Annotated in this window: 178 protein-coding genes, 3 tRNA genes and 1 riboswitch (2 of these 182 running past the window's edge); of the genes, 124 read left to right on the top strand and 57 right to left on the bottom strand. The window is 42.7% G+C overall.

What is annotated here, in order from left to right:
- From HRU80_08655 to HRU80_08675, 5 genes are all read left to right on the top strand, one after another.
- A protein-coding gene (locus tag HRU80_08655) for an acyl-CoA carboxylase subunit beta (GenBank protein ID QOJ28946.1) crosses the window boundary here: on the top strand, positions 1 to 337 show its 3' end. 1,205 nt of this gene lie to the left of the window's left edge; 337 of the gene's 1,542 nt are visible here — the last part of the coding sequence; the start codon falls outside the window, past its left edge; it ends in the stop codon at positions 335 to 337.
- Between the two features lie 102 nt (positions 338 to 439).
- Positions 440 to 2,983: a LysM peptidoglycan-binding domain-containing protein gene (locus HRU80_08660; protein ID QOJ28947.1), complete on the top strand. Its 2,544-nt coding sequence runs from the start codon at positions 440 to 442 to the stop codon at positions 2,981 to 2,983.
- A 20-nt stretch (positions 2,984 to 3,003) separates the two neighbouring features.
- A riboswitch (TPP riboswitch) is annotated at positions 3,004 to 3,105 on the top strand.
- A gap of 63 nt (positions 3,106 to 3,168) precedes the next feature.
- Positions 3,169 to 5,661, top strand: a complete 2,493-nt coding sequence (locus HRU80_08665; protein ID QOJ28948.1) for a TonB-dependent receptor — start codon at positions 3,169 to 3,171, stop codon at positions 5,659 to 5,661.
- A 1-nt stretch (position 5,662) separates the two neighbouring features.
- Positions 5,663 to 6,310 (top strand): thiamine diphosphokinase, encoded by a 648-nt coding sequence (locus HRU80_08670; GenBank protein ID QOJ28949.1) that lies wholly within the window; start codon positions 5,663 to 5,665, stop codon positions 6,308 to 6,310.
- Complete coding sequence (locus HRU80_08675; protein QOJ28950.1) at positions 6,307 to 7,680, top strand: hypothetical protein; 1,374 nt, start codon at positions 6,307 to 6,309, stop codon at positions 7,678 to 7,680. The genes HRU80_08670 and HRU80_08675 overlap by 4 nt, the downstream gene beginning before the upstream one ends.
- Positions 7,681 to 7,729: 49 nt before the next feature.
- Here the strand turns inward: HRU80_08675 and HRU80_08680 are convergent, their stop codons facing one another.
- The 3 genes from HRU80_08680 to smpB all read right to left on the bottom strand — a co-directional run bounded on the left by HRU80_08680 (position 7,730) and on the right by smpB (position 10,023).
- Positions 7,730 to 8,278, bottom strand: coding sequence for an arginine decarboxylase, pyruvoyl-dependent (locus tag HRU80_08680; protein QOJ30500.1), 549 nt, complete (start codon positions 8,276 to 8,278; stop codon positions 7,730 to 7,732).
- An 11-nt stretch (positions 8,279 to 8,289) separates the two neighbouring features.
- Positions 8,290 to 9,477: a tyrosine--tRNA ligase gene (locus HRU80_08685; protein ID QOJ28951.1), complete on the bottom strand. Its 1,188-nt coding sequence runs from the start codon at positions 9,475 to 9,477 to the stop codon at positions 8,290 to 8,292.
- 87 nt (positions 9,478 to 9,564) lie between these two features.
- Positions 9,565 to 10,023: an SsrA-binding protein SmpB gene (smpB, locus tag HRU80_08690; GenBank protein QOJ28952.1), complete on the bottom strand. Its 459-nt coding sequence runs from the start codon at positions 10,021 to 10,023 to the stop codon at positions 9,565 to 9,567.
- 300 nt (positions 10,024 to 10,323) lie between these two features.
- Here smpB and HRU80_08695 point away from each other — a divergent pair, with 300 nt between their 5' ends.
- The 4 genes from HRU80_08695 to HRU80_08710 are packed head-to-tail and all read left to right on the top strand — an operon-like array spanning position 10,324 to position 16,731.
- Positions 10,324 to 12,399: a hypothetical protein gene (locus HRU80_08695; protein QOJ28953.1), complete on the top strand. Its 2,076-nt coding sequence runs from the start codon at positions 10,324 to 10,326 to the stop codon at positions 12,397 to 12,399.
- The gene (locus tag HRU80_08700; GenBank protein QOJ28954.1) at positions 12,399 to 14,606 is read left to right on the top strand and encodes an extracellular solute-binding protein; all 2,208 of its coding nucleotides are present in this window, start codon (positions 12,399 to 12,401) and stop codon (positions 14,604 to 14,606) included. Before HRU80_08695 ends, HRU80_08700 begins: the two co-directional genes overlap by 1 nt.
- A 12-nt stretch (positions 14,607 to 14,618) precedes the next feature.
- The gene (locus HRU80_08705) at positions 14,619 to 15,452 is read left to right on the top strand and encodes a sugar ABC transporter permease (protein ID QOJ28955.1); all 834 of its coding nucleotides are present in this window, start codon (positions 14,619 to 14,621) and stop codon (positions 15,450 to 15,452) included.
- Between the two features lie 4 nt (positions 15,453 to 15,456).
- The gene (locus HRU80_08710) at positions 15,457 to 16,731 is read left to right on the top strand and encodes an MFS transporter (GenBank protein QOJ28956.1); all 1,275 of its coding nucleotides are present in this window, start codon (positions 15,457 to 15,459) and stop codon (positions 16,729 to 16,731) included.
- Positions 16,732 to 16,787: 56 nt separating this feature from the next.
- On the opposite strand, the gene HRU80_08715 is transcribed toward HRU80_08710, so the two are convergent.
- The 3 genes from HRU80_08715 to HRU80_08725 all read right to left on the bottom strand — a co-directional run bounded on the left by HRU80_08715 (position 16,788) and on the right by HRU80_08725 (position 20,613).
- Positions 16,788 to 18,017: an MFS transporter gene (locus HRU80_08715; protein ID QOJ30501.1), complete on the bottom strand. Its 1,230-nt coding sequence runs from the start codon at positions 18,015 to 18,017 to the stop codon at positions 16,788 to 16,790.
- Between the two features lie 64 nt (positions 18,018 to 18,081).
- Positions 18,082 to 19,338 (bottom strand): MFS transporter, encoded by a 1,257-nt coding sequence (locus tag HRU80_08720; protein ID QOJ28957.1) that lies wholly within the window; start codon positions 19,336 to 19,338, stop codon positions 18,082 to 18,084.
- A gap of 15 nt (positions 19,339 to 19,353) precedes the next feature.
- On the bottom strand, positions 19,354 to 20,613 hold the full coding sequence (locus HRU80_08725) for an MFS transporter (protein ID QOJ28958.1): 1,260 nt from the start codon (positions 20,611 to 20,613) through the stop codon (positions 19,354 to 19,356).
- 125 nt (positions 20,614 to 20,738) lie between these two features.
- On the opposite strand from HRU80_08725, the gene HRU80_08730 reads away from it, so the two are divergent.
- The 27 genes from HRU80_08730 to HRU80_08860 all read left to right on the top strand — a co-directional run bounded on the left by HRU80_08730 (position 20,739) and on the right by HRU80_08860 (position 52,735).
- Entirely contained in the window at positions 20,739 to 22,589 is a 1,851-nt protein-coding gene (locus HRU80_08730) for a chorismate-binding protein (protein QOJ28959.1), read from the top strand.
- Positions 22,590 to 22,638: 49 nt separating this feature from the next.
- On the top strand, positions 22,639 to 23,682 hold the full coding sequence (gene fni / locus HRU80_08735; GenBank protein QOJ28960.1) for a type 2 isopentenyl-diphosphate Delta-isomerase: 1,044 nt from the start codon (positions 22,639 to 22,641) through the stop codon (positions 23,680 to 23,682).
- 9 nt (positions 23,683 to 23,691) lie between these two features.
- On the top strand, positions 23,692 to 24,669 hold the full coding sequence (locus HRU80_08740) for a polyprenyl synthetase family protein (protein ID QOJ28961.1): 978 nt from the start codon (positions 23,692 to 23,694) through the stop codon (positions 24,667 to 24,669).
- A 1-nt stretch (position 24,670) separates the two neighbouring features.
- Positions 24,671 to 24,937, top strand: coding sequence for an HPr family phosphocarrier protein (locus tag HRU80_08745; protein ID QOJ28962.1), 267 nt, complete (start codon positions 24,671 to 24,673; stop codon positions 24,935 to 24,937).
- Positions 24,934 to 26,700 carry a phosphoenolpyruvate--protein phosphotransferase gene (gene ptsP / locus HRU80_08750; protein QOJ28963.1) on the top strand — a complete coding sequence of 589 codons (1,767 nt, stop codon included), beginning with the start codon at positions 24,934 to 24,936 and terminating at the stop codon, positions 26,698 to 26,700. Before HRU80_08745 ends, ptsP begins: the two co-directional genes overlap by 4 nt.
- A gap of 4 nt (positions 26,701 to 26,704) precedes the next feature.
- On the top strand, positions 26,705 to 27,742 hold the full coding sequence (locus HRU80_08755) for a bifunctional phosphoglucose/phosphomannose isomerase (protein QOJ28964.1): 1,038 nt from the start codon (positions 26,705 to 26,707) through the stop codon (positions 27,740 to 27,742).
- 79 nt (positions 27,743 to 27,821) lie between these two features.
- Positions 27,822 to 30,623 (top strand): hypothetical protein, encoded by a 2,802-nt coding sequence (locus HRU80_08760; protein ID QOJ28965.1) that lies wholly within the window; start codon positions 27,822 to 27,824, stop codon positions 30,621 to 30,623.
- Positions 30,624 to 30,763: 140 nt separating this feature from the next.
- Positions 30,764 to 31,759, top strand: a complete 996-nt coding sequence (locus HRU80_08765; protein ID QOJ28966.1) for a hypothetical protein — start codon at positions 30,764 to 30,766, stop codon at positions 31,757 to 31,759.
- The gene (locus HRU80_08770) at positions 31,760 to 32,371 is read left to right on the top strand and encodes a hypothetical protein (protein ID QOJ28967.1); all 612 of its coding nucleotides are present in this window, start codon (positions 31,760 to 31,762) and stop codon (positions 32,369 to 32,371) included. It begins immediately after the preceding gene.
- A complete protein-coding gene (msrB, locus tag HRU80_08775; protein QOJ30502.1) occupies positions 32,371 to 32,910 on the top strand; it encodes a peptide-methionine (R)-S-oxide reductase MsrB in 540 nt (179 codons plus the stop codon). Before HRU80_08770 ends, msrB begins: the two co-directional genes overlap by 1 nt.
- On the top strand, positions 32,907 to 34,079 hold the full coding sequence (locus tag HRU80_08780; GenBank protein QOJ28968.1) for a hypothetical protein: 1,173 nt from the start codon (positions 32,907 to 32,909) through the stop codon (positions 34,077 to 34,079). Before msrB ends, HRU80_08780 begins: the two co-directional genes overlap by 4 nt.
- Entirely contained in the window at positions 34,066 to 34,725 is a 660-nt protein-coding gene (locus tag HRU80_08785; protein ID QOJ28969.1) for a corrinoid protein, read from the top strand. The genes HRU80_08780 and HRU80_08785 overlap by 14 nt, the downstream gene beginning before the upstream one ends.
- On the top strand, positions 34,722 to 35,606 hold the full coding sequence (locus tag HRU80_08790) for a homocysteine S-methyltransferase family protein (protein QOJ28970.1): 885 nt from the start codon (positions 34,722 to 34,724) through the stop codon (positions 35,604 to 35,606). The genes HRU80_08785 and HRU80_08790 overlap by 4 nt, the downstream gene beginning before the upstream one ends.
- 31 nt (positions 35,607 to 35,637) lie before the next feature.
- Positions 35,638 to 36,447: a thioredoxin gene (gene trxA, locus HRU80_08795; GenBank protein QOJ28971.1), complete on the top strand. Its 810-nt coding sequence runs from the start codon at positions 35,638 to 35,640 to the stop codon at positions 36,445 to 36,447.
- A 214-nt stretch (positions 36,448 to 36,661) separates the two neighbouring features.
- Positions 36,662 to 39,091: a heavy metal translocating P-type ATPase metal-binding domain-containing protein gene (locus tag HRU80_08800; GenBank protein ID QOJ28972.1), complete on the top strand. Its 2,430-nt coding sequence runs from the start codon at positions 36,662 to 36,664 to the stop codon at positions 39,089 to 39,091.
- Entirely contained in the window at positions 39,088 to 39,276 is a 189-nt protein-coding gene (gene ccoS, locus HRU80_08805; protein ID QOJ28973.1) for a cbb3-type cytochrome oxidase assembly protein CcoS, read from the top strand. Before HRU80_08800 ends, ccoS begins: the two co-directional genes overlap by 4 nt.
- Positions 39,266 to 41,392, top strand: a complete 2,127-nt coding sequence (gene ccoN, locus HRU80_08810; GenBank protein ID QOJ28974.1) for a cytochrome-c oxidase, cbb3-type subunit I — start codon at positions 39,266 to 39,268, stop codon at positions 41,390 to 41,392. Before ccoS ends, ccoN begins: the two co-directional genes overlap by 11 nt.
- A 6-nt stretch (positions 41,393 to 41,398) precedes the next feature.
- Positions 41,399 to 41,560 (top strand): CcoQ/FixQ family Cbb3-type cytochrome c oxidase assembly chaperone, encoded by a 162-nt coding sequence (locus HRU80_08815; GenBank protein QOJ28975.1) that lies wholly within the window; start codon positions 41,399 to 41,401, stop codon positions 41,558 to 41,560.
- Between the two features lie 12 nt (positions 41,561 to 41,572).
- Entirely contained in the window at positions 41,573 to 42,403 is an 831-nt protein-coding gene (locus HRU80_08820) for a c-type cytochrome (protein ID QOJ28976.1), read from the top strand.
- Between the two features lie 17 nt (positions 42,404 to 42,420).
- A complete protein-coding gene (ccoG, locus tag HRU80_08825) occupies positions 42,421 to 43,842 on the top strand; it encodes a cytochrome c oxidase accessory protein CcoG (protein QOJ28977.1) in 1,422 nt (473 codons plus the stop codon).
- A complete protein-coding gene (locus HRU80_08830) occupies positions 43,839 to 44,288 on the top strand; it encodes a FixH family protein (GenBank protein QOJ28978.1) in 450 nt (149 codons plus the stop codon). Before ccoG ends, HRU80_08830 begins: the two co-directional genes overlap by 4 nt.
- Positions 44,275 to 44,997, top strand: coding sequence for a sulfite exporter TauE/SafE family protein (locus HRU80_08835; GenBank protein ID QOJ28979.1), 723 nt, complete (start codon positions 44,275 to 44,277; stop codon positions 44,995 to 44,997). Before HRU80_08830 ends, HRU80_08835 begins: the two co-directional genes overlap by 14 nt.
- Before the next feature lie 182 nt (positions 44,998 to 45,179).
- The gene (locus HRU80_08840) at positions 45,180 to 47,690 is read left to right on the top strand and encodes a T9SS type A sorting domain-containing protein (protein QOJ30503.1); all 2,511 of its coding nucleotides are present in this window, start codon (positions 45,180 to 45,182) and stop codon (positions 47,688 to 47,690) included.
- Between the two features lie 531 nt (positions 47,691 to 48,221).
- Positions 48,222 to 50,987: a T9SS type A sorting domain-containing protein gene (locus HRU80_08845; GenBank protein ID QOJ28980.1), complete on the top strand. Its 2,766-nt coding sequence runs from the start codon at positions 48,222 to 48,224 to the stop codon at positions 50,985 to 50,987.
- Positions 50,988 to 51,014: 27 nt separating this feature from the next.
- Complete coding sequence (locus HRU80_08850) at positions 51,015 to 51,980, top strand: hypothetical protein (GenBank protein ID QOJ28981.1); 966 nt, start codon at positions 51,015 to 51,017, stop codon at positions 51,978 to 51,980.
- Positions 51,977 to 52,138, top strand: coding sequence for a hypothetical protein (locus HRU80_08855; protein QOJ28982.1), 162 nt, complete (start codon positions 51,977 to 51,979; stop codon positions 52,136 to 52,138). Before HRU80_08850 ends, HRU80_08855 begins: the two co-directional genes overlap by 4 nt.
- Before the next feature lie 234 nt (positions 52,139 to 52,372).
- Positions 52,373 to 52,735 (top strand): T9SS type A sorting domain-containing protein, encoded by a 363-nt coding sequence (locus HRU80_08860; protein ID QOJ28983.1) that lies wholly within the window; start codon positions 52,373 to 52,375, stop codon positions 52,733 to 52,735.
- 230 nt (positions 52,736 to 52,965) lie between these two features.
- On the opposite strand, the gene sthA is transcribed toward HRU80_08860, so the two are convergent.
- From sthA to def, 5 genes are all read right to left on the bottom strand, one after another.
- Positions 52,966 to 54,375, bottom strand: coding sequence for a Si-specific NAD(P)(+) transhydrogenase (gene sthA / locus HRU80_08865; GenBank protein ID QOJ28984.1), 1,410 nt, complete (start codon positions 54,373 to 54,375; stop codon positions 52,966 to 52,968).
- A 28-nt stretch (positions 54,376 to 54,403) separates the two neighbouring features.
- On the bottom strand, positions 54,404 to 55,537 hold the full coding sequence (locus tag HRU80_08870) for a PLP-dependent transferase (protein ID QOJ28985.1): 1,134 nt from the start codon (positions 55,535 to 55,537) through the stop codon (positions 54,404 to 54,406).
- A 10-nt stretch (positions 55,538 to 55,547) separates the two neighbouring features.
- Positions 55,548 to 56,918 carry a pyridoxal-phosphate dependent enzyme gene (locus tag HRU80_08875; GenBank protein ID QOJ28986.1) on the bottom strand — a complete coding sequence of 457 codons (1,371 nt, stop codon included), beginning with the start codon at positions 56,916 to 56,918 and terminating at the stop codon, positions 55,548 to 55,550.
- Between the two features lie 663 nt (positions 56,919 to 57,581).
- Complete coding sequence (locus HRU80_08880) at positions 57,582 to 58,481, bottom strand: methionyl-tRNA formyltransferase (protein ID QOJ30504.1); 900 nt, start codon at positions 58,479 to 58,481, stop codon at positions 57,582 to 57,584.
- Positions 58,482 to 58,503: 22 nt separating this feature from the next.
- The gene (gene def / locus HRU80_08885; GenBank protein QOJ28987.1) at positions 58,504 to 59,052 is read right to left on the bottom strand and encodes a peptide deformylase; all 549 of its coding nucleotides are present in this window, start codon (positions 59,050 to 59,052) and stop codon (positions 58,504 to 58,506) included.
- A gap of 76 nt (positions 59,053 to 59,128) precedes the next feature.
- Between def and HRU80_08890 the strand changes: the two genes are divergently transcribed.
- From HRU80_08890 to HRU80_09030, 29 genes are all read left to right on the top strand, one after another.
- Positions 59,129 to 59,956 carry a TIGR02757 family protein gene (locus tag HRU80_08890; GenBank protein QOJ28988.1) on the top strand — a complete coding sequence of 276 codons (828 nt, stop codon included), beginning with the start codon at positions 59,129 to 59,131 and terminating at the stop codon, positions 59,954 to 59,956.
- Positions 59,957 to 60,138: 182 nt separating this feature from the next.
- Positions 60,139 to 62,184, top strand: a complete 2,046-nt coding sequence (locus HRU80_08895) for an oligopeptide transporter, OPT family (protein ID QOJ28989.1) — start codon at positions 60,139 to 60,141, stop codon at positions 62,182 to 62,184.
- Between the two features lie 59 nt (positions 62,185 to 62,243).
- Entirely contained in the window at positions 62,244 to 62,609 is a 366-nt protein-coding gene (locus tag HRU80_08900) for a PqqD family protein (protein ID QOJ28990.1), read from the top strand.
- Positions 62,609 to 64,066 carry an aminoacyl-histidine dipeptidase gene (locus HRU80_08905; protein ID QOJ28991.1) on the top strand — a complete coding sequence of 486 codons (1,458 nt, stop codon included), beginning with the start codon at positions 62,609 to 62,611 and terminating at the stop codon, positions 64,064 to 64,066. The genes HRU80_08900 and HRU80_08905 overlap by 1 nt, the downstream gene beginning before the upstream one ends.
- A 95-nt stretch (positions 64,067 to 64,161) precedes the next feature.
- Positions 64,162 to 65,373 (top strand): MFS transporter, encoded by a 1,212-nt coding sequence (locus tag HRU80_08910; protein QOJ30505.1) that lies wholly within the window; start codon positions 64,162 to 64,164, stop codon positions 65,371 to 65,373.
- A gap of 17 nt (positions 65,374 to 65,390) precedes the next feature.
- Positions 65,391 to 66,164 carry a hypothetical protein gene (locus HRU80_08915; protein QOJ28992.1) on the top strand — a complete coding sequence of 258 codons (774 nt, stop codon included), beginning with the start codon at positions 65,391 to 65,393 and terminating at the stop codon, positions 66,162 to 66,164.
- A gap of 15 nt (positions 66,165 to 66,179) precedes the next feature.
- Positions 66,180 to 66,953, top strand: coding sequence for a hypothetical protein (locus HRU80_08920; GenBank protein ID QOJ28993.1), 774 nt, complete (start codon positions 66,180 to 66,182; stop codon positions 66,951 to 66,953).
- Complete coding sequence (locus HRU80_08925; protein ID QOJ28994.1) at positions 66,953 to 67,912, top strand: aminopeptidase; 960 nt, start codon at positions 66,953 to 66,955, stop codon at positions 67,910 to 67,912. Before HRU80_08920 ends, HRU80_08925 begins: the two co-directional genes overlap by 1 nt.
- Before the next feature lie 212 nt (positions 67,913 to 68,124).
- Positions 68,125 to 69,816 (top strand): gliding motility-associated C-terminal domain-containing protein, encoded by a 1,692-nt coding sequence (locus tag HRU80_08930; GenBank protein QOJ28995.1) that lies wholly within the window; start codon positions 68,125 to 68,127, stop codon positions 69,814 to 69,816.
- 13 nt (positions 69,817 to 69,829) lie between these two features.
- On the top strand, positions 69,830 to 70,741 hold the full coding sequence (locus HRU80_08935; GenBank protein ID QOJ28996.1) for a type IX secretion system membrane protein PorP/SprF: 912 nt from the start codon (positions 69,830 to 69,832) through the stop codon (positions 70,739 to 70,741).
- Positions 70,742 to 70,761: 20 nt separating this feature from the next.
- Positions 70,762 to 73,755, top strand: coding sequence for a hypothetical protein (locus tag HRU80_08940; protein ID QOJ28997.1), 2,994 nt, complete (start codon positions 70,762 to 70,764; stop codon positions 73,753 to 73,755).
- A gap of 6 nt (positions 73,756 to 73,761) precedes the next feature.
- Complete coding sequence (locus HRU80_08945) at positions 73,762 to 76,908, top strand: tetratricopeptide repeat protein (GenBank protein ID QOJ28998.1); 3,147 nt, start codon at positions 73,762 to 73,764, stop codon at positions 76,906 to 76,908.
- Complete coding sequence (locus HRU80_08950) at positions 76,889 to 78,319, top strand: DUF4159 domain-containing protein (protein QOJ28999.1); 1,431 nt, start codon at positions 76,889 to 76,891, stop codon at positions 78,317 to 78,319. The genes HRU80_08945 and HRU80_08950 overlap by 20 nt, the downstream gene beginning before the upstream one ends.
- 34 nt (positions 78,320 to 78,353) lie before the next feature.
- Complete coding sequence (locus HRU80_08955; protein QOJ29000.1) at positions 78,354 to 79,130, top strand: MotA/TolQ/ExbB proton channel family protein; 777 nt, start codon at positions 78,354 to 78,356, stop codon at positions 79,128 to 79,130.
- 9 nt (positions 79,131 to 79,139) lie between these two features.
- Positions 79,140 to 79,616, top strand: a complete 477-nt coding sequence (locus tag HRU80_08960; protein QOJ29001.1) for a biopolymer transporter ExbD — start codon at positions 79,140 to 79,142, stop codon at positions 79,614 to 79,616.
- Positions 79,617 to 79,621: 5 nt separating this feature from the next.
- Positions 79,622 to 80,113: a biopolymer transporter ExbD gene (locus HRU80_08965; GenBank protein QOJ29002.1), complete on the top strand. Its 492-nt coding sequence runs from the start codon at positions 79,622 to 79,624 to the stop codon at positions 80,111 to 80,113.
- Entirely contained in the window at positions 80,113 to 80,955 is an 843-nt protein-coding gene (locus tag HRU80_08970; GenBank protein ID QOJ29003.1) for a substrate-binding domain-containing protein, read from the top strand. The genes HRU80_08965 and HRU80_08970 overlap by 1 nt, the downstream gene beginning before the upstream one ends.
- A 15-nt stretch (positions 80,956 to 80,970) precedes the next feature.
- Complete coding sequence (locus HRU80_08975) at positions 80,971 to 82,407, top strand: DUF4159 domain-containing protein (protein ID QOJ29004.1); 1,437 nt, start codon at positions 80,971 to 80,973, stop codon at positions 82,405 to 82,407.
- A complete protein-coding gene (locus tag HRU80_08980; GenBank protein ID QOJ29005.1) occupies positions 82,404 to 83,000 on the top strand; it encodes a hypothetical protein in 597 nt (198 codons plus the stop codon). The genes HRU80_08975 and HRU80_08980 overlap by 4 nt, the downstream gene beginning before the upstream one ends.
- 12 nt (positions 83,001 to 83,012) lie before the next feature.
- On the top strand, positions 83,013 to 83,417 hold the full coding sequence (locus tag HRU80_08985) for a hypothetical protein (GenBank protein QOJ29006.1): 405 nt from the start codon (positions 83,013 to 83,015) through the stop codon (positions 83,415 to 83,417).
- Positions 83,418 to 83,429: 12 nt separating this feature from the next.
- Positions 83,430 to 86,198 (top strand): T9SS type A sorting domain-containing protein, encoded by a 2,769-nt coding sequence (locus HRU80_08990; GenBank protein QOJ29007.1) that lies wholly within the window; start codon positions 83,430 to 83,432, stop codon positions 86,196 to 86,198.
- A gap of 210 nt (positions 86,199 to 86,408) precedes the next feature.
- The gene (locus HRU80_08995; protein ID QOJ29008.1) at positions 86,409 to 86,768 is read left to right on the top strand and encodes an STAS domain-containing protein; all 360 of its coding nucleotides are present in this window, start codon (positions 86,409 to 86,411) and stop codon (positions 86,766 to 86,768) included.
- A gap of 20 nt (positions 86,769 to 86,788) precedes the next feature.
- On the top strand, positions 86,789 to 87,955 hold the full coding sequence (locus HRU80_09000; protein ID QOJ29009.1) for a SpoIIE family protein phosphatase: 1,167 nt from the start codon (positions 86,789 to 86,791) through the stop codon (positions 87,953 to 87,955).
- Positions 87,956 to 87,969: 14 nt separating this feature from the next.
- Positions 87,970 to 89,709, top strand: a complete 1,740-nt coding sequence (locus HRU80_09005) for a HAMP domain-containing protein (GenBank protein QOJ29010.1) — start codon at positions 87,970 to 87,972, stop codon at positions 89,707 to 89,709.
- A 20-nt stretch (positions 89,710 to 89,729) separates the two neighbouring features.
- Positions 89,730 to 92,051: a FecR domain-containing protein gene (locus tag HRU80_09010; protein ID QOJ29011.1), complete on the top strand. Its 2,322-nt coding sequence runs from the start codon at positions 89,730 to 89,732 to the stop codon at positions 92,049 to 92,051.
- 17 nt (positions 92,052 to 92,068) lie between these two features.
- Entirely contained in the window at positions 92,069 to 96,910 is a 4,842-nt protein-coding gene (locus HRU80_09015) for a PKD domain-containing protein (GenBank protein ID QOJ29012.1), read from the top strand.
- A gap of 38 nt (positions 96,911 to 96,948) precedes the next feature.
- On the top strand, positions 96,949 to 98,991 hold the full coding sequence (locus HRU80_09020) for a HAMP domain-containing protein (protein QOJ29013.1): 2,043 nt from the start codon (positions 96,949 to 96,951) through the stop codon (positions 98,989 to 98,991).
- A gap of 44 nt (positions 98,992 to 99,035) precedes the next feature.
- The gene (locus HRU80_09025) at positions 99,036 to 101,342 is read left to right on the top strand and encodes a FecR domain-containing protein (protein ID QOJ29014.1); all 2,307 of its coding nucleotides are present in this window, start codon (positions 99,036 to 99,038) and stop codon (positions 101,340 to 101,342) included.
- Between the two features lie 2 nt (positions 101,343 to 101,344).
- On the top strand, positions 101,345 to 106,189 hold the full coding sequence (locus tag HRU80_09030) for a PKD domain-containing protein (protein ID QOJ29015.1): 4,845 nt from the start codon (positions 101,345 to 101,347) through the stop codon (positions 106,187 to 106,189).
- Positions 106,190 to 106,237: 48 nt separating this feature from the next.
- On the opposite strand, the gene HRU80_09035 is transcribed toward HRU80_09030, so the two are convergent.
- The 3 genes from HRU80_09035 to HRU80_09045 form a co-directional block, all read right to left on the bottom strand.
- On the bottom strand, positions 106,238 to 106,666 hold the full coding sequence (locus tag HRU80_09035; GenBank protein ID QOJ29016.1) for a CBS domain-containing protein: 429 nt from the start codon (positions 106,664 to 106,666) through the stop codon (positions 106,238 to 106,240).
- Positions 106,667 to 106,693: 27 nt separating this feature from the next.
- Positions 106,694 to 108,610, bottom strand: coding sequence for a molecular chaperone HtpG (htpG, locus tag HRU80_09040; protein QOJ29017.1), 1,917 nt, complete (start codon positions 108,608 to 108,610; stop codon positions 106,694 to 106,696).
- Between the two features lie 169 nt (positions 108,611 to 108,779).
- On the bottom strand, positions 108,780 to 111,002 hold the full coding sequence (locus HRU80_09045) for a carbohydrate binding family 9 domain-containing protein (GenBank protein ID QOJ29018.1): 2,223 nt from the start codon (positions 111,000 to 111,002) through the stop codon (positions 108,780 to 108,782).
- Between the two features lie 154 nt (positions 111,003 to 111,156).
- On the opposite strand from HRU80_09045, the gene HRU80_09050 reads away from it, so the two are divergent.
- The 5 genes from HRU80_09050 (at position 111,157) to HRU80_09070 (ending at position 115,465) form a co-directional block, all read left to right on the top strand.
- Positions 111,157 to 111,807 (top strand): cobalamin B12-binding domain-containing protein, encoded by a 651-nt coding sequence (locus tag HRU80_09050; protein ID QOJ29019.1) that lies wholly within the window; start codon positions 111,157 to 111,159, stop codon positions 111,805 to 111,807.
- Between the two features lie 99 nt (positions 111,808 to 111,906).
- Positions 111,907 to 112,689 carry an ABC transporter permease gene (locus HRU80_09055; GenBank protein ID QOJ29020.1) on the top strand — a complete coding sequence of 261 codons (783 nt, stop codon included), beginning with the start codon at positions 111,907 to 111,909 and terminating at the stop codon, positions 112,687 to 112,689.
- Position 112,690: 1 nt separating this feature from the next.
- The gene (locus tag HRU80_09060) at positions 112,691 to 113,449 is read left to right on the top strand and encodes an ATP-binding cassette domain-containing protein (protein QOJ29021.1); all 759 of its coding nucleotides are present in this window, start codon (positions 112,691 to 112,693) and stop codon (positions 113,447 to 113,449) included.
- Positions 113,433 to 114,497, top strand: a complete 1,065-nt coding sequence (locus HRU80_09065) for an MCE family protein (GenBank protein ID QOJ29022.1) — start codon at positions 113,433 to 113,435, stop codon at positions 114,495 to 114,497. The genes HRU80_09060 and HRU80_09065 overlap by 17 nt, the downstream gene beginning before the upstream one ends.
- On the top strand, positions 114,494 to 115,465 hold the full coding sequence (locus HRU80_09070; protein QOJ29023.1) for a hypothetical protein: 972 nt from the start codon (positions 114,494 to 114,496) through the stop codon (positions 115,463 to 115,465). Before HRU80_09065 ends, HRU80_09070 begins: the two co-directional genes overlap by 4 nt.
- Positions 115,466 to 115,485: 20 nt before the next feature.
- Here HRU80_09070 and HRU80_09075 read toward each other — a convergent pair whose 3' ends face one another.
- On the bottom strand, positions 115,486 to 117,837 hold the full coding sequence (locus HRU80_09075; protein ID QOJ29024.1) for a response regulator: 2,352 nt from the start codon (positions 117,835 to 117,837) through the stop codon (positions 115,486 to 115,488).
- Positions 117,838 to 118,154: 317 nt separating this feature from the next.
- On the opposite strand from HRU80_09075, the gene HRU80_09080 reads away from it, so the two are divergent.
- The 8 genes from HRU80_09080 (at position 118,155) to HRU80_09115 (ending at position 124,873) form a co-directional block, all read left to right on the top strand.
- Positions 118,155 to 118,544 (top strand): hypothetical protein, encoded by a 390-nt coding sequence (locus HRU80_09080; protein QOJ29025.1) that lies wholly within the window; start codon positions 118,155 to 118,157, stop codon positions 118,542 to 118,544.
- 31 nt (positions 118,545 to 118,575) lie between these two features.
- On the top strand, positions 118,576 to 119,160 hold the full coding sequence (gene maf / locus HRU80_09085) for a septum formation protein Maf (GenBank protein QOJ29026.1): 585 nt from the start codon (positions 118,576 to 118,578) through the stop codon (positions 119,158 to 119,160).
- Entirely contained in the window at positions 119,153 to 120,097 is a 945-nt protein-coding gene (locus tag HRU80_09090) for a flippase-like domain-containing protein (GenBank protein QOJ29027.1), read from the top strand. Before maf ends, HRU80_09090 begins: the two co-directional genes overlap by 8 nt.
- A gap of 41 nt (positions 120,098 to 120,138) precedes the next feature.
- Positions 120,139 to 121,386, top strand: a complete 1,248-nt coding sequence (gene icd, locus HRU80_09095) for an isocitrate dehydrogenase (NADP(+)) (GenBank protein QOJ29028.1) — start codon at positions 120,139 to 120,141, stop codon at positions 121,384 to 121,386.
- A gap of 14 nt (positions 121,387 to 121,400) precedes the next feature.
- Positions 121,401 to 121,784, top strand: coding sequence for a YtxH domain-containing protein (locus HRU80_09100; protein QOJ29029.1), 384 nt, complete (start codon positions 121,401 to 121,403; stop codon positions 121,782 to 121,784).
- An 8-nt stretch (positions 121,785 to 121,792) separates the two neighbouring features.
- On the top strand, positions 121,793 to 122,173 hold the full coding sequence (locus HRU80_09105) for a DUF948 domain-containing protein (protein QOJ29030.1): 381 nt from the start codon (positions 121,793 to 121,795) through the stop codon (positions 122,171 to 122,173).
- Between the two features lie 37 nt (positions 122,174 to 122,210).
- Positions 122,211 to 124,304 (top strand): elongation factor G, encoded by a 2,094-nt coding sequence (gene fusA / locus HRU80_09110; GenBank protein QOJ29031.1) that lies wholly within the window; start codon positions 122,211 to 122,213, stop codon positions 124,302 to 124,304.
- Positions 124,305 to 124,372: 68 nt separating this feature from the next.
- Complete coding sequence (locus HRU80_09115) at positions 124,373 to 124,873, top strand: HIT domain-containing protein (GenBank protein QOJ29032.1); 501 nt, start codon at positions 124,373 to 124,375, stop codon at positions 124,871 to 124,873.
- On the opposite strand, the gene HRU80_09120 is transcribed toward HRU80_09115, so the two are convergent.
- The 5 genes from HRU80_09120 to HRU80_09140 are packed head-to-tail and all read right to left on the bottom strand — an operon-like array spanning position 124,866 to position 129,349.
- Complete coding sequence (locus HRU80_09120) at positions 124,866 to 125,351, bottom strand: MarR family transcriptional regulator (GenBank protein QOJ29033.1); 486 nt, start codon at positions 125,349 to 125,351, stop codon at positions 124,866 to 124,868. The genes HRU80_09115 and HRU80_09120 overlap by 8 nt on opposite strands.
- 22 nt (positions 125,352 to 125,373) lie before the next feature.
- Positions 125,374 to 126,288 (bottom strand): hypothetical protein, encoded by a 915-nt coding sequence (locus HRU80_09125; GenBank protein ID QOJ29034.1) that lies wholly within the window; start codon positions 126,286 to 126,288, stop codon positions 125,374 to 125,376.
- A gap of 7 nt (positions 126,289 to 126,295) precedes the next feature.
- Positions 126,296 to 127,507, bottom strand: a complete 1,212-nt coding sequence (locus HRU80_09130) for a cytochrome C (GenBank protein QOJ29035.1) — start codon at positions 127,505 to 127,507, stop codon at positions 126,296 to 126,298.
- 1 nt (position 127,508) lies between these two features.
- The gene (locus tag HRU80_09135; GenBank protein ID QOJ29036.1) at positions 127,509 to 128,783 is read right to left on the bottom strand and encodes a hypothetical protein; all 1,275 of its coding nucleotides are present in this window, start codon (positions 128,781 to 128,783) and stop codon (positions 127,509 to 127,511) included.
- A gap of 14 nt (positions 128,784 to 128,797) precedes the next feature.
- The gene (locus HRU80_09140) at positions 128,798 to 129,349 is read right to left on the bottom strand and encodes a cytochrome C554 (GenBank protein QOJ29037.1); all 552 of its coding nucleotides are present in this window, start codon (positions 129,347 to 129,349) and stop codon (positions 128,798 to 128,800) included.
- A gap of 273 nt (positions 129,350 to 129,622) precedes the next feature.
- Here HRU80_09140 and HRU80_09145 point away from each other — a divergent pair, with 273 nt between their 5' ends.
- The 9 genes from HRU80_09145 (at position 129,623) to HRU80_09185 (ending at position 139,746) form a co-directional block, all read left to right on the top strand.
- The gene (locus HRU80_09145; GenBank protein QOJ29038.1) at positions 129,623 to 130,549 is read left to right on the top strand and encodes an ATP-binding cassette domain-containing protein; all 927 of its coding nucleotides are present in this window, start codon (positions 129,623 to 129,625) and stop codon (positions 130,547 to 130,549) included.
- Positions 130,546 to 131,808, top strand: coding sequence for an ABC transporter permease (locus HRU80_09150; protein ID QOJ29039.1), 1,263 nt, complete (start codon positions 130,546 to 130,548; stop codon positions 131,806 to 131,808). The genes HRU80_09145 and HRU80_09150 overlap by 4 nt, the downstream gene beginning before the upstream one ends.
- Before the next feature lie 136 nt (positions 131,809 to 131,944).
- Positions 131,945 to 132,397 (top strand): YhcH/YjgK/YiaL family protein, encoded by a 453-nt coding sequence (locus HRU80_09155; protein ID QOJ29040.1) that lies wholly within the window; start codon positions 131,945 to 131,947, stop codon positions 132,395 to 132,397.
- A gap of 13 nt (positions 132,398 to 132,410) precedes the next feature.
- Positions 132,411 to 134,069: a M14 family metallopeptidase gene (locus HRU80_09160; protein ID QOJ29041.1), complete on the top strand. Its 1,659-nt coding sequence runs from the start codon at positions 132,411 to 132,413 to the stop codon at positions 134,067 to 134,069.
- A gap of 186 nt (positions 134,070 to 134,255) precedes the next feature.
- Positions 134,256 to 135,371 (top strand): 4-hydroxyphenylpyruvate dioxygenase, encoded by a 1,116-nt coding sequence (gene hppD, locus HRU80_09165; protein ID QOJ29042.1) that lies wholly within the window; start codon positions 134,256 to 134,258, stop codon positions 135,369 to 135,371.
- 78 nt (positions 135,372 to 135,449) lie between these two features.
- Positions 135,450 to 136,613: a homogentisate 1,2-dioxygenase gene (locus tag HRU80_09170; protein QOJ29043.1), complete on the top strand. Its 1,164-nt coding sequence runs from the start codon at positions 135,450 to 135,452 to the stop codon at positions 136,611 to 136,613.
- A complete protein-coding gene (hisC, locus tag HRU80_09175) occupies positions 136,613 to 137,728 on the top strand; it encodes a histidinol-phosphate transaminase (GenBank protein ID QOJ29044.1) in 1,116 nt (371 codons plus the stop codon). The genes HRU80_09170 and hisC overlap by 1 nt, the downstream gene beginning before the upstream one ends.
- 38 nt (positions 137,729 to 137,766) lie before the next feature.
- Positions 137,767 to 138,789 carry a fumarylacetoacetate hydrolase family protein gene (locus HRU80_09180; protein ID QOJ29045.1) on the top strand — a complete coding sequence of 341 codons (1,023 nt, stop codon included), beginning with the start codon at positions 137,767 to 137,769 and terminating at the stop codon, positions 138,787 to 138,789.
- Positions 138,790 to 138,822: 33 nt separating this feature from the next.
- Positions 138,823 to 139,746 carry an amidinotransferase gene (locus tag HRU80_09185; GenBank protein QOJ29046.1) on the top strand — a complete coding sequence of 308 codons (924 nt, stop codon included), beginning with the start codon at positions 138,823 to 138,825 and terminating at the stop codon, positions 139,744 to 139,746.
- Position 139,747: 1 nt separating this feature from the next.
- On the opposite strand, the gene HRU80_09190 is transcribed toward HRU80_09185, so the two are convergent.
- The 8 genes from HRU80_09190 to HRU80_09225 form a co-directional block, all read right to left on the bottom strand.
- Positions 139,748 to 140,968, bottom strand: a complete 1,221-nt coding sequence (locus HRU80_09190) for a hypothetical protein (GenBank protein QOJ29047.1) — start codon at positions 140,966 to 140,968, stop codon at positions 139,748 to 139,750.
- Complete coding sequence (locus HRU80_09195; GenBank protein ID QOJ29048.1) at positions 140,965 to 141,954, bottom strand: aldose 1-epimerase; 990 nt, start codon at positions 141,952 to 141,954, stop codon at positions 140,965 to 140,967. The genes HRU80_09190 and HRU80_09195 overlap by 4 nt, the downstream gene beginning before the upstream one ends.
- Positions 141,944 to 142,762: an AAC(3) family N-acetyltransferase gene (locus HRU80_09200; protein QOJ29049.1), complete on the bottom strand. Its 819-nt coding sequence runs from the start codon at positions 142,760 to 142,762 to the stop codon at positions 141,944 to 141,946. Before HRU80_09200 ends, HRU80_09195 begins: the two co-directional genes overlap by 11 nt.
- Before the next feature lie 128 nt (positions 142,763 to 142,890).
- The gene (locus tag HRU80_09205; protein QOJ29050.1) at positions 142,891 to 145,302 is read right to left on the bottom strand and encodes a glycosyl transferase family 36; all 2,412 of its coding nucleotides are present in this window, start codon (positions 145,300 to 145,302) and stop codon (positions 142,891 to 142,893) included.
- A gap of 12 nt (positions 145,303 to 145,314) precedes the next feature.
- Complete coding sequence (locus HRU80_09210; protein QOJ29051.1) at positions 145,315 to 146,748, bottom strand: phosphoglucomutase; 1,434 nt, start codon at positions 146,746 to 146,748, stop codon at positions 145,315 to 145,317.
- Positions 146,745 to 147,455 (bottom strand): N-acetylmannosamine-6-phosphate 2-epimerase, encoded by a 711-nt coding sequence (locus tag HRU80_09215; GenBank protein ID QOJ29052.1) that lies wholly within the window; start codon positions 147,453 to 147,455, stop codon positions 146,745 to 146,747. The genes HRU80_09210 and HRU80_09215 overlap by 4 nt, the downstream gene beginning before the upstream one ends.
- Positions 147,455 to 149,611 (bottom strand): hydantoinase, encoded by a 2,157-nt coding sequence (locus HRU80_09220; GenBank protein ID QOJ29053.1) that lies wholly within the window; start codon positions 149,609 to 149,611, stop codon positions 147,455 to 147,457. The genes HRU80_09215 and HRU80_09220 overlap by 1 nt, the downstream gene beginning before the upstream one ends.
- Before the next feature lie 53 nt (positions 149,612 to 149,664).
- Entirely contained in the window at positions 149,665 to 151,140 is a 1,476-nt protein-coding gene (locus HRU80_09225; GenBank protein QOJ29054.1) for a citrate transporter, read from the bottom strand.
- An 86-nt stretch (positions 151,141 to 151,226) separates the two neighbouring features.
- On the opposite strand from HRU80_09225, the gene murB reads away from it, so the two are divergent.
- From murB to HRU80_09265, 8 genes are all read left to right on the top strand, one after another.
- A complete protein-coding gene (gene murB / locus HRU80_09230) occupies positions 151,227 to 152,255 on the top strand; it encodes a UDP-N-acetylmuramate dehydrogenase (protein QOJ29055.1) in 1,029 nt (342 codons plus the stop codon).
- A gap of 99 nt (positions 152,256 to 152,354) precedes the next feature.
- The gene (locus HRU80_09235) at positions 152,355 to 153,167 is read left to right on the top strand and encodes a phenylalanine 4-monooxygenase (protein ID QOJ29056.1); all 813 of its coding nucleotides are present in this window, start codon (positions 152,355 to 152,357) and stop codon (positions 153,165 to 153,167) included.
- Positions 153,168 to 153,261: 94 nt separating this feature from the next.
- A complete protein-coding gene (locus HRU80_09240; protein QOJ29057.1) occupies positions 153,262 to 153,741 on the top strand; it encodes a redoxin domain-containing protein in 480 nt (159 codons plus the stop codon).
- 1 nt (position 153,742) lies between these two features.
- Positions 153,743 to 154,063: a hypothetical protein gene (locus HRU80_09245; GenBank protein QOJ29058.1), complete on the top strand. Its 321-nt coding sequence runs from the start codon at positions 153,743 to 153,745 to the stop codon at positions 154,061 to 154,063.
- A 12-nt stretch (positions 154,064 to 154,075) separates the two neighbouring features.
- Entirely contained in the window at positions 154,076 to 154,531 is a 456-nt protein-coding gene (gene bcp, locus HRU80_09250) for a thioredoxin-dependent thiol peroxidase (protein QOJ29059.1), read from the top strand.
- Positions 154,532 to 154,534: 3 nt separating this feature from the next.
- Positions 154,535 to 154,939, top strand: coding sequence for a 6-carboxytetrahydropterin synthase (locus HRU80_09255; protein ID QOJ29060.1), 405 nt, complete (start codon positions 154,535 to 154,537; stop codon positions 154,937 to 154,939).
- Positions 154,940 to 154,944: 5 nt separating this feature from the next.
- Positions 154,945 to 155,517 (top strand): GTP cyclohydrolase I FolE, encoded by a 573-nt coding sequence (folE, locus tag HRU80_09260; protein QOJ29061.1) that lies wholly within the window; start codon positions 154,945 to 154,947, stop codon positions 155,515 to 155,517.
- Positions 155,514 to 156,212, top strand: coding sequence for an SDR family oxidoreductase (locus HRU80_09265; protein ID QOJ29062.1), 699 nt, complete (start codon positions 155,514 to 155,516; stop codon positions 156,210 to 156,212). Before folE ends, HRU80_09265 begins: the two co-directional genes overlap by 4 nt.
- A gap of 96 nt (positions 156,213 to 156,308) precedes the next feature.
- Here the strand turns inward: HRU80_09265 and HRU80_09270 are convergent, their stop codons facing one another.
- Positions 156,309 to 156,800, bottom strand: a complete 492-nt coding sequence (locus tag HRU80_09270) for a Spy/CpxP family protein refolding chaperone (protein QOJ29063.1) — start codon at positions 156,798 to 156,800, stop codon at positions 156,309 to 156,311.
- Positions 156,801 to 156,961: 161 nt separating this feature from the next.
- Between HRU80_09270 and HRU80_09275 the strand changes: the two genes are divergently transcribed.
- The 3 genes from HRU80_09275 to HRU80_09285 all read left to right on the top strand — a co-directional run bounded on the left by HRU80_09275 (position 156,962) and on the right by HRU80_09285 (position 158,556).
- Entirely contained in the window at positions 156,962 to 157,516 is a 555-nt protein-coding gene (locus tag HRU80_09275; protein QOJ29064.1) for an RNA polymerase sigma factor, read from the top strand.
- Positions 157,509 to 158,075, top strand: a complete 567-nt coding sequence (locus HRU80_09280; GenBank protein ID QOJ29065.1) for a hypothetical protein — start codon at positions 157,509 to 157,511, stop codon at positions 158,073 to 158,075. The genes HRU80_09275 and HRU80_09280 overlap by 8 nt, the downstream gene beginning before the upstream one ends.
- Before the next feature lie 82 nt (positions 158,076 to 158,157).
- Positions 158,158 to 158,556 carry a hypothetical protein gene (locus tag HRU80_09285; protein ID QOJ29066.1) on the top strand — a complete coding sequence of 133 codons (399 nt, stop codon included), beginning with the start codon at positions 158,158 to 158,160 and terminating at the stop codon, positions 158,554 to 158,556.
- A 61-nt stretch (positions 158,557 to 158,617) separates the two neighbouring features.
- Here HRU80_09285 and HRU80_09290 read toward each other — a convergent pair whose 3' ends face one another.
- Positions 158,618 to 159,811 carry an aminopeptidase P family protein gene (locus HRU80_09290; protein QOJ29067.1) on the bottom strand — a complete coding sequence of 398 codons (1,194 nt, stop codon included), beginning with the start codon at positions 159,809 to 159,811 and terminating at the stop codon, positions 158,618 to 158,620.
- A gap of 115 nt (positions 159,812 to 159,926) precedes the next feature.
- Here HRU80_09290 and HRU80_09295 point away from each other — a divergent pair, with 115 nt between their 5' ends.
- The 4 genes from HRU80_09295 to HRU80_09310 all read left to right on the top strand — a co-directional run bounded on the left by HRU80_09295 (position 159,927) and on the right by HRU80_09310 (position 168,250).
- Positions 159,927 to 161,009 (top strand): efflux RND transporter periplasmic adaptor subunit, encoded by a 1,083-nt coding sequence (locus HRU80_09295; GenBank protein ID QOJ29068.1) that lies wholly within the window; start codon positions 159,927 to 159,929, stop codon positions 161,007 to 161,009.
- Between the two features lies 1 nt (position 161,010).
- On the top strand, positions 161,011 to 164,061 hold the full coding sequence (locus HRU80_09300) for an efflux RND transporter permease subunit (protein ID QOJ29069.1): 3,051 nt from the start codon (positions 161,011 to 161,013) through the stop codon (positions 164,059 to 164,061).
- A gap of 111 nt (positions 164,062 to 164,172) precedes the next feature.
- Positions 164,173 to 167,070, top strand: coding sequence for a T9SS type A sorting domain-containing protein (locus tag HRU80_09305; GenBank protein QOJ29070.1), 2,898 nt, complete (start codon positions 164,173 to 164,175; stop codon positions 167,068 to 167,070).
- 175 nt (positions 167,071 to 167,245) lie between these two features.
- The gene (locus tag HRU80_09310) at positions 167,246 to 168,250 is read left to right on the top strand and encodes a hypothetical protein (GenBank protein ID QOJ29071.1); all 1,005 of its coding nucleotides are present in this window, start codon (positions 167,246 to 167,248) and stop codon (positions 168,248 to 168,250) included.
- A gap of 21 nt (positions 168,251 to 168,271) precedes the next feature.
- Here the strand turns inward: HRU80_09310 and HRU80_09315 are convergent, their stop codons facing one another.
- Positions 168,272 to 169,387 (bottom strand): glycosyltransferase family 9 protein, encoded by a 1,116-nt coding sequence (locus HRU80_09315; GenBank protein ID QOJ29072.1) that lies wholly within the window; start codon positions 169,385 to 169,387, stop codon positions 168,272 to 168,274.
- Positions 169,384 to 170,535 carry a glycosyltransferase gene (locus HRU80_09320; GenBank protein QOJ29073.1) on the bottom strand — a complete coding sequence of 384 codons (1,152 nt, stop codon included), beginning with the start codon at positions 170,533 to 170,535 and terminating at the stop codon, positions 169,384 to 169,386. The genes HRU80_09315 and HRU80_09320 overlap by 4 nt, the downstream gene beginning before the upstream one ends.
- Positions 170,536 to 170,871: 336 nt before the next feature.
- Here HRU80_09320 and HRU80_09325 point away from each other — a divergent pair, with 336 nt between their 5' ends.
- Entirely contained in the window at positions 170,872 to 174,342 is a 3,471-nt protein-coding gene (locus HRU80_09325; GenBank protein ID QOJ29074.1) for a response regulator, read from the top strand.
- A gap of 93 nt (positions 174,343 to 174,435) precedes the next feature.
- Here HRU80_09325 and HRU80_09330 read toward each other — a convergent pair whose 3' ends face one another.
- The 3 genes from HRU80_09330 to HRU80_09340 form a co-directional block, all read right to left on the bottom strand.
- Positions 174,436 to 174,783: a DUF5615 family PIN-like protein gene (locus tag HRU80_09330; protein ID QOJ29075.1), complete on the bottom strand. Its 348-nt coding sequence runs from the start codon at positions 174,781 to 174,783 to the stop codon at positions 174,436 to 174,438.
- The gene (locus tag HRU80_09335) at positions 174,780 to 175,001 is read right to left on the bottom strand and encodes a DUF433 domain-containing protein (protein QOJ29076.1); all 222 of its coding nucleotides are present in this window, start codon (positions 174,999 to 175,001) and stop codon (positions 174,780 to 174,782) included. The genes HRU80_09330 and HRU80_09335 overlap by 4 nt, the downstream gene beginning before the upstream one ends.
- A 162-nt stretch (positions 175,002 to 175,163) precedes the next feature.
- A tRNA-Ser gene (locus tag HRU80_09340) sits at positions 175,164 to 175,250 on the bottom strand.
- Between the two features lie 491 nt (positions 175,251 to 175,741).
- Here HRU80_09340 and HRU80_09345 point away from each other — a divergent pair.
- Positions 175,742 to 175,831: transfer RNA gene (locus tag HRU80_09345), tRNA-Ser, on the top strand.
- Positions 175,832 to 176,045: 214 nt separating this feature from the next.
- Here HRU80_09345 and HRU80_09350 read toward each other — a convergent pair.
- Entirely contained in the window at positions 176,046 to 177,293 is a 1,248-nt protein-coding gene (locus tag HRU80_09350; protein ID QOJ29077.1) for an anion transporter, read from the bottom strand.
- A gap of 31 nt (positions 177,294 to 177,324) precedes the next feature.
- Between HRU80_09350 and HRU80_09355 the strand changes: the two genes are divergently transcribed.
- The 6 genes from HRU80_09355 to HRU80_09380 all read left to right on the top strand — a co-directional run bounded on the left by HRU80_09355 (position 177,325) and on the right by HRU80_09380 (position 183,143).
- Entirely contained in the window at positions 177,325 to 178,728 is a 1,404-nt protein-coding gene (locus tag HRU80_09355) for an MATE family efflux transporter (protein QOJ29078.1), read from the top strand.
- Positions 178,729 to 178,823: 95 nt separating this feature from the next.
- Complete coding sequence (locus HRU80_09360) at positions 178,824 to 179,273, top strand: PspC domain-containing protein (protein QOJ29079.1); 450 nt, start codon at positions 178,824 to 178,826, stop codon at positions 179,271 to 179,273.
- Complete coding sequence (locus HRU80_09365) at positions 179,270 to 180,172, top strand: hypothetical protein (GenBank protein ID QOJ29080.1); 903 nt, start codon at positions 179,270 to 179,272, stop codon at positions 180,170 to 180,172. Before HRU80_09360 ends, HRU80_09365 begins: the two co-directional genes overlap by 4 nt.
- A 130-nt stretch (positions 180,173 to 180,302) precedes the next feature.
- A complete protein-coding gene (locus tag HRU80_09370; protein ID QOJ29081.1) occupies positions 180,303 to 181,016 on the top strand; it encodes a hypothetical protein in 714 nt (237 codons plus the stop codon).
- Between the two features lie 43 nt (positions 181,017 to 181,059).
- Entirely contained in the window at positions 181,060 to 181,821 is a 762-nt protein-coding gene (locus tag HRU80_09375) for a queuosine precursor transporter (protein ID QOJ29082.1), read from the top strand.
- 32 nt (positions 181,822 to 181,853) lie between these two features.
- Entirely contained in the window at positions 181,854 to 183,143 is a 1,290-nt protein-coding gene (locus HRU80_09380) for a diaminopimelate decarboxylase (protein QOJ29083.1), read from the top strand.
- 14 nt (positions 183,144 to 183,157) lie between these two features.
- On the opposite strand, the gene HRU80_09385 is transcribed toward HRU80_09380, so the two are convergent.
- Positions 183,158 to 184,984 carry a family 10 glycosylhydrolase gene (locus HRU80_09385; GenBank protein QOJ29084.1) on the bottom strand — a complete coding sequence of 609 codons (1,827 nt, stop codon included), beginning with the start codon at positions 184,982 to 184,984 and terminating at the stop codon, positions 183,158 to 183,160.
- Positions 184,985 to 185,211: 227 nt separating this feature from the next.
- Here HRU80_09385 and HRU80_09390 point away from each other — a divergent pair, with 227 nt between their 5' ends.
- A complete protein-coding gene (locus HRU80_09390) occupies positions 185,212 to 185,616 on the top strand; it encodes a HEAT repeat domain-containing protein (protein QOJ29085.1) in 405 nt (134 codons plus the stop codon).
- A gap of 59 nt (positions 185,617 to 185,675) precedes the next feature.
- Here the strand turns inward: HRU80_09390 and HRU80_09395 are convergent, their stop codons facing one another.
- Positions 185,676 to 187,043, bottom strand: coding sequence for a M20/M25/M40 family metallo-hydrolase (locus HRU80_09395; protein ID QOJ30506.1), 1,368 nt, complete (start codon positions 187,041 to 187,043; stop codon positions 185,676 to 185,678).
- Positions 187,044 to 187,109: 66 nt separating this feature from the next.
- On the opposite strand from HRU80_09395, the gene HRU80_09400 reads away from it, so the two are divergent.
- Positions 187,110 to 187,607 carry a cupin domain-containing protein gene (locus tag HRU80_09400; protein ID QOJ29086.1) on the top strand — a complete coding sequence of 166 codons (498 nt, stop codon included), beginning with the start codon at positions 187,110 to 187,112 and terminating at the stop codon, positions 187,605 to 187,607.
- A 1-nt stretch (position 187,608) separates the two neighbouring features.
- On the opposite strand, the gene HRU80_09405 is transcribed toward HRU80_09400, so the two are convergent.
- The 6 genes from HRU80_09405 to groES all read right to left on the bottom strand — a co-directional run bounded on the left by HRU80_09405 (position 187,609) and on the right by groES (position 197,602).
- Positions 187,609 to 189,306, bottom strand: a complete 1,698-nt coding sequence (locus tag HRU80_09405) for a hypothetical protein (protein ID QOJ29087.1) — start codon at positions 189,304 to 189,306, stop codon at positions 187,609 to 187,611.
- Positions 189,303 to 190,022, bottom strand: coding sequence for an ABC transporter ATP-binding protein (locus HRU80_09410; protein ID QOJ29088.1), 720 nt, complete (start codon positions 190,020 to 190,022; stop codon positions 189,303 to 189,305). Before HRU80_09410 ends, HRU80_09405 begins: the two co-directional genes overlap by 4 nt.
- Positions 190,023 to 190,066: 44 nt before the next feature.
- Positions 190,067 to 194,173: an AAA family ATPase gene (locus tag HRU80_09415; GenBank protein QOJ29089.1), complete on the bottom strand. Its 4,107-nt coding sequence runs from the start codon at positions 194,171 to 194,173 to the stop codon at positions 190,067 to 190,069.
- Between the two features lie 84 nt (positions 194,174 to 194,257).
- On the bottom strand, positions 194,258 to 195,547 hold the full coding sequence (locus tag HRU80_09420) for an HlyC/CorC family transporter (GenBank protein ID QOJ29090.1): 1,290 nt from the start codon (positions 195,545 to 195,547) through the stop codon (positions 194,258 to 194,260).
- A 90-nt stretch (positions 195,548 to 195,637) separates the two neighbouring features.
- A complete protein-coding gene (groL, locus tag HRU80_09425; GenBank protein ID QOJ29091.1) occupies positions 195,638 to 197,278 on the bottom strand; it encodes a chaperonin GroEL in 1,641 nt (546 codons plus the stop codon).
- A gap of 27 nt (positions 197,279 to 197,305) precedes the next feature.
- The gene (gene groES / locus HRU80_09430) at positions 197,306 to 197,602 is read right to left on the bottom strand and encodes a co-chaperone GroES (GenBank protein QOJ29092.1); all 297 of its coding nucleotides are present in this window, start codon (positions 197,600 to 197,602) and stop codon (positions 197,306 to 197,308) included.
- Positions 197,603 to 198,028: 426 nt separating this feature from the next.
- Here groES and HRU80_09435 point away from each other — a divergent pair, with 426 nt between their 5' ends.
- The gene (locus HRU80_09435) at positions 198,029 to 199,741 is read left to right on the top strand and encodes a L,D-transpeptidase family protein (protein ID QOJ29093.1); all 1,713 of its coding nucleotides are present in this window, start codon (positions 198,029 to 198,031) and stop codon (positions 199,739 to 199,741) included.
- Here the strand turns inward: HRU80_09435 and HRU80_09440 are convergent.
- Genes HRU80_09440 through HRU80_09450 form a run of 3 tightly spaced genes read right to left on the bottom strand, consistent with a single transcriptional unit; the run spans position 199,732 to position 201,985 of the window.
- Positions 199,732 to 200,883 carry a HAMP domain-containing histidine kinase gene (locus HRU80_09440; GenBank protein ID QOJ29094.1) on the bottom strand — a complete coding sequence of 384 codons (1,152 nt, stop codon included), beginning with the start codon at positions 200,881 to 200,883 and terminating at the stop codon, positions 199,732 to 199,734. The two genes, HRU80_09435 and HRU80_09440, sit on opposite strands and share 10 nt — an antisense overlap.
- On the bottom strand, positions 200,880 to 201,329 hold the full coding sequence (locus HRU80_09445) for a hypothetical protein (GenBank protein QOJ29095.1): 450 nt from the start codon (positions 201,327 to 201,329) through the stop codon (positions 200,880 to 200,882). The genes HRU80_09440 and HRU80_09445 overlap by 4 nt, the downstream gene beginning before the upstream one ends.
- A complete protein-coding gene (locus HRU80_09450) occupies positions 201,326 to 201,985 on the bottom strand; it encodes a cobalamin B12-binding domain-containing protein (GenBank protein ID QOJ29096.1) in 660 nt (219 codons plus the stop codon). Before HRU80_09450 ends, HRU80_09445 begins: the two co-directional genes overlap by 4 nt.
- 826 nt (positions 201,986 to 202,811) lie before the next feature.
- Here HRU80_09450 and HRU80_09455 point away from each other — a divergent pair.
- The 7 genes from HRU80_09455 to HRU80_09485 are packed head-to-tail and all read left to right on the top strand — an operon-like array spanning position 202,812 to position 217,012.
- Entirely contained in the window at positions 202,812 to 209,282 is a 6,471-nt protein-coding gene (locus tag HRU80_09455; protein ID QOJ29097.1) for a PAS domain S-box protein, read from the top strand.
- A 9-nt stretch (positions 209,283 to 209,291) separates the two neighbouring features.
- On the top strand, positions 209,292 to 210,467 hold the full coding sequence (locus HRU80_09460) for a hybrid sensor histidine kinase/response regulator (protein ID QOJ29098.1): 1,176 nt from the start codon (positions 209,292 to 209,294) through the stop codon (positions 210,465 to 210,467).
- Positions 210,468 to 210,493: 26 nt separating this feature from the next.
- Entirely contained in the window at positions 210,494 to 210,865 is a 372-nt protein-coding gene (locus HRU80_09465) for a response regulator (protein ID QOJ29099.1), read from the top strand.
- Positions 210,862 to 212,583: a response regulator gene (locus HRU80_09470; protein ID QOJ29100.1), complete on the top strand. Its 1,722-nt coding sequence runs from the start codon at positions 210,862 to 210,864 to the stop codon at positions 212,581 to 212,583. Before HRU80_09465 ends, HRU80_09470 begins: the two co-directional genes overlap by 4 nt.
- Positions 212,584 to 212,955 (top strand): DUF1987 domain-containing protein, encoded by a 372-nt coding sequence (locus tag HRU80_09475; protein ID QOJ29101.1) that lies wholly within the window; start codon positions 212,584 to 212,586, stop codon positions 212,953 to 212,955. It abuts the gene before it with no gap.
- A 14-nt stretch (positions 212,956 to 212,969) separates the two neighbouring features.
- The gene (locus tag HRU80_09480) at positions 212,970 to 213,227 is read left to right on the top strand and encodes a hypothetical protein (GenBank protein QOJ29102.1); all 258 of its coding nucleotides are present in this window, start codon (positions 212,970 to 212,972) and stop codon (positions 213,225 to 213,227) included.
- Between the two features lie 2 nt (positions 213,228 to 213,229).
- Complete coding sequence (locus HRU80_09485; GenBank protein ID QOJ29103.1) at positions 213,230 to 217,012, top strand: AAA family ATPase; 3,783 nt, start codon at positions 213,230 to 213,232, stop codon at positions 217,010 to 217,012.
- Positions 217,013 to 217,043: 31 nt separating this feature from the next.
- Here HRU80_09485 and HRU80_09490 read toward each other — a convergent pair whose 3' ends face one another.
- Together HRU80_09490 and HRU80_09495 are read right to left on the bottom strand one after the other, a co-directional pair.
- Positions 217,044 to 217,583, bottom strand: coding sequence for a T9SS type A sorting domain-containing protein (locus HRU80_09490; protein QOJ29104.1), 540 nt, complete (start codon positions 217,581 to 217,583; stop codon positions 217,044 to 217,046).
- A gap of 5 nt (positions 217,584 to 217,588) precedes the next feature.
- A complete protein-coding gene (locus HRU80_09495) occupies positions 217,589 to 219,373 on the bottom strand; it encodes a hypothetical protein (protein QOJ29105.1) in 1,785 nt (594 codons plus the stop codon).
- A gap of 205 nt (positions 219,374 to 219,578) precedes the next feature.
- Here HRU80_09495 and HRU80_09500 point away from each other — a divergent pair, with 205 nt between their 5' ends.
- Positions 219,579 to 220,196 (top strand): DUF47 family protein, encoded by a 618-nt coding sequence (locus HRU80_09500; protein ID QOJ29106.1) that lies wholly within the window; start codon positions 219,579 to 219,581, stop codon positions 220,194 to 220,196.
- Positions 220,197 to 220,226: 30 nt separating this feature from the next.
- A complete protein-coding gene (locus HRU80_09505) occupies positions 220,227 to 221,210 on the top strand; it encodes an inorganic phosphate transporter (GenBank protein ID QOJ29107.1) in 984 nt (327 codons plus the stop codon).
- Between the two features lie 195 nt (positions 221,211 to 221,405).
- On the opposite strand, the gene HRU80_09510 is transcribed toward HRU80_09505, so the two are convergent.
- The 6 genes from HRU80_09510 to HRU80_09535 all read right to left on the bottom strand — a co-directional run bounded on the left by HRU80_09510 (position 221,406) and on the right by HRU80_09535 (position 227,720).
- Positions 221,406 to 221,660 carry a GIY-YIG nuclease family protein gene (locus HRU80_09510; GenBank protein ID QOJ29108.1) on the bottom strand — a complete coding sequence of 85 codons (255 nt, stop codon included), beginning with the start codon at positions 221,658 to 221,660 and terminating at the stop codon, positions 221,406 to 221,408.
- A 40-nt stretch (positions 221,661 to 221,700) separates the two neighbouring features.
- Positions 221,701 to 221,774, bottom strand: a tRNA-Ile gene (locus tag HRU80_09515).
- A 483-nt stretch (positions 221,775 to 222,257) separates the two neighbouring features.
- A complete protein-coding gene (locus HRU80_09520) occupies positions 222,258 to 222,707 on the bottom strand; it encodes a hypothetical protein (GenBank protein ID QOJ29109.1) in 450 nt (149 codons plus the stop codon).
- A 106-nt stretch (positions 222,708 to 222,813) separates the two neighbouring features.
- Entirely contained in the window at positions 222,814 to 223,944 is a 1,131-nt protein-coding gene (locus HRU80_09525; protein ID QOJ29110.1) for a T9SS type A sorting domain-containing protein, read from the bottom strand.
- A gap of 4 nt (positions 223,945 to 223,948) precedes the next feature.
- Complete coding sequence (locus tag HRU80_09530) at positions 223,949 to 224,755, bottom strand: alpha/beta fold hydrolase (protein ID QOJ29111.1); 807 nt, start codon at positions 224,753 to 224,755, stop codon at positions 223,949 to 223,951.
- A 4-nt stretch (positions 224,756 to 224,759) separates the two neighbouring features.
- Complete coding sequence (locus tag HRU80_09535) at positions 224,760 to 227,720, bottom strand: hypothetical protein (protein ID QOJ29112.1); 2,961 nt, start codon at positions 227,718 to 227,720, stop codon at positions 224,760 to 224,762.
- A gap of 224 nt (positions 227,721 to 227,944) precedes the next feature.
- On the opposite strand from HRU80_09535, the gene HRU80_09540 reads away from it, so the two are divergent.
- Both HRU80_09540 and HRU80_09545 read left to right on the top strand, forming a co-directional pair.
- Positions 227,945 to 228,445, top strand: a complete 501-nt coding sequence (locus tag HRU80_09540; protein QOJ29113.1) for a tetratricopeptide repeat protein — start codon at positions 227,945 to 227,947, stop codon at positions 228,443 to 228,445.
- Positions 228,445 to 229,353 (top strand): DUF58 domain-containing protein, encoded by a 909-nt coding sequence (locus HRU80_09545; GenBank protein QOJ29114.1) that lies wholly within the window; start codon positions 228,445 to 228,447, stop codon positions 229,351 to 229,353. The genes HRU80_09540 and HRU80_09545 overlap by 1 nt, the downstream gene beginning before the upstream one ends.
- Before the next feature lie 28 nt (positions 229,354 to 229,381).
- Here the strand turns inward: HRU80_09545 and HRU80_09550 are convergent, their stop codons facing one another.
- Both HRU80_09550 and HRU80_09555 read right to left on the bottom strand, forming a co-directional pair.
- A complete protein-coding gene (locus tag HRU80_09550; GenBank protein QOJ29115.1) occupies positions 229,382 to 230,383 on the bottom strand; it encodes a PorV/PorQ family protein in 1,002 nt (333 codons plus the stop codon).
- A gap of 47 nt (positions 230,384 to 230,430) precedes the next feature.
- Positions 230,431 to 230,686, bottom strand: partial view of a hypothetical protein gene (locus tag HRU80_09555; GenBank protein QOJ29116.1) — the 3' portion only. 2,780 nt of this gene lie beyond the right edge of the window; the window shows 256 of its 3,036 coding nt (coding positions 2,781-3,036); the start codon falls outside the window, past its right edge; it ends in the stop codon at positions 230,431 to 230,433.

Consider the following 230,686-nt stretch of genomic DNA (forward strand, 5'->3'; position numbering starts at 1 on the left):
CGGTGCGTATGATGTAATGAACTCCAAGCATATCCGGGGGGATTACAACTATGCCTGGCCTTCGGCTGAAATTGCGGTTATGGGCCCGAAGGGTGCTGTTGAGATTATTTTCAAGAAAGAAATAGCCTCAGCTGAAGACCCGGTGGCCGAGTTCCATAAAAAAGTTGAGGATTACACAGCCAAATTTGCCAATCCCTATATCGCTGCAGCCCGCGGCTACATTGATGAAGTGATTGTCCCGGCAGAGACCAGAAAAAAGCTGATTTTTGCCTTTGACCTGTTAAAAAATAAAGTGGACAAAAATCCCAGAAAAAAACACGGAAATATTCCACTTTAAGCCTGATGACCTAGCGCTTACCGATTTTGTGTTTTGCAGTACCGTAAATAATTATTATATTGCAAAATTAACATAAATTTAACCAGATAGAGAGGAGATTCGATGATCTCAAATCTCAAATTACTTGTGATTGCCTCTTTAGTATCCGTGGGGTTCATTGGTTGCACGGGCACTAAAGAGACAACCGTTAAAATTGAGACCGTAGAAGAAGTCCCTGAAATCCAGAAGGTTGATATCGTCGGAGAACTGCTTGAGCAGGCCAGGCAATATTACACCATGGCATTACAGAAACAGTCCGTAAACAGCACCCTTGAGGCAATCACACAATATGAAAATGCCCTCAAGACAATTACCAATCTCAGCTATTATCCTTCAATTGACTCAAATGCAGCATACGAAGAACTCGCTGTGAGCATATGGGATGATTATCAGAAGTTTATTGAGAATTTATCTGAACTTCCGACAAACGTTTCATTGGGAGCCTATGAGCAGTGGATTGCACGTACCAATCCTGCAGTTGATCAGGCAATTGAAAGTCTGGATCCCGTTCTTAACCCGAGCCAGACGGTGGATATACCAGCCGAGATAGCGCTTGAAACCAACCCGATTGTTGATAAATGGATGGAGTTCTACACCGGAAGAGGAAAGAAATTCCTCACAATGTGGATGGCCCGGTCAGGCAGATACTTCCCTATGATGAAAAGAATTTTTGAAGAAGAGGGAGTTCCGAGCCAGCTTTTATATCTCAGTATGATTGAAAGCGGTCTTAATCCTACTGCCCGCTCAAGGGTGGGAGCAGTCGGACTATGGCAGTTTATGAAAGCCACCGGAAGTATTTACGGACTTCAGACGAATTTATATATTGATGAACGGCGCGATCCTGAAAAAGCCACACGGGCAGCTGCACGCCATCTGCGTGATCTTTACAGAAATCTCGGAGACTGGTATCTTGCTCTTGCTTCATACAATGCAGGGGAAGGCAGAATAAACCGCGCAATCAGGAAATCCGGTTCACGGAACTTCTGGACCATTATTAAATATCTTCCCAAAGAAACCAGAAACTATGTTCCGCAGTATATAGCAGTATGTCTGATTGCTTATGATATGGAAAAGTATGGTTTTACGGAAATTGAATATCAGACACCCAGCGAGTTCGACATTGTAAAGGTACATGAAGCCATTGACCTGCAATATCTAGCCAGTGGTGCGGGTACAACCGTTGAAATTCTGTCTGATCTTAATCCTGAACTTACACAGTCATGTTCTCCTGCCAATTTCCCCGGCGGTTACTCACTTAAAGTACCAAAGGGATCTTCCAGACTTCTTGCCGCAAATTTGCAGAATGTCCCTGAAGAAGCCAAGAAGAAGGTGATCGTTCATGTTGTAAAAAAAGGTGAAACGGTTAAATCCATTGCTTCAAATTATGGCATCACGGTGAATGAGCTTACTGATGCAAATAACATTTCGTCAAAGGCTAAGCTTAAACGCGGAGCCAACCTCAGAATTCCTCTTAAGGTGCGTTACTCTGATGTAACTCTGGCCGCCCAGTCAGAAGATGAAGTTAGCGCTGAGGATAATGAAAATTCATATATCAGTCCCTATACTCAACTTGCCGGTGATACTTCAACAGAACCGGCTGATACCGAGGAAACCGATGAACCGGGATCTGATGTAGCTTCAATTCCTGTCCCTGATGGAAAATCAGAAGTTTTTTATACCGTAAAGACCAATGACAATCTCAGCCGGATCGCCGAATTGTTTGATGTCAGGGTCATTGATATCCGCAACTGGAACGATCTTGCCTATAACCGGAAAATTAAGCCTGGTATTAAACTCCGTGTATTTGTTCCCGAGGAAAAGAAAGATTACTACGCTTCAATTGATACACAGAGTGAAACAGAAAAGCTGAGTAAACCGAAAACCATTTCATCTGTATCTTCATTCTACTATCAGGTGAAACGGGGTGAAACCCTTTCGAAAATTTCAAGCAAGTTTAATGTTTCGGTAAGCGAACTTAAGCAGTGGAACAAACTTAAATCGAACCGTATCAATCGCGGTCAGCGGCTTAAAATATATACTTCAAAGCATAGTGATGAAATCCTTGCTGTAAAAGACCAGAGTCGTGAGATAAAAAAGAAGGATGTAAAATACAAGGTTAAAAGAGGTGATAACCTTGGCAGCATTGCTCTCAAATACGGCGTAACCACAAATGATCTGAGAACATGGAATAATCTTGCCAGCGATGATATTCGCATCGGGCAGGTGCTTGCCATAACAACCAACGATAAATCTTCCAGTATGGGAGATGTTGCGGCCAATAAAAATACGACCCTCAATAACTATACAGTAAAAAAGGGTGATACCATCGGCGAAATTGCGGAAAGATTTGGCGTGAGTATCACATCAATCAAAAAGTGGAACTCGCTTAAATCTAATACCGTAAAGATTGGCCAGAAACTGAAGATTTATTCTTCTTCCACAGCGAAGAATAACACCTTAAACGGACCTGTGAAGCATGTTGTCCGTTCCGGCGAATCCCTCTACACAATTGCAAAAAAATATAATGTGACGGTTGATTCAATCCGTCAAAAAAATGATCTGCTCTCGGAAACAATTAAACCGGGACAGACCTTAGTAATAAACTAAAAATATAGTTCTTTAAATAGTTGAGCCGTTAGGGGTGCCTGCAGGCTATAAAGCAGGCTGAGAAAATACCCTTAGAACCTGAACCGGATAATACCGGCGTAGGGAAACGACCGGAGAAAGTCATTCTTTTCTGCGGCCCTTTCGCATTAACGGCCTTTTTTGTTCAATACAAATCAGGAGTAATCATGAAAAGTATGATTTTTTTCATACTGCTTTCCATTGCTGTTCATGCGCAGCAAACCAGCCGGATTTCCGGTCATGTCTATGACGGGGAGACCGGCAGTCCTTTATATTCAGCTTCAATATTACTTAAAGGAAAAAATACCGGCGGTACCACTGACGCGGCTGGGTTTTTCTCTTTTACGGCGGAAATGAGTGAGGCTGATACGATAGTTATTTCTTTCCTTGGATACCAGAAAAAATTTATCCCCTTTGCACAATTTAAATCGGGTAATCCGCTTAGCATTAATCTGACCCGCACACTCCTGAGCGCGCAAAGTATTTATGTAACTGCGGCTTTAGGTGAAAAAGAGCAAAATCCCGCTGTTCTTGAGGAAATTTCAAAACAGACGATTCAGGAAAATTACTCCGTACAAGATGTTCCGGAATACCTTTCAACTCTTCCTTCGGTTAGTTTTTACTCAGATAACGGCGGAGCGGTTGGATATAACTATCTTAGCATCAGAGGATTTGACCAGAGGAGAATCGCTGTTTCAGTGAATGGCATTCCGCAAAATGACCCCGAAGATCATAATGTTTACTGGATTAATTTTTCTGACATCTTATCTGGTACTGATCTTGTCGTTGTGCAGAGAGGATCAGGAGGCGGCATATCCGGTTATCCTGCTATAGGTGGTGCAGTAAATCTGATTACAGCATCCAATTCAGAAAAACCCTTCACTTATCTAAGAACTGGATTGGGGAGTTATAATACAAAGAAGATTTCTTTTGAAAGCTCAAGCGGAATTTTTAATAAAAAAAGTTCTCTCTATGTAAAACTTTCGCAGATAACCTCATCCGGCTATCGTGATAAGTCATTCGCCAAACTGAATTCCTATTATCTATCCTACCAGCAGTTTGATGATAATCTGGTTTCACAGATAAATATTTATGGTGGTATTCTTGAAGACGGACTGGTATATACCGGCCTGCCAAAGTTTACCGTAAAGGATGAAAATCTCCGCCGCAAGAATTATTCCTACTGGGAATCTGATAACTCACAGTTTACCTGGATTACCGAGAGGCGTGCAGGTGAGATAGAAAACTTTTCACAGCCCCATTATGAGATTCTTAATGAATACCAGTTTTCTGACAATCTGAAACTTAATTCTGCGCTTTTTCTGGTAACAGGAAACGGCTTTTATGATTATGATGCATCCTGGGCGCCTCTTTCATACTTCCGTGTATCAAGTATTTCAGGATTCCCGTCTTCGATTGATCCGGATACCATTTATTCGCCTAATGCCATTATCAGAGCTATGGTCGAGAATGTTCAGTATGGCTGGATTCCGCGCTTCTCCTACAAGCACGAAGGCGGTGAATTTATTTCAGGTCTGGAACTGAGGAAGCATAGTTCACTGCATTGGGGTTCACTGCGATACGGGGATAATCTGCCCGCGGGAATACCTCAGGAGTGGAAATACTATAGTTACCGCGGAGGTAAAGATATCGTGAATTTCTTTGTTTACGAGAATTATAAACTTAACGATAAACTTTCTCTACAGGGAGAACTTCAGGCAGCATACCATAAATACAGAATCTATGAGGAGCAGTTTGTTGCCAATAACTTTTCTCTTGATAATCTTTTCCTGAACGGAAGATTTGGCGTTTACTATAATTTTTCAGAACAAAACGCACTCTATCTCACCGCTGCAAGGGTAAGCAGAGAACCCCGTTTGAAAGAATATTATGATGCGGCCGAATCAAGCGGGGGAGCAGTTCCGCAATTTGTACAGAGAACAGACGGAACTTATGACTGGAATGAACCCTTAGTTAAGCCTGAAACATTGCATGCTCTTGATTTTGGATACCGGTACAGAGGCCAGAATTTTGACGGCGGAATTAATCTATATGCAATGTATTTTACGGACGAGATAGTCAAGAATGGTGATCTCGACCGTTTTGGGCAGCCGCGAACCGGAAATATGAAAGCCACCGAACATCTTGGTGCCGAGGTTTATGGAATATATAAACCCGTAAAGCAAATTAATATTATAGGAAACTTTACTCTAAGCAGTGATAAGATTACAGAGGGATTCCGCTATGCAGACCTTTCATCCGGGGTACAGAAAATTGATCTCGCAGGTAACCGGATTGCTGGTTTCCCCGGATATCTTGCCAATGCAATTGTTCAGTACGAGCAGTCCGGAGTTTTTCTTCAGGCATCAGCGAGATTCTCAGGTAAAATCTATTCCGATAATTATGGCGACAATCTGAAAAATCTGCTTGCTGTTTACCCTGATCTTACTTCTTACAATGACAATGTAAATGATGAATTTTTTACTCTCGGTTTATTCGCAAGCTGGTCATTCAAAATATTTGAGGATGCCAGAGAATCAAAAGTCTATGTTCAGGCGAATAATGTTTTGAATAATCTCTACTCCGCGTATGCTGTCGGGGGAGAATTCTTTCCTGCAGCAGAGAGAAATTTCTTTTTTGGATTTGAAGTCGGTTTCTAAAGTGAAAAGTAAAGCTATTATAATTGGAAATGGAGAACAGCCGCCCTCAGATATTCTAAAGGCGGCGGTGAATTCCGGTGTTTTCGAAATTATCTGTGCTGACGGGGGGTATCATCATGCTGAACGTCTCGGAATCGTCCCGGATATTATTATCGGTGATATGGATTCGCTGACAGCAGATGAAGTTTCAGTTCTTGAGGGAAAAATTGCAATGAAGAAATATGAGGGACAGAATGACACTGATGTTGAGAAAGCAATATCCTATTGCCTTGAGAATGGTATATCCGATATTGCACTGTTTGCTGTAACGGGCAAACTGATTGACCATGAAATATCAAATATAATGCTTCTGTTCAGGTATGCTCCTCATCTCCGTATCCGGATTTTCAATAGTGATTCTGTACTTGAAGCGGTTACTGGGAAAATCAGCAGGACGACTGGAGCAGGTGCACGTGTGTCATTTTATGCATTTGGTTCTGAACTTCAGGTTAAAACAAGAGGGCTGAAGTATCAGCTCCCTGATGAGAAGCTTATTTTCGGTAAAGAAGAGAGTACATCCAATCTTTCTGTTGAGGATACAATCTTTTTTGATGTTTCAGGAGGATATATGCTGCTGATTCTTCCTTTGGACAAGAATAACCCGCTTTGATAAGTTTTGCTTTCTGGGATTATGCAGTCCTGCTGCTCTTTTTTGTTTCGCTGCTGATTACAGGATATATTGCGTCCCGCAGGGGAGGGAGTGATGAGCAAAGCTACTTTCTTGCCGGCAAAAAGACAGGAATCGTTCTTTTTATCGTAACCAATGTTGCCACCTGGTATGGCGGAATACTAGGAATCGGTGAATTCACCTATCAGTACGGACTTGTTACCTGGTTCACACAAGGATTACCTTATTACCTTTTTGCCATACTCTTTGCGTTCTTTATGGTGAAAAAGGTTTACCAGGGTGGAACGATTACAATTCCTCAGAAGATTGAATCTGTGTATGGCAGGGGAGCGGGCAAGACTGCATCTTTATTTGTGCTGATACTCAGCTCACCTGCTCCTTATCTTCTCATGGTTGCTCAGATTCTTGATTTATTTTTCGGATTGCCGCTCTTTTGGGGACTTGTGATTTCAGCCGTCCTCTCAATTTTTTATCTGATTAAGGGGGGCCTGCTGTCAGATATTTATGTTGATGCACTTCTTTTTATCGTTATGTTTTCCGGTTTCGGAATTCTTCTCTGGAGTGTTTATACATCTGCTGGTTCAGAGATACTCTTTAATCAGCTTCCAGCATCACATCTTTCTCTGACAGGAGGATTGTCACCACTATATCTTGGTGTCTGGTGGATGATTGCTGTCTGGACATTTGTTGATCCCGGGTTTCACCAGAGGGTCAAAGCTGCCCGCTCAGTGAACACAGCGAAATGGGGAATCATTATCTCAGTTGTGCTCTGGCTGGTCTTTGATTTTCTGACTAATGTTACCGGATTATATACCGCTGCACTGTTGCCAGGAATTAGTGATCCTAAAAACTCCTTTCCACTGCTTGCTGACCGGTTTCTCACTGTGGGGTTTAAGGGTTTCTTTTTTGCTGCTCTCTTTGCAACAATCATATCCACTTCAAACAGTTTCCTTTTTATAAGCGGAACGACTATCGGAATTGATTTTATCAAAACCGGACAAAAGAAGAAAGCAGCAATTTATGGAATGATAATCTCCGCTGGTCTGGCTATTGCACTGGCGCTTCTAATTCCATCGGTTATTGGCATGTGGTATCTTATCGGTTCTGTTTGTGTGCCCGGACTTCTTCTTGCTACTCTTGCTGCATATTTTCCCGGGCTTAATATTGGCAGGGGAGTGATACAGGCAGGGTTCATTGCAGGAAGTCTCAGTTCCGTTTTATGGTATATACTCAGGGAAGCAGGAAAACTCTCCCCGGAATTAGAGTTAATTGAACCAATGATTGTGGGACTTGCGGTAATTAGTATTTTAGCGGGAGGTGAGAAAATAAATGCGGTCTTCCGGAAAAGATAATGAATTCCGGCAGCCGGTATACAACTGCCGGAAAATAAAAGAAGTCAGATCAGGGAAGGAGAACGCCTACCGCAATTACGGTAGTCCAGATACCAGTTTTGTCACCTTCAGCTGACTGTGTAATATTGAATGAGCGGACAATTTTGCCCGACATTTTATAAATATTCTCACGCTCACTCCAGTCGGTATCAGGATTAAACTCAACACCAAGAGTAGTTGCAAGCATGGTTGCAGCCAGATCTTCAGCATAATCACCCGCTACTTTTTCAGATTCTCCAAAGGGATGGTGTTCTGAGAGGTAACCATACTGATCAGGATCTGCCGGAAGCGCCACACCAATTGATGATGCTATAAGACGGTTAGGCTCGTTGGTTGAATTTCTTGCCATGACAGCGAATGTAATCTGTCCCGGCTGAAGAAGCTTTAATCCTTCTTCCTTTGAAATTCTTTTGCATCCGACCGGATAAATGGAGCTAACGGTAACGAGGTTGCATTTTTCCACACCTGCATTACGGAGTGCCAGTTCAAAAGAGGTCAGGTACTCTTTGTGGCGGCCTACCCCTTTTGTAAAGAATATTTTTGAAGGTACATACAATATATCATCTCCTTTTAGGATTTTATTATTTTGAGGAATTTTCTTTTGCCAACTTTAAGTATATTCTCCTTTTCAAGAAGAACCACCTCAGCCGGATCAGCAATTTTACGGCTGTTAAAACTAACTCCCCCCTGCTGAATCAGCCGTCTCGCTTCACCCCGTGACGGTGCCAGTTCAAATTTCATAAGAAGATCAACTGCAGAAAGTTCTGTGAGATCGGTTACGGCTTCCGGTATTTCATCAGGAATTTCCTTCTTGATGAATATTCTGTCAAACTCTTCCTCAGCTTCGCGTGCGGCTTCTTCAGAATGATATAATGCAACAAGTCTTTTTGCGAGATCCCGCTTTATATCACGTGGATTGGTAACTCCGTCAGAAAGTTTTTGCTTTATTTCATTGAGGTATTCATTGCTGGCTAAAGTGGTCAGAACAAAATAGTCATAAATCATTGAGTCAGCAATCGAGAGAGTTTTGCCAAAAATATCTCTCGGGCTGTCGCTGATGCCGATATAGTTTCCGTATGATTTGCTCATCTTTTCAACACCATCGGTACCAACAAGAAGCGGCATGGTGAGGATTACCTGCGGCTCAAGTCCAAACTCGCGCTGAATATCCCTGCCGACAAGAAGATTAAATTTTTGATCCGTCCCGCCAAGTTCAACATCACTCTGAATAGCTACTGAATCCATCGCCTGAGCAAGGGGATACAGGAATTCATGCAGGCTGATAGGCTCACCCGAACGGAATCGCTTTGTGAAATCATCACGTTCGATCATTCTGGCAACGGTGTACTTTGAAGAGAGTTTTATGACATCCTCAAATGTCATTTTTGATAGCCACTCGGAATTGTAAACAATCCGGGTATTTTCCTTATCAAGAATTTTGGATGCCTGTTCAAAATACGATTGTCCGTTTTCGCGGGTCTCTTCAAGTGAAAGGGCAGGCCGGGTAGCGTTTCTGCCGGAGGGATCACCGATCATCCCGGTAAAGTCCCCGATAATGAGAACTGCCTGGTGGCCGAGGGACTGAAACTGAGCTAATTTTCTTAGCACAACTGAATGCCCCAGATGCAGATCAGGCCGGCTGGGGTCACAGCCAAGCTTAATAATGAGCTTCTTTTTTGTTTTTAGGGATTTTTCAATTTTTTGAACCAGTTCTTCTTCTGGGATAATTTCAGAGGCGCCTCTTTTGATGAGGTCCATTTGTTCATTAAGTGAGGGGAATAACAATACCTTCGGCTCCGGACTTAATAATCAGTTATAAAAATCTTAAATGTAAAATTTACCATATCAGGATTTAACGCGCCTTGCAATATCGCGCTGAACATCTTTCTTTTGGATTGTTTCTCGTTTATCATACAGTTTTTTACCCCGTGCAACCGCGATTTCAATCTTGACCTTTCCATTGCTGAAATAGGCGCTCAGGGGTATAACCGTGAGACCTTTTTCGGCTACCTTAATCTGCAGTTTTCTTATCTCACTTTTATTCAGCAGCAGTTTCCGGTTCCTCACAGGATGATGGTTTTCGCGGTTCCCATGAGAATATTCACTAATATGGACCCCGTTCAGCCAGGCCTCGCCGTTTTTTATTTCCACATAACCGTCAGTAAAATTGATTCTCCCTTCCCGCAGCGATTTTACCTCGGTGCCAGTAAGTGCAATACCCGCCTCATACGTCTGAATAATGAAATATTCAAAACGGGCTTTTTTATTGACAGCGATATTCTTAATAGCCGGGGTGTTGTCCATATCGGGCGGCTTAGTTTCCGGTTAGTTCGAAAAAGAGCAAAAACAAACCTCAAAATTAAGCAATTGGCAGGTCAATCAAAATTAATTTTTTAACGAATTTTCCGCAGCCTGATCAAATGCCGCCAGCCTTTGCAAAAAAAAAGCTGAGACATCTGTTAGTTAGGTGGGTTTCAATCGGACTCTCATGTGTTTATCTTTTCTGTTTTTACCCTCACACTTTTCTTTTAACTTTGGGTTTTATTTGTCAGGATTTGAGGATTTTGTATTCCCAGGAATTAGTGATTAGATGATTCTGTGCCGATGAAAATCGCTGTCTTTTTCGTTTTATTCAGCTCACTCACCATCTCTCAGAGTTTAGCTCCGGCCCCTGTTGAAGGGGGCACCATGTTTTTCTATAAACCGGCTGAAGGTGAACAGGTAAACTCACTTTCAGTGGCAGGGGGGTTTAACGGTTGGAAAGCAGGCCAGTACCCGTTTACCCATTTCCCGAAAGAGGGAATCTGGAAAGCAGTCGCTCCTCTGGAACCGGGAAAAGAAGTTTTTTACAAATTCATCATTAATGATACCCTCTGGATTACCGACCCGAACGCTCCGTTTATCACTGAGGATGAATGGCGTAACGGGGTCATAACGCCGGTTCCTTACGGGGTCCCCTATATATCCGAAGTCCATCCTGCACAAGGACAAAGGATTACCCGCATTTCTCCGGTTACGATGAGGTTAATCGGTTTTAACAGCCAGCCCGATAAAAATACGATTCGGCTCCTGTTCAACGGACAGCGGCAGGAGTTCTCTTTTAATGAAAATACTTCAGTACTGTCATTTTCTCTTCCCGATGATTTGCCGGACGGTGAACATACCATTGAGCTTTCATTCGGAGATAAGAACGGAAAAAACAGCGGTAAAATTCAGACTAAATTTTTTGCCGACAGATACATTATACCGGTTACTTCCCCTGCATTTTATGACTCTGCTGTCATGTATGAGATATATATCCGCACCTTTGCAGATTCGGACGGCGACGGGATCGGAGATTTCAACGGTATAACCAGCCGGCTGGGGTATCTCTCGGATACACTCGGAGTGAACACTCTCTGGCTGATGCCATGGAATGAATCAACCACCGAACACGGATATAATGTGGTTGATTATTTTTCAATTGAGCAGGATTACGGTACGTTTGAAGATTATCAGATTTTTCTTAAAGAGTGCAAGAACCGCGGAATCCGTGTGCTGATGGATTTTGTAATTAATCACACAGACAGTACTCATAACTGGTTCCTTGATGCTTATAATAATCCCTCAAGCACTTATACATCATCGTATCAGTTTACAAATGATAAAAACACCGACTGGAATCATTTTGGGGTAGAGCGAAAAATGCCGAAACTGGATTTTGATAATCCTCAGGTTGGAGAGTACTTCCTGGAGGCAGCACGATTCTGGCTGGATCCCAACGGGGATGGTGATTTTTCAGATGGTATTGATGGGTTCAGATGTGACGCAGCCAAGGAAGTCCCTCATACATACTGGAACACTTTCAGAAAATTTGTAAAAAGCATCAATCCAGAAGCCCTTATTCTGGGTGAGGTATGGGATAACCTTAACTATCTGATTCCTTTTTATAAAGAGGAATTTGATATGTTATTCGATTATCCGTTTTACTATTCACTGGAGCGGTATATGACTTCGGCCGATGCAGCGAAATTTGCGGAGGATGAATCCCGCTATGAATCTGCACTTCCTGCAGGTCATCAGAAGGTCCGTTTCCTTTCAAATCATGACAATCAGAGGCCGCTTAATCTTTTTGAGGGAAATCTGAATAAACTACGGCAGGCATTATTTCTGATCTTTGCCATGCCGGGAACACCGATGATTTATTACGGAGATGAACTGCTTTATCAGGGAGTACTTCCTCCGGAGAATGTAAGGAATCAGCTGGAATGGAATTTTATCGCTGACTCACTTGCATATGAGGGGAGCATGCTTAATTTTTACCGGGAACTTATCGCCATGAGAAAGGCACACCCTGCTCTCAGCAGAAAGCATGACTCATTTGAATCATCAATGAATATATTTCCAGATAAAAAAGGTGAAGCAGCGGCTTTCATCAGATACTCCGGGAAAGATATATATCTGGGAGTAATTAATAATTCAGGGAAAATAATAAAGGATCTTGAATTTGATGCAGATCACTTTAATAACGTGACATTTACTGATAACCGGTGGCATGACCGGATTATTGCAGCGGAGATAGAGTCGGATAATTTCAGGGGAATGGTTTATCCTGAAATTGTAAAAATCGGAGAACGTGTTCTGGCATCAGCACTTTATATAAATCACGGCGGTTTTATTTTACTTAAACTGAATCAGTAATGAAAAAACTACTACTCTTTTTACCGATACTGGTTTTACTATTATCCGGCTGCGGCAACAAGCGGTCTGATAATGAAATAGTTATCTGGCATACGATGAGACCGGAGGAAACCCAGCAGCTTCAGGATCAGATAGACCGGTTCACTGCAAAGAATCCCGGAATAAAAATCCAGCAGCTCTTTAAGGAAACTGAGGAGATGAGGTCTGGCTTTATTGTCGCTGCTATTGGCGGTCAGGGACCTGATCTTGTATACGGCCCATCTGATCAGATAGGACCTTTCGAAGAGATTGGAATCATAAAACCTCTCGATTCTATTTTTACGGCAGAGTATCTCTCAAACTTTAATGACAAAGCCCTTATATATTCGGGCGGACATGTATGGCAGTTAGCTGATAAACTTGGCAACCATCTGACACTCGTTTATAATAAGGCGCTTGTTAAGACTCCTCCTTCAACTGATAAAGAATTAATTGAACTCGGTAAAAAACTGACGATTGATAAAAACGGAGACGGACGACCGGATCAGTATGGTCTCGTCTGGAATTATACCGAACCTTATTTCTTCGTGCCGTTCCTCACCGGATTTAATGGATGGGTGGTTGATTCAACCCGCAAACCAACTCTTAATACTCCGGAGATGGTAAGAGGGCTGAATTTCATAAAAGAACTGCGTGATGTACATAAAATCATTCCGAATGAGGCTGATTATAATGTAGCTGATGCACTCTTTAAGGAGGGGAGAGCGGGAATGATTATTAATGGTGACTGGTCATGGTCAAGCTATGGCAACGCGGGAATTGATTATGGTATTACGCCGCTGCCAATAATTACAGAGACCGGAAAACACTGCGCACCGATGATTTCTCCGAAGGGATATTCAATTAACATCAATGTTAATGAAACAAAGCTGCAGACCATAAAGGCGTTTCTTGAATATGTCATGAGCCCGGAACAGCAGCTTGAAACGGCGCTCAAAACAAAAACCTTCCCGACACGGAAAGAGTTATACGATGATGCTCGCCTAATGACGGATTCAGTGGTAATCAATTCACGCCGTCAGATTGAACTCGGCGTTGGTCTTCCCATTTTCACGGAGATGAGAGCAATATGGGACGCAATGCGTCCGCCATATCAGGCAGTGCTTGGTGGTACTTATACGGCTGAGCAGGCGGCAAAGCAAATGCAGCGTGATGCTGAAATTAAGATTAAAGAACTGCGGGAGGATTATTCCGATCCTGTTGGCGGCCTGATTGTTCAGGTATTAATGCTCGCAGCGGTGATTGGTCTGCTTTATGCAATGCGTAACAGCTTCAAAGAATTCTTCAGGAATCTGAGCAGAGATTCATTTGCGTATTATATGGCTATGCCTGCCATAGTAATACTTTTCGCGGTCATATTTTATCCATTCTTTTACAATATTGTTCTTTCATTTTCAAACATGAGCCTTGCTCATTTAAGTGACTGGTCAATTGTGGGCTTTGTACAGTATGTGCAGGTATTCAAAGAACCGAAGCTTTATGAGATCTTCCTGAAAACAATCATCTGGACAGCTGCAAATATTTTCTTCCACGTGACCATCGGCGTTACACTCGCGCTCTTTTTGAATCAGAAATTGCCCGGAACCACACTTTTCAGAGTGCTGCTTATTCTTCCCTGGGCAGTACCTCAGTATATTGTTGCACTCACCTGGAGAGGAATGTTCAACTATGAATATGGTTCAATAAACCAGATATTGATGCAGTTCTTATCAATGAATCCGATTGAGTGGCTTAAGTCTCCGGTTGAGGCATTCATTGCAGTTATTATTACGAATGTGTGGCTTGGATTTCCTTTCATGATGATCATTGCTCTTGGCGGCTTGCAGAGCATTCCAGCGGAACTGTATGAAGCAGCCGATATTGATGGCGCTAAGTGGTATCAGAAACTGAGGAATATCACCATTCCTCTCTTAAAACCGGTAATGATTCCTGCAATTACACTCGGCATTGTCTGGACCTTTAACAACCTTAATGTGGTCTGGCTAGTAAGTAATGCGGGGGAACCATCGGATAGTACCCACATTTTAGTTTCGTTTGTGTACAAAGCTGCCTTTAATCTGTACCGGTACGGATATGCCGCAGCATTCAGCGTAATATTATTCATCTTCCTTGCCGTTTTCTGGTATTTCTTCCAGAGGAAAACAAAGGCAACGGAATCTGTTTATTAATGAGGAATTAAAATGCACAAAAAAAGATTTGTATCAGTAATATTTATTTATCTGTTTTTAATCCTTTTCACGGTTATTGCCATTTATCCGATACTGAATGTGTTTACCATTTCGATCAGACCTGGTGACAAACTCTTATCAACATCTCTGGCTATCATACCGGATAACTGGACATTCCAGCAGTATATAAATCTATTTACGCAGACGGATTTTCTGAACTGGATAGTGAATTCGCTGCTTGTTTCACTTACGGTAACCTTTACCGGAGTGGCGCTGGCTTCCACTGCAGGATATGCTATTTCCCGTTTTAACTTTGTCGGTAAAAAAATAAGTATGCTTGGGCTTATGGGTACACAAATGTTCCCCGCAACCATGCTCCTGCTGCCAATGTATATCATGCTTATTAAACTTCAGCTGATTAATAGTTACCTCGGAATAATTATTATTTACTCCGCTACGGCGCTTCCGTTCTGTGTCTGGCAGATGAAAGGATTCTATGATACTATCCCTTTTAGTCTTGAAGAAAGCGCACGAATTGACGGCTGCAACCGCTGGCAGGCGTTTTATGTAATTATTCTGCCGTTGGCTGCACCTGCTTTAGTGATTACTGCACTTTTTTCGTTCATGACTGCATGGTCGGAATACATAGTAGCGGCGCAGATTTTACAGGATACGTCACTCTACACACTTCCGCTTGGGTTAAAATCATTTGAATCAAAACTCTCAACTGAATGGGGCCTCTATGCTGCCGCCAGTCTTGTAGTGAGTATTCCCGTGGTGGTCTTGTTTGTAATACTTAGTAAGTGGCTTGTCAGCGGTCTGACTCTCGGAAGTGTGAAAGGATAACTCTATGCTTGATATGCAGAAAAAACTTACAACGGCATTTTACGCAATCCTGAGTCTTCCCGCTACTGCCATGGGATTTGCACTCTCGGTGCAGATCTCAGCATTAAGCTGGATTCTTTCTACCAAATTCGGGCTTGATCTTCATGAGATAGGATATGTATGGGCTGCGGGGCCATTGGCTGGTATATTCGGACAGGTGATTATCGGTTTGATCAGTGATAAGGCTTGGTTTTGGGGCGGAAGACGAAGACCGTTTATCTTTATCGGAGGTCCGATTGCAGCCTTGATGCTGCTCGCTTTACCGAATATAGGAGAAATAGCTGATGCAGTCGGAATGACTAACCTGATTGTTGTTGCAACGGTGGTTGCGCTTACTCTTGATCTTGCTATCAATATCAGCTTTAATCCGACCAGATCAATAATTGCAGATGTCACTCCGGAAGGGGATAACAGAACCAAAGGATATACCTGGATGCAGACGATATCAGGGTTTTTTGGAGTGCTTGCGTATATCATTGGAGCGACCTGGGGAAATATTGCATTGATTTATATCGGAGTGGCAATTGTATTTCTTTTTTCAGTTGTGCCGGTTATTTTCATTAAAGAGCCGAGGGAACTGACTGTTTCAGAAGAAAAAACTGTGGATGCAGGCGGATCAGCCAGGAGCAATTTTTCTGAATTGATGAAGCTTTATATCGCTCACGGTTTTAGCTGGATTGGCGTGCAGACGATGTTCGTCTATACGATTGGTTTTATCCAGCAGAACCTGGGAACTTCCAGCGATACAGAAACAGGGCAGGTAATCTCTATCTCATTTGCAGTGCTTAACACCATTGGATTCATTCTCCCCGCGTTAGTGTTCTCAAAGATGAGCAGTAAAATGGGAAGGGTAAGAACGCATTTTTCAAGTCTTATTGTAATGGCAGCAGCATATCTGTATATTGCGCTTGTTGCCGGCAGTCCGATGGAAATGTACGCAGCAATGGCGTTTGCAGGGGTTGGCTGGGCAGCAATAGTAAGCCTTCCTTTTGCTATTATGTCAGAAAAAGTTGATAAAAACCGGATGGGGTATTATATGGGTATATTTAATCTGTCTGTGGTTATTCCGCAGCTTATCGTTAGTCTGGTAATCGGAAATTTTATACAGGCAGCAGAGAATAAAAATATTATTTATTTAATCGCATCAGTCAGTCTCGCGATATCTGCTGTATTATGGAAAAGCGTTAAAGATACCCCTCCAGCAGAGAATATAAATACAACCACCTCATCAGGACATTAAATAAAAAAAGGGCTGAGCGGTAAATACCACTCAGCCTTTTTAATCAAACAGACTACTTATTCCGTTTTTCCCTTTAAGATAAACTTGTTATATAGAAGCAGTCCGATAATCGAGAAACATCCGATACCGGTAAAAATAAGCCACATAGTTGAGGGGGAATTAAGTCCGTCAACATAGTGGGTGTAAAGCGATGCACCAAGAATTCCTCCGACACCACTTCCGATAACCCCATATAAGAATGAATAGCCCAGATAAAGAGCTTTCTTATCAGGCGGAGCTATTATTCCGACATAGCTGAGGAATTTAGGATGGGCAGTCATTTCACCGATAGAGAAAATGATGATGCCGCTCATGAATACCCATATGCTGTTTGAAATGGAAAGTATTGCGATACCGATGGTACCCATAACCAGGCCAGCAATCATGGTCGGGAGAGCATGATACTTCTGAACGATCTTTGATATAAATATCTGCAGTGTGATGATGGTAAGTGCATTAAGAACTGTAACATGTTCAGCATCAAATGACCACTGCGGATTTGAAATAAAGATGCCGAGGAATGAATTTACTGCCTGATTCATCGGAGTGACATCAATGTAATCACCCAGGAACCAGAGAACGGTATCAAACATCTGGAAATAGAGAATCCAGAATGAAGAGTAGAGCACAATGAGGAGAATAAACCGGAAATCACCCAGCACCATCAACATTTCTTTGAAGACCTGGCTTAGAGGCTTGTTATTTTTGGGGCGATGCGGCTCTTTATACAAGAAAATATTCAGCAGCAGAAGGGAGCCGGTGCCGATTGCAGCCATGAAGAATATATAAGACCATGAGATTGCTTTCAAATAGGGGACAAGGATCAGAGGGAAAAGGAATGCACCAAGGTTGATGGACCAGTAAAAAATTCCGAATCCAAGAGTTGAATTGCTCTCGTCTGTGGTGCGTGCAATGGTACCGGAAATTACCGGTTTGAATGTTCCGGCTCCAACCACCATGAGGATCAGAGCGAGGAATACCTGCTCGTAAGAAGAAACCAATCCGGTTGCGAAATACCCCAGACTCATCACCGTAAAGGCAAACATCAGAGTTTTCCTGTAACCAAACCGGTCAGCAATTGTTCCTGATAATATCGGAAGGAGATAGAGTATCGGAGTTATGACACTCTTAATTACTCCCACACCTTCTTTAGAAAAACCGAGCCCTCCGTCCTGCACGGACAGAATCATATAGACTGATAATACGGACATTACACCGTAATAGGATCCTCTCTCCACAAATTCCATGAAGATAACGACCCAGAAATTGAATGAGAACTTCTTAAACAATCATGTGTCCTTTATGTTAAGATTAAGCAGTATGTTTATGTATAAGCATGTTGTAAAAAAACATGCAGAGAGTTGCAAAAATGCCAACGCCGAACAGAATCAGAAAGATCGCATCGGGATTGTTTTGTGCTTTTGCAAAAGTTTCGTAAAGATATCCGCCAAGAGTTCCGCCAAAAACCCATCCCATGGCAACTGGCAGGAATGCATAGCCCTGGAACAAACCTACCTGTCCAGCAGGAGCGATATCTGCGATATATTCATAATATCTTGGGGCCTGCGTTTGTTCTCCTATTGAGAAAACCACAAGTCCTGCAATAACCATCGGGATTGTGGGATTCAGGAAAATAATTCCCCAGCAGAGAGCAGAGATGGCAAATCCGAGGATTATCGCGTAAATAGTTCTAACATCTTTTGTAAGACGGTTTATGACGAGCTGGAGCAGAATGATAGACCATGCACCAACCGACTGAATTAGTTCAAATGGAGCATCCTTTGAAATAAAATCTGTTACGTAATAAGGAATGATGATAAATATCTGCCAGAACATAAGCCAATACATAGCAAAAATTGTCAGGAAGATCATAAATCTTATATTCGAAAGCACTTTAAGCAGATTAACGAATAATTCACCAAGACTTTTAGTTGTTCTCTGATCAGGTGTGGTAGGTTCATCAAAGAAGAAAAAAGTTGAGATTACCATAAGAAGGCAGCTGACAGCCGAAACTGCGAATACCGCCTGAATGCCGATTGCATCTCTGACTAAGAAAGCAATAAGGGGACCTACCGCACCGCCGATATTTACCAGCCAGTAATAAATGGCATAACCAAGTGATTTGGTTTTTTCGGTACTGGTGAATGCAATGGTACCCAGTACACTTGGTTTGATAAAAGAACCGCCTATTGCAGTAAATATAAGAATAGCTACCAGCAGCGGAAACCGGTCAATATTGCTGTATAGTCCGGCGAACTGATCCATAGCAACCGAACCGATCAGGAAATAACCGAATGCAAGCACGGAGAATGCAAACATGAATGCTTTTCTGAATCCGATTTTGTCTGCAATGGCACCGGCGAAAATTGGAAGGAAGTATATCAATCCGCCGAAAATTGAACTGAGCTGCCCTGCCTCTCCTTCGGTAAACTGCAGATAATCACGCAGATAGATACTGAGAATGGTTGCCTGTCCGTAATAAGCAATTCGTTCGAACAGCTCCATGATGTTTGCAACCCAGAAGGATTTTTTGAATCCGGCAATGATTTCCTTTACTTTGTCAGTCATGTAGTCCTTTTCTGTTTAATCTTTATCTTCAACGTTAAGGGTTAAGAGTGCGGCAATCATCATAGAAGCCCCGCCAAGGATGAGCGCGTAAATTGATTCTCCCCCGAAGAAATTTTTAACAAAGAATCCCAGAATTCCTGCTGCCACGATCTGGGGTATAACAATAAAGAAATTAAAAATACCCATATATACTCCTGTCTTTTCAGGCGGGAGTGAACCGGCGAGAATCGCGTAAGGCATCGCGAGGATGGAAGCCCAAGCAAGACCAATACCCATTTCAGAGATGAGAAGCATATTGGGGTCTTTTATAAAATAAAACGAAACCAGGGCAAGTCCGCCAGTCACCAGGCTAATTGCATGAACAGTCTTCCGGTTTGTTTTAGCTGCAATAACGGGAAGAAGGAAGGCAAAGAGTGCGGCGAATAAATTGTAGGCTGAGAAGAGAATCCCGACCCAGTCACCGGCATCATTATATTCCTTGGATGAGGTATCGGTTGCTCCGTAAATGTGATTCGCTACCGCGTTTGTGGTGTATATCCACATCGCAAAAAGCGCGAACCAGGAAAAGAACTGAACCACTGCAAGCTGTTTCATGGTGCGGGGCATGGCAAGCAGAGAATTAAAAATATCAGCAGCCCCCTTCAGAAACCCTTTTGTCTCTTCCTTTTCTTTAAGAAATTTTTCCATATCCTCCGGCGGATATTCTTTTGTCTTAATGACAGTCCAGATTATTGCTGTTATGAAGGCGAATGCTCCTACATAAAAGGAATATTTCACTGAAGGGGGAATCATTCCTTTCTCTGCAGTGTTGGGTATACCAAAGAAGTTCGTAAAAATATAAGGAAGAGCGGAAGCAACAACGGCACCGGTTCCGATAAAGAAGGATTGAACAGCGAATCCTGAAGTTCGTTGATCTGATGGAAGCAAGTCAGCAACCAGTGCGCGGAAGGGTTCCATGGAGATATTTATGGAAGCATCCATCATCCAGAGCATTCCGGCTGCAACCCAGAGAGCCGGGGAGTGTGGCATGGCAATGAGGGCAATAGAAGAAAGAATTGCTCCGGCAAGGAAAAACGGTCTGCGTCTTCCCAATCTGCTCCAGGTTCGGTCTGAAAGATATCCGACTATCGGCTGAACCAGAAGACCTGTTGTGGGTGCAGCAATCCAAAGGATCGGCAGTTCATCAATTGAAGCCCCCAGGGTTTCGAAAATCCGGCTTACATTGGCATTTTGCAGAGCGAACCCAAACTGAATTCCCAGGAACCCGAAGCTCATGTTCCAAATCTGCCAGAATTGAAGACGTGGTTTATGCATTATTGCTTTCCAGTATATTGCACTATGAAATTATAAACTTGACGGGCTGAAAATAAAAAGAAATATCGTAATTACTTAACAGGATTATGGATAAACGGACGGAAATAAGCTCTTTGCTGAATCGGGTACTCCGCGGCAGGGGGAATGCACTCTTTCTGACACCTCCGGGCTATCAGGAAGGGAAAAGCCTGCTTTTAAGCTCACCCGTTTATGTGAAAGCAGTTAGAGGGCTAAAAGACATTCGGGAAATTGAGAGGCGAAGAACTGAAAATCCAGAGAATTTTGGGGCACTTTTACTTGATTATGAGTTTGGCTTCCGGCTTGAAGAGAAGATTTCCCGATTATCCTTCACGGATTCAGACATCACCGGGGTTTATTATGAATATCAGCCTGAAAAGTCTGAAGTAATTGACCCCGCAACCATAACGCTTTATCCAAAAAAACGGAAGCAGTACAGAGTTTTCAATCAGGTACTGTCTGATTCGCCTGATTCCTACGGGGAAAAGGTAGAGCGGCTGAAAGAATATATCGCAAGGGGAGATACCTATCAGATCAATCTGACTACTGAAGCATATTTTACTCTTGATGGAGATCTGACTGCTTTTATTATTGACCTGTTGAAGAAACAGTCAGCACAATATATAACTATTATAAATACTGGTGCGCATCTCACTATTTCAGTTTCCCCGGAACTATTCTTCAGGGTGAGAGGGGATAAAATCCTTACTGCCCCGATGAAAGGTACCATTAAGCGGGGCAAAAATCTTCAGGAGGATGAAATAAGGAAGGAACAGCTAGGAAACAGCGCCAAAGACAGGGCTGAGAATCTCATGATTGTGGATCTGCTCCGGAATGATTTGGGGAAAATCTGTGAATTTGGTTCCGTGAATGCTGACAGGCTGTTTGAAATTGAAACCTATGAAACCGTCCATCAGATGGTTTCTTATATCTCAGGAAAACTTCGTGCGGGAACCGGTTTAAGTGATATCATAACGGCCCTTTTTCCCTGCGGCTCAATTACCGGTGCTCCCAAGTTCCGGTCAATGGAAATTATTAATGAACTTGAGCGAAGGAAAAGGGGCTTATATACAGGGAGTATTTTCTTTTTCACGCCAGAAGAAACAACAGCAAATGTGGCTATAAGAACCGCGGAGCTTTTTGCCGATTCTGATACTCCTAAAAGATACCGGGGAGTGCTCCCTCTTGGCAGCGGAGTAGTCTGGGATAGTACTCCGGATGGGGAGTATGCTGAAATCCTGAAAAAGGGGGAATTCCTGACCCGCAGGCATAATGATTTCAGATTATTTGAAACATGTTACTTTGACGGGGAGAAAATACCTTTGCTTGATTTACATCTAAACAGGCTGAAGGGGTCCGCTAAATTTCATCTTTTCTTGTTTGATGAAGCGGCAATAAAAGAAGCTTTGAGAGAGAATTTCACTCCCGGACAGGAATTAATTATGAAACTGCTTCTAGGAAAATGGGGGGAACTGGAGGTTCAGACAAGACCATATGAGAAGATATACCGGCATTTAAGAGTATTGCTTTCAGATAACGGAGTGAATTCAGAAAGTCAGGAATTCTACTTCAAAACCACTCTGAGGGATTTTTATGACGAGGAGTTTTCCTGTGCCCTTCATGCCGGATATGATGAGGTACTATTCCTTAATGAACATGGCAGGATAACAGAAGGAAGCTGGACTAACTTTTTTTATGAGCTCGGGGGGCAGCTTTACACCCCCGAAGTTTCTGAAGGGCTGCTTGATGGCGTGCTTCGGCAGAAACTTCTGGCTGAAGGAACACTCAGGGAAAGAAATATTTCACCTGAGGATCTGGCACAATGTGCCAGGGTCTTTATGGGTAATTCCGTAAGGGGGCTGATGCCTGTAGCAGAGGTTAGAAGTGGAAAAAATCGGCTTTTTTATAATAAAAACTGAATTTTTACGCTATTTTTTTTATCTTTCAGGATAAATTAATTTATAAGGTATGGCAAAGGATCTGGCTAAGAGAAAGCGGGAGCACCTCAAATTATGTCTGACGGATAAGGTGGCTTTCAGAAAAAAAACCTCAGGTTTTGAGGCGTATGATTTTGTTCATCACGCAGCCACCTCTGTCTCCCTGGACAAAATTAACCTCCAGTCCGGTTTCTTTGGCTTTAATTCCTCACTCCCTTTTATTATTTCTTGCATGACGGGAGGGACAGATGAAACAAATAATATTAACAGGAAACTGGCAGTAGCAGCCGCAAAACTTTCAATTCCTCTTGGTCTCGGAAGTATGCGATATGCTCTCCACTCTGATGAGCATGATCATATCCTGCATGAAATAAGATCACTCGCGCCGTCAGTACCGCTGATCGGCAATATTGGAATCGCACAGATTACAAAAAGAGAAGGATTTGAAAAACTTCTCCGGCTGGTACATGATATCAGGATGGATGCAATTGCCGTCCACTTTAACCCTTTGCAGGAGCTGTTTCAGCAACATGGTGAACCGGAATCTGCCAGATTAGACGGTTCTTTTGAGGAGTTTGTCAGGTATATAAAGATCCCTGTGATCGCAAAGGAAGTCGGCTCCGGTATAACTGCTAAACCGGCAAAAGAATTACTGATGGCAGGTGTCGCCGGTATTGATACTGCAGGCGCAGGGGGAACCAGCTGGTCCGGGGTTGAGTTTCTCAGAAGCAGGCAGGATGATGAGGAGACTGATTTTTTCTGGGACTGGGGTATCCCGACTTCTTACTGTATTAAAACATTAAAGAAGCTGAAAAAGAAAAAAAATTTTCTGCTTATAGGGTCAGGCGGTGTGAATGATGCAATGACCGCGGCAAAAGCCCTTGCGCTTGGTGCAGATTTTGCCGCAAGTGCAAGATCAGTGCTCATCGCGCTTGAAAAAGGAGGACCTGACGGTGTTGTCGCGATGTTTGAGAAGTGGGGAGATATATTGAAAAAAACCATGTATCTGACCGGTTCTCACACTCTGCGGGATTTCCGGAACAGAACGCTTATTCGTTACGAAAAATATTACTGAGACTAGTTAATGGACTTTGACCATAAATATGACAGCTACCGGAATAAGGTAGAAAAAGAAATCAAAAAAGTATTCAGGAAACGTCAACCTGCTTCCCTCTATCTGCCAGCTGATTATATTCTCTCCAGTCCGGGCAAAAGGCTCCGTCCAGTACTTGTTCTTGCTTCAGCGGATGCTGCCGGGGGTGAAACCGGTAAGTGCCTGAATGCAGCTCTCTCAGTCGAAATGCTCCATAACTTTACTCTGGTGCATGATGATATAATGGATAACGCGGATACCCGCCGGGGGCTTCCGACACTTCACATAAAGTATGATATCAGTACCGCTATACTTGCCGGTGACAGTCTGCTTGCCATTGCTTACGAATATCTTCTGAAGGATGCAGGAGTAAAGGGGGGAAAAGCAGTCTCATCATTCACGACAGGACTTATAGAAGTTTGTGAAGGGCAGAGTCTGGATAAAGAATTTGAAGTACGCCAGACAGTTAAGGTGAGTGAGTATATAACCATGATCACCAAAAAGACTGCGGCAATGATTCAGATGTGCTGCGAACTGGGGGCTATTCTCTCTGGTGCGGGTAATTCATATATACAAAAGATGTCTGAGTTCGGAAAAAATCTCGGAATCGCCTTCCAGATTCAGGATGACCTGCTCGATCTGACCGGAGATTCAGGCAGTACAGGTAAAAAATGCGGAGGAGATCTGATTGAAGGGAAAAAGACCTTTCTTTTTCTCACTGCACTGAAGAATGCTGAAGGTGCAGACAAAAAAGATCTGGAGCGTTTTATTAAAAATAAGGGAATTAAAGAATCAGAGATTGACCACTTCCGCGATATATTTGAACGTACCGGCGCTATTGCTAAATCCAAAAAAGAAATTATCCGCTACTCCAATAAAGCACTGGAAACGCTCAGCGTTATTAAGAACAGTGAAAAAAGAAAGTTCTTTTATGATCTCACATTCTCTCTGATCAGGAGGGAAAAATAGCATGATTGAGAAGCAGGTTCAGATAATTAATCCAGCCGGACTTCATACCCGGCCCTCAGCAACCATAGTAAAAATTGCTTCGAAATATAAAGCCGACTTCTTTATGAGTATTGACGGGATACGGGTAAACGGAAAGAGTATAATCGGTGTTATGACACTCTCTTCACCCATGGGAACCAAGGTTGATCTTGAATTCATCGGCGAGGATGAGGATAAACTTGCTGATGAAATGTGCAATTATTTTGAAAGGGGATTTGACGAATTATGAAAGGGCTTAAGGAATTAGTAAGCAAAGCGGATAATCTGCTTTCAGGTCTTGCAGCAGCCCCCGGACTGGTTATTGCTCATGCTCATGTTTATCGCCGTGAGACACTGCGGGTAGCTGACGATCCTATACAGGATGTTAATGAGGCGCTGGTAAGTTTTGATGAAGCGCTGGCACGTGCCAAGAAAGAGATTGGAAAAATATTTTCTCTCGCTAAAGAAAGCATTGATGAAAAAAGGGCTGGGATATTTGAAGCCCAGATGATGATTCTTGAGGATGATCATTTCCTCAGAAAAATAAAAGGGCGTATTAGATCAGAAATGCGTGTGCCTGAATATATCATCTTTGATGAGTTTAATAAATATAAAGAGATGTTCCTTAACGCCCGGGATCCGAATATAAGAGAACGGGCGGAAGATATTGAGGATATAAAATCACGAATTATCCGCAGTTTACAGAATAAACGATTACAGTCCCGGATTGCCCAGGGCTCGGTTATTATTGCTGAGATTCTTACTCCCGCAGATACGCTGCTTTTTGCAAAAGCCGGAGTGCAGGGTTTTATTACCGACAGGGGCGGTCTTGCTTCACATACTGCAATAATTGCCCGCTCGCTTAATATACCTGCAGTTGTCGGAACACATCATGCCAGGGATCTGATTAAACAGGATGATCTGATCATCATTGACGGTTTTCACGGACTGATTTTCATCAATCCCAATGATGAACAACTCCGCTATTTTACCGCAAAGCTTGAGCATCTGAATGAGATAAATAAAGAGCTTGAATCAATTCGTAATCTCCCTTCTGCAACGGAGGATGGCAAAGTCATCCACCTGTATGCCAACGTTGATGTTTCTGGTGAAATTGAATCGGTCATCTCTAACGGGGCAAAAGGAATAGGACTTTACCGTACCGAGCAGATTATTGAAGAGATGGGTGAGTTTCCAGATGAGGAAGAACAGCAGCGCATATATGAAAATCTTTCTCACCGTGTCTATCCTGGTGAAGTTACTATTCGTGCATTTGATATCGGCGGCGATAAAGTAAGTATTTTTGACGGGCATGAGGCAAATCCGTTTCTTGGTCTGAGGGGCATTCGCTTTCTGCTACAAAATCAGCCGCTCTTTAAATCACAGCTTCGTGCCATACTCCGTGCGAGTACTAACCGGAATATCCGTTTCCTTCTTCCTATGGTTTCAACACTTGAAGAGGTACGTGATACAAAAGTACTCCTAGAAGAATGCCGGACAGAACTGCGTGCTGAGGGTGTGCTGTATGATGAGAATATGAAACTGGGGATTATGATTGAGGTACCTTCAGCCGCGTTTATGATACGTGATCTTGCGAAAGAAGTTGATTTCTTCAGCATCGGGACCAATGATCTGATTCAGTATATGATGGCTGTTGACAGAGGCAATGACCTTGTAGCTAATCTCTATAAAGAGTTTCATCCGTCAGTTCTGAGAGTACTTAACCGTATTATCAAGGAAGCCATTGAGAATAAAGTGGAGATCAGCATCTGCGGTGAGATGGCTGCCGATACTCTTGCCGTTCCTGTGCTTATAGGTATGGGACTCAGAAATCTCAGTGTTTCAGCAAAAGCAATTCCTTATATTAAGAGAACAGTGCGGGCAGCAAACCTCGCGAAATGTGAAGCTCTGACGGAAAAGATCCTGAAATACCCGACTGATGCTGAGATTGTCAGCGAAATTGAAGAATTTTTTAATGTTAATTCCATAAACCGTACAAGAAACATCCTTTGATATTATGAAAGTTAAAGAATTAGTAAAAAGTTTTGATCCAGAAAATCTTTTTGACGTGTTGGTAAAAACCTTCACACAGGCGGAATACAGCAGCGCTGTTAAAATTAAAGGCAGTCTGCCCGACTCCGCCGGCATAAACAACGTCATCATAACAGGATTAGGCGGAAGTGCGATTGCAGGTGATCTCTTCAAAAATATTTTTTCAAAGGAATTGCAGGTACCTGTCTCTGTTAACCGTAATTATCATCTCCCTGCATATGCCGGAAAGCAGACACTGCTCATTGCATCCTCATACTCAGGATCCACTGAAGAAACTCTCTCTGCGTTTGAAGATGCGGTTTCAAGAGGGTGCACTGTTATTTGTATATCAACGGGCGGGGAACTTGTCCGCCGTGCTGAAAGCAGATCAATACCGGTTTTTGAACTAAAGAAAGGATTCCAGCCCAGGTTTTCACTTGGTTTGAGCTTTTTTGCATTGGTTTCAATTTTTTCGCAAATGAAACTCATCGCAGACAAGTCACAGTTTACTGCTGAAACAATCAGGTTGTGGAAAGAAATGGGAGATGAGTTATCTTCTGATAGTAACCGGGCGCTTACCATGGCGGTAAGTCTCCTGGGCACAGTACCGATGATCTATGGTGTCTCAGATTTTACTGACGCGATTGCTATAAGAATAAAATCTCAGTTTAATGAGAATTCAAAGATTCACAGTTTCAGTAATGCTTTCCCGGAACTGAATCATAATGAAATCATCGGTTGGGAAACTCATCAGTCAGGCGGAGTAAATGCATCTGTTATTATTCTGAACGATCCCGATTATCATCCGCAGGTGCATAAAAGGATCGCAATTACCGCTGATCTGATTCGGGGTGCCGGTGCTGAAGTATTTTTTGCGGAGGGGCATCAGAAATCGTATCCGCTGAGGATGATGGAACTGGTCTATTTCCTGGACTGGGTAACATATTACTTCGCATTGCTCAGAGGCAAGGATCCGGGTGAAATTGATTATATTCATCTGCTTAAGAAAAAACTCTCTGAGTAACACTCCTTACACTTTCGTTTTATTGAATTTTTATTGACCAAAACAGGTTAGTCATTATTTATTTCTGATTATTGATTTATTGAATACCAGAATATTACTCATTTGTTTAATTCTCTTCTCAGCAGGGGAATTGTCTGCACAGTTTTATTTCTTTGGCAGAAATAAGGTGCAGTATGAGAATTTTGACTGGAAGGTTCTTAAAACCGAGCATTTTGATATCTATTACTACAGTGATATGGACGAAATCGCTCAGATTGGCGCTGCTTTTGCAGAAGATGCCTATAAGTATCTGAGGACTGAGTTTAATCATGTAATCTTCAGGCGTACTCCGCTCATCTTTTATAATACCCATGTCCACTTTCAGCAGACCAATACCACACCCGGTTTTATTCCTGAGGGAGTTGGTGGATTCTTTGAGTTTATAAAAGGAAGAGTTGTAATACCTTATTCGGGCTCATTGGAGAGGTTCCGGCATGTAATATATCATGAACTTGTTCATGTATTTATGACCACGAGAATTATGAGGATCGCCAATGATTACAAACTAAATACTGAACGCTTTCCTCCCCTCTGGTTTGTAGAAGGACTGGCTGAATTTTATTCCACAACCTGGGATGCAAGGGGAGAGATGGTTCTCAGAGACGCAGTACTGAATGATTACCTGCCCGGTATGGAGGATATCTATACGATCAACGGAACATTCCTGATGTATAAAACCGGTCAGGCGTTCTTGGGATTTATTGATAAATTTTACGGGCGTGAAAAGATTCTTCTGCTCTTGAATAATATCTGGATGTTTGACAGTTTTAAGGATATGCTTGAATACACTCTTGGGAAACCTTTACCTGATATTGACAGAGAGTGGAAGTCGTATCTCAAAAAAATTTATTATCCGTTATATGAAAATTATTCGAATATCAGCGATAAATCCGTTATTATTAATAAAACTGGTTTCAGTTTCTCACCTGTAGTTAAGAAGACTGAGAAAAGCACTCAGGTGTATTTTACCGCTAATCTGGACGGATACTCCTCTTTATATCTGACAGAAAAGAAGGCGGGCGAGAAAAGTTATACAAACCCCCGGTTAATTCTTCAGGGTGAAAGATCTCCGGAAATTGAGGCTTTTCATCTGTTTGATAATGCTCCCGGAATTTCTCAGACCGGAATAATAGCAATTTCAGTGAAGTATGGAGCTGCTGACGCTATTCATCTTTATTCGACTGAAGAAGGAGCTATTGTTAAAACGATTTCGGATGAGTCATTGGTGAGCATCTCATCTCCCTCCTTTAACAACCGTGGAAATAAAATAGTCTTTAGTGCAATTGACAAAAAAGGTTTTTCTGATCTGTATATTTATGAACTGCTGACAGAAAAACTTTTACGGCTGACCAATGACTATTACGAAGAGAGGACACCCGTTTTTAGCAAAAATGATGATGAAGTTATCTTTGCCTCAGACAGAACCACCGGACCGAACAAAGGCTATATAAATCTGTTCCGGATTTCACTCAGCCGCCTTGATATAAATTATATTACCGATCTTCCGATGAATATTGAGGCCCCTCGTCTTGTTCCCGGAAAGAACGGGCTCATCGCCCGTGCTGATCCGGATTCCGTTGACAATTTCTTTTTTATTGATTTAGGATCGAAGAATCTCCAGACTCTTTACCGGGTCACATCTTTTATTTCTCCGGTTTTTGATCACTGGCTGATAAATGATACAACTATGGTTTTCAGCGGATTTGAGAACTCTGGATTCCGGTTGTATGAGAAAAATTTTTCGATACCTGATACACCGTTTGTGCAGAAACTGCTGAATACCGATTATCCCGCATGGACGGCAAAGACATACAGCACGGAAATATCACGCCAGGAGATTTATTACGAGAATGAATATACGCTGGACTATGCCCAAAGCCAGATATCTACCGACCCTGTATATGGAACCAGCGGAGGAGCTGTTCTTTCTCTGAGTGATTTATTCAGTAATGATAATTATTTCTTTCTGATCTATAATACCGCTCAGGTTCAGGATGATTTTCTGAAGTCTTTTAATATTGCCCTTACCCGCTTGAATCTTTCTGACCGCACAAACTACAGCTATGGAATTTTTCATTTTAGCGGAAGAAGATATGATCTGAGGGATACGGATGAATTCTTTTATGAGAGAAGTTTCGGCGGTTCACTCGCGTTTTATTATCCGCTTTCCAAATTTGCCCGTATTGAAGCAAATGTCACCATTGCCAACAGTGATAAACAGGTAATTACCGGAGTAGTTGAAAGAAAGGCATTACTTCACAGTAATTCTGTATCCTATGTATTTGACAACTCCTTATGGATGCCGTCAGGACCGGTTGACGGAACACGGCTGCGTTTCCTTTTGGGATATACCACTGATGTCAAATACAGCAATGTAAATTATTATACCATCATTGCTGATATGCGCTATTATTATCGCCTCACTCTGCGCTCTGCTCTTGCCTTCCGCGGTTCCCTGTATTTTAATGATGGTAAAGAAGCAAGACGCTATTTCATGGGGGGGAGCTGGGATCTTCGCGGCTGGCCACGGTGGGCAATCAGAGGTGAAAAGATGTGGATTCAGTCAACAGAATTGCGCTTTCCTCTTTTTGATCAAATACGGGTGACAACTCCGATAGCAGATCTTGGCTTTTTCGGAATAAGAGGCGCATTATTCTGGGATTCAGGCGGTGCCTGGGATAAAACATACGAAACCAGTATCGGAAGCCTGGGGGGCGGTATCCGTTTTAATCTGTTTAACGTGATTATCCTCCGGTATGACGTAGGTAAAAAAATTGAAAAAAATTATACCAAGCTGCAAAAAGGTCTTTTCTATCAGTTTTTCTTCGGGTTTGACTTTTGAGAAAAGTTATTATTATCCTGGTGTCCCTGCTTGTGGCCGGGTGCAGCGGCTCATATATCAGAGTTGAAGTCAAGTCCGATCAATATTATATACCATATTTTTCCGGAAATCCGGAGAGAAATCACTTCATTAATGTTTCAATGAAAGATACACTCGTGTTTGCCTGGCAAAACGAGATGTATGGCAGTTTCGGATTTAATACTGCTGTAGGATATGACAGTATCATATTTATTAATGACCTCTCGGGTAAGGTTTTTGCTTATAATGTATTTAGCGGAAAAAGAACGGGACAGGTCAAATACCGCGGTACCGTTGCTGTAAGTCCTCTTATTCACAAAAACCATATAATTTTTCCGGTCTCGGAATACAATCAGGAAGGGACGACGATTTATTCATACGACTTTACCAGAGGCATTGAACGCTTTAAGTATAGTTTCACCGGAAAAATTCAGAGTGAAGGATTAGTTGCAGGGGATAGTTATTTCTTTGTTGCGGAAAATGGAATAATTATCCTTTTGGATCAGAATGGAAATCTTCTGGATACGGAAGAGTCTGAGCTTTATACTCATTCAGTGCCGGTGATGGCTGATAAGCAGATTTACTGGGGTACAGACAGGGGAGCAGTTCTCAGATATAATCATGAATCGAAGAGTTTAAGCGGCAGATTGAAACTATCAGATTTTCCTCTTGGTCACGGCGTTGTATCAAATGGCATCTACTATCTGCTGGACAATCAGGGGGTGATGTATGCTGTATCGCTTAAAGATTTTAAACTTCAATGGAAACTTGATATTGGGCGAAAATCGTTAGCAGCCCCGGTGCATGACGGATCAGCACTATGGATTACAGCACAGGACGGTTCAGTTTTGAAGATCAATCCTGAGAAACGCTCCGTTACAGCAGCCGGGCAGTATAACGAGTATTTTAATACTGCACCTTTGGTGCTTTCCAATGTATTGATTTTTGCCGCACATAGCGGTAATTTACTGGTAGTTGATAAAGAGACTCTTGCAGTGAAACAGAAAATTGAAATGAATTCCCGCATGAAACTTATCCCGATTCTATTTAAGGGATTTCTGATTACCGGCTATGACAGCGGGATAATTTCCGTATATAAAATTACTACGGAACCGTAAATGAAGAGAATTCAAATTCTGTTTTTCATTACTTTGATGTACGGAGGATTCTTCGGCAACATCCACGCCTTTGAATGTAACGACTTTTCAGAGGCCGATAGCGTACAAGGCAGTACACTTTGGATATCTCCGGTTTCAGAAGCTATAAAACTGCCTGATGGAAATCGGGACAGTATGCTCATCACGATCAGCACTTTACCTTCTGACGCGGAAGTACTGTTTGATTCACTCATAGTCGGCAGGACTCCGGCTAAGGTTCCGTATCTCTCCAAACTCACCCTGAGAAAAAAAGGATTTGCAGAACGTGAGATCTCTCCGGCGATGACAGATTCCGTTCAATATTTTGAACTTATCCGCTTATCTCCTGCTAATAAAGAGTCATTCTTCCAGACGAATACGTTTACCTTAGTTAGTGCCGCAATTATTGTGCTGGGCGGGACTGCAGCATATTTAAAGATCCAGGCGGATGGACATTTTGAAGAGTATCAGCGTTCCGGTAATGATGACTTCCTTTTAAAAACGAGAAGGTATGATCTTTACAGCGGGCTTGCCTTCGGAGTAATGCAGATTAATTTTGGATATCTTGTATATAAGTTTCTGGTGAATCCATGATGAAACGGGCGGCACTGTTGCTTTTTATTATCCAGACAGCTCTTTTACCCGGATGCGGTGAAAAGAGTTCTTTACCGCATGACGGCAGCGGATATTTTACTACGAATGATTCTACAAATAAAAAATCAGAGAAACATATGTTTAAAGTGCAGAAAACTGATGAAGAATGGAAGAATGAATTAACGGAGATGCAGTACTATGTTCTCAGACAAAAGGGAACAGAGCGTGCATTCACCGGAGAATATGAACATACCAAGGATAAAGGTACATACGCATGTGCAGGATGCGGAGAGGAGTTATTCTCATCAGATATGAAATATGACTCCGGCTGCGGATGGCCTGCTTTCTTTACGGAACTTGCAGGCAACAAAATTATACAGCAGGAAGACCGCAGTTTCGGGATGATCCGTACAGAGATTCTCTGTGCTTCATGCGGCGGACATCTCGGTCATATTTTTGATGACGGACCTCAGCCGACAGGTGTCAGATACTGCGTTAATTCAGCTTCGCTGAAATTTATCCGTCACGGGCAGAAGTGACCGGCAAAGAGCGCATAGCGCGTCATATGAATCTCGGCATCAGTGACCGGACTCCGGTTATGTGCCAGCTTTCCATTGGACATTACTTTCTTCATTCTGGTATTGATCCAGTTGACATCTGGTTCGAGTCAGAGGCATTTGCGGAAGCACTTATTAAACTTGCTGACCGTTATAACTTTGATGGAATCCTTGTTAATCTGCCGGGCAGAGGCGATACCTTTAAGAAAAATGTCAGCGAAGTTATCCGTTCGTCTGATGAGATAAAAGTTGTATGGAAGAACGGATATTACACACTTTTACCTGTGGATGATAATCCGCATTACTACACTCCTGATGGAGAAAGACAGTTTCCCGTATTTGATGAGATAGATCCTGAAAAACTCTATTATATAGAACCCTGGGATATAACGGAAGTTAAGTTTCCTTTTTACTGGGGATTTAATGAACTCCGTGAAAAACAGGATTATTTTCCCGATTATCACTTCGATACGATTCGTAGAGTAAAAGATTCGGCAGGCGGGCGCCTTTCGGTGCACTCTGAGGTTTTCTCTCCATGGTCTCAGTTCCTTGAACTTCTTAATTATGAAAACGCACTGATGGCAATCATGGATGACCCTGTTAAGGTGAAAGCAATACTTACTCACCTTACAGAAGGCACTATTGATCTGGCAACAAAACAGGCGGGTCAAGGAGCGGATGCAATTCTTATTTCTTCGGCATTTGCCGGTGCGGGACTCATTTCAAGGGATCAGTACAGTGAGTTTGTTCTGCCTTATGAAAAAGAAATCATTACTGAAGTTAAAAAGAACTGCGCGGTACCGGTATATACACATACCTGCGGCAGTATTGGGGACCGGCTTGATCTCATGCTGGAAACCGGAACAAATGGAATAGATACTCTTGATCCTCCTCCCTTGGGAACTGTTGATCTCGCGGAAGCAAAGCAGTTTCTGCTGGGGAAAGTTTTTATCAAAGGAAATATTGATCCGGTTAATACTTTGCTTTATGGCAGCAGGGATAATATTATCCGGGATGTTAAGCAGAGGATTGCAATAGGAAAAGAAGGGGGAGGATATATCCTTTCTTCAGCCTGCTCAGTTGCGCCTCACACACCTCCTGAAAACATAAAACTTCTTGCTGAACTGGCTGAGGAATATGGAATCTACTGAGAAGCAGTTGTTTGAGCAAATGTCTCAGGCAGTGATTGACGGGAAACAGGATAACACGGTAACACTTACACATCAATTGCTTGGCACAGGTACAGAACCTAAAAGAATTCTCGATGAGGGACTTATGCCGGGAATGGAAGTGGTTGGTATTCGTTTTCGTGACAATATCATTTTTGTTCCGCAGGTGCTTATTTCAGCAAGAGCAATGAAGGCGTCACTTGCAATCCTGGAACCTCTTCTTTCGAAGTCTGATATCTCTGGTTCCGGCACGGTTATAATCGGAACGGTTAAAGGGGATATACATGATATTGGCAAAAACATCGTAGCGATGATGCTCAGAAGCAGCGGATTTAAGGTAATAGATATTGGTATCGATGCAAAGGTGGAAAAATTCCTTCTGACGGCAGCTCAGGAGGGGGCTCAGATACTTGGTATGTCAGCTTTGCTGACTACAACCATGGGATATATGAAGACGGTTATTAACAAAGTCAGGGAGGACGGACTGCCGTACAAGATTATGGTTGGTGGTGCACCTATTTCCCGGCAGTTTGCTGAGCAGATTGGAGCGGATGGCTACGCCCGTAATGCTACCGAGGCAGTTGCGCTCGCGAAAAAACTGATGGAAGACTATAAAGCAGTATCATGAATTTCAGAGAACGGATTTTTTCCACAAAGGATATACTCCTCGCCGACGGTGCTATGGGAACAGAACTGCAAAAGCGCGGTCTTGAAAGCGGTGCCTGTCCTGAACTGCTTAACCTGACACATCCGGAAATTGTCCGTTCCGTTCATAGAGATTATATATCCGCGGGCTCTGATATCATTGAAACCAACACATTTGGCGCAAACCGGGCCCGTCTCAAACTTCATGACTCTGAGCACCTTGTAAGAGAGATTATCCTTGCAGCCGTTGAGAATGCCAGAAGCCAGTCAGCAAATGTCTTCATAGCAGGCTCAATGGGACCTCTCGGAGAGTTGATTGAACCGCTCGGGCTGATGTCTTCATCAGAAGCATATGATATATTCGCTGAGCAGGCAGAGGCTTTCCATGAAGCGAAAGCTGATGTCATTTTTATTGAGACCATGATGGCACCAGAGGAGATTATCATTGCGGTAAAAGCCGTTAAAGAGAATTCCGATATCCCGGTTGCCGCATTAATGACGTTTGAACATGGTCAGTCGGGGAACCGCACCATGTGGGGAACTTCAGTTGCAGAAGCAGTTGTTTTGCTAACTGATGCCGGAGCAGATATTCTTGGCTCGAATTGCGGCAGAGGATTTGATGAGATGGCAGGGGTTATTAATGAATTCAGAAAAGCATCGGATAAACCGCTCCTTGCAATGGCCAATGCCGGTATACCGGTCTGGGAAGAAGGAATATCCATCTATAAAGAGACACCGGAGATGATCTCTCCTTATGTGAGGCAGCTACTGGAGTCGGGTGTCCGGATTATAGGCGGATGCTGCGGTACTGCACCGGAGCATATCCGGGAAATGCGAAAAATTCTGAATCTTTATCAGAAATAGTCTGTCTAAAAGATAAAAAAACGGAGTTTTAATGTACGATATACAGGATTTTGAAAGGGATGTCATTCGCGCCAGTTTTGTTCAGCCGGTTCTGGCTGATTTCTGGGCGGAATGGTGCGGCCCCTGCAGAATGCTTTCACCAGTCTTAGAAAAATTAGCCGCCGAGGCAAACGGTAAATGGAAACTTGCCAAGGTGAATACTGAAGAATTTCCGGAAGTTTCAGCGCGTTTCGGGATAAGAAGCATTCCTGCGGTGAAACTGTTTTTTGAGGGAAAACAGATTGATGAATTTGTAGGGGCTTTGCCTGAAGGAAAAATACGGGAATGGCTCAACAAACATATCCCCGATGAAGAAAAGAAAATTCTTAAACAGACTGAAACCCTTATGGCTTCAGGTCAGACTGACCAGGCAAGAAATTTACTCAAATCCGCCATTGATGCCGGATCATCCAGTCCTGATCTGCTTCTGCAGTATGCCCGCACATCGTTCTTTACGGAATTTGGCGAGTATATCATGACTATGGAAAAACTCGGGCATCAGAAAGAAGGGGATGAACTCTACCAGACGCTCATTCAGTTTGAGGAGCTCAGAGCTTTCAGCAAGGACTCCGGTTCGCTGCCTGAGGATGGTGCGAAACCTATGATTTTGGAGGCAATTCAAGCACTCCTAGAGCAGAATTTCGCGGCATCGCTTGAGAAATTCATTGAAGTTATCAGGATCAACCGTTACTATAAGGACGATCTCGCCCGTAAAGCCTGTGTGGCGATATTCAAATATCTTGGCGAAGAGCACCCCACAACAACCGAATACAGACGGCCTTTCGGCAGAGCACTTTACTAAAATCAGGCCCCGGATTTCCCCGATCCGGGGCATTCTCATTACTGGGAAAACCCCCCTCAAATCTAAATATTTCCAATTTCCAGCGGCTGACTTTGCCTGATTAGTTGTTAAATCGCAATTAATTCAGCATTTAAAATCTTTCAATATGGCATATTTATTGCAGTTGACACGGCTTAAGGGTTAACCCCTCGTGTATATTTAGAAGAAAGAATTGGTGCTGGAAAAGTCAGTTTCAGAACAGGTTTCGTGTTATCATTGTGGTGAAGAATTACCCTCTGATCCGATAACCTTTGATGGAAAAAATTTTTGCTGTTTAGGCTGCCGTACGGTCTATGAAGTCCTCTCGAGCAATAATCTTGGTGAGTATTATGGAATTAACCAGACTCCGGGATTAAAGCAGACTGGGGTTCAGGATAAAGACCTGGCATTCCTTAATGATCCTTCAATAAAATCCCGTTTCATAAGATATTCTGATGAGCAAATGAGTATCGGGCAGTTTTATATTCCCGGAATGCACTGTTCTTCCTGTATCTGGCTTCTTGAGAATTTATTCAAACTTCATCCCGCAATTTTTGAGTCCACCGTGAATTTTGGTGACAAGATGCTCACGGTTAAGTTTGACCATAAACAGCTAACCCTGGCTGACCTTGTCCGCCTGTTACGGCAGATCGGTTATCAGCCCAATCTGTCTCTTTCTGATGAAAAATCAGGGGGGGATAAAGAATACAGCTATAGTCTTTATAAAAAACTCGGGGTTGCAGGTTTCAGCTTTGGAAATATCATGCTGCTCAGCTTTCCTGAATATCTTGGTTTCGGAGATTCAGACCCTCTTCTGCAGAATACCTTCAGGATACTTATTTTTATTCTTGCTCTTCCGGTGCTGCTTTATTCCTCAACCGATTACTTCCGGTCGGCCTGGGCCGCGGTTAGGGAGAGGGGAATTAACATCGATGTTCCGCTTACCCTCGGTATCATTGCTCTTTTCGGAAGAAGCACCTACGATTTATTCTGGACCTCGAGCCCCGGATATATGGATTCCTTCGCGGGGCTCCTGTTTTTCCTCCTGATCGGGAAATTATTCCAGCACAAAACTTTTGAATCACTTAATTTTGACAGAACCTATCAATCGTATTTTCCTCTCAGCGTTAGTGTGGAAGGCATTGATGAGGAAGTGACCATTCCGATTGGTAATCTGAAACCAGGGGATACTATTATCATCCATAATCAGGAAATCATACCGGCCGACGGAGTCCTGACTGAAGGAGAAGCTCTGATTGATTATAGTTTTGTTACCGGAGAATCATCACCTGTTGAAATTAAAACCGGTGAACTTATCTATGCCGGTGGAAGACAAACAGGCGGAATCATAAAACTGAGTGTGGTTCAGAAAACTTCAGAAAGCTATCTTACCCGCTTGTGGAATAATTCTTCCGATGCAAAAAAGCAGCACTCACGCTACTCAGATTTCTCAAATGTTGTATCAAAATATTTCACGATTGCAATACTCATTCTGGCTTTTGGAGCAGCGATATATCACTCAGTGACTTCCTTTGAGATGGCAATGAATGTTTTTACCGCGATTCTGATTATTGCCTGTCCTTGTGCACTCGCGCTTTCTACACCGTTCACATTCGGCAGTGCGCAGCGTATTCTGGCTAAAGCAGGATTTTATGTCCGCAATCCGATTATTATCGAAACCATGGCAAAAATTAATGCAATAGTATTTGATAAAACAGGAACTCTGACCGGACTTCAGGCATTGGAGGTCAGATATACCGGAGATGAACTGAGTACTCCGGAGAAGGAGGCTGTTGCCTCACTTTTCAGAGAATCTGTTCATCCGCTTAGCCGCCGGCTTTACCTTCATCTGAAAGATCAGATTACAAAAACTGCCGGAGTTAACAAGTTCAGTGAGATCACAGGTTACGGCATCGAAGGCTTTGTTGAGGGAAGTATTATCAAGGCAGGAAGTGCAAAATTCCTTGAACGGGAAAATCCGGCGCCATTGGCTGACAAAGTAAAAGATGTGCCAGGTAATAAGGTATATATCGCCACTGACGGAAAAGTACGGGGCTGCTTTACCGTTTCATCGGTTATCCGTGACGGGGTTAAAGATATGCTTGCCGATTCCGGTTCAGCAAATGAGGTATATCTCCTGAGCGGAGATACCGCCAGACAGGATTCAGCTCTTCTGAAACTTTTCAGCGATGAAAAGAAAACTCATTTTGGAAAAACTCCGTTTGAAAAACTTGAATTTGTTAAAAACCTCAAAGCAAAAGGGAAAACTGTATTGATGGTGGGGGACGGCCTGAATGACTCCGGCGCCGTCGGCGCCGCAGATGTGGGAGTTTCGGTATCTGATGATATATCCGGATTCACTCCTGCAGGTGACGGAATTCTTACAGGAGAAAGAGTCCGAGATACCGGAAAATTTCTCCGCTTTACTAAAGATTCGATGACCATAATAAAAATAAGCTTTACGGTAAGTGCATTATATAATGTAACCGGCCTTGCCTATGCTGTCAGCGGGGAGCTAACCCCTCTTTTTGCCGCTATTCTGATGCCTCTGAGTTCACTTACGGTTATTGTAATTACTTCACTTGGCTCACTTTTCTTTGCCAGAAAAAGAGGAATTGCGTTATGAGTGTTATTGTTCCCTTAATAATTATCAGTATCCTCGTCGCGGGAGGATTCCTCACTGCTTTTATTATATCCGTAAAACGAGGTCAGTTTTCTGACCAGAAAACACCTGCCATCAGGATGCTGCTGGATGATATTACAAATGAAAAACCTGTTGAAAAAACAAAAGGAGATATGAATGCACGTTGAGCATTTTAGCTACGACAACAAACCAGTCCGTCTCTTCGCGATAGCCACGGTTGTGTGGGGTATCGTGGGTATGATAGTCGGACTACTCATTGCCCTTCAGTTGATATTTCCGGAACTCAATTTCGGACTGGCTCAGACAACTTTTGGCAGACTCCGCCCATTGCACACGAATGCAGTTATATTTGCGTTTGTAGGTAATGCCATCTTCATGGGAGTCTATTATTCACTTCAGCGCCTGTGCAAAGCACGAATGTATAGTGATCTGCTCAGCAGTCTCCATTTCTGGGGATGGCAGCTCATTATCGTTGCTGCGGCTGTCACACTGATCTATGGCATCACCACCAGCAAAGAGTATGCTGAACTTGAGTGGCCTATAGATATCATGATTGCGGTTGTTTGGGTGATATTTGGTATCAATCTTATGGGTACCATCATAAAGAGAAGAGAACGCCACATGTATGTGGCAATCTGGTTTTATATAGCCACCGTGGTCACCGTTGCCGTCCTGCATATTGTTAATTCACTTGAAATTCCGGTAACACTCACAAAAAGCTACTCAATTTATGCAGGAGTGCAGGATGCGCTGGTTCAATGGTGGTACGGCCACAATGCAGTAGCATTCTTTCTTACCACTTCATATCTCGGCCTGATGTATTACTTCATGCCCAAAGCCGCTAACAGACCAGTCTATTCATACCGGCTTTCAATTATTCACTTCTGGTCACTGATTTTCCTGTATATATGGGCAGGTCCTCACCATCTTCTGTATTCAGCACTGCCTGACTGGGCACAGTCACTCGGCACAGTATTTTCAATCATGCTGATAGCTCCGTCCTGGGGCGGAATGATTAACGGTCTTCTTACACTCCGCGGTGCATGGGATAAAGTCCGCGAAGAACCGGTGCTGAAGTTTATGGTTGTTGCTATAACTGCTTACGGTATGGCCACTTTTGAAGGACCGATGCTTTCCTTAAAGAACTTTAACGCGCTCGCTCACTTTACTGACTGGATTATCTCCCATGTTCATGTGGGCGCACTCGGATGGAACGGATTCCTCACTTTTGGTATTCTTTATTATCTGATTCCGAAACTTTATAACACTCAGCTGTATTCTAAAAAACTGGCAAATTTCCATTTCTGGGCGGGACTTCTGGGAATAGTGTTCTATGCATCAGCTATGTACTGGTCAGGACTCACACAGTCACTTATGTGGAAGCAGTTCACTCCTGAAGGCGTTCTGCAGTATCCTAACTTCCTGGAAACTTTACTGCAAATCGTACCGATGTATTATATCCGCGCATTTGGCGGCACGCTCTTCATCGTCGGCATTGTAGTAATGGCATATAACCTTATTAAGACAGCTAAACAGGGGCAGTTCAAAGCTGAAGAACCGGTTTCCGCTCCGGCATTAGTAAAAGAAAAGACTGCCTTCTCAAAAGCTCTTGGTCACACCTGGCTGGAGGGTAAACCGATTCTGTTTACGGTGCTTTCGCTGGTTGTAATACTGATTGGCGGTATTGTTGAAATTATTCCTACGTATCTGGTAAAGACCAATATTCCCACTATCGCTTCCGTTAAGCCATATACACCGCTTGAACTTGAGGGAAGAGACCTTTATATACGCGAAGGCTGCGTTGGCTGTCACTCACAGCTGGTCCGTCCTTTTCGTTCAGAAACTGAACGCTATGGTGAATATTCTAAAGCCGGCGAATATGTGTATGATCATCCGTTCCTCTGGGGATCCAAGAGAACCGGCCCTGATCTGCACCGCGTAGGCGGAAAGTATCCGAACGTATGGCATTATAACCATATGCTTGATCCGAGAACCATGTCTCCGGGTTCGCTCATGCCTCCGTATCCATGGCTTATTGAAGATGATTTGGATTACTCGAATATCGGGAAGAAAATTTCAGCTTTACGCTCAATAGGAGTGCCTTATCCTGAGGGATTTGAGCAGAATGCTGCTGCTCTGCTTGAACAGCAGGCACAGGAGATTGCTCTTGATCTCAAAAATGCGGGAACTCCCGTTGATCCGAATAAGGAGATTGTGGCTCTCATTGCATATCTGCAGCGGCTTGGAACCGATATCAAAAAACAAAATGCAGCGTCGAGGTAAACAGCCATGATGAGCAAAGTATTATCATCCATTGACGGGATAAGCATTTATCCCGTCATTGGATTAATTATCTGTATGCTGGTATTTATCGCGGGCGTCAGTTTTGCGTGGCGCAAGAATAAATCATATATACAGCATATGTCCAATTTACCACTGGAAAAAGATTAAAGGATCAGATTTATGAAACTCTTATCTCAATTAACATTATCCCGCGTACTGCTGTTTCTCCTGTTCAGTCCGTTTACGGCACTGTTTGCGAAAGGAGATGAAGAACTTACCGGAGTATTTGAATACGGCGCAGTAATATTTTTGTTCTTCCTATTTGGCCTGCTGCTTCTTTTTATCCTTCTTCATGAAATGGAGGAAGGGAAGGATAAAAGTCTGATGGCGGTATTCTGGTCAAAGTTTTCGGCTGCAATGAATGACGGCAAGCCCATTGAAAAAGAAAATGAAATACTGCTTGAGCATGATTATGACGGTATCAAGGAATTAGATAATAATCTACCCCCCTGGTGGAAATATCTTTTTTATGTTACCATTATATTCTCCGTAATCTATATGGCGCATTATCATGTACTTGAATCCGGACCCTCAAGCGATGGCGAATATCTTGCTGAACTGAAAGCTGCTGAGCTTGAAAAAAGCAAAATAAGCACGGTCACCTATAACATAACAGCCGATAATGCAAAACTCTTGACCGATGCCGGCTCACTGGCAGCAGGAAAAGAATTGTATACTAAAAACTGTGTTGCCTGCCACGGTCAGAACGGCGAAGGTCTGGTTGGTCCAAACCTTGCGGATAACTACTTCATTCATGGAAATACGATGAAAGAAGTATATCTTGTAATCCAGAATGGTGTTACCGAAAAAGGCATGCTTTCCTGGAAGGCGCAGTTCAATCCTAAACAGATTGAAGAAGTCTCAAGTTATGTCCTGAGTCTGGTCGGAACCAATCCTCCGAATCCAAAAGCTCCTCAGGGCAATCTTATAGAGGCAGTTAGTACAAATTAATTCCTTAGTAATGCATCATGTCAAGATCAGAAGATAATAATTTAAAATCTGCCGATGTTTACCGCGACAGTATATCAACAGTAAACAAAGAGGGGAAGCGGATCTGGATTTATCCCAGGAAACCTTCCGGCTTTTTTTATAATGCGAGAACGGTTGTCAGCATTTTTCTTCTGATTATTCTTTTCGGACTCCCGTTCATCAAGGTGGACGGGCGTCCCTTGTTTCTTTTCAATATTCTTGAACGGAAATTCATCCTCTTCGGCAATCTTTTTGGAACTCACGATTTCTTTATCTTTGTCCTGATTTTTATTGCCGGTATTATTTTTATTTTTCTCTTTACGGCTGTTTATGGCAGATTATTTTGCGGATGGATTTGTCCGCAGACAATTTTCATGGAGATGGTATTCCGCAAGATTGAGTACTGGATTGAAGGAGATGCCAAAGATCAGATAGCCCTGAATGCTGCTCCGTGGACTGCACAAAAGACCGTAAAAAAAGTGAGCAAGCAGACCATCTTTTTTGGCTTATCTTTTCTGATCGGCAATCTCTTTCTTGCCTACATCATCGGTATTGATGAACTCTTCAGTATCGTTATGAGGTCTCCGGCAGAAAATCCCGGCGGTTTTACCCTTGTGATGGCGTTCACCGGCGGTTTCTATTTTGTCTTCGCCAGTTTTCGTGAGCAGGCATGTACTATAGTTTGTCCCTACGGACGGCTTCAGAGTGTACTGCTTGACCGGAATTCCATTGTGGTTGCCTATGATGACAAACGGGGTGAACCGAGGGGCAAACTGAAAAAAGATGAGGTGAGAACAGAAGGGGACTGCATAGACTGTAAACTCTGCGTTGATGTCTGCCCGACAGGTATTGATATCCGCAATGGCATCCAGCTGGAATGTGTTAACTGTACTGCATGCATTGATGCCTGTGATGATGTGATGGAGAAAGTCGGAAAACCAAAAAAGCTTATCCGTTATGATTCCCTTAACGGTATCAGTCTGGGTGAAAAGTTTAAGATTACACCAAGAATTATAACCTATACTTCATTCCTTCTGATACTGCTCGGTCTGATTGCGTATCTTATTTTCAGCCGCTCTGATGCTGCGGTGACAATTCTTCGTGCACCGGGAACCATGTATCAGGAGCAGCCGGGGGGCAAGATCAGTAATATTTATAGTCTGAATATTGTTAATAAAACCTATGATCCGATGGAGATTACTCTGACCGTGCAGGACCGTAATGCTGAAATAAAAATTCTCGGTGAGAATGTAAGGGTTGACGGGCAGAAAGTTTATGAGGGGAGATTTATGCTCATACTTGATGTGCATGATATTGAACGGGTGAGCACACCCCTGGTGATTGATGTATATAATGGTAAAGAAAAGCTTAAAGAAATTAAAACCTCATTTATGGGTATTCCGGAGTTGAAAAACAAATGAAAAAAATCAAATGGAACTGGGGAACCGGTATTTTTATTTTTATCGTCTTTTTTGTGCTGATGAATGTTGTATTCGGAATTATTGCGGTAAACACAAAAGTTGATCTGGTCAGAACCGACTATTATGAATCTGAGCTAAAATATCAGCAGGTGATTGATAAGAAAAACAATTATACATCCCTTGAGATTAAACCGGTTTTTAATGTATCCGGTAATACTGTTGCACTTATCTTTCCGGGTAATGCAAAAAAGATAACCGGCTCACTGATGCTTTACCGGCCCTCAAATGCAGGGCTTGATGTGAATTATACCTTTACTCTTGATCAGAAAGATGCTGTTTCCTATACCTATAAGGGATTAGTTAAAGGATTCTGGAAAGCAAAGATTGAATTTTCTGATGGTGTGAAAGAGTATTATACTGAGGAGGAGTTTTATGCAGGTGGATAGTCTTCTTCTGGCACTGGGATCAGGGCTGCTGCTCGGTCTTGCGGGTAGTCTGCACTGTGTCGGTATGTGCGGGCCGCTGGTGCTTGGATTTTCCGCAAAAAATACTCCCAAAGGTAAAGGAATAAGTCATAGTATATACTACAGTCTTGGCAGAACTTTTACCTATTCACTGATGGGATTACTGCTCGGCTATTTCGGAGCAGGAATCCGGCTTACAGGATATCAGGGGATAATCAGTGTTATTGTTGGTTCATTGCTGCTGATCAGCGTTATTCTGCCTGCATCGCTGAAAGCAAAAGCTACATCATTGCCCGGGGCATTTATTTATACGAAGCTGAAAAGCAGTCTGAGCGGTGTAATTCTGAAGGAGGGAAAACCCAGGCCTTTCATGTTCGGCATGCTTAACGGATTTTTGCCCTGCGGCCTTGTCTATACAGCGCTTGCCGCATCTCTGGTGCCGGATACCGTTCTTGTATCAGTGGTATTTATGTCTTCATTTGGTATTGGCACCTCACCGCTCCTCTCAGCATTCTTTTTTACCCAAAGTCTCTCAAAAGTTTTCAGCAAGGTCTCTTTTTCAAAAGCGATACCCTATATCACTGCGTTTGTTTCAATATTGATGATACTGCGCGGGCTTGATCTCGGCATTCCTATGATAAGTCCCCATATTGAGCCGGTCTCAGGCCAGAGTTCCTGCTGCCCTCATTAAAACAGCATGTTTACGATAAAGCCGGTTACTATTCTGATAACCGGCTTTTTTATTTTCAGCAGGAGGCACTGTCTCACTTTCTGTTTGTCCCTTGCCGGAAAAGTGGTATTTTCGGTTTCCATTTTTTCACTAAGGATAGCATGAAGCAATTTTTCTTTCTGGTCGTTCTTTTATTTCCCATTATGTTCACCTCTGCCCAGCAGCAAAGCGGCAGATCTTTCTGGCATAGTGCCATTGAACAGCGTGTGCCTCAGATTAGCGAGCGCCGTTATATTCAGCCGAAGCACTACTATTTCAGCCGTCTGGAACTTCTTAACCTGAAGGAACTGGCATCCCTTTTCCCTCATGAAAAGCAGGTCAGGGAGGGTCTGGCTGAGCCCTATATGATTGAACTGCCGATGCCCGACGGTAATTTTCAGAAATTTATGGTTGCCGAGTCACCTGTCATGGAACAGGGTCTGGCGGTTCGCTATCCTGAAATAAAAACCTATGCAGGGTACGGAGTGACGGATCCCTATGCTTCCATCAGGTTTGACATCACTCCGGCAGGATTTCACGCGCAGGTTCTTACTCCCTCAGGCGCCTGGTATATAGACCCTTACTCACTTTCAACCAATGAGTTTTATATATCGTATTATAAAAAAGATATGACCGTTGATCCGCGGAGAGCTGAAGAGGCCACCTGCGTGGTAATTGCTGATGAAGAGATCATGGAAGAAATTAAGTTCCTCAGAGAGCAGCTTAGCTGGGAGCGTTCCGGTGCACAGCTGCGGACTTACCGTACAGCAATCGCAACGACGGGGGAATATACAACATTCCACGGAGGAACGGTTGTACTGGGGCTGGCAGCAGTGGTCACCGCGCTCAACAGAGTTTCCGGAATCTATGAAACAGAAGCAGCCATCCGGATGAATCTGATTGCCAACAATGATCTTATTATATATACCAATGCATCCACTGACCCTTACACCAACAACAACGGCAGCACGATGCTCACGCAAAATGTAAATAACCTTAATTCGGTAATAGGAAATGCTAATTTTGATGTCGGGCATGTGTTCAGTACCGGAGGCGGCGGCATTGCGGGGCTCGGCGTTATCTGCGGAAGCAGCAAGGCACGCGGAGTAACAGGCCTGCCGAGTCCTGTCGGTGATCCCTTTTATGTTGATTATGTTGCTCATGAGATGGGACATCAGTTCGGAGGAAACCATACTTTTAACGGAAGTTCAGGAAGCTGTTCAGGAGGAAACCGCAACGGCCCTACTGCTTATGAGCCGGGGAGCGGAACAACCATTATGGCTTATGCCGGAATCTGCAGCCCCCAGAACACACAGAACTTTAGCGATCCATATTTCCACGGAATCAGTCTTGACGAAATAATTGCATTTTCAACGCTCGGCGGAGGCAACAACTGTCCTGTTATTACCCCGACAAATAACGATGCACCTGCGGTCACTGTACCTGCGGGAGGATTTACCATTCCCAAAAGCACACCATTCTCACTGACCGGTTCTGCTGTTGATCCGAACGGAGATTCGTTAACTTATTGCTGGGAACAATTTGATCTTGGTGCAACAGGCGCTCCCGGATCACCGGTAGGCAATGCACCTATTTTCAGATCATTCAAGCCGGTTGCATCCCCAACCCGCTATTTCCCAAAACTCGCTGATGTTATTAATAATACCTATGTAATGGGTGAGATTCTCCCATCATACGCAAGGACGCTTACATTCCGCCTCACAGCAAGAGATAACCGCAGCGGTGGCGGGGGAATGGGCAAAGCATCTCTTCAGTTCAGTGTAACAGATGCAGCCGGACCATTTCTGGTTACTTCACCTAATACCGCAGTTACCTGGGATGGCAGCACTACTCAGACCATTCAATGGGATGTTGCAGGAACCAATGCCGCACCGGTAAACACACAGTTTGTACGTATTCTCCTTTCCACTAACGGCGGCCTTACCTTCCCTCATGTGATTCTTGAAAGTACACTCAATGACGGTGCAGAGCAGATTACCCTGCCAAATCTCCCGACTACAACGGCAAGAATTAAAATTGAAGCAGTGGGTAATATCTATTATGATATGTCCAACGCAAATTTCACAATAGTTGATAATCCTGTGCCGGTTGAACTAACCTCATTCACCGGTTCAGTAAACGGAAATACTGCTCTGATTGAGTGGGTTACCGCAACTGAAATGAACAACAAGGGCTTCCGTGTTGAAAGAAGGAAAGAATCTTCCTCCTGGCAGCAGGCAGGATATATAAACGGAAGAGGTAACTCTGTTGAAGTGAGCCGCTATCAGTTCACCGAATCAGGACTTGAAACAGGTGTGTATTTCTACCGACTTATTCAGGAAGACTATAACGGAACCAGCAAGACGTATGATGCAATAGAAGTTGAAATCAGCCGTCCGGATGTATTCTCACTGAATCAGAACTATCCGAATCCGTTTAACCCTGCAACCAGCATCAGCTTCTCACTTCCTGTTAGAGGAAGCGTGGTGCTTGATATTTATTCTTCACTCGGCGAAAAAGTTGCGACACTGGTTAACGAAATCAGAGAAGCCGGCTATCATCAGGTGAGCTTTGATGCTTCGCAGCTTACCAGCGGAACATATATATACACTATCCGTGTATCCGCCGGTAATGCATCATCTACTGATATAAAGAAAATGATTCTCGTGAAGTAAGAATTATGAATGTTATTAATTTATAATTCTTAATTTTTTATTAAAAAAAAGCCCCGGTTCGTCCGGGGCTTTTTTGTTTTAGCATCCTGAATTCATAAGTCAATTCCAGCGGAATTGCAGATTAGTAGTAAGCAGATGTAATGATATTTCTCCGACTCAGGCGGAGTTGTACAGGGTATCGCCTGGGTGTGTGTTTCGATAACATACGAATCTTTCGGATTCGACCAGGATTTTTTATTTATGAGGGTTATTACTATTTACATAGCTTAAAAAACCGGTTTCTGAACCACTATAAATCAGCATATTCAAAAACTACTTGACATTAATTCCGTTTTGTTCTATTTTTGACCCATCAATAAATTCAAAGCGGAGCTTCTATGGGTCCCATTGTTTCTCGTTTCTCGTTTCTCGTTTCTCGTTTCTCGTTTCTCGTTTCTCGTTTCTCGTTTCTCGTTTCTCGTTTCTCGTTTCTCGTTTCTCGTACTAATAATAGTTATTTCACTAAGCGGAATTTCAAATGTTTTTTCCCAAGTGAAATTTCCTTATGGAACTATTTCCTCTGCACAGCCTGATCCGGAAGATGAATGGGTGTGGTCCAACAATTTTGACCAGATTAAGGCGTTAGGCGTTAATTTTATCATTCACCGGCTTAATCAGGACAATAAGGATATAATCGCAGGAGAAGGTCTTAAAGTGATCGCTCATAATGTAGTCAATGAAAATGACTTTGTAAATCATTTTTCAGCAGGTGCAAATGTAACTTACAAACCTGTCGGGTCGCCTCCGGCGGATGGCTATACTGAGTTTGTGCAATTTTCAAAAGGGGCTCAGGATGGCAACGGTAACTGGGTGATAAATCACACCACAAATGATACAGGCGAGGCAATATCCTACGGTCCTAATGCATCGCAGTATCATAAGTATGTGCCAAATTATTATGATGAATTTATTCAATTTGTAACACTTTGGGAAATGAAAATTGATGGTGATACCACGCAGGATACAGTCCCCGTTTGTATTATCCGAATTGAGTATAAAAAACCCAATGGTGATACTACTGTGCTTGCATCCAAGATACTTACTGTAGAAGATTTTCAGGGAAATAACTTTACCTCAATTGAATTAGAGTATAATCTGATAGGGGTGACGCAGTACACAAACTTGATACCACGATACTCGGATGGACCAGATCTATTCCCAAGCCCCGAGGATGAAGAGTATGGTGATTCTCCCACTTTGGCTCATGGGGTTAATTACCGCTTGTATTTTTTAGATAACAGAACCCTTCATATTAAAAGCATTGAGTGTTTTGATAAGGAAGTGTGGGAACATTATATGATTTCATATGCAAATCGATTTACAGAAAAACTTGATAGCCAGACAACACCCTATCAAAATTATCAGAATTTAACACATTGGATGACCATTCAGGAACCCCATTCGTTGGATCAGTATCGTCCGATAAAAATTCTGGCAAATGCTCTTGAAGACAGCAACCGTCAGCCGCCGATAACGCTGTTTTACCCCGGTTGGAACGGGTTTAGAAACGGACATGACTCATTTAAACAGTATAAAGATTCTGTAAACCCTTCTCAAATGCTGTTTTATTATTTCCCCTTTTGGGCGAGTGATGTGCCTCAGCCATACATGGATAAATTGCTGTTAATGTTTTGGTACATGGGTGACAGATTATTTGACGCACACAGATATTTCCCCGGCTATTATTATTCGGCACAAGCCCAGGGGTTTGTTGACGAAAGAACCCCGACACCAACATGGAGGTGGAGAAAACCTGAATATAAGGAACTTTCTGCCTCAATGCTGCTTGCTCTTGCGACAGGAGCAAAAGGGCTGATTCTTGAAAGTTACTATTCTTATCCGGGCTTTGATTCCTACCCGCCCTCATTTATCCCGCGATGCGAGGGATTGGTTTGGAATTATAGAGGCACAGCAGATGTATTCTACCCCACTCCTCTTTACGATGATCTAAAAGATTACTTTAAGCCAAGGATTACAGGTGCGCTTGGGGATGCTTTAGTAAATTTGAATTTTAATGGTTCAATGATTAGAAAGAGAAAATGTTATTATGTCGAGGATGAAAATGTTTTTAATTTTGATGACCAGATAGTGCATGGGACCAGCTCACAGCGTTTATTTATGAGCGCATTAGACACTTCTGGCTCAACTAATCACATGCACCATGTTGGTTTTTTTAATGACCAGATTGATACAGTAAATCACCGCTATTTTTTTCTGGTAAACCTGATGCCTAAAATTAATGCTGATTCAGTAAGACATATTCGCCTGAGTTTTAAGGTTCCGGACACCAATACATTCCGTGATTACCGCCTGCGGGATATTGAAGGCGGGTATGACACTAATTTCAGAGATTCTATCACGATAATAAAAAGTATAAACGGCGGTGACGGAAGACTGTATCAGTTAGTTCCGACGGTCAGATATGGGGGGGTGTTGTCATCAAATGATACGGTTAAATATATTGAAACTCTGCTTGAGGATCTTGAAATTCCCACAGGTAAAACACTCCATGTAAAGGGAGTTTATCAAATAAATGCCCACTTACAAGCCGATTCAGGAGGTTTTATAACACATAACGGACTTAGCGGTTACACGTATCTGGATACAGCAGGCAGTTACACGGTAAGCAACTGGTCTAGTGCCTTATTAAAAAGTAGAGCCGGTATTAGACCAAAACTCATCTGGGCATCTTATCCAGGCACTGATTCAGTCCTCTCTTACAAAATTTATAGAAAGAAACAGGATACAGTTTTTTCATTATTAGCAACAGTAAGCAGTTCAGTCAGGTCGTATATTGACAGCAACACATCAATAATTGAAGGAGTGCCGATTATGAACGAAACTTTTGCTGATTATTACGTCACAGTTACTGTGTTATTGCCAGGGGGCAGAAATCAGACTGCCAGCCATAATTCAAATACAGTTGATTACAACCGAGTGAGGGGAACTGCACTTGAAAAGGAGGGGCAAAGCAAAGAACCATCAAAATTGTATTCATATTCATTGAACCAGAACTACCCTAATCCTTTTAATCCTGAGACGATGATACGGTACACTATTGAAAAACCCGGCTTGACCCGGCTTCGTGTGTATGATATTAATGGTCAGCTTCTGCAGGAACTGGTTAACGAGATGCAGGAGCCGGGGGAATACCGTGTTAATTATGCGCCGGATAAAACCAACGCGAGCGGTATTTATTTTTATGAACTGATCTCCGGTTCATTCAGAACTGTGCGTAAAGCATTATTTCTAAAGTAGATTATCTGTGAAAAAAGGAAAAAGAGAATGATACAGATAATTTTATTTTTTGTACTTCTGCTTGCATCCAACCTGATGCAGGCAGAGGTTCGTTATGTAAGCAAGACAGGCAACAGTACACCTCCTTACACCTCACCTGAAACTGCAAGTGATTCAATTAAGAAATGTATTGATGTATCTAATCCAGGCGATACGATTGTAATTGAAAAGGGTATGTATCTTGAAAGATTGATTCTAACAAAAAAGGTACATTTATTTGGAGCCGGGGCAGATAGTACAATAATTCAGTTTAATTCTGACCATTCAGTAATCCATGTCCGGATTCTTAGTGCCGGAATTATCCAGGGACTGTCAATAATTAATACAAGCAGTGCGTATTCACATTCTATATACACCAGCATGCTTTTGGATGATACACTGATAGTTAGGAACTGTAAATTTTTTTCAAAATCTTCAAACATTGATCACGGTTCTGGTCATATAATCGCTTATGAAAATTATGGTAATGGATTAGCTTTCGTTTCAACTTTATCTGATTATACTAATTCTAGTATTTTAATTTATAACAATATTGGATATATGGAAAGAAGCATAAAGACTTTTAGTACTCATGCAACAATCCTGAATAATCTATTTTACTCAAAAGAGAGCATTATGTATCTTCAAAACAATGCTCCTCACCTGGTGGCTAATAATATTTGTATCAGCGAAAACAACACTGTAGGCACAGGAATTAAAGGTCTGGGGGTTACTTTTCTTAACAACTTGGTTAGTGGTTATTTTGAGTGGGGTGGTATCGGGCTTCATTTGCATGGCGTTATTAAAAATAACATTGTTATAAATTCACATACCGGGGTGACGGGCGCTCATCCAGACGGCTATCCGACTGATTATGTGGTAAAATACAATAATTTCTATAGACCTATTAACACTTATAGGAATATGCTCCCCGACAACACCAACATTGATGTTTTCCCCATGTTTAATTGGTGAGCAGGAGGGGATTTTCGTTTGCAAAAGTATTCCCCTTGATTGATGCCGGTGACCCCGCAATACTTGACCTTGACGGCACACGCAGTGACATAGGCCCCTACGGCGGACCCTACGGTATGGTGTATGAATATGAAGACCGGCGCCTCTGCCACCAGTAATGGTTTCCTTTAACAGAACAAGAACATCGGTTATGCTTTTCTGGAGGAAAAATCAGGAACGGGATTTGACTGATTACCGGATTTATGCAGATACTACCTCGGCTGGTTTTAGCATGGCTGATAGTTTACTAGTAGGGCAGACTCAGGATACAACCTTTACCCTCCCGCTACCGGACTCAGGGCGAGTGTACTATTACAGAATAAGCGCAAGGGATGATTGGCAATGAGTCTGCATTGAGCAATACCTTAACGCTTGTAATGACATCAATTGAAGAACAAACTGAGCGAATAACTCCTGGACAGAGCGGCCTGGCTGGGAATTATCCGAATCCGTTTAACCCGACCACAACCATAGTCTATCGCCTTGCGGAGCGGAGTTATGTAAAACTGTATATATACACGCTTAAAGGGGAGCTCTATGACCTGAGGGTGAACGAGGAGCAGCAGCCGGGTGAGTACCGGTATTTATTTAACCCGAAAGAAAAAGGAACCATGAGTGACCTTGCCAGCGGCGCTTATTTTTACATGCTTGAAACCAAAGGCAGCGAAACCGGTAAAATCATGAGAGATACGGGCAAGATGCTGCTGATAAAATGACATCAAAAGAATTATGAAGTATGATATATGAATTATGAACTTGGCGGGTCATAATTCGGCTATAGTTACAGAATATTTTAAACCCCGGTTATTCCCGGGGTTTTTATTGTTTAAGAAGTGCTAAGATTGTTTCCAATTTGCGAATGTTCTGGAGTCGGGGGAACTAGCTAATCTGGATTTCTACCAATTTGCGACTGCTACGGGATTGGCAAAAATTCATAATTCACAATTCATTTCTTTATCTTATGTCCGCTCCTGTTGCCCAGCCCGTCATAGCAGGCGTATTTATATAAATCGTGCAGTGTGGGGTAGTTAAATACAGCAGCCAGTATCTGCGGGATGGTAGTATGATTGTGTACAAGCATCATTCCATAATGAATGATTTCGCTTGCTATCGGGCCAATGATGTGAACACCCAGAATCTCAAGTGTGTCGCGTCTGAAAATAAGTTTAAGAAAACCATCCTGTACACCCATAATTTTACCTCTGGGCATATCGCGGTAACGGGCTTTTCCGGTCACGTAATCAATTCCTTTTTCTTTGGCTTGCTCCTCGGTAAGCCCGACCATCGAGACTTCAGGAATGGTGTAGATTCCATAAGGAAAAACCGGGACAATTTCTTTCAGGTCATCTATACCAAAGATGTGTGAAACCGCAACGCGTCCCTGGTCCATACTGGTGCTTGCAAGCGCGGGGAATCCGATGACGTCACCAACGGCAAATATATGGGGAACGGATGACCGGTAATCTTTATCAACTGAAACAACTTCACGTTTCCCGAGCTGCACTCCGGCTTTTTCACAATTCAGTGGTTTTGTGTTTGCTGAGCGGCCGGCAGCATAGAGGAACATATCAACCTCTAGGGTTTCACCTGTTTTAAGGGTGATAACTATCGGTTCCTTTTCATCTTCCGGAACGGTCATCTTTTCAAATGAAGTATTAAAAAGAATTTCAATGCCATCCCGCTTCATCTGCTCAACCAGTTCGGAAGAAAGTTCATTGTCTAAGAATCCCAGTATGCGGTCATTGTTATTAACCAGAAAGACTTTTGCTCCCATTGCCCCGAAGATGGTAGCATATTCACATCCGATTACTCCGGCGCCTACAACACAGATAGAGGAGGGGAAATAGGGGAGTTCAAGTATGGTATCACTGTCATGCACCCGCTTTTTATCAAATGGGATATCCGGCGGCTGATATGGATATGAGCCGGTTGCGATAAGGATATTTTCTCCGTAGATGAGTTCTTCACCCTTTGAACTGGTAATTTTAATCACATGATCTGTTTCGAATGAGCCGCCTCCGTGGTATATATCAACATCGTGCAGAATGATGTTATTACGGACTTCCTGATTGAGCGAATCAATTATGAAATCCTTGCGCCACATGAAGTCCTTTATGCTGGCTTTATTCTTCAGCTCCCGTTCAACGCCATATAATCCCTTGTCATATTTACCGGAATAGTAAAGAGCAGATTCCTTAAGTGTTTTCGAAGGCAGCGTGCCTGTGTTTACTCCGGCGCCGCCGTAACGGGCTTCCTTTTCGATAATTGCAACCTTCTTCTTAAAATAGGCGGCTTTGACTGCTGCTTTTTCACCAGCCGGACCGGAACCTAATACAATCAGATCATACTTCTTCATTACACTACCGTTTTATTTATTTGGTTAATCAGGCAAGGGCCTGGCGTATATCTTCAATCAGATCTTCAGCATCTTCAATACCAACAGAAAGCCGTACGAGTTTTTCCGTCAGCCCGAATTTCTCCCGCTTTTCCTTTGGCACGGAACCGTGAGTCATGCTTACCGGATGGCAAACAAGACTTTCAACTCCGCCGAGACTTTCAGCAAGGGTAAATACTTTCAGCTTCTTAAGGAAATCATTCACATCCTCATACTGCTTAAAATTTACTGATACCATTCCTCCGAATCCGCTCATCTGTTGCTTGGCAAGCTGATGCTGCGGATGGCTCGTTAAGCCGGGATATATAACATCCGCGATTTTTGGATGTGCGAGCAGGTATTCTGCCACTTTTTGAGCGTTTTCATTATGCTGCTTCATTCTTACAGCTAATGTCTTGGTTGAGCGAAGCGTGAGCCAGCAGTCAAACGGTGAAGGAACGCCTCCGGCTGCATTCTGGATATATCTCAGGCGTTCGTGTATTTTTTCATCATTGGTAATGTTAATTCCGCCAATCAGGTCAGAGTGGCCGTTTATATATTTGGTAACAGAATGGGTTACAATATCCGCGCCAAGCGTGAGGGGGTTCTGGAAATAGGGACTCATAAAAGTATTGTCAACAACCAGCATCAAGCCATGTTCTTTGCAGATTGTGCTTACTGCTTTAATATCAGTCAGAGAAAGCATGGGATTGGTAGGTGTTTCGATATGTACCATTCTGGTATTCGGGCGAATCTCAGCAAGAATGTTTTCCGGCCTGGTGGTGTCAACCCAGCTATAACTAAGGCCGTAATTGCTCATCACCAGTTCAAACAGCCGGTAGGTGCCGCCATAAACATTGTCGGTCACAATAACATGATCTCCGGCTTTAACCAGACTCATGAGTGCGTGAATTGCGGCAAGTCCGCTTGCGTGTGCAATGCCAAATTTGCCCTTCTCGAGCGCGGCTATATTCTGCTCAAGAGCCGCACGGGTGAAGTTATGAGTGCGGCCATATTCAAATCCTTTATGTTTGCCCAGTTCTTCCTGTGCGTATGTGGAAGTAAGATAGAGGGGAGTAATGACTGCTCCGGTTACTTCATCCGGTTTTTGTCCTGCGTGAATCGCGTCTGTTGCGAAACCCATATATATCCTTTTAAGCTATTGATTCTGAAAATTCTAAAATATCATAACGGGTAATAATATCAATTATTCTTCCGTATTCAGTCACCAGAACCGCGGGTGAGGTGGTAAGATGATGTTTTAAGGCCTGCAAATCTGACTTTTCATCAATGGTTGGAAATCCCGGGTCCATAATATCCTCAACATAGCTCTCAAGCAGTTTCGGATTTTCCAGAAGACTTGACATAACTTTTGCTTCTCTGAGACTTCCTACTGATTCTCCAAAGTCCATAACAGGAAGCTGGGAAAATCCGGTCGCATCCATTTTTTCAACTGCGGTTTTAACTTTATCCTTGCAGTGAACGAACACCATTTCCTGCGGCTTGAGCATTTTTTTGCTGTAATATATATCACGGACAGTTTTTGAATGATGTTTCAGCATCCGTTTCTGGCGGAGCCACTCTTCACTGTGCATCTTGGTAAGGTAGCGTTCTCCGGTATCGCAGACGATAAAAACAATAATATCATCCTTGCTGCCATCCTTTGCTACTTCAAGCGCTGCATGCAGAATGGTCCCGGTGCTGCCTCCGCAAAAGATACCCTCTTCTTTGGACATCCTTCTTGCCAGATCGAATGATTCAATATCAGGCACAGGAATCACACGGTCTATATACTCAAAATGAATATTTGACGGAATGCAATCCTGGCCAATTCCTTCAACAAGATAGGGAATTCCTTCTGACATTTTCCCGGTCTCCTTAAAGGTCTTAAGAATACTTCCCTGAGGATCTGCTCCTATTATCTGTATATTCGCGTTTTTCTCTTTGAGGAATTTACCCGTACCGCTGATCGTGCCGCCGGTTCCCATTCCTGCAACAAAATGAGTAATTCTTCCCTCTGTCTGTTCCCAGATTTCGGGTCCGGTTGTGCGGTAGTGGGCCAGAGGATTTCCGGGATTGGAGTATTGATACATGAAGAGTGCGTTCGGAGTTTCGCTTGCAATTTTCCGCGCAACATTAATATAATAGTCAGGGCTGTCATGCTTCACGGAATTCGGGCAGACAATTACTTCTGAGCCAAGAGCGCGGAGGTAATTAATTTTTTCGGCACTTACTTTATCGGTAACTACAAAAACGGATTTATACCCCTTCACCGAAGCGGCAAGAGCCAGTCCTATTCCGGTATTTCCGCTTGTTGCCTCAACCAGGGTTCCGCCCGGTTTAATCTGGCCTGCTTCTTCAGCCAGGGTCAGCATGGAAATTCCGATGCGGTCTTTTACGCTTCCGCCCGGGTTGGTTGACTCTAACTTGGCAAAAATCTGCGGTTTCAGACCCTTATTAATCTTATTCAGCCGCACAAGGGGAGTATTCCCGATCGCCTCAAGGATGTTTTTCTTAAAATTCATTGATTAATACCTTTTTACACACGAAATAGATGATAAAATTACGAAAAATCGTTTAAGTTGAAGCATTGAAATTTCTGAATACATATCAGATCAGATTGGGGATGACTTCCAAAACAGATGTAGAATTACCATTCCTCATACCAAATATGCATTCCTGCCGCCATCGTCTGAAGGATTCAGCTGATGTATTCTTACTAAAGGTCACCCGCGATGCGGGTTTCAGATTATGTTTTTTATTGCATTGTTATTAACAGGTCACCGCTACGCGGTTCACACCAAGAACAATTTTCCTTTAACGGTCACCCGCGATGAGGGTTTAGATTATATCTCTCATGGTAGTTTTATTAACAGGTCACCGCTAACGCGGTTCACACCAAGAACAATTTTCTTTTAAAGGTCACCCGCGATGCGGGTTTCAGATTATGTTTCTCATGGTAGTTTTATATATAGGTCACCGCTAACGCGGTTCACATTGATTTTTCTACCAATATATAAATCCTTTGGATTCTGAATGATGCAATCGTTGAGACACGCCGCGGCCTTTCTCTGCAAACTTTTATTCAATAACAAACCTGTTACCTCTGCGCGGTTCACACCGTGAACAATTTTCTACTCACAGGTCACCGCTCTGCGGTTCAATTGTCCTGAATATTCAGATCAGCTTTAGATTCTCAGTCCTCTGATATAATCCTCCGCGCTCATCCGGCGTTTTCCTTCCGGCTGAATCTCAAGAAGCAGTAGGGCATTGCTGCCGCAGCCAATTGTCCAGCCGGATTTGAGAATCTCTGACTCGCCGGGCTTCAGATCGGATCGGTCCACAATTCCTGAAGTATATATTTTTATCTGTTTACCGTTATATTCAAAAAAAGCGCCCGGGGCAGGGGAGAGTCCTCTAATAAGGTTGTGTATCTCTTCCGCGCTCCTGGTAAAATCAATCCTGCAAATTTCTTTGGTGATCTTCGGAGCCGGAGTCGCAAGTTCATCATTCTGCGGAAGCAGGGTGAAACTGCCTGACTGAATCATATTAATGGTTTCGCATATTGCTTCAGTACCGAGCATCATAAGGCGGTCGTGCAGCGTGCCGAAATTATCTTCCGGCAAAATCTCCGTTTCCTTGCGGATATATACTTTGCCGGTATCAACTTTTGGTTCAATCTCGAAAGTGGTAACACCGGTTTTAGTATATCCGTTAATAAGCGCCCACTGAATAGGGGCCGCACCGCGGAGAGCCGGAAGCAGTGAACCGTGAAGATTAAATATACTTTTTACCGGAAGGGAAAGTATTTCTTTCGGGAGAATCCTGAAAGCAACCACAACAAATATATCCGGCTGGTAAGTGAGCAATTCCTTTATAAAATCAGGGTCTTTCAGTGATTCCGGCTGAAGAACGGGGATATTATAGTTAAGTCCAGTCTGCTTGACATCAGAAAATGAGACTTTCAGCCCGCGCCCTTTTTCTTTATCGGGAGTAGTTACCGCAGCGACTACATTATATCCCCTCAGGACTAATTCGTTAAGTGAATGTGCTGCAAAGCGGGGAGTTCCCCAGAAAACAATTCTCATTCGGGCTGATATATCCAAAATGTTAATCTGTATCGGTGACGGGATAATCGCAGTCGAAGTCCCGTTTTTTAATCCGTGTAAGCTGCTTTTTCAGAATCTTTTGTGATTCTTCGTCAAGCAGATCGGTGAAAAAGACCCCCTGCAGGTGATCATATTCATGCTGAAGAACCCGTGCAAGAAAACTCTCATCGGTAATTTCGCACTGCTCCAGTTTTTCATTCTGATAGATTAGCTTTATTCCTTTGGGGCGCATAACGGAATTTTTTATTCCCGGAATGCTCAGGCAGCCCTCATCCATCTTCACAATTTCTTCGGACTTTTCCGTGATTTTAGGATTAATGCAGGCAAACGGCTTTATATGTTCAAGCCCTTCTACTTCTGATACATCAATTACGAAGATTGCTTTATTGCTCCCGACCTGATTAGCCGCAAGCCCTACTCCGCTGGCGTTATCCATCGTGTCGAACATATCTTTAATCAGTTTCTTTGTTTCGGCGTCCATTTTTTCAACCTTCTGGGCTTTTTTCCGGAGGATTGCATCGCCGTAAATCGTAATTGGTAAAATTGCCATTCTTATCGCGGGACTTTGGTCTTCTTTAGTAATTTGTGAATTTCAAATTCCAAAAATAACCTAAATTCTGCATCATTTGAAGCGAAATAAGAGCGACATAACCCTCCTGCACACGGAACTGAGAAGCAGTGACCTGAAGGAGAAGCTGGAATACCATTATCGTCTTTATGACCGGTCCAACATTGCCCCTGATCCGCTTCAGTACCCTCACCGCTATTCTGCCCCCGCAGATATCGAACTGATTGCGTTTCTGGCTTCAGTTTATGCCTTCGGAAATGTTAAGCAAATCTCAGCGGTAATGGATAAAATGCTGAAAAAGCTTGGCTCCGCTCCGGCGGAGAATCTTAGGACTATGTCAGAACTAAGTGTTTTGAACGAATTTTCAGGTATTGTCCACCGGTTTTATTCGGGTGATGATACTGCCCGCCTGATGCTGGTTTTACGGAGTATTTTGCACCATCACGGTAGCATTGCGGGTTTGGTGAAAAGTTTACTCCCCCAGGGTCAGACTCCCGTGCCGGGGTCGGTCATATCCCTGTTTCATCATTTCTTCGTTACCGAACTCCTAACATCAGGAGCGGTCACCAACGGGTTACGGTTCATGATACCCAAACCTTCCTCAGGAAGTTCCTGCAAGCGCTTCAACCTCTTCCTTCGCTGGATGGTCAGGAGGGATGAGCTCGATTTCGGGCTATGGGATTTCATCTCTCCTTCTGACCTGATCATCCCTGTGGATACCCATATTGCTCAGATTGCCCGAAAACTTGGTCTTACCAGCCGGAAGCAAGGGGACTGGAAAATGGCGGAAGAGATTACTGCGCGGCTGAGGGAATTTGATCCGGCTGATCCGGTGAAGTATGATTTTTCTCTTTGTCATATAGGCATTAGAGGCCTGGAGTTTTAGTCTCTCCTTGTTTCTGCCGGTGCTAAAAACAGATTTAGAACCGGAGACTGAATTGCACAGGGAACCACTATTTCGTAAATATTCTTTTCAGGAAGAGAGTGGTTTAATATATTTCAGGGTCTTAATAATAGAATTAATTTCTATAATCCTAACACAAACATCAATTTATAGAGGAGAACTCTATGTCAGAAAACAAACCATTTGTGCCATTTGTCTCCCCGGACAGTAATATGGCCGAATTTACCATCCGCGCATTGGTTATTGGTCTGGTGATGTCGGTTGTCCTGGGTGCAGCAAATGCATACCTTGGACTGAAGGCAGGCATGACCATAGCCGCTACTTACCCCGCTGCGGTTATCGGTATGGCAATTCTCAGAGTCATGAAAGGCTCAATTCTCGAAGAAAATTTTGCCCGAACTGTTGGTTCCATTGGTGAATCAGTGGCTGCAGGTGCAATATTTACCATCCCTGCATTCCTGATAGCAGGCGTATGGACTGAATTTTACTCATTTACTCACTATCTCGAAGCATCCGCCATTATGTTTATCGGCGGTGTTGTGGGTATTATGTTCGTAACCATTCTCAGAAGAGTAATGGTCGAAGATAAAGAACTGCCATTCCCCGAATCTGTTGCAGCATCCGAGATTCATAAAGCTGGTCAGAGCGGTCAGTCCGGAGCAAAATTCCTGTTTTACGCAATGGCAATGGGCGCAACCATTCAGATTCTGAAGCAGATGCAGTTCTTTGCCGCTTCATGGGAAAAGTTTATTGCATTCGCTAATCAGAAAATCATGATTGGTAAATCAGCATCAGTTGAAGCCAGCGGAGGTGCTCTCATCAGCACGCCGGGCGTCAGCCCTGCATATATGGGCGTCGGGTATATCATTGGCCCGAATCTTGCCGCACTCAACTTCACCGGAGGTCTTCTGGCATGGGGTTTATTTGTTCCGCTTCTTTTATACTTCCTGGGTCCTCAGCTTATTGCCTCTCTTCAGGCGAACGGAGTAACTGAAGTTACTGATGAAACCTGGGTAGGACTGGCAACACAGGTCTGGAGAAATATTGTCCGTCCTGTTGCAATCGGCGGTATGCTTATGAGTGCCGCATATACACTCTTCAGAATGAGAAACAGTCTCGGTGCCGGTCTCAGCCGTGCTATCGGTGATGTTAAAAAAGCAGCTACAGGAAGCCATGAAGGGGAAGTAAGAACCGAAAAAGATATGAACTTTAAGTGGGTCTTCATCGGTCTTGCACTTTCTACAGTAGCAATATTCCTTATTTACAACTATTTCTCAGGTGATGTTACTGCCGCGGTAGTAGCAACCGCCGTGATGCTTGTAGCAGGATTCTTCTTTGCGGCAGTATCAGGGTATCTGGTTGGTCTTATCGGATCAAGCAATAATCCTATTTCAGGACTTACCATTTCCACCCTTATCATTGCAGCGCTTCTTATGGTTGCTCTCGGTGTGAAGGGAATGGAGGGCATTGCAGCAGTGCTTGGTGTTGCTGCCGTTATTTGCGTTGCAGCAGCAGTTGCTGGTGAAATGCTTCAGGATCTTAAAGTAGGACACATCCTCGGCGGTACACCGTGGAAGATGCAGGTTGGCGATCTCTTTGGTGTGCTCCTCTCATCCGCTGTTATGTTCTTCCCTCTGATGGTTCTTCACGAAGGTGATATCATTGCTCAGGGCAAAGGATTTATCCCCGGTGAAACAGGACTTGGCGGAGCAAACTATTCAGCACCTCAGGCAAGTCTGATGGCAATTCTTGCTAAAGGAATTGTCGGCGGTGATATGGCCTGGCCGCTTATCATAGTCGGTGTGCTTATGGCAATTGGTTTTATCCTGGTTAAGGTAAAGAGCCCGATGCTTGTCTGCGTTGGTATGTATCTGCCGCTTGAAACCTCATTTGCAATTTTTATCGGCGGTCTTATTAAAGGTATGCTTGATAAACTCTCTGCAAAGAGAAAACATAACGAAGCACAGAAAGCAAGGGTCGAAAATACCGGTGTCTTGCTTGCTTCCGGCTTAATCGCGGGAGAAGCCCTTGTCGGACTTCTGTTTGCATTCCTTGCAGTTGTTGAGATGCAGACACCCAAGATTTTCGATCATCCTTCATTCCTTGTCAGTCTGCTCGTATTTGCCGCAGTAGCATTTCTGCTGGTTAAATACCCGCTCGGCAACGCAGGAAAACCGGATGAACCCGCACCTCCTTCAGCAGTAATGTAAATTTGATTTGATTCACAGGGCTGTCCCGATACCGGGATAGCCCTTTTTATTCAGAGAATATGGCAAAAAAAGAAAAACCGGTACTTAACTACCTCGAACTAACCCCGGTATATATTGTGGATTTTATTGATGAGGGGGGTATGGTTACCGTGCTTGAACCAAAATTCAAAAAAGAGTGGCTTAAAAAGCTGCTTAAACCCGTCATGAAACATGAAAACCTGAAGGTCAGACTGGATGAAATAGGTTCGGCAACCTGGCGGCTTATTAACGGCGAAAGAAAAGTTCAGGATATTGTGAATGAACTGGTCAGGATATTCGGAGAAAAAATTGATCCGGCTGACCTGAGAACAACCAAATTCCTAACCGGCCTGATGCATCATGATTATATAACATTCAAAGAACTAACAAAGGAAAGAAAATACTAATGGGTAATGTTTTAGGACATCTGAAACCAGAACTCATCTGGAACTATTTTGAAGAAATCACCCGGCATCCGCGCCCTTCAAAACAGGAAGAAAAAATCGCGGCGTATATCGTCTCTTTTGCGGAGCAGAATAAACTGCCTTACAGAAAAGATGATATCGGCAATATCATTATCAGCAAACCCGCAACCAAAGGAAGAGAAAACGCCAAAGGTATCATCCTGCAGAGCCATCTTGATATGGTCTGCGAAAAAAACAGAGGCGTTGAGCATGATTTTGATAATGATCCTATCAATATATATATTGACGGAGACTATGTAAAGGCAAAGGGAACCACGCTCGGGGCGGATAACGGAATTGGTGTGGCGGCAGCGCTTGCAGTTCTGGCTGACAATTCATTTGAGCACGGCCCTATTGAATGTCTCTTTACGCTCGATGAAGAAACAGGACTAACCGGCGCTTCAAATATGACTCCGAATTTCGTTAAAGGTAAGATTTTACTTAATCTTGATTCTGAGGAAGAAGGAGCACTCTTTATCGGATGCAGCGGCGGAAAAAATACCACTGCTAAATTCACTTTTACCAAAGAAAAAGCATCATCCGGCCTTAAGTTTTATGAAGTACGTGTTCAGGGACTTATCGGCGGGCACTCCGGCCTCGAAATTCACTCCGGCAGAGTTAATGCCATTAAAATTCTCACCAGAGCACTTTATGCGGCTGTCTCCAAGTTTGAACTTCGCCTTATCTCCATTGAAGGAGGCAACAAACATAATGCTATCCCACGTGAAGCATTTGCCAAAGTTGCACTTCCTCCTGCAATGGCGGGTGACTTTATGAGATACCTGAAAGAATTTAATGAAATGGTATTCGCTGAATCAAGCACCGTTGAAAAGAATCTGGTGGTTGATGCTGTTGAATCTGAAGCATCAGATTACCTTATGGACTATGCTACTACTGATAATCTGCTGAATGCACTGTATGCAGTTCCTCACGGAGTTATTAAAATGTCAGCAGATATACCGGGACTGGTTGAGACTTCAACAAATCTGGCTACCATTAAAACCGAAGGCGATAAAGTTACCGTGGTTACAAGCCAGCGTAGCTCAGTTGCATCTGAAAACCTTGATATCGTTAACACGGTTTCAGCTGCATTTAAACTTGCCCAGGCAGACATTGCCTATGGTGACGGATATCCCGGCTGGAAACCGAACATGAATTCAGAGATTCTCGGAATCGTAGTGAATACCTATGATAAGCTTTTTGGCAAGAAGCCGGAGCTGAAAGCAATTCATGCCGGTCTTGAGTGCGGTATTATAGGTGAAAAGAATCCTGGTCTGGATATGATTTCATTCGGACCGACCATGTTTGATGTTCATTCACCTGATGAACGCCTGCAGATCAGTTCCGTTCCGAATTTCTATAAGCTGCTTACTAACGTAATCAGCAGTATTCCGTATTAATTCAATATTCAGAAGAGGAGAACAACAATTTGACAGCAGAACATAAAGCTGCCCATCCTTTCGAACGCTGGCTGGTATTGATATTTGTCAGCATAATGATGTTTGGCAATTATTACATCTATGACAGTATCGGTCCGATTGCCGATATGCTCAAATCAGGATTAAATTTCACTGATGAAAATATCGGACAGCTTTATTCTGTTTACAGCATCGCTGCGATTGTTGTTCTCCTCATTGGCGGGGTAATTATTGATAAATACGGCACAAAGAAAACGACTCTGGTCTTTGGAATCGTTTGTGCTGTGTCTGCCTTTATGATGGCCGCCTCGTCTGACCTGACGGTTATGTTAATCAGCAGGGTAGTGCTCGGGCTTGGTGCAGAGCCGATGATCGTTGCCGTAACCACAGCACTTGCAAAGTGGTTTAAGGGAAAGGAACTCGGATTTGCTTTTGGCCTTAATCTTACCATTGCCCGCCTTGGTTCCGTGGCTGCCGATAACTCACCTACGTGGGCTTCCGGCTGGTATGGTTCATGGCAGGAGCCCCTCATGCTTGCGGGCATTATTTCACTGACCTGTGTGGTTGGCGGAATTATATATTTCTGGCTTGAAGGTCGTGCTGAAAAAAGAAAAGTACTTGGCGAAGCAGGGGAAACAGATAAATTTGTTTTCAGTGACGTATTTAAATTCGGCTGGTCGTTCTGGTTTGTGGTTGCACTCTGTGTAACTTTTTATTCGGCAGTATTCCCGTTCAGAAGTTTTGCAATTAAGTTTTTTATGGAAGCCCATTCATTGGAAAGGGAATCCGCCGGATTCCTGAATAGCGTGCTTCCTCTCTCGGCAATGTTTGCCACTCCGCTCTTCGGACTTCTGGTTGATAAAGTTGGTAAACGATCCATCTTTATGATGATCGGGTCGCTTTTCCTGATGCCGGTATTTTTTATTATGAGTTATACTTCACTTCCATTATATATACCGGTTGCCATGATGGGTGTTGCGTTCTCTCTCATCCCTGCAGTCATGTGGCCTTCGGTTGCCTACCTGGTTGACAGCAACAAACTTGGCACGGCATATTCCGTAATGACACTTATTCAGCAGATCGGACTGGCACTTTTTAACTGGCTGATTGGCATTGCAAACGATTCACAGCAGGCAGGTCCGCAGAATCCGGAAGGGTATAATCTGGGAATGTGGCTGTTTTCAATACTTGGAATTCTTGGTCTAATTTTCTCTTTTGCTCTCAGAGTATCGGAGGCAAAAAAAGGTTCAGGCGGACTGGATAGCAGCACCGCGGTTCAAAAAGATTAATTAACCGGAGGTTGTTAATGAAAAAATTCATCATTCTGATAGGGTTGTTTGTGCTGTTTCAGAGTCCGGCACGTGCACAGATGTGCTGCGGTTTTGAAACCTGTTTTTCACTTATGGGCCAGTTTGGCATTTCGGCCGGATATGGTTATCAGGGCTATTCGGCAGACGGTTTTAATGCATATATAAAGCATTATAATCAGAAAAGAACAGCCACTCTTACCAAACAGATGGGGGAGTTCGGCGGTGCACAGGCATTCTGGTTCGGAGGTAAACTTTTTCAGTATTATATATCCGAATCGCAGGTGCTTTTTAACTCAAGAGTTTTTCTGCAACTGACCCACGAAAAGGAGTTCGCGACAAGTTCTTCGGCGAAACGCGAGTTCACCCTTAATACATCTACCATAGGAATCGGTTTTGGCGCTAATTATGTGATGAGTGAGTATCTCGATCTGAAGATCATCGAGATTTATATTTCTTCAACTACTGCCGGTCTTACCAATGAACTTATTGACCCTGTTAATGGAAATACAAAACAGGAGCTCGAATCACCGGAAAGTACTTTCGGCGGGACCGTATATACCGGACTTGTTTTTTATCCGCTTCCTCCCAATATTGGCATTGAATTGAATGTTGGGTACAATTTTTTTGATATCCCTGAGATGAAATTCAAAACCTCAGGCGCTTATCTTCAGGTAAATGAAGATACCGCCCGCCGGATGGATGATTTTATCAGCGGAGGAGGATTTACCATACAGGCAGTTCTTACTGTAGCATTCGGAGTGGATTTCTAAATTCCAGTAAGCAGAATGAAAAGCCTGGTTTCGTTTCCCGCTCTTGTGACAGCAGCACTGCTCTTTATAGCAGTTCATAAACCGTTATCTGCACAGGAACTTGGGTTCGGATGCCTGGGGCTTGTTGGCGGTTTTGCCGGATATTCATCCCAGGGCGTCCACACCGATGAATTGAATGAATTTGTAAGGCAATACAACCGTATGTATGCTGATTCACTCTATCAGGGGATGGATCAGTTTGGAAATCTTAAGGGATTCCGGGTCGGGGTTAATCTTCTCAGGCAGAATCTGGAGGGTATGATACTTACCTTTAAGGTTTTTTATGAAAATCTCATTGAAAGAAAAACCGCCATTATTCTGGCTTCCTCACAGCAGGAAAATACTTTTGCCGAACTGGCAACAAAAAATTACGGTATCGGCATTGATATCGGCACAGAACTGACCCGTTCGTTCAGCGTTAAGATCATAGATGCTACCATCGTATTCAGCCAGGTGCGTTTTACCGAATCTTTACACGACCCCTCCGGCCAGATTATTAACTATGTTTACACTGCGGAGGATGCTCCGATAGGTGTTACACTTGGTGCTGGTTTTATTTTTGAACTGATAGATGATTATGTCAGTATCGAAGGTTCGGCAGGGTATATGTTCCTTGAAGCAGGGAGAATGAAGACAAATGAAGGGAGGTTTCTGACCAAAGGCCCCAGGTCAGATGAAACAATGAGATATATCATCAACTCAGGGGGATTCAACGCAACACTTCAGTTAAATATAGGAGTAACACTCTGATGGCAGACAAACTTAAAAAAGCATCACTCACAGCAATCCGTGACTGTATGGGCACGAAGCCTGAAGAATCAGTCCTTGTAATTTCAGATGTAAACAAACGGGAAATCGGCCTCTCTCTGTTCGAGACTGCAAAAGAACTTGGCCACAAAAGTCTCTATCTTGAAATGGCACCGCTCCGCATAAACGGGGAAGAGCCTTCAGCCGAAATTGCAGATATGATGAAACGATTCAGCGTAGTGCTCATACCTACGACCACCTCGCTTACTCATACCAAAGCAAGAAGGGATGCCTCTGCCGGCGGAGTCAGGGTAGCAACCTTCCCCAATATCACAAAAGAAATCATGATCCGCGGTTTAACTGCTGATTATCATAAAATTACCGCACTTTGCCGCAAGGTTAAAGAGAAACTTGAAACGGGGACTCAGATCAGAATCACCACAAAACTGGGTACGGATATCAGTTTCTCCATTGCTGGCAGAAAAATCTATGAATCAAAAGGGCTTTTTCATGCAAAGGGTGAAAGCGGCAATCTTCCTACGGGTGAGACCTATCTGGCTCCTGTGGAGGGTACCGCAAACGGAACCTTCGTCGTGGATGGATCTATGGCATCTCTGGGAAAAATCACTGATACCCCCCTGGTGTTTCAGGTGAAAAATGGGGTGGCTGAGTCAATAACCGGAGGGAAATTTGCCAAAAAACTGAATGCCATGCTTGACGGGGTTGGACCGCTGGCCAGAAGCATAGCTGAATTCGGAATCGGCACTAATGAAAAGGCGAAAATCAGCGGAATCGTACTGGAAGACGAAAAAGTGCTTGGAACGGTACATATCGCTGTCGGAAACAATAAATCCATGGGGGGAGAAATTGATGTACCCATACATCTGGATGGTGTAATCAGAAAACCCGATGTGTATCTTGACGGAGAATTAATAATGAAAAAAGGAAAGATGCTCTTTTAGCAGCATTTTAAGGTTCTCTGCCCCGCGGTATTTGGTTCTTGTACCAAATTATTCAGAAGTTGAAACAACTTTCATCTGTTTTACGTGGTTGTTTTTGCTTGTTTTAATTGGCGGGGGGGGATATTTTGTAAAGATGAAATTTAAAATTATCGAATCATGATATTTACTTCTGTTCACCGAAAAATTTACCACCCATTTTCGACTGATTGCCAATGAAAAAAAATAGTTACATCATGTTTCTGTTCTTCGTGTTTCTCCTGATACCCGGCAGCGGTCTATTCTCCCAGTCTTCCATAATTGACACCACTTTTAACGGTATCGGAATAGTTGATACGCTCAACTCCACCGCAGTTGATTACAAGAGCAGACCGGGAATTCTTCAGTTGGAAACCGGTGAAAATGAAAATCTTGCCCGCGGAAAATTTGCCTATATCTTTTATCAGGGGACTCTTCCTGCTGATACAGGTTCCCGGAATGCGTTGAGACTCCTTGATAATAACTTCAGTTCACCTTCATATATCCAGTTTCCGCCGCTAAATCTTGGAGGAGAAAATGGCTCCTATGTGATGGTTGATCTTCAGGCTGTCCGTACAGTAAAAAAGGTTTCGCTTTTTACTCTCGGTAACAATCTGAACCTCCGCATACGGGCATTCAGCGTATTCGCTGGTGAAGATTCCATAACAATGGAGAAAGTGTATACGGAAACTGACAACCAGATTGCCAGCCCGGTAGCCAATTTCAATCCGATTATCGCCAGATATATAAAACTGGTCGTTGATGTTATTCCTCAGAATAACGCGACGGTAATTACTGAACTTCAGGTATTTGGTGAAGGATTCCTTCCTCAGGGAATATATACCTCAGCCGTCCGGACCCTTCCTAAAAACGTAAATTTTGGCAGTGTTGAATATACAGGAAACAGACCTGCCGGAACAGGTATCTATTTTAGTTTCCGCAGCGGTTCAACACCGGTTGTGGACACAAACTGGAGTAACTGGTCGGATGAAGTGACCGAGAGCGGATCGCTTTTTTCTGTTTTTGAACCAAGAGGATTTCTGCAATACCGTGTCAGACTGACCACTGGTGTGCTTGTCAGCCCGGAAATAGACGAAGTAAGAATTAATTATGATACACTAAACGTTGTATCAACAACCGATGCATCAATCTCACCCCAGTTTTCGCAGGTCTTGCGTGAAGAAACTTTCTCTCTCTTGCTGAATGCACAGTTTCTGCCGGGGGATCGTGGGATAGATACAATAACCATATCTACTCCGTCACCTGCCCAACTTTCGGGTATAACCATTAACGGACAACCCGCCGCTTATTCAAGCCGTGTAAGTGCTTCTTTCATAACTATCGCATTTAATACGACAATCACAACCAATGCTGAGATTGTCATACGACTTCTGACCACACCATTTCAGGCGGTAAATCCCTACCGCATGACCGTATCAAGTAAATTGGTTTCGGATAATCCGCAGCGGGTTGATTCAAAATCGTCTGAGCAGGTGGAAGCCTGGAGTATTGTTACGGTGGGTGTTCCTGAGAAACTTATAATAAGAACAACCGCGAGCCCCAACCCGTTTACACCGAACAATGACGGCAGAAATGATGAAACATACTTCCAGTTTTTCCTTGGCAATATCGGTGAGCCGGGTGAATATATTGGCGGACAGACAAGAAAACTTACAATCAAGATATACGATTTAACCGGGCGTCTGGTCAGAGATCTTTATGATTCCTATGATAAAGCCGCCGCATTTATCTCTGATAATTCCATCGCCTGGGATGGAAGAGATAACGGAGGAAGAACCGTAAAACCGGGAGTATATTTGTATCAGATTTATGTGGAAAGTGACAATGGCGGTGAGTCTGTCACGAAAACCGTCGTTGTAGCATATTAAGTGTGAGGTGAATGTGAAATATCTGCTTACCATTTTCTTAGTCATCTCTTCTGTTATCAGAGCCGGAGGTTTTGAAGATCTCGGTATATCTGCCAGAGTGAAATCACTCGGAGGAGCGGGGATAGCCCTTCACGGCGCGCCCTATCTGCAGTTCTATAATGCTGCATCCGTTGCCTATGCTGAAAATTATTCAGTTTCGGCAAGTTATTCTAATTTATATCCGGATGTTGAAGGGGATAATCTTAATTACGTTTCATTCAGCGGCCTCATTCCGCTCCCCTATATTGGCAAATTCGGCGCTGGCATTAACATGCTCAACACAGATCTCTGGAAAGAGTATTTAATTCAGGCAGGATACGGTATAGAATTGCTTCCCCGTCTGACCGTTGGAGGGGCTGTAAAGTTTCTTGGATGGTCAGCAACTGCTGCACCTGGGGAAGATGCCCTCTCTTATGTCGGCCTGACATTTGATGCAGGAGCCATCTATACATTTGACGAAGTGACAGGGCAGGATGCTTTTTCGTTGGGTCTTTCCATACGAAATATCACAAATCCGAGCATCGCTTCCAATGGAAGCAGTGATGCGTCATTGCCGATTTCCATGGCTCTGGGTACAGTTTACCAGTCCAAAAAGTATGAATATCTGATACTTGCCGATGTTGTTATGGAGAATGATATCATCGGTTTAAGATGCGGTGCAGAGTTTTTAAGTGCCCGGTATTCGGTATTTGGCTATAATAACGACTTTTTCATCCGCGGGGGATATAACAATCTTTTAAGCGCGGATTTTGCGCGCGAAAGCGGACTTTCAGGGGGATTTGGTCTCAATGTTGAGACGGTTAAAATTGACTACGCATATATCTATCCATTAGAATTAAAGTTTGTGGGAGGCAGTCATAAACTGACTGTCACCTATAATTTTTAAGCTGGTTTCCGGAGGCGAATTTGAAATTCAGATACCTTGTTCTCTGTTTCATTCTGATTGTCAGTACTGATATCTATTCCCAGTTCATTTCCAACAAAGGAAAGAGGGAAGAGAATTATATTAACTATTCAGGACGGAATTACGAAAACTACAGTGCCACATTCATCCGCAAGAAGTTCTTCGATTCATTCGGCAACTTCCTTGTAGAGGGAACGACGATATATGAACTTAATGAAGTGCAGAAACAGCTCGCTGCTTCAGATATATCAGGCGGAAACAGTGACATTATTAAGTCACGATTCTATCAAAACTATTTCAACAACCTGGTTATAGGTGTTGACCAGTATGGCGGATTTCAAACCCGGCTGATGGTTGGTGATGCAATCCGTACCAAGTTCACCTCACTCACATTTGACAAGGCAAGATTTAACGGTATCCGCTGGGATGCAGGTACCTCAAAATACCGGGGAACTGTCATTGCTTCAAGAATTTCTGATCCTATTCGTTTCCGTTTTGACTCTAATATATATATAGAAGGTGTGCGCAGAATCCGTGACTGGACCCAGTATCTGTTTGGAGGCCACTTTGAGACGGATATCGGTGATGTTCTTACTATCGGAATGACATATGTCAATCAGCATCAGCGCAGAAGTTCAATAGACAGCAAAGAAGCTTCGTTACAAGGTGTTGTAACAGCTGCCATACCCAGGATGATCTTTCTACGGGTTCGCGATGATTCCCCCGGTGATAACTCAGGACCGATCGTTTATGGTCATCCGAGGATAATCATCAACGGTCAGCCGCAGGCGTTAGTTAATATTCATAAGCAGAAACCTACTGCCGGTGCAACTCAGCTTGGACAGCCTATTCAGTATTATGTTTTCCGTGACATCGAAAGAAACCGCGGATTCCAGATTGACCAGCGTTTCTTTGGCGGCGCTGACACGACCAGTTTCACCTTCTTTACGCATTACTCCAGCGGAAGTAAATATTCTACTCCTGTTCCTAATTATCCGTATCAGATTCAGAGCAGAGTGGATGAAAGCATTACCTATGCATTCCTGATGCCTCCGGGTGTGGAAGCAGTTCAGGTACAGATTCCGGTTGCAAACGATTATCTTGTGGAAACTGCTCAGGATTACGTTAATACTCTTGATACCTATACAGGTGATGCCCGTTTTCAGCCTCATCATCAGGACTCAATATTCGCGACTCCGACCCCGTTCTTCGTCAGAGAGCGTGCCGAAGGTAATGTTAAAGATGCTTCAAACAGAAGAATCCTGACTGTTAACTATGGTCTGGCATCCGGTATGTCAGTTTATGGTGTTAACTTTAATTTCAAATGGGAAGGATTTGAAGTTGAAGGCGAGTACAATCAGAGTACTGAATTCCTGAAATATCCTATACTCTCCGGAGGAAGATTTGAAAACACCGGCAATGCATGGTTCCTGAGAGGAAAGAAGAAGGTGGGGAGGATGACTATGGGTATTGAACGGTACAGAATTGATCCGACATATATCACGAGTCTTCATACCTATGTACTTGAAAACAGCTATTTCCAGTATAACTCCACCAGTGCTGTACCAAGTTCACCAATCCCAAGTTTATATACGGCGCCTGACTTCCTGGGCTACGACGAAAGTTTTACCTATCAGCGCCGCGTTCTTTTCCCCGGAGGTGCTTTCTATCCGTTAGTTGATGATAACGATGACGATGACCGCTGGGAAGACGGATTTTACTTCTATAATGCTAACGCGACCGATATCAACCGCCGTAACAGTGACGTTCTTAATGCCGGTGCTAATGACTTCTTTAAGTTAGGTTACCGCCAGAGCGTTAATGAATTAAGAAGTCTGGATGCTATTATCCGTCAGCCAGATGCAGGTATTTTCCCTGGTAAGGATAAGGATAATGACGGTATTCCTGATGATGACCGCAATGCAGACGGTGTACCTGATTTCGCTCAGGACTTCCTTACATACTATGCAGATCCGCCATCACTTGATTACGGCGATGACTGGAACAACAACGGTGTAATTGATGAGCAGGAAAACGATATATTGCCTGATTATCCTTATGAACCGGATATTGACGGTTATCATATTTTCACCTCGCTTGAACTCTCTAAAGGTATTAGTGTAGGTGCCGGTAAAATTAATGAAACCGCAATTGCTCGCGGAGGCCAGAACGATGTTAACTATCTGAAGGCATTTTTCACAACCGGTACCCCGCGCTTTGGAAGCCTGACTATGTACTATGTACTGAAACAGGTTCAGGATAACATTGCTAATAACGGTTATCAGTTTAAGGGTGTTATCACAACTTCAGATCCTATTCCGTCTTTTGTACAGGATAATCTGAACTACAGAAACTCCCTTGTGAATTCGCTATATCTTGGTACCAAATACACAGCGATTCCAAATCTGAATATTGAGAATAATATCAGATACGAGTTTAATAATCAGTTTAAAATCGGATCGAGAGAAATTGCATTCCTTCCCGAAGCAAATCTCATCGGAGATCAGATGCCGGGCAGTGTAACTTTCTTCGGAATGGTTAATAAAATTGATTATACTCTTTATTTCCTTGATGGTACTGTAAAGGTTAGTCCTCAGTTCAAAGTCCGTACGGAAAAGACAATACGCCTTTCAGAGAATGTGAACGGAACAAGAGTCCTTAAAATTGATGGTCATTCACAGGAAATCATTCCGATTTTACGCGCTGATTACCGCCTGACCAATAATACTGATTTGCGCTTCGGTTTACAGGGCTTTTCACTGTTTGGTCTTTCAGACCTGTTTAAGTATAAGATCCGTAACTTCAGAGACAACTTTGAAAGCCAGAACAAAAGTACTGCCGCTTTCTCTATAAGCAATAAAACCCAGTTCCAGGGTTATAACGTTGTTCTCGATTTCGGATATAAATATACCAGCATAGATTTTCTCCGTCCTGAAGACCGCACGAAGGGTGCTCAGGAATCATTGCTCTTCTTTACAATATTCGCGGGGTTGTAAGAGCGGATGATCTGGCAGGCGATTCTTGTATTAGCCGCAGCAGTTGCAGCGTATTTTATTCCCACTCCTCAGGAACTGAGGGATAATTTTAATGGTGCACAAAATCTTTTTGCTGCATCAAACTACCGCCCTGCGATTGATCTATATAACAAGATTATTTATACAGAATCACCTTTACTTAAAAAGGACAGTATCAGAGTAACTATCCTGAATGGTGAGCTGACAATAAGTGTTCTTGGAGCAGCATATTATCAGAAGGCAAATGCTTATAAAAATCTTAAGCAATTTGATTCTGCCATCGCAGTTTTCAGAACGGTCGAAAAGTTGAACTTCGGAAGTGAATTGCGGGGGCTGGCTCAATTCCAGGTTTATGATATCTATTATGCTCAGCAGGCATTTAATGATGTTGTCAGGGAAGCGCGTGTTTTGGTCGAAAAATATCCGGACCATAGAAAAGCCGAAAGCGCGCTATACGATATCGGATGGGCGTACAAAGAGATAGGCAATATCCCTAAAAGTTCTGAAGCATTTTATGAACTGGTAACTTTTTATCCTTCTACAACATATCTGGCAAAGGCATTATATCAGCTTGGTCAGAACTATTTTGAAGAGGGGAACTATGACCGGGCTATAAACTATTGGTCGGTTCTTGGTGACAAGTTTAAGCCGACTGCATTTAAGGAAACTGAGTGGGAAAAAATTCAGCTTAAGGCAGTTAAAGATCGTCAGCTTTTTGACGCTATGTCAAGCCGTGAAACTGAATCCTCTGATCTGGAACTTGTTGCCAAATCCCAGGTAAAGATTGGTGACGCATACCGGCAGAAGAATAACTATGATTCAGCAATGGTAAACTGGAGAAGAACCATTTCCCAATATGCGTTGCTGCCGGCGCTTGTAGAAGCAACCTATATAAAAATGGGTGATTATACAAAAAGTGAAAAGGGGATTAATGAGGCAATTCTTATTTACAAAGACGCTATTGATGAAAACTTTGCCAATAAGGAACTCCAGGCAAAACTGCAGTTTAAGATAGCTGAAACCTATCAGAAAGATTCCCTATTTGTAAAGGCGGCTGACGAGTATCGCTTCTATGCATCAGCCTATTCTGAAGTTGCTGAAGTAATAAGTTTTCCGGTTGAAGATGCATTATATACTGAAGTTCTCTGTTATTTCGGGGTTCCTGATTACAGTTTGACGATTGCCAGAGCTGATTCGTTTGTTAATAATTTCCCGGGCAATGAATACAATTACGATCTGATTTTTCTGACAGGTATCTCATACTTTAATCTGAGGGAACTGCCTGATGCAGATAAAAGATTTGATCAGGTTATCGAAATGGGGGATGAAAAAACCCAGTATGTTTCCGCGAGTCTTTACAAGGTAAGAATCCGGCTTGAGGAAAAGCAGGCTCAGGAAGCTCTGACAATCCTAACTGAACTCAGCAATAAGTTTCCCGGCGGAGACCGTGAGGATGAAATCAGCTTTTACATGATTCAGGCAAACTTTGAACTGAAGAATTATGCTGCTATTCCTGCGTATTTCGCAAAAATTCCACCATCTTCCATGTTTTTTGTTCCCGCAATTATAAGGGTGGCAAAATCCTATGTACTGGATAAAAAGCTTGACGAAGCCGAGAAATTTGCGCTTGATCTGATAGCGATGGCAGACACTATCAAGAATGCTTCCTATTATAATCCGGAAGTACGTTTTTCTCTGGCAGATGTCTATATCGCTAAAACAAAATATGAAGATGCTATTACCCAGCTCAACTTTGTTATAGACGATCAGAAGTCAAATAATCTTCTCCGCTTGCAAAGCAGATATCTCAGAGGTACGTTATACGGTCAGCTTGGAAAGCACAAAGAGTCTATTGCAGATCTTGAAAATGTTCTTGCAGATTCAGTCTTTGCCCTAAGAATGCCTCAGCTTGTGCCAAATGCCAGGGGACGTTTAGCTACTGCATATACCAAAACAGGGCAGGTCCAGAAGGGTGTTGACCTGATGCTTAGCTTTGTTGCAAGTTCGACAGATACCCTTGAAAAAGTGCGTTACATGGTGGCTCTGGTTGAAGTATTTTACGAAATGAAGGATATGAAGAATGTCGTGAAATACGGTATACAGACGCTTGCGTATAATTTTGATGATGAGTATCTCTATTCAAGAGCGTCCTTCCTGCTTGGCATGGCTTATAACAGTAATGGTAATATAGACGAAGCGCTTAAAGTTCTTGCCCGGTCAGCTCAGAAATATCCGGCAGTGAATGAGGAAATACTGTTCAATTTTGCCGTCAATCTGTATGATATCGGATATTACGATAATGCTGCAAAGGCATTTTACTCCTTTATTGAAAGATATCCTGAATCGAAAAGTGTCCGCAATTCCATGTTCTTTATCGGATATGCATATTTTAATATAGGCAAATGGAATGAGGCGATTAAAGAATTCAGGGCATTCCTGGCGCGGTATCCGGCAGATGAGTTTTCACCAGAGGCACAGTATAATATTGCGGAATCCTTTTATAATCAGGGAATGTTTGCCGAATCAATAGCTGAATATGATAAGACTCAGACCAATTACTCTAAGAGTGACTTCGGACCTGCATCATTATATAATATGGCATGGTCCTATTATCAGCTTAAAGAAATTGATAAAATGATTGTGCCTTTACAGAAACTGATCACTACATACCCGGGTGATAAACTGGTTCCTGAGGCACAGTTCACTATTGGTGATTATTTCTATAACAAGAAGGAATATACCCGGGCTCTGCTCGAATACCGTAACTTTGTTGACCGTTTCCCGGATCATTATAAAGCTGTTGAGGCAAGAAGCTTCATAAAAGAATTGTCTCAGATAGATGCTTTCAGAGAATATCAAAAGGCAATAGCCATTTTTGATAAGAAAGACTACAAAACAGCAATTGCCGAACTGGAAAAAATTGTAGCACGGTATCCTGACAGTGAAGTTGCGATGGCCTGTGAAGCCAATATCGCTTCTGCTTATGAGCAGTTAAAAGATTTTACCAAAGCACTTGAGTTGTTTAAGAAAATTGTTGAAAAATATAAAGACGATCCGAACGCTGCGGGGATTGTCTATTTTGCACAGCAGCATATTGAGTGGATAGAGGAAGGCGATGCGACTGCAGGACTTTAATCCTTTTTATCTGCTCAGTAAAAGAGAAGACCGGCTTATAGCCAAACTTCCTCTTTTGTCATCGAAGTGGAAAGTTCGTTATAAGCGTGCCTATTTCTGGGGTATGATGCTTTCTGTTTCTGCCCATCTTTTCTTAATCCTATGGGTATCTTTTTTCTCCGAGAAAAAGAGCGAAGTCAGAACAGTAAAGATTAATACCTATTACGAAAAAGTGCCTCCGCCTATCAAGTACGAACCAACGCCTCCGAAGCTTGCTAAAGACTTTGATCTTGTTAAAGAGCAGTCAACAGCTACCGATTATGATCCGAAGGATTATACGATGACAGAAGCTGCCAGCGCAGATGATTTCCGTTCTGATGATGTAAGACCGAATATGAATCAGACCAGTTCAGTTGGCGGACAGGGAAGTGTTTTCCACGGTGCGCTTACCTCAAGTGAGAGCGGAGGAGCGGAAGGCTGGTCAATACCCGGCGGCACAAGAAGTTACGGAACTTCAACCGGCAGAGGCGGAACCGGCGGTCTTTTTGGAAAAGATGACGGCAGTATCGGTTTTGGACCTGATATCGCTTATGATGTTACCAACACCCGTACTTCCGGCAGACAGACAGACAGAGTAAGCGATGATCTTCTTGACTATTCGAACTTCCGCGATCGCTATGAAGGATATGTAAAAGTTGGCAAGAATAAAAAAGATATTATCGGCCATCTTAATCTTTATATCCTGCAGTACCGCGGATCACGTCTTGATGAAAACGGTGAACCCGGATATAACGTTGTGCCTCAGGCGCTTCCGAATCTGGTTTCCTACGCTGAGAAGCATACCCGCCTTGATTTTACTCTGAAAGGAACTATCCGGCTTGATGATAAACTCCTGATGGAAGTTCCGATCATCTATATGACTGGTTCTGAATCAACCCCGGTATATACCCAGGTTGAAGTTAAGAATCTTGAGAAATATCTCCGGAACGGAGGATTCTTATTCATTGATGATGCTTATGCGGCACGTTGGGGGGCATTTAATAAAAAAGCCCGTCAGATGGTTGAAGAGGCTCTTGGCTATGATGCTGAGTGGGAAAAAATTCCTAATGATCACTGGCTCTACCGCTGCTGGGAAGATTTTAACGGACCTCCGAGCGGTGAGGATAACGTAAGACCTAATCCAAATCATCCGGTTAAAGAAAAGTATAACTATCTTGAAGGTATCTTTCTTAACGGAAGACTTGCTGTTCTGCTGAGCAGCAAGGGATACGGAAAGGCGTGGGGAGTATGGCCGGTTAATCCGAGCAGTCTGGGCGGACCAATTGATAATACGAGACAGCTTCAGTTTGGTTTAAATGTGGTTGTATTTGCCTGCACACAAAAAGGAGGCATTATTGACCGTCAGAATCAGCGTGAGGCTGCAAAAAATTGATACAAGAATTAAAATTTAACGGAGTTACAGCTACATGAAGCAATCGGTATTTATTAGTTTGCTCACACTTTTCTCTTTTATCGCTGCACTGGCCATATTCTTTTTTGTATTTGGTGATCCGGCGAACTTTAAGGATGAAGCAAAAGAGGTTCCGATTAATACTCTCGGGCAGATATATACCGGGGGAGTGATGGTTTCCTTTCTTGTTACCTTGTCAATAATGGTTATTGCTATCATTATCGAACGAATAATTTCGCACAAGCGTGCAAAAGGAAAAGGGTCGCCTGAAGCAATGATTCATAAAGTTATTGAATCATTGAAGAAGGATGAGGTAGATGAAGCCATTACCATTTGTGAAGCACAGAAGGGAGCAGTGTCCAATATACTTTCAAGCGCGTTAAAACGGTATAAGGAAATTGATGACCAGCCGAAATTCTCAGACGGAGAAAAGAAGGTAGCTGAAGTTCAGCGTGCCGTTGAGGAAGCATCAATGCTTGAAACCCCGCTTCTCGAAAAAAATCTGATTGCACTTTCTACTATTGCATCAATCGCAACCATGATAGGTCTGCTCGGAACTACGCTTGGAATGATTCGTGCATTTAAGGCTCTTGCTCAGGCAGGTGCTCCCGATGCAATCGCGCTTGCAACCGGTATTTCTGAAGCTCTGATTAATACCGCGGGAGGTCTTTTTGTAGCGATTCTAGGTATTATCTCTTATAACGTGTTCATTAATAACGTTGATAATTTCAGTTATCAGGTTGATGAAGCATCATACAACATCATGCAGATTATTAAAGGTAAGCAATCCTGATTCTGAACTATGGCTAAGATTAAAAAGAAAAGAGTGAATATTGTCATTGATATGACGCCCATGGTGGATGTTGCATTCCTCCTCCTCACTTTTTTCATGCTTACCACGCAGTTTAAGCCGCAGGAAGAGGTTGAAGTGATTCTGCCTAGTTCCCGTTCTGAGAATAAAGTCCCCACTTCAAACGTAATGAACATTACGGTTGAGAAAAAAGGAAGAATATTTCTCGGGTTTGACTCACAGAGAATTATGGCGCAGCTCTTCGGAGAAAGTTACAGAACAGCAACTTCGGTTGAAATCAAAATTCAATCGCTGAATGATCTGGTCACTCAGGCAAGAATCAGTAACTCCAAACTTGAGGCGGTTATCAAAAGCGATGCTGACGCCGAATATGGAGTGGTATCAGATGTTATGGAGGTATTGCAAAAAAATGCTATTGCAAAATTTTCACTGGTCACTGATCTTGAAATCCCTTCAAAGAAAGAGTAGAGGATATGAGCGGCGTTGATTTAGGCGGCGGCAGAGACCACGGCAAAAAGGGTAAAAAGAAAAAGAAAAGAAGAATCGGCATTCACATGGATATGACACCCATGGTGGATATCGCCTTTCTTCTTCTCACATTCTTTATGCTTACTACTGTTTTCAGAAAACCGCAGACACTTGAAATTAAACTTCCTCCGGGAAGCAGTTCCGGTTCGGTTTCGCAAACCAATCTGCTTATTCTCAGAGTTGATGAAGAAGGAAGGCTTTTCCAGAGTAAAGGTATTGCTGAACCTGTATTGATGGATTTTGCCGAACTCCCGACGTATTTGCAGGACAGATACAAGGAAGATCCCAATTACATTATTTTGCTGAAACTTGACCGTAAGGCAAAGTATCACTATATGGTAGATATCATTGATGAATTTAACCTTGCGAAACTGAGCAGGTATTCAGTCGCGACTCTTGCTGATGAAGAGGTTCAGCAGTTAAAAGAAATTAACTGATGAAGTTCATTTTCTCAGCGGTTGTGCTGAGCTTGTTTTTTGCCGGCTGTTCTGAAAAACTTGAAACACCGACCAAAGGTAAGGCGGTTGTCTATTGTGATGAATCCGTTTACCCTTTGGTTTCAGTACTTGCAGATTCATTTAATACTCTTTATCCTGATGCTGAAATTTCAGTAAAAAGAGTAACAGCCAGAGAGGCAATTGCCCGGCTGGTGAACGGTGAGTCTGAAATTGCAATTGCTGCTCGAGGATTAAACGAAGAAGAGGAGTCAGCCGCTCTTGCAAATAAGATTGATTATAAGACGGTTAAGTTCGTTTACGACGGAATTGCAGTGGTTGCAGGTTTTGATTTTCCGAATGTGATTTCATTTGATTCACTTCTGGCAATCATTAAGGGAGAGAATTCCGGTTATACAGCCGTGCTTCCGGGAATAAATTCATCAGTGTATGAATTTCTTAAATACGATGTATTTGAAGGTCAGGAAATTGCTTCTGCCGTTCTTACGGACTCGGATTCTGCGGTGATTGCAGCCGTATTAAGAGAGAGAAAAAGCATAGGACTGGTTTCCTGGCTGAACGCGGTCGGGGAGACCAGATTAAAGAAAATAGAAATTGGAGCCAGGGAGCAGATTCGTGCTGAGAATCTTTATTTCCAGCCGCATCCCGGGTTCTTTGTTCAGAATTTATATCCGCTCACAAGGCTGGTATCAGTATATCTGGCGGAGATAAACATAGGAACGGCAAGCGGATTTACAACGTTTCTGACCAGTAACATTGGCCAGGCAAAAGCGCTTGAATATCGGTTCGGACCTGCTGCGGTTCCTGTTAAGATTAGAGAATAAATGAAATATATATCAATGAAAAGAATTTTACTGATGACTGTGTTGCTGCTCCCTATGGCGGGCTGCAATTCGGTATTTGAATATATCTTTCTTCCACCGGGAAGGACTGAACTTACCGTAGTTCCTGATGCAGATGCCATTGCGGCACTGGCAGATTCAGGTTACTCAATCAGCCCGTCCGGTGATGCTATTGTTTATGACGCACGTACCTGGAAGTTTGAAATAAAATATGTCACTGATTATCAGCTGAATACTTTTGAATTCCCTCAGGAGTCGGATGATTTTGAATTTTCAGCGAATCCTTATACCTACGGCAACTGGATAGATCCTGAAAAGGGATACACGCCAAAAAGATTCAGTGTTTTCCAGGTTACTATATTCAATTATTCAGGCGCTAAACTGAATTATGACCCTGAACTTTCCATGCTGCTTTCTGACAGAGGAGATAAATTTGAAGCCTATGCCCGTGAAAAGAAGAACGCCAAAAATCTGAGCATAGAAGAATATTACCAGAAATTGAAAGGTACATCCGGTTCTGATGAAGAAATTTTTGAAACCAGAATGGGTATTGCCCGCCGTACGATGCTTTATTTCGGAAAGCCGGTATATAAGGGTGACAGCCGCGATGGTTTAGTGGTATTTGATCCCGTGGTTGACGAAGTTGAACGGTTAAAGATTGATGTGAAAAAGTTCATAACTGCTTATGATGAGAATAATGAACCGTCTGAATTTAAGGATATGGTATTTTATTTTAAGCAGGTACCTTATGAACGTCCGCAGAGTGCCGGGCAGTCAGATTCAGATACTTCAAAATCAGGAAAGAAATCCGTAAAGATAAGCCAGATCATCTACACCTCTCAGGGAGGTGCACTGACGTATGATCCGCCATGGAATCCGGTGCCGAGGGCTATGAATCAGATCGTTGCATATATAGACCGGAATATGCCGACCAATTCAAGGGCATATTCGGGCACTTTCAGTGACCCCAATGTGCAGGAGTCAAAGATTGCATTTCTCCTCGCTAACGGTCAGAAGCCTGAATTCATGCAGACATTTGTGGACGGTTGTGCTGAATATCTCAGTTCAGGAGGATTTCTGTTCATTGATAATGCTCATTTTAAGAATGAATATCCATTCGCTCAGTATTACGAAACGTTCCTGAAAGATGTTCAGTCTTCAATAGGTTCTTCGGCGGAAATCAGAAATATTCCGATGACGCATGAGATATTTAACGTCCCTAACAAGTTTGATGTTCTTCCCCAGGGTATTGATGAGGTAACTCCCGGTTTTCAGAAGACAACCGTTCTGAGGGGATTATTCATTGATAAACGGCTTGCTGCAGTGCTTTCTCCGAAAGGATATACAACACTATGGGCAGAGCAGGGTGCCGGCTATGATTTTGCCGGATATTACGAATTTGCAGTCAATATATTCAACTATGTGTTAAAATGATGAAATTGAATTCTTTCTACGCATTTTTGCTGGCAATGCTGCTGATATTTACTCAGCAGAATTTATTTGCACAGCAGTCACTTGCATATAAAACCTCCCCCTCTTACGAAAAGTCTGCGGGCTGGCTTGACTGGTCTGACAGGGAAGTTCGTGCTGCCTGGCTTTCTGCTATCATCCCGGGTGCCGGACAAACTTTTCTCGGGCATGATTATAAAGGTGCGGGTTTAACCCTCGGTTTTTATGGCAGTCTGTTAACGGCCATTCTGGCAGAAAACAACTTCCATGCCCGTCAGGACAGAATAAAAACTCTGACTAATGATTATAACGGTGCTGGTAATTACAATCTGGCCAATTACTACTGGGATCAGATTCAGTTCGAAAAAGGGAACCGGGATAATGATGTAAAGAGAAGAGACCTATTTATTCTGGTTACTGCCGCAGTTTATATTTACAATATGGTGGATATTCTCTACCTTACCGAGGATAAAGGAGGTGTAGGGTTTACCTTTGCTCCCGATTTCAAGGATGTTGAAGGTGTGAACGGCGTTACATCTCTTTATAGTGGTATTGCTCTTAAGATAAATCTTCCCTAACTTTTAATGACGATGAAAAAATTTATAGTATTCTTACCCTTATTTCTGGTATTGCTGGTTTCGGGCTGTGACGCTCCTGAAGCAGTGGTTGAACCAACGCATTTTACCCGGGTCCCGGTTCCCATAAATCTGGCGGCAATTACTGATACAACGGAAACAGGAAAAATTAAAGTGACGCTTACCTGGGGGGTCCCCTCAACACAAAATTTGCGAAACTTTGAGGTTTATCGCACAACCCTAGCAAAAACAAACCGTTATTTCCCCCTGATTCCGACTACCACAACTACCACGTTTGTTGATTCATTCTCAGTTACTTTTACCGATACTTTTAAGGTTTATTATTATATTACCCCTACCGGTGAAGACCGGTTTATCGGGCGTAATTCTGATACTTTATATGTTCCAATAACTAAATAACCGGAGGCTTACATGCTCAAAAAGATACCGTTTATTGCTTTCCTTCTGGTTCTTCTGGCAATACCTGCCAAAGAAGCAGAAGCGCAGCAATTACTTGACAGTGCTGATGTGCTGTATTTTGACAATACATCAGACAATAATGTGGGTACCACGGGTACATTAATGAATGACCCCACATACCGCGAATTTCCTCCTACTGTTCCGATTACACCGGGTGCAAATGATGGATTCTATTCGAATAACTCATCAATTTATCTCGGCGGTAATCATAGAAGAGCCAGCAGATTTGGTTCTGGCAATAATACCGGCGCACGTGCTCAGTATTATGCATCTCTTCAGACTTCAGATCATTATCTGATTTATCATCACATGAACTCAGGAAATGCAACCAAAAATGCATATGTTACATTCCAGAGATTCGGTGAAGGAACAATCGCAGATTCTTTCAGATATGATATGTCGCTTAATAATACTCCTGATGGCTGGGGCTCATGGGTTCCCCTCGGAATTATTGAGGCATTCGCTGCGGATAGTTCGATCACAGTTGAAATTGGTCTTGACTCATTGGGTTCAAATACCCTCCGTGTGGATGGTCTTGCTTTTGTAAGAAGCAGAAAAGCCGGCCCTGATATTGAGTTTGGTGCCCGCCGTTTCTCAAGAGTATTCACCAATCCTGCACAGGAAACCACTCTGGTACACAATTTTTATAGTGACCGTTCACTTCTTGGTTTCCCTGAAACCACCTTTAAGTATGGTTTCTATTCTGAAAAAGTTGTGCCAATCTATAACCTTGGCAGCCAGACCCTTACAGTTACAGGTTATGTTGCACAGACAACCCGTTACTCAGTCACAACTGCTTTCCCGATAAACATTCCTCCTGGAGGAAAAGCAAACATTACTGTTCGCTTCTCTCCTCTTGGTGAAGAAACCACATACGACACTCTGAAAATCCTCAGCAATGATGCTGAAGAACCGGAAGCTCTGCTGCCATGTATCGGTACGGGTATTAATTATAACTTTATTCTTAATGCAAGTACAACCGGCGGCGAACCTCACTGGAACGTGCCTAACAATAGCGGTACATCCTCAACACTCGGTACATTCCTGAATTCCACTCCTTCACCTTATCCATATCCAATACCAGGCGGTAATATCGGATCCATTGTGAACACCGGTTCAGATCCTAATATCGCAGTATACTATGGATTCCAGGTCCCGGATACACTCTCAGGAAAATACTTCCTTGAATATTCAGGTCCGCTCGGATCATCAAATGCTGCCCAGCAGGTAACAGCAGACATTGTAACTCCGTTCTATTTGAATCCGGATCCTGCACTGGGTGATACTCAGCGCGTTGTATTTAACTCCAGAATTTCTGGCGTTTTCTGGGGCAGATTAGGCGGAAACACCGTCTTCGAACTTAATGGCGGCGGTCCGACTGCAGTAAGATTCACCAACCCGCTTCAGGGTGGTACTGAACTTTTACGTGCTGACCTTCTCCGCATAAGATTAGTGCCTATTGCTCCGACTGTTTCAACAAGTCTGGATCCTACCAGATTGCTTAACTTCGGTTCAGTATCTATCTATGATTCAATTCGTCTGCAGCAGTTCAATTTCCAGAGAAACTTTATAATTGGCTCAAACGGAGAAACTCCGCTGCGCGTTGATACTATTTACATGAAGAATGGCACTCAGTATAGCATCGCTAATCTTCCGACATTCCCGATTACTTTGCCGGCTATTGACGGTGAATATAATCTATTAATCAACTTCCTGCCGGATGAAATCATTAGTTATTCTGATACAATCTTTATCAAAACCAATGACCCTGTTGATACTCTTGTGGCTGTCAGACTGGCAGGGCAGGGTGTAGGTACCGGTATTCTCGTTGATGACACTGATCCAACGACTTACATCTTCCCGACAGAAGTTCAGGAATGGACAGGCGCTCCGGATCCGCTCAACATGGACAAATGGTATCGCATTACCGGAAGCGGTGGTGCTAACCAGAACCGTCTGATCAAGTATATCTATTTCAACCCGATTAACGGAACCGAAACAGTTGAATGGTTCCCATACATCCCGTTCAAACCGGGCAGCACAACAAATGAAATTGACAGCTTTGACGTATTTGTTCAGCTCCCGACAAGTTCTTCAATTTCATCTCCGATGGCTAAATATTTAGTTCATCACCTCGGCTTTAACAGCCCTGATACCATTTATGTTAACCAGAATGGTACAGCAAATGGCGGCCAGGTTGGAGCATCAGGAAGAGTCCTTCTTGGAAGATTCCAGTTCCTCCGCGGCGGTCAGGATTATCATAATTCAGGTACCGTATTCGGTTATGTACAGCTCCTCAATGATACTGCCGCTGTTAGCTGGTATTACAGAGACAGCGTTGAAAACGTTGCAAAGAGAGATTCATTCGTACTGCGTGCGGATGCAATTATTCTTGAGCAGGCAGGTAATCCGCTTGTTATTACCGATCCGAGCCTGATTCCGGATGAGTTTGCACTCAGCCAGAACTTCCCGAATCCGTTCAACCCGACCACTCAGATTCGCTTCAGTCTGCCAATGGACAGTGATGTAAGTCTGAAAATCTATGACATGCTTGGCAGGGAAGTTGCAACCCTGGTCAGGGGTGATCATAAGGCTGGTTACTATACTGTTGAATGGAACGGACGTAATGATTACGGAGTCCCCGTTTCGAGCGGAATGTACATTTACCGCATAAAAGCCGGTAACTTTGTACAGACCAAAAAAATGATGATGATGAAATAATTTTCATTTTTTCAAAAAGCCGCCCCGGACCGGGGCGGCTTTTTTTTTGAGTTTTTCCCATGATTTTTATAAAAATCAAGGGTTTTTTCTTAAATTCTATCTGATTTTATTGTGTTTTCTGCCTAACCGGAAGAATATAACGCCAGTTATTCTCAACGGATTAGGTCTATTTGCAGGTTGTTAATAAGGTGGAAGTTTCAGAATATGACTATGTCAGCACTTTTATATGATATCAGAAGGCCTGGAAGCAGGCTGCTTATTGTAACTCCACAGGGATCCAGGGCTACCCTTCATGACGCCGGTTCATTCAGAGATATGATACTCGAAGAAATCGGAAACGGATGCAGAATACTTATCATCAATTTTGAGAAGGTTGATTTTATTGATTCTACATTTATGGGTGCTTTGGTTGTCGGGTGGAAAAAAATTACTTCGTTAAACGGTTCGCTTGTCCTGACGAATCTGAATGACAAAATGAAGGATACATTTAACCTTACACAGCTTGATAAGAAGCTTACCATTGCTGAAACCGTGGCAGAAGCACTCCTGCTGTTTAAAGCTAAAGAATAATTTATATAGTAAAGGTTATTATGATACCGCCGAAGATACTTGTAGTTGATGATGAACCGGATCTGGAAATTCTTATGAAACAGAATTTCAGGCGGAGAATCCGTGCGGGGGAGCTTGATTTTGTTTTTGCTCAGAATGGTTTTCAGGCACTTGACCGCCTGAAGGAACATCCGGATGTTTCCATGGTTCTATCCGACATTAATATGCCGGAGATGGACGGTTTAACACTTCTTGACAGGGTTAGTGAAAAATACCCTCTGATCAGAACTGTTATCGTATCAGCATATGGTGACATGAAAAATCTCCGTACCGCGATGAATAACGGGGCATTCGATTTTGTGAATAAGCCGATTGATTTTACCGATCTTGAAGCCACGGTTACCAAAACGCTCAATGAAATACAGAATCTGAAAAACGCTGAACAGAATAAACAGAAACTGCAGTCAGTACAGCGTGAACTGCAGATTGGCCAGACCATTCAGAAGAGTTTTCTTCCCTCATATATACCGAAAGCAGAGGGGTGGGATTTAGCAAAGGTATTTACGCCCGCAAAAGAAGTAGCCGGTGATTTTTTTGATGTTTATGAATTACCGACACCAAATAAAATCGGGTTCGTGGTAGCTGATGTTTGCGGGAAAGGCGTTGGCCCTGCTCTTTTTATGACTCTTATCAGGAGTCTGATGAGGGCGTTTGGTGAATTTGGATCATTCACCGAAAAGGAAGCAGAAAAAACCATAACTCTGACGCATAACTACGTGATTCGTAACCATGAATCAGCTAATATGTTTGCGACTGTTTTTATCGGTACGCTTGATACCGTTACCGGTAAAGTTGAATACGTAAATTGCGGACATAATCCGCCCTACGTCATAAGAAATAATAAGATTATCGCTGAACTCGAAATTACTGATCCTGTTGTCGGGTTATTTCCAAACGATGAGTTCCATACTAATGAAATTACTTTAGAGCCGGGGGACTCACTCTTCCTGTTTACTGATGGTGTAACCGATATCATCAATCCGCAGAATGAACTTTTTGGTGATGAGCGTTTGCGTTCATTTTTGGAAAAGGATATCGTTTCTGCTGAAGACACCCTGAAACAGCTTAATGCTGCTCTTTATGAGCATATGCAGACCGCTGATCAGTTTGATGATATAACGATGTTAATGATCAAAAGAAACAAATAAACCGGTAAATCAGTATGAAATTTAATTTACGCAACAAACTGCTGTTTTTTTCAGCAATGATTGCAATCCTGCCGCTTATTGTGGCCGGATATTTTATGATAAGCATCACCCAGGATGAGCTAAAGAGCGCAGCAAATGATGAGCTCAGCACAACCGCTGATCAGCTTGCCAAAGAGATTGATAATTCATACACAGATTCCTGGGTAGCGCCCCTTGTCCTTATTAAAAACGCTCTCGAAAGTGATCAGCTCGGACTCGAAGAAACAGTCTCTTTAATTACCGGCACGAAAAATCTCACCGATATAATCGCCATGCAGATCACCGTGGAGGGAGCTAATCCTGCATTAATTACACAGGATGAGATCAGCGCAAGGTTGTCAGAGAAAAATCTTTCTGCGTCAGATATTTTATTACTCGAAACTGATAAAATCAGGGAACTGCTTGACGGCAAAGATTTCTTTTCCGGTGATCTCATTTATCAGAAAGAGGCTGATCTTTGGATGCTGAAGATCATCTTTAAATTAAAAAAGAAATTATTTGGCAGAGAAACATATTTCTCAGCAATCATAAACCTTGACAGAATTAAACAGAGATTCCTTGAACATCCGTTTACCAAGACTGGTGAGATTACTCTGATTGACAAAAACGGATCAAAACTTTTTGATCCCCAGAGAAAAGTACTTACTGATTACAAAGTGGTATCATCAGCACTCTCCTTTCTTAAAACAGGAACCCGTGCAATTGGTGTTGAACCATACACCCGCCCTGATGGGACAGCCATACTCGGCGCCTTTTCATTTCCTCTGAACCTTGATTTTGCAGTAATCTCCGAAAGAAGAGAATCAGATGCTTATCTGGCTGTTACAAAAATGTTTCAGAGTCTGTTAATCTGGGTAACTCTGGGACTCGGATTGGCAAGTTTCGGCGCAATTATTCTGGCACTGACGATTACCAGACCAATTATTAAAATCGGAGAAGTAGTTCAGGAAGTCGGAAAAGGTATTTTTTCTCTGCGGGTGCCTCCCATTAAATCAAAAGATGAGGTTAGCGAACTCGGACTCAGAATTAACGCGATGATCGAGGGTCTGCGTGAAAGATTTGAACTACAGAAGTTTGTATCCGGTCAGACCATTAATGCAATTAAGGAACAGACTGAGGGAATTAAACTAGGTGGTGAAAGAAAAACTGCGACTGTATTCTTTTCAGATATTCGCGGTTTTACTGCATTCTCTGAAAAAGTTCAGCCAGAAAAAGTTATTGAAATGCTCAATACATTCCTTAAAGCTCAGGCTGAAATCGTAAAAAAATATAACGGTGATATTGATAAGTTTGTTGGAGATGAACTGGTTGCAGTCTTTCAGGGGAAAAGAATGGTGGAAAATGCCGTACTTGCATCAGTGGAAATTCATGAAAAAATAAAAGAACTTAACGCACTCCGCTCAGAGGGTTCGATTGCGATAGGTATAGGTATCAATACGGGAGAAATGGTTATGGGTGCAATGGGAAGTGAGGAGCGTATGGACTATACAATCCTGGGAGATAATGTAAACCTCGGAGCCAGACTCTGCTCTGCTGCTTCCCCTTATCAGACAATTCTTTCTGAAAAATCCTTTGAGTATATAAAAGATACCGGTTGGATTCATACTCAGAAACTTGAGCCGCTTAAGGTCAAGGGAAAAGAAAAGCCGATTACGATATATGAAGTTACGGGAATAGATTTTAACAGTAAACCACAAAATCTGACCATGGCCTGATGAAAAGCCGGGCAGGGTTTATGTTTTTTATTCTTTGGTTCGTTCTGTCTTCTTTCTTATTCAGTCAGAATAAAGAAGGTACAACTGTAACTGTCAAAAAAGGCCAGAGTATCAGGGATCTAGCCAAAGAATATCTTGATGATGCAGATTTGTGGGGCGAAATTCTTAAGCTTAACAACTTAAAGAATATCACTGATGTTAAACCCGGTATGACTCTTGTTATACCATCCTCAGCGGTTGCATCGGCCGGCAGAGAAATTAAGAATGCGCAGAAAAAGATTCAGGAAGCCACGGCTTTAGGAGCCAAACTATTCGCTCCTGAAATTATCGCCGAGGCAATTAAATTGATGGATGATGCACTTGCGAAAAAGAAGCGGAGTGACTGGAACGGGGCCGTGCAGAGCGCATTAAAATCAATTGAGTTTTCAGCCAAAGCAATTGATGAATCAAAGAAAAAGAATAATGTACAGACCCAGGCAGTGTTAAGCCAGAAAATGGGTAATGTGCAGGGGAGGGGTAATAATGATCTTATCTGGATAGACACACCTATTAAATCCCAGCTAAGTGAAGGACAGAAGGTTAGAACCCTCTCGCAGTCATTCGCAGAAATTTCATTTAAGGACGCAAGTAAATTGGTCATGAACGCTAACTCACAGGCGATTATTCAGAAAATGAGAAAAAGCGTTCTTGAGAATAAGCAGGAATCTAAAGTAAGTCTGGTTGAGGGAGACATATATGCTCTTCTTTCTGGCAACAAAAAGAAAAAAATCAGTGTTGATATAAACGGTGTTGAAGCAAAAATTAATGCTGACAGGTTCTGGTTCAATAAAACCGGCAACAGTCTTAAAGTAGCAAGCTACGGCGGCAGCATTGAACTCTACCAGAATGGTAAAACCATTATTATCGGGGAAAATAAAGGAACCATTATCGGAACCAATACAACCAAGAGTGATGATGCTGAATTGCTTCCGGCAACTTCATTAAAATCTCCAGCGCAGAATACTACTGTCTTTAAGTCTGATATTAAAAATGAAATCAACTTTAGCTGGGACGCTGTTCCGGGGGCACAGAGATACTGGCTTGAGATCGCAAATGAAAATTCAAGTTTCACTGATCTGATATTTAGTCAGGATAACATCGGAATTAACGAGTTCAGGATATATGATGTAAAGAATGACGGAGTATATTATTGGCGAATAACTCCGATTGATAAAGACGGATTTCCAGGCCAGAGAAGCATACCCCGCGTTTTTAAGGTAATAACGGATAATTCTGCTCCCTATTTGTCAGTATTTTCACCTCTGCCCGGTGAAATTCTGAAAACAGACAAGATTACGATTTCAGGAGAAACAGAGAATTTTGTTGAACTTACTATTAACGACGAGAAAACCAGCGTTGACTCTTCAGGCAAGTTTTCTAAGTCCTTTGTACTTAAGCCAGGTCCGAACAATGTTGTTTTTTCTCTTAAAGATCTTGCCGCAAATACTGACACTGTTATCAGAACGTTTTACTATGCTCCTCCGAAAAAACCACGGCTATATTTAAATAATGATATTTCAGAATCTGACAAATCAGAATTTCTTACCAATCTTCTTGAGTTTCCGCTCTCCGGACGGACCGATTCATTATCTCAGATTTTGGTATTTGACGCAGAAGGCAATATTACCTGCAGAACTATGTCAGATTCAATCACAGGTAATTTTGGTGTAATTGTTCCCTTAAAACCTGGCAATAATACCTTTACGTTACTGATTTCGACTCACCTTCGTGATACTTTGAAATATCCTTTTTCAGTATTTTCAGATATTATTCCCCCCGTTATCAGTTATTTGGATGAAATCCCCAGTATCTCGCTCAGTGAAGAGCTCAGTCTTAATGTAAAAGTTGATGATGCTGAGGTTATATATCTCAATGGCAGCAGCAGAAAAATATCATCCCGGACTTTTACCGAGAAAATTACGCTTGCTAACGGCTATAATTACATAAATCTGACTGCCTTTGATAAAGCCGGCAACAGATCCACCCTTGAGAAGATAGTCTTGTTTGATAATGCTTTACCGGAAAAGGTTACCTTAAATTTTCTGCCTCAGAATGCGGCACCCGATCTCTTCTTCCAGGTAAATGTATCCGTTGACCGGGTTTCGCATGAAACAAGAAGAACTGCATTATATGAATACGCAATCGGGGATCGTACCTACTCAGGTATTTTGCGTTTCTCTGAAGTTACTAAGAAATTCACCGATTCATTTTTTATTCCATATGATTATTCAGGAAAAATTCGTATCACAAAGATTACGTTTCAGAATTCATCAGGTCTGACTAAAGATTTTACCTTTAACTAACAATGAGAGAGCATAATTTGATTTTTTCATTCCGGTCTCATGCTGTCACTCTTTCGTTCTTTTTTCTCTTTTTAACGGGCATAACTCTCTCCCAGGAAAATATTTTTCTGGTAACCTACGGACCTAATGCTCCTACCCGTGAAGGTGATGATGATTTTAAGCAGATACTGTTTCTTAAAATTCCCTCATCGCTTAAAGACAGCGTTTATCTGCGGATTTTTGATGCCGATATTGGCGGGGGGCTGGATTCTCCTTTTGATAAGTTTGATACACAGACCAGATTTGCTTTATATGGAGGTGCCGGAGTTTATTCAGACAGGACAATCAGAGAGCAATCCACTTCTCCCGTTTCTCTGAATAACGGAGTGCTTATTCAGGAGAGTATATACGGATCTGATCCGTTTCTGGATAATAAATGGTTTAATTTTGCTTATTTTTCACCTTCCCGTGGCGAACTGATTGACGGCTACTACTACTTTAAACTGGTTGTTGAAGGTATTTCAGGGAATGATGGTAATCTGTTTGATGTTGCCCTCAGTCTGCAGGATAAAAGGAATATTGCGCCTGAAGGATCTGATCTTCTGACATTCACGCCCACACTGCGCCTTCCCGGCAAAGGAATATTCGCCGAAATGAAATTCCTGGTGCCCGTTTATACTGATGAACTTATTATCAAAAACTTCGATCTGGCAGGCGGTAAAGTTGCTGTTGAAACACCTTTCCGTTCAAATCTGACTATAGTATCGTCAGGACAGGACCAGTGGGCTGAAAGTAATATGACTTTTGATCAGAGGGAAAAGGGGAAATACAGCGCACTGAAATTTGAAGGCGGAGGCGAAATTCCTAATGATGCAACTTTTCATATTGTTACCAAGGATAATGAGCCGGTACCTTTTATCCTGCCATTTGCTGTGCGCAAACCTAACAGACGTCCGATACCCGTTGAATTGATTAAAACACTATCCGACTGTTATACCGTGGTCTTTGATGGCTCGAAGTCAACTGATCCGGATGGTGAATCTTTATCGTTCTTTTGGGATTTCGGCGATGGGAAAACCGGACAGGGTACACGAATCGCGCATACATATGAGAAATTCGGAACGTATCAGGCTGAACTGATTGTATCTGATGCATCCGGTCAGGTGGGGAACAGTTCAATAAAGAATTTTACGGTTGTTCTTAACGTGCCTCCGGATGCTGAAGCTGGTAAGGATCGTATCATTGCTCCTAATGAGGTCATTCAGTTATCTGCCTCAGATTCAAAAGATGCCGATGGTCAGATAGTCCGTTATTTGTGGGAGTTCAGTGACGGTACTAAAGCCGAGGGTATGAATATCAGCAAGAGCTTCGTTAAGCCGGGTATATATGATGTTTTTCTGCGAATTGAAGATAATTCAGATTCCCCTTGTAATTTTGATACCGATCAGTTAAAAATCTGGGTAAATGCTCAGCCGGTTGTTGATGTCGGCAGTGATATTATTGCCGCGGTCAATCAGGAAATAACTCTGAACGGCAACAAAAGCACCGACTCTGATGGTGAGATAGCCCAATATACCTGGGATTTTGGTGACGGAAATAAAGGCAGCGGGCTGATTGTTAATCATAAATATGATAAGCCTGGTAAATATACTGTAACTCTGGTTGTGACGGATAATACCGAAGTTACTAATAATTCTGCTTCTGATAAACTTGTCGTTACAGTTAACGATCAGCCGGTTGCTGCAGCAGGACCTGATATAACCGTTGCGGCAGGAGAAGTAACGCAGTTTGACGGAGGTAAATCTGTTGACCGTGATGGTAAACTGATTGATTTTAACTGGACGTTCGGCGACGGGAATAAAGCAAACGGGCAGAAAGTGACCCACACCTATAAAGCACCGGGTAAATATCCTGTTATCCTTACGGTACGTGATAATTCTACATCAATTTCTGATTTGCATACAGATACACTGCTGGTAACGGTGAACTATCCCCCGGTATCAAAAGCCGGCCCCGATCAATACGTAACCAAAAGCCTCGTAAAACTTGATGGTACTGGTTCATCTGATGAGGATGGTACCATTACAGCATACTTGTGGAATTTTGGTGATAACACTACTTCATCCGAAGCTGCTCCGGAGAAAGTATATATAAAACCAGGTACGTATAAAGTTACACTGAAGGTAACTGATGATACAAAAGTTTCAAGTAATTCAACAACAGATGAACTTACCATAACCATAAATGCAAAACCTGTGGCTGATGCCGGCCCTGATAAAATTTCAGCACCAGGTGAATCTGTGAGTTTTGACGGAGGAGGATCAAAGGACTCCGATGGTTCAGTCGTACGCTATCTCTGGAATTTCGGTGATGGTAAATCAGCTGAGGGTAAAACTGTAACGCACGTTTTTGAGAAGAGCGGTACCTATCTGGTTTCGTTAAAAGTTTTTGACAATTCCGGGCATGAAGAAGCGTTCGATATGGACGAAGCGGTTATCACGGTGAATGCCCCTCCTGTGGTTATACCAGGACCGGATATCATTGCCGCGCCTCTGGATGTTATAACCTTTGATGCTGGCCGTTCATTCGACAGGGATGGTAAAATTCAATCTTATGAGTGGAGTTTTTCTGATACATCAGCTGTGTTTAAGGGGGCAATTGTAAAAAGAAGTTTCACTAAACCCGGTACATATAAAGCTGCACTCTCAGTTGTTGATGACGGAAAAGCGAACAATTCACGTCAGGAATCTTCACTGCGTGTTGTCATCAATTCAGAACCGATTTCAAAAGCCGGAACTGATCTGGTTACCTGTGATAATACCGTTCGCTTTGATGGTTCCGGTTCATCAGATCCTGATGGCAACCCATTACTCTATATCTGGGATTTTGGTGATGGTTCTCCTGCGGATACAGGTCTGATAGCATACCATACCTATCGGAAGCCGGGGACCTATCCTGTTATACTCACTGTTGATGATGGACTGAAACTGAAAAATTCTGTTCATTCCTCCGCGATGACAGTAGAAATAAATCAGGCACCCGTTGCTGAAGCCGGGCCTGATAAAGTTGTCTGTTCCGGTGAGATTGTTTTATTCGACGGCTCCGGCTCCTATGACCCGGATGGCGGTCTGCTTAAATACTTCTGGGATTTTGGCGATGGCACCACTGCTGAAGGTCAGAACCCGACGAAAATCTATAAAGATGCCGGAACCTATCAGATTACTCTCTCAGTGAAGGATGATTCAAATCTTCCGTGCAATACTGATATTGACCAGATGATTGTTACTGTTGCTGAAGCTCCGACGGCAGATGCAGGCACAGATCAGACTGTTTGCGCTAATACGATTGTCAACTTTGATGGTTCTAATTCAAAAGACTTTGATGGCGTGATTAATAATTTTGAATGGGATTTTGGTGATGGAACCACTGGAGGAGGAGCAAAACCTACTCATGTATATACTAAACCAGGTGTTTACCGTGTTCTGCTTACCGTTACCGGTGATAATGTCGGTGAATGCGACAATATGGGCAGAGATGAACTTATTGTGACAGTGCTGGCAGCTCCGGTTGCAAAAATGAAATTTGAAAAAATTGCAGCACTTAACGCTGCGGTTATTTTTGACGGATCACAGTCAACTACCGCGACCGGGAAAATCATTGAATATATTTGGGATTTCGGAGACGGAACAACCGCTTCAGGTATTAATGTTAGGAAGAGCTATAATAAATATGGCAAATTCTTTGTAAAACTTACCGTGAAAACTGATGCGAATTCAGGATGCGAATCAACCAGCGTGATTGATTATATTATAGTGAATAATCCTCCGGTGGCAGATGCAGGTGACCCCGTGCTGGCAGGAGTGAATGATATTGTGGTCTTCAACGGAAGCCGATCAAATGACGCTGATGGTTCCGTGGTCTTTCATCACTGGAATTTTGCCGATGGTGATACTGCAACTGGCCTGCAGGTCAGACATCAGTTCAGAACCGGGGGTACTTATATCGTAAAATTGACGGTTAAGGATAATACGAGTTTATCAAATAATACCAGCCAGGATACCCTTCTTGTGGTTATTAACGAAGCACCTGTCCCGGTTATTGATATACCAGAATGGGGAGGAGTAAATAAGGAACTACTTTTCAAGGCTGACCGTTCGTTTGATAAAGATGGTTCGATTTCCTCATATCTGTGGAATTTTGGAAACGGAAATACAGGAAACGGTGCATCAGTAACACCAGTCTATACTAAACCCGGTTCTTATGAAGTTACTTTAACAGTAAAGGATAACCGTGATTTGTCAAACAGTTCTAAAACTGTATCACGAATCATTCGCATTAATCATCCTCCGTTTAGTTATGCCGGTCCTGATATGGTTGTTTGTCCTGATGAAAAAATCACATTCGACGGAAGCGGTTCGTTCGATCAGGATGGCACAATTCAGAAATATGTCTGGGATTTTGGTAACGGCAGCACTGCTGAGGGAGAGAAAGTACAGTATGCTTTTAATAAAAGCGGTACATATACTGTAAAATTAACTGTTCATGATAATTCGGGGTTACCTGAAGGCAGGGTTACCGATGAATTAATTGTTCATGTTAATGCATCACCAATAGCTGACGCGGGTGAGTATACAACAGTCTATACCGGGGGTGCTCACGATGCGGTAATGTTCGACGGACGAAAATCCAAGGATCCTGATGGCGGAACACTTCAGTACCATTGGGATTTCGGAGACGGAAACTCGGCCGTTGGGGCAGTTGTAAGCCACTATTTTAGTAAACCTGGCCAGTTTAAGGTGAAACTAACCGTAAAAGACGGAAGCGGCAAGGTTTGCGGTGAATCCAGCGATGAAAGACTATTGAATGTCATTAAACGTTAAAACAAAGTTTATTTAAGGTAAAAGAAGGCAGTACTACCATGAATCTTTCCTGGCAGAAGAAGTTATTTATTTTCGCTATTCTTACTTCCATTATTCCTCTGTTCATTTCAGGTTATGTCATGATTTCCATGACTGATGAAGAACTTAAGAGCAGTACGAATAATGAACTGATATCTACTACAGGTGCGGTAGCAGGAGAGCTAAATAATCTGCTGCTGAATACCTGGCTGGCTCCGCTTGAAATCGTAAAATCCGGTCTGGAAAATCCTTCCTTAGGTCCTGCAGAAAAAGAGGCATTACTTAATTCGATTGTTAAGAATGTGGAAGGATTTGTTTATACCGGAGTCTATTTTGAGATGAGTCCCGGTGATTTCCAGAATGCACTCTCCGCATTTAAGCCGTCCTCAAATACTGCCATTTCGGTAAATACTCCGGAATACAGAGGAGCGATTGGCGGAGTCCCTGAAGATATCGTCAAAATGCTTGAGAAGAAATCTGAGAGCGGAATGGCATATATTCTCAGTGATCCGCGTTACAATCAGAATATACAGACATGGCTGATGGAGTGTATCGTTGATATTAAAATAAGCGGTGCACCGAGAGGTATTCTTATTGCCAGAATTAATCTGAACGATTTTTTTGCCAGACTGCGTAATAACCCATTTAACAAAACAGGGAAACTGTATATCATCAACGGGGAGGGTGAAAATATAGCATCTGAGGGAAAAGAAAACCTGTCTCAGTTAAAAATTGTTCAGGATATTAAAACCCTGATTGCGCAAAAACTCAGATCCAACGGTGTTACAAGTTATGAAACGCCGGACGGGCAGGTTAAAGTTGCCAGTTTTTCTTTCCCTGAAAACCTTGACTGGGTGGTATTCGCGGAAAAGGATGAGGATGTTGCATACGCTACAGTTGATAAAATGACCTTCACGCTGTGGGTACTGGTTGCTCTTGGTCTTTTTGTTGGTATCGGAGGAGCACTCGTTTCAGGAGGCGTTATCAGTCAGCCAATCAGAAAACTTCGCAATATTGCGGAGACAATATCATCAGGTAATTTTGATGTTGAGGTTGAGTATAAGGCAAATGATGCAATTGGAACTCTGGGTAATACGCTGGTTTCGATGGCACACTCACTTAAAGAAAGCTTTAAGAAGATAGCCCTCCAGAATAAGGAACTTGAAGAATACAGTAAAACACTTGAAATTAAAGTCGAAGAGAGAACGATTGAGTTAAAAGATAAAAACACTGAACTCGAAAAAACTCTTATACAGTTAAAAGAAACGCAGGCACAACTTGTAATGCAGCAGAAACTTGCATCACTTGGTGCACTGACCGCCGGTATCGCTCATGAAATTAAAAACCCGCTGAACTTTGTTAATAACTTTGCAAAACTCACAACAGGCCTGGTGGATGAACTTCATGAAGAAATTGACCGGGTAAAAACCGATCCCGCTAAAATTGATGCAGGATATCTTGAAGAAATCTTTGGTGATATTAAAACTAATGTCACCAAGATAGGTGAACATGGTGCGCGTGCAGATAATATCGTAAAAGGAATGCTTGAGCACTCCAGAGGAGATACAGGTGAATTCCAGATGACTGATCTGAACGGGCTTCTTGCCGAGTCGCTTGATAACGGTTATAATGCAGTTAAAAATAACCGCTCTGGTTTCTTATGTGAATTAAAGAAGACTTTTGATTCTTCCATTGAGAAGATAAATATCAATCCTCAGACTTTCAGCCGGGTAATGGTTAATATTTTTGAAAATGCATTTTATGCAATGTTCAAAAAAGGTGAGGCGAAAGGATCAGGTTATAAACCCGAACTTGAACTGATTACAAAAAAATCAGGTGAGGAGGTTGAAATCAGGATTAAGGATAATGGTACCGGTATTCCTCAGAGTGTAATTGATAAAGTGTTTGAACCATTTTTCACTACAAAGCCGACTGGTGAAGGCACCGGACTTGGACTGTCTCTCAGTTATGATATTATAACACAGATTCATAAAGGCAAGTTGTCAGTTGCTTCAGTTGAAGGCGAATCTACAGAATTTATTATTACGATTCCTGTTTCTTAAAAGAAACCGGGAAACGACTTTTTTTTAATGATGTCAGACATACAATGATTAAACAAATATTTTTTGTGTTAATGATTTTTCATGGGGTGCTTCTTTTCGGACAGTCCGAAATTAAAGTTGTGGTGAAATCAGGGGAGACCGTGCGAGATATAGCGCGGGAACATCTTAAAGATCCGGATCTTTGGGAAGAGATTCTCAGAAGCAACAATCTGAAATCTCCGGAGCAGGTGAAACCGGGAATGACTCTGGTGATTCCGGTTGAATCCATCCTGAAAGCGAAAAATCAGATTTCTAAAGCGCTTAAAGCAATCAATGACGCAACCGAAGCCGGAGCAAAAACATTTGCTGCACAAAGCATTAATACGGCTATTGAACTCTATAATGAGGCTCTGGCTGAGCGAAAAGCCGGTAACTGGAAAAAGAGTTTCGATAAAGCAGTGCTTGCTGAGAAGCAGGCCGGAGAGGCTAAAAAACTTGCTGAATCAAAAAGCAAAACAACATCAGACGCGACCGTTGCCAGCGGAAAAGGAAAGATTGAATCCAAGAAACCCGCAGATCCGTTGTGGAAAGATGCCCCTGTGCGCTCAAAACTTTTTGAGAATGACCGTCTGAGAACTCTTTCAAATTCATTTGCCGAGATTCTCTTTCAGGATAACAGTAAGATAAAACTGAGCGAAAACTCACAGCTGGTGATACAGAAAGCAAGAGTTGATCTGCTTCAGAATAAATCTGAGTCTGAAGTGAAACTCGAAAAAGGAAATGCATTTGCATTCCTTTCCGGTAAATCACCTAAAAAAGATTTCAAGGTATCAGTTCCGGGTGCGGAAACTGAGGTAAATTCCAAGGCATTTTTTCTGAAAAAAGAAGAGAAATCAACAAAGATTGCCAACTATGATGGTGAGATCGCACTGAAAGGCAAGGGTAAATCAGTTGTTGTTAAAGAAAATCAGGGTTCTACGGTTAGTGATAATGGTAGTGTCTCGGATCCAAAGAACCTGCTTCCGTCACCAGGTATAAAATTCCCGGAGAATAATGCCAAGTATCTTGCTGATACAATCTCGTTTGCATGGAATCCCGTAACCGGTGCAAGAAGATACTGGTTTCAGTTAGCAACTGATAAGGATTTTAATAATCCTGTTTTTACATCTAAAACTCTGACGGTTACTTCCTATAAACTGACGCTTGAGCCGGGTGTCTATTATTGGCAGGTGTCCGCAGAGGATGCCGATGGTTTTCCAGGGCCATATACTAAACCCTCAGTATTGTTTGTTGAATCGAAGACAACCTATGCTTACTTAACCATCCAAAGTCCGCAGAATGAAACAGTTACCGATAAAGATGAAATTCTTGTTACCGGAGCTACCGATCTTGCGAATACTATCGAAATCAACAGTAATAAAGTTGATGTTGACCCGAATACCGGTTCATTCTCATTACCTGTAAAACTTACAAAAGGTAATAATTCAATAGTTGTTAAGGCAGTTAATCCTAATGGCGGAGAAAATTCCGTTACACTCAGAATCAAGTATGAAGTTGATTCAGTTATAGCTCTGCAATTTGATCCGTCTTTACTTAAAGATATGAGTGGCAGTTATATCATCCCTTCTTCTGAATTCGTATTGCGCGGAACAACAAACGCCTCTGCTCAGGTTCTGCTCAGATCAACGGTTCAGAATTACCACCTGAAGACCTTTAGTAATGAAAACGGGGAATTCACATTCACTCTTCAAAAGTTTACCAGGGCAGATTCGTTTTATACTACTATAGTTAGCCGTTCCGGCCACAGATCTGTATTTGCCGACCGGTTTGTTCTTGATGATGTGCAGCCGGTTATTACGTTAAGCAGCGAGCCTCCTCAATTTACCAATAAAAAAATGCTTGAAATAACAGGCTCCTGCAATAATGTCAGAACTATTGAAGTTGCTTCTGGTGAGGCAGTTATTAATGGCGAAACATTTTCGTACCGTACCGAACTCAGGCCGGGTCAGAATCAGATTGACCTGACTGCTGTTGCTCCAAATGGCAGAACCATGGTTATCAGACGGAATATATATCTTGATCTTGAAGCACCTGTTCTGGGTGCTTATAACATGACTCCGCTAAAAGTGCCTGCAGACCGTTATATTACCGTTACCATAGCTGCTACTGATATTTCAGGCTTAAAGCGGACAGCCAAACTTATCTATTCCGCCGGAGAGGATGTATTTTCAGAGACACTGCTGTATAATGATGCGGCAGGAATGTATCAGGGCAGATTTCTGGTCCGGGCAAAAACTAATACGGATTTAATTCTCAGGTCTGTTCTTCTGGAGGACTATTTTGGCAATTTCAAAGAGTACAAACTGAAATGACAATGATTTTATTTAAAAAACTATTTCTCGCAATCTTTTTATTTGTAGTTTTCTGCTCACCGGAGATATTTACGCAGGAAAGCATTAAATATATTACTTATGGAACCGGAACCCAGACTAAAGAAGGTGATGATGATTATCGTGAAGTATTTATTATTCGCGTTCCGGAAAATTATCGTAACAAACTGTATCTTCGCGTATTTGATATTGATTGCGGCGGTATGAATGATTTTCAGGGAACCGCTCCCTGGAATACAAAAACTCTTTTTACCTTCTCAGGAGGAAGCCAGACTGAACCGCTCGAAGGATTATTTACTGCTGAAGCGGATGAAAATGCAATGCGATCCGGAAGGATACTAAAATCCGAAGCATTTGGAGAATCTGGCATTGCCGATAATGACTGGATGACGTTTGCTTCATTTTTGCCTTCTGACGGTTTTCTTATTAATGGATACTACTACTTCCGTTTTACAGGAGAAGGCAGAGAGGGAACTAACGGAAACGTCTTTGATATATATGTTAGTACTTCAGAACTGCTGAATACACCTGCTGAGAGGGTAGAGGTTCTTAATTATTCACCCACCATCCGTCTATTGAAAAAAGACGGAAGTGCAGCGTTACGATTCAGAATTCCGGAGGGAGTCAGATCGTTAGAGATAAAGGATTTTGATGCTGCTGGTGCTGATCTGAGACTAAGAACTGCATTACGGCAGGATATTGCTCTTAAATCATCTGGTGACGGTGTATGGGCATCAAACACTGTTAGTCTGGTTAAAGAGGAAGATGGAAGAGGAGCTTCGGTTGTTTTTGGACAGGGCGGGGAGTCACCAAATGATGCAACATTTAAGGTCATTGCTGAGGATGGACAGGAACTCCCTTTTCTTTGTCCGATCTATCCTGCTGAAATGAACTCCGTTCCGAAACTGGCTTATACGTTTGATTATGTTGCAGACTGCTATTCAGTTGTTTTTGATGCTTCTCAGACAACCGATGCTGAAAATAACAAACTTTCCTTCAAGTGGAGTTTTGGTGATGGTAATTTCGGAGAAGGGAACAGGGTAGTTCATAAATATGCCGGACAGCAGATTTATGATGCATACGTTGTTGTAAGTGATAACTCTAAATCTGATTTTAACAGCAGTATTACATTCTTTAAAGTTAAAGTTAATAAACCGCCGGTTGCAATTTTTCAGGAATCAGTTGTTCTCGCCCCTGGTGAAGAGTTCATCTTTGACGGCAGTTCATCATATGATGAAGATGATGGTCTGAAAAATTACCTTTGGGATTTTGGTGATGCATCAAAGCGGGAAGGTAAATCAGTTAAATATGCATACCAGAGAACCGGAAGATTCAGCGCAAGATTGTCAGTTACTGATAACTCAACAAGTCCTTGCAACACTGCCTCAACTGATTTTTCAGTATGGGTGAATGTAAAACCAGTTGCTTACGCAGGTGAGGATCAGAGTGCTGCGCCGGGTGAAAAGGTTCGTTTTGACGGAAGCCGCAGCAGGGATGATGATGGCCAGATTTCAAAGTATTCCTGGAATTTTGGTGATGGCAGTTCTGCTGAGGGAGTGAATGTGTCACACTCTTATACAAATCCCGGCACCTATACCGTTACTTTAACAGTCACTGACAATGCAGGTGCAAAAAACAGTACTGAGAGTGACCAGATGGTTGTGATTGTTAACAGTACTCCGGTTTCGAAAGCAGGTCCGGATAAAATTGCTGCAGAAAATGAAACTCTTCTTTTTGACGGCTCCCAGTCAACTGATTCAGACGGATTTATTACTGAATATCATTGGGATTTTGGAGACGGAAATAAAGCAAAAGGTGTAAAAGCCGCTCATTCATATCCTAAAGCCGGGAGGTATCAGGTTACTCTCACTGTTATTGATAATTCCGGAACCTCCTCAAATACATCTTCCAGTACTCTTACGGTTATCGTAAACTCCAGACCAGTCGCTGTTGCCGGCAATGATGAAGTTATCACCCGTAGTGAGTTTCAGTTTGACGGAACCTCATCAAGTGATCCGGATGGCAAGGTTCTCAAATATTATTGGGAGTTTGGAGACGGCAAAACCAGTACTGAAGCAGCACCAAAGCATTTTTATGAAAAACCGGGTGTATATAAGGTTCGTCTTACAGTTACTGATGATACAAAAACAATAAATAATTCCTCGGTATCAGAGTTTGAACTTGTAGTAAATGCTAAACCGGTTGCGGATGCCGGTCCTGATCTGTTAGGTGCACCAGGACAGGTGCTTCGTTTTGACGGTTCCCGTTCTTTCGATTCTGATGGAGCGATAGCAGATTACAAATGGGATTTCGGTGATGGTAATTCAGCCTCCGGAGCAATTGTTCAGCATTCATTCGCTTCTCCGGGTATTTACTATGCCCGTCTCACGGTAAAAGATAATACCCAGCAGACCAATGCAATTGATTTTGACGAAGTTAAAATCATCATTAACGAAAGACCGGTTGCAAATGCTGGCAGAGATATAGTTACCGCACCAGGTCTTAACGTAATCTTTGATGGACTCGGTTCTTTTGATAAGGACGGAAAAATTGATTCATACATATGGAGTTTTTCAGATGAAACAGATATCTCTGCTGGTTCAACTGTAACCAGATCTTTTAGTGCATCGGGTATTTATACCGCTGTGCTTGAGGTTAAAGATAATTCGGCCGCTATAAACAATAATGCTTTTGATACTGTTGTTATCAGAGTTAACTCTGCGCCTACGGCACGGGCAGGGAGCAATATATTTACCTGTGAATCAAAGCTTATCTTTGACGGCAGCGCTTCAACGGATCCTGATGGTGACCCTCTGATTTTTACGTGGAATTTTGGAGACGGCACCAAAATTGAGACAGGAGCAAGGGTAATCCATGAATATACAAAGGGCGGAACTTATCCGGTAATTCTGACCGTTGATGACGGTTTAGGTCTTCCAAATTCTGTTTCAACTTCTTCCATTACAGTAAAAATTAACGAACCTCCGGTAGCTTTTGCGGGTGAAGATATCACCGTCTGTGCAGGTGAAGTAGTGAGGTTCAATGGTGCGGGATCAAGTGATCCTGAAGGAGGATTTCTACGCTATACATGGGATTTTGGTGACGGTACGGGTGCAGATGGAATTAACCCGACCAAAATATATAAAATTGGCGGCAGTTACCTTGTCCGTCTGAAAGTTGAAGATGACTCAGGGTTGCCATGTAATACAACATACGTAACCAAATCGGTAACCGTAATTGAGTCTCCGGTCGCGTTTGCAGGTGATGATCAGATTGTCTGCCTGAATTCTGTTGTACGCTTCGACGGCTCAAAGTCAAAGGATAATGACGGAGTAGTTAATAATTATCTGTGGGATTTTGGTGACGGGTCTACCGGCGGCGGACCTAATCCGACACATATATATACAAAATCCGGTACCTATAACGTCAGATTAACTATAACAGGTGATTTGATCGGCCAGTGCGATAATACTCACACTGATGAACTGATCGTCCAGGTATTTGATGCTCCGATTGCTGATTTTTCACTTCCTCTCATCTACCCGAGAGATCAGGAGCTTATCTTAACAACTGAAGGAACGAACACCTTTAATGATCAGATTACCGGAGTGAAGTGGGATTTCGGTGACGGGACGGTCTCAACTGAGAACGTAGGGCGCCATATCTATAAAAAAGAAGGCAAATATACGGTAACCCTGACAATTTTTACGAACTCAACCACTGAGTGTAAATCTGCGACTGCTCAAAAAATTATCGTCATCAATGCACCTCCTTCAGCAGATGCAGGCAATGATGTCTATTCAGGTATCGGGCAGGAAATCCTTTTTGACGCAGGCCGCTCGGTTGATGCCGATGGTTCTATTGTCTCCTATGACTGGGATTTTGGTGACGGCAACAAAGCACGCGGCGTAAACGCACGTCATAAATATTCGCAGGGTGGTACCTATACAGTAACACTTACCGTACGCGATAACACCAGTCTTTCCAATAATACAGCAGTTGCGGCAATAAAAGCGTATATTAATTTTACTCCGGAACCGGTAATCATCAGCAGGGACTTTGTTTGTGCCGGAGAAATTGTGAGTCTCAGTGCAATTTCGTCAAAAGATGCTGATAATGATAAACTGACTTATGAGTGGGAATTAGGTGATGGTTTTACTACCAATAAAACTGAATTTACACACAGCTATCTTTTGCCGGGTACATATACAATTACGCTGGTAGCAAATGATGGCAAAAAGTTTGCAAACAGTCAGAATAAAACTATAAAACAGATAGTGGTAAATAACAAACCTGTTGCAGAAGCGGGGAGAGATATCGTTGTCTGCCCTGGTGAAAAAGTTATTCTCGATGGTTCAGGGTCCTATGATCCTGACAGAGATAAATTAACTTTTCAATGGTTTTCAGGCACGACCCTGATAGCGGAAGGAATAAAAGCAGAAACTGTATTCAATACACCTGGAATTGAGAAAGTTACTCTCAAAGTAACCGATGACAAAGGTACCATTTGCTCGGAGGCCTCGGATGAAATGATCGTGACGGTTAACAGCAGTCCTGCTGCAGTTCCTTCATTCAGAAGCATTGAGGTATTTACCGGCGGTGCACATGATCAGGTTTTATTTGATGCTTCAGCCAGCAGTGATGCTGATGGGGATGTTCTAAATTATAATTGGGACTTTGGAGGCGGAATCAGACTTTCTGGTTCTAAAGTGTATCATTACTTTGATAGACCAGGAACGTACAAAGTACTGCTCACGGTAAGTGATGGAAAAGGAACTACCTGCAGTTCATCAATGGAAGAAATTACGGTAACGGTTAAAATCCGTTAATGGAATGAAAAAAGGGGTTCCTGATTTCAGGAACCCTTTTTAGTTTTATCAGCCTGCTATATATCGTTCCAGTTCAGAGATAGTATCCTGTTTGTCTTCTATGACGGCTTTTACTGCATCTCCAATTGAAATGATGCCCTGCAAAACACCATCAGTCACCACAGGAAGATGTCTGATGTGTTTATTAATCATCAGAGACATACATTCCTCAGCATTAGTTTTATCATCAACAATAAGAACTCTGGTTGTCATGATTTCCCTGACAGTAGTCTCACGGGAGGATTTGCCGGTAAGTATTACTTTACGGGCATAATCCCTCTCACTCAGAATACCGGCAAGCTGACCGTTTTCCAGTACAAGCAGTGCACCGACATTCTTCTCTGCCATTTGTACGAGTGCTTCATAGACGGTATCGTCTGGGGAAAGTGAGTAAATACTACTGCCTTTCTTAGCAAGGATCTCACGAACTATTTTCATTATTGCCTCTTTTTGTTAACGGGAACGTTATTTGGAATCTTTGCCTTTCAGATACCAGCCGGCTGCATCGGTCATCAGATCGAACGACTTTTCAACAAGCTGATATGATTCATTGAGCTCGCCTTCATAAAGCATTGATATCAGATACAGCTGGTCAAAGTATCTCTGAAGCAGTGCATCAGATTTATCAAGCTTATAAATAGCAATCATTTCTCTGATGAGTTTGTGATCTTTATTAACTTCAAGTACCTTCGGAGGAACGGGGATATCCTGACCGCTCATTCTCATCATCTTCAGCATCGCCGAAGACATTCCCTCATCCTCACTTGCGAGCACCACAGGGCTTTCTTTCAGTCTTTTTGAGAGAATTACCTTCTTTACCTTATCACCCAGGCTGTCCTTCCATTTTTCGAGGATGCTGTCTAGGTGCTTCTTATCTTCTCTAGAGAGTTCTTCAACAGAAGGTTTTTCTTCAGGGTTAATATCGTCAAATTTATTCAGAGAATCAAAATCCGCCGAGTTTGCCGCCTTGAAAGTAAAATCCTTGTATTTAAACATACTGGAAATCACATACTCGTCAATCGGGTCATAAACAAACAAGACCGGTATGCCCTTCGATCTGAAAGTATCCAGAAAAGGGTTCTTGAGGAGTGCAGCACGGCTTGTGGCAGTGATGAAAAAGATTTCCTTCTGGTTGTTTACCATCCGGGATTCATATTCCTCAAGTGAGGTCAGGTCCTCTTCTTTATCGGAGTAACTGGCATTAAAGCGCAGAAGCTGAGCAAATTTTTCCCTGTTCATGAAGTCCTGGTAACCCAGCTTAAAGATCTTGCCATGTTCTTTCCAGAATTTAGCGAAATCCTCAGGCCGGTCTTTTGCCATTTTGATGAGGTGGTTAAGAATCTGAGAGGTAATGCTTGTTGAGATTCTGCTGAAATTGGCATTTTCCTGAAGAGTCTCACGGGAGATGTTGAGAGGAATATCCTCTGAATCAACCACGCCTTTAATAAATCCAAGGTATTCCGGTATCAGATCTTTATTCTTATGCTGAATCAGAACTTTGCGTACGTACAGATCCAGCCCCATATCTTCCTTCATCATACCGAAGAAATCGAGGCTCTTTTCAGGTATGAAAAGCAGGGCATTAAACTGCAGAGGTGCATCTACTGAAACATGTATTACATCAAGGGGAGGATTTGAATCATATGTCAGGAATTTGTAGAACTCCTGATAGTCTTCCTTTTTGATGGAAGATTTGCTCTGAAGCCAAAGTGCGGGGAGGGTATTAATTTTCTCTTTTTCCACAAAAACAGGGAAATTGATAAAATTGGAGTGGTTTTTAATGACACTTTTTACTGTATCTACCTCTGAATACTGTTTAGTGTCCTCCTTCAGCCAGATTTCAATTCTGGTACCTCGTTCGATTTTTTCATCAGACTCTCCTACGGTAAATTCTCCGAGCCCGTCTGACTCCCAGGCTACCGCTTCCGCACCGGGAGTAACGCTGCGGGTGGTAATCTGGACTTTTGATGCTGCCATAAATACTGAATAAAACCCGACACCGAAACGGCCGATCAGATTTCCGGTGTCCCCCTTGCTCTCTTTTAGCTGGTTGATAAATTCAGCAGTGCCAGATTTGGCAATAGTTCCGATGTTATTGATCAGTTCTTCCCGGGTCATACCGATACCGGTATCCTCGATTGTCAGCTTGTTTTTGTCTTTATCGCAGGAAATCCTGATTTCAAGCGGGAGGTTCTTCCCGTTCATTTCCTCATTAGTCAGGGTATGGATCCGGACCTTATCAAGCGCATCATTTGCATTCGAAATAAGTTCCCGTATGAAAATCTCCCGTGATGAGTAAAGTGAGTGGACAAGAATATCTAATAACTGCCGGACTTCGGCTTTAAATTCGAATTTTTCAGCATGTATTGGTTCATGAGACATACATATTTCTCCTAAATTTTATAAATAATGGTGGCAAAGATAAATTTTATGCAGTTCAATTTCAAGGAATTGATTATGTCAGAAGGAATCGGAGGGTTTTAGCGGCTTTAGCGGTAATCCTATGGGCAGATCAGGAGGAGGGGATACACCCTTCCTCCGAGATCTGGTTTTAATGGTTTGAAAACAGGTACTGAAATTTGAGAAAATACTGCCGGTTGTTTTGTTTAAGATTGTAGGGTGCTGCATACTCCCGCATCGTGTGGGTTGAGCCGATATAAAATATGGTGAAAGGGTTCAATTTGTACGAAAACAGAGGAAATACCGAAACTTCTCCCGAGAAAGAATTGTAATCAGTGATTAACCTGAGGAACATCTGACGGGAAAACTGGTATGTGCTGATATTTCGGAGGATATACCCGTCATATAGAAGTTCATCGTTTTTCTGAGATCTGAGACCGGCCCTTTCGAATTCAATATCCGACTGTAATTGTTCAGTCGGTTTGAAGCTCGCTCCGAAAGCAAACTGATGCCCTTTACCAACCTCCGGAGAATCGCCCCGGTAAATAATTTTTCCGAATTCAGTACTAAGATACATACTCAGCCAGCTAAGGGGAGTAGTGTTCAAATTAATAAACCAACGGTTCACTTTCCTCAGATCAGTCTGACCGAAAAACTCTTCATTCAGTGGTAAAAAACCAACAAAAAGTCCTGAATTACCCGCGAAACCAATATTTCCGCCCAGCATCAGCCAGCGTTCCTTGCGGATATTATCATAATTGAAATCAAGGCCTCCCCGGAAGAAAAATGAAATCCGGGTGATAAATGAACTGTCATAATTTTCGGTATAGCCGTTCTCAAGCTGGATATCACGGCTGTTATTACGGTTAAGAAAACCCAACGGTGAGATGAAAGCGGGAGAATGGTCACGATAAACTAAATCCAAATAATGATTTCTTGCCTGTCTCTCCAGCCGGACTATGGCTCCGAACCCCCCATATTCTTCACCATTTAATGAAGCATCCTTGTTCATTGAACCAAATTTTCTGTCTTCATTAAAGAGTAAGGTATCATTAATTTCCTTATTTAACGAAGCAGCTACCTGACCGGTAAAATAAAAATTCGTAAGAAACAGATAGCTCCAGTCGATTCCGGCATAATAGGCAGCCCCTGAATTAAAATTTCTTAAAGCTACCAACCCGCCAAAATAATCATTCTTCTGACCATTGAGACGCGCTCTCAGAATATTGCCGTATGAGGCGAGTCCGGTGTTAATAAAATCACTTCTTTCCTCTCCCGGAATGATCAATGGAGAATTTCGGTCGTAAGATGAGAGAAGTGCATAAGAAACATTTCCTGCTTTTCCGGTAACCTTTGCAGCCAGTAAAGGATCATTAATCATTCGGGAATAAAATGAAGAGATTGGGGAACGGTAAATCTCACTTCCCTCAAAAAAGAAGGGGCGTTTTTCCTGATAGAACAGTGAAAAGGTACTGTTTACACTGATTTGCTGAGCATCTGACTCCACCTGGCTGAAATCAGGGTTTACTACTGCTTCAATGGTAAGAGAAGGGCTTGGGACTATCTTAAATCCGCTTCCTAACCGCCCTTTAAGCGGTCCATTATCAAAGGCGGAGGCAGGATCGTCGCTGTCCAGCAGATTACCGGACTGATATCCTGTCACAAAGGGAAGAATTTCATATCCAACCGGAACACTAATCTCGGAAATACCCTTCAGTTCAGCACTTTGGCAGGTGAAACAGGGGTCATTTCTGTCAATTTTATTTGATGAAAAGATGTAACGGTCAGCGCGGGGGAAATTACGGATGAACATAATCTTCCAGGTGTGCTGATCCTTATTCTGAAAACGCAACGATTTGAAAGGTATTGCCATTTCAATGGTATAGCCTTGCTCGTGCATCAGGGCTGAGGATTGCCAGATGAGATCATAGGTATCATCCTCATTATTCCCGGTTCGCAGAATATCACCCTGAACGCCGTGCGGATTTACGAATAGCTCGTATGCGCTCTGGCCATCGCCGTAGGTATCTAAAATCAGCCCAACAAAGTCATCCCTGTAAATACGATCACGATCGGTCAGATTTGACCTGATTTGTGATGGCGCCGGGTCAAGGCAATAGAAACTTACATAGAGGTACTCATTGCTGAATAGAATTCTGACTATGGTTTCCGCTCTTGCCGGAGTGTTATCCCCGGGTTGAATCTCAAAGGGGATTCCGGTTTGAGCTGCGGCATCCCATGCGGGCTCCAGCACGCCGTCTATAACGATCGGAGTATTTACCCTGGCCGCCGTAAGAGTCTCAAGTGAAGAAGCACCACCGGCATAATCAGCCCGGGGGATTAATAAAATAAGTAAAAGTAGTAAAAAACTCATATCCTGCGAAAATTAATGACACAAGTTACCATAAACAAGGTTAGAGGATGAAAATTTATGATAAATGGAACTAATCAGGGGTAAAGTAAGGTTTTACTTGAATGAAATTCTGCGAAAAACTATCTTGCAAATCGTTTAACAACTGTTATTACCGATGATCAAACAAATAACCTATCTTACTTTTCTTGATGCCCTTCTGGCGGGAGATAAATTACTTTGCCAGTCAATTGTCAAGAATCTCGTTGACAATAAAATTCCTGTAGAGACAATCTATTTTGACCTTTTTCAAAAAGTTATGTATCGTATAGGAACCATGTGGGAAAAAAACCAGATTTCCATCCCCGTTGAGCATCATGCAACCCAGATCATTGATGAACTGATATCAGTTACGCTGAATGCCAGTCAGAAGGAAGAAGGGAATGGCAAGAGATGCATTATTTCCTGTGTTGATAAAGAGTACCATCTGCTCGGTGCAAAAATGGTGTCGTACATCTTTGAACTTAATGGCTGGGATACCATATTTTTGGGTGCAAGCACCCCCCCTAAAACCCTGGTGAACTATGTTATGGAGAAAGATCCGCATGTTGTCGGTCTTTCAAATAATTTCCACCTCAATTTTCTTCGCCTATTAGAGACCATCGAACTTATCAAGCAGGCAAGACCCAATCAGCAGATTTATCTCGGCGGGCAGGCAATAGGTCAGGTAGCCGATAAGCTTCCAAAGGAACATGAAGGAGTAAAAATCTTCCATTCAATTATGGATTTAAACAAGCATCTGAAGGAAATCTCGCTCCAGACTGCCTGATAAAGAAATCAGGGGGGAACTGTTTTTTATGTTCCCTAAAGTTTGTACTTTTCCCCGTAAATTTTCATCATTCTTCAATAGCGGCTAATTTCAGGAAAAATGACGGGTTTCATGGTTTCTTATTTTAAGCGAAAGGGGGATGGTCTTTTTGAGACGTTCAGATATATATTTGAAGTCTTTTCGGACCTGGTTACCTTCCGAAAACAGACCCAGATTTCAGCAATCGTTTTCTTCCGGCAGATTCTATTCACGGGGTTTGATGCGCTAAGTATAATCGTCCTGATCGCCGCGGCAATAGGGGGCATTATGGTAATTGAGGGGAATTCAGTTCTCCCCGGTTTTACTCAAAGCAAAATCTTTTATAATATTCTTATAAGTATAGTTTTCCGGGAGCTTAGCTGCCTGCTCACAGCGTTCATTATCGTTGCCCGCTCTGGAACTGCTATTTCTACAGAACTGGGGAATATGACTATTAATCATGAAATTGAGGCATTGCTTTCCTTCGGGGTTTCACCCATTACGTATCTTGTAGTCCCGCGTGTTTTGGGAGTTGTGGCCGCCATGGTGATTCTCTCCATATATTTCAACGTTGCTGCCGTATTAAGCTGCTGGGCACTGAGCAGTATGTTTGTGCCGGTATCGCTCGATGATTTTCTTATGTACGTTTTTGCTGAATTAAGCATTACTGATCTTATTTCAGGTGTTGTCAAATCAGTTGTATTCGGATTGGTCATTTCCTTAATTTCTACGTATCAGGGCTTGCAGGTTAAAATTGCCACAACCGAGGTGCCGCAAAGAACTATCAAAGCTGTGGTTCTTTCTCTAACCTGGATAATCATCCTTGATGTTTTGTTAACCATTCTGTTCTTCTTTACGGTCTGAGATGAGTCTGGTATCACTTGAAAGTGTTCATTATATTTCGGACCGGTATGAAGTAAAAGATCTGAGTATGCAGTTTGAAAAGGGGAAACTGTATGGATTTCTCGCTCCTCCTGATGAACCGGTGAATGAATTACTAAAGCTTATTTCAGGAATTGTGCAGCCGGATGAAGGAGCGGTGCGGTTTAACAATACTGACATGAATTTAGGAACGCTTTATAATCTGAGGGAGATCAGGAAAAAGATTTCTTATATATTTGAAAGGGGATCACTGCTTGCTAATCTGTCAATTCTGGAAAATCTGCTTCTCCCGTATGATTACCACTATCCTGACGTTAGCAGAGAAGAAAAAATGGAAAATATCAGGAACTACTTCAGTTATTTTCTTCTTCCGGAATCTATTCTGGAGGAGCGCCCTGCGGTACAAAGGCAGCAGACATCAAAACTGGTCATCATCATCAGAGCACTTTTGACTTCCCCTGAATTTCTGGTGTTGGATATGCCTTTCACCGATCTTGAATTAAAAAGCAAGAAGCGCCTGCTTCGAAAACTGGCTGAATTGAAAAAGGGAGGAAACATCACCCAGTTATACTATTCAAATAGTGATATTCTGTATGATGAATGTGATCTTTGTTACGTTTTTGAAAACGGCAAAATTATTGAAACAGGTGCGTGGGATGAACTGATTTTGTCAGATAACCCTCAGACACAAAAAATTATTAAAGACTATTTTGAGATAGAACTCGATGAAGCTGAGATATAAATACCCGCAAAGAACGGTAAAGATTTTTATCAGTGTGGCTTTGCTCATGCTGCTTTCAGGCTTGATGTTTATTATTATTCAGACCAAACTCTTTGAAACTAAAGTTGTTTTCAAAGCAAAGTTTGCAGACGCGAACGGTCTCTCCTCTACATCTCCGGTGAACTTTAAGGGATTCAAAATTGGCAATATCCGTAATTTTGAGCTCTCAAAGGATAATTATGTAATTGCGGAGTTCGAGGTTTTTGCTGAATACGCAGATAAGATCGTAGTAAATTCAGCTCTATATAAAGGAGTTAATCCTGTTACCAATACCTCTTTGATTGAATTTCTTCAGGGGGATGAAACCAGCATTCCGCTCTCACCCGGGAGCCTGATACCGGCTATTGACGTTCCTGAAGGCAGAATGCTCCTTGCTGAAAACAAAGTGACCAAATCAGGTGATCTGATTACCTCACTCCTCCTGAATTTGCAGGAATTTACGGATGCACTGAACTCCGATAACAATCCTGATAAGGGAGCAATTTTCCGGGCGATTGTGAATCTTGCTGATGCATCAGAAGACCTGAAGGTGATAGCGGGGGAGATGAATTCATTTACCGCGGCACTTAAAAAGGATGGTAATACCGGAGACGGTGCAATTTTCCGCGCCATAAATAATGTCGCTGATCTTACTCAGGAAGTAAAAGAGATAAGTGATGTTCTGAAAAGTTCAGTTTATAAGATTGATACATTGCTTGCCCAATACCAGAATCCTGACGGACTTGCGCAAAGAATGATTGACCCGACCGGAGAGCAGATATTCAAACCGGTTTCACAAAGTCTGAATGAGGTTAATAAACTGCTGCCAGAAGTTGAACATTTCCTCAAATTTATGAATTCCCAGACGGCAGATATTACGTATATGCTTGAAGACCTGAAAACAGTTCTGAAACAGGTACAGGTTACCTTCGAAACGGTGAATAATAGTCCGCTGATTAATCAGCCCGGGGAGGATTATATAAGAAACTTTAATTCATCTCACATCCGTTCAAAGAGTCTGCCAAAATGAAAAAGCAATATTTATACCTGACGCTTTTTATTGTTTTTCTGTTCGCCGGATGTGGTGGCAGTAATGTATCCGATTTGCGTAGTCTGCAAAACATTAAACGGGGGAATGAATATATCGGAGTTGCAGACCGGCAATTCAATGAGAATAATCTGGAAAGCGCGCTGAGGAATTTCGAAAATGCGCTTAAGGAGTTCAGTCTTATTGACTACTCTGACGGAAAAGCACGTGCCCTTAAAGGATCAGCAAGGGTTTATATTGCGCTTGGCAAACGTGATGAAGCTTCAATTCTCCTGAGCCGTCTTCAGGCAATGAAAAGTATTCTTTCCGGTGAATTGAAGTTTATGGTAACACTGGCCTTCACCGAGTATTACCGGGCATTCGGCATTTCTGATTCGCTGACCATGGTAACAGCTGAATGGAATAATTTCACTGATCCCGCTGAAAAAATGCAGCTTCTTGCGTATCATCTCATTGTAACTTCAGAGAAAGCAAGTGTTCAGAGCAGTGATCTGAATACTGCAAAAAAGCTTTTTAGCAGTTATTATGTTGAGGACCCGCTAGATCTTGAGATTGATATTCAGGCAATGTCACTGATTGCTTATGCGGCAGCGTTTGCAGAGTTTAACATGGGGAATCTGGATGAATCGGAAAAATACTTTCAGTATTCACTTCAGTATGATAAAGCTGCAGGCAACTATATGCAGATTGCTGACAACCTGTATTATCTGGGGATTATTGCTGAAAGACAAATGAAGTATGGAAATTCGGCAGACTACTTTAACAGAGCTTATGAAATTTATCTTCTTCTGAATGAAAAGGAAAAGGCTGGATTAAGCAATGCTCATTATCTTTTACAGAAGTACAGGATTAGTTCAGAAAAATCTTTACTGAAATCCGAACTTGAGAGAATAGCTGATTCTACACAGGATAAAGAACTGCAGAATAAAATAAAAGCTATTCTGAAATAATATACCCTATGCCGGTTCCTCTATGCAGGAATCTGCTTGGTATAGTGCTTCACTTTTTCGATGAATTCCTGGCTGTCTATTGGCTTTGCTATATAGTCGCTTGCACCTGCTTCAAGACATTTTTCTCTGTCTCCCTTCATTGCAAAAGCAGTCAGAGCAATAATCGGAGTATCTTTATACTCGGGAAGCTGCCTGATTCTTTCCGTTGCTTCAAATCCATTCATTACCGGCATCTGCATATCCATCAGGATCAGGTCAAATATCTGTGTTTTTGCAAGTTCAAGGGCCTCGGCACCGTTCTCAACAACTGAAATGGAATTAAAATTATTCTTTTTTAGAAGACGAGTTACTATGATCTGAGAATGTTTGTAATCTTCCACAAGAAGGATTTTCGGTTCAGTGGCAGGCTGTGCAGCTAATGCCTCCGGAGGTGTCGGCTCATCGTACCGGTTAATCATATTGTTGATCGTATCGGCAAGATCCTCAATTTTTGTTGAGCGTTTTGAAAGCAGATCAGCAAATAATCCGTCAATCTTCTTCAGGTCTTCAGCAAAATTCTCTTTGCCGGTATATATAACGATGGGGAGGTTGGCAAAGCGGGGATTTGATTTTATCAGCTTTATCAGCTCGAAACCATTAACCTCGGGCATATCCAGATCAACGATAGCCAGATCAAGATGCATATTCTTAATCCGGTCCATAACCTTCGCGGAGTAGGGTTCTGCGATTGCGTTATATCCGACTGATTCAATAGCACCCTTGATTAAGTTAAGTGTGGGCAGGTCATCATCAACACATAAGATATTTGAATCCCGCTTGAGTTTATAGCTGGTGAGCACCTCAACCAGGTCTTTATATTTAATCGGTTTTACAAAATACTCAACCGCACCCATCAAGAATGCTTTCTGCTGTTCTGCCTCAACCGAGCATACAATTACGGGAACATTCTTCGTGTTTTCTGATTCTCTGATCTTTTTCAGAAGTTCAAGCCCGTTTACATCGGGGAGCACAATATCCATGATAACAGCAAGGAATTTTTCATGCTTTATCATCTGAAGCGCTTTTTCTCCCGAGTTAACAATAGTCGGGTCATATCCCCATTTGTTAAGGTAGTTGCTCAGCAGTTTTGATGTTGCATAATCATCTTCAATAACCAGCACTTTGCTTTTCCCGACAGGTTTTGGAAGTGCACTTAATTTTTCTTCAAGGGAAGAACCGGCTGGTTCCATCAGAACTGAAAACTGAAGTACAAGTCCTTTGGAGGAGGTTGTCCCGATATCAAGTTGTCCGCCAAGAAGATCAATAAGCTTTTTTGCAAGGATAATGCTGAGTGCTGAGACAGGTCCCGTTTTGGTTATATTGTTTTCAAGGAAAAACAGCGGACGGGTGAAATTCACAGTTGAATGTACCGGAACGATATCACCGGTATTCAGTATTCTGAAATTAAGCCGGTTCCTGCCTTCGGAACTGATCGAAATGAGAATCTTGCCTTTAATGGTAAGAGTTTTAAACAGGTTTATAAACGTCTGCAGAACTGATTTAAGTTTCTGGGCATCGGCTTTTCCGGAATTTATGGACAGATTCTCCGTGGTAATCTCGAGTGATATATCGCGGGAATCCGATTTATCCGCCAGGGGCTGTTTGAGTTCTTCCAGGAGTGAATCTATCTGGAATGTTGACGTATTATTGAGCAGCAGGCCCGACTCGATTTTGGATATATCAACAATCTCATTAAGCAGATAGGATAATTTCTGGGCGCTTTCCTTTATATTAATGATATACTCGTTTTGCGATGGGGTAAGCTTTTCTTCACCCAGGAGGGAAAGGAATCCGATAATGCTGTTAACAGGAGTCCTGATTTCGCTTGATAAATTACTGATTACGCGATTCAAATCCTCATCATGATCATTGCCGCTTACGGTGAAATAATATAAAACCTCTTCCGAAAGAAGTTTGATGCTGTCAAGTTTTTCTTTTTCAGCTTTCTGATAAGGGGATTTCTGAGAAAGTTTAAGAAGGTACCTCTGGTGGTCCGGAGCGGCGATCTGAAGAGTGATGTCGCTGCTATTTCCTTCACTGATTTTTATTTCACAAACGTGATCGGGGGTATAATCTGTCTGTTCACCGAAATTTTTAGCGCTTTTACATGAAGTACAGTTATAACTGTTGGCATGTGCAAATTTCTTAGTTGCGTTCCGTGACTTTCCGCTGAGTATAAAGGTATCAAATTTCAGGGAAAAGAGAATAGCGGAACTATACCCGAATTCCTCACAAATGAAATCGCAGTAGTGATCAGGAAAATCAGCCGGAGTGCTTCTCAGGTTCTTTAATAATTTTCCTATAATGCCTGCAGCCTGGAAATTTCCGCTCATCCTGTAAACCAAGTCCAATAAATAAAAGTCATTTAAACTCAAATATATTAAATATCCGGTACTCTTTAAATAATGAATATAAATCATATGCTAATAATAATAGCAGGTTTTAGCCGGCAGGGGGAGGGGAGGCTGTGTGACTTCCCGCTGAATCAATAAGGGCGTTGGTTTGAGACCGGATTTCTGCCGTACAATGGTGTCAAACCTCACCCGGAGGAATGGGTCTTCCGGGTATGCCCGGCCGGGTAAAATCTGAAAATTTTGCTTGGATTATTAGGGGATGATTACTATTTTGCCATAACTTAATTAAACAGGTAATGAAAAAAGCGTTTCTCCTTGGGTTTTTGCTTAGTGCTACCCTGATTTCAGGTGCATTTATCGAGTTTTTTCAGGCAAAAAGTGAAAATAGTGCCGTAAAACTCGAGTGGAAGACTAATACCGAGTCCTCCCTGAAAGAGTTCGTGGTTGAACGCAAAACCGTGAATGGCAATTTTATTGTCATCGGTAAAGTTGCTGCCCGTGGGGATAATTCATACTACACCTTCATTGATGAGGCAGCGTTCAAGTCAAATGATTATGTTTTCGTTTACCGGTTAAAATTGGTTGATACTGACTCGCAGCACTCTTATTCAAAGGAGATTTCTGTCTCTCATTCCTTGTCCGATGTTAAACGAACCTGGGGCAGTATAAAGGCGATGTTCAGGTAATCGGGAAAATTCGTGATTCTCAGGTTCCCATTTGCCCCCTCTCAGCCATAAGTTTTACCTCGCTTCAAATTCCCCCAGAAGATTAGAACTCCTTCAGCTCATTTCCATTCATCCTATTGTCATCAGTCCTGATTTTGATGAGATTTTTTCAGGTGATGTACCTCCCTCTGAATTAGCCATTAGACTTGCATCCGGAAAACTAAATAGCGTCAAGGAAAAAGTTCCTGAAGGACTAGTACTTTCCGCGGATACCCTGGTGATCTTTGAGAATCAGATTTTAGGCAAACCGGCTAATCATAATGAAGCGGAAGAGATGCTTCGTCTCCTCAGCGGGAACTGGCATTCCGTAATCACAGGGTTTTCCCTCCTGAATAAGGGAAACGGTAGAATAATTAACCGAGCTTCCCACACCCGTGTCCATTTCCGTCATCTTGCTGAATATGAGATTGCTGAATACATTGAATCCGGCAGTCCGTTTGACAAAGCGGGGGGATATGGAATTCAGGACTCTTTCGGGGCGATTTTCGTTGATGAAATTGCCGGTGATTTTTATAATGTGGTAGGTCTCCCGCTGGCTGAGGTCTATAAGGCGATAAAGGAGATTACCGTTGATTGAAAAGACCAAAAAAAGAATTCTAATCTCTCTGGTACTTGCCGGTATCATCTATCTGGGTTTTACGATTTACGGAGATTTCGACCGCCTGACGGATGCATTTTCTGTCTTCCCCTGGTATATATATCCGCTTCTTCTGCTTCTTTCCTCAATAAATTATATTTTCCGGTTTATTAAGTGGGATTATTACCTGAGGATTGTCGGAGTTACTATTTCAAAAGGGGATTCATTCGGAATTTTTATGTCTGGTCTGATCATGAGCATCACTCCAGGTAAGTTTGGTGAGGTACTGAAGGCCTACCTGGTCAAGCAGGTAGACGGAACCCCGATCAGCAAAACCACCCCGATAATTTTTGTTGAGCGAATTACCGATTTTCTGAGCCTGATACTGATCACGCTTTTGGGAGCGTTTCTCTTTGATTACGGCCGGGGGATTATAAGTGCTGTCGGGCTCTTTTTCGTGATTGTAATTGTGTTGATCTCACACAGAGGATGGGCAGTTTCCGTGCTCAATCAGCTTCATAAAATCCGTTTTATCCAGAAACTATCTGACCCGATCCAGAATGCCTATGAAAGCTCTTATCAGCTGCTCAGGCCGGGTCCGCTCTTTTATATGACTGCGGTCAGTCTGTTTTCCTGGATATTTGAATGCTTGGGTTATTATATAATTCTGATTAATTTTAACTTAGATATTTCAATTATTTGGGCTTCATTTGCCTATGGATTCGCAACAATTGTCGGAGCGATAACTATGATGCCCGGGGGTTTAGGAGTAACAGAAGGCTCTCTCACATTCCTTGCAATGGGAGTTGGTGCAAGCAGGGAAGTGGCAGTGGCAGCAACATTTATAATCAGAGCAGTCACACTCTGGTTTGCAGTGCTGGTTGGCGTGATTGCAGTGTCAGTTTACCAGCGAAAGATTGGAAATGAAATTGATTAATTATTTTACTTATTATATTACCGAAATAGCGGAGTAAACACATGTCCTATAAGCATATCAAAATACCCTCACAAGGCAATCCTATAACTTTCAGCAACGGAAAAATTAACGTCCCTGACAAACCTATCGTAATGTTCATTGAAGGAGACGGAACCGGTGCCGATATCTGGGGTGCCTCAAAAGCAGTTTTTGACGCTGCCGTTCAGAAAGCCTATGGCGGCAAAAAAGAAGTAGCTTGGATGGAGATTTACGCAGGTGAAAAATCACTAAGTGTCTATGGTGAAAACCAGTGGCTTCCGGATGAAACTATTGATGCCATAAAAGAATACAAAGTTGCCATCAAAGGACCTCTCACCACTCCAGTTGGCGGCGGTATCAGAAGTCTTAATGTCTCATTGCGCCAGATTCTGGACCTTTATGCTTGCGTCAGACCAGTAAAATACTACACAGGCGTTCCCAGTCCGATGAAGCACCCCGAACTGCTTGATATCGTGATTTTCCGTGAAAACACTGAAGATGTTTATGCAGGTATCGAATTTAAGGACGGCACACCTGAGGCTAATGACATAATTGACTATATTAATACCAAATTCAAGAAGAACATCCGTCCCAATTCAGGAATCGGAATAAAGCCAATGAGTGAGTTCGGCTCGGCACGATTGGTAAAAAAGGCAATAGAATACGCAATTACCAATAATAAGAAAAGCGTAACCCTGGTTCACAAGGGAAATATCATGAAATTTACCGAAGGATCCTTCAAAGAGTGGGGTTATAAGGTAGCAGCGCAGGAATTTGGTGATAAAACCATAACGGAAGATGAAGTCTTTAAGAACCATAATGGCATAGTTCCTGATGGTAAAATCATGATAAAAGACAGAATCGCTGACAGTATGTTCCAGCAGCTCCTTCTCAGACCTGCTGAATATGATGTTCTGGCAACCCCAAATCTGAACGGTGATTACCTGAGTGATGCTGCGGCTGCTCAGGTTGGTGGTCTTGGAATTGCCCCTGGTGCAAACATCAGCTATGAAGTGGCAATTTTTGAGGCAACTCACGGTACTGCACCAAAATATGCAGGACTCAACAAAATAAACCCTGGTTCAGTAATTCTCTCAGGTGTCATGATGTTTGAGTTTATGGGCTGGAATGAAGTTTCCAGAAGCATTGAAAGTGCCATTCAGAAGACTATTGCGTCTAAAACCGTAACCTACGACTTTGCCCGCCTGATGGAGGGTGCAACTGAGGTAGGTACAAGAGAATTTGCTCAGGCAATAATTAAAAACTTATAAAAGCGGAGTCTATCATGTCCAAAGAAAGTAATCTTAGTAAAGGTCTGCTTATCGGATTTCTCACCGGTGCGGTAGTCGGCGGAGCGGTTGCTCTGCTCTATGCACCTAAAAGCGGCAAAGAGCTCAGAAATGACCTTTCCGGGAAAGCCGATGATTTACTCGATGAAGCAGAAAAAATGTTTAATGAGGGCAAAACCAGAAGTGAAAAGCTAGTTACCGATGCAAAGGTTAAAGCTGACGAATTGCTGGTCGAAGCTAAAAAAGTTCTCGATGACGCCCGTGTAAAAGCATCTGAAGTTTATGCTCAAGGCAAAGAGAAAATCTCTGCTGAAAGCGGCAGAATAAAAGATGCTGTGAAAGCAGGCGTTGACAATTATAAAGAAAACAGGAACTCCTGATCAGCGTTATGGAATCATTCATCTCGCTGGCTCAGATTCTGCTTCTTCTTTCGGCATCCGCACTGTGTATAGCGTTGATCGTATATATGGGAAGGATTACCAGAAAAATCGAAGAGATGCAGGCTGACATCAAAAAAATATCCGAGCAAGTGAGTCCCTTGGTGGACTCACTTCAGCTCATAAGCCGTTCAGTAGCTGAACTCACCGATAAACTGAATAAACAGGTGAGTGAGGTTGAATGGATTGTTTCTGAGGTTAAAGATAAAATTCAAAGCGTTAAAACTTTCACATCAGCCCTCAGAACAGGAATTGATGACAGAGTGAAATCACTTGTCAGCACTCTTGGATTCGTAAGAGACAAGATGCAGCACCTGTTTAAGAAATCATAACTTTACATCATCATCCAATGAAATAAGGAGACCCACTGTGAAGGAATACCTTCCCGAATCCATGCGAAATCTTTGTTTCATCGGTCATGGCAGCAGCGGAAAGACCTCTCTCGCTGAAGTCTGCTTATATACCGCCGGTGAAACAACAAGAATCGGAACCATTGCTGAGGGCAATACACAATCCGATTATACTTCTAACGAAATAGAAAAACAATTCTCCATCTCCCTTTCTCTTCTTCACTTTGACTGGAAAAACTGCAAAATTAACTGGATTGACACTCCCGGTTATACTGATTTTATAGGCGAAGTAAAATGCGCCATGAAAGTAGCTGATACGGCTGTAATGGTGCTCAAAGCATTCGAAGGAGTTGAAGTTGGTTCGGAAATAACCGGCCACTTTGTAAATGAGTTTAAAATGCCGTCCGCAATTGTCATCAATAAATGCGATAACGAAAAGGCACGGTTTGATGAAGTGGTTGCCATGGCAAAAGAGCGCCTCACAAACGGTGCAATGGTCGTTACGTTCCCGGCAAATCCGGGTCCGGCTTTTGATACCGTAATTGATGTAATCAGTATGAAGGCGTATACCTACGGTGCTGCAGGTACTAAAAAAGTTACAGTTGGTGAAATACCTGGTGATCTTAAAGCGCGTGCTGAAGAATACCGCACACTTCTGATTGAAAAAGTTGCTGAGCTTAATGAAGAGTTCATGAATGAGTATTTTGAAACAGGAAATCTCAGCGACGAAGATCTTAAAACCGGCATGACAGAATCAATCTTAAAGAGAAGTTTAACACCGGTATTTGCCACAAGTGCTACAACCACGGCAGGAGTAAATAATTTCCTCGATTTTATTGAAGCGTATTTTCCGAATCCTCTTCAGATGCCGCCGGTTACAGGTAAACTGAAGGATAAGGATGAGCTTATTGTTGTGAAACCTGATCCTAAGGCTGAACCGGTAATCTTTGTATTTAAGACACTTGCTGAACAGCATGTTGGTGAACTTTCACTCTTCAGAGTATTTTCAGGAGAAGTTCACCCCGGTATGGATATGGTGAATGAAGCAAACGGAAAAATTGAACGGCTCAATCAGCTCTCAATCCTCAACGGAAGAAACCGAAGGGATGTACAGTCCCTGGTTGCCGGTGATATGGGTGCTGTTGTTAAATTGAAGGATACACATACCAATAATACACTGGCATCTAAAAATCTTCCCGTTATTCTTGATGAAATTGTGTTCCCGGAGCCTATTATCCGCGGCGCAATTCAGCCCAAAGCCAAGGGTGATGAAGATAAGATTGCAACCGGTCTTCATACGCTAAGTGAGGAGGATCCATCATTCAGTGTTAAATATGATCCTGAGATAGCTCAGACCATTATCAGCGGTCAGGGTGAACTTCAGCTTGCGTTGGCTGTTAAACGGCTTAAAGAAAGATATAAAGTTGAAGTTGATCTGATTGAACCAAGAATTCCTTACCGCGAAGCAATTAAGGGTAAATGCCTTTCTGCTGAATATAAACATAAAAAGCAGTCAGGCGGCAGAGGACAGTATGGTCACGTATTCCTTAAACTTGAGCCGCTCCCGAGAGGTACCGGATTCCAGTTTGAAGATGCTATCGTTGGCGGTGTTGTTCCTGGCCGTTTTGTTCCCGCTGTTGAAAAAGGAATTCAGGATAGTCTGGTTAAAGGAGTGCTTGCGGGATATCCGATTGTGGATGTTAAGTGCACACTATTTGACGGATCGTACCATGATGTTGATTCAGATGAAATGTCTTTTAAGATTGCATCTTCGATGTGTTTCAAGAAAGCTTTTATGGAATCAAAACCGGTTCTGCTTGAACCTATATATGATGTTGAAGTAACCGTGCCCGAAGAATTCATGGGCGACGTAATGGGTGATATGTCAAGCCGCAGAGGAAAAATCCTCGGAATGGATGCTGACGGTCACTTTCAGAAAATCAAATCTCAGGTTCCACTTTCAGAACTGTATAAGTACTCCTCAGCGCTGCGCAGTCTTACTCAGGGACGGGGCAGTCATACGCGGAAATTCTCACATTATGAGGAAGTTCCGAAGGAAGTTGAGAATCAGATTGTAGAGGAATATAAAAAGTCACGTGCCGAAGGCGCCTGATTATCAGCATTAACATTAAGCCGGAGAATAATTAACATTATTCTCCGGCTTTTATTTTACGGAAAGTTATGGAAAAACTCTGGTCACCCTGGCGTTCACAATATATAGAGTCATTTAAGGAAAAAAAGACTCCCTCCGGCTGTATTTTTTGCAGTGCAAAGGATGAAGATACGGCTGCCGATGATTCACTGGTAGTGGTAAAGAGCAAGCTCACCTTTACTGTTATGAATCTCTATCCCTATAATAACGGGCATCTGATGGTTGTTCCTTACAGGCATATATCTGAATTTGATCTTCTTACCGCAGAAGAGAGAATTGAGATAATGAGTGAAGTTGAACGTGCAATAAAGGCTTTAAAACTAACTATCAGGCCTGAAGGATTTAATCTGGGAGCAAATCTTGGCAAAGCAGCAGGAGCGGGGATTGACAGCCACCTGCATTTTCACATCGTTCCAAGATGGAACGGGGATACGAATTTTATGCCTGTTTTAGGCGAGACAAAAGTATTATCACAGGATTTATTAAAGGGGAGAAATGAGCTGAGGGAAGCTTATACGAAAATCAGCTGACAGTATTTTGATTTTTACCTTCTGCAAGCCAGGTATCTATCCGGGAAAATAAAAGTACCATAGCGTGAAGGACTCCTGCCCTTTCATGGGGCGAAAGAGTGCTTAGTACTTCACGGTGCAGATCCAGATACTGGTGATGTATATATTTTAGAAAGTCATCCCCGTCGAGTGTAAGACTTAAACGCATATTTCTCCTGTCATTAGGTTCTTCATGTCTTTCAACAAAACCTTTTTGAACAAGACTATTAATAATCCGAGTGCAGCGGCTGGGGCTGAGACACATTCTCTCAGCCACAACCTTGCTGTTTATACTCTGACTGACATGGATTAACCGGAGGCACCGGAATTCTGCCTGCGTCAGGTGAAATTGCCTGACGCGCATCTCTTCTTTTCTGTGGCAACTGTCCAGAATTTTATAAGTAAGTTCAGCGAGCTGCTCAGCAGATTCCGATGATTTAGTATCCGGTTTGACTTCCATAAATACCAGCACTTACTTTTTCTTAGTAGTCAACTTCCGTTCCGTAAACATTCAGTTTGCCATTGATGTGCTTCTGCTTATCGATGATTGTGTAGGTTGTTCCGCTTACTGAAACAACATCACCGTGACAGAAACTGCAGTTCTGAACGTTTGGATGATTGCCGCCGTTGGCAGTTGTTTTTGGCAGGGGATTTCCTGTTGCAACATCACCATGACAGCTTCCGCATTTTGCACCATCTGCTCCTGCACTCCATACAGCAATATTGTCAGGATTACCGTTTTTAAATGAACCATGGCAGTAGGAATCAGCACATCCTTTTTTGTTTGTTCCGGGTACTGTCACAAATCTGGGATTTGGCACATTAGTCGGAAGTGAGGAGGCATAATACTGATGTCCGCTGACATTGGTGCTGATGCTTGATTTTGCACTATACACAATTTCAGCACCAGGAGTATTATCAAGATGCCCAGCTGCACCTGCGGTTGCAGGTACGGTGTGACAATCACCGCAAACCAATGCCGGTCCGTTGCCAAGTCCCTGCATGTGCAGGGCATGAGCGCCGACCGTTTCAGAAGAATCGCGATCCATCAGATCCTGTGGAGGATATATTACTGCCGGATTGCTGAAGTCTCCGTGACAGGTGTTGCAGGCAAGTGGACCTGCCGGTTGTGTGTGACAGGTATAGCAGCTTGAAGCACTTCCTGCACCAGTGAAAGAAGTACCATGACACGATTTACATTCATTCATGTCCCAGTTCTTTGCTTTTATCAGCTTGCCATGAAAGTTCGCTGAGGATGGGGTTACAATTCCTTCAGGGTGGACGCTGACTGCCGGTGGAGTAGCAATATTATCGTTCAATTCACTGGAGCATCCTGCTAAGAATGCAGCAGAGAAAAGAACAACTGACATATAAACTAAAATTACTTTCTTATTCATAATTCACCTATTTAGCTCCGTGACAATAACCGCAGAAACCTATACCAGCTATTCCCGAAGGTCTGGCATTAGCATCTGTGTGACAAGTATAGCAGATAGAAGAAGCATCATCATGCCAGTCTCCATTCACGGAAGAAAGGAATCCTTTGATATGCGTCTTGGAGTTTGTGCCTTTTATTCCGTCAGGATCAGAATGGCAGAGTATACATGCCGGGTCTGCTCCCTGAGTATCATGACAGGATGCACAGTTTTCTATATCACGCTTTGCGAGAGTGGCATGGGTTCCGCCGCCACTGCCAACACCCAGCATGATAAATCCTGCTTTGCCGTGAGAGGCTGGAATTACACCGGCCAGAGCGAAGTCCTGCCCGTCACCTGCGTGACATTCACCGCAGAAGGTTTCAACCTGATGACATGACTGGCAGTCAGCAGATTTATTCTTTGCATCAAGACCATGAGTAAAGCGGTAATTCAGCTCATGTGCTTTCTGAATTTTCTGCAGTTTGCGCGGTGAGAATAGTGCCTGACCTCCATATGGAGTATAAAAACTGCCTGAAGTATTGTTAACATCAAGGGCGGTTGTGGAGCTATGACACTCATCGCATGAATTGTTGTCATGGCACATCATACAGTCCGCAGTTGGTGATCCAGCCATGAATTTATGTGACCTGCTGAAATTTGCAGTGAGATGCGTCTCTGGAGTCAGGTCAGCTGTATTCAGGTGGCAGGTTTCGCATGCGTTAGAAGCCAGCTTTGTCTCAGCGTGACAGGTATTGCATGTTGCCATTCCGGGATTGTAGTTTGAGAAATTTGTCAACTGTTCGTTTTCACCAATACCAGCATGGCAAAGCTGGCAGTCAGTGCCTTCTTCAATATGCTGTACGTGGCTGAATATCAGTTCAGACGGTTTTCTTTCAGTAAATGCCTGATAGTCATCAGTTGCGTGACACGTGCCGCAGGCATCACTGTCATTCACATCATGGCATTCAGCGCATTTATCTTTATCAGGGAGCAGTCTGCCTTTCAGGTCGGCTGCAGTTGTAGCCGGGACATGGCAATCCTGACAGGAAGATAAATCCTGATGAAGCTTATGTGAGAATTTAATATGGTTTTCTTTTTCTGTTTCAGCTATTGCATTCTGATTAAAGAATGATGAACCTGCAAGAAGAAAGAGAAAACATGCTGATACAAAAGAGGAGTAAACTATTTTGATGTTCATGTTACAATACTCCCAGATTTGTATTAAACCAATAATTCGCCTTTATGAGAAGACGGAGATCATTGCTGTAAATTTTATTATTCATATACTGCATCTGAAGATCAAACGACAGGGATTTCAGCGGTCTTACATTAACACCACCGAGAAGAGTTGTTAAATTATTTGTCTCAGCATCGGCACTGAGTTTATAATCAGTATAAGCCAATCCTAAAGACGGGGTGACCATTCCTTCAAAGAATGTTTTCGCTACATACAGTGAAACTGACTGCATCTCACCTGCATAACCGCCGTTTCCTCTGTAGGAGAGTGATCCGTAATCAGTAGTAAGACTGAATCCGTATCTGTGAGAATTGTCATCTTTGTAATTAATATATGCGAAATTGGCTACTAATCTGAAACCGGGGATGAATTTGTATCCTAACCCAACTTCACCTTCAAACGTATTTCCATAATCGAACACAGAGAAGATAGAGTTATAGGTAACTGTCGGTTCACGATAGAGCAGATACGCCTCTGCGTCCAGAGCGTCAGTTAACTCGAAATCTGACTGGACTTCGAGTTTGGAGAGTTTGGAAATGTTCAGGTCATACTCAGTTTTAAGTCCGGCAAACATATTTTCAGGACTGTAATCAGCATCCAGGAAAATATATCTGAACTGATTAGAATTCTGCTTAATGAGCAGGGTTATCGGGTTAAACTGATCGTCAAGACGTGTTACCGAATAATCAGGCCTTTTCAGATTCTTTGCTGAATAACCGGCTTTCACACCGAGTAATCCTCCGTAATTATAAGAGAGGGAGGCTGCGGTTACAGAGTTATCAGAAAAATTCTCTGCAATCTTCATCTTCTGATAGGAAGGAAGGACACCGCCATAATGAAAGTTGGCTTCAAAATCTGAATAGGTACCCTTTAGCGAGATACCATCGTAGAGACCGGTAGCCGGTCCATTGAATATTGAATGCCTTCCAAGCTTAAACGAAAGGACATCCCACAATTTTCTTCCTTCCAGATGGAAAGTGTAAAGCCGTAAACGGTCTACACCAAGGGAGGATTTGCTGAATGATTCGTAGCTGAGGGAGGTACGTAAGGAGAATTTTTGCTGATTGATGTTCAGGTAAAGACTTTGTGCACCGTGAATGACAGATTGAGAACTGCCGACGGAATCAAATCTCTCGAAGCCATAGGCTCCGAGAGATATTCTTCCGTTTATATTTTGTCCATTTAAAGAATGGACGGTACAGCAAAGCAGGAAGAGAGTTAAGATTCTGCTTTTCATACTGTTGCTTTATGTTATTTCTGCTGTGGAACCGGATGTTTAATTAATTCCCAGGCCTCTTTCATATCTCTTGCGACATAAGTCGGGCTTTCGGAATTATGGCATGTTACGCAATATTTTTCAAGATCTTCATAGATTACCAGACCATTTTCGATTGAGAGCTGTCTGTCTTTCATGACTTTCATATCCTTGTAACCTGAACCAGGACCGTGGCAGGTTTCGCACTGAACGCCCTCTTCAATTTTAAACTTTTTGCCAAGTTTTGCCGGTTCAACATTATAACCGGAAGCATGGCATTTCAGGCAGTTTTCGGTTTTTGCCGCCGGAGTTTCAAATCCGAGATCTTTTGCTATTTTATCAGCTTCAGGGGTAAGGAGGGTGTTGTATGCATTGGCATGTTTGCTGTTTTTCCATATTTCGAGCTGTTTGCCCTGCTTTTCTGTTTTATGACAGGGAGCGCAGGCGTCTACGCCGATATACGTAAATTCTTGTTTATCCTGCGCGAAAACATCTCCGGCCGAATAAAGAAAAAAAACAGCGATCAGTGAAAAAAATAACGTTTTCATGTTTTTTCCTCGGTTAATGATTTCTTTTGGGTAAATGACTTCAAATTTCATTCCAAAGATGCCCCATTCTTACCGTGATTTTATTCCGTTTCCTGCATTTTTAGGGCATTTTTTGGTGTACTTAGTGCTGGAAATTGTTAAAATGAAGAAAATAAGAAGTATTCTTTTTATTGGGAATCCCTTTTCCGTCAGGGAATTTTACCGCTTATTTAATTTATTCAGTAGTCTGGCAGGATATACATAATTTTGTGGCAAAAAATCTGAGGAACTTTCTTGAATTCACTTGAAACAGTAAACCTTGTAAAACAATTTGGCAAAATCCGGGCTGTGGATGATGTCTCTTTTTCGGTTCCGGATAACCGGATTTTTGGGTTAATTGGCCGAAATGGTGCCGGTAAAACCACAACAATCAGAATGATCATGAATATCATTGCCCCTGACAGTGGAGAGGTTTTTTATAAAGGAGAAAAAATCGGAGAAAAATTCCGGTCTCTGGTCGGGTACCTGCCCGAGGAGCGGGGACTTTACAAAAAAATGAAGGTATTTGACATAATCAGCTTTTTCGCTGATGTGAAAGGGAAATCGCCTGCCCAGGTGAAAGGGAGAGCGGAATATTATCTGAAAAAATTTGAACTTTTTGACCGCAGGTTTAGTAAGGTGGATGAACTTTCGAAAGGAAACCAGCAAAAAGTTCAGTTTATTAGTACGATCATCCACGATCCTGATTTTATCATTTTAGATGAGCCGTTTTCAGGCCTTGATCCCGTTAATACAGAATTGTTAAAAGAGATCATTCTTGAGTTAAAATCGGAAGGAAAAATCATTATACTCTCGACCCATCTCATGGATTTTGCCGAGAAACTGTGTGATGACATTGTGCTTATAAATCATGGTAAAGTAGTTCTTTCAGGTACATTGCAGGACCTTAAAAGCCGGTTTGCAGGGGATGTGGCACTTCTTGAAACAAACGATGACGTGCAATTTCTGACAGAATCTGAGTTTGTTGAGAGGGTTGGCAGAAACGGAAATCAGTATTCAGTAAGACTGAAGAACCGCGAATATGCTCATAACCTGTTGGCCGAACTGTTGAACCGCGAAATCCAGATACAGCGGTATGCAGTAAATGATATCAGTCTTCATGAAATATTTATTCAGGTTGCGGGCAATGAGAACGGAAAATCAAACGGAGGTGGAAAATGAAAGGTATGAAAGCAATATTGCGCAGGGAACTGCGGGAAAAGCTCTTGTCAAAGAGTTTCATTACCATGACTCTCCTTATACCGCTTTTTATATTCGGCATTATGGCGCTTCAAACCTATATCATGACGTATGAAGATGATAAAAATGTTGTGCTCATTCTTGCCTCCGAATCTGATCAGCTCCTGCAGGAACTAAAAAAGGAATTTTCAGAACAGGAATATGTAAAAAACGGTTTTTATCTTCTCAGGTATGAACATCTGAACGGTATCACCAAGGATGAATCTCTCGAAAAGTTTAAAAAAGATATAACAAAAGAGGTAGTAACAGGGTATTTTTACCTGCCTGAGAAAGCACTTAGTGATAAATCAATAACGTATTACTCATTGAATCCTAATAACAGAACGATTTTTTCGAAAGTACGGGATCAGATAAATAAGGTGCTGATGGATATGTACTTCAGGGATAAGCAGCTTTCGGAAGAGGAATTATTCTTTGCTAAGAAATGGGTTGATATTAAAGGCATGAGGGTTGGACTTGATGAAAGCATCGAGGAGGAAAGCTACGGAAATTCAGTTGTTGCATTCCTTTTTTCGTTCCTTTTATATATGAGCCTGCTCATGAGCGGTACGATCATGATGAAATCAGTGCTTGAAGAAAAAAGCAACCGTATAGTTGAAGTACTTCTTTCATCAATCAGACCGATAGACATGATGGGAGGGAAAATTCTGGGTACAGCTATCACAGGTGTAATCCAGATGACGGTATGGCTTTCGCCGCTGATGATTTTGCTCGGTACAAACTGGTTCACCCTGCCCGAAAATTTTGAGCTGCAGCTTGACGGTATGATGGTCGTCTATTTCCTTTTCAACTTTTTCATAGCATTGGTAACTTTTCTGGCATTATTTGCGGCAGTGGGCGCCATGTTTGATAATGATCAGGATGCCCAGAACGGGATGTGGCCGGTAATGATGCTAATTATGATTCCCTTTTTTATAGCTCTGGGAATGCAGGGGAATCCTGGCAATGAACTGGCGCGAATTGCATCAATGCTTCCGTTTGCCTCATTTATCGTAATGCCGGCCAGAGCCAGCGTAATTGACGTACCTGCATGGCAGTTCATACTTTCCAATGTTGTAGGTCTGGGTACTTTGCTGCTGATGTTCCCTCTGTCTGCCAAAATCTACCGCACAGGTATCTTAATGACAGGTAAGAAACCAACCTGGGGAGAAATTGTCAAATGGCTCAAATATAAAAATTAATTGAAAAAAGCCCGGTTCGCCGGGCTTTTTTATTATCGGATTTTCTGCTGTCATCCCTCCGATTTTAATCCGGAATTACAGGATTTCTTAGTAAATTTTACGGTGATTCCTTTTTAAAATTAACTTTTTACCTAATATGATAGCAGATACGATTACAAATTCACAAATATATTATCCTATACACTTTGGTTTCAGCACAGTGTTCGAATTCCTTAACAGCAATGATGTCTCCTGCCTTGAAGAGGGGAGATACGAACTGGATGGGGAAGATGTTTATCTGATTGTCTCTTTTTATAAAACAAGAGATTTAAAGCCTGACGGCTGGGAGGCCCACCGAAAATATATTGACATTCAGCTTCTTCTTGAAGGAGAAGAGAATATATACTATAGACCCGTTTCATCGCTTGAAGTGGCTGCGGAATATGATTATGAGAAAGATTATATAAAGCTTAAAGGGGAGGGGAGTGTTCTGCCTCTCACACCAGGAAATTTTATGATTTTTTTCCCTGGTGACGGCCATCAGCCGGGCATTAAAACCGGCAGCGATGCAATGCATGTAAAGAAATTTGTATTTAAGGTGAAGGTTTAACAGGTTCACAGCATTGGTTAAAAATCACGTCACCCCCTGCGAGAAATCAGGACTCAAAAAAACTGCAAGTTATAATGAGACGATTACTTATTATAAAAATCTGTGTAAACACAATCCCTCTCTCACACTTTCATATTTCGGAAAATCTGAAAGCGGAGTCAGGCTTCCGGTAGTGACACTGACGGATAGCAGTGTAAACGAAAAATTTGTGGTACTGATCCAGAATTGTATTCATCCTGGTGAGCCTGAGGGGAATGATGCAACCATGATGCTTGTAAGAGAATTGCTTGCTTCCGAAAACAGTTCAGAATTGCTCCGCCGCTTAAAAATCGTTATTATCCCGATTCTGAATGTGGACGGGCATAAAAGGACTGGCAAATATAACCGTATTAATCAAAAGGGACCTCTTTTTCAGGGATGGCGCACAAACGCCAGGAATCTTAATCTGAACAGGGATTATCTTAAGGCTGATTCTGAAGAGATTAAATCGTTCTTAAAATTGATTACACAGCTCAAGCCGGATATTTTTGTTGATAATCATACAACAAACGGGCTTGATTATCAGTATCACATTACCTATTCCATCGAAAAGGAACCAGTCTTATCTGAGGTATTATCCGGGTTTGCTCATCAGTCGTTTCTGCCATATATTCAGCAGCGATTAACAGCAGCGGGATTTAAGCATACTCATTATATCGAACTTGCCGGACGGGAACTTGAAGATGGCCTTCAGCGGATAGCCGGTATGCCCCGCTTTTCAACGGGATATATGGCAATTAGAAACAGGATTGGCTTGCTGGTTGAAACTCATTCACTGAAACCGTTTGATAACCGGGTTGCATCTACTCTCGAAATTAACAGAGCTGTTATTGATTTCATTTCGGAAAACAGCCATGTGATAAAAAAACTGAATACACTGTCCGAACAGAAGGAAGAAGAAAAGTTAATCAATAAAAAAGAGGAATTTGCTGTTGATTGGATACCTTCAGAACAGAGTGTTGCAGAGTCTTTTGCATCAGTTATGCATACTTCCGCACTGAGTGATATTACAGGATCGGAAGTGAAAAGATATACCGCTCAGCCGGCTGAAGTTATGGTTCCTGTATATAAGGAAGAAAAAATAATAAGCGAAATACGGCTGCCTGAGTATTATCTGATTCCTGCTGCTTTCCGCGAGATTCATTTTCTTCTGAAACTCCACGGATTTGTGGCAAAAAAAATGCCGCTGAAAAACAGGGTGATTACAAGATTCAGAATTACTTCTTATGCATTCGAAACCAAGCCGTATGAGGGCAGATTCCGCCTGTCCGATTTTACCTGTTTACCTGAAGAGAAGCAGTGGTATGAACAGGGAGAATATCTTGCATACAGTACGAAACAGAATAATCCGCGAATTCTTGGTTTTCTTCTTGATCCCCGTTCGCCGGACTCTCTTTTTCAGTGGGGATTCTTCAACGGTATTTTCGAAAGAAAAGAATACGCGGAGGATTTTGTTTTTGAACCCATTGCCAAAAAAATGCTCAAACAGAATCCGCTTTTGAGGGAAGAATTCCTCCAGCTTCTGGAGATTGAAGAATTTAGAAATAATCCTTCTGAACGGCTTGATTTTTTTTACAAGAATTCCCCATATTTTGATAAAAGAGAGGGGATTTATCCGGTTTTCTTTTTATAAAAAAAGTCGGCAAATTTAGTCAAGTTTTCGAATATTTGTAAATCTATTAGTGAAAGACTGAATAAAATTAGGATATAGCAATTCAGGACTGCAAATTATTTAGCTGTTGAATGGGAAGTTTGTTTTTAATTCGGTGGCTGTGTAGTTTTGCACAATCATTATTCAAAATCTTACCGGAGTTATTTCATGTCACAGGAGTTAGGTGTCAGAGGATACCATTATATTGAGTTCTACGTCGGATCCGCCAAAATGTGGGCTTTCTGGCTGGCAAAGACTTTTTCATTCAAGATCGTAGGCTACTCGGGAGCAGAAACCGGAAATAAGGAGAAGGTTTCTTACTATCTGGAGAAAAACTCCATGAAGTTCGTAATCTCATCATTTCTCAAACCTACCAATTATGATATCGCGTATTTTGTTCAGCGGCATGGAGACGGTGTAAAAAGATGGTCTCTTGAAGTTGATGATGTTAAAAAGGCATATGAGACAGCCATCGCAAACGGAGGTATTCCATCACGCACTCCTAAGAAATATGAGAATGAGCAGGGTTATGTTGAAGAAGCTGCTATCAGACTTTATGATGATGCGGAAATCTGTTTCTTTAACGGGGACAATTATAAAGGAATCTTCCGTCCGGGATTTATTGCTCCTATCCAGAAAATTAACATTGAAACAGAAGACACCGGACTGCTGAAGGTTGATCACGTTGTGGGAAATGTACGTGAAAACGAAATGGATCTCTGGGTAAATTATATGAATAAAGCGCTCAATCTTGAAACCTTCCTTGAATTTGGTCCCGGAGATATATCCACAAAATATTCTGCTCTTCTTTCGAAGGTTGTACGTTCAAGAGATAAAAAAATCCGCAATCCCATCAATGAGCCGTATGAGGGCGTTAAGAAATCTCAGATTGAAGAATATATTGATGAATATACCGGTTCTGGTATTCAGCATATTGCTATTACAACCGATGATATTATCAAAACAATTTCTACGATGAGAAAAAATGGTGTGGAGTTTCTTTCTACTCCTCCTGATACCTATTATCAGATGATTCGTGAAAGAGGTATCCAGATTGACGAAGATATTGATAGACTGAAGGAACTCGGAATTCTGATTGATATCGAAGGTCAGGGATATCTGCTTCAGTTGTTTACAAAACCGATCGGGGACCGCCCGACATTTTTCTTTGAGATCATTCAGAGATGTAAAGGAAGTGAAGGATTCGGACAAGGTAACTTCCAGGCACTTTTTGAATCAATTGAGCGAGATCAGATTTTACGCGGCAATTTTGATAAAGAATAATTAGTGAAATACCGGCAGGCGGCTTGTTGCCGCCTGTATTATTTTTTTGAACATTTAAGATAGAAGAGGACTGAGACGATGCCATATTACGTGAGATTAGGTAAGGTTCCCCCGAAGCGCCATATCACCTTTTATAAGGAAGACGGTAAATCCCTTTATCGTGAAGAATTGTTCGGTACAAAGGGTTTTTCTGGTATTTATTCAAATAAATACCATTTATATATGCCTCCGCAGGTTGAAGAAATAAAAGAAATATTCCCCGATAAATCACCTGACTGGAATGATGCTCCATTGCAGTATTATCATTTCAAAACAGGCAAGAAACACACAGGAGGTAATTATATCACTTCCAGACAGGAATATCTCCGCAATAACAATTGTGTTATCTCTACCGCAAAGGTAACTGAGGATACAGATTTGTTCTTTAGAAACAGCCACATGCACGAGATGATATTTGTCCATCACGGAAGCGGTCATTTCCTTTCAGAGTATGGTGATCTGCCCTTCACTCAATGGGATTATATCATTGTTCCCAAGGGAACAACGTATCAGATGAAGTTTGACAGCCTGTCAGATGTGCGTCTGCTTATAACGGAATCATCAACTCCTTATGATATACCCCGCCATTTCAGAAATGAATACGGCCAGTTGACAGAAGAAGCGCCCTATTATGAACGGGATTTCAAACCTCCGGTATCGCTTGAACCGGTTGACCAGATCGGGTCGTTTAACCTGATTCTTAAACTGCGCGGCAGATATTTTGAATATACTGTTCCTCATCATCCGTTTGATGTTGTCGGGTGGGATGGATTCCTTTATCCCTACACCTTTAATATAAAAGAGTATGCCCCTAAGGTAGGTAAAATACACTTGCCTCCTCCGGTACATCTGGTATTTACTACGGAGCATTTTGTGGTCTGTAACTTTGTACCGCGGTTGTTTGATTTCCATCCGCAGGCTATTCCTGCCCCGTATTTCCACAGCAATGTTGACAGTGACGAAGTACTGTATTATGTGCATGGAGACTTCATGAGCCGTTCAGGCGTTGAAGAAGGCTCTGTTACGCTTCATCCGATGGGAATTCCCCATGGTCCTCAGCCCGGAAGAACGGAAGCTTCTATTGGCAAGAAAGAAGCAGAAGAGTATGCCGTCATGATTGATACCTTTGAGCCCCTTAATCTGACGTTGAATGTTAAGGCGACAAAGGTTGCTGATTACGAACATTCCTGGCTGGAGCACTGATGGTTTTCGTTCCGGAATTCATCAGGAATCTGAGCCCCTACAAAGCAGGCAAACCCATTGATGAACTTGCGCGTGAGAAGGGACTCACGCGCATTGTTAAACTTGCGTCAAATGAAAACCCGCTTGGCCCTTCTCCCAAAGCGCTTGATGCTATGAAGACAGTCACAGGCGAACTTCACAGATATACTGATCCTTCCTGTTACCGGCTTACTCATGCAGTATCTGCGAAATATAATCAGCCGGCAGACAGGGTATTCGCTGCGGCTGGCTCTGATGCCATTCTACAATATATCATAAGCACATTTTCTGAACCTGGTGATGAAGTCTTGACTTCGGAAGGAACTTTTATTGGCTGGTTTGTAAACGTGAATAAATATGACAGAAAATCAGTTACCGTTCCCCAGAGGGAGTACAGGTATGATCTGAAGACGATGGCTGATGCAATTACCAGTCAGACAAAAATTATATATCTGGCCAATCCGAATAATCCGACTGGTACGATTTTTACGAAAAACGAGTTCGAGTATTTTCTTGCAAAAGTACCGGATGATATACTCATCATCTATGATGAGGCCTATACTGTCTATTCTGAGCATAACCCTGAATATCCGCGAGGACTGGATTATAAACTGAATAATCTGATTGTGCTCAGGACATTTTCTAAAGCTTATGGACTTGCGGGGCTGAGGATTGGAATCGCTTTTGGTCATCCCTCGGTTATTCGCGAACTGTATAAAGTTAAACTTCCGTTTGAACCTAATCTGCTGGCGCAGGAAGCAGCAATTGCGTCCTTAGGTGATGACGAGTTTATTCAAAAAACTGTTGAGCTGAACCGCCGTTCCCTCCGGATTCTTGAAGAAACTGCCGATCAGCTTGGAATAAACAGAACTGAATCCGCAGCTAATTTTTTCATGCTTCTTTTTGATGATACCGAAACGGCTTTTGAATTTCATGAAGAATGCCTGGCCAGCGGACTCATCCTCAGACCACTTGGCTCATTCGGTTTCCCAAATGCAGTCAGGATAAATTCCGGAACGGATGAAGAAACTGCTTTTGCGGCGGATGTACTTAAAAGGGTTTATAAGAAAGTGATTGCTGATAAAATCAGCGTTTAATGCAGTCTGTTATCAGCATCAAATAATATGGAGTTGAAATGAAATTTGTATCTTTTGAATCAGGTGACAGCTATCTGACCGGGCTTTATATAGATGGTTATATCTATCCGGTTCAGGCAATGGCTACATCACTTGAAATTGTCTGTCCGGCAAAGATGGAAGATCTCCTTCTGGAGTGGGATCGTTCACTTGAGGTTGCCAGCCATATAACTGAAGCAGTAAAGAGCGGCAAGATTAACAGCCATCTCAAGATTGAGGACGTAAAACTGTTATCTCCTGTTCCCAGGCCCACTTCCTGCAGGGATGGGTATGCTTTCAGACAGCATGTGATGACAGCCCGGCGAAACAGGGGAGTAGAGATGATTCCGGAATTTGATGAGTATCCCGTTTTTTATTTTACCAATCATCTAGCTGTATTTGGCCCCGGGGAAATCGTGCTAGAAGAAGATCATTTCAAATCACTTGATTTCGAACTGGAATGTGCAATTGTCATCGGAAAAGAAGGTAAAAATATCACTTCATCGGAAGCTGATAATTATATAGCCGGATTTATGGTCATGAATGATCTTTCTGCCCGTGTTCTGCAGATGGAAGAAATGAAACTTAATCTGGGACCTGCAAAGGGTAAGGATTTCGCCACAACGTTTGGACCGTTTATGGTAACTCCTGATGAACTTGCCGATGCGGCATCCAAAGGTGAATATGGAAATGTATATTCACTGAGTATGAAAGCGTTCCATAATGGAAAACAAATTTCGGAGGGCAATGTTAATCAGATGAACTGGACTTTTGCGGAACTGATTGAACGGGCCTCTTATGGCGTAATGCTGCATCCCGGAGATGTGATCGGCTCTGGTACCGTAGGAACCGGTTGTTATCTTGAACTTAACGGTACAGCCGCGCTTGAAGCCAGGAAAAAAGGAGAGAGTTATACACCGGTCTGGATTAAAGAGGGAGATTCAATATCTCTGGAAATTGAAAGACTCGGAGTACTTACTAATACTTTTAAGAATGCTGGTACCGGATATTCTATTCTGAAAAAGAAAAAGAAGGTAAATTAGGATACAAGATTTCTTAAATTCAGAAACTGACAAATGTATCCGACATCAAAAATAATCATGGTTCGTCCGGCAAATTTTGGTTTTAACCCTGAGACTGCCGGCTCTAATGCTTTTCAGAAAAATAATACAGGACTTGCGGAACAGTCCGGAAGTTTAGCACAGGCAGAATTTGATGCTGCAATAGCAAAACTGCGCAGTGCCGGAGTGGATATTCATGTTTTTGAAGATACCGCGATTCCGGTTAAACCGGATGCAGTATTTCCTAATAACTGGATCAGTCTGCATGAAAACGGGACGATAATTCTTTACCCGATGCTTTCTGAGAAACGTCGTCTTGAGAGAAGAGAAGATATCGTAAAAGAGCTTACTGCAAATTATGCTGTCCTGCAGGTTTATGATTTTTCGGCTTCAGAATCAGAGGGAAAGTTTTTAGAAGGGACGGGAAGTATTGTATTTGATCATCTCCATAAGTTTGCCTATGCCGCTCTTTCTCCCCGGACGCATCTTGACCTATTCCAAAACCTGTGCTCTGTAATCGGATACAAACCTGTCGCGTTTCATGCAGCTGATCATAATGGAAATGAGATATATCATACCAATGTTCTGATGTGTATCGGTTCAGGATTTGCCGTGATTTGTACTGACTCATTAACCGATAAAAGCGAAAGGGATAATGTCATACGGCTGCTTCAGGAAACAGACCATGAAGTGGTAGCAATCAGCTTTGAACAGATGAATTCATTTGCTGGGAATATGATTTTGCTAAAAAACAATGCCGGGGAGCAATTGCTGGTTATGTCGGAATCTGCTTATAACTCACTTTTTGAAGAGCAGAAGACTATACTTTCTAAATATGCACGGCTGCTGCCGTTAAGCATACCAACGATAGAAACGCTTGGAGGGGGAAGTGCACGCTGCATGATCGCCGAGAATTTTTTACCGGAAAAAGTCCGCTAAATTACTTCAGGATTTTTTGAATCACATCCGCGGAGACATCATCATCAATCTCTGCAACGATAAAATAACCATCGGTAATTAAATTTTCAGTTATCAGCTTCATAAACTTTTGCTGATCACTGTAAACCAGTGCTCCTGTATCTTCAGACCATTCTTCTCTCATACAGAGACATCCCAAAGTCGGGGTATAGGGAAAGTAAACTTCATTTTTATAATAATTAATATCGGTTGCGGTACCGTGAGCAATAATTTCATTCCTGCCTGCTTTCCCTGCGATAAATGCTTCGAGAAACGCATTCTTTACGCGCAATTTTTCAGGCAGTATTGAAAGATACCGGTCACTTTCCATAACTGTTACTTTTTCTGATGATGTTCTGAAATATACTTCCGGTGCAACCTCGAAGGGAAGGGCAAGCTGTAAATTTGGAGTGTTACCGATGAATACATTTTCGGAAGTATCAATTCCGAGAATGGTAAATATTCCCTGGGGTGTATTTCCGTTTGTTAAAAATCCTGGCATGTTTGAAAGAGCCCGGGCCATTTGGGGAATGAGGGTTGTCTTTCCTGAACTATCACGCAGAAATCCAGTGCCATTTTTCTTAATTAAAACAAATCCGGGTTTGTTTCTGTTTTTGTATTGCAAGGAGAATATGATGTTTTGCTGGTATGAATGATTCAGCAGAATACTTACATCAGTTTGTGAGAGCGGGCTTTCTTTTTTCAGATATAAAAGCAGGCCTTGAATAATCGGATGATCTTCAGAATCGGTCCGGTTGATATAGTTTTCTGTTATTTCCAGCATTTCTCCCAGATGAACCCCGTTTTTTGAAAGATACACTGCCATCATGGAAAATATTTTTGGGTGCGATACCTTATGAATTTTTTTGCTCAGTAATTCTGTAAATTCTGAAGGATATACGGTGAATGCACATTCAAGAGCACTGCGGAGTTCCGCCTCAGGAAGTATTTTTTCTGAGAACAAAGTAGTCAGAGTACTGTGTAAATCATCACTTTTTCTCAATAATAATCCTGCCCCCCAGAAAGCTTCATCCAGATCTTTTGATTCTCCTGATTCTAGAAATTGCGTTAATGCACTATCAATCTTGTTCTCAAGTGAAGCTTTATACTCCAGACGGCTTTGTCTTAAAGTAAAATTATTTTGAGGCAGTAAAGAGGTAAAAAATATGAGAATCAGAAACGGAATGATTATTCTTGCAGTCATAACGATCCCCGGATAATTCCGAATTCAAAAGAACGTTTTTCCCCGGGCAGCAATACAATCTGATCTTTAAGTTCATCTCTGTTGAATGCGTCGGTAATAAATTCTACCGGTTCCAGTGCAATTGATTTTCTCTTCTCGCCCCTGAGACTCTCTGGAGTATATGCATAAAAAACCCCTCTTTCCTGAAAAATTCTGAATGCAGTTTTATTTATCGTATCTGTGAGCACAGACTCAATTAAACCGTTTTGGCCCGGTTTAAGATTCGTGTAGCAGGCGTTGACCACTGAGTCTCCAATCATTCTTACGGGAGCCGGATCGGCAAAATACAAAATATCATCTGAGGAAATCTTCTTGATATGGTTACTCTGAAGCGGAACAAGCTGTTGATCAGTAACCACTACTTCTTCCGAGGGAATATACAGCCGGAATGAGTTTATTAACTGCCCGCCTGAATAAAAATAAGGATGCCAGCCGCAGCCGAAGGGGAGAGGATCAGTGCCAAGATTTGTTCCTTCGATTGAAAGACCAAGTTTTTTATTTCTGAAGCGATAAGTGACTGCAATACCAGTATGAAAGGGATAAGCAGAAAACATTTCAGGAGAAATTTGAGTATGGTATTTTATGATAACTTCTTCCTCAGTCTGTCCTATTTCTTCAACCTTAAAAATCATTTTTCTCACCATACCATGACTTTTCCCGGACTGATCATTCAGATGATAACTTCTGCCGTTAAATGAATAAGTGCCTTCTCTCATTCTGTTCGAGAATGGCGCCATTATCCAGTTAACAGCGGCTTCTCCCTTGATGAGCTGTTCAGGAGAATGATATGGAACAAGTATATCTGCTCCTCCCTGATTAGTAATATATGTGTACGAAGTTACGGTTGCACCGTAATTGCACACAGTTAAACTATCACCGCTGATCAGCGAGGTTATTTTTACGCTTTCAAAATCACCGAAAGGTAAAGTTTCAATCTTAAAGTTCATGAAGTTTTTCGAGTTCTTTCAGTTTGGCTCTTCTGTGGGTACAGGCTTTGCACTCCTGATCAATGCAAAGGAGTGAACGGTAATGGTCCTTCATAAAGGAGGTTGAGAAAAAGAGAAGTCCGCGTACGTTTATCAGCTTAAATAACATTCCATTATAATCATGAGGCAGAAAATAGCCGTCGTCTTCAAGCGAGAGTTCAAGATTGGTAAATGATTTGCTGCATCCTGGAACTTCGTTAAGTTTCTGTTCGCCCCATACTGATACCCCGACCGGTTCAATTCCTACATGTCCCCAGGGAAATATATTAACATATCCAAGGTTAAAGTACACTTCAAGAAAATGGATAAAACTCAGTGAAGCAAAATCAGTACCAAGCATTAGTATATGGGAATCCTTATTGCCCAGCAGATAGGACATTGGTGAACCCCATCCGAGCGGACTTTGCGGAGATATATCATGTCTTATCAGCTGGTTGAATGAACCCCAAATGCAAAAGGAATGCGTGGGAGAATACGTCCTGTGGACATTTTCCATTTTACGGAATGTTTCTGAGAGTATTCCGGTTTTGGGAACTGAATGATCCGGGTTATATACTTCAGAATTTTTATTACCTTTAAAGGAATAGGTGAATGCCGGTACGATAAGAGAACCATGAGGGGTCAGATATTCTGTGAGAAGCCGGAGGAAAAGCTCAGGGGAGTCACAATCAGTTGCCTGGCGGATACTGCTGAAAGATCCGTGTAGCACCACATGAAAACCCGGTTGTATTCCTGACTGTTTCAGGAAGCGAATAACATTTGACTCCAAGGTTCGCCATCCGGATTGTTATTAAATCTCGTTCTTACAGGGAAATTAACAAATTACGTATGTGAAAGTCAATAAAAAAAGAAAAATCCGGCCCCGGTTTTCAGAGCCGGATTTTATTCGAATTGTAATCAGAAAACAATTTCTACGTTAATGACATCCTCTTCATAGGTATCCGGGTTAATGAAAAGATCTTCAACAGTAATTCCATTGATTTTCTTAACCGGGGATTCATTTTTGTCCGTCCGTTTGCAGTTCAGTTTAATGGTTTTTCCTCTGAACTTGCGTGTGGCTTTAAACCCGTTCCAGGATTGAGGTATTGACGGGTCAATCAGTATGCCGTCAAGCGAAGTCTTAAATCCGGCAATCTGATCCATGCCATTCCGCAGCATCCAGACAGCGGTGCCTGTTAGCCAGGAATGGGATGCCTGCCCTTCGGTAGGATGGTCAGGACTGGTTACATACTCTGCAAAAACATAGGGTTCAATCTCATACCGGTCAATCCGCTTCGAGGAATTTACCGGCAGCATTTTTTTATAGACCGAGTACGCTTTTTCAGTATCTCCGTTCAGGAAAGAAGCAAGCACAAACCAGGAAGAAGCATGGTTAAAGATTGCTCCGTTTTCCTTTTTACCTGGAACGCAGCGGCTTATGAGCCCTACATCTTCTTCCACGATGGTATAAGAAGGCCAGCAAATCTGAATACCGTTATCTCTTTCCATCAGTTTAGCTGTGGATTCAAGGGCTTTGGTTCCCCGATCTTTTGGAGCCAGACCTGAGATAACCGACCAGGTTTGGGAATTAATGAAAATCTTTCCCTGCTCGGCTTTCTTTGTACCCAGCGGTTCACCATTATCCTTAAAGGCACGAATGTACCACTCTCCATCCCAGGCGACAGCATTAATTACCTTGCCAAGGTGATCATACGTTGAATGCCAGCGGGCATGGGTTTCAATATCACCTTTTCTTTTCAGGAGTTCGAAGGATTTTTTGATTATGTACGCGAGGAAGAAGCCGCCCCAGATGGTTTCTCCCTTTCCTTTCGGGCCAACCTTATCCAGGGTATCATTCCAGTCCCCGTTCATGATTTTAGGGATGCCTCTTTCGGTGGTAGCGGAAATTGCAAAATCCACAGCACGCTTCAGATGCTCATAAACATTAGCGCTGCCGCCATCGTAGAATGTAACATCTTCATCAAGAATGGACGTATCACCGGTTTCATTCAGGTATTCAATTAACCCGAATGGCACCCAGAGGGGAGTATCAGAGTGATTTGTTCGTTCGCCCCAGTCAGTGAGTTTGAAAAAATTATGCAGCGTTGAGCCGTCCGAGAATTGAAAGCGTAGCGCGTTCAGTAATCTCGCTCTTACTCTTTCTGGATCTGCAAGCACAACTCCCAGTATATCCTGAAACTGATCCCGCATACCGGTTCCGAATAACAGCCCGCCGTGGTAATATCCGGAGTTTCTTGCCATATCAAACGTCACTGCTGCCTGATACTGATTCCAGACGTTCAGCATCACGTTTACGTCATCATCGGGGGACTGAATAGAAAAGTGGGAGAGATAATTATCCCACCACTTTTTCAGCTCTTCGAATCTCTTCTTACAGCGGGATATATTGCGGATATCTTTCCAGTCCAAGCCCTCAAAAGGATTATCTTCCTTTTCCTTGTCATTAACCAGCATGATGATAGCAAATTCTTTCTCTTCTCCCGGAGCAAGAACAAGTTCAGATTGAAGTGCGGCAACCGGATCACCTGCGGTAATTTCGGTGTTACCCATCTTTCCGGTTTCAACTGCAACCGGATTTGCTTCCGATCTCCAGCGGCCGATAAATGCATCCAGTGAAGAATCAAAACCGCTTACGGGCAGTGTGCTTGTAAAAAGAAGCCAGTGTTTCCAGTCCAGATTGGGTTGTTCGACTGACACTTTTTTGTTCAGCACCCAGTATCTGCGGGTTGCGGTGAGTGCATTGTGTTTTTTATCGTAGTGGATATCCGTAAAATGTTTGTCATTTGGCTGATTTATAATGTCGTTGAGCGCATTACCCATCATGAGTTCGGTAAATGCATAAATACCCAGGTTTTTAGTGGTTTTGCCGTTATTGACAAGCTTTACCTTCCATATTTCCCCATTAAGATCTCTGGGTACAAAATAGGTCAGTGTTCCCTTTATATTTTCAAATTCTGTTTCTACTGAGGTATATCCAAGCCCGTGCCGGCACTCATAGGATTTATACTTCACGTCAAGAGTGGGAGCCCAGCTAAGTGACCAGTATTTTTTTGAATCATTATCACGTACCATTACGTACCGGCCAGGACGATCCCAGGGCAGGCAGTTATAACGCATTCTTGTAAGCCGGTTATCGCGCGGGGTATCAACAAAGCTGAAACCACCTCCGGTATGGCTGATCAGACCTGCGTATTTTGGGTTCCACATATAATTAAACCAGGGACGGGGAGTGCGGGGATCCGTTATAATATATTCCCTGTAGTCCTCGGAAAATCTTCCGTATTTATTCTCAAAAAGATTCTTCTTCATTTCTCTATAAGTTTAATGTATAAATATCAGTTTTTGTGCCTGGAGCAAGATGTCGGCAACTTCTTTTTTGCTGTTGCCCTCAGCATATAATCTCACCATCGGTTCGGTCTCAGAACTTCTTAAAAGCAGCCATCTGGAATCTCCTTCAAGCTGAAGTTTTAATCCATTTATTACATTTCTGCTGCTTAAAAACTCCTGTAATCCGGTTACTTTATACCCTGCAATGCTTTCTGGAGGAGCTTTTGCAAGTGCCGGAAGCAGCGCTACTCTGTTATCGCTTGTATAATGCGCGTCAATTCTGTCGTAGAAAATTTCACCGTATTCTTTTCTTTTTGCGGCTACGAGTTCAGAAAGCTTTTTGTATCCGGAAGCAGCAAGCATCTCAACAAATAGCAGACCTGAGAGGAGTCCGTCTCTGTCTGGAATGTGAAATGAATACCCAAACCCTCCGCTTTCTTCAGCGGCAAAAAGAACATTATCTTTGAGCATTTCTTCACAGAGGTATTTGAAACCGACCTGCACATTGATGATTTTCCTTTTATCACTGGCAAATATATTCAGTTTATCGGTCACTGATGATGTTTTTGCAATGTGCCCGGAAAGCTTTTTTGTATTAACCAGATAATCAGCGAGCAGGAGAATCGTCTCTTGTGCACTGAGCCATTCACCTGTTTCCAGCATTACACCAAGACGGTCTGCATCACCATCGGTAGCAAGACCTAAAGAATAATCTCCTTTTTGTAACTCGTCAGCCAGCGGCTTAAGATTTTGCGGAAGAGGTTCAGCAAGCCGTCCGGCAAAATCAGTTTCAGGAAGTTTGAAAATGGTTTTGGCTGCAATTCCATGATTATCGAGTGCTGTCTCTATAACCTGCTGACCTGCTCCGGCCATGGAATCAATCAATGGATAGACACCTGACTCCTTAATCAGATCAAAATCAATAATCCTCTCGAGGTTCGCGTAATAAATGTTACGCAGATCTGACTGCGTTATATAATCTTCACTGACCTGCACCAGATCAGCATTTATATATGATTCAACTTTGTGAGTCTGTTCTGTAAGAAACGGTCCTCCATAAGAGGACTTAAATTTAATACCGTTATATTCAGGCGGATTATGGCTTGCCGTTATCATCACTCCGGCATTCAGCCTTTTGTTTTTAACGAAATAGGATACTACGGGAGTAGGTCCGGTTTTTTCAGAAAGATATGCCTTGATATTATTTCCCGAGAGAACTCTGGCAAAGAGTGTTGCAAATTCTTTTGACTGGCTTCTTCCATCATATCCGATTGCAACACTCAGATTGTCCTTATCCTTATTGGACTTAATCAGGTAGATTGAAAATGCCTGGGCAACTCTGGCAATATTTGCCGGGTTTACTTCTTTGTCGAGCAGACCCCGCCAACCGTCAGTTCCGAAATTTATTTCAGATTTTTTCTTATTCATGAGCTTCTTTTATCGTACTCTTTTTTAATACTTTCTGCATACCAGGAGGTAACCATTCTAGGCCGTGTAATGGCGGTACCTGCAACCACAGCGAATGCACCGAGAGCAATCATTCTTCCGGCATCGGAAGGGGTATTAATTCTTCCTTCTGCAATGACTGGAATAGCAACTTTTCTCACCAGTTCTTCAAGCAGATCAAAATCCGGGCCTGATAGTTTTTTCCCTGAAGTTTCAGGGGTATATCCTGACAGCGTTGTCGAGATACAATCCGCCCCGGCATCAGCACAGGCAATACCTTCTTCAATTGTCGCAATATCTGCCATTACAGGGAGGGGATAACGCTTTTTAAGCTCATGTATAAACTCCGGGCCGGTTAATCCCTCCCGCTGTCTGAATGTTCCGTCTACCGCGGCCATATGAATTCCGGTTTTCATGATCTCTTCAAACTCCCTGAAAGAACCAGTAATTCTCACGTATCCGTCCTCAAACTTGCTTTTTGTAAGTCCAATAACCGGAACGCTTACACTTTTCACGATCATTTCTGTCTTATCAATATCCCTTGACCTGATGCCAACCGCACCCCCCATGACTGCTGCTTTAGCAAAGAGAGTTACCCCTTCAGGAGAGTTAAACGGATCATCTCCCTCTGACTGGCAGGAGACAATCAGACCACCCTTCAGAGCAGATAATATTTCTTTTGTTTCCATTATTTTTTAGCAGCTGAAATTATTACAACATTCTGATCAGGAGGAGTATTTTTCAGTTCAAGTTCAGCAACGGAGATAAGCTGTGACTCGACCATTAATCCTGTCAGATCAAGTACTTTTCTTGAATAGAGAACAAATATATCAGGGAGCAGGGCACCTGCATCTCCAAAAGTTGTGTATTCAGAAATAATCTTTGCCAGTTCAGCTTTTACGTTCTGACAGGGGAGCATGATAACTTTAGCATCAGATAACTGCAGTTTAATTGTTCCTTCAACGTCTAGAACTCTGATGCCCGATTTGCTCTTTGATGTGAGTCCAAAAAAGGATTTTGCCGTGCTCCGTGAAGTAAAAACCCGGAAGAACTCGGTTTGCCCTTCAATTCTTATAGTCGCAGGATCACACTTCATGCTTTGTGATGCAATCTTACTTAACTCATTATCTTCAAGGTACTTAGCTCCAAGTTCCTTGGTTCTCATCTCGCTTGAACCCGTTGCGGTTGCAATCACTTTTTTGTTTTGATTATCAATCTCGATTGTGACTTCAACTGAATCCGGTGATGCTCCCATATTCAGCACCGAATCAACTGCCAGCTGCCGTAAATTCATTATATCCCCTTCGGTTGGGTTGATGATATTCTTTTCCACCGAATCTCTTATAATTCCCAGTGCAGCACCAATCGCGGAAATTACTTCGCAGTTCTCAGCTATTTTGTGCTCCACATTCATATGGTTGGCTGTAAAAGGAACGATTGCAGATGCTCCGCCGCCGCCGCCAATGAAGCGGAGCATATCACTGTCCAACTTATATTCACGCGATAATTGTTCAATTACCGGTTTTATTTTCTTTGCGGAGATTGTGAGAATATCCTTAGCAAGCTCTTCTGCTGGCTTTTTATAGATTGCCGAGAGAGATGCAAAAGCATTTTTGATACTGGTCATGTTTGCAAAACCATGTCCGGCATCTTTAACCAGTCCGAGGAAATAAGATGCCCCGGTCGGAGTTATGGTAAATTTTTTGTTTGATATCGCTGGGTCCACTATTGCCAGGTAATCTGAAGGATCTCCGTCAACTGGTTTCACTTTTTCAATTGTGATGTTAGTGAAATCAGAATCGTTTGAATAAGAAACATAATGAAGTTTCGCAATATGTGCAGATCTCGGGCCGACATCGGTAATATGTTTCCCATCCGTTCTTGGAACCGAGCCCCCTGCAATTCCAAGAGTACGCACATCAAGTGTACGAAGAAAGAGACGGTTTTTTCCTATCTGAGCACTCTTAACCTGAGGTTTACCATTTTTAATGACGGAGATATCTGTTGAAGTACCTCCGACTTCCAGAAAAATGCCGTCGGATATTTTTACATACATCAGGGCTGCAGCAACACCTGCAGCAGGACCCGAGAGCATCGTTAAAATCGGGCGGCGCCTCATTTCATTGATATCCATGATACCACCGTCAGACCTCATTACCATTAGCGGGGCTGATATCCCGCTCTCTCTTACTGCTTTTTCCGTCAGATTGGCTGTCTCAAGCATTTTTGGCATCATACTGGCGTTAATTACCGCCGTGCGGGTTCTCACCCGTAATCCATATAATCTGGAAATTCTGCTTGCGGGCGTGCAGAGTATTCCCATTTGTTCGGAGGTCCGGGTAACGTATTCTTCGATGCCGGGGTCATCCACACCGAATGCTTCTGATGCAACTAGTACTTTTACTCCGTCTGCGAGCAGCTCTTTTATTAAACCGGGGACAGCGCTTTTCCATTCAGGGTCAGAAGTGTCAAGGTACCGGTATGAAGTATGTAAATATTTTGAAGGTGACAGTTCTATGTTGCCCACATTGCTTTGCTTTTTTGAAAGTTTTCCTTCAAAACCTTTTCCGAGTCCGATGATTCCTACTTTGGCAACATCACCCTCAAGAAGAGCATTTGTTGCCTGCGTGGTTGAGTGTGCAATCAGTTTAACTTCTTCCGGATGAATATGAGCTTCGTTTATCAGCTGCATCATTGAATCAACTACGCCTCTGGCAACGCCTTCCTCTGAAGTATGGGTTGTAGGAACGCAGGCCTTTCCGACTATTGAAAAGTCAGAGATATCAACTGCAACTGCATGGGTAAACGTACCCCCGACATCAATTCCGATTTTAATTTTTCTCATATACAGCCATCAAAATAGTTATCCAATGATTCATACTTATAACTCCGCCATTATCAGGGATAATAAATGAAGGCTGACACGGCTAATCCGAGGACTGCAATAATCCATGTGTAAGCGATGGTATTCCATAAAATTTTCTGAACCTCAACCCTCATCTCATTTGCCAACCAGACATTTTGTGTATTGGTCGGATCACTGATACCCTGAATCTGTCCCACAGAAAGCAGCAGTCCCATAATTGCACCGGGAACCATCCCTGATGCAAGAAGAATAGCGGCAATGCCATAACCCATTCCCCAAACATTCAGAGGACCCCTGTAGAGTGCCAGGGGAGCTGCCAGACCAAAGGTAATGATGTAGGACAGTTGTCCTGTTGGTATAATGGAGGAAATTACCGGCCGCAAAAGTGTAAGCACCGGCCAGCCATCGGGATAAAATGCTGCTGCTGCATTACCTGATGGGCCCATTACTGCATTTAGAAGCATTCCGATTCCGAGCATGAGAGCAACCGCAGGCATAACCACTGAACCACCTTCAAGAATTGATCTCACGAGGATATTAAGACTGTTTTTCTGGTACGTCGTCAGGAAGCCATAAATTAGCCCGGTAATAAATGCAGCGATAAAATTCATGTCAAAAAAGAGAATCAGCAGCAGCGGGACTACCGGAATAAGGTATGCTCCCCAGAAAATTCCTTTATGCTCTTTTTTTGAAATCAGGCGGTATATAGTTATCCCGAAGATGGCAATCAGACCAATCAGAATGAAATACTTAATTGAGAGCCCGGCTGACTTTGCAACCGATGAAATCTGTTCGAATGTCTCTTCACCAAGCATTCCTTTAACAGGAAAATAGAGCAGAGCAAGGAGAACAAGCGCCCCAAGTGAGATGCCAATCTTTTTAAAGTTGATATCGTGTCCGTCACGATACAGCTGAATGGTAAGATACACTGCTGCAACTAAAAAAGATATGGCAAACATAATAAGAGCGAAAAACCTGACTTCATCAGGGGTAAGTTTCAAAACCTCAATATAAACTGCCCAGTTGCCAACATTTAATATTCCCCCTATGCTTAAACCCAGCAGAAACACACCCACAGTAGTAATAGGGGACAGACCGACTGAAATCAGAATAGGCAGCACAACCGTCGAGACCATGATGATAGCCCCCAGCCCGCCAAGTGTGGTGAAGAGAAGAATAATGAAGACCATCATCACCATTGCAATTGTCCAGGGTTTGTCTCCCGCGAGTTCGGCCCCTAATTTTATAAAATTTTCTGCAACTCCGGTTTTCTGAAGCATTATACTGAGCATGCTTCCGAAAATTGCAATGGTGTAAGCTTCCGCAAGCCGGGTTGATCCCTGCCCCAGGACAAACGTTAAAACATGTTCAGGACTGACACCAGAAATCAGAGGAATAAAAAAAGCCATTAACGGCAGAGCCAGCAGAGCAGGTATCTTTCGGAAAAACATGAGCCCTGACATTATCAGGAATACGATCAGGACCCCGGCTAATTGTAACAATTCCATTGATTCTGTCTTTACCTATTTAATTAATTCTCAAGTTAATAATAAAACAAGGATTGGTTAAATTTCAAGAAGTATTTTAAATAATTATGCTTCATTACTTAAAAAAATCCCTAAAAGACTATAATTCTTTTCAACTCGATGTCACTGCCGATGAACTGATAATTCTTTCTGAGGTGAATGAGGTAATTTCCGAGGTGAAAAGACTGACCGCAGACAATAGGAATTTCGTCATTCTTGGCGGGGGAAGTAATGTTCTTTTCAGCGCGGATTATAACGGAACAGTTCTCATCAACAGGCTTAAGGGCGTTAGTGCAATTTCAGAACTTGATGGTGACTTCCTTATTAACGTATCTTCCGGGGAAGACTGGGATGCCTTTGTCCAAACCGCGGTTGAAAACGGCTGGTACGGCCTTGAAAATTTATCGCTGATTCCGGGTACCGTAGGTGCTTCACCGATCCAGAACATCGGTGCTTACGGGCAGGAAGCGGGTAATTTTATTCATTCGGTAACATATCTCGATCTTTTATCCAAAGAGATTATTACACTTAATAATGAATCCTGCCGATTTGGCTACCGTAACAGCATCTTCAAACAAGAACTAAAAGGCCCGTTTTTCATTATAAGTGTCACTTTCAGGCTGCAAAAAAGGTTTACTCCGGTATTAAGCTATGCCGATCTTGCCAACCGTTTCAAAGGAAAAGAAACTTCTGACATTTCTGCGCAAGAAGTCAGAAATTCGGTGATCGAAATCAGAAGAAGCAAGCTTCCGGACCCGAAAGAAATAGGCAATGCAGGTAGTTTCTTTAAAAACCCAGAGATAAGATTATCAGAATTCAATGTGTTAAAGGAGAAATTTCCTCAAATCCCGGGATTTATTAAGGGAGATTGGGTTAAAGTGCCGGCAGGATGGCTAATCCAGGAAACAGGCTGGAGAGGCAAACGATATAAAAACGCCGGTACTTATCAAAACCAGGCATTAGTCCTAATAAATTATGGGTCAGCAACCCCTGAAGAGCTCATAGAATTGAAGAATTTGATAAAAAAAGATGTATTAGACAAATTTTCGCTGGAACTCGAAGAGGAAGTCAATATAATCGGACCGGATTTCGGTTAAATGGCAGTTACTCTGCCAGACGGCTGTCATTATGAACATTCTTGAAATAATAGTTATTTCTGTATAATTTAAGCTATTAAATATTATTAAAGGTTAACTATGTCATCAGAGAAAAAAGAGGTTCTAACTGCCTACGAAAAAGCCTCGGCAGACGGTGTTGATCCGCGGTGTATTCCTCAGAAACTGAGCGGGGATGTTCCTGTTGGTTCTGAAATTGTGTACCCCAATTATCCTGCCGGAGATCATGAAACCTGGAGTATCCTTTTCAAACGTCAGATGGGGCTGCTAGAGGGGAGAGTCTGCCGTGAGTATATTGAAGGTACCAGAATGATGGGATTTGCACCCGATAAGATTCCATTCCTTGGTGAACTCAGCGGTGTCCTTTCCGAGGCAACAAACTGGAAAGTTGCGCGTGTACCGGGACTGATTCATGAAGAAAATTTCTTTGAACTTCTCCGGCACAGGATTTTCCCGTCAACGGATTATATCCGCGGTAAGGAAGAACTGGATTATACTCCCGCCCCTGATCTTTTTCATGATATATTCGGGCACATGCCATTACTCACCAATCCTAATTTTGCGAACTTTTATCAGAAATTCGGAGAGGCAGCGCTAAAAGCAGAGGGTGAACAGCATATCTGGCTCGAACGGTTTCACTGGTTCACCGCTGAATTCGGACTGATAAACACCAGCGAGGGGAGAAGGATATACGGAGCCGGAATCGTTTCATCACTTAATGAAGTGCAGCATGCATTATCAGCTGAAGTGGAAGTTAAACCGTTTGATCCTGAAGCAATCGTTAATCAGGAATATGAAGTATGGCATCTTCAGCCGGTTCTCTTTGCTATTGAATCGTTTGAGCAGCTCGAGGAGGGCTTTGCACGTTGGACAAAGTCCCAGGGACTGTTTTAGTTATTTCGCCCCGGAAAGGAAAGACTCGGGAATTATCCATGATAAGGAACTAAACGCCGGGGCATGGGGTTAGTAAAAAGAAAAAAGGAAAAAAATGAGTTTATCCGTAGGATCACCTGCACCCGATTTTAGTCTTCACTGCCACAAAGGAGGCAAGGTTACTCTTTCAGAACTGAAAGGTCAGAATGTTGTGCTTTTGTTTTTCCCTTTTGCAAATACAGGCGTCTGCACAAAAGAGATGTGTACCTTCAGAGATGGAATGTCTGTATATAATGACCTTAATGCAAAAGTGATTGGTATAAGTGTTGACAGTCCTTTCTCCTTAGCTCTCTGGGCTGAGAAGAATGGTCTTCAGTTTGACCTGCTTTCCGATTTTAACAAAACAACTATTAAAGATTACGATTCAGTGTTTGATGTTTTTGGCGCGGGCAAGTGGGACTTCGCCGGAGTATCAAAGCGCTCAGCGTTTGTTGTTGATAAAGATGGAATAATCAGATATATGGAAATTCTCCCTTCACCCGGAGATGAACCGAATTATGATGCGATTAAAAAAACAGTAGAATCACTTTCCTGAAATGTTCCTCAGAATTGAGCCTTCTGCCGCGGCAGAAGCATTAAAAAATGAAAACAATGTCATGCTCCTTGACGTGAGAGAGCAATGGGAGTATGACATTGTTCATATAAAAGAATCAGTCCTGATCCCTCTCCGCACACTGCCTACCCGGCTCGATGAACTCAGAGTATATAACAAAATATTTGTATTGTGCCATCATGGATTCCGCAGTATTTCAGCATGTGAATATCTTTTAAGCGAAGGTATAAAAACAGTTTACAATGTTGACGGAGGAATAGACCGGTGGGCTGATGAAGCAGATACAACTCTCGAAAAATATTAAAAGGATTATGTCATGTTAGAACCCGGCAAAAAAGCACCCGCATTTACTTTAAAAAACCAGGATGGAAAATCAGTTTCGCTGAAAGATTTTACCGGCAAACAGGTTATCCTTTATTTTTATCCCAAGGATATGACAAGCGGTTGTACTCAGGAGGCTTGTGATTTCAGAGACCGTTTTGACCATGTAAAAACCGCGAAAGCTGTTATACTGGGAGTTAGTCCTGATTCAGTGGCGATGCATAAGAAATTTGCCGAAAAATACGAACTTCCGTTTGATCTTCTCAGTGATGAATCAAAAGAAATGCTTATGAAATACGGTGTATGGAAAGAAAAGAGCATGTACGGCAAAAAATATATGGGAGTAGAACGGACAACGGTTATCATTGACAAAGAAGGAAAGATAAAACAGATTTTCCCAAAGGTTAAAGTTAATGGTCACGCTGACGAAGTCCTGAAAGCATTGAAATAGCCGATGGTTTATATAACGAGAAGAGAAACCTTCGCTGCATCCCATAGACTGTATAATCCGGGATGGAGTGATGAAAAGAATAATGAAGTTTATGATAAGTGCGCCAATAAAAACGGGCACGGGCATAACTATGTTCTCGAAGTAGTGGTAAAAGGTGAAATTGACCCTGAAACCGGTTACCTCCTGGACTTAAAGATCTTAAAAGATATTATCAAAAAAAATGTAATTGCCATCGTTGATCACAAGCATCTTAATTTTGATGTCCCTTTCCTGGAAGGCATAATTCCGACAGCTGAAAACATTGCCATTGGTATCTGGAATCAGCTTGTTGATAAACTGCCGGCGGGTGAACTGCATGCAGTAAAACTGTATGAAACCGAGAACAATTACGTTGAATATAAAGGATGACCCATATGAATCATGATGCGATGAAATCGCTGGTTAAGGATATGCTGGTTGAAATTGGCGAGGATCCCAAAAGAGAAGGACTTCTCAGTACACCAAAACGGGTAGCAAAAGCATACGAATTTCTTACAAGCGGATATAAAAAAGATATCCACGAGGTTCTGAATAATGCCATTTTTGAAGAAAAGTATGATGAGATGGTCATTGTTAAGAATATAGATTTTTACAGTCTTTGTGAGCATCACATGCTTCCTTTCTGGGGCAAGGTGCATGTTGCATATATACCAAACGGCAAAATTGTCGGGCTCAGCAAAATACCAAGACTGGTTGATGTATTTGCCCGCAGGTTACAAGTGCAGGAAAGGATGACGCAGCAGATTGCACAGGTGATTGATGAGTATCTGTCACCGATCGGAGTTGCCGTAGTTTCAGAAGCCAATCATATGTGTATGATGATGCGAGGTGTTGAGAAACAAAACTCATCAGCAACAGCAAGCGCCATGATCGGCCAATTTAAAGAAGATGCAAGAACACGGGCTGAATTTCTCTCATTAGTAAGACTTGGTAAAATCCGTTCATGAAGCAGGAAATCGTGTGGGTAACGGGAGCCGGATCAGGAATAGGAAAGGGGATTGCTCTTACATTTGCCTCCCGCGGACACCGGGTTCTTGCAACAGGGAGAGATATCAAAAAGCTAATAATTGTTGAATCTCAGGGGGAAGGGAATATCATCACCGCTGCTTGTGATATGTCATCCTATCATTCCATTACAACTTTTCTGAAAAGCAGTCCGTTTTGCGACGGTATTTCCATTCTCATTAATAATGCCGGTATTACCTCATTCACACTGGCCGAGGAAGATTCTCCTGAACTTGCGGAGAAAATGATTGCAACAAATCTTACCGGTGCGATTCATGCAATTCAGGGAGTATTACCGGGAATGATTTCCAGAAGAGACGGATTAATCGTCAATATTCTTTCAGTAATTACACAAAAGGTTTTTACACGAAGCAGTCTCTACTCGGCAACAAAATCCGGTCTGGAGGCTTACGCAAAAGTCCTGAGGGAAGAAGTACGCCGTTATAATATCAGAGTGATGAATGTTTCCCCCGGAGCTACAGATACCCCAATCTGGGCTGAGGAGATGAGGGAAAAATATTCTGAAAGGATGATGCATCCTGATGCAATAGGGGAATTAGTTTATGAGTTATGCTTTTTGAAGGGGAATGCCGTGGCCGAAGAAATCGTCTTACGACCGCCTCTGGGTGATCTATAAAACCAGAGGGCTTTTCATTTATATCCTGAACAAGAGGAGTCGATAAATGTTCAGGTTCGTTTATGAAAAGCCCTTACTCCGGTTAACTACAGAAGTTTAATTATACCAGCACGGTCCAAACCCAGGCCCTCTTTTACCCGGACCGCGGCCGCCTCTTCTGAAATTTTTATTTCCTTCAAAACCCCATTTGCCGTGGTATTCTCTCCATATTTTTTTCTGGTCCGCATTCAGCTGATCATAGATGTCCATCTGGTGATTAGCCCGTGCTTTCTGCATTTTATCTCTGGCCGCGTTTAATTTCTCCTCCTGGGCCAAATATGCTGAGCGGTTTAAGTTATCATTGCCCATCAGCTCCTTCATTGCTAATCTTTCTTTATCCAGGGCTGCTCTCAGATCAATCATCTGTTTCTGGTGGTCCAGCCGCAGCTGCTCAATCTTATCCTTTTGTGCATCTGAAAGATCCAGTTTCTCAATCATATTATAACCGGGACGGGGACGGTCATCTCTCGGGCCGCGGCCCTGAGCATCAAGCGGAGCCTGCAGTACAAGAAATGCCAAGGCAAATGAGAATATCATGAAATGTTTCATAAGTATTTCCTTTAATTAAATTGTGATAGAATTTTTTTATTTGTCTGATTTATAGACAGAGGCCGGGGAGGGCGGGTTTAAATGGAAAACGATAAATTTAATTTTCATGAGATTAAACTTTCTGGCTTAAACGATTGTCTTAAAAGAAACATTACAGGTACATGAAGGAACAGAAATCAGATAAGGAGCTAGTTGAGGAATTCCTGAAAGGGGATGAGTACTCTTTTAATCTGATTGTGAACCGGTACCGGGAAAAGATCTACTGGCATGCAAGAAGAATGACTGGAGATCATTTTGATGCGGATGATATTGTTCAGGAAGTGCTGATTGTTCTTTATAAAAAACTGAAAGATTTCCGGTTTGATTCAGCGCTTTATACTTGGATTTTCAGGATTACCGCTACAAGAAGCATTAACCTGATAAAAAGAAAAAACATGAGAAGATTCCTGCCAATCGGGCAGGACATAAAACGAATATCAGATTCCGGAACCGATATTGTCAGAGATATTGAAAATAAAGAACGGCTGAAAAAACTTGATACCGTACTGCAAAAACTGCCGGTTAAACAAAGAGAGGTCTTTATTCTGAGAAATTTTGATGAACTCAGCTATGAAGAAATTGCGGAAATAACAGGCAAATCAACCGGCGGTCTCAAAGCAAACTATTTTCATGCAGTTAAAAAAATTAATGAAATGATGGAAGATAAAGATGAATAAGAAAATATTTAGCGCATTAGACGGAGATCTTGAAGCGAGGCGTTCACTGTCTTCTTCCGAGGAAGCCAGGCTGCAAATGATGGCAGAAAAACTGAAGAATCTTAAAGAGGATTCCTTTATGCCTTCTGATACTGCTTATTTTGAAACGATACTTCCAAGATTCAGAAACCGGATTGAAGGAAGTAGACCGGCTAAACAATCTGTATTTTCTCCTTACGGATTTATGCGTCTTGCTGCGGGGGCTGTTTTACCGGTGTTTTTAGTTTTCTATTTATTTCACCTGCAGAGCAGCCGACCAGAAGTTATGACAACCGATGAAATTACTGAAATAGTAAGTATCAATCAGTATCAGACTATTGAAGAAATGATAATTGAAAGTCCGGAAGCAGTCAATGAAACGGTTGATAATTCATTCCGCGAAATTATCTCGGTGGAGACTGAAGACCTTCACACAGTGCTCAGAGAGTCTCCCGCAACCGAGGATGAACTTGAACAGCTTCTTCAGGACAGCGACCTCGATGAAATAATCGCTCAATTGGAAAAAAAGAAAATACTATAGGTTATTTATGCAATTAGTAAGAATTCACTATATAATCATACTGTTATTTTTCCCGCTTCTCTTTCTTGCAGCGCAGCCCAAAATGGAAAAGCGTGCGCTGAAAAGAATTGATCAGCTTGAAAAAGTAAAACTGCTGGAGATTCTTGATATGAATGAAGAATCCAGTGTGAAGTTTTTCGTAAGAAGAAAAGAATTTAAACAGCGCCAGCGTCAGATGCAGGATGCAGTTGACAGTCTGCATGAAAACCTGCACCGGCAGCTTGAAGCAGGGGGGAAAACAGATTATAAAACTCTCATCAATGAAATTATTCAGAAGGAAGATGATTTGATGAAATCCCGGATGGAATATATCCGCAGCCAGGAGGATATCCTAAATGATGAACAGATAGCAAAACTGATTATTTTTGAGAGAGAATTCAGGAAAGAACTTCAGGATCTCCTCTTCAAGCGGGGAGGCAAACGCGCAAGGCCTGATTTTTAAAGAAGAATCTGCACTGAATAATGCGGAGCTGAATGGGGATTTCAGCTCCGCTTTTTTGTTTTTAGGCCAATAGTGCGGGGACAAACTGCTGGGGAGCGCCTCCGGTTATTTCCGGAACTTCGTTCCAGTCAACAAACACGTCTATTTCACTTCTGATTCCAAAGTCACCGCGCAGATAGATGCCTGGTTCAATTGAAAAAGAAACACCCGGCAGTAAAAGCCGTTCATCCCGGGTCTCAAAATTATCAATGTGAGGTCCTGTGCCATGAAGCTGCGTTGTTATCGAATGTCCGGTCCTGTGGAAGAAATATTCTCCGTATCCCGCTTTTTCAATTATGTTTCTTGCGGCATCATCAACCTCAAATCCCATGATGTTCTGTTTATTCTTCAGGCGGTCAACCACCAGATTATAGGCAGCATCACGTCCCTGTTTAACTATTTCAAAAACATTGCTGTATTTTTCAGGGACAGATGTATCCGCATGGGCTACCCAGGTAATGTCAGACCAGACTGATTCCTCCCGTTCGGTTTTTGCCCAGAGATCAATCAGCACAAAATCACCTTTTTTTATCTGCTTTGATGATTCAGGTGATGGGGTATAATGAGGATTTGCCGAGTTTTCGTTAACACTGCAATTGGGGTCGTGGTCTGTCCACATACCCTTTTCTTTAAAGCGTTTAAGTATATACTCCTGTACCCCCCATTCTGTTATCTGAGTGCCGGACTTGACTGAATCTCCGATCAGTTTAAAAGCGTCCTGGCAAATAAGATGCAGGTTTTTGGCTACGGACTTGTTTTCTTCATATTGCTCCTTTGACCAGATTGCATCCAGCAAGGTGATCAGGTTTGCGCTGGAATGAAGTTCAACTCCGAATGAACTCAGGTATTCAATAGTTCCTGCATCAACACGGGAGCAATAGGGAATCGCATTGAGCGGGGAATACTCACATGCAAGTTTCTTAAATCCTTTCAGAGTCCTGCCCAGGGCATCAGTCAAGGACTTATGTGATGAATAGCGAATTTCATCTCCGGGAAGATGTGCCATATTGTGTGCTTCAATTGCATTCACAATTCTGACAGGAGTTCCTGAAGCAGGAACAAAGTAAAACATTCTTCGGGTCAAATGGGTTTTTGGTGAGATATCCATGATAGCCAGAGCAAGGTCATTGCTGCCCCGAAAATCGTAGAGTATCCATCCGTCAAATTTCATTGACCTGAGAATTTCCTGAACTTTACTAAGGTTAAATTTACCCATAGAATTGCCTGTTTTTTAATTATTTTTGAACTTATGTTTGAAATTAAGTGTTTTCCGGCTAATTCTGCAAGATATTTGAAGAAACCTGCCCATTTTTCGCATTGAGAATCAGAGTATGAAATTTTCTAAGAAAGCTATTGTCATATTTTCAGTTGTGCTCATTATTGCACTGCTGATCATCCTGAAATTAACGGTTTACAGTAAACCTGAGGAGGCCGCTGGCCCCAAGAGGGGGGGACCAGGAGGAAGAACGCTCAAGGTTAATATTACCGTGGTTCAGCCAACTGAATTATCCGGCTCTGTAAGAACGGTCGGTACAATTCTTCCAAATGAAGAGGTAACACTGGTGAGTGAGGTGAATGGCAGGGTGACCGCTATTCATTTCCGGGAAGGAACCTCTGTCAGGAAAGGGGAGCTGTTAGTAAAAATCAATGATTCTGAACTTCAGGCGCAATATGAAAAAGCTCTTTCGAGAAAAAAAATCCTGGAGGACAGGGAGTACAGAGAAAGAATTCTTCTGGAAAAAAATGCAACCAGCCGGGAACTTTATGATGCTGCCCTTAATGAACTGAATGCAAATAAAGCAGATATTGATCTGATTGCCGCACAGATTGAAAAAACGGAAATTCGCGCACCTTTTTACGGTACAACAGGATTGAGATATATAAGTGAGGGAGCGTATGTTAATCCGACAATTAAGATTACCACTCTTCAGAAAATGGACTCTGTAAAAATTGATTTTTCTCTTCCGGAAAGATATTTCGGAATCGTAAAAAACGGGGACAGAATTACCTTTACTCTTGATGGCGTGAAGGGAAAGTTTAATGCAAAAGTCTATGCAATAGAACCAAAGATAGATTTCACAACCAGAAGCCTTAAGGCCCGGGCTGTTGCTGTCAATCCCGGATATACCATTCCCGGCGGAGCATTTGCCGATATTGAACTTCCGATGATGCGATCCTCCGGTTCTATTGTGCTTCCTGCAGAAGTGCTCACCCCCGATGTGCTCGGGTACAAGGTTTTTATATATGATAATGGCAGGGCTGTAACCCGTCCGGTTGAAATCGGGTTCCGGGATGAGAAACAGGTGATAATTACTTCAGGTTTGAAAGCCGGTGATACAGTTATCACATCAGGTATCATTAATCTGCGTCCCAATTCGCCTGTAACACTAGGCGAAGTATCAGTAAGAGAATAATATGAGTCTTTATAAGCTAAGTATTGACCGGCCCGTACTTGCCGTTGTTATCTCTCTTTTTATCGTAATTTTTGGTGTTCTTGGATACAATTATCTTGGTGTGAGGGAATATCCCAATGTTGATCCTCCTATTGTAAATGTCAATACCAGTTTTACGGGAGCAAGTGCTGATGTTATTGAATCGCAGATAACTGAACCGCTTGAAGAATCAATAAACGGTATCGCAGGAATTCGCTCCCTCACTTCATCCAGCAGAGACGGAAGAAGCTCTATCACCGTTGAGTTTGAACTCAGTATTGATATGGAAGCAGCCGCAAACGATGTGAGAGACAGAGTAGCACGTGCGATTTCATTACTCCCTCCCGATGCAGATCCACCCATTGTTGCAAAGGCGGATGCTGATGCTATTCCCATTGTGTTCTTAAATGTCAAAAGTGAAAAGAGGAGTATACTTGAATTAAGTGCCATTGCGAACAACTTCTTCAAGGAACGGCTGCAAACCATCCCGGGCGTATCACAGGTTCAGATCTGGGGTGAGCGCCGTTACGCCATGCGTATCTGGCTTGATCCGGTAAAACTTGCGTCTTATAAACTTACACCGCTTGAGGTTTTTCAGGCAATCGGAACAGAAAATCTTGAACTTCCCTCTGGCAGACTTGAGGGCAGAAGTACTGAATTAACAATCAGAACGATCGGCTTATTAAAAACCCCTGAGGATTTTAATAATCTTATTGTATCCACCGGAAATAATACTCTTGTTCGCCTTAAAGATGTTGGGTATGCAGAACTTGGCGCTGAAAATGAGAGGACAATCCTCCGGCGGGATGGAATTGCAATGGTTGGTGTGGTCTTAGTACCCCAGCCGGGTTCAAATCATATTCAGATTGTTGATGAGTTTTACCGGAGACTGGAAATATTAAAAAAAGATATGCCGCAGGATCTTGAACTGGGAATCGGGTTTGATGTAACCCGGTTCATCAGGAAATCAATCGCCGAGGTTGAAGAAACTATCCTGCTCGCTTTCGGTCTGGTTATTTTGATCATTTTCCTTTTCCTGCGTGACTGGAGAAGTACGTTTATCCCGGTCATCGTTATCCCGATATCTCTGATAGGCACATTCTTTATTTTATATTTGATGGATTTCTCGATCAATGTGCTAACGCTGCTGGGGATCGTGCTGGCGATCGGGCTTGTGGTTGATGACGCGATTGTGGTGCTTGAGAATATTTATGCAAAAATTGAAGCGGGTGTTGAATCTAAAACAGCAGGTTATGAGGGGACTAAAGAAATCTTTTTTGCAGTAATTTCCACAACTGCTGCTCTTATCTCAGTTTTTCTGCCGCTGTTATTTCTTCAGGGTCTCACTGGACGGCTCTTCAAAGAGTTTGGAATCATGATCGGTTCAGCTGTTGCGATCTCATCATTGATTGCTCTTACGCTTACGCCAATGCTGGTCTCAAGGTTTTTCAGGAATAAGACAAAGCACTCACGGTTTTATTACGCTACAGAGCCGGTATTCACCGGAATGAATAAAAACTACGAATGGATTCTTAAAGGCTTTTTAAAGAGGCCTTTGGCAACCATTGGTATTCTGCTCTTTGCCTTCGGATCAATTTATTTCTTTGGTTCCACGTTGCAGAGCGAACTTGCACCAACCGAGGACCGAAGCCAGCTTCGCGTGCAGGTAACCGGATTTGAGGGTGCCACATTTGAATATATGGATGACTACCTGGCTGACATGCTCGCTACAGCACAGGATGCAACCCAGGAAGAAACTGAAGCATATATATCAGTTACGGCACCGGGATTCGGCGGGGGTTCAGTTAACTCCGGTTTTATCCGGCTGATTCTTAAAGATCCCGAAGAGAGGAAAAGAACGCAGCAGGAAATATTTACTGATCTGAGCAAACGGCTTGCACAGTACACGGATGTCCGCGCGATAATTATTCAGGAACCTTCAATTGCGACCCGGGGCAGCAGAGGACTGCCGGTTCAGTATGTAATTCAGGCAAGTGAATTGGAGAAACTCAGGAAAGTTATTCCGAAATTCATGGAGGAGGTTGGTAAAAGTCCGGTCTTTGCTGTGTCAGATATCAATCTCAAGTTTAATAAACCGGAAATCGTGATTGATATTAACAGAAATAAGGCAAAAGATATGGGGGTCTCAGTTCAGGACGTTGCCAGGACCCTTCAGCTTGCTTACAGTGGCAGAAGATTCGGCTACTATGTGCAGGATGGAAAACAATATCAGATTCTCGGACAAATGGCAAGGTATAACAGGGCGGATCCCCAGGATTTGAAGGTTCTGTACGTCCGCAGTAAAAGCGGTGAATTGATTCAGCTTGATAATATTGTGACGATGAGAGAATCCAGTAACCCTCCTCAGCTTTACAGGTTTAATCGTTATGTTTCAGCTACAGTGTCGGCAGGACTTGCCCCCGGTAAAACAATATCCGATGGTATTACCGAAATGGACAGAATAGCCAAACTGGTGCTGGATGATACTTTTTCCACAGCCCTGGATGGAGCATCAAAGGACTTTAAAGAGAGTTCTTCTTCGATAGCTTTTATCTTTCTTTTGGCATTAATTCTAATTTATCTGGTGCTCAGCGCCCAATTTGAGAGTTTCCGGTCTCCGTTTATCATTATGTTTACCGTACCGCTGGCACTCAGCGGAGCATTGCTGAGTCTCTGGTATTTTAATCAGACCCTTAACATTTTCAGTCAGATTGGCATGGTTATGCTGATTGGATTGGTAACCAAAAATGGTATTCTGATCGTGGAATTTGCCAATCAGAGAAGAGATCAGGGTTTTTCAGTCTATGATGCGGTGGTGAATGCATCAGTTGCCCGCCTTCGTCCGATCCTCATGACCAGTCTTTCAACCATACTTGGCATTCTCCCGATTGCGCTCGCACTCGGAGCCGGGTCTGAAAGCCGTGTTTCCATGGGAATTGCGGTTGTCGGAGGGATGATTTTTGCCACTGCCTTAACACTTTTTGTGATTCCATCCCTGTATCTTTGGATTTCGCCGAAAGAAAAGGCGAAATAATTCCCTATAAAAAAAGGCCTCTAATTAGCGGATTTTTAATATATTTTGCAGAGAGGCATAAAAAGTTTTTAATTCATTATTCATTTTTTCTTCGAGGAGGTTGGAATGCTGATGCGTTTCATACTATTTTTATTTTTACCGCTGCTGGTATTTTCTCCGGCTATGGCACAGTCACTCTATCAGGGTCCTGCTGCCGGAAGTGTCCCCAGCGGTACAACCACTTCAACTTATACTTTTAATAAATCGGTCATCAATCCTCCGAAGCCGGTTGCGACAAAGAATAAGGATAATCCGCTCATAGAAGCATCTTATTACTCTTTTCCTACTCCGGGTGTTGATCCAATGAGCATTTATGTTCAGGATCCTAATGCGGGTGCTGACAATCCGGTAAACACAGAGGAAACTCTCCTTCTGAAATCCTTTAACGGTATGACGGAGACAAACAGCATTCCACCTGATCCTTACCTGGCTGTCGGTCCGACTCACATTGTTTCGACCGTTAACTCAAATTTTGCGATTTATGACAAGCAGGGAAATCTTGTTCAGACAATCAGCGCAGACACCTGGTATGCTACCACACTTTCAGGCCCTGGTGCATTTGATCCGAAAGTTCTTTATGATCATTATGCTAAACGCTGGATTCAGGTATGGCTTGATCAGAGCGACAGTCCTCAGAGAGGGTACTTTCTGATCTCCGTATCAGATGATTCAATTCCGACCGGCACCTGGTATAACTGGGCCATCCCTTCAACAACCAATGGATCAACTGTTACCTCGACATGGGGTGATTATCAGGGTGTTGGTTATGATGAAAACTGCCTGTATATCACTTCTAATCAGTTCCAGTTCGGCGGATCATTCCAGGGTGTAAAGATCAGAATCATTAAAAAAAGTGAATTATACGCCGATCAGGCAGGTCAGCTTTCCTGGAACGACCTCTGGGATATACGCTATCCTCAGCAGCTCGGCAGCAGGGTATTTAATATCCGCCCATCCATTAAATATACCTCAGGCGGAAGTTATCCGCTTCTTCATGCACCAAGCGGCGGCGCAAATTATATGGTCGTATATAAGATCAATGATCCTGCGGGCACCCCAAGCATGACAGGGCAGCTTGTGCAGGTTGCACAATATTCTAATGCTCCGAACGCCAACCAGCTCGGGGGAAGCACCATACTGCTTGAAGGCGCCGGTGCTGCAATCCGCAATGAACCCAAAGTATGGGGAGATAAAATGTGGGCAGTCCACAGCGTTGGTACACCGGGTGCAGGTACTTATTCTTCATTCCATTATGTTAGGATAAACACAAACACGATGACTACGGAGCACCAGCAGATTTATGGAGCGCCGGGATTTTGGCATATATATGCTGCTCTTGAAGTTGACAAAATGGAAAACGTGGCCGTTACGTTCAGCCGTTCTGGTACCACAGAATACGTCGGTGCTTTTGTAGCGGGAAAACGTAACGATATCAGTGAATTCGGACCGAGCATACAGCTCGCTGCCGGCCAGGGCAATTACGTTAAGGATTTTGGTTCTGGCAGAAACAGATGGGGTGATTATAACGGCATCTGGCTTGATCCTGTTAATCAGTTAAATATGTGGGTATTTACTGAATATGTTGCCAGAACAAATACCTGGGGCACCTGGTTTGCTGAAATCAGACTGGAACCATATGCAGGAGCGTCAATATATCCTTTTAATTCAAAACTCAATTTCACCCCGGTTGAACTTGGATTTTCAAGCGCACCATTTGCTACCGGATTTGCTAATTACGGTTGGGATGATCTTGTGGTTGACAGTATTAGTTCAAGAACCGGTCAGTTTTCAATAGTTGAGAATATGACTTTTCCGATGACCCTGGCTACTTACGACTCAGTGTCATTTAATGTGGTTTTTACACCTAACACCGCTGCAATTGCTAATGACACCCTTTATATCTACAGCAATGATGCAGTATATAAAGGAATTCCTATTTCAGCGCGCGGATACGAAATCAATCCTGCCTCAGAAAGAGAATGGTATGCAGCAACCAAGTCAGGTAAAATCCTCAAACTGAATCCTGCATCTGGTGCCGGAACGGAATTCGGAACCGGTTCTAATTATAACGAAATTACATCTGTGGCAATCAATCCAAAGACTAAAATTGCTTATGGATTGTCAACTGGTGCTGCATCAACAGCACTTTTCAGACTTAACGGAACCGGCGGTGATGCCTATACTCTCTATAGCATACCTTCCACCTCACTTACCGGTATGTCCTTTGATACTTCCGGGACTCTTTATCTTGCCGGACGAGGCGGACAGATTTATTCATTTGACCTGGCCAATGGTGCAATGGTTATGACTGATTCTGTTAAAACAAATCTTTCCGGAATTGCGTTTGATCCATTCACCAATGAGCTCTGGGCTACGGTTTACAGACCGGTTGGCAGCGGAAGAGACCGTGTAGTGAAAGTTGTGCGCGGAACCGGTGATACTTTGCTGGTTGGAGTTACAGGATTCAGTATTGTTACCAATGATATTGAATTCGATGAAAACGGTGTACTTTACGGCGTAAAAGGATCAACTTCCCAGAACGGCGAACTATTCACCATTAATAAAACCACCGGGGCTGGTACTTTGATTGGCGCATCCGGTTTTAATGGACTTAACAGTATCGCATATCTGACAGGGACCCTGACATCAGTTAAGGAGGATCAGGTTTCTGCTGTTCCTGGTGACTTCAGACTCGGCCAGAATTATCCGAATCCGTTCAATCCTGAAACAACCATTGAGTATTCACTGCCGGTTAATGGCAGCGTGCGGTTGGTAGTTTATAACATGCTTGGTCAGGTTATTAATGAACTGGTGAATGAGGTAAAAGCAGCAGGTTCCTACAAACTGAGCTGGAACGCCTCAAACCGTGCAGGCGAAAAACTGCCGAGCGGTATTTATTTCTATGAGCTTCAGTTCGAAGGATCAGGTAAAAAGTACTCAGAAATGAAGAAAATGGTTATCCTTAAATAAGAAACCAGGTTTTCTAAAAATGCCGCCCCGGTCAGGGGCGGCATTTTTTTTTCATGAAGACCTGCCGTTTCCTATTATAAATAAGCGAAATTCTCCTCATTTATCAGCCGGGGTCAGAAAAACAGTATCATGGTTCAAAAAAAATCACTATTTTAGGAAAAAGCAATTACAGAGAATGATTCTAGAGACTCTTGATGTAAAGCAAAACGACATTTTTATTTATTCTGAAAACCGGTTTGACCTGGATGACAATTTCAGACTGATAAATAAGGATGAAAAGATTAAGAAAACCGCGGGTATTCATTTTAATGATGTATGCGCTTTTGTGTATGATGAAAAGCCAAAAAGTCTTGTCGTTTACCGCCTGCTGACCAATTTCCCATCGTTTAATTCATCCTTGGTAAAATACGGGATTATTGTTAATGTTAACGGCGCTCCTGAGGTAATATATTTTGATCCTGTTTATGCCCTGCGTGAACTTGATGAATATTATGAGATGCAGAATTTTCCAGATTTACGGTTCAGGATTCAGCAGGTGGGACTCATTTCAAGCTTCAGAATTCAGGGTGAGGCGAATTTCCAGGAAGTCTATGCATTTGATTTGGAGGCGATTGAGGTTGAAAATCAGAATGACCGGGTATTTGCAGAATTGATATTTGCCTTCGAGGATATAGATTTTGACCGTATTGCTTCTTTCCGCAGCACAAGTTCGGGTCAGAATGTGCAAAAGCAGCGGTTTACTACACTGAATGCAAATGATTTTCAGGGGCAAATATCAGAGGAATCTGAATATTCCGGCAAACAGGATTTTACCAGAAGAAATGCAGTACCGGATAGTGAGCTAAAAAATGAAACTCCGAGAATGCAGCGGGTGGTGACTGTCCATGGAGATTTTACACCTCCAAAAAATGAAGTTAAACAGAAATTTTCAGCGCCGCCGCCGCCCAGGCTTGTGAAACTGGGGAGCGGTTCTGCAGAAGCACCAGCTGATTCAACTGCAGGGAAGAAACCAAAATTTTCGGATTTCCTTTCCAAAGTAAAAAATGAAACACAACAAGGGCAGGAAACTGAAGCTGATAATCAGCGCAGAGTGATAGACCTCTTTAAATCAACTACGGGGATGAAAGACTTTGTTGTTGAACGGGAAAAGAAACAGGTTATTCTTAAACTAAAAAAATAAAAATCCGGTAATGCCGGGGTATTAGGACTTTAGTTTTTTCCTGATCAGAGATTCCACGGTTGCAGGGGAAATCAGGTCCATGCAATTCGGCTTAAAATCACATTCGGGTTTATAGCACACCAGACATTCCATATCAGGTACCACTTTTGTAATTCTGCCATAATCCTCAATTTCGGCTGATGATGTAGGGCCAAAAAGGCAAATTACTTCCTTTTTGAGGGCAGTGGCAGCGTGTAATCCCAGTGTGTCACCGGTGAGGATAATATCAGATATATCAAGCAGTGAAAAAAAATGTCGGAGGGAATTTTCCGTACCAGTGTCAATAACAAACGGAAATTTTTCTTTAAGGCTTTTATTTCTTTCTTTTTCCTCAGGACCGCCGTATAGAAGAATTCCTGCTTCTGATTGATCTTTAAATGAAGAAATGAGTGTTTCAAGATGATGCTGATGCCACTGTTTGAGCCGCCATCTCGCGCTGGCACCGGTGTTCAGTCCGATGATTTTTTTGAAGCGGGAGATATTGTGTTTTTGTTTGAACGCATCACGGAATTCTTTTTCATTTTTGGAAAGAAAAAGCTGAATTTCATCTCTCTTATATTCCAGTTCGCATATATCATGCAGGATTTCCTGATAACTTCTCCTGTTTTCTTTTTTACGTTTATCAAATGCTCCCATTTCAAGCCATCCGGAGGCGGCTTCATTCATGGGGCTGACATTGCCTTGTGAATCAGTGATGAAACCAAATTTCTTTTTTGCGTTAACCAGAGAAGCCATGCTTCCGCTTGCAGGATTTGAGTCGGGATGAATGAGGATGTCATATTTCTCATTCATCACTTTCATAAGAGTTTCAGGTTTTTCAAAAACAGCAACATGATGAACGAGCGGATTATTCCTGAATAGATCTGCAGCATTCTGACGGGTTACCCAGGTGATTTCATACCCGGGATACTTTCTGTGCAGAGCAGGTAAAATTGAAGTTGAACGCAGCACATCTCCGACTGCGTCTAATTTGATTATCAGAATCCTGCCTGATGGTGATATATAATAGGGACAATCAGTGCACTCCTGTCCGGTTTCTTTGTTAAATCTGCACGGACGGTCACCCGGGAAGTGGATGCAGTCAGTTTTTAGTATCATGAATGGCTGCTTTCAGTAATTTCTTCAAAGAGTGCGCTGATGCTGTTAAAGCTGTTGCTGCCCACCCGTCTGCGTATATGCGACGTAAAATCAGTTTCCTTTTTTAATGCAAAGAATTTCTTAACGCCGCGGGTAATTTCATCAGGATTCTCCGGCTTAACGATAACGCCCGTTTTATCTTCATCAACAAACTCTGCCAAACCACCAACATCGGTAATCAGCACCGGCTTCAGGAAACCATATGCAACATTAAGAATTCCGCTCTGTGTGGCACTGCGGTAGGGGAGAATCACTAAATCTGAAATGCCGTAATAATTACCGACTTCTTCGTTAGAAATAAATTTATTCACAACTTTTACTTTGTCAGCATGGCCGGAATCAGAAATTAATTTCAGGTAATAGTCCTGCTCATCATAAAACTCCCCAGCAACCAGAATCCGGATTGACGGGTCATCTTTTGCAAGTGCCGGGAGAGCTTTAAGCAGGATGTCCAGTCCCTTATATTTTCTGACATATCCAAAAAAGAGGAGAATTTTATCTTCCGGGGAGTAATCCATTGATTCCCGGATCCTCAATTCATCCGCTTTCTCCATTTCATAGCAGTCATAGACAGGCAGTTCCGACCTGAAAACCTTCTTACGATGGTTTAGTTCCTGGAGTTCCTTTTCAACCTTGGCAGAAAGGCAGAGGAATGCTGATGCGTTTGAAAGTCCGAGCCGGGTTAGGGCCTTATCAATAAAATTGCCTTCATGCGAGACAAAATTTTCTGTAATAAAGAGGATTTTGTCCTTAAATCTTTTCTGGATGAAAGAGGAAATGAAAAAATGGCAAGGCCCGAAAAACGGATGCCACCAGTCGAAAACTATCAGGTCGGGTTTAAGGGCATTTATCCGTGAGGCGACATAAATCCAGTTAAATGGATTTATTGAGTTAATAATCCTCTCATTCGGAGCCTTCATTAGGGCTGTATTGCTCTGATCATACTGTGTGGTGCCGGGGAAAAGAAATGACGGGTACAGCAGTTTGTAGTTGAAAAGGGTAACCTCAAATTTATCAGCCAGGGCATGATACAGGTGCGAAATAAAGAGGGAGTTCCCCCCTCTATAGGGAAAGGCCGGGCCTAATATTACGATCTTTTTTTTACTCATTCTTCCAAAAATAAAAGCCAAAGATACGATTTTAGGGGGGTGTGCGCAAAGAATTCAGGGAATAAGCCTGTCTTCGGTTCATGTAGTCACGGGGGGATTATGCTCACGGGGATGTGATACAGTTGTTACGGGAATAATTTTCTTTTGAGGAGAAGAAAAACTTCTCTATTTTTTCCGGTAAGGGAAAATGAATTTGCGGAATAAAAAAACTTGACCGGCTTTTGCCAGAGTGTGGAAGACTGCAATAATTGAAATCCTAGCTCATTGACAGTCCGGTTACCCCGTAATCAAGGAGGATTAAAGATTCCGGGGCATATTGAAGAAAGGTATTTGGTTTTGTTGTACTGTGGCCTTCTGATCTTCATCTTATTCCTTCTGTCGCCTGAAGTTTCAGGTAAGTCCCGTTTTGTGCCATCCGGATATAATACCATCCAAAAAGCAATTGATGCATCATCAGTAAATGACACGGTTATTATTGAACCTGGAATCTATTATGAAAACCTTGTTCTAACGAAGAATATCATTCTTGCAAGCAGGTTTATTCAGGATGGGAATCCTGATCATATTCAAAAAACAATAATTGATGGAAGCAGGGGAGTTGATCCGAAGCGTGCTTCGACTATATACATAAGCGGGGAGTGTGATTCGGGGTGTATTATTACGGGACTTACCATTAGAGGCGGCATGGGCTCCATATTATATGATCCTGAGGATATTTTGTTCCCTTACTGGAATATCGGAGGGGGCATCTGTCTGATAAACGCGGGAGCAACTATTGAAAAAAATATTATAACTGCAAACTTTATAAAACCCAATAAATATACTGAATTCACTGCAGGAGGTGCAATAGGTTCATGCTCACCTCCGACACAGCAATTAGCTGAAATTAAATTAATCATCCGGGATAATATTATCACAGGCAATGAATCCACAGGCAAGTGGAGCGAGGGAGGAGGAATTGCCGTTGGCCAGACATCTGAAATAAGCCGTAATATTATTACAAAAAACCGGACCTTTTCCGTAACACGATCAGCCGGAGGGGGAGTCGCGTTGTATCTGCAAAAAAAAATTACCATAAGAGTATTCGGAAACTATATATCTCAAAATTCAGCGGGAATTGGGGCAGGACTTCTTGCCGGGGGCGGTAAGAAAAGGACGGGCGAACTGCTCGCATATAATAATATCATTTCAGATAATAACGCGATAGAAGTGGGCGGCGGGGTTCATATTGCCAGAAATGCTATGGCTGTCCTTTATCATAATACCATAACCGGTAATAAAACAAAAGCACCCGGAGGCGGGATTAACCTTGCCGATGGTGCATATACCGTATTAAACAATAATATACTCTGGAAGAACATCCCTGACCAGATTTATGAATGGGGGAGGATTCAGGTGAATTACAATCTTATTGAAGGGGGCTACCATGGAGTGGGGAATATTGATGCCGATCCAGGATTTATTCCGGATGACACACTTTTCCGGATCTCAACGAACAGCCCTTGTATAGCAGCTGGGTTAAAAAGGTTTACTCTTGCTGGCAGAAAAATAGAATTGCCTGAGTATGACTACAGCGGGAAAAAGAGAATTCAGCCAATTTCAAGCAATCCGGATCTGGGTGCGCATGAATCTGAGGCGAACATACCAGCGCATGAGCATTCCATGTATACTGAGGAAAATTATATTAAGCTGTTGTTCAATATAAAACAATCAGGTGTGCAGCGAACAGACCCGGCAACCGGAGAGATAATCGAGGCGGGGAAAATGCTTTATACCATGGAAGTAAATGACAATGGTGCGCCTCTGGCAGAATCGGATGAGGAGCAAAGGATCTTTACACTTCCTGCTGGAGAGAATACCATTGATATTGAGATTATAGCACGCGGCAGGGATTCAATGAAGAATCTGCTTGCATATATCATGCTGGAAGGGGTTGATCAGAGAGCTATTCAGCACACCTCCCAGCATGATATTTTCTTTAACCGATGGAGCAATCTTAAACCCGGAACATATTATCTTTCCATTCTTCCGCAGGATGATAATAATATTATAGGAGGCGTAAATCTAATCAAATGCAAAATCATTGTGTTGCCCTTCTGGTATCAGACCTGGTGGGCTTTTTTGTTATATACTCTGGCAGTTTTCTTTGCTGCATTTGTTTATATGCGGATCAGGATAAGCAGTATAAAATCGAAAAATGAACTTAACATAAAACAAAATGAGCTTGGCAAATTGTCAGAACTTGACAAACTTAAGTCCCGTTTTCTTGCCAACGTTGCTCATGAACTTCGCACACCATTAACGCTCATCCTCGGTCCGGCCGAGACACTCACAAAAATGAAATTAAAAAAAGAGGCCGGTGAACATATTCAGCTCATCAGGCGAAGCGCGCACAGGTTATTACGGCAAGTTGACACTCTTTTACAATTCTCAAGAGTTGAATCAGGCAGCGCCAGACTTAAAGTTTTTAACCATAATATTGTACCCCACATAGCAAGAGTAGTAAGTTATTTTGCAAGTCCTGCTGCCAGAAAAAATGTAACGATATCATTTAACGCCGTCACAAAAGAAATCCATGGTCAGTTTGATCATGAAATAATCGAAGAAATAGTTCAGAATTTGATGTCTAATGCGGTAAAATTCACTCAATCCGGCGGTTCTGTGCAAGCCGAAGTGAAGGAAGAATCAGGATTCCTGAACATCAGAATAGCCGACACCGGGATGGGTATATCTGATCAGGATAAGCCGCATATTTTTGAAAGATTTTTCAGAGCTGATACGACTCATAAAACGGAGGGAACAGGAATAGGACTTTCGCTTACAAAAGAGCTTACTGAACTTCACCATGGCAGGATTTCAATTGAAAGCTATTATGGTGAGGGAACCACGGTTACTGTTTCCATACCATTGAGCGGATATCTGCCTCATGAAACGGGTGAACCCGTTACGGAAGTAACTGAGGAATATCCTGATGATTCTGTTCTTACTCCGTCCGAGAATGATACAGAAGCTGCTGATGGAGGGGAGAAGCAGATTATTCTTGTCGCCGAGGATAATGCTGATACCCGTATATATCTCCGATCCATCTTACAGAAATTTTATACGGTTATCGAGTCGGAAGACGGAGCCAGGGCGCTTGAAAAGACAAGAATCACTATACCTGACCTGATTATTACCGATATAATGATGCCCGATATGGATGGTATTGAACTGTGTCACGCAATAAAGAATGATGAGCGTACCAGCCACATACCGGTTATTATTTTATCGGCTCTCGCGGAGAAGAAAGACAAACTCAACGGCCTGCATGAAGGGGCGGATGACTATCTCCTTAAACCTTTTGATTCAGAGGAACTGTTATCAAGGGTAGAAAATCTGCTTGAAAACCGGAGAAAGTTACGGGAAAGTTTCAGCCGTAAAGTTATGCTTCAGCCGGGTGAAGTGAGTTTTGTATCTCTTGATGAAAAATTTATGAGGAGGGCGATAGAGGTAGCAGAAAAACATTTGTCCGATGAGAAATTTGGGGTTGACCAGCTCGCCCACGAGATGTTCCTGAGCTATGCTCAGTTTTACAGGAAAATCAAGGCCCTTACAAATCTATCCCCCGTGGACTTCATCCGGATCCTGAGACTGGAGCGGGCAAAGAAACTGCTTGAAACTAACTGGGGCAGTATCGCTGATGTTGCTGATGAAGTTGGGTTTATCAACCACTCCTATTTCGCCAAATGCTTCCATGACAGGTTTGGTATTCACCCGCATGATGTACCGGTTAAAAGGGGGAACTCAAGTGAGAAAATAAAGGAGTAAATATTGCGGAGAGACAGGGATTCGAACCCTAAGAAAAAAGTTTAATTATTCCAATATTTTAACCAATTAATTTACTATTCAGACTTACTGCAATTACAGACCAAATATTTCCAAGCAGAACTTCTTTGCTGAACTTTGGTCATTTAAGAATTCTTTGATCTTTTCGGCGTGGTCGGTTAAAATACCGGCGATTTGATTGGTCGATGTATTGCCGGTTCTCAGCCATATTATTTTTGGAGGCATACCATTGATTAATGCGTAATCATAAAAATCTGAATCAAACGTCACAATAGAATATCCCTGAATTTTGGCAAATTCCCAGATTTTTTGATCTGATGCTCCATTTAACCCCAGTTGGGTCACTTGTTTTGAATCAGGGTAAAGATGTTGGATTTTTTTTACAATCCTGAATGAAATATTCTGATCAAATAACAGTTTCATAGAGCAATTTGTAAGCGATGCTCCCTATCTGCTGCATATGCGAGACACGCCTGGATATCAGTCCTGTCCAGTTCTGGGAAATCCTCAAGAATTTCTTCAACTGACATTCCTGAAGCAAGCCAGTTCAGGACATCATAAACAGTGATTCTCGTATCTCTTATGCATGGTTTTCCGAATCTTTTTTCACTCTGAATGGTAATTATTTTATCATAAGACATTTAAAACTCAATTAAAATGATTGGTAGGACAATATAATTAAGGGAAACAAAATATAAATGGTAAAACGGGTGTGAAAATTAATCAGGGTAAGCGAAGGTGAAAATAATCTAAGGGGTCTCACGGATTATTTCCAAGATGTCAAAAAATTCCAAGAAATATTGCGGAGAGACAGGGATTCGAACCCTGGGTACCCTGACGGGCACAACGGTTTTCGAGACCGCCCCATTCAACCACTCTGGCATCTCTCCGGTTAACAATTCATCTCTTCTGTTATATCGACCCATTCAATCCCGACTCTTCGGGACATCTCTCCGGTTATATCGCCCGATTCAATCCCGACTCGTCGGGACATCTCTCCGGTTATCAATCGCCCCATTCAATCCCGACTTGTCGGGACATCTCTCCTGTTATATCAAACTTTTCGGGACACTTTCCCGTTATTTTTGCCCCATTCAATCCCGACTTGTCGGGACATCTCTCCTGTTATATCAAACTTTTCGGGACACTTTCCCGTTATTTTTGCCCCATCCAATCCCGACTTGTCGGGACATCTCTCCGGTTATATCAAACTTTTCGGGACACTTTCCCATTATTTTGCCCCATTCAATCCCGACTTGTCGGGACATCTCTCCGTTTAACAATTGCCCCAAAACTTCGATATTTCAGCCTCAAATGTAAGGATTTTCTGGGGAATTTTAATATATTTGCAGTCTATTTTGAAATCAGCTATTCGATTGACGGAAAGATGCAGGAGTGGCTGAACTGGCTCGCCTGGAAAGCGGGTGAACGGGAAACCGTTCCGTGGGTTCGAATCCCACTCTTTCCGCCATTATTTACGAATTGTGACTTGATTTGAAAGCGGTTTGCGGGAAACCGTACCATGGGTTCTCCTCAGGACACTGCGCGGAATTCCACTCTTTCAGCCATTATTTACGAATTGTTGCTTGATTTGAAAGCGATTTGCGGGAAACCGTACCATGGGTTCTCCATAGGACGCTGCGCGGAATCCCACTCTTTCTGCCATTATTTTGCTGACCGGATACTCACAAGATTCCGGTTAGATGTTCCAACCAGATAACTCCCATTGAGATTATGAAACCGGTAATTGTTGCCGGAATCCCATATTTTAGAAATTCTCCAAACTTTATCTCAATCCCATACCTGAGAGCAATTTCCGCTACAATCAGATTCGCCATAGCGCCAATCAGCGTCAGATTTCCGGCTATAGTTGCGGCTGAAGCAAGTGCAATCCACAGCATTTCTCCCGCGCCAGAGGCTTTCATCAGAGGCAGAATAAGTATCGTGAAGGGAACATTACTGACGATCTGAGAAAGCATAAGTGACAGAGAATGCAGTATCGCAATACCATAAAAATCATTTTGTAACTTCACGCCGTCCGTGAATATTACAAGCAGATTTTCTTTTTCAACTGCGTGAATAACTATGAATAAAGAGGCAAAAAATAAAAGGAGCACCCAGTCAACCTCTTTAATTATTTTCGAAGGCTTTATTTTTCCAAAAAGCAGGATGGCGGCACTGCCGAGCAGTGCTATTTCCGGATATGAAAGCCCGATTGGTTTACTGAGAAAGAAAAGCAAAATTACAGCAGCAAAAATCGGTACTGAAAACTTCATTGAAGTAAAATTATAACCTTGGCTTTGCTCCTGAAATACCAGTTTTTCAGTCTGCCTGAACTCCTTCTTATCAATCAGAATAATAAGCCAGTATATACTCAGCATTCCTATAACAGAAACCGGAAGCAGAATCAGCAGAAATCTGCCGTAAGAAATACCGGAGGCAATGCCTATGAGCATATTCTGGGGATTGCCCGTTATGGACATGGCACTTCCTGTATTGGAAGCAAGGATTTCGCCAATCAGATAGGGAAGAGGATTTATTTTCGCGGATCGGCAGACTGCAATAACCACCGGTGTAAAGAGGAGCACTACAGCATCATTCACCAGGAAAGCACTTGCGAATCCTGTTACCAGTATGATATTGAGCAGCAGCCCTTTTCTTGTTGAAGAATAAGCAATGGTCTTCTCAGCAATGAACGTGAAAAATCCATCCAGTTCAAGCACCGCGATAATTATCATCATACCCAGTAAAAGCCCGATGGTATTAAAATCAATTGCGGAAACTGCATCGTTTAACGGCAAAATACCTGTGATTATCATAAGTACTGCACCCGCGAATGCAGCGGATGGACGGTCTATGTTAACACCGGGTATCCTGGTAAAGATAATTCCTGTGTATGTAAGCAGGAATATGATAAGGGTCAGATTTTCCAATAATTAACGTATTTTTCTTTAACGAAATTTAATGAATGTAAACCGGAGAAAATCCCTGAAATTTCTAAAAAAGTATCATTATCACATCAAGCAGACCATGCGGCTTGCTGTACCTGTTGTGATTGGCCAGGTGGGGCATGTCATGATGGGAGTGGTTGATAATGCAATGGTCGGAAGAGTCGGGCCGGTTCCGCTTGCGGCAGCAGCTATTGGCAATAGTCTTTTCTTTACGGTAATGGTTGTAGGAATTGGTATGTCTTATGCACTTTCTCCGCTCACAGCAATGGCAGCAGGCAGAAAGGATACCGAGGAGTGCGGAACGGTATTCAGGCAGGCTTTCTACATCAACGCGCTTACGGCAGCAGTACTGCTTAGCGTTACTTATTTCGGGGCATATCTCATTGTATATCTGGATCAGCCCGCAGAGGTAAGGGAACTTGCCATTCCATATATGCAGACTCTTGCTTTTTCAGCAGTCCCTCTGATGCTCTTTCAGCAGCTCAGACAGTTTATTGAGGGCCTCTCGATAATGAAACCTGCAATGTATATAACACTGCTTGCGAACGGCGTGAATGCATTTGCCAACTGGATTCTCATCTACGGTAATCTTGGTTTCCCTGAATTCGGACTTGTCGGGGCGGGATATGCCACCATAGTATCCAGGGTCTTTATGGCATTGATGATTACCGGTTTTGTTGTATCCAATCATAAGTTCAGGATATACTCTCTCAATCCGTTTCCGGTCAAAATTGAACGGAAGCAGAGTCTTCGAATACTAAAACTTGGAGGGGGTAGCGCATCGCAGTACTTTTTCGAAGTTACTGCTTTTTCATTAGCTGCGGTGATGGTCGGCTGGCTCGGGGCAATTCAGCTTGCTTCCCATCAGATAGCAATAAGTATTGCTTCAGTAACCTATATGATTACGGTGGGGATATCTTCTGCTGCTGCAATCAGAGTTGGTAATTATCTTGGGCAGGGGAATCCCGGAGAAACCCGTTCGGCGGGAATTGCCGCACTGATCCTCGGTGCATCTGTCATGGCCGGATTTGCGGTCATTCTGGTGATATTAAATACGTTTTTACCAACCCTGTATATTTCAGACAGGGAGGTTATAGTTCAGGCAAGTATTCTTCTCCTGATAGCAGCACTTTTCCAGGTCTTTGACGGAACTCAGGCAGTAGGGCTAGGAGTTTTGAGAGGTATTGCCGATGTAAAAATTCCAACGATAATTACATTTGTTGCATATTGGGCTATCGGTTTACCCGGAGCATATCTTCTCGGATTCACCTTCTCTTTTGGGGTAGAGGGGATTTGGGCAGCTTTATCCTTGGCTTTGGCCGTATCAGCCGGCCTGCTAACAAGAAGGTTTCTCAAAATGACCAAATTGAGGGAAAATCGCACAATTTATGAGACCGTTCATGACGGTAAAAGGTGATTACACAATTGGAAAAAGCCGTTTGTCCGATAAACCGATTATTGCCAGCAGGGCTGTTTATATTTGAACCGTAACAAAAATGAAAAGGTGATGTCATGAAACGAAGATTATACAGATCAACCAGAGAAAAAATGCTCGCGGGTGTAGCCGGCGGGTTGGCAGAATACTTTGAAGTTGACCCGGTTCTCGTCCGGCTTGCATTTGTACTGCTCTTTTTCTTTAACGGAGTAGGCCTCTTGCTTTATATCGTGGCCATCTTTATCATACCGCGTGATGATGCTGCCTATCGTATTGCGCCTGAGAATGTTTCATCGGAATCATCTCAGGAGGGTGAAATAAAGAGCCAGAACGAGCAGGAATCAGAAAAAAAAAGTAAATCCAGAATGATTTTCGGAGCTATACTTATGGTTGTCGGAGGACTTTTACTTTTGAGTGATGTATTTCCTTCAGTTGATTTTGGTGATATACTTCCTCTGGTTCTGTTAGGCCTTGGAAGCTGGCTTGTCTATCCATATCTTTCTTCGCGTAAGGAGGTAAACCAATGAAAACCAAGCAGATGTTTTGGGGTATTTTCTTCTTAACGATAGGAATACTCCTTTTATTAAATAATATTCTGGAGCAGGGAATTTCCCTTGATGGTGTTTATGAATACTGGCCGATCCTGCTGATTCTTGCAGGCGCCTCCATCATGGTAAAAAACACAACCCTTAAGATAGTGCTCTCAGGATTAAACGGACTGATACTGGCAATTATGCTCTACTCACTAGTCAGTGCTCCGTTCGGCTTTTTCCGCTGGGATAATGACACTTCGTATGACTATAGCAGCGCTGCCGAACACCTTATGGATTATGACAGCACAATTCAGTCAGTTACACTGAATCTTGAGGCCGGCGCGGGTGCATTTGCAGTAAACAGTGACAGTGAAAAACAGTATAGTGTTGACGGTAAGGGTATTTTTAAGGTCTCCACTCATCAGACGGATTCTGCGTTGGACCTCATAGTAAGGCAGGATGAAATAGATATTCAGCTTGGCGATGGAAAAGAGATACAAAACTTTATAAATATTGCATTACACAATAACCCCGAATATTCGTTTAATCTTGCTCTTGGCGCGGCTACTGCAAACCTGAATCTCGGTAATCTTAAACTGAAGGACTTCAGTCTTAAAACGGGTGCTACTTCAATTGACCTGACTCTCGGTATGCCTTCCCGCACAATTTACGATGCAACAATTGAGATGGGTATGGGTTCGGTAAGTATCCGTGTACCGAAGGAAGCAGGAGTTAAACTTGATATGGAACTGCCGCTCAGTGCCACAGATTTAAGTGACTTCACAAAAGTTAAAGACAACACCTGGCAGACCGATAATTACGGCACTGCCCCTCAGAAGATTCATTTGAAAATCTCAGGCGGCTTTTCATCTTTGCGCGTTTCCCGCTTTTAACCCTCAAGAACCATTTACAAGCCGGATTTTACTCTCTTAAAATCCGGCATTTTTACCGGTGCATCCGAAATCACATCATTATTAATCAGCTTTTCCTTATTTTACCATTACTAACAAAATTGTCTCGGGTTTGGGTAAAAAGCAAAAGACAGATATCATTCAGTTTAATTATCTTTTCCGCTTCGAAAATGGCAAGGAAAAGAAATTTATCCTGCGGCTCAGAAGGGATGATTTAAGCTATATCCTTCCGGATATGAAAGAGATACCTGATTGGGCTCTGCTTAAAAACTTCCGCTGTGAGCATTGTCCTCTTGATGAGGCAGTGGTAAAATATTGCCCGGTTGCGGTGAATATTGTTGATATTATTAACGAATTCCATGATCTCCCCTCATTTGAAAATGCTGAAGTTCTGGTTCAGTCAGCGCATCGCAGCTATCATAAAAAAACTTCACTGCAGAGCGGTGTAAGCAGCATGATGGGGATTCGTATGGTTAGTTCAGGATGCCCGGTTATGGGTAAATTAAAACCCATGCTTCATTTTCATTTACCATTTGCTACACTCGAAGAAACCCAGGTAAGGGCTCTTTCTATCTATTTGCTTGCTCAGTATGTGAAGGCAAAGAAGGGAGGAGGACCGGATTGGGAAATGGAGGGCTTAGTTAAGATTTACGAGGATATACGTCATCTTAACCTGAATGTATCCCGGAAAATTGCTGATCTGGAAGATAAGGATACCAGCATTAATTCTCTGGTCATTCTGAATAATTTTGCAGACTATGTAACCTTCACAATTGACGAATTCATGATAGATGATCTCGTGAATTATGTCAGGGAATTTATGTAATCAGTATCTTGTTGTCCAAGAAAATATGAAATAAGGACAGCAAATGAACCAAAAATCGGTGCGCCTGTTTTACCTCCTGGGCGCTTTTTTCGTTGCAAACGCACTTCTTGCTGAGTTTGTCGGGGTTAAGATATTCTCTCTTGAAAAGACGCTTGGTATCCCGCCTTTTTCTTTCTCATTCTTCGGTGTTGAAAACCTTTCATTTAATCTTACTGCCGGAGTGCTGCTCTGGCCGGTGGTTTTCATCATGACGGACATCATAAATGAGTATTTCGGAAAAAAAGGGGTACGTTTGATGTCCTATACTGCTGCAGGACTAATTTCGTATGCATACGTTATGATCTATTTCTCAATAGCCATTCAGCCGGCTGATTTCTGGATTGGCACCGGAGAAACAAAAGGTGTACCGGATATGGATGCAGCGTTCAGGGCAATTTTTGGGCAGGGGCTCTGGATTATTATCGGATCTCTCATTGCCTTTCTTATTGGCCAGCTGGTTGATGTAATCGTATTTCATATTCTGCGGAGAAAAACCGGTGAAGGAAAGATCTGGCTGAGGGCTACCGGCTCAACACTTGTCTCCCAATTTATTGATTCTTTTGTGGTTCTTTTTGTTGCGTTCTATATAGGTGCTGACTGGAATCTCTCGCTCGTTCTGGCGATAGGTGTCATGAATTATCTTTATAAATTTATCGTTGCCGTGGCGCTCACCCCTCTGTTATATATCATTCATGGTGTAATTGACCGGTATCTTGGAAAGGAAGAATCATCAAAACTTATGGAGCAGGCAGCAGCTGAATCCTGATCCGACAGCTTAAATAATTTTTAACCGGTATTGTGAAAATATATACACCCCCTCAGGAAGTCTCAAAGATTTTTCAACGGCTGAAGCAGCAGGCGGGAATGATTTCAGAGGATGATACGCTCATTATTCTCTATGATCTAGCAATGATAAGTGAACGGATGGAATCAGTTCATAACGCCTTTCCTTCCGGCTCTTTGCATACTGCAGCAGTAAAGGCAAATCCTTTAGTCCGGATCCTTCAAAAGGCAATTGACCAGGGATTTGGACTCGAAGCCGCCAGCAGAGGAGAACTTGCTCTGTCAGAAAGCGCAGGTGCACCCGCATCAAAGATTGTTTTTGATTCACCGGCTAAAACCATTCAGGAAATCAGACATGCTCTTGGGATGGGAATATACCTTAATACTGATTCCTTTGCTGAGATAGACAGGGTAGCGGCCTTGGCAGAAGAATTTCCTATTAAAGCGGGAGTGGGTGTGCGGGTTAATCCTCAGGTTGGTATGGGGGCTATTTCTTCAACAAGTGTTGCAGGTCAGATTTCAAAATTTGGCATCCCTCTGCAGGAGCGGGAAAAGTTGAAAGAGTACTATCTAAAATTTTCGTTCTTAAATGGCATACATCTCCATATCGGATCTCAGGGTTGTCCTCTGGAAATGCTGGTTCAGGGAGTTAAGAAGGCGGCAGATTTTGCGGAGGAAGTTAATAATGATCCTCAGTTTAAGAACAAACAACAAAGAATTACACATTTTGATCTGGGCGGGGGACTGCCTGTTGGGTATCACCATCAGCACAAGCCGGTTACATTGGAAAATTACACCGAACTGCTGAGAAAAGAAGTGCCTGTACTTTTTTCAGGAAAGTACCGTTTAATCACTGAATTCGGACGCTATTTATACGCGAATGCCGGGACAGTGATAACCAGGATCGAGTATGTTAAGAATTTTACTGATGCCAGAATAATTATGAATCACGCGGGAGCTGATCTTTTCCTGAGAAAAAGCTATCATCCTGATGACTGGCATCACGAAATAGCATTGATGGATGCAAGCGGTACAATTAAGTCCGGAGGAAAAAAGCAGTCATATATGATTGCCGGGCCTTTATGTTTTGCCGGTGATATTATTGAACGGAATGTGATACTGCCTGAGGCGGAAGAAGGCGATTATCTTATAATTCATGATGCCGGCGCTTACAATCTGAGTGCGTGGTCCCGGTACAACAGCAGGCAGATACCACTTGTGATCGGGTATCATCCCTTATCAGAAGAGGTTGAAGTACTTCGTAAAAGGGAGACTCTTCAGGATATTGTATCCTTCTGGAGTTAGTTTCTCTGCACGTTTTACTTCAGCAATATAATCTTAAGTGACTTATAAGATTTACTGCCGGCGGCTCTGAGCAAATAGGTTCCGCTGGCAAGCCCCGCTGCATGTATCTGGAAAGTGTGCTTTCCTGCTTCCATCTGGCCGCTTTCCTGAATCACCCGTACTTTCCTTCCAATCATATCGAATAAATCCAGTGAAACGATATCTTTTTCAGGTATTGTTAAAGTAACTGTCGTAACCGGATTAAAAGGATTAGGGAAGGCCTGCAAAGAAAAATCAGTGACGGTTAACTCATCATTCGCTGAAACAACCGGAAAAATTGGTATGATTTCGGGAGCGCTTTCATTCCACAAGCGGTCAGCGGATGTTATCAGGTATATAAACGGATTTGCTGAATCAATAACCGTTGCGTGAGTATAGGAAGTAGCTTCCTTCCGGATAATTGCTACAATGTCTTCAGCTTTCCTCTGGTAATTAGCAATGCTGTCAGGATGCGCGGTACCAGTATATTTGTACAATATATACCGGAAAGGAAGATCACCGTCTGATGCAGCAGGAGGATGAGACCAGGTTACTCTTACGGAAAGGGGAGTAACGGTAAACTCTCCCGGCACAGGAGGCAGGGAAGGAACGGAATCCAGCCACGGCATAGGAGGAATAAGGGAAGGATATTTATATAAATCGTTCCTCAGTGAATCCTGAACTCCAAGAAGATTATTTGTAATGGATTTTGAACTGAAGAATACACTTCCTTTAACATTTTCATAAGTTCGTATGAGACGAATCTGATTACCCATCTGAGTCGGGTTAAGCCAGGTTGTGTCCTGAGAGCCGTTGCCAATTTTGTATGCTGCGTGCCCAACAAATACCTGTCGCTCATAAGCATTATTATTCCACCAGGGTGTGAGAACCTCAAATCTTGCCGGCGGAAAACCGATATTCCAGTAAATTTGAGGATTAATGTAGTCAACCCATCCTTCCTGAATCCATTTTCTGGAATCGGCAAAAACCTGGTCATAGCTCTGGAATCCGCTGGTGGCTGATCCGTTTGGATCAGTGGACTGATTTCTCCAGATGCCAAAAGGACTTATTCCGAATTTGACATGCTTCTTTACAGATTTAATACTGTCATGAACCATCTTTACCAGCATATTTACGTTGTTTCTTCTCCAGTCATCTTTGTTGGTGAATCCTCTTGGATACAGGATGAAAGTAGAATCATCTTCGAAAGTTACATTTGTCTGCGGATAGGGATAGAAATAATCGTCAAAATGAATTCCGTCAATATCATACCTTCTGACAACATCCATTATAACCGAAGTAACATAATCCATTACCTCAGGATTTCCCGGATCAAGCCATTTATATACACCGTATTCTTTAACCCACTGTGGTTTTCTCTTGCTGACATGCGAACTATGAACACTGCTGGTATTCTTATTGAGAACCGCACGGTAAGGATTAACCCACGCATGCAGTTCCATCCCCCTTTTATGTGCCTCCTCTATCATAAAGGTAAGGGGATCGTAAAGGGGATTAGGAGGTGTGCCCTGGGTTCCTGTCAGCCATTCGCTCCAGGGTTCAATACTGCTGATGTAAAATGCATCGCAAGTAGGACGGATTTGAGCGATAATTGTGTTAATTCCATTCTGTTTGTGACGGTCAAGAAGCGTTATAAACTCGCTTCTTTGCTGCGCCGGAGTCAGATTTTTGCTTGTCGGCCAGTCAATATTGGTCACTGATGCTACCCAGACAGCCCTGACTTCCTTCAGAGGTGAGGGGGATTGAGCATAATGCCCAATATTACAGAGTAAAAAAACGCACAAAAGCGGGAATAATTTCATTTCATAAACCGGGAATTTTATGGATTTAAAATAACCAGAGAAGCAGGTTATTGCAAGCAACAAACATCTGAGGTACATAATCGGGATCATTATATTGTGATTTGCTGATAGTCATGAATAATACCCCCCTGTCCCTGAATATTTCCGGAAATACCAATAAATTATTTGAGTTAAACGGAATTTCTAATTTAGTGATGCAGATTATCAACATTAAAAGAGGTCAAGAAATGAAAAATTTCACGCTTCCGTTTCTCCTGTTATTCCTTCTTCTCACAACAGGTTTTCTCCATGCCGGCAGCCCTTCAGGCAGTGTTTCAGCAGCACAGAAAGATGTGATTGTTAAAAGTCTTCTGAATGGTATTGCTTCAGGTAATATGGGACTGATGGTAAGTTCAGCACAGTTCCTCGCTGAATATAAATCCGTCCGTTCAGTTATTCCGCTGATGGAAATGCTCCATGAGGCAGAAAATGAAGAATCAAGAATTGCTGCTGCTCTTGCATTAATAAAAATAGGTGATTCCCGGGGTGTATTTGCCGTAAGACAGGCAGCTCACTTCGACGACAGCGAACATGTCCGAAATATGTGTATGAAATTCTATTGCGCGTATTTATGCGGAAAGACTGATCAGTGAAGCGGATATGGTAATCAGCCGGATGTATATTCCTGAAATATCCGGCTGATTATCCTTTTCTATTCAAAACCTTCTTCACTGAGTAAAAGAGTTAAAATCGTAATAGCCGCGCTGCCAAGCGCAAATTCCCTCGGATTTACTTCCTTGAAAACATCATTGGCGGAATGATGATAATCAAAGTATCTTTGATCGTCAGGAACATATCCGATAAGAGCGCGGGTATTTTTAAGAAATGAAATATCAACGCCGCTCCCTCCTTTTCTGATCCATTCTATTCCTGTTCTGTTCAGGAGAGGAAGCCATTTCTGCATATATGCAATAGTAGCTGAATCAGCATCAACACTAAATCCCCGTGGTGTAAACGCGCCCCGGTCAGATTCAATTGCCGCATAATGCTTTTCCGATGCTGAGTGGGCATAATCTGCATAGGTTTTTGCTCCGCGAACGCCATTTTCTTCATTCATATAGAATATACAGCGCAGTGTTCGCATGGGACGGATTTGCAGTTTTTTAACGATATATAAAGCTTCCAGGCTCTGGGCGCAGCCTGCAGCATCATCATGTGCGCCGTCTCCCTGATCCCAGGAATCATAATGTCCGCTGACGATCACTACTTCTTCAGGAAAGACACGTCCCTTAATTTCACCAATCAGGTTGTACGACTCAATATCGGATCTTGTTTCGCAATTAAGACGTAAATGGATTTTTGAGTCTGCATCACGGGATATACTTTCGCTCAGCAGATTTGCATCCTGTATTCCAATTGCCACAAAAGGAATTTTAGCCACCGTTGAATCATACCGGATCATGCCGACATGCGGAGTATTATCATTTCTTGTCGTGATTGAGCGAAGTATAGCCCCGACCGCACCGTATTTTGCTGCTTCGATTGCTCCTGTTGAACGGAACCGGACTGCTTTACCGTAACCCGCGAAGGTATTTACAAGACTATGATCAAAATGGACATTATAAAATACAATTTTACCCTTCACCTCGGCCGCTCTTGCCTGAAGTTCTTCATAACTTGAAACTTCAATAACCTCCGCGCTGATGCCGTTTTTCGGCGTAGCAATACTTCCACCCAATGCGGCGATACGCAGTTTCTGTTTCTTTTTACCTTTTGTTAAAAGAAAAGCTTCTTCTACAGTACCTCTCACCCAGTGGGGCACCATAGTCTTTTGAAGCCAGACAGTATCAAGCCCCATCTGCTCCATTTTTTGTTTTGCAAACATAATAGCCTTTATGGACTCGTCAGAGCCGCTCAGACGCGGACCAATTTTGCAGATTTCCTCAAGCAGTTTATAACCGGTTAATTCGGTTAAGGCAAGAGAAATTACGGAATCTGCAAGAGATTTGGTTATTTTAACGGGTGCCTGAGGTTGTTCGCTAAATCCTGACTTGCCCAAAATGAGGCAAAGCATGAGCATGAGAGATGTAAATTTCATCTGGTTGATTATATTGAGCTTATTCTTAAATAGTGAAAATGAAGTAGGATGCAAAATAGCAATGCTGATCTTTTTATAAAAGAACTGGGATTAATTCCTCATCCGGAAGGGGGATATTTCAGGGAGGTTTACCGCTCTGTGGACAGTTTTATTCCGGAGAACACCGGGACGGAGAGAAATTACATGACTTCCATCTATTTTCTGTTAAAATCCGGGCAGTTCTCAGCATTTCACCGGCTGAAGAGTGATGAACTCTGGTACTTTCATGAGGGGGCTGCTGTCACAATTTTTATTATTAGCCCTTCAGGAAAACTCGAACAGTATATTTTGGGAAGAAATATTGCAAATGGCGAGAAGTTGCAGGTGATTTTCAATAAGGGGGATTGGTTTGCTGCAACACCGGCTGTCAGTGAGGGATTTTCACTGTTTGGATGTGCGGTAGCCCCGGGTTTTCATTTTGATGATTTTGAACTGGCACACAGGGAGAATCTCATAAAAGAATTTCCTCAGCATACTGAAATTATCAGGAAATTCTCTCTGGACTAATTCAGACGACTATATCTCTTCTGTAGGCCCGTAATCCTGCAATGATACCCGCGGCTGATAATGTTACAGAGACAAAGAGGAATATGCCTGTGGTGTTGAAAATTACCGATTGGTTAAAAATCCCTCCCCCTGGTCCCTGAGTCTGAAAATAATGCCGGATGTTAGGCGCGAGCAGAAGAAGTTCAAGCATAATATATCCCATTGAAATCAGAAAAGAAATTGATGCGCCGGAGGAAGAAGAAATGCGGATAGGATTCTTTTCCTTAAACTGAGGGAACAGGCCCCCCATTCCAAAGTTTATGGCTGCAACAGTAAATGCGGTAATTATGGTAGCTGCAAGGGAAAAATAGTATAATTCTCCTTCAAATCTTCTGTTTGCAAAATGGGTCAGAGCCAGACTTAGAAGCAATATACCTGTTATGAGTACCGCAAACTTGGAGCCGGCATATCTGTATATATTAACCGGAGCAGACCGGAGCCGCCACAACGTTTCACCTTCAAGACTTAAATGGGGAAAAATAAACCGCAGTGCCAGAGTCACAATCATAAACTGAATGAAAAGCAAGAATACCAGATAGACAGTCGTCTGAGTTCCGGGATCATAACTGAGAAACATTCTGAATGGCCGTCCGCCAATGCTTCCGGTAAAAAGTATGATTAAAAAAATTAGCAATGCAAGATGAAGAACCTGCACCGGCTCCCGCAGGAAAAGCAGATATTCCTTTCTGAACAGACTTCCGGTTTTCGGCGAAGTATATGAGTCAGCCGGCTTCCAGACCGGAATACTCACCGTTGTATTCTTCTTTCCCGCAGATAGTTCTGCCACGGTCTGATAACTGCGGTAAAAATACTTTTCTGCAATTAAAATGAGAGCGATAAAAAACGCGGCGGTAAGCGAAATAACTATCACAATATATGAGGCGGCAAGATTATGAAGATCCCGCTGAATCCAGTAGAGTGCATCTGCGACCCAGATACCAGGGAAAATCTTAATATACGCGGAATCAAGCGCAGTGAGGTATAAACTCAGCCGCGCCTCAATATATGATGCCTGAGCAACAAGTTCCACCGGATCATTCAATTTGAAAAAGAGAGCGGTAACGGCTATATATCCGGCTGCAATAATACCGATGGTTATTTTAGGACCAATTGCTTCTGCAATCCTTACGATAAGGAAGAGAATCAGAACTCCAAGAATACCCGCAAGAAGCAGAAAGGGGAGTATCAATCCTCCCAGGACTGTTATATAAAATCCGAACGACTGTTTAAAATAATTTCCATAAGCAAGCAGTGCTGCGCAGATTATCAAAAACAGCGTGCCGGAAGAATAGAAGAAATTGTCAATAAATTTGATTAAGAATACATGCCTAAAGGATACCGGCTTGGAGAGCAGAAAATTTACTTCCCTTGAGCGGTAAAAGGTAGCAAAGCCCACCAGAATATTCCCGGCACTTACCGTAAGGAAAACCATGAACAGTATGATTGCAGCAAAACGGTGAAAAAAGAAGAGACCAATCCTGTAATCCTCAAGAAGCAGTATTATTACCTTCTCCGTAAAAAGATACATGCCTGATGCAAAACCAGCATAAACGGCAAGAAGAGCTATATTTTTAAGAATTTCCGCGGGGGTAAAATCAGTTTTGCTGACTCTTATGTTAGAGAGAAATTTATAAAAGAAAAGATGACGAAAAATATTCATTTAACCAGTTCGAGGAAGAACTCTTCAAGTGAAAGAAAATTCTTCTCCTGAAAATCTCTGAATGCTTCACGGGGACCATCAAAGATCAATTTTCCGTCTTTAAGAATTCCTATTCTTGTGCAGACTTCTTCAGCGATATTCAGACTATGGGTTGTCATAAGAACTGATGAACCATTTTCTACCAGGGACTGAAAGGTTTCTTTCACAAGTTTTGCACTTTGCGGATCCAGCCCTACCATTGGTTCGTCAACCAGAACAAGTCCCGGATTATGAAGAATTGAAGATGCAATTGAAATTCTTTGTTTCATCCCCTGCGAATAGGTTTCAGTGCGTCGGTCGATCCAGCTGCCTATCCTGAGAGTTTCCGTTATACGCTCAATGCGATCCTGCAATTCATGATGGGGGATATTGAAAAGACCGCCTGAAAAAAAGAGGAACTCACGGCCAGTAAGTTTTTCATATAAAAAGGGCTGATCGGGTATATATCCGAGCCGGTATTTGGCTGCATCGGGTTTTGAATCGAGGTCATGTCCGTCAATAAAAATCTTTCCGGCAGTTGGACGGAGCAGGCCGGAAATCAGTTTAATGGTGGTTGTTTTGCCTGCACCGTTAGGGCCGAGAAAGCCAAAAAACTCACCCGGATTAATCTGCAGATTCAGTTTGTCCAGTGCTGTAAAATTACCGTAACTTTTGTTCAGATTTTGTAGTGTAAGCATAAAAACTTAACAGAAGATAACGGGAGAGGGTTCCGGCAGAAATTTTATCCCTCTATAACCCTTACATCTTCAGATGTAATGGTTATGAGGTCCTGATCGGTAAGGTTAGACACGGTAAGAATCCGTTCCTCCTGATTGCTTATCGCTTTATAGAGAACATTCCTGACGGTTCGCGCGTTGCCAAAGTTCTTATCCCTTGCGTTATACAGCATAGTGAAATAAACCAGCAGAGAGCGGGAGGCTCCTTCATCAAGTTTATATCCGCTCTTAACGGCGATGGAGGTTGCAATATTCAGCATTTGTTTTGGATCGTAATCTTCAAACTCGAAGAAATTAGTGAAACGGCTTCTCATGCCGGGATTGGCATCCAGGAACTCCTGCATTTCATTTGTGTATCCAGCAACAATGACAACCAGCGAATCCTTAAAATCTTCCATTCTCTTCAGGAGTGTATCAATTGCTTCCTGACCAAAGTCATTTCCGCCGCGGGCCAGGGTATAGGCTTCATCAATGAAGAGTGTGCCTCCAAGGGCTTTCTGAATTACTTCTTCGGTTTTTGCTGATGTCTGGCCCTGATAACCGGCAACTAACGCGGCCCGGTCAACTTCCACAAGATGCCCTTTCTCAAGAAGCCCCATTTCCTTATATACCTTGCTGAGAAGACGTGCTACAGTAGTTTTACCGGTGCCCGGATTACCAAGAAATGCCGCATGCAGATTTTTCCGTAATACGGTAAGTCCGCGGGCCTCCCGCATTTTTGCGACTTTAAGGCCTGAAATAAGTTTGTCAACTGATTTCTTAACGGAGTCTAGGCCGGTCAGTTCATTCAGTTCCGCGAGATGTTTTTCCAGCAGTTCTTTATTGCCTTCTACAGCAACAACTTTTTTCTCTTCGGGTTTGTTTTTACCTATACCTGATATATCTGCCGGAAGAACAACGCTGGTATTTTCAGGTGTGCGCTCATCCTTTGGTATATCTGCAACTCTGAGCAAATGATTTCTTGCTGTAGAATCAACCAGATTTCTTACCAGCCGTGCATTACCGAAATTTTTATCACGCTGGCGGTAGAGTTCATTAAAATGAATCTTAACGGCTTCTTCAGCTTCCGGACTCATGGTGAGCCCCTTGCTCTTAAAAATGCTGCGGGCTATTTCCATAAGTTCATCAGGAGCATAATCCTCAAAGAGAATCTGCTTGGTAAATCTTGACTGCAGTCCGGGATTGCTGTCCAGGAACTTTCGCATATCATCGGTATATCCGGCTGCAATACAGATAAACTTGCCTCTGTCATCTTCCATTCTTTTGAGCAGAGTATCAATTGCTTCTTTGCCAAAATCATTTTCGCCGCCTTTAACCAGTGTATATGCCTCATCTATAAAAAGTGTTCCTCCCATAGACTGGTTAATAAGTTCAGTAGTTTTTTCTGCGGTTTTACCTACGTAGGAAGCTACAAGCTGCTGTCGGTCTGCTTCAATGAGATGCCCTTTAGGGAGAAGACCCAACGCCGAGAATATCTGGCTCACGATTCTTGCAACGGTGGTTTTACCGGTACCAGGATTTCCGAGGAAGAGAATGTGATCGGCAAATCTGCTTTGTATACTTTCTCCCTGCTCCACATAATAGCGCGCAAGTTTTACCAGCTCATTAATCTCTTTCTTCACAGTGGGGAGCCCTGTAAGTCCGTTAAGCTGCGCAAGGTATTTAGTGAGATTTTCCTCATCAACTCCTGCCTTCACTTCTGTTTTAGCAGTGTGTTTCAGGATTTCAGCAATATCTTCCTCTTTGATGGTAGTCAGCGCGCTCTTATCTCTCAGCTTTTCAGGGAGTTTTAAGTACCGTTTACTGAGTGCCATTTTAGCGTCATTAAAGCTGTTCCGCACAAGACGTGCGTTACCAAAAGTTTTATCCCGTTTTCTGTAGAGATTGGTAAAATGTTTTTTCAAAAGATCAACGGCGCCCAGTTCAACCGAATATTCTTCTTTTTCAGCCATGATCTTAAATATTTCGATCAGTTCGTCCGGATTGTAATCTTCAAAATCAAAGAAATGAGTGAACCGGGATTTCATTCCGGGGTTTGATGAAAGGAAGTCATTCATTTCATCCGGATAACCGGCTGCAATTACCGCAAACTGGCCGGCTTTGTCTTCCATCTTTTTCAGGAGTGTATCAATTGCCTCCTGGCCGAAATCCTGTCCGCTGCCTCCTTTTTTGACGAGTGTATATGCTTCGTCAATAAAGAGCAGCCCGCCCATTGAGTCTTCAATAATTTTTTCTGTTTTCTGTGCTGTTTCACCTATATACTGACCAACCAGTGCACCACGGTCTACTTCAATTATGTGTCCTTTTTCAAGAATGCCCATCGCCTTAAAGATTTTGCCAAGCACTCTTGCAATTGTTGTTTTACCGGTTCCGGGGTTACCGAGGAATACCGAGTTGACAGATAAATTACCTGCAGTTTTAAGTCCGGATTTTTTTCTCTCCCTGATAAATTCAAGATAGTCAACAAAGTCACGCATTGACTGCTTAACGGATTTTAAACCGGTAAAGCTGTCCAACTGAGCAAGCAGATCAACCAGTGATTCTTCGCCTTCCGGAACGGCAGGGGAGTCTTTTGGCTTTTCACCGGTCTTATGAACCGAGGCTTTCTTAGCAAGTTCTGCCTCAATCTGGTTAACGTCTATTTCTTCCGTATTTGGTATATCACTGATACCAACAAGGAACCAGCGCTCACATACTTTCTGATCATGAAGATATATCTCGACACGTGCCTGACCTCTCTGCCAGTATCCGGGGGAATCTGTTCCCCAGCTCTCAACAAAGACGATATTTTTCCATTCTCTGTCAACTGCTACTTCAAAGTCATGATGTCCTGCTTCTTCATTGCCCATGTACCAGACCGCGGTGCCGTTTAGCACAGCGTCTTTTACATTATAATAGGGGTTCAGGATAATCACTTCAACGCCTATATATTGAGCACGGTTTTCCGCGAACTGAAGCATATAAATACGCTCACCGGTTTGCAGATCTCTGCTCATATCAAACATTTTAGCATAAAGGGCAGTGACAATTGCCGAGTCACCCCGTTCGAAATCTGTACGTTTCTTTAGAGTAAGAATAGAACTTTTGCCTGAGCGCATATCCTGAGCAGATGCAGCGGGCGCTGAATCATTGTCAAGTTTTCTCAGATCAATGATCTTAAGGTTGCGGTGCTCTTCACGAACGGTCTTGAAATCATCCTTTGTCTCCTCTGAAAGACTAAGTGATTTCACATTATCACTTTTCGGAGCCGCTGGTTCTGTTTCGGTAGTCTCCTTAGCAGCCTGGCGGTTTTCGAGGTTAAGCAGTTTGTTATATATTGCCGTGAATTTTTCCTCTCCCTCAAATTCATCCTTATAACTTTGTGCTTTAAGGATTGCAGGCCGGAGCTGGAAGAGGGCAATCATAGTTTCCAGTTCGAGCAGTTTTGCTTTTTTATGGATGGTGACCAGTGACTGATCCTGCAGAATCTTCCTGATTGCCCAGCCGCAGTACCAGTACTCTTTCATCTTAAAAGCTTCCAGAGCTTCATCCATGAGCTGCGTATCAGGACCTTCATTTTCCTTTTTTACCAGTTTATTCAGGAAAGTAGTCCTCTGAGGCTGGGCGGCAGCGCCGCCGTTAGCTGCATTTCTGAACCACTCACGCAGCTTAGGGTAAAACTTATTATTCCCTTTATCCTCTTTTATCGCTAATTCAAATTCTTCAAGTGCCTCAGGATATTTACCCATACCCGCAAGGGCCTTCGCTTTGAGGTGATGAGCCCAGGCCAGCGGCTGAGCCCCCTTTGCAATTACCACATCCAGATCAGCAATAGCGCCCTGAAATATCCCGATACGCATTAAAATAAAACCGCGGTATAACCGGGTCTGCGGATATTCGCCGCCAAGATTAACCGCGATGTCAGCGTTTTCAAGAGCCAGATTTGGCTCGTTATTTTCGAGGTGTGCCCAGGCAAGGCAGATAGCTGCACGAAAATCTCCCGGGCGGGCATCAAAAACTCTCTGCGCTGTCTGCAGAGCGATTCTGAACCTGCCTTCAGTGAGATGCTCGAAGGACTCTTTCAGGAGTTCTTCGGTCTCTTCGCTTGTCAGCATCCTGGTGCGGTCTTGCATCTTAAATTTTCAGCAAATTCGGTTAATCATTGTTTTAATTTACTAAAAAAGCAATTTATTTCAGTCTATTAAGTGGAAAAGCCGTCAGGATTCGGCCTTTGCACTCATAATAACTTTATCAATTCTTGGCCCGTCACGGTCAGCTATTTCAAAATGGTAACCGTCTATTAGAATTTTTTCCCCGACTTCAGGGATTCTTCCGGTGAGATTAAGAATCAGTCCTGCTATTGTTGAATATTCAGCGGAAAGGGGGAGTTTGATCCCCAGGGCATCATTAACTTCTTCAACGCGGAGATCACCGGATAAAAACACCGATCCGTCATCCCGTTTCTTTATGCGGTCGCTTTCTGCCTCATCAAACTCAGGAAATGCCCCAAGAATACTTTCAATGAGATCATGCAGTGTGGTTACCCCCTGCAGATTGCCATATTCGTCAATTACTACTCCGAAATGAATTTTCGAACTCTTGAAGATATCCAGCGCTTTAATTGCAGGAGTCTGTTTCAGGAAATATGCAGGTTCGGTAAGAATCTGTTTGTTCAGCTTTTCCGAGGTAGAGTGAAGCAGCTCTTCGTAAAAATCTTTTACTTCAAGTATGCCTATGATATTATCTTCCCGTCCATCATAAACCGGGTAGCGGGAATAGCCGTGAGTTCTGATAATGGCTTTGATAGATTCGACTGAATCATCCGCATTAAGCGAGACAATTTTATTCTTGTGAGTCATGGTCACAAAAACACTTTTATCACCAAAAGCAAAAACCTGATTGAGTATTTCAGACTCTCTTTTGTCAAGAGAGCCGGAAGTCATGCCCTGTTGTATATAGAACTTCAGTTCTTCCTCAGTCACCGGTTTTTCTTCATTCATATCAACCTTGAACAGTTTCAGAACAGAGGAGGTTGATTTACTGAATATCCAGACAAAAGGAAGTGAAAACTTCAGAATCAGTTTCATAAAAGGTGAAAGAATCGCGGCAATCTTTTCTGGATTCTTAAATGCGATTGCTTTCGGAATAAGTTCGCCGATTACAACAGAAAAATAAGTCAGAAGGCTTACAACAACCAGATAGGAAACTTCCTCAGCGTATTTACCAATGAGTTCAAAACCGGCGAAAAAGGGGATAAGGTCATCAGCTATGGATACACCACCCACTACGCCCGCGACAATACCGATAAGTGTAATACCGATTTGAACAGTAGAGAGAAATTTTTCCGGTTCCTGCAGAAGATCAAGCGCATCAGAAGCACCTTTGCTCCCTTTATTCTTCATTTGCAGGAGATTAAGCTTTGTGGAAGATACAATGGCAATTTCTGCCATGGCAAATATTCCGTTCAGCAAAAGAAGGAAAAAAGCGGCTAAAAGTTCAGTTGACATAAATATGGTTTAATGACATCTTTAAATATATAAAAAAAGGCAGTCCCGCCTGCGGGACTGCCTTTAGAACTCAGATGGAGGATACTAATTTTAGTACATTCCGTCCATGCCGCCGCCCATGCCCTGAGGCATAGCAGGCATAGCAGGCTCTTTCTCTTTCTTCTCATAGACAACTGCTTCAGTTGTGATGAGGAGTGCAGATACTGAAGCTGCATTTTCAAGTGCGGTTCTGGTAACCTTAGTCGGGTCAATTACGCCTGACTTAAAGAGATTTTCATATTTCTCGTTAGCAGCATTGAATCCAAAGTCACCTTTGCCTTCTTTTACCTTCTGGAGGATAACTGAACCTTCAAGTCCGGCATTATTAACGATCTGTCTCAGCGGCTCTTCGAGAGCTTTTTTGATGATCTGGATACCGGTTGTCTGGTCTTCGTTTTCACCTTTGAGGGTCTCAAGAACTTCAATGGTACGGATATAAGCCACACCGCCGCCCGGAACAATACCTTCCTGAACTGCAGCTCTTGTTGCATGCAGAGCATCTTCAACACGGGCTTTCTTTTCCTTCATTTCAACTTCGGTTGATGCACCAATTTTTATTACTGCAACACCGCCGCTAAGTTTAGCGAGTCTTTCCTGGAGTTTTTCTTTGTCATAATCAGAAGTGGTTTTTTCAATCTGAGCTTTGATCTCAGCAATTCTCTTCTTGATTTCATCTGATGAACCGGCACCTTCAACGATGGTGGTGTTATCTTTATCAATAACAACTTTCTTTGCAGTACCGAGGTAGGAAACGGTTGCATTCTCCAGTTTGAAGCCTCTCTCTTCAGAAATAACAGTACCGTTTGTGAGAACTGCGATATCTTCGAGCATTGCTTTTCTTCTGTCGCCAAAGCCAGGAGCTTTAACAGCAGCTATTTTGAGGGTTCCTCTAAGTTTGTTAACAACCAGAGTTGCAAGAGCTTCACCTTCAACTTCTTCAGCGATGATAAGAAGTGAACGGCCCTGCTGAACAACTTTCTCCAGAACCGGGAGAAGGTCTTTCATTGCAGAGATTTTCTTATCGTGAATCAGGATGAAAGGATCTTCGAGAACTGCTTCCATGGTCTGGGTGTCAGTTACGAAGTAAGGGGAGAGGTAGCCGCGGTCGAACTGCATACCTTCAACCACATCAAGCGCGGTTTCAGTACCTTTGTTTTCTTCAACGGTGATAACGCCATCTTTGCCGACTTTATCCATTGCATCAGAAATGAGCTGACCGATTGAGTGGTCGTTGTTAGCGGAGATTGAACCAACCTGAGTGATTTCTTCTTTGCCGCTGATTTCTTTGCTCATTTTCTTCAGGTTTTCGATAACCTTTGAAACTGCCAGATCAATACCTCTTTTGAGGTCCATCGGGTTAGCGCCTGCTGTTACGTTCTTGAGGCCTTCTCTGTAGATTGCCTGAGCAAGAACGGTAGCGGTGGTGGTACCGTCACCTGCAACATCACTGGTCTTGGAAGCAACTTCGCGGACCATCTGAGCGCCCATATTTTCTACGGGATCTTCCAGTTCAATTTCTTTTGCTACTGATACACCGTCTTTGGTAACGGTCGGAGCGCCGAATTTCTTTTCGAGGATTACGTTTCTGCCTTTGGGGCCGAGGGTTACTTTTACTGCATTAGCGAGCTTATCCACACCTTTTTTCAGGCCTGAACGGGCATCGCTGTCAAATTCGATTAATTTTGAAGCCATTGTTATTTCTCCAGTTTAGTTTAATAATTACTTTATAATTGCAAAAATGTCTGACTCGCGCATCATCAGGTATTCTTCACCATCAACTGATACTTCGGTTCCGCTGTATTTGCCGTAAAGAACCTTATCACCAACTTTTACAGTCAGAGGAAGGGTTTTACCATCTTCGGTAACTTTGCCGGTACCGACTGCAACAACGGTGCCTTCGATTGGCTTTTCTTTTGCGGTGTCAGGAAGATAGAGACCACTCTTGGTCTTCTCTTCAGCTTCTTTTGCCTTTACTACGACTCTGTCATGCAGAGGCTGGATATTGAGTTTGCTCATGTTTTTCTCCATTAGTTTATTTTTTGTAAAATTATTAGCACTCAAAAAAGACGAGTGCTAATATAGGGGGTTTTGACCAATTTGTCAAGATTTTTCGATATTAAGATTCTGTTATGAAGGTTAAAACCAGTCTCCGAAGGGGATAAAACCGATTCCTGATCCGGAGCAGATGAATCCCATACGTTCTGCCGATGATGATGGTCACATACCGTCCGATTTCCTGAAAGGAAATGAGGGAAGTTTGCTAAATTGTCAGGGAGGTTTATGATGAATTTGCGGCTTTATTGTCAGTTTTTAGTCAGGAAAAAGGGGTTTTTTATCCTTTTCCTGAGCGTTTTTTCGTTTTTCTTATACTCCTGCGAAGAAACCCCTCCGGAGCGTATCCCAACTTTAAATGAGAGAATGGGATATGACAAGGATATCTTTATGCTTCAGATCGAATCATGCCTTAACCAGGAGCAGAGCAATATCTTTCACGATTCAGTAACCGCGGCTGAAAGGGATTCGATAATCAGTTTTTACCGCTCCCGGCATTTTACTCCGGCTCTCCTTTTTAGTTTCGAAGATACCTCACTCTTTAACTTTCTGCTAACCTCCCTTAAAGGGGCAGGCAGCCACGGATTAAAACCGGAAGAATATAACACCTTAAAGATTTCCGCTTTTTTTGAAAATGCTTTTAGCAGGGATAGTCTGCCCCCCGATGAAAGGCATAAGTTTCTGGCGCTTGCAGAACTTTCCATGGCATCTGGTCTGGCAAAGTATGTATCGCATCTCCGTTACGGAAGGCTGAATCCAAAAAATATATTTGACAGCGATTATGCAATTCCGGTTATTGACAGTGCTGACCGGGTTTTTCTGGAACCGCTGCAATCTGACAATATCAAAGAGCTGCTTCAGCAAACCGAATTCAGAGACGAGCGATACAATAGTCTCAGGATGGCAGTACCATATTATGCAGAGTTAAAAACGCATGAATGGAAGAAGATACCTTACTTCAGCAGGAAAATGAAAGCGGGGGACAGAGATTCAGATTTTCCGCTTATTGCAGAGCGGCTGAATCAGCTTGATTTTTTTGATACAACCGGCATTGATATACGCAGTCAGGTGATTTATGATTCGAATCTGGTTAAGGCACTTACGCAGTTTCAGGAGGAACGTGGACTTGTGCCTGACGGAATTCCCGGCAAATCAACCATTGACTGGCTCAATGTTACGCCTGATGAATATCTGCAGAAGATATATCTTTCACTTGAACGTTACCGCTGGACAACCTATACTGACAGCTCAGACTATCTTCTGGTAAATATACCCGCATTTACGGTATATATGCATGAGGGGGGAACAGTATCAGGGGAGATAAAAGTCTGCACCGGAAAAAAGCGTTCAAAATATTATCAGGATCAGCTGGACCGTTATAAAAAGACGCTGAAGTTAAAACACAAACCGGAAGACTGGGAGACTCCGCAGCTTTATGCAGAAATCTCTCATGTGGTGCTGAACCCCACCTGGACGGTTCCACCCAGTATCATCCGTGAAGAACTCTACAGTGAATACAGGAAAGATACTACCTATCTGGTGAGAAAAAAATTCAAAGTGTACCGTGATAATGAGGAGATGGATATATCACAAATTGATCTTCGCAATTATGATCCGGAGAACATACCCTACAGCTTTGTGCAAAGTCCTGATCCGTTTAACGCGCTTGGTAAACTTAAGTTCATCTTTCAGAACAGGTTTGGCGTTTATCTGCATGATACCCCAACCCGCGCGCCGTTTGGATACGCAAACCGGGCGGTCAGTCATGGATGCGTAAGAGTTGAAAAGCCTTATATGCTTGCAGAATATTTATTGCGGAATCACTCAAAGTGGAATCTGGATTATGTGAAGATTGAAACGGGAGTGAAGGTCGCGGATAAAGATATTGTAAAGGAATATTATCAGAACCGTAAACAGCTGAGGCAGGTTGATAATAAGGAAAAGACAACTACTGTCAAACTTGACAAAAAGGTAATCCTGTTTATTGATTACTATACTGCGTGGGTTGATCAGAATGGAAAGGTGCAGTTCAGGGAGGATGTATATAATAAAGATTTAATTCTGAGCGGCGCGCTGTTTAACCCAGCAGGCGTTCAATCCTGAGCGAGAGGAATATCAAACGAGAAGCTGCTTCCTTTACCCTCCTCGCTTACTAACACAAGTTTTCCACCGTTTTTTTCAATAAACTCTTTGCATAGAAGCAGGCCCAGTCCGGTGCTTGCTTCTCCTTCGGTACCTTCTGTTCTGAACTTTGCGTCTATTCTGAAGATTTTTTCCTGATTTTCAGGTGAAATACCAACACCAGAGTCAGTAACAGTTATTAGTGCTTTGTTATCAGCCCTTTTGGCGGAAATGAAGATACTTCCTTTCCGGTTTGTAAATTTAATCGCATTAGAAATCAGATTACGGAGAACCGTCTGTATCATATTCATATCAGCAACCGCTGATAAACCTTTTTCAACTTCATGCCTGATGGTGATTTCCTTAAACAGCGCCACTGAAACAAACTGATGTAAAACCGCATTGATCAGCTCTTCAACTGATATTCTTGCTGAGTTTTGCACGATAGTATTCCGCTGTATCTGTGTCCATTGCAGAAGATCTTCGAGAAGTGAATAGAGACTACGTGCAGTTTTGTTGAGTGAAGCCGAATATCTTCTGAAATCCTTTTCCGTGAAAGAACTCTCTTCATCCGCGAGCATTTCTGTAAGTCCCATAAATCCCTGGAAAGGTGAGCGGAGGTCATGCGCAATAATGGAAAAGAACTTATCCTTTGTGTTATTCAGGGTTATAAGTTCTTTGTTGGCTTCTTCAAGTTTTTTCAGGGCAATTTCGAGAGCGATTTTTTCATCAATTACTTTACGCTGAAGATCCGAAATTTCCTGATTAAGGGAAAACATTACAGCATTCTGATTAATCATCTGCTCTACGTCAACTCCGCCTGCAACAAGTATTTCATTATCTTTCTTATAGACTTTTGCAAGAAGTGATGTATTTAACCTGGAATCCGAAAGAAAGGTTATATATCCCTGAAATATAACACCCTCCAAAGAGGGCGAACTGACAAGGGTTGTGAAATCCGGATTCAGAAATGAGGCTGTTCCTTTATTACCAACCAGTCCCTCCATAAAACAATTGGCATACTTTAGTTCCCCGTCAAGAGAAAACCATCCAAGAGCTATAGAGTTGCTGCAGTGAAGATGATCTTTCAGCTGCTCACTCCAGAAGGGCAGGAAGGTATTCATTCTTCTTCAGGATATTCAGTTACATAAGCATCCATCTGAGCTAGCCGGGCTTCAATCCACTGATAGAATGGAAGTATTTCTTTGACAGCATTGCTGCTAAGTTCTGCCTGAAGAATGGTTATCCAGCTGCTTATCTGTGCCGGCCAGTAGCTGATACTAAAACCATGGCTTTTATATGTGCGGAGTACCCACAGGATTGTTTCGACCAGTATCCGGGGATTAAAATTCTTCATGATGGCAGTCATGAACCTGACATGATTAGTGTGGTTGCTAAACATCATCTGCAGGTTATCCTTGCCGATGAGTGTATATAGATCCGGTCTGCTTTGCATATGATTGTTTATTAAAACAATCAGGATATCGGATTTTTTTTCATATTCGGCAAGAGCTTCTGCAGAAATCGGTTTGAGGGATTCTGCTCCGGTAATAAAATCATTCCTTGTCATACTGTTTCAAGTTCATAAGACTGAATAAATTCTTCGAGAGTGTTAAGGTCGGGCAGATAGGTCACATTACTGAACTGCTTTAGCATTTCCTCTCCGCCGTGAAGGAAACCTTGCCCGCCGGCAAGAATTGGTATATCCTCGAGTTCTTGCCGGAAGGCAGTCAGCATATTTTCAAGTATATTAAGATGGGAATAAATGCTGAACGATACGGCTATAATATCCGGCTTTATGGATTTTGCAAGAGATACCACACTTGCAGCAGGAGTATTTGCTCCGAGGAAATAGGTTTCCCATCCGTTTTTTTCAAAGATATCACGAACCATTTTAATGCCGACCTGATGGAATTCATTTTCAAGGCAGGCTAGCACAGCGGTTCTTCCTGTTTTTTTCGTGCTTTTAATTTCGTTATAAAGTGAGTTCAAAATAGTTTCGGTAATAGCTGTTGCCAGATGCTCGGTGGCTACACTGATCTGGTTTTTTTCCCACATACGTCCGATTTTATAGAGAGCGGGTTTAAAGACGGATTCATACAACTCTTTTATGCTGAGCCCTTCAGCGAGAAACAGTTCGGAAATTCGGAAACACTCATCCTTTTTCCCTTTCAGGAGCGCATCAAAGAACTCATTAAAAAGATCTTTATTTATCTGGTGACTCATAATGTTACTTTTTTCGGGATTGTCCTGGACGAATCTGTCCGGCAGGGTGGGTAAAATATCGTTTCGAATTACTAAGTGAAACCGTCCGGGTTATCGGAGTGGTCCCTGAGTGAAAATTAGATTTACAAAGCTGCAGATGATTCACCGAACACCCCGGAGAAGATGCGACCATTGAAAAAGTTATCTTCCTGACAACGAAGCGCCGCTCTGAATGAGACAGTCTGCCTCGGCATCAATGAATTCATACCACTGTTCATTTGTGCAATTTTTTTAGCAATTGAATATAATCAATTATTCCGTAAAGAAAATATTTAAATAGTCCTGATCTCAGGATTTTGGACGAAGGAATCGGATAAGTTACCCTTGTGGAGTTGCACAAAATGCCGCCGGTTCTTATTGGCGTGCTTGGAATCCCAGAATTAGCGTCCTTTTACTTTGCCGTATTTAATAATATTTCACCGATTTCTACTTATCAGGAATCCTGACAGTACCCTGGTAAAGAATTCCGGAAAAACCGGGAGAATAAGCTCAGAACCTCCGGAATTATAGCTCAAAAACTGTTAAAATGGGGGTATTTTAAGAAGACCAAGGATTAAGATTTTTCCGGTAAAGTAAAAACTGGTACGAAATATGTATATTTCAGCATAATATAATTCCCTTTAAGCCCAGGAAGCGGGGAAGTATAATAGCGTTTTATACATGCTTCTGATGGTGTCTTATAGAGTGAACTGAGCCTCCGGGCTGCTAACTTTATTTGTGCTATTCAGATGTACGTAGTTATAAACGCGTGTGGTCAGGTTTCTCTCATGCTTAGCTAATGTACATCATGAAAAGATCGCTTAAAGTCAAAATATTTCTGTTCACAGCCATTCCGGTTCTCCTGCTCCTGGGCATACATCAGGCTGTTCTGATCTCTGATCAGAAAAAACAGCTTATTGAGAGAACTGACAGGTTAATGTCTCATGAATCACACTCGTTGTCTGAAATTGTTGAGGCACAGTTAGATTTTATCAGGGTGGTTGGCGATCTCGGGGCAGAATATGTGGAGTTTTCTGAGCGGGTTTCATTCGGGGAAGCTCTGCCTTATCTCGAGGCAAATATTGGGAAGGGGAAACTGCTAGTGGGGAGCCGGTTTGCGTTCGAACCTTTTTACAATAATGGGAGACCTTCTATGCCATCCGTTTCTATTGATAGGGATGGTACCATTTTTCGAGCTGATTTAGCACCAAAGTTGAATTATCTGGACAGTACAGAACGCTGGTATTCTGTACCAAAGAAAACTTTACAATCTTATTGGGAAGAACCATTTCGTGACAGGGAGACAGGTCTGCTGGTCTGCAGATATTCGGTCCCGATTTTGAAACAAGGGAAATTTCTCGGGGTCTCAACCGTTCAGTTTATTTTCGATGAACTTACCAGTAAGGTACTTGAATCGGGTTTTCCCACATTCCGCTTTTTTCTGCTCTCTGACAAAGGGAAGTTTGTTTTTCATTCAACAAAAAACAAATCAGGGTTAACGATTTTTGACAATAAAATGTCTCAGATGGATTCTATCGGCCGGATGGAATTAGCAGGAAAAATGCTCGGGGGAGGGACAGGTAAAATGGTAATTCCCTCGAATGATAATACCGGAAACCTATGGGTGTATTACAACACCATCCCGTTGAATAAATGGAGTATTGCCGTTGTTGTGGGTGAAGATGATGTTCTCGGTGAAGTTAATGATATTTTTGCAAAAGAGATCATTAAAGGTATCCTTTTATTACTCGGAATTCTACTCCTGACATTTATTATTGCCGGAAGTGTAACAAGACAATTGGCAGAAGTTACCCGTCAGGTAAATATTCTTACCGGGAGCAGGCACTTCAAGAAAATCACAACAAGTTCAAAGGATGAAATCGGGGTTTTGGTAAGTTCATTTAATGAACTGATACTGAACATTGATAACCGTGATCAGGAGATCAGGGAACTGAATCACCGATTTAAATACGCCTTTCAGGCCACAAATGACGGCATATTCGACTGGTTTATCAAGACTGGCAATCTCTATTTCAGCGACCGTTTTTATGTTATGCTCGGATATCAGCCGGGTGAATTTAAACCGACAGTAGAAAAATGGGCTCAGCTGAATCATCCCGAATACCGTCAGTTCTCGCTGCTGCAGGCTTACAGGGATCTTAAGAAAGAGGGAAGATACTCAAGGACATTAAAAATGGTCCGCAAAGATGGCAGCTTGATCTGGGTACATGCAAAAGGTGCGGCAGCTGAATTTGATGAAAAGGGTAATCCTACGCGCGTTGTTGGCACCATCTCTGATATTTCTAAACTCAGGGAATATGAAGATGAGGTTAGTAGCCTTAATAAATCTCTTGAAAGAAAAATTGCGGAAAGAACCGCTGAACTGAATGTTCATGTTAAAGCGCTTGATGCTTCAACAATGACTTCCACTACAAACCTCCAGGGGGATATTATCTATGTCAATGATAACCTTTGTCTTATTTCCGGATATTCACGTGAGGAACTGCTTGGCCGGAATCATCGTATCATTAACTCCGGCTATCACCCAACCGAATTCTGGGCTGAGGTTTGGAATACATTATTAGCTGGCAAAATCTGGCGCGGTGAGGTTCGGAATAAGGCAAAAAATGGAGAGTTTTTCTGGTGTGATACAGTCCTGGTGCCGATGCTTAATGAAAAGCAGGAGCCGGTGGAGTTTTATGCAATTAGAATTGATATTACTGAAAAGAAGAAACAGGAGGAGAATCAGGAAATATTCCGGATTCTGGTTAATTCCATCCCTGATATCGTAACTTTTAAGGATACAGCCGGAAGATATATATCGGTTAACAATTCGTTTACACAATTTAACGGATTTACGGAGGATCAGGTAAAAGGAAAACGCTCTGAAGAAATCTTTGATGAAGAAAAGGGAAGATTTTACTCAGATATGGATAAAAAGGCACTTGATTCTTCAGAGAATGTAGAGTCAGAGGAGTGGGTTGAAACTAAAACAGGGCAGATGCGGCTGCTGCATACGAATAAATTTGTGGTTAAGGGAAAGGATAATCAGATACTGGGTATTATGGGTATATCCCGTGACATAACCGATCAAAAGCTTGCCGAGCAAAAAATTATTGATCAGGAGGAGAAGAGCAGAACAATTCTCTCATCGGTCTATGACGGCATTATGGTTATTGATACTTCGGGACATATTATCAAAATTAATCCGGCAGCCCTGACCATCATCGGATATAATGAAGATGAGGTATTAGGCGGTCATGCACATGAAATTACTCATCATCATTATCCTGACGGCAGGCTGTTTCCTGCAATGGATTGCCCGATTGTAGACGTGGTTAAGTCCGGAAAATTTGTCCGCTCGGATTCTGATTATTTCTTCCGCAAGGATGGTTCGATGTTCCCGGTAGAGTTTTCAGCAGCGCCTATTATGCAGGAAGGTATGATAAGCGGTGCGGTGATTTCCTTTAGGGATATTACGGAAAGAAAGAAACTTCTTGCTGAGCGTAAAGCGGCCGAAGAAAATACTAAATCCATTCTCAAATCAGTTTATGACGGTATCTTCGGGACTAATGAAGACGGTTTAATTACCTTTATTAATCCCGGCGTGGAAAGAATTCTGGGCTTTAAAGCAGAAGAACTGATCGGACAATCATCGCACTCAGTATTCCATCATCATTACCTTGACGGCACGGAATATCCGGCAGAAAAGTGTGCAATCAGAAAAACACTGGATAAGGGGGTTGTATCCAGAGTGGACGATGAGGTATATTGGAAAAAAGACGGCACACCTGTTGCAGTTGAATATACGGTAACCCCGATATTTAAAGGTGATTTTGTAATTGGTTCAGTTGTCAGTTTTAGTGATATAACCCGCAGAAAAGAACTGGAAAATGAACTGAAGCGGACTCTGGTGCTTGCGGACAATGCACTTGAGCTTTCTAATTCAGGTTTCTGGGATGTGGCTCTTGATGGTTCACAGACAATTTGGGAGTCTCCTAAAGCCGTTATGATATACGGATTCGAAGTTAATGAAGATGGCAGATATCCGATAGCAGAACTTGACAAGGGAGTAAGGGCAACTGATGAGGAACATGCAGATGTGGTCTTCAAAGCTTTTCTCTCTGTTGCCAACGGCGAAACAGACAGTTTTGACCAGACTCATAAGTTTTTAAGGCCTGTTGACGGCAAAGTTGTCTGGATACGCGCAATCGGAAATATTCAGGCAGATGAGCATGGTGTAAAACATATATATGGTGTTGTTACGGATATCACCGATAGAAAAAACTATGAAGAACAGATAGCGCGGTCAAAAGCCGATACAGAAAGCATTCTCGATTCGATGATGATTCCGACCGCGGTTACCAGAATTAGCGATGACAAGGTAATGCGCATTAATAAAGCTGCTGAAGATTTTCATCTTGCCTCTGAAGAAGTGATCAGGGATTCCAAATCAATTGAATGGTACGCTAATCCTGATGACAGGTTTTCGCTTATTGAAGAGTTGAAACGAACCGGAAAGATTGTCAATAAAGAAATTCAGTTTAAGCGTCTCGGTAATAACGAAGTGAGGGATGTTTCAGTATCCTATCTTCCGATCATATACGGGGGTGAACAGTGCCTTGTCGGCTCGCTTCTTGATCTGACGGAATTAAAAAATATCCAAAGAGATCTGGTGCACGCCAAAGAGATGGCTGACCGTCTGGTGGATGCAATGCCCATACCAACTTCGGTAACCAGAGTTGAAGACGGAAAAATTATCCGCTCAAATATTGCAATGGCAGAGTTTCATGGATTGTCAATGGAGGAATTGAACTCTACAAGGGCAAGTGACTGGTATGATAACCCTGAAGACCATAAAGCCCTGGTTGAGAATCTGCGAAGGGATGGCTATGTAAGAGATTTTGAAGTTACATTCCAGAGATATAAAACACATGAAAGACGAAACGTGCTCCTGAGTTTTATTCCTCTTGAGTATAACGGAGAAGATTGTCTTGTCGGCTCAGTAATTGATATTACCGATCTGAAAAAAATCCAGGATGAACTGAAATCTGCAAAAGAAACGGCAGAATCAGCTACGCTGGTTAAGAGCCAGTTCCTGGCAACCATGTCTCATGAAATAAGAACTCCCATGAATGCCATTATAGGGCTTTCACATCTGATCATGAAGACACAACTTGACAAGCGTCAGAAAGATTATATTGCTAAAATAGACCGGTCGGCACAGTCTCTGCTTGGCATTATTAATGATATATTGGATTTCTCCAAGATTGAAGCCGGCAAACTTGTGATCGAAGAAATTGAATTTGATCTTGAGACAATGTTCGATACGGTTTCAAATCTGATCGCGCACAGAGCGCAGGAAAAAGGTCTGGAATTTTCTATCTATGTTGCCCCTGATGTGCCACACCATCTGAAAGGGGATCCGCTGCGTATCGGACAGATACTTACTAATTATTGCAGTAATGCCGTGAAGTTTACTGAGAAGGGTGATATAACCGTAAGGGTAAGACAGATAAGGAAAGTAGCAGATGCAATTAAACTGGAATTTGCAGTATCGGATACCGGTATCGGTATGAACGAGGAACAGCTTGCAAAAATGTTTACCGCATTTCAGCAGGCAGATTCATCAACCACAAGAAAATTCGGCGGAACAGGGCTCGGACTTGCCATTTCGAAACGGCTCTCTGAACTTATGGGAGGTGAAGCCTGGGTTGAAAGTGAACCAGGAAAGGGAAGTACTTTCTATTTTACAGTAATAGCCAGGCAGGCAACTGAAAAGAAAACCAAAGAATTCCGTCCTTCACCTGATCTGAGGGGCATTAAAGTTCTGGTTGTTGATGATAATGAAACCAGCAGAATGATTTTAAACGAAGCGCTTGTATCATTTTCCTTCAGAGTGAAGACGGTAGATTCAGGCATAAAAGCAATCCGTGAACTGGAAAGCGCATTGAGAGAACCATATCAACTGGTACTTATGGACTGGAAGATGCCTGATATGGATGGCCTTGAGACCTCACGGCTTATTCGAATGAACAGCGGTATTAAAACGCCAGCAATTATTATGGTCACTGCTTTCGGCAAGGAAGAAATTGCGCACAGAGCAAGTGAAATTGGCATTAACGGATTCCTTACAAAGCCGGTTAATCATTCCATCCTGTTTGATTCTATTATGCAGGTCTTTGGAAAGACCGGAGAGAGGATAGTGGAAACCGAACAAACAGGTACTGCTTATTCCGGTATTGAAGAAATAAAAGGGGCAAGAGTGCTGCTCACTGAGGATAACGAAATAAATCAGCAGGTTGCTACTGAACTCCTTGAGGCAGCAGGTATGAGAGTTGAGATAGCAAACAATGGCGCCGAAGCTGTAGAGAAGATTAAGAATTCCGGAGTTCCGGGTAAATATGATCTGGTTTTCATGGATCTTCAGATGCCTGTAATGGATGGATATACGGCTACCATTGAAATCCGTAAATTGAAAGAATACAGCGAACTTCCGATAGTTGCAATGACTGCTGATGCTATGTCCGGAGTAAAAGAAAAATGCATTATGCTTGGCATGAAAGGATTTATATCTAAGCCAATAAATCCTGATGAAGTTTACCAGGCTCTTGTTACGTGGATAAAGCCAGGCAAAAGAGTTTCTGATGCAGCCCCGGCTGAAAATAAACCTGCAGCTGAGGTTGAACTGCCGGCACTGCAATTTGTAAATATTGAAGAAGGGCTGAAGCGCGTTAATAATAATAAGAAACTGTATCTGAATCTTCTTACCAAATTCAGTGAGAGCCAAAACAATACAGTTGAGAACATTAAGTCAGCCATCAGGAACGGCGACATTGAACTCGCCATCAGACTTGCCCATACTCTTAAAGGAGTGGCAGGTAATCTTGGAGCAAAATCAGTCCAGGAAATCAGCGGCAGAGTGGAGTACACCCTGCGTGATAACAGATTAGATGAAACATTACCTTTGATTTATGAAATGCAATCTCAATTAGAACCGGCACTGACTGAAATAACTGAATGGCTTAATTCGATGAAAAAGACTCAACCAGCTGTCAGCGGTGAACTAGATAAGGTGCGTTTTACAAATCTGCTCAATGAACTTGCAGAACTGCTCAGACAGGATGATTTTGAGTCATATAAAAAAATTGATGAAATAGAAGCACTGCCGGGTGTTGCAGAATTCCACGGACAGCTTCAGGAAATCCAAAAGGATATAAAAAACTTCTCATTTGAAGAAGCTCTTCAAAAAGTGAATCAGGTTGTAAAGAAAATTTAAGTCATTACCATGAACAATCGATCCAAGAAACCGACAATACTGATAGTGGATGATGTCCCTGAGAATATAGCAATACTCGGTGAGATTTTATCTGACTACCGCCTGAAAATTGCGACAGGCGGGCATAAGGCAATTGAGTTAGCTACTGAAGAAATTGATTTGATTCTGCTTGATATTGTGATGCCTGACATGGATGGTTTTGATGTCATCAAACGATTGAAAGCAAATCCGGTTACCAGTGAAATACCTGTAATATTTCTATCTGTAATGTCTAAGCCTGAAGAGAAAGTTAAAGGATTCCGTCTTGGCGCGGTTGATTACATCACTAAACCCTTTGATGCTGATGAAATAAAATTCAGAATTGCCGCACACATCAGTTCCAGTGCTTATCAGCGGCTTCTCCTGAACATGAATGAAGAACTTGAACATCAGGTAAAACAGAGAACTCATGAACTGCTTCTTGAAAAACAGCGTGCTGAACAGGCAAGCCGTCTGAAATCAAGTTTTATGGCTCTTATAAGCCATGAATTAAGGACACCTATGACCGGGATTCTTGGATCACTTGAAGTTTTACTTGCAGAGATTACCAATCCGGAACATCTGCTGTTTTTGAATGCGGTAAAAAAATCTGCAACGCGGCTTCACGAGACACTAGATTCCATTGTAAGCTTTTCTAATCTTGAAGCTTCAAGAATGTCACCTAATTACTCAAGATTCAGCTATAGAGAAAGAATTCAGGGAATTGTCCAGCAATTTATTCCGCTCATACAGCAGAAAAAACTTGAGTTATATATTGGTGAGAGTGAAGATAATTATCCCGGTTATGCAGATCCGGTAATGTTTGATTTAATATTCAATAATCTTATCAGTAATGCTGTCAAGTACAGCAAAAGCGGTAAGATTAGTATAGTATTCATGCTTTCAGAATATCTTGGACACATTTCCGATGTTATTATTGTTATGGACAACGGAATAGGGATACCGGCAGAAAAAAAGAAGACCGTATTTGAAGAATTCAGACAGGCAGATGAAGGACTGAACCGGGCGTTTGAGGGTGTTGGCCTCGGTTTATCACTGACAAAGCGGCTGGTTGAATTGCACAGAGGCAAAATAACACTGGAAGATAATCCCGAAGGAGGTTCAGTTTTTTCTGTATTCCTGCCCCGGGCAGCCGAAGAAATATAATATCTATTAATTAACACGATCTGGACATGTCCGCAAAAACAATATTAATCGTTGATGATGCACCTGAGAATATTTCCATTCTCGCTGAAATACTTTCTGGGTATGATATTAAAGTTGCTACTAACGGCGCAAAAGCACTTCAGATTGCGGAAAAGTTTCCTAACCTTGATTTGATTCTCCTGGATATCATTATGCCGAACATGAGCGGATTTGAGGTTGCAGAAAAATTAAAAGCCAATCCGCTAACAGCCCGGATTCCGATCATTTTTGTCACAGGTCAGTCTGATTCTGCAAGTTTTATCAGAGGATTTGAAGTTGGCGCGGAAGAATATATTATTAAACCATTTGATGCGGATGAAATCATTAACCTGGTGACACAAAAACTTACTGGCAAATGAATAAAAGTAACAGCACTATACTTATAGTTGACGATGCCCCGGAAAATATAACGATTCTGGGAGAGGTATTGCAGGGGTATAAAAAGCTTGTTGCTCTTAATGGTGAAAAAGCTCTTCAGATAATTCAGACAAAAAAGCCTGACTTAATTCTGCTTGATATTGTGATGCCGGGAATGGATGGTTTTGAAGTGTGCAGAAGACTGAAAGAGGACCCGGAGACAAAAGATATACCTGTTATTTTTATTACGGGTCAGACGGATATTTCCGATGAAACCAGAGGATTGGATCTTGGAGCAGTGGATTTTATTCCGAAACCGATCTCAGCCCCTGTTGTGCTCGCGCGGGTTAATAACCATCTTGAACTTTCAATAAACAGACGTCAGCTTGCAGAACAGAACAAGAAGCTTGAACAGCACAATAAATTCATTACCGACAGTATTAATTACGCAAAGCGCATTCAGCAGGCAATACTTCCGGCCAAAACTATTTTCGAAAAACTGTTTGCCGAAAGTTTTCTGATATTCAGACCGAAAGACATTGTTTCGGGAGATTTTTACTGGGCCGGCGAAGTTCACGGAGAGAAAATTGTTGTGGTAGTTGACTGTACGGGGCACGGTGTGCCGGGTGCATTCATGTCCATGATTGGTAACACCCTGCTTAATGATATTGTTCTGGTGAAGGGTATCACCAGTCCCGGCAAAATACTTCATGCCCTTGATGAGGGAATTATTCATGAACTCAATAAAGATACCCATGCAGAAACTTTTGACGGAATGGATGCAGCAGTATGCAAATTTGCAGCTGGTAAAAATGAAGTGATATTCGCCGGGGCCTACAGGCCAATGTATGTGGTTGAAGGTGAAGAACTGACTGAGTTTAAGGGGGATAAAAAATCTCTGGGTGATGTGAGGAAATCACTTACGTTTACTGAACACAGGGTTCCCTATACTGGAAATACCTGTTTTTATGTATTCACGGATGGTATAACCGATCAAAATAATAATGAGAATATTAAGTTTGGTTCCGGGAATCTGAAACGTGTTCTTGTGCAGCTGCAGCATGAGCCGCTTATCAGGCAGAAAGAAAAAATCATTGAAATTTTGATGAATCACATGGGAGAGGAAAGTCAGCGGGACGATATAACATTTGTCGGCTTGCGGCCAGGCAGTTATAACCAATCCGGTAAAAAAAGCAGAATACGGCTTGAGCACGATACCATGGGAAATCTTCTGCTGATTGACTATCAGGGAATCTGCGATCATGAACTGATAGAAGAGTTTACCGATATACTTGAGGCAGAAGTTTCTGAAAAACTTCCGCTGCCACTTTATAAAATACTGCTTTTCAGTACAAATGAGATGATTCAGAATATCGGATTTTATTCAGCAGAACGGCTTGATGAGCGGCGGAACAGCGGTATTGGCAGTTTTTCCGTTGAGTTCAGTAATTCTGCATTCCTGATTACAACACGGAATAAGATTGATATCTCTAAATATATGATGATAAAAACAAAGATTGATGAATTTAATAATTTATCAGCTGAAGAGTTAAAGGCAGTATATAAGCAGAAGGTAAGATCAGCATCGGATGCTGAAAGCAAGGGGGGCGGTATTGGCATTATTGAAGTGCTGAGGAAAACCAAAAGTAAAATTACGGCTGATTTAGAGGCGGATACAAGTACAATGATATTACAGTTACAAATCAAACGAGGTGAATAAATGGAAAATCTGATTATATACAAAACCAAAAGCACACTGGCAGTTAATTTTGATGCAAGGACGGGTATTCTTGAATTATCCGGCTCATCTTATCCTGAGAATACGAGTGAATTCTTTCAGCCGCTGATAACATGGATTCAGAATTATTTTCTGCAGGTTACAAAACCGCTGACCCTGAATCTTAAAATTGATTATCTTAATTCAAGTTCCATTAAATTTCTGAGTGATATTATAAATAAACTGCAGCATTACTATAAGAGCGGCGGTGAGGTTGAGATCAACTGGTATTACAAGGAAGATGATGAGGATATGAAAGAAATGGGTGAGGAAATTAAAGAAGATGTAGCATTTAAATTCAATCTTATTGTATAATAAGGAAAAATTCCATGGCATTCGACTCTGAAAAACTTGATGAAAGTGAAAAACCGTTCATTGAACATTTTGAAATGATTGAGAAGGCAAAAGCGGTTTCTTCATCTATTCCAAACGATATTCGAAAGCTTATTGTTGAATATATGAAGCTGACTGAATCTTATGAAAAATTATTAAAAACAACCATCCGGATATCCAAAATGGGTGACAAGGCCCAGAAAAAGCTCATTAAGTATAAAGAGCTAATGGATACTCTCAGAAATATAGAATAACAATGGAAGAGCGTTCAGTTCAGTCCTCCCGGCTGCAGGAGGCATTCGAACATCTGTGGAAAGGAAGATTCCGCCTTGCCTTTTCGCTATCGGAACAGATAAAGGATGAACTTCCGGATAATGCAGACGCGGCTATCTGTTATGCATGGGCTTCACTGGAAAACGGAGATCCTTACACAGCCCAAAAATATCTTGACAGGTCGCGTAACTGCTCAGCACAAGGCACTCTTACGCAAATGTACCGGGGATATGTGCAGATGCGTCTCAGCAGTTTCGAAGCTGCTATCTATGATTTCAACATGACGGAAGGGAAGCAGAAAGAACTGCTTGCCTGGACCTATCTGAACAAAGCGAAGTCGCTGGCAAGCATCGGAGAGATTGACAGGGCAATGAGTTTTTATGAACTCGGGCTGATTATTGACAATAACGCAAACCCTGCATGGAAATCTCTCAGAAAGTATTTCAGTGCTATTCAGAAGTGCATAAGGGAAGGGGATAAATCCAATCCGGCTGATTATTACCAGATAACAGAGGATGCACTCAGACAAAAAGAATACTGGTGCTCGCTCTTTTTATCAAACAAACTAGCTGGCAAAGAAGGAACCGCTAAGAAAGAGTTTCAGCTGATTCAGCTTGAATCAATGCTGAAAATGAATCAGCTTTCAGTGCTTGAAAATAAAATAGAGGAATATGAATCAGAATTAGGGAATGAAGAGAAATTCCTGGCACTTACCTTTGCGCTCAATAAAATTAAAGAGAAGCAACTATCAGAAGTTAAAACTGTAATACCTCAAAAAGAGGAAAATTTTTCTGATCCGCTGGAGATATATCACACTCCCGAAGCAATCGTAGAGAAAGTTCTTCTTTTTAATGCCTCTGAGGACAGGGATAATAAACAGTCGAAAAATCTTCTTGAATTTGATTTTAATAAAATGCCTGAAATAGGTATCCAGATTTTTCTGAAGAATCCGAACTATAGAAAAGCAGATTCTGAATTCAACTGTTTCTATGCATGGTTTCAGGATGAAGATATCATTGAACAGTCTTCAGTGACAGCAAAGATTCCTGCTGACTGGGAACAATATACACTTCCTGAGACAATACGGCTTTCAGACAACCATCTCTGGAAGAAGGGGAATGCGCGCTTTGAATTCTTTATTAATCGAAAGAAAGTACTAAGCCGAAGCTTCAGTCTGGGTAATTCAGAAGTACCCGTCCCTGAAAAGAAGCAGGAAAAAAATACTTCAGCTGAGACAACAGTCACTTTCGAAGAGGTTTTTGAAGAACTGAACAGTATCATAGGACTTGGCAGTGTTAAGGAAAGCGTCAGGGCACTGGTTGATTATCTGGAAGTTGTGAAGGAGCGAAAAGAGCTTGGCCTTAAGGCACAGGAAAATATTAGTGTTCATGCAACATTTCTCGGCAATCCGGGAACCGGCAAAACAACCGTAGCCCGGCTGATGGGAAAAATATATAAAAGCATGGGGTTGCTGAGCAAGGGTGAGGTGATTGAAGTTGACCGGTCATCGCTTGTCGGGCAATATGTAGGTGAGACGGCACAAAAAACAGATAAGATTATAGAAGATGCTCTCGGAAATGTCCTATTTATTGATGAAGCTTATACTCTGGTCAAAAAAGGGCAGAGTAATGATTTTGGACAAGAGGCCATTGATATACTTCTAAAAAGAATGGAAGATAAAAAAGGGGAGTTCTTCGTAATTGCGGCAGGATATCCGGATGAGATGAATGACTTTCTTGAGGCAAATCCTGGTTTGAAATCCCGTTTCACGCATCATTTCATGTTTGAAGACTATACACCTGACGAGATGATGCAGATATTCAGGAAAATGATAGCTGATGAAGATTACCGGATTACTGAAGAAGCAGAGACCGATTTACAAAAAGCGTTTACCAGACTCTACCGCTCAAGAGATAAAAATTTTGGCAATGCCAGAACGGTGCGGAAGGTTTTTGAAGATGCTAAAATGCAGGTAAGCCGCCGGTATTTAAAACTGACGAAGATAGACAGAACCAAAGAAAAGCTCACTACTATCAGCAGTGAAGACATTCTTGAAATATTTTCTGCAGGATCTGCAAAAAAGAGTTATCAGGCTCCGTTAAATGAAGAACAGCTTTCTGAAGCAATGACTGAACTGAACCGCCTGACGGGACTTTCATCAGTTAAGCGTGATGTGGCTGAGATGATAAAACTTGCGAAGTTTTACAGGGAGTCAGGTGAGGATCTGGGGAATAAATTTTCTTCACATATTTTATTTCTCGGGAATCCAGGCACGGGAAAAACAACCGTTGCCCGCATCATCAGCAAAATATATTCAGCGCTTGGTATTCTTCCGGCAGGGCAGTTAATTGAGACAGACAGGCAGGGGATGGTTGCGGTTCATGTAGGGGAAACTGCCCAGAAAACCACTTCTCTTATCAATAAATCCATGGGAGGAACTCTCTTTATTGATGAAGCATATACACTTGTAAAGAAAGGAAGCAGCGGAGATTTTGGGCAGGAGGCCATTGATGTGCTGCTTAAAAGGATGGAGGATGACAGGGGTAAGTTTATCGTAATAGCCGCGGGATATACGGAAGAGATGAAATCATTTTTGGAAAGCAACCCGGGGTTAAAATCCCGTTTTACGAGAATTTTCACTTTTGAAGATTATACAACTCAGGAGATGATGGAAATTTTTGACCGTATGTGTAAATCCTCCAGAGTGAAACTGAATGATGAAGCAAGAACAATGCTTGCTAATCATTTTAATGAATTATACAGAAGCAGAGATAAAAACTTTGGCAATGCACGCCTGGTCAGGAACACCTTTGACCAGGTAATACGGGAGATGAATTTGCGTCTCAGTGAGATGGATGTGACATTACTGACAGATGAAGCTAAATCCTCCATTCTTCCGGAAGATATTAAAACAGTTCTGCCTCAGACGGCTAAACCCTCAACAGGTGCTGTTGAAGGTGATCCTGTTAAACTGATGAAGCTTATAGATGATCTACATTCACTTACTGGTCTTGAATCAGTGAAAGCGGAAGTGGATAAACTGATTAATAGTCTGAAGATAGCAAAGGTCAGAAAGGAAAGAGGACTGCAGGTAATACAAAAACCATTGCATTCTGTTTTCCTTGGCAATCCCGGTACAGGTAAAACCACAGTTGCCCGGCTCATGAGCAGTATATTCAAAGAACTTGGCATTATTGAGAGAGGGCAGCTTATTGAGGTTGACCGTGCACAACTGGTTGCCGGTTATTCCGGACAGACCGCACTCAAAACAGATGAGGTAATTACGAAAGCTCTCGGCGGAACTCTCTTTATTGATGAGGCATATACGCTTGCAAGAGGAGGAAGCGACTTTGGCCAGGAGGCAATAGACGTCCTGCTGAAGCGGATGGAAGATTACAAAGGGCAGTTTATTGTAATCGCAGCCGGATATACCAATGAGATGCAGGCCTTTATGGATTCAAATCCTGGTCTTACATCGCGGTTTACAAATGTTTTCACTTTTGAAGATTACAAACCTGAGCAGCTGCTGAGTATGACCGAAATCATGGCACATTCAAGCGGTTACCGTTTCAGTGAAGAAGGAAGAAACGCACTCTTCCAGAAACTTACATTTATTTATACCTCACGAGATAAGAATTTCGGAAATGGCAGAACCGCCAGAAATCTTTTGATGGACATTATAACCCGCCAGGAAAACAGGATAGCAGGCATTCTGAATCCTTCTGACGAGCAGCTTCAGCTTCTTACTGAGGCAGATATCGCATAAAAAAAGCCCGGTCAAAGCCGGGCTTTATATACTATTTAAGAAGAGTCAGTTTTCTCACTGAAACAAATTTACCTGCTTCAAGACGGTAAATATAAATACCAGATGAAAGAGAAGCTGCGTTAAACTGTACAGCATAATTTCCGCTGTGCTGATATTCATTCACCAATGTTCTGATCTCATTTCCCAGTATATCAAAAATCTTTAACCGTACAGTAACGGGGGAGGATATACTGTATCTGATGGTGGTGACGGGATTGAACGGATTCGGGAAATTCTGATACAATGCCATGGTTGTTGGTACTTCCATATCAGAAAGAGAGCCCGTGAGAATACCAAGTCCGTTAATAGTACCGACTAATAACGTATTGGAATTTCCGGTGCTCACACCCGAAAGGAATTCACCCATGGCGCCGCGTATCTGATATCCCGGAGATGAACTTTCAATAAAGAAATTTCTCCAGCCGGCCCACTTGAGAGAAAATCCGGTGGTACTGTCTGAGCTACCTGCAAAAGCAAAACTGCTGCAGAGTATAAAAGTCATCAGAACAGAATACATTTTGGGGAGTGTCATGATTACTACTCCTCCTTAATAATGTAAAATACCTTCTGATCACCGAAGGATAATTTAGCGCCTGACTCTGTGGTCAGTTCAATTCTTTTCCAGCCGTCCGGGATGGTACTTCCGCTGAACATAAGGATTGTGCCAGTGGGCATTGCACTATTGCCTCCGCCAGGAGGATTATTACCCTGACCGCGAACTGAAATCCATTCGTAATCCAGAGGATTCGTTGACTCATCAGGTGAAGGTTTGTTATATGCGACTCCCATAAAGGCTTTTCCTCTCGGCTGATCGCTCATACCGGTGCCAAGCGAATCATCCGCGTACTTAATCCAGGTATATAAACTTGTACCGTTATTACCCTGAGGGCCTTGCGGACCCTGTGGTCCCTGCGGACCTTCAGGCCCTTGAGGACCAGTGTCACCTTTAAGGCCTCGTTCACCCTGCGGACCCTGTTCACCTTGAGGGCCTTGATTTCCTTGCGGACCCTGATCTCCTTGAGGACCTTGATTACCTTGCGGTCCCTGGTCTCCTTTTAACCCACGTTCACCTTGTGGACCTTGCGGGCCATCATTTCCACGCTCGCCCTGAAGTCCTCTTTCTCCCTGAGGCCCCCGTTCACCGGGAGGGCCTTGCTGGCCATCATTGCCAGGATTACCCTGCGGGCCGCGTTCTCCCTGAGGTCCCCGATCACCGGGAGGTCCCTGCTGGCCATCATTACCGCGCTCACCCTGAAGTCCTCGTTCTCCCTGAGGTCCCCGATCACCGGGAGGTCCTTGCTGGCCATCATTGCCAGGATTACCCTGCGGGCCGCGTTCGCCCTGAGGTCCCCGATCACCGGGAGGTCCTTGCTGACCATCATTACCCGGATTACCCTGCGGACCGCGTTCGCCCTGAGGTCCCCGTTCACCGGGAGGCCCCTGCTGACCATCATTACCAGGGTTACCCTGCGGTCCTTGCTGACCAGGAGGTCCCTGTTGTCCGGGAGGGCCTTGCTGACCATCATTACCAGGATTACCTTGCGGTCCTTGCTGACCGGGAGGCCCCTGTTGTCCGGGAGGTCCTTGCTGGCCGTCATTTCCCGGGTTGCCTTGCGGGCCTTGCGGACCGGGAGGGCCTTGCTGGCCGTCATTTCCTGGGTTGCCTTGCGGGCCTTGCGGACCAGGAGGGCCTTGCTGGCCATCATTACCTGGGTTACCTTGCGGTCCTTGAGGACCGGGAAGGCCTTGCTGGCCATCATTACCCGGGTTGCCTTGCGGACCTTGTGGCCCCTGAGGACCGGGATCACCTTGTAATCCGGGAGGTCCCTGAGGACCAGGAGGGCCTCTTAAACCTAGAGTATCGCCAGTCCATTGACCATTCTCATTGATTACGGTATTACCTCCAATTACAATTGTCCGGGGATTAATATCCCTGCCGGCAACATCATTAGCCTGCAAACTATTGAGAGCATAGGGGACTGCACTTATTGCCTGACGCGGGGTGAGTTCCGGATCATCTCCAACGGTAATACCCAGCCAAAGAGGCTGATCGAATATGAGGTTAAGAGGCGTTACTCCGCCTAATAACACTGAAAACAGTCCGTCCTGAATAAATACCTGCTGAGTCTCAGTCCAGACAGGGTTACCTCCGGAACCGTCATCATAAAGGGTAAAGGTAATTGGGTATGTACCGGTCGTTACAGCGTTTCCGTCGGCATCATTAAGTAATGCCTGGAAATTCAGCAGCCGGTTTTGGGAATAGAGATTACCTGCCAGCAGTACAAGCAAGACTGCATACAGCGGTATCCTGAAAATCCTCATAAAATCATCTCCTGAGTCTCTGCGCCACACGATTAACGCAGAAAATATGGGGTAAAAGCAAAGATTTAACTAATACAGTAAATAATATAGTATTTTAGATAATTAAATCAAGTATAATGGATCACACCATTTTTTTATGGTTTACCGGGTTTGTATGCAGTAATTGAGTAAATTAATTTGTCGAAAAAAAGGAGTTTCCGGGTATATGCTAAAATCGTTACTACCCAAGGAAGAAAAGTATTTTGAGGATTTCAGGGAGATAATCTCTTACACTCAGCAAGGTGCCAAGATCACTCTGGAATTCTTCGCTGCGGAGACCTATGACCCCGCCATTTATCTCAAACTAAAGCCAATACAGAACCGCTGTGAAGAAGTTTCCTCAAAAGTGGTGAAGAGGCTTAATAAGACATTTATCACTCCTTTTGACAGGGAAGATATTTTTGCTCTGGTGAAACGGCTGAACGCAATTGGTGATAATCTTTTCGGAGCGGCGGTGAGAGTTGATACTTATAATGTTACCGGCCGGATCGAAGGGGCATCGGAACTGGCAAACATTGTTCTGATGCAGATAAATGAATTAGACGGAGTTCTTCAGGATCTGAGCAACCGTCATGAGAACATTGATGAATGCAAGGCAGTAAGGGATTTGGAAAGCGAAGCTGACAATGTTTACCGCCGGGAACTTAAGAAATTGTTCCAGACAGAAACCGACCCTCTCACCATTTTTAAGAAAAAAGAAATCCTTGATATCCTTGAGAACGCGGCTGATAAGTGCCAGTCAGCAGCAAATGTGATTACGCAGATACTCATCAAGAACTCATAATCAGGTATATCCCGGATACGGCGGAAAACATTGGAATACAGTTATATACTCCTCTTTGTTATTTTTCTCGCGCTCGCGTTTGATTTCATTAACGGATTTCATGACGCGGCAAATTCCATCGCCACAGTTGTTTCGACCAAAGTACTTTCTCCAAGATTTGCCGTTGGATGGGCCGCATTCTTTAATTTTATTGCATTTGTCGCGTTCGGACTGCATGTGGCAACCACTATCGGCAAAGGGCTGATCATCCAGGATGTTGTTGACCTCTCGGTTGTGACTGCAGGGCTTATTTCCGCGATAATCTGGAATCTTCTTACCTGGTGGCTTGGAATTCCATCCAGTTCATCTCACACTCTTGTCGGCGGCCTTGCCGGTGCGGCAATTGCTAAGGCTGGATTTGCGGCAGTATATATGAGTTCGGTTCTAACCATTACTCTTTTTATTTTCCTTGCCCCGATAATTGGAATTATTGCGTCAATGCTGCTGAGCATAGCCACACTGCATATATGCAAAAATGCAGCTCCGTTTAAGGTTGACAAATATTTCAGACGGCTGCAGCTGCTGTCTTCAGCGGCTTATAGTCTGGGGCATGGCTCCAATGATGCGCAGAAAATGATGGGAGTGATATTTCTCGCACTCGTTTCCACCGGGCACCTTCAGCAGACGGATGAAATACCATTGTGGGTGGTATTGTCCTGTCATGGGGCAATTGCACTGGGAACTATGTCAGGCGGATGGCGGATAGTAAAAACGATGGGGCAGAAGATTACCAAACTGAGGCCGTTCGAAGGATTCAGTGCAGAAACAGCCGGTGCGATAACGCTGTTCGGAACGGCACTTGCAGGAATACCTGTCAGCACAACACACACAATCACAGGATGTATTATAGGATCGGGAGCTATTAAAAGACTCTCAGCGGTTCGCTGGAAAGTGACACTGAACCTGCTTTGGGCATGGATACTTACCATACCGGTTTCAGCACTGCTGGGGGCGATAATATACAAACTAATATAGAATAGTGAAGTACAAATTATAAAAACAGGGGTTTTGAAAATCTAATAGCTCACCATCGCTGCTGCCCCAGATGCCATTATTGTCTCTAATTTTTCTCCAACCTGCTTTAAATAAAAATGTAATTATTGTAAAATTTGGTATATGATGGGCTCAGAAGGACTTGAACCTCCGACCCGTCCCGAGTATCGGCCCCGACTAGTCGGGGTAACTTTGGGGGGTAAGGTATTCAATCGCTTTTTTTGAGTTTTTCATTTTTTTAAGCTGGAGTTCCAGGGTCATGGCTTCGGATCTGGAATTGCACTGGCGAGTGATTACATATTCCCAAGGTCCCAGATTTCGGGTACTTTTAACCAAATTCTTGTTATGCATTTCTATCCGGTACTCAAGACTATTCGTCTGACCGATGTAATGGCGATTATCTTTATTTTTGATGATATAAACGTAATACATAAAATAAGAAAGCCGTTACAAGTGTAACGGCTTTTTAATGTGGGCTCAGAAGGACTTGAACCTCCGACCCGCTGATTATGAGTCAGCTGCTCTAACCAACTGAGCTATGAGCCCAAACAAACTTTTTTTCAAACTCCGACCCGTCCCGATGTATCGGGACTGCCCAAAACCAACTGAGCTATGAGCCCAAACAAACTTTTTTTCAAACTCCGACCCGTCCCGATGAATCGGGACTGCCCAAAACCAACTGAGCTATGAGCCCAAACAAACTTTCTTTATACTCCGACCCGTCCCGATGTATCGGGACTGCCCAAAACCAACTGAGCTATGAGCCCAAACAAACTTTTTTTATACTCCGACCCGTCCCGATGTGTCGGGACTGCCCAAACCAACTGAGCTATGAGCCCAAACAAACTTTTTCTGTAACTCAGACCCGTCCCGATGTGTCGGGACTGCCCAAAACCAACTGAGCTATGAGCCCAAACAAACTTTTCTAAACTCCGACCCGTCCCGATGTGTCGGGACTGCACAAAACCAACTGAGCTATGAGCCCGAGTCTGAAAAATTTCAGAGCAACAAATATAGTAAATCGGGGATTTATTTGAAATTCCTGGCGACGAAATCGCGGTATTTATTTCCCTTTTTTGTTTCGTCGTATTCATCTTCCGAGTTTGCCGGTTCTGTGGCATGAAATGCCCGCATCGGCGGACGCTGCATTTGAGCCTGCTCCTCGTAGGCATGGGGATGCGGCTGCTCATAGTAATATCCCTGAGGCGGCGGAGGTGCCGGATCATACATCATCTGAGGTGCCTGAGGGGGAGGCGCCTGCTGCTGATAATAGGGGATCTGCATCGGGGCTTGCGTGATTATGGGCATTTGGGTTAAATGGGACTGTAGTGTCTGCCGGTTGGCAGCTTCGTTCTGTTTAACTCTCCGTTTGCGGAAGAAATTCAGGGTCTTTTCGGTAAGATGCCATGACAATGCGGCGATTCCCATCAGAAGGAATATGAAAAGCAGGAGCTGGTTAATTCCGTTTAACAATGTCATGAATAATCCAATTACTATTGACTAAATATAAGTAATAGTTTGGTTCTGTAATATGATGAAAGTTGACCAGAACCGGCAGACGAATCAGAGGCGGGGCGACTATGGACTATTTGAGATAAACAAGTTTCCTGACGCTTTTTGAGTCGCCTCCTGATACCGAAAGGTAATAAACCCCGCTGACCGCTGAGAGTGTACTAAAGTCTAAAACCACTCTCTCCCGGTCTCCGGATGAAACTGTCTGGATAAATGAGGTGAGCAGGTCGCCTGCGGGTGAATATAATGAGACCTTTACTTCACCGGCTGAAGGAGCATGAAGATAAAAAGATGTCATACTGTTAAAGGGATTCGGGAAAACTTCTGATATCCTGAATATTTCAGGCTGATACAGTGAGCCCGCAGAAGCAGGGGTAGTTGCATTCTTCCATGCTGTATATATGAGGGAACTAAGCCGGTCAGATGCATTGGAAAAGAGTTGGTTTGTGAACCCTGCTGAATACTCCCATAGTTTCTGATAATACTGATTGCTTGATGTGCTGCCTGATATGGCTTTTGCCTGAGCATCCGCGTACAGGACAGAATCTACATAACGGTAGTTTTCATAAATAAAACTGAAGGTATATTCTTTCACATCAGGAATATATTCCGCGGAAGTAGTATTGTAAACGATTGAGGAGATATACCGGTTAATCATTGTTGACTCATAACGGGAATGTACTCCTGACTGACCAGTTAATTGCCCGTTATAGTTTTTAGTCAGATGCAGCGGCATATGTCCGTCACCGACATAGTGGCCAAGATCGGAAGCAAGAAGCATAGCCCGGTGAAGATCATTTCTGCGGAATGCTGCAGTGAGTGAATCCATGGTTATTAAAATTGTCCAGGGAAGCGTTCCCTGATCAATAACAAAACTCTGTCCGTAGATTGCCACAACTGAATCATAATCATGGGGAATACGACCTGAGCTAACAAACGTCGGATAGTTATCAATATCTATATAGTGTTTGGGTCCTTCATTGGGATCATCGCTTTTTCGGTAATCTGCATCGGATGCATGGGCGGATAGGGAATCAGCCCAGCCGGTCAGGTAGTTCATGGTTGCAGGGAAACACTCGGCTGACTTTTTATTAATGGTGCGGTGTCCGGTATTGCCCCATCCCTGAAGCAGCAGGAGTAATAATAAATAGATAAATACTGGTTTATATTTCGCGAACTTTAAGAGAGAAGGCCTTATGGTCATTCAATTATTTTTCTTTGTTATCGTATGATGTGAACTGCCGGCTGAAAAAAAGAAAATGGTAGGGGATGCTTTCTTTCCAGTACTGCCAGGTATGTCCCCCCGGACGGCTGATGAATTGGATATCAAATTTTTTCTGCTTAGCGAGATTATAAAACTCCCTGTTTACTTCATAGGCAAAATCTTCTGTGCCGCAGTCAATAATTATTTTATTTATAAATGCAGAGGATACAACTAATTTTCCCATTGGTGAATATACATAGTATCGTTCACCGTAATCTTTGTATTGACCAAGCACTTTTTCAAGACCCCACCGGTTGGGGAAATGGGTGAGGTCGAGGACTCCGCTGGTGCTTCCTGCTGCTTTAATTTTATCCGGGTAATGAAGAAGAAGTGATAATGCTCCGAAACCTCCCATACTTAATCCTGAAACAAATACATTTTTTGAATCTATATTAAATGTATTGATCATTAAAGGAAGAAGTTCGTTTATGAAGTAACTCTGATACTGTATATTTTCGCGCACGGGACTGTTGATATACCATGAGTCATAAAAACCAGAAGGGGAGATGATATAACACAAATACTGGTCAGCAAGCTGCTGCAGATCAGTAATTTTATCCCACTGCCGGAAATCACCGGACCAGCCATGCAGAAGAAAAACAGCGGGGAGTTTTTCATTTTCAAATTCTTTATCCGGCATGGTGACCAGAATAGTATCAGCGTAGGGGATTCTGCCAGACTCCATTATAATGGTCTGCTGTATGCTGAAGGCATTGCAGATAAGCAGCGATATAAATAAGAGTAATTTCATTGTGCTAATTTATTAAAAGGATGTCATACACAAAGTCATCAGAATCCTTTGATCTTCCGCCTCCACTCCATTCTTCAGCTTTCTTGCCAACGGCACGGAATTCACCGGTGCCTGCTCCGCCATGGTCATCCTGCCCGCCTGAAAGCAGAGTGATCTTGCTTTTAGCAGTGATGACACCTATTAAACGCTTTGGGACTGAAAATGAAATGGTTTTCTCAGAAACACTGCCAAGCGGATTTGCGATATCTTCCGGTTTGGGCATATACGCAGCCAGTACTTTGCCTTTTGCATCGCGGACTTCATATCCGCCTCCTACAATAACCGATCTGCTGTATTTGCGGTCAGAAGGCACAGTATATTTGCTGTTTATGGGGGAGAGAGCTGATTTGTCATACCCCTCGCCGTCAATCAGCAGAGTAAGCAGAGTAAGCTGATAACCATATTCCCGATGCCATCCGGGATTGTGCAGATTAGCCATCTTTACCGTGAAGTGGTACAGTGAATCGCTCTCAGTTATGTTCAACGATTCAATATCAAGAATTCCGGCAGGGAAATTCGGATTAAGCGGGTACTGATATTTTTCATCTTTCAGTTTGTCATTAGCGTTGATCAGCGGTTTGGCTGATTTGTTATCTGCCTTAACGACATGATGAGGAATGAGTTCATAATCGGGACCACGGAGTGATTTCAGCCCGGCAACAATCTGCGGCTGTGCAAAGCGGAAACGGGAATAGAACGACTGATTTTCCTGCGGGTCAGCATAAAAATCATTCGTGACGGAAATATTGCTTCCGTTCCTGAATACATTCATGTTGGCATTGGTTCTTGCGTAGGAGGGAACCTCAAGGGTGAGGATATCATCCTGCTGTATATCAGTTTTAATCTGGAAATTTGAACCTGCATAATTGATTAATGCGATGCCGATATCAATCAGCGAGTCTATTTTTTCACCGCGGACGGTTATACGGCACTGCGACTGATTATAATCATAGAGAAATGAAAGGGTATTTCCCTTAAACTGCTTTTTGAACTCAACTTTTGTCAGCTTTTTCGGCAGTGAGGGGAGAAGATATACGGCATTGCCCGGTGCATCAGGATGCCAGCCGAGGAAGTCATCATTGATATTGCGTATATACTCAGCCAGACTCCATGCCTGCGACCAGGTTCCTGAAAGCCGCGGTTCTTTTTCTCCATTACGGGGCATTGCGTCGGAAAGTTCAGCAAGAGTTCCTACACCCCATCTATGAAGAATCTGATGGGTCTGCTCTTCGATAAGCACCCAGGCGGAATCTGCGAAACCGTGAGATACCATAGCGGAAACAGCCGGGCCTGAGGTCCACTGCCAGATGATGCCGTTATGATAGGCAGCATCCTTGACATAGTATGGCGGATTCTGATGATATGGATGAAAATTCTCATCCTTCCATGAAAGTGAGAGCACACCGCGTGGGGAAATGATTTCCGGTGCAGAGTTGAGAATGATTTCCATACGCTTGCGGTAGTCTGAGATCAAACCGGATGCGTTTAATACCGGGTAGATATTCGGCCGCATTTGCAGATCAGGTGATCCGTCCGCGTTCAGGTGGTCATATATACGCTTGCCGGCTTCATCGTAAAAGAACTTTTCGAAATTAAGAACCAGTTTCTGCTTCTGGATAGCAGCGCGGAGAGCCGTGATGGTATCCTGAGTCATGTAGGAAATCTTCTCGGTTATATCAAGCTGCTGGTACCAGAGCGCCTGAATATCATTTGCACGGTTGCCGCGGGGGGACCATGGTCCCTGCGGACCTTTCGCATCCATCCAGGTGTCAGCATCATCGTGAGTGATGAAGCCGTTTATATCAGTAAAGTTTGCCAGACTTGCTTCAAACGCGGTCTTGATATTTCCTGCAATCTGTTTCAGGAAATCCTCATCACCGCTTGCCTTATAATAATTGTATGCCTGAATAACCCAGCGCGGAGTTCCGTCCGCAGTGTTATATATTACTTCATTCAGGGTAATCCGGTTCGGAATCCTGCCGTAGAATCGGTCGCTTTTATCAAGATTCTGATATTTGGCGAATGAGAGGAGTATATTGCGGGCATCCTTCAGGTTGCCGGGGAGAATTGCCGCACCGGGGAGTGAGATGAAGGTATCGCGTCCCCAATAGTTGTTAAACCAGGGGAGCCCGGCAAAGATACCTTTTAACTGCTGTTCGGTAACTAAAGCATCCGCGGAGGCAATTGCCCAGAGATATGCCTGATCAAAATTCTTGTCATTGGTTTTTATTTCATTTGCCTGAAGCAGCGCTTCGATCCGGTTCTTCTTCGTTACAATCCTTTGTTCGATATTCGCGAAAACAGCTTCACTCTGGTCATTTTCAGAAGCAAAAAAGAGTACTTTTGTTTCTGTGCCTTTTCCCGTGAACTTCACGATCAGGTCTTGTCCGGAGACAGCGGCTGAGGCAATTTTTCTGTTGCTTCTAATATATAGCGTGTAACCAGGCACCTTGCTGGTTAAAGAGAGGGCGAGATAGCCGTTTTTCAGGGTGAAATCCTTCAGCCCGAGATTGAGAATGGTCATGGAATTCACCTCCCCGCTGGAAAGAAGGGCGAAGACTGCATCAAGGGAGTCGGGCATGGCAATCATTTCGATCACCGAGCCATAATCACGGGTCAGGTCATAGGGGGTAACTGTTGAAACTGCTTTCTTCCGGTCAAAAACCTGCTCATTCTCCCCGAAGTAGAAATCATTAAAAACTCTCTGCTCACGGAAAGTCCATCCATGCCAGCCGTCTGTATAAAGGGAATTAGTTTCGCCGCTCAACTGGCTGAAGCGTTTGTTGGTGAAGGAATACAACCGGGAGGTATCCTTTATCGTGAGGGCAATTTTATCCGCCAGCGGCTTTTGGCTTTCAGATGCACATCCGGGGAAAATGAAAATTATTACGATAAAGAGGGTTCTGAGCAGACTGGTAATTCTCATGGTAAACAATAATTATATCTATAATATGTTTCGGGTAAATTCGCGCAAAGTTTCATCCAAATGTAAGAAAAAGAGGGGAGAGGAGGCAGTGGAATCGGCTTACACCATTTGACATTCAGGGGGCAGAAACCGTGAAGATCAGGGGCAGAATACCGCTAAATACCTTGCCGGAAAAGCTGTTATTCAATAGTTTAGGGCTGATTTTTACAAAAATTCGGAAGAACATGAAATCCCTTTTTATCACACTATTTGTTTCGCTGCTCTTTATAACCGGCTGCTCAAAGAAAAATGCCGCCACCTACATGGACGAAGCCAAAAATCTCCTTAAGGAGAACAAATACAAAGAAGCGGTGCTGCTTTATGAGGAACTTACCAAAGAATATCCCGAGGCCCCTCTGGCGGCTGAAGCATTTTTTGAAATGGCAAAATTGTATCAGGCAAAACTGGTGCCAGGGGTAACTGATATTGATGCTTATCAGAAAGCCATCACTTCATACACTTCAGTATATGAAAAGTATCCGGACAGCAAGGAAGCTCCGCTGGCACTTTTTATGACCGGATTTATTCTTGCGAACGAAATGAAACAGTATCCGGCAGCAAAGCAGGCATTCGAGAAATTCATCGCCCAGTACCCGGATCATGAGATGCTTTCCTCAGCTCAGTCAGAACTGGAGAATATGGGCAAATCACCGGAAGAACTGCTTAATCAGGTAACCCAGCCCTGATGAAACAGGAGGGAATTGATTATAAAAAATTCCTTAATCCTGAAACGGTACTCAAACTTGCTTCGCTTGAAGTAAGGGCAAGATTTATTGTAGAAGGGTTTCTTCTCGGGCTGCACAAGAGTCCCTATCATGGCTTTTCCATTGAGTTCAGCCAGCACCGGCCGTATATGCAGGGGGATTCGCTGAAGGATGTGGACTGGAAAGTGTTCGGTAAAACCGACCGTTATTTTGTTAAGCAGTATGAGGAAGAAACCAATCTGCGCTGCAATATCCTGCTGGATATAAGCGCGTCAATGGAATATAAACAGGGGAGCACCGTCCGGAAAATTGATTACGCAGCCACACTTGCCGCGGCTCTTGCATATCTGATGATCAAGCAGAAAGATGCCGCCGGGCTGGTTCTCTATTCAGATGTGATCCATAAGTATCTGCCTCCGCGCGCAGCGGAGATATATCTTAAAGAAATACTTTTAACCCTCAGCAAAATTCCCAAAGCAGAAAAAACTGATACCGCCGGCTCACTGAAACTGGTTGCAGAAAAGATTCACCGGCGCGGTCTTATCATTATTATATCCGACCTTTTTGATGAGCCGGCATCACTGCTGAAGACCTTCAGGGAACTTCGCTCAACAGGCAATGAAGTGGTAGTGTTTCATACACTTGACCCCTTCGAACGGAATTTCAATTTTGACAGTGACTCTCTTTTTGTTGATCTTGAATCAGGGGATGAGATGACGGTTCAGCCGCATCAGCTTAAAAAATCATACCGCGAAGCACTCGCCCGATATACCACAGAAATTAAAACAGGATGCCAGCAGGCGGGCATTGACTATAACCTGCTTGATACCTCAGTGCCTTTTGACAAAGCATTATATACCTATCTTCAAAAACGCAGCAGGATGAAATAATCACTTTTTTAGTTACGGTTCATTTTTCTCAGAATCCAAGCTGCACGGTGATGATACTCTGGGATGAAAAGTAACGAGCACTGCGGTATGCGTAGTCAACCTTCATATCAAACAGATAATTAAGATGCACCCCCGCACCAAATGCAGGGCCGTATATATTACGGTCTTCATCACTTCCGCTGTTCAGAAACGCATACCCTGCCCTCAGAAAAAACTGATTATTATAACTGAATTCCGTTCCAAGGCGAATCTCACTTTCAGTATAGCTGCTTCCGGAATATAAACCGCTGACGCGCACTCCATAGTTCTCAAACTGCACGGTTTTATAAGTAACACCAAGTTCTGTGATTAAAGGCAGCTCATCTTCGTTTGTGGAGATTTTTACGATGCGAGGGCCGCGTGTCCCGACAGTATCCCGCGCGGTAATGAGCAGATCAGAGCCGTCAAACTGCATTGCAGGACCGAAATTCTTTACTACTCCCGCAACGGAAAGTCCGGGAACCGAACCAACATTTTTATAGAGAAAACCAATATCAAAGGAAACGCCGGTGGCTTCGGCTGCTTTTATTTTTTCATAGATCAGGTTCACAGAGCCGCCGAGTGAAAGGTTATTTCCAATGGTATTAGAATATCCGAGACTGTTAACCACGAGGGAAGGGCTGAAAAAATTGCCGGTTCCGTAGGGCATATCAATAGTGGTTTCAGGGATGTCACCAACCTCCAGAGATTTTACGCTGAAAACCATACTGCCATAATTGCCAAAATTGGCGGCAACGGAGGTGTAAGAAAGCCCCATATCAGCAATCAGCCGCATATAGGAAAACATTCCTGTTATGGTTGCAAAATCACCATGCACACCGGCCGGATTATAAAAAAAGGAATTAATTCCCTCATTTGCAGCAATATCAGCATTTGCCATGCCGTAAAGAGATGCTGATACAGGAAGAAGCAGATGCTCAGCAGCGGATGTTCCGTTCTGTGCAAAAAGGGGAACAGCAAAGAACATGAATGAAAGAAACAGCTTTTTCATACGGGTCTCCTATGAATTAAACAGTTTAAATATAATAAAAATTTCAATTAAAACTCCTTCTCCGGAATAACCGCCAGTTTGAGGACTTTAGAACCGATGCCGGGCATATCAACATGGGCGATATATATACCACCCGCCACTCTTTGCCCCTGCTCATTGGTCAGGTTCCAGTCAAGATACTGGTTATACAGATCATCATGCCGGAGTGTGGTAACTAATCTTCCAGCCACAGTATATATCCTGATAACCGCCTGCTCCGGCAGACCGGTAAAGCGCATCACTCTGCCCAGCCCCCACTCCGCC

Source organism: Ignavibacteriales bacterium, from assembly GCA_015709675.1.
In the GTDB taxonomy this organism is placed as follows: Bacteria; Bacteroidota; Ignavibacteria; order Ignavibacteriales; family Ignavibacteriaceae; genus H2-BAC3.

What these genes read in the sequence shown, in the direction of transcription:
- HRU80_08660 (QOJ28947.1), top strand. Translation starts at nt 440, where the DNA reads ATGATCTCAAATCTCAAATTACTTGTGATTGCCTCTTTAGTATCCGTG.
- HRU80_08665 (QOJ28948.1), top strand. Translation starts at nt 3,169, where the DNA reads ATGAAAAGTATGATTTTTTTCATACTGCTTTCCATTGCTGTTCATGCG.
- HRU80_08685 (QOJ28951.1), bottom strand. Translation starts at nt 9,477, where the DNA reads ATGGACCTCATCAAAAGAGGCGCCTCTGAAATTATCCCAGAAGAAGAA.
- smpB (QOJ28952.1), bottom strand. Translation starts at nt 10,023, where the DNA reads ATGGACAACACCCCGGCTATTAAGAATATCGCTGTCAATAAAAAAGCC.
- HRU80_08695 (QOJ28953.1), top strand. Translation starts at nt 10,324, where the DNA reads ATGAAAATCGCTGTCTTTTTCGTTTTATTCAGCTCACTCACCATCTCT.
- HRU80_08700 (QOJ28954.1), top strand. Translation starts at nt 12,399, where the DNA reads ATGAAAAAACTACTACTCTTTTTACCGATACTGGTTTTACTATTATCC.
- HRU80_08705 (QOJ28955.1), top strand. Translation starts at nt 14,619, where the DNA reads ATGCACAAAAAAAGATTTGTATCAGTAATATTTATTTATCTGTTTTTA.
- HRU80_08710 (QOJ28956.1), top strand. Translation starts at nt 15,457, where the DNA reads ATGCTTGATATGCAGAAAAAACTTACAACGGCATTTTACGCAATCCTG.
- HRU80_08715 (QOJ30501.1), bottom strand. Translation starts at nt 18,017, where the DNA reads ATGGAATTTGTGGAGAGAGGATCCTATTACGGTGTAATGTCCGTATTA.
- HRU80_08720 (QOJ28957.1), bottom strand. Translation starts at nt 19,338, where the DNA reads ATGACTGACAAAGTAAAGGAAATCATTGCCGGATTCAAAAAATCCTTC.
- HRU80_08725 (QOJ28958.1), bottom strand. Translation starts at nt 20,613, where the DNA reads ATGAGCTTCGGGTTCCTGGGAATTCAGTTTGGGTTCGCTCTGCAAAAT.
- HRU80_08730 (QOJ28959.1), top strand. Translation starts at nt 20,739, where the DNA reads ATGGATAAACGGACGGAAATAAGCTCTTTGCTGAATCGGGTACTCCGC.
- fni (QOJ28960.1), top strand. Translation starts at nt 22,639, where the DNA reads ATGGCAAAGGATCTGGCTAAGAGAAAGCGGGAGCACCTCAAATTATGT.
- HRU80_08740 (QOJ28961.1), top strand. Translation starts at nt 23,692, where the DNA reads ATGGACTTTGACCATAAATATGACAGCTACCGGAATAAGGTAGAAAAA.
- HRU80_08745 (QOJ28962.1), top strand. Translation starts at nt 24,671, where the DNA reads ATGATTGAGAAGCAGGTTCAGATAATTAATCCAGCCGGACTTCATACC.
- ptsP (QOJ28963.1), top strand. Translation starts at nt 24,934, where the DNA reads ATGAAAGGGCTTAAGGAATTAGTAAGCAAAGCGGATAATCTGCTTTCA.
- HRU80_08755 (QOJ28964.1), top strand. Translation starts at nt 26,705, where the DNA reads ATGAAAGTTAAAGAATTAGTAAAAAGTTTTGATCCAGAAAATCTTTTT.
- HRU80_08765 (QOJ28966.1), top strand. Translation starts at nt 30,764, where the DNA reads ATGAAAGATACACTCGTGTTTGCCTGGCAAAACGAGATGTATGGCAGT.
- HRU80_08770 (QOJ28967.1), top strand. Translation starts at nt 31,760, where the DNA reads ATGAAGAGAATTCAAATTCTGTTTTTCATTACTTTGATGTACGGAGGA.
- msrB (QOJ30502.1), top strand. Translation starts at nt 32,371, where the DNA reads ATGAAACGGGCGGCACTGTTGCTTTTTATTATCCAGACAGCTCTTTTA.
- HRU80_08785 (QOJ28969.1), top strand. Translation starts at nt 34,066, where the DNA reads ATGGAATCTACTGAGAAGCAGTTGTTTGAGCAAATGTCTCAGGCAGTG.
- HRU80_08790 (QOJ28970.1), top strand. Translation starts at nt 34,722, where the DNA reads ATGAATTTCAGAGAACGGATTTTTTCCACAAAGGATATACTCCTCGCC.
- trxA (QOJ28971.1), top strand. Translation starts at nt 35,638, where the DNA reads ATGTACGATATACAGGATTTTGAAAGGGATGTCATTCGCGCCAGTTTT.
- ccoS (QOJ28973.1), top strand. Translation starts at nt 39,088, where the DNA reads ATGAGTGTTATTGTTCCCTTAATAATTATCAGTATCCTCGTCGCGGGA.
- ccoN (QOJ28974.1), top strand. Translation starts at nt 39,266, where the DNA reads ATGCACGTTGAGCATTTTAGCTACGACAACAAACCAGTCCGTCTCTTC.
- HRU80_08815 (QOJ28975.1), top strand. Translation starts at nt 41,399, where the DNA reads ATGATGAGCAAAGTATTATCATCCATTGACGGGATAAGCATTTATCCC.
- HRU80_08820 (QOJ28976.1), top strand. Translation starts at nt 41,573, where the DNA reads ATGAAACTCTTATCTCAATTAACATTATCCCGCGTACTGCTGTTTCTC.
- ccoG (QOJ28977.1), top strand. Translation starts at nt 42,421, where the DNA reads ATGTCAAGATCAGAAGATAATAATTTAAAATCTGCCGATGTTTACCGC.
- HRU80_08830 (QOJ28978.1), top strand. Translation starts at nt 43,839, where the DNA reads ATGAAAAAAATCAAATGGAACTGGGGAACCGGTATTTTTATTTTTATC.
- HRU80_08835 (QOJ28979.1), top strand. Translation starts at nt 44,275, where the DNA reads ATGCAGGTGGATAGTCTTCTTCTGGCACTGGGATCAGGGCTGCTGCTC.
- HRU80_08840 (QOJ30503.1), top strand. Translation starts at nt 45,180, where the DNA reads ATGTTCACCTCTGCCCAGCAGCAAAGCGGCAGATCTTTCTGGCATAGT.
- HRU80_08850 (QOJ28981.1), top strand. Translation starts at nt 51,015, where the DNA reads ATGATACAGATAATTTTATTTTTTGTACTTCTGCTTGCATCCAACCTG.
- sthA (QOJ28984.1), bottom strand. Translation starts at nt 54,375, where the DNA reads ATGAAGAAGTATGATCTGATTGTATTAGGTTCCGGTCCGGCTGGTGAA.
- HRU80_08870 (QOJ28985.1), bottom strand. Translation starts at nt 55,537, where the DNA reads ATGGGTTTCGCAACAGACGCGATTCACGCAGGACAAAAACCGGATGAA.
- HRU80_08875 (QOJ28986.1), bottom strand. Translation starts at nt 56,918, where the DNA reads ATGAATTTTAAGAAAAACATCCTTGAGGCGATCGGGAATACTCCCCTT.
- HRU80_08880 (QOJ30504.1), bottom strand. Translation starts at nt 58,481, where the DNA reads ATGAGAATTGTTTTCTGGGGAACTCCCCGCTTTGCAGCACATTCACTT.
- def (QOJ28987.1), bottom strand. Translation starts at nt 59,052, where the DNA reads ATGGCAATTTTACCAATTACGATTTACGGCGATGCAATCCTCCGGAAA.
- HRU80_08895 (QOJ28989.1), top strand. Translation starts at nt 60,139, where the DNA reads ATGTCAGAAAACAAACCATTTGTGCCATTTGTCTCCCCGGACAGTAAT.
- HRU80_08900 (QOJ28990.1), top strand. Translation starts at nt 62,244, where the DNA reads ATGGCAAAAAAAGAAAAACCGGTACTTAACTACCTCGAACTAACCCCG.
- HRU80_08905 (QOJ28991.1), top strand. Translation starts at nt 62,609, where the DNA reads ATGGGTAATGTTTTAGGACATCTGAAACCAGAACTCATCTGGAACTAT.
- HRU80_08910 (QOJ30505.1), top strand. Translation starts at nt 64,162, where the DNA reads ATGATGTTTGGCAATTATTACATCTATGACAGTATCGGTCCGATTGCC.
- HRU80_08915 (QOJ28992.1), top strand. Translation starts at nt 65,391, where the DNA reads ATGAAAAAATTCATCATTCTGATAGGGTTGTTTGTGCTGTTTCAGAGT.
- HRU80_08920 (QOJ28993.1), top strand. Translation starts at nt 66,180, where the DNA reads ATGAAAAGCCTGGTTTCGTTTCCCGCTCTTGTGACAGCAGCACTGCTC.
- HRU80_08925 (QOJ28994.1), top strand. Translation starts at nt 66,953, where the DNA reads ATGGCAGACAAACTTAAAAAAGCATCACTCACAGCAATCCGTGACTGT.
- HRU80_08930 (QOJ28995.1), top strand. Translation starts at nt 68,125, where the DNA reads ATGAAAAAAAATAGTTACATCATGTTTCTGTTCTTCGTGTTTCTCCTG.
- HRU80_08945 (QOJ28998.1), top strand. Translation starts at nt 73,762, where the DNA reads ATGATCTGGCAGGCGATTCTTGTATTAGCCGCAGCAGTTGCAGCGTAT.
- HRU80_08950 (QOJ28999.1), top strand. Translation starts at nt 76,889, where the DNA reads ATGCGACTGCAGGACTTTAATCCTTTTTATCTGCTCAGTAAAAGAGAA.
- HRU80_08955 (QOJ29000.1), top strand. Translation starts at nt 78,354, where the DNA reads ATGAAGCAATCGGTATTTATTAGTTTGCTCACACTTTTCTCTTTTATC.
- HRU80_08960 (QOJ29001.1), top strand. Translation starts at nt 79,140, where the DNA reads ATGGCTAAGATTAAAAAGAAAAGAGTGAATATTGTCATTGATATGACG.
- HRU80_08965 (QOJ29002.1), top strand. Translation starts at nt 79,622, where the DNA reads ATGAGCGGCGTTGATTTAGGCGGCGGCAGAGACCACGGCAAAAAGGGT.
- HRU80_08970 (QOJ29003.1), top strand. Translation starts at nt 80,113, where the DNA reads ATGAAGTTCATTTTCTCAGCGGTTGTGCTGAGCTTGTTTTTTGCCGGC.
- HRU80_08975 (QOJ29004.1), top strand. Translation starts at nt 80,971, where the DNA reads ATGAAAAGAATTTTACTGATGACTGTGTTGCTGCTCCCTATGGCGGGC.
- HRU80_08980 (QOJ29005.1), top strand. Translation starts at nt 82,404, where the DNA reads ATGATGAAATTGAATTCTTTCTACGCATTTTTGCTGGCAATGCTGCTG.
- HRU80_08985 (QOJ29006.1), top strand. Translation starts at nt 83,013, where the DNA reads ATGAAAAAATTTATAGTATTCTTACCCTTATTTCTGGTATTGCTGGTT.
- HRU80_08990 (QOJ29007.1), top strand. Translation starts at nt 83,430, where the DNA reads ATGCTCAAAAAGATACCGTTTATTGCTTTCCTTCTGGTTCTTCTGGCA.
- HRU80_08995 (QOJ29008.1), top strand. Translation starts at nt 86,409, where the DNA reads ATGTCAGCACTTTTATATGATATCAGAAGGCCTGGAAGCAGGCTGCTT.
- HRU80_09000 (QOJ29009.1), top strand. Translation starts at nt 86,789, where the DNA reads ATGATACCGCCGAAGATACTTGTAGTTGATGATGAACCGGATCTGGAA.
- HRU80_09005 (QOJ29010.1), top strand. Translation starts at nt 87,970, where the DNA reads ATGAAATTTAATTTACGCAACAAACTGCTGTTTTTTTCAGCAATGATT.
- HRU80_09010 (QOJ29011.1), top strand. Translation starts at nt 89,730, where the DNA reads ATGTTTTTTATTCTTTGGTTCGTTCTGTCTTCTTTCTTATTCAGTCAG.
- HRU80_09020 (QOJ29013.1), top strand. Translation starts at nt 96,949, where the DNA reads ATGAATCTTTCCTGGCAGAAGAAGTTATTTATTTTCGCTATTCTTACT.
- HRU80_09025 (QOJ29014.1), top strand. Translation starts at nt 99,036, where the DNA reads ATGATTAAACAAATATTTTTTGTGTTAATGATTTTTCATGGGGTGCTT.
- HRU80_09030 (QOJ29015.1), top strand. Translation starts at nt 101,345, where the DNA reads ATGATTTTATTTAAAAAACTATTTCTCGCAATCTTTTTATTTGTAGTT.
- HRU80_09035 (QOJ29016.1), bottom strand. Translation starts at nt 106,666, where the DNA reads ATGAAAATAGTTCGTGAGATCCTTGCTAAGAAAGGCAGTAGTATTTAC.
- htpG (QOJ29017.1), bottom strand. Translation starts at nt 108,610, where the DNA reads ATGTCTCATGAACCAATACATGCTGAAAAATTCGAATTTAAAGCCGAA.
- HRU80_09045 (QOJ29018.1), bottom strand. Translation starts at nt 111,002, where the DNA reads ATGAGTTTTTTACTACTTTTACTTATTTTATTAATCCCCCGGGCTGAT.
- HRU80_09050 (QOJ29019.1), top strand. Translation starts at nt 111,157, where the DNA reads ATGATCAAACAAATAACCTATCTTACTTTTCTTGATGCCCTTCTGGCG.
- HRU80_09055 (QOJ29020.1), top strand. Translation starts at nt 111,907, where the DNA reads ATGACGGGTTTCATGGTTTCTTATTTTAAGCGAAAGGGGGATGGTCTT.
- HRU80_09060 (QOJ29021.1), top strand. Translation starts at nt 112,691, where the DNA reads ATGAGTCTGGTATCACTTGAAAGTGTTCATTATATTTCGGACCGGTAT.
- HRU80_09065 (QOJ29022.1), top strand. Translation starts at nt 113,433, where the DNA reads ATGAAGCTGAGATATAAATACCCGCAAAGAACGGTAAAGATTTTTATC.
- HRU80_09070 (QOJ29023.1), top strand. Translation starts at nt 114,494, where the DNA reads ATGAAAAAGCAATATTTATACCTGACGCTTTTTATTGTTTTTCTGTTC.
- HRU80_09075 (QOJ29024.1), bottom strand. Translation starts at nt 117,837, where the DNA reads ATGAGCGGAAATTTCCAGGCTGCAGGCATTATAGGAAAATTATTAAAG.
- HRU80_09080 (QOJ29025.1), top strand. Translation starts at nt 118,155, where the DNA reads ATGAAAAAAGCGTTTCTCCTTGGGTTTTTGCTTAGTGCTACCCTGATT.
- icd (QOJ29028.1), top strand. Translation starts at nt 120,139, where the DNA reads ATGTCCTATAAGCATATCAAAATACCCTCACAAGGCAATCCTATAACT.
- HRU80_09100 (QOJ29029.1), top strand. Translation starts at nt 121,401, where the DNA reads ATGTCCAAAGAAAGTAATCTTAGTAAAGGTCTGCTTATCGGATTTCTC.
- HRU80_09105 (QOJ29030.1), top strand. Translation starts at nt 121,793, where the DNA reads ATGGAATCATTCATCTCGCTGGCTCAGATTCTGCTTCTTCTTTCGGCA.
- HRU80_09115 (QOJ29032.1), top strand. Translation starts at nt 124,373, where the DNA reads ATGGAAAAACTCTGGTCACCCTGGCGTTCACAATATATAGAGTCATTT.
- HRU80_09120 (QOJ29033.1), bottom strand. Translation starts at nt 125,351, where the DNA reads ATGGAAGTCAAACCGGATACTAAATCATCGGAATCTGCTGAGCAGCTC.
- HRU80_09125 (QOJ29034.1), bottom strand. Translation starts at nt 126,288, where the DNA reads ATGAATAAGAAAGTAATTTTAGTTTATATGTCAGTTGTTCTTTTCTCT.
- HRU80_09130 (QOJ29035.1), bottom strand. Translation starts at nt 127,507, where the DNA reads ATGAACATCAAAATAGTTTACTCCTCTTTTGTATCAGCATGTTTTCTC.
- HRU80_09135 (QOJ29036.1), bottom strand. Translation starts at nt 128,783, where the DNA reads ATGAAAAGCAGAATCTTAACTCTCTTCCTGCTTTGCTGTACCGTCCAT.
- HRU80_09140 (QOJ29037.1), bottom strand. Translation starts at nt 129,349, where the DNA reads ATGAAAACGTTATTTTTTTCACTGATCGCTGTTTTTTTTCTTTATTCG.
- HRU80_09150 (QOJ29039.1), top strand. Translation starts at nt 130,546, where the DNA reads ATGAAAGGTATGAAAGCAATATTGCGCAGGGAACTGCGGGAAAAGCTC.
- HRU80_09155 (QOJ29040.1), top strand. Translation starts at nt 131,945, where the DNA reads ATGATAGCAGATACGATTACAAATTCACAAATATATTATCCTATACAC.
- hppD (QOJ29042.1), top strand. Translation starts at nt 134,256, where the DNA reads ATGTCACAGGAGTTAGGTGTCAGAGGATACCATTATATTGAGTTCTAC.
- HRU80_09170 (QOJ29043.1), top strand. Translation starts at nt 135,450, where the DNA reads ATGCCATATTACGTGAGATTAGGTAAGGTTCCCCCGAAGCGCCATATC.
- hisC (QOJ29044.1), top strand. Translation starts at nt 136,613, where the DNA reads ATGGTTTTCGTTCCGGAATTCATCAGGAATCTGAGCCCCTACAAAGCA.
- HRU80_09180 (QOJ29045.1), top strand. Translation starts at nt 137,767, where the DNA reads ATGAAATTTGTATCTTTTGAATCAGGTGACAGCTATCTGACCGGGCTT.
- HRU80_09185 (QOJ29046.1), top strand. Translation starts at nt 138,823, where the DNA reads ATGTATCCGACATCAAAAATAATCATGGTTCGTCCGGCAAATTTTGGT.
- HRU80_09190 (QOJ29047.1), bottom strand. Translation starts at nt 140,968, where the DNA reads ATGACTGCAAGAATAATCATTCCGTTTCTGATTCTCATATTTTTTACC.
- HRU80_09195 (QOJ29048.1), bottom strand. Translation starts at nt 141,954, where the DNA reads ATGAACTTTAAGATTGAAACTTTACCTTTCGGTGATTTTGAAAGCGTA.
- HRU80_09205 (QOJ29050.1), bottom strand. Translation starts at nt 145,302, where the DNA reads ATGAAGAAGAATCTTTTTGAGAATAAATACGGAAGATTTTCCGAGGAC.
- HRU80_09210 (QOJ29051.1), bottom strand. Translation starts at nt 146,748, where the DNA reads ATGAATAAGAAAAAATCTGAAATAAATTTCGGAACTGACGGTTGGCGG.
- HRU80_09215 (QOJ29052.1), bottom strand. Translation starts at nt 147,455, where the DNA reads ATGGAAACAAAAGAAATATTATCTGCTCTGAAGGGTGGTCTGATTGTC.
- HRU80_09220 (QOJ29053.1), bottom strand. Translation starts at nt 149,611, where the DNA reads ATGAGAAAAATTAAAATCGGAATTGATGTCGGGGGTACGTTTACCCAT.
- HRU80_09225 (QOJ29054.1), bottom strand. Translation starts at nt 151,140, where the DNA reads ATGGAATTGTTACAATTAGCCGGGGTCCTGATCGTATTCCTGATAATG.
- murB (QOJ29055.1), top strand. Translation starts at nt 151,227, where the DNA reads ATGCTTCATTACTTAAAAAAATCCCTAAAAGACTATAATTCTTTTCAA.
- HRU80_09235 (QOJ29056.1), top strand. Translation starts at nt 152,355, where the DNA reads ATGTCATCAGAGAAAAAAGAGGTTCTAACTGCCTACGAAAAAGCCTCG.
- HRU80_09240 (QOJ29057.1), top strand. Translation starts at nt 153,262, where the DNA reads ATGAGTTTATCCGTAGGATCACCTGCACCCGATTTTAGTCTTCACTGC.
- HRU80_09245 (QOJ29058.1), top strand. Translation starts at nt 153,743, where the DNA reads ATGTTCCTCAGAATTGAGCCTTCTGCCGCGGCAGAAGCATTAAAAAAT.
- bcp (QOJ29059.1), top strand. Translation starts at nt 154,076, where the DNA reads ATGTTAGAACCCGGCAAAAAAGCACCCGCATTTACTTTAAAAAACCAG.
- HRU80_09255 (QOJ29060.1), top strand. Translation starts at nt 154,535, where the DNA reads ATGGTTTATATAACGAGAAGAGAAACCTTCGCTGCATCCCATAGACTG.
- folE (QOJ29061.1), top strand. Translation starts at nt 154,945, where the DNA reads ATGAATCATGATGCGATGAAATCGCTGGTTAAGGATATGCTGGTTGAA.
- HRU80_09265 (QOJ29062.1), top strand. Translation starts at nt 155,514, where the DNA reads ATGAAGCAGGAAATCGTGTGGGTAACGGGAGCCGGATCAGGAATAGGA.
- HRU80_09270 (QOJ29063.1), bottom strand. Translation starts at nt 156,800, where the DNA reads ATGAAACATTTCATGATATTCTCATTTGCCTTGGCATTTCTTGTACTG.
- HRU80_09275 (QOJ29064.1), top strand. Translation starts at nt 156,962, where the DNA reads ATGAAGGAACAGAAATCAGATAAGGAGCTAGTTGAGGAATTCCTGAAA.
- HRU80_09280 (QOJ29065.1), top strand. Translation starts at nt 157,509, where the DNA reads ATGAATAAGAAAATATTTAGCGCATTAGACGGAGATCTTGAAGCGAGG.
- HRU80_09285 (QOJ29066.1), top strand. Translation starts at nt 158,158, where the DNA reads ATGGAAAAGCGTGCGCTGAAAAGAATTGATCAGCTTGAAAAAGTAAAA.
- HRU80_09290 (QOJ29067.1), bottom strand. Translation starts at nt 159,811, where the DNA reads ATGGGTAAATTTAACCTTAGTAAAGTTCAGGAAATTCTCAGGTCAATG.
- HRU80_09295 (QOJ29068.1), top strand. Translation starts at nt 159,927, where the DNA reads ATGAAATTTTCTAAGAAAGCTATTGTCATATTTTCAGTTGTGCTCATT.
- HRU80_09300 (QOJ29069.1), top strand. Translation starts at nt 161,011, where the DNA reads ATGAGTCTTTATAAGCTAAGTATTGACCGGCCCGTACTTGCCGTTGTT.
- HRU80_09305 (QOJ29070.1), top strand. Translation starts at nt 164,173, where the DNA reads ATGCGTTTCATACTATTTTTATTTTTACCGCTGCTGGTATTTTCTCCG.
- HRU80_09310 (QOJ29071.1), top strand. Translation starts at nt 167,246, where the DNA reads ATGATTCTAGAGACTCTTGATGTAAAGCAAAACGACATTTTTATTTAT.
- HRU80_09315 (QOJ29072.1), bottom strand. Translation starts at nt 169,387, where the DNA reads ATGATACTAAAAACTGACTGCATCCACTTCCCGGGTGACCGTCCGTGC.
- HRU80_09320 (QOJ29073.1), bottom strand. Translation starts at nt 170,535, where the DNA reads ATGAGTAAAAAAAAGATCGTAATATTAGGCCCGGCCTTTCCCTATAGA.
- HRU80_09330 (QOJ29075.1), bottom strand. Translation starts at nt 174,783, where the DNA reads ATGAAACTGTTATTTGATCAGAATATTTCATTCAGGATTGTAAAAAAA.
- HRU80_09335 (QOJ29076.1), bottom strand. Translation starts at nt 175,001, where the DNA reads ATGTCTTATGATAAAATAATTACCATTCAGAGTGAAAAAAGATTCGGA.
- HRU80_09355 (QOJ29078.1), top strand. Translation starts at nt 177,325, where the DNA reads ATGAATGTAAACCGGAGAAAATCCCTGAAATTTCTAAAAAAGTATCAT.
- HRU80_09360 (QOJ29079.1), top strand. Translation starts at nt 178,824, where the DNA reads ATGAAACGAAGATTATACAGATCAACCAGAGAAAAAATGCTCGCGGGT.
- HRU80_09365 (QOJ29080.1), top strand. Translation starts at nt 179,270, where the DNA reads ATGAAAACCAAGCAGATGTTTTGGGGTATTTTCTTCTTAACGATAGGA.
- HRU80_09375 (QOJ29082.1), top strand. Translation starts at nt 181,060, where the DNA reads ATGAACCAAAAATCGGTGCGCCTGTTTTACCTCCTGGGCGCTTTTTTC.
- HRU80_09385 (QOJ29084.1), bottom strand. Translation starts at nt 184,984, where the DNA reads ATGAAATTATTCCCGCTTTTGTGCGTTTTTTTACTCTGTAATATTGGG.
- HRU80_09390 (QOJ29085.1), top strand. Translation starts at nt 185,212, where the DNA reads ATGAAAAATTTCACGCTTCCGTTTCTCCTGTTATTCCTTCTTCTCACA.
- HRU80_09395 (QOJ30506.1), bottom strand. Translation starts at nt 187,043, where the DNA reads ATGCTCATGCTTTGCCTCATTTTGGGCAAGTCAGGATTTAGCGAACAA.
- HRU80_09400 (QOJ29086.1), top strand. Translation starts at nt 187,110, where the DNA reads ATGCAAAATAGCAATGCTGATCTTTTTATAAAAGAACTGGGATTAATT.
- HRU80_09405 (QOJ29087.1), bottom strand. Translation starts at nt 189,306, where the DNA reads ATGAATATTTTTCGTCATCTTTTCTTTTATAAATTTCTCTCTAACATA.
- HRU80_09410 (QOJ29088.1), bottom strand. Translation starts at nt 190,022, where the DNA reads ATGCTTACACTACAAAATCTGAACAAAAGTTACGGTAATTTTACAGCA.
- HRU80_09415 (QOJ29089.1), bottom strand. Translation starts at nt 194,173, where the DNA reads ATGCAAGACCGCACCAGGATGCTGACAAGCGAAGAGACCGAAGAACTC.
- HRU80_09420 (QOJ29090.1), bottom strand. Translation starts at nt 195,547, where the DNA reads ATGTCAACTGAACTTTTAGCCGCTTTTTTCCTTCTTTTGCTGAACGGA.
- groL (QOJ29091.1), bottom strand. Translation starts at nt 197,278, where the DNA reads ATGGCTTCAAAATTAATCGAATTTGACAGCGATGCCCGTTCAGGCCTG.
- groES (QOJ29092.1), bottom strand. Translation starts at nt 197,602, where the DNA reads ATGAGCAAACTCAATATCCAGCCTCTGCATGACAGAGTCGTAGTAAAG.
- HRU80_09435 (QOJ29093.1), top strand. Translation starts at nt 198,029, where the DNA reads ATGCTTCAGATCGAATCATGCCTTAACCAGGAGCAGAGCAATATCTTT.
- HRU80_09440 (QOJ29094.1), bottom strand. Translation starts at nt 200,883, where the DNA reads ATGAATACCTTCCTGCCCTTCTGGAGTGAGCAGCTGAAAGATCATCTT.
- HRU80_09445 (QOJ29095.1), bottom strand. Translation starts at nt 201,329, where the DNA reads ATGACAAGGAATGATTTTATTACCGGAGCAGAATCCCTCAAACCGATT.
- HRU80_09450 (QOJ29096.1), bottom strand. Translation starts at nt 201,985, where the DNA reads ATGAGTCACCAGATAAATAAAGATCTTTTTAATGAGTTCTTTGATGCG.
- HRU80_09455 (QOJ29097.1), top strand. Translation starts at nt 202,812, where the DNA reads ATGAAAAGATCGCTTAAAGTCAAAATATTTCTGTTCACAGCCATTCCG.
- HRU80_09460 (QOJ29098.1), top strand. Translation starts at nt 209,292, where the DNA reads ATGAACAATCGATCCAAGAAACCGACAATACTGATAGTGGATGATGTC.
- HRU80_09465 (QOJ29099.1), top strand. Translation starts at nt 210,494, where the DNA reads ATGTCCGCAAAAACAATATTAATCGTTGATGATGCACCTGAGAATATT.
- HRU80_09470 (QOJ29100.1), top strand. Translation starts at nt 210,862, where the DNA reads ATGAATAAAAGTAACAGCACTATACTTATAGTTGACGATGCCCCGGAA.
- HRU80_09475 (QOJ29101.1), top strand. Translation starts at nt 212,584, where the DNA reads ATGGAAAATCTGATTATATACAAAACCAAAAGCACACTGGCAGTTAAT.
- HRU80_09480 (QOJ29102.1), top strand. Translation starts at nt 212,970, where the DNA reads ATGGCATTCGACTCTGAAAAACTTGATGAAAGTGAAAAACCGTTCATT.
- HRU80_09485 (QOJ29103.1), top strand. Translation starts at nt 213,230, where the DNA reads ATGGAAGAGCGTTCAGTTCAGTCCTCCCGGCTGCAGGAGGCATTCGAA.
- HRU80_09490 (QOJ29104.1), bottom strand. Translation starts at nt 217,583, where the DNA reads ATGACACTCCCCAAAATGTATTCTGTTCTGATGACTTTTATACTCTGC.
- HRU80_09495 (QOJ29105.1), bottom strand. Translation starts at nt 219,373, where the DNA reads ATGAGGATTTTCAGGATACCGCTGTATGCAGTCTTGCTTGTACTGCTG.
- HRU80_09500 (QOJ29106.1), top strand. Translation starts at nt 219,579, where the DNA reads ATGCTAAAATCGTTACTACCCAAGGAAGAAAAGTATTTTGAGGATTTC.
- HRU80_09510 (QOJ29108.1), bottom strand. Translation starts at nt 221,660, where the DNA reads ATGTATTACGTTTATATCATCAAAAATAAAGATAATCGCCATTACATC.
- HRU80_09520 (QOJ29109.1), bottom strand. Translation starts at nt 222,707, where the DNA reads ATGACATTGTTAAACGGAATTAACCAGCTCCTGCTTTTCATATTCCTT.
- HRU80_09525 (QOJ29110.1), bottom strand. Translation starts at nt 223,944, where the DNA reads ATGACCATAAGGCCTTCTCTCTTAAAGTTCGCGAAATATAAACCAGTA.
- HRU80_09530 (QOJ29111.1), bottom strand. Translation starts at nt 224,755, where the DNA reads ATGAAATTACTCTTATTTATATCGCTGCTTATCTGCAATGCCTTCAGC.
- HRU80_09535 (QOJ29112.1), bottom strand. Translation starts at nt 227,720, where the DNA reads ATGAGAATTACCAGTCTGCTCAGAACCCTCTTTATCGTAATAATTTTC.
- HRU80_09540 (QOJ29113.1), top strand. Translation starts at nt 227,945, where the DNA reads ATGAAATCCCTTTTTATCACACTATTTGTTTCGCTGCTCTTTATAACC.
- HRU80_09545 (QOJ29114.1), top strand. Translation starts at nt 228,445, where the DNA reads ATGAAACAGGAGGGAATTGATTATAAAAAATTCCTTAATCCTGAAACG.
- HRU80_09550 (QOJ29115.1), bottom strand. Translation starts at nt 230,383, where the DNA reads ATGAAAAAGCTGTTTCTTTCATTCATGTTCTTTGCTGTTCCCCTTTTT.